General features: G+C 65.3%; 202 protein-coding genes, 2 tRNA genes, 1 other RNA gene and 2 riboswitches (1 of these 207 running past the window's edge). Of the genes, 82 read left to right on the forward strand and 123 right to left on the reverse strand.

Features of this window, described 5'->3' with window-relative positions; genetic code table 11:
- Positions 1–78: 78 nt before the first annotated feature.
- From AC1MDG_RS13365 to AC1MDG_RS13385, 5 genes are all read left to right on the forward strand, one after another.
- On the forward strand, positions 79–678 hold the full coding sequence (locus tag AC1MDG_RS13365) for a GDSL-type esterase/lipase family protein (RefSeq protein ID WP_028270134.1): 600 nt from the start codon (positions 79–81) through the stop codon (positions 676–678).
- Positions 679–876: 198 nt separating this feature from the next.
- A complete protein-coding gene (locus tag AC1MDG_RS13370) occupies positions 877–1,875 on the forward strand; it encodes a serine hydrolase domain-containing protein (RefSeq protein WP_479804383.1) in 999 nt (332 codons plus the stop codon).
- 100 nt (positions 1,876–1,975) lie between these two features.
- Complete coding sequence (locus tag AC1MDG_RS13375; RefSeq protein ID WP_479804385.1) at positions 1,976–2,803, forward strand: DUF4097 family beta strand repeat-containing protein; 828 nt, start codon at positions 1,976–1,978, stop codon at positions 2,801–2,803.
- A complete protein-coding gene (locus tag AC1MDG_RS13380) occupies positions 2,804–3,427 on the forward strand; it encodes a PadR family transcriptional regulator (protein WP_479804387.1) in 624 nt (207 codons plus the stop codon).
- An 82-nt stretch (positions 3,428–3,509) separates the two neighbouring features.
- Entirely contained in the window at positions 3,510–3,584 is a 75-nt protein-coding gene (locus tag AC1MDG_RS13385) for a 50S ribosomal protein bL37 (protein ID WP_369299106.1), read from the forward strand.
- 76 nt (positions 3,585–3,660) lie between these two features.
- On the opposite strand, the gene rsrA is transcribed toward AC1MDG_RS13385, so the two are convergent.
- A complete protein-coding gene (gene rsrA / locus AC1MDG_RS13390) occupies positions 3,661–3,921 on the reverse strand; it encodes a mycothiol system anti-sigma-R factor (protein ID WP_043482597.1) in 261 nt (86 codons plus the stop codon).
- Positions 3,918–4,745 (reverse strand): sigma-70 family RNA polymerase sigma factor, encoded by an 828-nt coding sequence (locus AC1MDG_RS13395; RefSeq protein ID WP_479804389.1) that lies wholly within the window; start codon positions 4,743–4,745, stop codon positions 3,918–3,920. Before AC1MDG_RS13395 ends, rsrA begins: the two co-directional genes overlap by 4 nt.
- A 382-nt stretch (positions 4,746–5,127) precedes the next feature.
- Here AC1MDG_RS13395 and AC1MDG_RS13400 point away from each other — a divergent pair, with 382 nt between their 5' ends.
- The 9 genes from AC1MDG_RS13400 to AC1MDG_RS13440 all read left to right on the forward strand — a co-directional run bounded on the left by AC1MDG_RS13400 (position 5,128) and on the right by AC1MDG_RS13440 (position 13,169).
- Entirely contained in the window at positions 5,128–5,676 is a 549-nt protein-coding gene (locus AC1MDG_RS13400; RefSeq protein ID WP_043482598.1) for a DoxX family protein, read from the forward strand.
- Positions 5,677–5,682: 6 nt separating this feature from the next.
- Positions 5,683–7,053 carry a 3-phosphoshikimate 1-carboxyvinyltransferase gene (aroA, locus tag AC1MDG_RS13405; RefSeq protein ID WP_479804392.1) on the forward strand — a complete coding sequence of 457 codons (1,371 nt, stop codon included), beginning with the start codon at positions 5,683–5,685 and terminating at the stop codon, positions 7,051–7,053.
- A complete protein-coding gene (gene rsgA / locus AC1MDG_RS13410; protein ID WP_043482600.1) occupies positions 7,043–8,158 on the forward strand; it encodes a ribosome small subunit-dependent GTPase A in 1,116 nt (371 codons plus the stop codon). Before aroA ends, rsgA (AC1MDG_RS13410) begins: the two co-directional genes overlap by 11 nt.
- Positions 8,159–8,198: 40 nt before the next feature.
- Positions 8,199–9,011, forward strand: a complete 813-nt coding sequence (gene hisN / locus AC1MDG_RS13415; protein ID WP_043482601.1) for a histidinol-phosphatase — start codon at positions 8,199–8,201, stop codon at positions 9,009–9,011.
- A 228-nt stretch (positions 9,012–9,239) separates the two neighbouring features.
- Positions 9,240–9,353, forward strand: a riboswitch (SAM riboswitch).
- Positions 9,354–9,387: 34 nt separating this feature from the next.
- Positions 9,388–10,809 (forward strand): aminotransferase class V-fold PLP-dependent enzyme, encoded by a 1,422-nt coding sequence (locus AC1MDG_RS13420; protein ID WP_479804395.1) that lies wholly within the window; start codon positions 9,388–9,390, stop codon positions 10,807–10,809.
- A gap of 63 nt (positions 10,810–10,872) precedes the next feature.
- Positions 10,873–11,646: a class I SAM-dependent methyltransferase gene (locus AC1MDG_RS13425; protein WP_479804397.1), complete on the forward strand. Its 774-nt coding sequence runs from the start codon at positions 10,873–10,875 to the stop codon at positions 11,644–11,646.
- Positions 11,647–11,677: 31 nt separating this feature from the next.
- Positions 11,678–12,391 carry a metal-dependent transcriptional regulator gene (locus tag AC1MDG_RS13430; protein WP_479804399.1) on the forward strand — a complete coding sequence of 238 codons (714 nt, stop codon included), beginning with the start codon at positions 11,678–11,680 and terminating at the stop codon, positions 12,389–12,391.
- A gap of 126 nt (positions 12,392–12,517) precedes the next feature.
- Positions 12,518–12,889: a hypothetical protein gene (locus tag AC1MDG_RS13435; protein WP_479804401.1), complete on the forward strand. Its 372-nt coding sequence runs from the start codon at positions 12,518–12,520 to the stop codon at positions 12,887–12,889.
- Between the two features lie 145 nt (positions 12,890–13,034).
- A complete protein-coding gene (locus AC1MDG_RS13440) occupies positions 13,035–13,169 on the forward strand; it encodes a hypothetical protein (protein ID WP_340532621.1) in 135 nt (44 codons plus the stop codon).
- A 117-nt stretch (positions 13,170–13,286) separates the two neighbouring features.
- Here the strand turns inward: AC1MDG_RS13440 and ssrA are convergent.
- From ssrA to AC1MDG_RS13505, 13 genes are all read right to left on the reverse strand, one after another.
- Positions 13,287–13,655, reverse strand: a transfer-messenger RNA (tmRNA) gene (gene ssrA, locus AC1MDG_RS13445).
- A 156-nt stretch (positions 13,656–13,811) separates the two neighbouring features.
- Positions 13,812–14,282, reverse strand: a complete 471-nt coding sequence (gene smpB / locus AC1MDG_RS13450; RefSeq protein ID WP_479804403.1) for an SsrA-binding protein SmpB — start codon at positions 14,280–14,282, stop codon at positions 13,812–13,814.
- Between the two features lie 124 nt (positions 14,283–14,406).
- Positions 14,407–15,801 carry a M23 family metallopeptidase gene (locus AC1MDG_RS13455; protein WP_043482606.1) on the reverse strand — a complete coding sequence of 465 codons (1,395 nt, stop codon included), beginning with the start codon at positions 15,799–15,801 and terminating at the stop codon, positions 14,407–14,409.
- Between the two features lie 21 nt (positions 15,802–15,822).
- The gene (gene ftsX, locus AC1MDG_RS13460; RefSeq protein ID WP_043482607.1) at positions 15,823–16,737 is read right to left on the reverse strand and encodes a permease-like cell division protein FtsX; all 915 of its coding nucleotides are present in this window, start codon (positions 16,735–16,737) and stop codon (positions 15,823–15,825) included.
- Positions 16,734–17,531 carry a cell division ATP-binding protein FtsE gene (gene ftsE, locus AC1MDG_RS13465; RefSeq protein WP_043482608.1) on the reverse strand — a complete coding sequence of 266 codons (798 nt, stop codon included), beginning with the start codon at positions 17,529–17,531 and terminating at the stop codon, positions 16,734–16,736. Before ftsE ends, ftsX begins: the two co-directional genes overlap by 4 nt.
- Positions 17,532–17,720: 189 nt before the next feature.
- Positions 17,721–18,836, reverse strand: coding sequence for a peptide chain release factor 2 (gene prfB / locus AC1MDG_RS13470; protein ID WP_043482609.1), 1,116 nt, complete (start codon positions 18,834–18,836; stop codon positions 17,721–17,723).
- Between the two features lie 43 nt (positions 18,837–18,879).
- On the reverse strand, positions 18,880–19,293 hold the full coding sequence (locus tag AC1MDG_RS13475; protein WP_479804406.1) for a pilus assembly protein TadG-related protein: 414 nt from the start codon (positions 19,291–19,293) through the stop codon (positions 18,880–18,882).
- A gap of 44 nt (positions 19,294–19,337) precedes the next feature.
- The gene (locus AC1MDG_RS13480) at positions 19,338–19,907 is read right to left on the reverse strand and encodes a hypothetical protein (protein ID WP_479804408.1); all 570 of its coding nucleotides are present in this window, start codon (positions 19,905–19,907) and stop codon (positions 19,338–19,340) included.
- Positions 19,888–20,316: a TadE family protein gene (locus AC1MDG_RS13485; protein WP_479804410.1), complete on the reverse strand. Its 429-nt coding sequence runs from the start codon at positions 20,314–20,316 to the stop codon at positions 19,888–19,890. The genes AC1MDG_RS13480 and AC1MDG_RS13485 overlap by 20 nt, the downstream gene beginning before the upstream one ends.
- A 45-nt stretch (positions 20,317–20,361) precedes the next feature.
- A complete protein-coding gene (locus AC1MDG_RS13490) occupies positions 20,362–20,610 on the reverse strand; it encodes a hypothetical protein (protein ID WP_043482611.1) in 249 nt (82 codons plus the stop codon).
- A gap of 62 nt (positions 20,611–20,672) precedes the next feature.
- A complete protein-coding gene (locus AC1MDG_RS13495) occupies positions 20,673–21,614 on the reverse strand; it encodes a type II secretion system F family protein (RefSeq protein WP_479804412.1) in 942 nt (313 codons plus the stop codon).
- Positions 21,611–22,465, reverse strand: a complete 855-nt coding sequence (locus AC1MDG_RS13500; RefSeq protein WP_479804414.1) for a type II secretion system F family protein — start codon at positions 22,463–22,465, stop codon at positions 21,611–21,613. The genes AC1MDG_RS13495 and AC1MDG_RS13500 overlap by 4 nt, the downstream gene beginning before the upstream one ends.
- Positions 22,465–23,688 (reverse strand): TadA family conjugal transfer-associated ATPase, encoded by a 1,224-nt coding sequence (locus AC1MDG_RS13505; RefSeq protein ID WP_479804415.1) that lies wholly within the window; start codon positions 23,686–23,688, stop codon positions 22,465–22,467. Before AC1MDG_RS13505 ends, AC1MDG_RS13500 begins: the two co-directional genes overlap by 1 nt.
- Positions 23,689–24,440: 752 nt before the next feature.
- Here AC1MDG_RS13505 and AC1MDG_RS13510 point away from each other — a divergent pair.
- Positions 24,441–26,639 (forward strand): lysozyme, encoded by a 2,199-nt coding sequence (locus tag AC1MDG_RS13510; RefSeq protein ID WP_479809101.1) that lies wholly within the window; start codon positions 24,441–24,443, stop codon positions 26,637–26,639.
- A 76-nt stretch (positions 26,640–26,715) separates the two neighbouring features.
- Here the strand turns inward: AC1MDG_RS13510 and rfbA are convergent, their stop codons facing one another.
- Complete coding sequence (gene rfbA / locus AC1MDG_RS13515) at positions 26,716–27,588, reverse strand: glucose-1-phosphate thymidylyltransferase RfbA (RefSeq protein WP_209750865.1); 873 nt, start codon at positions 27,586–27,588, stop codon at positions 26,716–26,718.
- 57 nt (positions 27,589–27,645) lie between these two features.
- Between rfbA and rfbB the strand changes: the two genes are divergently transcribed.
- Both rfbB and AC1MDG_RS13525 read left to right on the forward strand, forming a co-directional pair.
- Complete coding sequence (gene rfbB / locus AC1MDG_RS13520; protein WP_479804417.1) at positions 27,646–28,644, forward strand: dTDP-glucose 4,6-dehydratase; 999 nt, start codon at positions 27,646–27,648, stop codon at positions 28,642–28,644.
- Positions 28,641–30,059 (forward strand): sugar nucleotide-binding protein, encoded by a 1,419-nt coding sequence (locus AC1MDG_RS13525; RefSeq protein WP_479809102.1) that lies wholly within the window; start codon positions 28,641–28,643, stop codon positions 30,057–30,059. Before rfbB ends, AC1MDG_RS13525 begins: the two co-directional genes overlap by 4 nt.
- Positions 30,060–30,117: 58 nt before the next feature.
- Here the strand turns inward: AC1MDG_RS13525 and AC1MDG_RS13530 are convergent, their stop codons facing one another.
- Both AC1MDG_RS13530 and AC1MDG_RS13535 read right to left on the reverse strand, forming a co-directional pair.
- Positions 30,118–32,370, reverse strand: coding sequence for a glycosyltransferase family protein (locus tag AC1MDG_RS13530; protein ID WP_479804419.1), 2,253 nt, complete (start codon positions 32,368–32,370; stop codon positions 30,118–30,120).
- Positions 32,371–32,447: 77 nt separating this feature from the next.
- Positions 32,448–34,376, reverse strand: a complete 1,929-nt coding sequence (locus AC1MDG_RS13535) for a hypothetical protein (protein WP_479804421.1) — start codon at positions 34,374–34,376, stop codon at positions 32,448–32,450.
- Between the two features lie 161 nt (positions 34,377–34,537).
- On the opposite strand from AC1MDG_RS13535, the gene AC1MDG_RS13540 reads away from it, so the two are divergent.
- The 5 genes from AC1MDG_RS13540 (at position 34,538) to AC1MDG_RS13560 (ending at position 40,359) form a co-directional block, all read left to right on the forward strand.
- Entirely contained in the window at positions 34,538–35,608 is a 1,071-nt protein-coding gene (locus AC1MDG_RS13540) for a glycosyltransferase (protein WP_479804423.1), read from the forward strand.
- Positions 35,601–36,557 carry an NAD-dependent epimerase/dehydratase family protein gene (locus tag AC1MDG_RS13545; RefSeq protein ID WP_479804425.1) on the forward strand — a complete coding sequence of 319 codons (957 nt, stop codon included), beginning with the start codon at positions 35,601–35,603 and terminating at the stop codon, positions 36,555–36,557. The genes AC1MDG_RS13540 and AC1MDG_RS13545 overlap by 8 nt, the downstream gene beginning before the upstream one ends.
- Before the next feature lie 108 nt (positions 36,558–36,665).
- Positions 36,666–38,987, forward strand: a complete 2,322-nt coding sequence (locus AC1MDG_RS13550) for a hypothetical protein (RefSeq protein WP_479804427.1) — start codon at positions 36,666–36,668, stop codon at positions 38,985–38,987.
- Positions 38,987–39,502, forward strand: a complete 516-nt coding sequence (locus AC1MDG_RS13555; RefSeq protein ID WP_479804429.1) for a GtrA family protein — start codon at positions 38,987–38,989, stop codon at positions 39,500–39,502. The genes AC1MDG_RS13550 and AC1MDG_RS13555 overlap by 1 nt, the downstream gene beginning before the upstream one ends.
- The gene (locus tag AC1MDG_RS13560) at positions 39,499–40,359 is read left to right on the forward strand and encodes a glycosyltransferase family 2 protein (protein WP_479804431.1); all 861 of its coding nucleotides are present in this window, start codon (positions 39,499–39,501) and stop codon (positions 40,357–40,359) included. The genes AC1MDG_RS13555 and AC1MDG_RS13560 overlap by 4 nt, the downstream gene beginning before the upstream one ends.
- On the opposite strand, the gene AC1MDG_RS13565 is transcribed toward AC1MDG_RS13560, so the two are convergent.
- Positions 40,356–41,597: an acyltransferase family protein gene (locus tag AC1MDG_RS13565; RefSeq protein WP_479804433.1), complete on the reverse strand. Its 1,242-nt coding sequence runs from the start codon at positions 41,595–41,597 to the stop codon at positions 40,356–40,358. The genes AC1MDG_RS13560 and AC1MDG_RS13565 overlap by 4 nt on opposite strands.
- Before the next feature lie 159 nt (positions 41,598–41,756).
- On the opposite strand from AC1MDG_RS13565, the gene AC1MDG_RS13570 reads away from it, so the two are divergent.
- Positions 41,757–42,890: a polysaccharide pyruvyl transferase family protein gene (locus tag AC1MDG_RS13570; protein ID WP_479804434.1), complete on the forward strand. Its 1,134-nt coding sequence runs from the start codon at positions 41,757–41,759 to the stop codon at positions 42,888–42,890.
- Positions 42,891–43,004: 114 nt separating this feature from the next.
- On the opposite strand, the gene AC1MDG_RS13575 is transcribed toward AC1MDG_RS13570, so the two are convergent.
- Genes AC1MDG_RS13575 through glf form a run of 5 tightly spaced genes read right to left on the reverse strand, consistent with a single transcriptional unit; the run spans position 43,005 to position 48,355 of the window.
- Positions 43,005–43,907: a glycosyltransferase family 2 protein gene (locus tag AC1MDG_RS13575; protein WP_200891024.1), complete on the reverse strand. Its 903-nt coding sequence runs from the start codon at positions 43,905–43,907 to the stop codon at positions 43,005–43,007.
- On the reverse strand, positions 43,904–45,529 hold the full coding sequence (locus AC1MDG_RS13580) for a glycosyltransferase (protein ID WP_479804435.1): 1,626 nt from the start codon (positions 45,527–45,529) through the stop codon (positions 43,904–43,906). Before AC1MDG_RS13580 ends, AC1MDG_RS13575 begins: the two co-directional genes overlap by 4 nt.
- 44 nt (positions 45,530–45,573) lie before the next feature.
- Positions 45,574–46,305, reverse strand: coding sequence for an ABC transporter ATP-binding protein (locus tag AC1MDG_RS13585; protein ID WP_043482624.1), 732 nt, complete (start codon positions 46,303–46,305; stop codon positions 45,574–45,576).
- Complete coding sequence (locus AC1MDG_RS13590; RefSeq protein ID WP_479804437.1) at positions 46,305–47,171, reverse strand: ABC transporter permease; 867 nt, start codon at positions 47,169–47,171, stop codon at positions 46,305–46,307. The genes AC1MDG_RS13585 and AC1MDG_RS13590 overlap by 1 nt, the downstream gene beginning before the upstream one ends.
- A complete protein-coding gene (gene glf, locus AC1MDG_RS13595) occupies positions 47,168–48,355 on the reverse strand; it encodes a UDP-galactopyranose mutase (RefSeq protein WP_479804439.1) in 1,188 nt (395 codons plus the stop codon). The genes AC1MDG_RS13590 and glf overlap by 4 nt, the downstream gene beginning before the upstream one ends.
- A 198-nt stretch (positions 48,356–48,553) precedes the next feature.
- Between glf and AC1MDG_RS13600 the strand changes: the two genes are divergently transcribed.
- Complete coding sequence (locus AC1MDG_RS13600) at positions 48,554–52,663, forward strand: FtsK/SpoIIIE domain-containing protein (RefSeq protein ID WP_479804440.1); 4,110 nt, start codon at positions 48,554–48,556, stop codon at positions 52,661–52,663.
- Here the strand turns inward: AC1MDG_RS13600 and AC1MDG_RS13605 are convergent.
- Positions 52,620–53,042, reverse strand: coding sequence for a hypothetical protein (locus AC1MDG_RS13605; protein WP_479809103.1), 423 nt, complete (start codon positions 53,040–53,042; stop codon positions 52,620–52,622). The two genes, AC1MDG_RS13600 and AC1MDG_RS13605, sit on opposite strands and share 44 nt — an antisense overlap.
- A 273-nt stretch (positions 53,043–53,315) precedes the next feature.
- Between AC1MDG_RS13605 and AC1MDG_RS13610 the strand changes: the two genes are divergently transcribed.
- Positions 53,316–53,564, forward strand: a complete 249-nt coding sequence (locus AC1MDG_RS13610) for a WhiB family transcriptional regulator (protein WP_003804966.1) — start codon at positions 53,316–53,318, stop codon at positions 53,562–53,564.
- Positions 53,565–53,653: 89 nt separating this feature from the next.
- Here the strand turns inward: AC1MDG_RS13610 and AC1MDG_RS13615 are convergent, their stop codons facing one another.
- Genes AC1MDG_RS13615 through AC1MDG_RS13630 form a run of 4 tightly spaced genes read right to left on the reverse strand, consistent with a single transcriptional unit; the run spans position 53,654 to position 62,016 of the window.
- Positions 53,654–55,123, reverse strand: coding sequence for a sensor histidine kinase (locus AC1MDG_RS13615; protein WP_479804441.1), 1,470 nt, complete (start codon positions 55,121–55,123; stop codon positions 53,654–53,656).
- Positions 55,124–55,156: 33 nt separating this feature from the next.
- A complete protein-coding gene (locus AC1MDG_RS13620) occupies positions 55,157–60,010 on the reverse strand; it encodes an NAD-glutamate dehydrogenase (protein WP_479804443.1) in 4,854 nt (1,617 codons plus the stop codon).
- A gap of 57 nt (positions 60,011–60,067) precedes the next feature.
- Positions 60,068–61,378 carry a CpaE/TadZ family protein gene (locus tag AC1MDG_RS13625; protein WP_479804444.1) on the reverse strand — a complete coding sequence of 437 codons (1,311 nt, stop codon included), beginning with the start codon at positions 61,376–61,378 and terminating at the stop codon, positions 60,068–60,070.
- A complete protein-coding gene (locus AC1MDG_RS13630) occupies positions 61,375–62,016 on the reverse strand; it encodes an SAF domain-containing protein (RefSeq protein ID WP_144406424.1) in 642 nt (213 codons plus the stop codon). Before AC1MDG_RS13630 ends, AC1MDG_RS13625 begins: the two co-directional genes overlap by 4 nt.
- Positions 62,017–62,168: 152 nt before the next feature.
- Between AC1MDG_RS13630 and AC1MDG_RS13635 the strand changes: the two genes are divergently transcribed.
- Positions 62,169–62,384: a helix-turn-helix domain-containing protein gene (locus AC1MDG_RS13635; RefSeq protein WP_043482632.1), complete on the forward strand. Its 216-nt coding sequence runs from the start codon at positions 62,169–62,171 to the stop codon at positions 62,382–62,384.
- A gap of 27 nt (positions 62,385–62,411) precedes the next feature.
- Here AC1MDG_RS13635 and AC1MDG_RS13640 read toward each other — a convergent pair whose 3' ends face one another.
- Complete coding sequence (locus AC1MDG_RS13640) at positions 62,412–62,990, reverse strand: hypothetical protein (RefSeq protein WP_479804446.1); 579 nt, start codon at positions 62,988–62,990, stop codon at positions 62,412–62,414.
- A 158-nt stretch (positions 62,991–63,148) separates the two neighbouring features.
- Between AC1MDG_RS13640 and AC1MDG_RS13645 the strand changes: the two genes are divergently transcribed.
- Together AC1MDG_RS13645 and AC1MDG_RS13650 are read left to right on the forward strand one after the other, a co-directional pair.
- The gene (locus AC1MDG_RS13645) at positions 63,149–63,997 is read left to right on the forward strand and encodes a LysM peptidoglycan-binding domain-containing protein (RefSeq protein WP_479804448.1); all 849 of its coding nucleotides are present in this window, start codon (positions 63,149–63,151) and stop codon (positions 63,995–63,997) included.
- 62 nt (positions 63,998–64,059) lie between these two features.
- Positions 64,060–64,608 carry an Rv3235 family protein gene (locus AC1MDG_RS13650; protein WP_479804450.1) on the forward strand — a complete coding sequence of 183 codons (549 nt, stop codon included), beginning with the start codon at positions 64,060–64,062 and terminating at the stop codon, positions 64,606–64,608.
- A gap of 127 nt (positions 64,609–64,735) precedes the next feature.
- Here AC1MDG_RS13650 and secA read toward each other — a convergent pair whose 3' ends face one another.
- The 7 genes from secA to mtrA form a co-directional block, all read right to left on the reverse strand.
- The gene (gene secA / locus AC1MDG_RS13655) at positions 64,736–67,474 is read right to left on the reverse strand and encodes a preprotein translocase subunit SecA (protein ID WP_043482635.1); all 2,739 of its coding nucleotides are present in this window, start codon (positions 67,472–67,474) and stop codon (positions 64,736–64,738) included.
- Positions 67,475–67,544: 70 nt separating this feature from the next.
- A complete protein-coding gene (locus AC1MDG_RS13660) occupies positions 67,545–68,792 on the reverse strand; it encodes a winged helix-turn-helix domain-containing protein (RefSeq protein WP_479804452.1) in 1,248 nt (415 codons plus the stop codon).
- 49 nt (positions 68,793–68,841) lie between these two features.
- Entirely contained in the window at positions 68,842–69,567 is a 726-nt protein-coding gene (gene hpf, locus AC1MDG_RS13665; protein WP_043482637.1) for a ribosome hibernation-promoting factor, HPF/YfiA family, read from the reverse strand.
- Positions 69,568–69,744: 177 nt separating this feature from the next.
- Positions 69,745–70,665, reverse strand: a complete 921-nt coding sequence (locus AC1MDG_RS13670; RefSeq protein WP_479804454.1) for a ComF family protein — start codon at positions 70,663–70,665, stop codon at positions 69,745–69,747.
- Between the two features lie 133 nt (positions 70,666–70,798).
- Positions 70,799–72,520 carry an LpqB family beta-propeller domain-containing protein gene (locus AC1MDG_RS13675; RefSeq protein ID WP_479804456.1) on the reverse strand — a complete coding sequence of 574 codons (1,722 nt, stop codon included), beginning with the start codon at positions 72,518–72,520 and terminating at the stop codon, positions 70,799–70,801.
- The gene (gene mtrB / locus AC1MDG_RS13680) at positions 72,517–74,409 is read right to left on the reverse strand and encodes an MtrAB system histidine kinase MtrB (RefSeq protein ID WP_479809104.1); all 1,893 of its coding nucleotides are present in this window, start codon (positions 74,407–74,409) and stop codon (positions 72,517–72,519) included. Before mtrB ends, AC1MDG_RS13675 begins: the two co-directional genes overlap by 4 nt.
- A gap of 97 nt (positions 74,410–74,506) precedes the next feature.
- Positions 74,507–75,181 carry an MtrAB system response regulator MtrA gene (mtrA, locus tag AC1MDG_RS13685; protein WP_043482640.1) on the reverse strand — a complete coding sequence of 225 codons (675 nt, stop codon included), beginning with the start codon at positions 75,179–75,181 and terminating at the stop codon, positions 74,507–74,509.
- A gap of 257 nt (positions 75,182–75,438) precedes the next feature.
- Here mtrA and AC1MDG_RS13690 point away from each other — a divergent pair, with 257 nt between their 5' ends.
- The 6 genes from AC1MDG_RS13690 to AC1MDG_RS13715 are packed head-to-tail and all read left to right on the forward strand — an operon-like array spanning position 75,439 to position 81,830.
- Entirely contained in the window at positions 75,439–76,812 is a 1,374-nt protein-coding gene (locus AC1MDG_RS13690; protein WP_479804459.1) for a DUF7847 domain-containing protein, read from the forward strand.
- Positions 76,809–77,546 (forward strand): DUF4129 domain-containing protein, encoded by a 738-nt coding sequence (locus tag AC1MDG_RS13695; RefSeq protein ID WP_479804461.1) that lies wholly within the window; start codon positions 76,809–76,811, stop codon positions 77,544–77,546. The genes AC1MDG_RS13690 and AC1MDG_RS13695 overlap by 4 nt, the downstream gene beginning before the upstream one ends.
- A complete protein-coding gene (locus AC1MDG_RS13700) occupies positions 77,543–78,766 on the forward strand; it encodes a DUF4350 domain-containing protein (protein WP_479804463.1) in 1,224 nt (407 codons plus the stop codon). Before AC1MDG_RS13695 ends, AC1MDG_RS13700 begins: the two co-directional genes overlap by 4 nt.
- Positions 78,763–79,791, forward strand: a complete 1,029-nt coding sequence (locus AC1MDG_RS13705; RefSeq protein ID WP_479804465.1) for an AAA family ATPase — start codon at positions 78,763–78,765, stop codon at positions 79,789–79,791. The genes AC1MDG_RS13700 and AC1MDG_RS13705 overlap by 4 nt, the downstream gene beginning before the upstream one ends.
- Before the next feature lie 4 nt (positions 79,792–79,795).
- A complete protein-coding gene (locus tag AC1MDG_RS13710; RefSeq protein WP_479804467.1) occupies positions 79,796–81,088 on the forward strand; it encodes a DUF58 domain-containing protein in 1,293 nt (430 codons plus the stop codon).
- A gap of 28 nt (positions 81,089–81,116) precedes the next feature.
- Positions 81,117–81,830, forward strand: coding sequence for a DUF4166 domain-containing protein (locus AC1MDG_RS13715; RefSeq protein WP_479804469.1), 714 nt, complete (start codon positions 81,117–81,119; stop codon positions 81,828–81,830).
- Here the strand turns inward: AC1MDG_RS13715 and AC1MDG_RS13720 are convergent.
- The 6 genes from AC1MDG_RS13720 to AC1MDG_RS13745 all read right to left on the reverse strand — a co-directional run bounded on the left by AC1MDG_RS13720 (position 81,827) and on the right by AC1MDG_RS13745 (position 89,010).
- Entirely contained in the window at positions 81,827–82,852 is a 1,026-nt protein-coding gene (locus AC1MDG_RS13720) for a uroporphyrinogen decarboxylase/cobalamine-independent methonine synthase family protein (RefSeq protein ID WP_479804471.1), read from the reverse strand. The two genes, AC1MDG_RS13715 and AC1MDG_RS13720, sit on opposite strands and share 4 nt — an antisense overlap.
- Positions 82,853–82,855: 3 nt before the next feature.
- Positions 82,856–83,299 carry a chorismate mutase gene (locus tag AC1MDG_RS13725; RefSeq protein ID WP_479804473.1) on the reverse strand — a complete coding sequence of 148 codons (444 nt, stop codon included), beginning with the start codon at positions 83,297–83,299 and terminating at the stop codon, positions 82,856–82,858.
- A 135-nt stretch (positions 83,300–83,434) separates the two neighbouring features.
- Positions 83,435–85,129 carry an ABC transporter ATP-binding protein gene (locus tag AC1MDG_RS13730; protein ID WP_479804475.1) on the reverse strand — a complete coding sequence of 565 codons (1,695 nt, stop codon included), beginning with the start codon at positions 85,127–85,129 and terminating at the stop codon, positions 83,435–83,437.
- On the reverse strand, positions 85,126–86,151 hold the full coding sequence (locus tag AC1MDG_RS13735; protein ID WP_479804477.1) for an ABC transporter permease: 1,026 nt from the start codon (positions 86,149–86,151) through the stop codon (positions 85,126–85,128). Before AC1MDG_RS13735 ends, AC1MDG_RS13730 begins: the two co-directional genes overlap by 4 nt.
- Position 86,152: 1 nt before the next feature.
- Positions 86,153–87,244, reverse strand: a complete 1,092-nt coding sequence (locus AC1MDG_RS13740) for an ABC transporter permease (RefSeq protein ID WP_479804478.1) — start codon at positions 87,242–87,244, stop codon at positions 86,153–86,155.
- A 131-nt stretch (positions 87,245–87,375) separates the two neighbouring features.
- Positions 87,376–89,010 carry an ABC transporter substrate-binding protein gene (locus AC1MDG_RS13745; RefSeq protein ID WP_055796513.1) on the reverse strand — a complete coding sequence of 545 codons (1,635 nt, stop codon included), beginning with the start codon at positions 89,008–89,010 and terminating at the stop codon, positions 87,376–87,378.
- A 297-nt stretch (positions 89,011–89,307) separates the two neighbouring features.
- On the opposite strand from AC1MDG_RS13745, the gene AC1MDG_RS13750 reads away from it, so the two are divergent.
- Positions 89,308–90,135 carry a caspase family protein gene (locus AC1MDG_RS13750; RefSeq protein ID WP_479804480.1) on the forward strand — a complete coding sequence of 276 codons (828 nt, stop codon included), beginning with the start codon at positions 89,308–89,310 and terminating at the stop codon, positions 90,133–90,135.
- Positions 90,136–90,159: 24 nt separating this feature from the next.
- On the opposite strand, the gene AC1MDG_RS13755 is transcribed toward AC1MDG_RS13750, so the two are convergent.
- Both AC1MDG_RS13755 and mnmA read right to left on the reverse strand, forming a co-directional pair.
- On the reverse strand, positions 90,160–91,800 hold the full coding sequence (locus AC1MDG_RS13755; protein ID WP_479804482.1) for a gluzincin family metallopeptidase: 1,641 nt from the start codon (positions 91,798–91,800) through the stop codon (positions 90,160–90,162).
- 143 nt (positions 91,801–91,943) lie between these two features.
- Positions 91,944–93,065: a tRNA 2-thiouridine(34) synthase MnmA gene (gene mnmA / locus AC1MDG_RS13760; RefSeq protein WP_479809105.1), complete on the reverse strand. Its 1,122-nt coding sequence runs from the start codon at positions 93,063–93,065 to the stop codon at positions 91,944–91,946.
- Positions 93,066–93,321: 256 nt separating this feature from the next.
- Here mnmA and AC1MDG_RS13765 point away from each other — a divergent pair, with 256 nt between their 5' ends.
- Positions 93,322–94,572 carry an NAD(P)/FAD-dependent oxidoreductase gene (locus tag AC1MDG_RS13765; RefSeq protein WP_479804483.1) on the forward strand — a complete coding sequence of 417 codons (1,251 nt, stop codon included), beginning with the start codon at positions 93,322–93,324 and terminating at the stop codon, positions 94,570–94,572.
- Here the strand turns inward: AC1MDG_RS13765 and AC1MDG_RS13770 are convergent.
- Complete coding sequence (locus tag AC1MDG_RS13770; protein WP_479804485.1) at positions 94,551–95,780, reverse strand: cysteine desulfurase family protein; 1,230 nt, start codon at positions 95,778–95,780, stop codon at positions 94,551–94,553. The two genes, AC1MDG_RS13765 and AC1MDG_RS13770, sit on opposite strands and share 22 nt — an antisense overlap.
- Before the next feature lie 57 nt (positions 95,781–95,837).
- Between AC1MDG_RS13770 and AC1MDG_RS13775 the strand changes: the two genes are divergently transcribed.
- Positions 95,838–96,716, forward strand: a complete 879-nt coding sequence (locus AC1MDG_RS13775) for a DMT family transporter (protein ID WP_479804487.1) — start codon at positions 95,838–95,840, stop codon at positions 96,714–96,716.
- Here AC1MDG_RS13775 and AC1MDG_RS13780 read toward each other — a convergent pair.
- On the reverse strand, positions 96,703–97,365 hold the full coding sequence (locus AC1MDG_RS13780; protein ID WP_479804489.1) for a helix-turn-helix transcriptional regulator: 663 nt from the start codon (positions 97,363–97,365) through the stop codon (positions 96,703–96,705). The two genes, AC1MDG_RS13775 and AC1MDG_RS13780, sit on opposite strands and share 14 nt — an antisense overlap.
- Before the next feature lie 88 nt (positions 97,366–97,453).
- On the opposite strand from AC1MDG_RS13780, the gene AC1MDG_RS13785 reads away from it, so the two are divergent.
- Complete coding sequence (locus AC1MDG_RS13785; RefSeq protein ID WP_479804491.1) at positions 97,454–97,873, forward strand: hypothetical protein; 420 nt, start codon at positions 97,454–97,456, stop codon at positions 97,871–97,873.
- Between the two features lie 10 nt (positions 97,874–97,883).
- Here AC1MDG_RS13785 and AC1MDG_RS13790 read toward each other — a convergent pair whose 3' ends face one another.
- Positions 97,884–98,594, reverse strand: a complete 711-nt coding sequence (locus tag AC1MDG_RS13790; RefSeq protein ID WP_479804493.1) for a hypothetical protein — start codon at positions 98,592–98,594, stop codon at positions 97,884–97,886.
- Between the two features lie 80 nt (positions 98,595–98,674).
- Positions 98,675–99,208, reverse strand: coding sequence for a diacylglycerol/lipid kinase family protein (locus tag AC1MDG_RS13795; RefSeq protein ID WP_479804495.1), 534 nt, complete (start codon positions 99,206–99,208; stop codon positions 98,675–98,677).
- Positions 99,209–99,498: 290 nt separating this feature from the next.
- Between AC1MDG_RS13795 and AC1MDG_RS13800 the strand changes: the two genes are divergently transcribed.
- From AC1MDG_RS13800 to AC1MDG_RS13820, 5 genes are all read left to right on the forward strand, one after another.
- Positions 99,499–100,446, forward strand: coding sequence for a J domain-containing protein (locus AC1MDG_RS13800; protein WP_479804497.1), 948 nt, complete (start codon positions 99,499–99,501; stop codon positions 100,444–100,446).
- Between the two features lie 114 nt (positions 100,447–100,560).
- Positions 100,561–101,028 (forward strand): tRNA (cytidine(34)-2'-O)-methyltransferase, encoded by a 468-nt coding sequence (locus AC1MDG_RS13805; protein ID WP_479804499.1) that lies wholly within the window; start codon positions 100,561–100,563, stop codon positions 101,026–101,028.
- Between the two features lie 257 nt (positions 101,029–101,285).
- Entirely contained in the window at positions 101,286–101,891 is a 606-nt protein-coding gene (locus AC1MDG_RS13810) for a sigma-70 family RNA polymerase sigma factor (RefSeq protein WP_479804501.1), read from the forward strand.
- A 1-nt stretch (position 101,892) separates the two neighbouring features.
- Complete coding sequence (locus tag AC1MDG_RS13815) at positions 101,893–102,780, forward strand: anti-sigma factor (RefSeq protein ID WP_479804503.1); 888 nt, start codon at positions 101,893–101,895, stop codon at positions 102,778–102,780.
- Positions 102,781–102,918: 138 nt separating this feature from the next.
- Entirely contained in the window at positions 102,919–103,680 is a 762-nt protein-coding gene (locus tag AC1MDG_RS13820; RefSeq protein WP_043482664.1) for a MerR family transcriptional regulator, read from the forward strand.
- Between the two features lie 20 nt (positions 103,681–103,700).
- On the opposite strand, the gene AC1MDG_RS13825 is transcribed toward AC1MDG_RS13820, so the two are convergent.
- From AC1MDG_RS13825 to AC1MDG_RS13840, 4 genes are all read right to left on the reverse strand, one after another.
- Positions 103,701–104,477: a PIG-L deacetylase family protein gene (locus tag AC1MDG_RS13825; RefSeq protein WP_043482665.1), complete on the reverse strand. Its 777-nt coding sequence runs from the start codon at positions 104,475–104,477 to the stop codon at positions 103,701–103,703.
- Between the two features lie 4 nt (positions 104,478–104,481).
- Positions 104,482–105,435, reverse strand: coding sequence for an electron transfer flavoprotein subunit alpha/FixB family protein (locus AC1MDG_RS13830; RefSeq protein ID WP_479804506.1), 954 nt, complete (start codon positions 105,433–105,435; stop codon positions 104,482–104,484).
- 13 nt (positions 105,436–105,448) lie between these two features.
- A complete protein-coding gene (locus AC1MDG_RS13835) occupies positions 105,449–106,249 on the reverse strand; it encodes an electron transfer flavoprotein subunit beta/FixA family protein (protein WP_043482667.1) in 801 nt (266 codons plus the stop codon).
- Positions 106,250–106,513: 264 nt separating this feature from the next.
- Entirely contained in the window at positions 106,514–108,166 is a 1,653-nt protein-coding gene (locus AC1MDG_RS13840) for a S1C family serine protease (RefSeq protein ID WP_479804508.1), read from the reverse strand.
- A 298-nt stretch (positions 108,167–108,464) separates the two neighbouring features.
- Here AC1MDG_RS13840 and AC1MDG_RS13845 point away from each other — a divergent pair, with 298 nt between their 5' ends.
- Positions 108,465–110,510 (forward strand): TPM domain-containing protein, encoded by a 2,046-nt coding sequence (locus tag AC1MDG_RS13845; RefSeq protein ID WP_479804510.1) that lies wholly within the window; start codon positions 108,465–108,467, stop codon positions 110,508–110,510.
- A gap of 111 nt (positions 110,511–110,621) precedes the next feature.
- Positions 110,622–111,413 carry a PspA/IM30 family protein gene (locus AC1MDG_RS13850; protein ID WP_043483150.1) on the forward strand — a complete coding sequence of 264 codons (792 nt, stop codon included), beginning with the start codon at positions 110,622–110,624 and terminating at the stop codon, positions 111,411–111,413.
- A 92-nt stretch (positions 111,414–111,505) separates the two neighbouring features.
- On the opposite strand, the gene AC1MDG_RS13855 is transcribed toward AC1MDG_RS13850, so the two are convergent.
- A complete protein-coding gene (locus AC1MDG_RS13855; protein ID WP_479804512.1) occupies positions 111,506–112,750 on the reverse strand; it encodes an SGNH/GDSL hydrolase family protein in 1,245 nt (414 codons plus the stop codon).
- Positions 112,751–112,959: 209 nt separating this feature from the next.
- Between AC1MDG_RS13855 and AC1MDG_RS13860 the strand changes: the two genes are divergently transcribed.
- Positions 112,960–114,384 carry a cryptochrome/photolyase family protein gene (locus AC1MDG_RS13860; RefSeq protein ID WP_479804513.1) on the forward strand — a complete coding sequence of 475 codons (1,425 nt, stop codon included), beginning with the start codon at positions 112,960–112,962 and terminating at the stop codon, positions 114,382–114,384.
- Between the two features lie 36 nt (positions 114,385–114,420).
- Here AC1MDG_RS13860 and AC1MDG_RS13865 read toward each other — a convergent pair whose 3' ends face one another.
- The 5 genes from AC1MDG_RS13865 to AC1MDG_RS13885 all read right to left on the reverse strand — a co-directional run bounded on the left by AC1MDG_RS13865 (position 114,421) and on the right by AC1MDG_RS13885 (position 120,615).
- On the reverse strand, positions 114,421–115,359 hold the full coding sequence (locus tag AC1MDG_RS13865; protein ID WP_479804514.1) for a cytochrome b/b6 domain-containing protein: 939 nt from the start codon (positions 115,357–115,359) through the stop codon (positions 114,421–114,423).
- 359 nt (positions 115,360–115,718) lie between these two features.
- Positions 115,719–115,795 (reverse strand) — tRNA-Met (locus tag AC1MDG_RS13870).
- Between the two features lie 191 nt (positions 115,796–115,986).
- Positions 115,987–116,060, reverse strand: a tRNA-Met gene (locus AC1MDG_RS13875).
- 211 nt (positions 116,061–116,271) lie between these two features.
- A complete protein-coding gene (locus tag AC1MDG_RS13880) occupies positions 116,272–119,292 on the reverse strand; it encodes a UPF0182 family membrane protein (protein WP_479804516.1) in 3,021 nt (1,006 codons plus the stop codon).
- Between the two features lie 159 nt (positions 119,293–119,451).
- Positions 119,452–120,615, reverse strand: coding sequence for a YlbL family protein (locus AC1MDG_RS13885; RefSeq protein WP_043482703.1), 1,164 nt, complete (start codon positions 120,613–120,615; stop codon positions 119,452–119,454).
- A gap of 219 nt (positions 120,616–120,834) precedes the next feature.
- On the opposite strand from AC1MDG_RS13885, the gene AC1MDG_RS13890 reads away from it, so the two are divergent.
- Positions 120,835–122,286: a zinc-dependent metalloprotease gene (locus AC1MDG_RS13890; protein WP_479804518.1), complete on the forward strand. Its 1,452-nt coding sequence runs from the start codon at positions 120,835–120,837 to the stop codon at positions 122,284–122,286.
- 16 nt (positions 122,287–122,302) lie between these two features.
- Here the strand turns inward: AC1MDG_RS13890 and AC1MDG_RS13895 are convergent, their stop codons facing one another.
- The 3 genes from AC1MDG_RS13895 to nudC form a co-directional block, all read right to left on the reverse strand.
- Entirely contained in the window at positions 122,303–122,944 is a 642-nt protein-coding gene (locus AC1MDG_RS13895; protein WP_479804520.1) for a M48 metallopeptidase family protein, read from the reverse strand.
- A complete protein-coding gene (locus AC1MDG_RS13900; RefSeq protein WP_442853500.1) occupies positions 122,944–125,118 on the reverse strand; it encodes an ATP-dependent DNA helicase UvrD2 in 2,175 nt (724 codons plus the stop codon). Before AC1MDG_RS13900 ends, AC1MDG_RS13895 begins: the two co-directional genes overlap by 1 nt.
- A gap of 68 nt (positions 125,119–125,186) precedes the next feature.
- Positions 125,187–126,164 (reverse strand): NAD(+) diphosphatase, encoded by a 978-nt coding sequence (gene nudC, locus AC1MDG_RS13905; protein ID WP_479804522.1) that lies wholly within the window; start codon positions 126,162–126,164, stop codon positions 125,187–125,189.
- Between the two features lie 263 nt (positions 126,165–126,427).
- Between nudC and AC1MDG_RS13910 the strand changes: the two genes are divergently transcribed.
- The gene (locus AC1MDG_RS13910; RefSeq protein WP_479804524.1) at positions 126,428–127,651 is read left to right on the forward strand and encodes a macrolide 2'-phosphotransferase; all 1,224 of its coding nucleotides are present in this window, start codon (positions 126,428–126,430) and stop codon (positions 127,649–127,651) included.
- Here the strand turns inward: AC1MDG_RS13910 and AC1MDG_RS13915 are convergent.
- The 3 genes from AC1MDG_RS13915 to AC1MDG_RS13925 all read right to left on the reverse strand — a co-directional run bounded on the left by AC1MDG_RS13915 (position 127,623) and on the right by AC1MDG_RS13925 (position 135,051).
- The gene (locus AC1MDG_RS13915; RefSeq protein ID WP_479804526.1) at positions 127,623–131,174 is read right to left on the reverse strand and encodes an ATP-dependent helicase; all 3,552 of its coding nucleotides are present in this window, start codon (positions 131,172–131,174) and stop codon (positions 127,623–127,625) included. The genes AC1MDG_RS13910 and AC1MDG_RS13915 overlap by 29 nt on opposite strands.
- On the reverse strand, positions 131,171–134,503 hold the full coding sequence (locus tag AC1MDG_RS13920) for an ATP-dependent helicase (protein WP_479809106.1): 3,333 nt from the start codon (positions 134,501–134,503) through the stop codon (positions 131,171–131,173). The genes AC1MDG_RS13915 and AC1MDG_RS13920 overlap by 4 nt, the downstream gene beginning before the upstream one ends.
- A 131-nt stretch (positions 134,504–134,634) precedes the next feature.
- A complete protein-coding gene (locus tag AC1MDG_RS13925; RefSeq protein WP_479804528.1) occupies positions 134,635–135,051 on the reverse strand; it encodes an MGMT family protein in 417 nt (138 codons plus the stop codon).
- 81 nt (positions 135,052–135,132) lie between these two features.
- On the opposite strand from AC1MDG_RS13925, the gene AC1MDG_RS13930 reads away from it, so the two are divergent.
- From AC1MDG_RS13930 to AC1MDG_RS13945, 4 genes are all read left to right on the forward strand, one after another.
- Complete coding sequence (locus tag AC1MDG_RS13930; protein WP_479804530.1) at positions 135,133–135,909, forward strand: exonuclease domain-containing protein; 777 nt, start codon at positions 135,133–135,135, stop codon at positions 135,907–135,909.
- 284 nt (positions 135,910–136,193) lie between these two features.
- The gene (locus AC1MDG_RS13935; RefSeq protein ID WP_479804531.1) at positions 136,194–137,288 is read left to right on the forward strand and encodes a methionine ABC transporter ATP-binding protein; all 1,095 of its coding nucleotides are present in this window, start codon (positions 136,194–136,196) and stop codon (positions 137,286–137,288) included.
- A complete protein-coding gene (locus tag AC1MDG_RS13940; RefSeq protein ID WP_043482717.1) occupies positions 137,285–137,956 on the forward strand; it encodes a methionine ABC transporter permease in 672 nt (223 codons plus the stop codon). The genes AC1MDG_RS13935 and AC1MDG_RS13940 overlap by 4 nt, the downstream gene beginning before the upstream one ends.
- Positions 137,957–138,114: 158 nt before the next feature.
- Positions 138,115–138,957, forward strand: a complete 843-nt coding sequence (locus tag AC1MDG_RS13945) for a MetQ/NlpA family ABC transporter substrate-binding protein (RefSeq protein WP_479804533.1) — start codon at positions 138,115–138,117, stop codon at positions 138,955–138,957.
- A 102-nt stretch (positions 138,958–139,059) separates the two neighbouring features.
- On the opposite strand, the gene hemL is transcribed toward AC1MDG_RS13945, so the two are convergent.
- The 10 genes from hemL to hemE all read right to left on the reverse strand — a co-directional run bounded on the left by hemL (position 139,060) and on the right by hemE (position 150,195).
- Positions 139,060–140,403, reverse strand: coding sequence for a glutamate-1-semialdehyde 2,1-aminomutase (gene hemL, locus AC1MDG_RS13950; protein WP_479804535.1), 1,344 nt, complete (start codon positions 140,401–140,403; stop codon positions 139,060–139,062).
- A 13-nt stretch (positions 140,404–140,416) separates the two neighbouring features.
- Positions 140,417–141,550, reverse strand: a complete 1,134-nt coding sequence (locus tag AC1MDG_RS13955; protein WP_479804536.1) for an LLM class flavin-dependent oxidoreductase — start codon at positions 141,548–141,550, stop codon at positions 140,417–140,419.
- Complete coding sequence (hemB, locus tag AC1MDG_RS13960; protein WP_479804538.1) at positions 141,550–142,530, reverse strand: porphobilinogen synthase; 981 nt, start codon at positions 142,528–142,530, stop codon at positions 141,550–141,552. The genes AC1MDG_RS13955 and hemB overlap by 1 nt, the downstream gene beginning before the upstream one ends.
- On the reverse strand, positions 142,527–143,450 hold the full coding sequence (locus tag AC1MDG_RS13965) for a uroporphyrinogen-III synthase (RefSeq protein ID WP_479804539.1): 924 nt from the start codon (positions 143,448–143,450) through the stop codon (positions 142,527–142,529). Before AC1MDG_RS13965 ends, hemB begins: the two co-directional genes overlap by 4 nt.
- Before the next feature lie 18 nt (positions 143,451–143,468).
- Positions 143,469–144,467 carry a hydroxymethylbilane synthase gene (gene hemC / locus AC1MDG_RS13970; RefSeq protein WP_479804540.1) on the reverse strand — a complete coding sequence of 333 codons (999 nt, stop codon included), beginning with the start codon at positions 144,465–144,467 and terminating at the stop codon, positions 143,469–143,471.
- Complete coding sequence (locus AC1MDG_RS13975) at positions 144,464–145,744, reverse strand: ferrochelatase (protein ID WP_479804541.1); 1,281 nt, start codon at positions 145,742–145,744, stop codon at positions 144,464–144,466. Before AC1MDG_RS13975 ends, hemC begins: the two co-directional genes overlap by 4 nt.
- Positions 145,741–146,454 (reverse strand): hydrogen peroxide-dependent heme synthase, encoded by a 714-nt coding sequence (gene hemQ, locus AC1MDG_RS13980; protein ID WP_479804542.1) that lies wholly within the window; start codon positions 146,452–146,454, stop codon positions 145,741–145,743. The genes AC1MDG_RS13975 and hemQ overlap by 4 nt, the downstream gene beginning before the upstream one ends.
- Positions 146,455–146,570: 116 nt before the next feature.
- Positions 146,571–147,524, reverse strand: coding sequence for a hypothetical protein (locus AC1MDG_RS13985; protein WP_479804544.1), 954 nt, complete (start codon positions 147,522–147,524; stop codon positions 146,571–146,573).
- 66 nt (positions 147,525–147,590) lie between these two features.
- Positions 147,591–149,069, reverse strand: a complete 1,479-nt coding sequence (locus tag AC1MDG_RS13990; protein ID WP_479804545.1) for a protoporphyrinogen/coproporphyrinogen oxidase — start codon at positions 149,067–149,069, stop codon at positions 147,591–147,593.
- 4 nt (positions 149,070–149,073) lie between these two features.
- The gene (hemE, locus tag AC1MDG_RS13995; RefSeq protein ID WP_479804547.1) at positions 149,074–150,195 is read right to left on the reverse strand and encodes a uroporphyrinogen decarboxylase; all 1,122 of its coding nucleotides are present in this window, start codon (positions 150,193–150,195) and stop codon (positions 149,074–149,076) included.
- A 158-nt stretch (positions 150,196–150,353) separates the two neighbouring features.
- Here hemE and AC1MDG_RS14000 point away from each other — a divergent pair, with 158 nt between their 5' ends.
- Positions 150,354–151,694 carry a glutamyl-tRNA reductase gene (locus AC1MDG_RS14000; RefSeq protein ID WP_479804549.1) on the forward strand — a complete coding sequence of 447 codons (1,341 nt, stop codon included), beginning with the start codon at positions 150,354–150,356 and terminating at the stop codon, positions 151,692–151,694.
- A 45-nt stretch (positions 151,695–151,739) separates the two neighbouring features.
- Here AC1MDG_RS14000 and AC1MDG_RS14005 read toward each other — a convergent pair whose 3' ends face one another.
- Together AC1MDG_RS14005 and moeB are read right to left on the reverse strand one after the other, a co-directional pair.
- A complete protein-coding gene (locus tag AC1MDG_RS14005) occupies positions 151,740–152,795 on the reverse strand; it encodes an SDR family NAD(P)-dependent oxidoreductase (RefSeq protein WP_479804551.1) in 1,056 nt (351 codons plus the stop codon).
- A gap of 57 nt (positions 152,796–152,852) precedes the next feature.
- A complete protein-coding gene (gene moeB / locus AC1MDG_RS14010) occupies positions 152,853–154,052 on the reverse strand; it encodes a molybdopterin-synthase adenylyltransferase MoeB (protein WP_479804553.1) in 1,200 nt (399 codons plus the stop codon).
- A gap of 66 nt (positions 154,053–154,118) precedes the next feature.
- Here moeB and AC1MDG_RS14015 point away from each other — a divergent pair, with 66 nt between their 5' ends.
- The 3 genes from AC1MDG_RS14015 to AC1MDG_RS14025 are packed head-to-tail and all read left to right on the forward strand — an operon-like array spanning position 154,119 to position 155,434.
- Positions 154,119–154,805: a TetR/AcrR family transcriptional regulator gene (locus tag AC1MDG_RS14015; protein WP_479804555.1), complete on the forward strand. Its 687-nt coding sequence runs from the start codon at positions 154,119–154,121 to the stop codon at positions 154,803–154,805.
- Between the two features lie 51 nt (positions 154,806–154,856).
- The gene (locus AC1MDG_RS14020) at positions 154,857–155,081 is read left to right on the forward strand and encodes a DUF3107 domain-containing protein (RefSeq protein ID WP_043482738.1); all 225 of its coding nucleotides are present in this window, start codon (positions 154,857–154,859) and stop codon (positions 155,079–155,081) included.
- A 50-nt stretch (positions 155,082–155,131) separates the two neighbouring features.
- Positions 155,132–155,434 (forward strand): hypothetical protein, encoded by a 303-nt coding sequence (locus AC1MDG_RS14025; RefSeq protein ID WP_043482739.1) that lies wholly within the window; start codon positions 155,132–155,134, stop codon positions 155,432–155,434.
- 18 nt (positions 155,435–155,452) lie between these two features.
- On the opposite strand, the gene AC1MDG_RS14030 is transcribed toward AC1MDG_RS14025, so the two are convergent.
- From AC1MDG_RS14030 to thiO, 4 genes are all read right to left on the reverse strand, one after another.
- Positions 155,453–155,782, reverse strand: a complete 330-nt coding sequence (locus tag AC1MDG_RS14030; RefSeq protein ID WP_479804558.1) for a 4a-hydroxytetrahydrobiopterin dehydratase — start codon at positions 155,780–155,782, stop codon at positions 155,453–155,455.
- 22 nt (positions 155,783–155,804) lie between these two features.
- Positions 155,805–156,623 (reverse strand): thiazole synthase, encoded by an 819-nt coding sequence (locus AC1MDG_RS14035; protein WP_479804560.1) that lies wholly within the window; start codon positions 156,621–156,623, stop codon positions 155,805–155,807.
- Between the two features lie 5 nt (positions 156,624–156,628).
- The gene (gene thiS, locus AC1MDG_RS14040; protein WP_043482741.1) at positions 156,629–156,865 is read right to left on the reverse strand and encodes a sulfur carrier protein ThiS; all 237 of its coding nucleotides are present in this window, start codon (positions 156,863–156,865) and stop codon (positions 156,629–156,631) included.
- A complete protein-coding gene (thiO, locus tag AC1MDG_RS14045; protein ID WP_479804562.1) occupies positions 156,862–158,217 on the reverse strand; it encodes a glycine oxidase ThiO in 1,356 nt (451 codons plus the stop codon). The genes thiS and thiO overlap by 4 nt, the downstream gene beginning before the upstream one ends.
- A riboswitch (TPP riboswitch) is annotated at positions 158,210–158,329 on the reverse strand. It overlaps the preceding gene by 8 nt.
- A gap of 26 nt (positions 158,330–158,355) precedes the next feature.
- Between thiO and thiE the strand changes: the two genes are divergently transcribed.
- Positions 158,356–159,057, forward strand: coding sequence for a thiamine phosphate synthase (gene thiE, locus AC1MDG_RS14050; protein WP_479804564.1), 702 nt, complete (start codon positions 158,356–158,358; stop codon positions 159,055–159,057).
- Here thiE and AC1MDG_RS14055 read toward each other — a convergent pair whose 3' ends face one another.
- Positions 159,058–159,732, reverse strand: coding sequence for a ferritin-like domain-containing protein (locus AC1MDG_RS14055; RefSeq protein WP_479804565.1), 675 nt, complete (start codon positions 159,730–159,732; stop codon positions 159,058–159,060). It abuts the gene before it with no gap.
- A gap of 41 nt (positions 159,733–159,773) precedes the next feature.
- Between AC1MDG_RS14055 and AC1MDG_RS14060 the strand changes: the two genes are divergently transcribed.
- The 3 genes from AC1MDG_RS14060 (at position 159,774) to AC1MDG_RS14070 (ending at position 164,180) form a co-directional block, all read left to right on the forward strand.
- Complete coding sequence (locus AC1MDG_RS14060) at positions 159,774–161,246, forward strand: RNB domain-containing ribonuclease (RefSeq protein ID WP_479804567.1); 1,473 nt, start codon at positions 159,774–159,776, stop codon at positions 161,244–161,246.
- Between the two features lie 298 nt (positions 161,247–161,544).
- A complete protein-coding gene (locus AC1MDG_RS14065) occupies positions 161,545–163,299 on the forward strand; it encodes a DEAD/DEAH box helicase (RefSeq protein ID WP_479804569.1) in 1,755 nt (584 codons plus the stop codon).
- A gap of 8 nt (positions 163,300–163,307) precedes the next feature.
- Positions 163,308–164,180: a DNA-methyltransferase gene (locus tag AC1MDG_RS14070; protein ID WP_479804571.1), complete on the forward strand. Its 873-nt coding sequence runs from the start codon at positions 163,308–163,310 to the stop codon at positions 164,178–164,180.
- A gap of 58 nt (positions 164,181–164,238) precedes the next feature.
- Here the strand turns inward: AC1MDG_RS14070 and AC1MDG_RS14075 are convergent, their stop codons facing one another.
- A complete protein-coding gene (locus tag AC1MDG_RS14075; RefSeq protein ID WP_479804572.1) occupies positions 164,239–165,087 on the reverse strand; it encodes a PHP domain-containing protein in 849 nt (282 codons plus the stop codon).
- 133 nt (positions 165,088–165,220) lie between these two features.
- Here AC1MDG_RS14075 and AC1MDG_RS14080 point away from each other — a divergent pair, with 133 nt between their 5' ends.
- Positions 165,221–166,813, forward strand: a complete 1,593-nt coding sequence (locus tag AC1MDG_RS14080) for an aminopeptidase P family protein (RefSeq protein ID WP_479804573.1) — start codon at positions 165,221–165,223, stop codon at positions 166,811–166,813.
- A 60-nt stretch (positions 166,814–166,873) separates the two neighbouring features.
- Here the strand turns inward: AC1MDG_RS14080 and AC1MDG_RS14085 are convergent, their stop codons facing one another.
- Positions 166,874–167,770 carry a YflT domain-containing protein gene (locus AC1MDG_RS14085; RefSeq protein WP_479804574.1) on the reverse strand — a complete coding sequence of 299 codons (897 nt, stop codon included), beginning with the start codon at positions 167,768–167,770 and terminating at the stop codon, positions 166,874–166,876.
- Between the two features lie 76 nt (positions 167,771–167,846).
- Here AC1MDG_RS14085 and AC1MDG_RS14090 point away from each other — a divergent pair, with 76 nt between their 5' ends.
- Genes AC1MDG_RS14090 through AC1MDG_RS14100 form a run of 3 tightly spaced genes read left to right on the forward strand, consistent with a single transcriptional unit; the run spans position 167,847 to position 170,972 of the window.
- Positions 167,847–169,130, forward strand: a complete 1,284-nt coding sequence (locus AC1MDG_RS14090; RefSeq protein WP_011692630.1) for a magnesium transporter MgtE N-terminal domain-containing protein — start codon at positions 167,847–167,849, stop codon at positions 169,128–169,130.
- The gene (locus tag AC1MDG_RS14095; RefSeq protein WP_479804576.1) at positions 169,111–169,833 is read left to right on the forward strand and encodes a DUF1003 domain-containing protein; all 723 of its coding nucleotides are present in this window, start codon (positions 169,111–169,113) and stop codon (positions 169,831–169,833) included. The genes AC1MDG_RS14090 and AC1MDG_RS14095 overlap by 20 nt, the downstream gene beginning before the upstream one ends.
- Before the next feature lie 11 nt (positions 169,834–169,844).
- Positions 169,845–170,972 (forward strand): Mrp/NBP35 family ATP-binding protein, encoded by a 1,128-nt coding sequence (locus AC1MDG_RS14100; protein WP_479804578.1) that lies wholly within the window; start codon positions 169,845–169,847, stop codon positions 170,970–170,972.
- 41 nt (positions 170,973–171,013) lie between these two features.
- Here AC1MDG_RS14100 and AC1MDG_RS14105 read toward each other — a convergent pair whose 3' ends face one another.
- The 3 genes from AC1MDG_RS14105 to sigE form a co-directional block, all read right to left on the reverse strand.
- Positions 171,014–171,415, reverse strand: a complete 402-nt coding sequence (locus AC1MDG_RS14105; RefSeq protein ID WP_043482756.1) for a twin-arginine translocase TatA/TatE family subunit — start codon at positions 171,413–171,415, stop codon at positions 171,014–171,016.
- Positions 171,416–171,496: 81 nt separating this feature from the next.
- On the reverse strand, positions 171,497–172,420 hold the full coding sequence (locus tag AC1MDG_RS14110; RefSeq protein ID WP_479804580.1) for a hypothetical protein: 924 nt from the start codon (positions 172,418–172,420) through the stop codon (positions 171,497–171,499).
- Between the two features lie 161 nt (positions 172,421–172,581).
- The gene (gene sigE / locus AC1MDG_RS14115; RefSeq protein ID WP_011692635.1) at positions 172,582–173,211 is read right to left on the reverse strand and encodes an RNA polymerase sigma factor SigE; all 630 of its coding nucleotides are present in this window, start codon (positions 173,209–173,211) and stop codon (positions 172,582–172,584) included.
- A gap of 301 nt (positions 173,212–173,512) precedes the next feature.
- Here sigE and AC1MDG_RS14120 point away from each other — a divergent pair, with 301 nt between their 5' ends.
- Positions 173,513–174,145: an O-methyltransferase gene (locus AC1MDG_RS14120; RefSeq protein WP_479804582.1), complete on the forward strand. Its 633-nt coding sequence runs from the start codon at positions 173,513–173,515 to the stop codon at positions 174,143–174,145.
- A 44-nt stretch (positions 174,146–174,189) separates the two neighbouring features.
- Here AC1MDG_RS14120 and AC1MDG_RS14125 read toward each other — a convergent pair whose 3' ends face one another.
- The 4 genes from AC1MDG_RS14125 to AC1MDG_RS14140 all read right to left on the reverse strand — a co-directional run bounded on the left by AC1MDG_RS14125 (position 174,190) and on the right by AC1MDG_RS14140 (position 177,093).
- Positions 174,190–174,357 (reverse strand): DUF3117 domain-containing protein, encoded by a 168-nt coding sequence (locus AC1MDG_RS14125; protein WP_009357720.1) that lies wholly within the window; start codon positions 174,355–174,357, stop codon positions 174,190–174,192.
- Positions 174,358–174,599: 242 nt separating this feature from the next.
- Positions 174,600–175,808: a hypothetical protein gene (locus tag AC1MDG_RS14130; RefSeq protein WP_479809107.1), complete on the reverse strand. Its 1,209-nt coding sequence runs from the start codon at positions 175,806–175,808 to the stop codon at positions 174,600–174,602.
- A 74-nt stretch (positions 175,809–175,882) separates the two neighbouring features.
- Positions 175,883–176,242: a DivIVA domain-containing protein gene (locus AC1MDG_RS14135; RefSeq protein ID WP_479804583.1), complete on the reverse strand. Its 360-nt coding sequence runs from the start codon at positions 176,240–176,242 to the stop codon at positions 175,883–175,885.
- A 23-nt stretch (positions 176,243–176,265) separates the two neighbouring features.
- The gene (locus tag AC1MDG_RS14140) at positions 176,266–177,093 is read right to left on the reverse strand and encodes an LOG family protein (RefSeq protein WP_479804585.1); all 828 of its coding nucleotides are present in this window, start codon (positions 177,091–177,093) and stop codon (positions 176,266–176,268) included.
- A 164-nt stretch (positions 177,094–177,257) separates the two neighbouring features.
- Between AC1MDG_RS14140 and AC1MDG_RS14145 the strand changes: the two genes are divergently transcribed.
- The 4 genes from AC1MDG_RS14145 to AC1MDG_RS14160 all read left to right on the forward strand — a co-directional run bounded on the left by AC1MDG_RS14145 (position 177,258) and on the right by AC1MDG_RS14160 (position 180,549).
- Entirely contained in the window at positions 177,258–178,013 is a 756-nt protein-coding gene (locus AC1MDG_RS14145; RefSeq protein WP_479804587.1) for an amino acid ABC transporter ATP-binding protein, read from the forward strand.
- A gap of 69 nt (positions 178,014–178,082) precedes the next feature.
- Positions 178,083–178,967: a glutamate ABC transporter substrate-binding protein gene (locus AC1MDG_RS14150; protein ID WP_479804588.1), complete on the forward strand. Its 885-nt coding sequence runs from the start codon at positions 178,083–178,085 to the stop codon at positions 178,965–178,967.
- 95 nt (positions 178,968–179,062) lie between these two features.
- Positions 179,063–179,713 carry an amino acid ABC transporter permease gene (locus AC1MDG_RS14155; RefSeq protein WP_011692642.1) on the forward strand — a complete coding sequence of 217 codons (651 nt, stop codon included), beginning with the start codon at positions 179,063–179,065 and terminating at the stop codon, positions 179,711–179,713.
- Positions 179,710–180,549 carry an amino acid ABC transporter permease gene (locus AC1MDG_RS14160; protein ID WP_043482772.1) on the forward strand — a complete coding sequence of 280 codons (840 nt, stop codon included), beginning with the start codon at positions 179,710–179,712 and terminating at the stop codon, positions 180,547–180,549. Before AC1MDG_RS14155 ends, AC1MDG_RS14160 begins: the two co-directional genes overlap by 4 nt.
- Positions 180,550–180,627: 78 nt before the next feature.
- Here the strand turns inward: AC1MDG_RS14160 and dapE are convergent, their stop codons facing one another.
- Positions 180,628–181,752, reverse strand: a complete 1,125-nt coding sequence (dapE, locus tag AC1MDG_RS14165) for a succinyl-diaminopimelate desuccinylase (RefSeq protein ID WP_479804591.1) — start codon at positions 181,750–181,752, stop codon at positions 180,628–180,630.
- 50 nt (positions 181,753–181,802) lie between these two features.
- Between dapE and dapD the strand changes: the two genes are divergently transcribed.
- Complete coding sequence (gene dapD / locus AC1MDG_RS14170; protein WP_479804593.1) at positions 181,803–182,834, forward strand: 2,3,4,5-tetrahydropyridine-2,6-dicarboxylate N-succinyltransferase; 1,032 nt, start codon at positions 181,803–181,805, stop codon at positions 182,832–182,834.
- Positions 182,835–182,893: 59 nt separating this feature from the next.
- Positions 182,894–183,745, forward strand: a complete 852-nt coding sequence (locus AC1MDG_RS14175; RefSeq protein ID WP_479804595.1) for a hypothetical protein — start codon at positions 182,894–182,896, stop codon at positions 183,743–183,745.
- Positions 183,746–183,748: 3 nt separating this feature from the next.
- Here AC1MDG_RS14175 and AC1MDG_RS14180 read toward each other — a convergent pair whose 3' ends face one another.
- Both AC1MDG_RS14180 and AC1MDG_RS14185 read right to left on the reverse strand, forming a co-directional pair.
- The gene (locus AC1MDG_RS14180; RefSeq protein WP_043482779.1) at positions 183,749–184,360 is read right to left on the reverse strand and encodes a hypothetical protein; all 612 of its coding nucleotides are present in this window, start codon (positions 184,358–184,360) and stop codon (positions 183,749–183,751) included.
- A gap of 76 nt (positions 184,361–184,436) precedes the next feature.
- Positions 184,437–185,057, reverse strand: coding sequence for a TetR/AcrR family transcriptional regulator (locus tag AC1MDG_RS14185; RefSeq protein ID WP_479804596.1), 621 nt, complete (start codon positions 185,055–185,057; stop codon positions 184,437–184,439).
- Between the two features lie 81 nt (positions 185,058–185,138).
- Here AC1MDG_RS14185 and galE point away from each other — a divergent pair, with 81 nt between their 5' ends.
- Positions 185,139–186,152: a UDP-glucose 4-epimerase GalE gene (galE, locus tag AC1MDG_RS14190; protein WP_479804598.1), complete on the forward strand. Its 1,014-nt coding sequence runs from the start codon at positions 185,139–185,141 to the stop codon at positions 186,150–186,152.
- 106 nt (positions 186,153–186,258) lie between these two features.
- Here the strand turns inward: galE and AC1MDG_RS14195 are convergent, their stop codons facing one another.
- The 3 genes from AC1MDG_RS14195 to fdxA all read right to left on the reverse strand — a co-directional run bounded on the left by AC1MDG_RS14195 (position 186,259) and on the right by fdxA (position 189,276).
- Complete coding sequence (locus AC1MDG_RS14195) at positions 186,259–187,542, reverse strand: citrate synthase (RefSeq protein ID WP_043482784.1); 1,284 nt, start codon at positions 187,540–187,542, stop codon at positions 186,259–186,261.
- A 248-nt stretch (positions 187,543–187,790) separates the two neighbouring features.
- Entirely contained in the window at positions 187,791–188,939 is a 1,149-nt protein-coding gene (dapC, locus tag AC1MDG_RS14200; protein WP_479804599.1) for a succinyldiaminopimelate transaminase, read from the reverse strand.
- Positions 188,940–188,949: 10 nt separating this feature from the next.
- Positions 188,950–189,276 carry a ferredoxin gene (gene fdxA, locus AC1MDG_RS14205; protein ID WP_011692652.1) on the reverse strand — a complete coding sequence of 109 codons (327 nt, stop codon included), beginning with the start codon at positions 189,274–189,276 and terminating at the stop codon, positions 188,950–188,952.
- Positions 189,277–189,443: 167 nt separating this feature from the next.
- Here fdxA and AC1MDG_RS14210 point away from each other — a divergent pair, with 167 nt between their 5' ends.
- Entirely contained in the window at positions 189,444–189,689 is a 246-nt protein-coding gene (locus AC1MDG_RS14210) for a putative acetyltransferase (protein ID WP_479804601.1), read from the forward strand.
- A gap of 52 nt (positions 189,690–189,741) precedes the next feature.
- Here AC1MDG_RS14210 and AC1MDG_RS14215 read toward each other — a convergent pair whose 3' ends face one another.
- Together AC1MDG_RS14215 and typA are read right to left on the reverse strand one after the other, a co-directional pair.
- Positions 189,742–190,104, reverse strand: coding sequence for a hypothetical protein (locus AC1MDG_RS14215; protein ID WP_479804603.1), 363 nt, complete (start codon positions 190,102–190,104; stop codon positions 189,742–189,744).
- 48 nt (positions 190,105–190,152) lie between these two features.
- The gene (gene typA, locus AC1MDG_RS14220) at positions 190,153–192,081 is read right to left on the reverse strand and encodes a translational GTPase TypA (protein ID WP_043482792.1); all 1,929 of its coding nucleotides are present in this window, start codon (positions 192,079–192,081) and stop codon (positions 190,153–190,155) included.
- A 272-nt stretch (positions 192,082–192,353) separates the two neighbouring features.
- Here typA and AC1MDG_RS14225 point away from each other — a divergent pair, with 272 nt between their 5' ends.
- Positions 192,354–193,304 carry an SGNH/GDSL hydrolase family protein gene (locus tag AC1MDG_RS14225; RefSeq protein ID WP_479804604.1) on the forward strand — a complete coding sequence of 317 codons (951 nt, stop codon included), beginning with the start codon at positions 192,354–192,356 and terminating at the stop codon, positions 193,302–193,304.
- A gap of 150 nt (positions 193,305–193,454) precedes the next feature.
- Here the strand turns inward: AC1MDG_RS14225 and AC1MDG_RS14230 are convergent, their stop codons facing one another.
- The 5 genes from AC1MDG_RS14230 to AC1MDG_RS14250 all read right to left on the reverse strand — a co-directional run bounded on the left by AC1MDG_RS14230 (position 193,455) and on the right by AC1MDG_RS14250 (position 200,949).
- Entirely contained in the window at positions 193,455–195,170 is a 1,716-nt protein-coding gene (locus AC1MDG_RS14230) for an ABC transporter ATP-binding protein (protein ID WP_479804606.1), read from the reverse strand.
- Positions 195,171–195,181: 11 nt separating this feature from the next.
- A complete protein-coding gene (locus AC1MDG_RS14235; RefSeq protein ID WP_479804608.1) occupies positions 195,182–196,132 on the reverse strand; it encodes an ABC transporter permease in 951 nt (316 codons plus the stop codon).
- Positions 196,122–197,051 (reverse strand): ABC transporter permease, encoded by a 930-nt coding sequence (locus AC1MDG_RS14240; protein WP_043482797.1) that lies wholly within the window; start codon positions 197,049–197,051, stop codon positions 196,122–196,124. The genes AC1MDG_RS14235 and AC1MDG_RS14240 overlap by 11 nt, the downstream gene beginning before the upstream one ends.
- A gap of 134 nt (positions 197,052–197,185) precedes the next feature.
- Complete coding sequence (locus AC1MDG_RS14245) at positions 197,186–198,871, reverse strand: peptide ABC transporter substrate-binding protein (protein WP_479804609.1); 1,686 nt, start codon at positions 198,869–198,871, stop codon at positions 197,186–197,188.
- 239 nt (positions 198,872–199,110) lie between these two features.
- A complete protein-coding gene (locus AC1MDG_RS14250; protein ID WP_479804611.1) occupies positions 199,111–200,949 on the reverse strand; it encodes an ABC transporter ATP-binding protein in 1,839 nt (612 codons plus the stop codon).
- A gap of 76 nt (positions 200,950–201,025) precedes the next feature.
- Between AC1MDG_RS14250 and AC1MDG_RS14255 the strand changes: the two genes are divergently transcribed.
- On the forward strand, positions 201,026–201,655 hold the full coding sequence (locus AC1MDG_RS14255; protein WP_479804612.1) for a PH domain-containing protein: 630 nt from the start codon (positions 201,026–201,028) through the stop codon (positions 201,653–201,655).
- 24 nt (positions 201,656–201,679) lie between these two features.
- Here AC1MDG_RS14255 and AC1MDG_RS14260 read toward each other — a convergent pair whose 3' ends face one another.
- The 4 genes from AC1MDG_RS14260 to ychF form a co-directional block, all read right to left on the reverse strand.
- On the reverse strand, positions 201,680–202,780 hold the full coding sequence (locus AC1MDG_RS14260) for an ABC transporter permease (protein WP_479804613.1): 1,101 nt from the start codon (positions 202,778–202,780) through the stop codon (positions 201,680–201,682).
- On the reverse strand, positions 202,777–204,318 hold the full coding sequence (locus AC1MDG_RS14265; protein WP_479804614.1) for an ABC transporter permease: 1,542 nt from the start codon (positions 204,316–204,318) through the stop codon (positions 202,777–202,779). Before AC1MDG_RS14265 ends, AC1MDG_RS14260 begins: the two co-directional genes overlap by 4 nt.
- A 179-nt stretch (positions 204,319–204,497) precedes the next feature.
- Positions 204,498–206,276 (reverse strand): ABC transporter family substrate-binding protein, encoded by a 1,779-nt coding sequence (locus AC1MDG_RS14270; protein ID WP_043482808.1) that lies wholly within the window; start codon positions 206,274–206,276, stop codon positions 204,498–204,500.
- A gap of 333 nt (positions 206,277–206,609) precedes the next feature.
- Positions 206,610–207,695 (reverse strand): redox-regulated ATPase YchF, encoded by a 1,086-nt coding sequence (ychF, locus tag AC1MDG_RS14275; RefSeq protein WP_479804617.1) that lies wholly within the window; start codon positions 207,693–207,695, stop codon positions 206,610–206,612.
- A 100-nt stretch (positions 207,696–207,795) separates the two neighbouring features.
- On the opposite strand from ychF, the gene AC1MDG_RS14280 reads away from it, so the two are divergent.
- Positions 207,796–209,007 carry a DNA recombination protein RmuC gene (locus tag AC1MDG_RS14280; RefSeq protein ID WP_479804618.1) on the forward strand — a complete coding sequence of 404 codons (1,212 nt, stop codon included), beginning with the start codon at positions 207,796–207,798 and terminating at the stop codon, positions 209,005–209,007.
- Between the two features lie 80 nt (positions 209,008–209,087).
- Here the strand turns inward: AC1MDG_RS14280 and AC1MDG_RS14285 are convergent, their stop codons facing one another.
- Both AC1MDG_RS14285 and AC1MDG_RS14290 read right to left on the reverse strand, forming a co-directional pair.
- Positions 209,088–210,167 carry a 4-hydroxy-3-methylbut-2-enyl diphosphate reductase gene (locus AC1MDG_RS14285; RefSeq protein WP_043482810.1) on the reverse strand — a complete coding sequence of 360 codons (1,080 nt, stop codon included), beginning with the start codon at positions 210,165–210,167 and terminating at the stop codon, positions 209,088–209,090.
- Positions 210,168–210,176: 9 nt separating this feature from the next.
- A complete protein-coding gene (locus AC1MDG_RS14290; protein WP_479804620.1) occupies positions 210,177–211,049 on the reverse strand; it encodes a hypothetical protein in 873 nt (290 codons plus the stop codon).
- A 186-nt stretch (positions 211,050–211,235) separates the two neighbouring features.
- Between AC1MDG_RS14290 and xseA the strand changes: the two genes are divergently transcribed.
- On the forward strand, positions 211,236–212,522 hold the full coding sequence (xseA, locus tag AC1MDG_RS14295; protein WP_479804622.1) for an exodeoxyribonuclease VII large subunit: 1,287 nt from the start codon (positions 211,236–211,238) through the stop codon (positions 212,520–212,522).
- Between the two features lie 64 nt (positions 212,523–212,586).
- Positions 212,587–212,817, forward strand: a complete 231-nt coding sequence (locus AC1MDG_RS14300; protein WP_043482812.1) for an exodeoxyribonuclease VII small subunit — start codon at positions 212,587–212,589, stop codon at positions 212,815–212,817.
- 28 nt (positions 212,818–212,845) lie between these two features.
- Here the strand turns inward: AC1MDG_RS14300 and AC1MDG_RS14305 are convergent, their stop codons facing one another.
- The 7 genes from AC1MDG_RS14305 to rsgA (AC1MDG_RS14335) all read right to left on the reverse strand — a co-directional run bounded on the left by AC1MDG_RS14305 (position 212,846) and on the right by rsgA (AC1MDG_RS14335) (position 220,005).
- The gene (locus AC1MDG_RS14305) at positions 212,846–213,700 is read right to left on the reverse strand and encodes a polyphosphate kinase 2 family protein (RefSeq protein WP_479804625.1); all 855 of its coding nucleotides are present in this window, start codon (positions 213,698–213,700) and stop codon (positions 212,846–212,848) included.
- 101 nt (positions 213,701–213,801) lie between these two features.
- On the reverse strand, positions 213,802–215,022 hold the full coding sequence (locus AC1MDG_RS14310) for a pyridoxal phosphate-dependent aminotransferase (RefSeq protein ID WP_043482814.1): 1,221 nt from the start codon (positions 215,020–215,022) through the stop codon (positions 213,802–213,804).
- Positions 215,023–215,148: 126 nt separating this feature from the next.
- The gene (locus AC1MDG_RS14315; RefSeq protein ID WP_479804626.1) at positions 215,149–216,105 is read right to left on the reverse strand and encodes an ABC transporter substrate-binding protein; all 957 of its coding nucleotides are present in this window, start codon (positions 216,103–216,105) and stop codon (positions 215,149–215,151) included.
- A complete protein-coding gene (locus tag AC1MDG_RS14320) occupies positions 216,102–216,848 on the reverse strand; it encodes an ABC transporter permease (RefSeq protein ID WP_479804628.1) in 747 nt (248 codons plus the stop codon). The genes AC1MDG_RS14315 and AC1MDG_RS14320 overlap by 4 nt, the downstream gene beginning before the upstream one ends.
- On the reverse strand, positions 216,845–217,555 hold the full coding sequence (locus AC1MDG_RS14325; protein ID WP_479804630.1) for an ABC transporter permease: 711 nt from the start codon (positions 217,553–217,555) through the stop codon (positions 216,845–216,847). Before AC1MDG_RS14325 ends, AC1MDG_RS14320 begins: the two co-directional genes overlap by 4 nt.
- On the reverse strand, positions 217,555–218,652 hold the full coding sequence (locus AC1MDG_RS14330) for an ABC transporter ATP-binding protein (protein ID WP_043482818.1): 1,098 nt from the start codon (positions 218,650–218,652) through the stop codon (positions 217,555–217,557). Before AC1MDG_RS14330 ends, AC1MDG_RS14325 begins: the two co-directional genes overlap by 1 nt.
- 234 nt (positions 218,653–218,886) lie before the next feature.
- The gene (rsgA, locus tag AC1MDG_RS14335) at positions 218,887–220,005 is read right to left on the reverse strand and encodes a ribosome small subunit-dependent GTPase A (protein WP_479804632.1); all 1,119 of its coding nucleotides are present in this window, start codon (positions 220,003–220,005) and stop codon (positions 218,887–218,889) included.
- 442 nt (positions 220,006–220,447) lie between these two features.
- Here rsgA (AC1MDG_RS14335) and AC1MDG_RS14340 point away from each other — a divergent pair, with 442 nt between their 5' ends.
- On the forward strand, positions 220,448–221,539 hold the full coding sequence (locus tag AC1MDG_RS14340) for a pirin family protein (protein ID WP_479804634.1): 1,092 nt from the start codon (positions 220,448–220,450) through the stop codon (positions 221,537–221,539).
- A gap of 41 nt (positions 221,540–221,580) precedes the next feature.
- Here AC1MDG_RS14340 and AC1MDG_RS14345 read toward each other — a convergent pair whose 3' ends face one another.
- Positions 221,581–222,561 (reverse strand): N-acetylglucosamine kinase, encoded by a 981-nt coding sequence (locus AC1MDG_RS14345; protein WP_479804636.1) that lies wholly within the window; start codon positions 222,559–222,561, stop codon positions 221,581–221,583.
- A 36-nt stretch (positions 222,562–222,597) separates the two neighbouring features.
- On the opposite strand from AC1MDG_RS14345, the gene AC1MDG_RS14350 reads away from it, so the two are divergent.
- Entirely contained in the window at positions 222,598–223,647 is a 1,050-nt protein-coding gene (locus AC1MDG_RS14350; protein ID WP_479804638.1) for a nitronate monooxygenase, read from the forward strand.
- A gap of 39 nt (positions 223,648–223,686) precedes the next feature.
- Here the strand turns inward: AC1MDG_RS14350 and AC1MDG_RS14355 are convergent, their stop codons facing one another.
- Complete coding sequence (locus AC1MDG_RS14355; protein WP_479804640.1) at positions 223,687–224,670, reverse strand: LysR family transcriptional regulator; 984 nt, start codon at positions 224,668–224,670, stop codon at positions 223,687–223,689.
- 96 nt (positions 224,671–224,766) lie between these two features.
- On the opposite strand from AC1MDG_RS14355, the gene AC1MDG_RS14360 reads away from it, so the two are divergent.
- Positions 224,767–226,071 (forward strand): MFS transporter, encoded by a 1,305-nt coding sequence (locus AC1MDG_RS14360; protein WP_479809108.1) that lies wholly within the window; start codon positions 224,767–224,769, stop codon positions 226,069–226,071.
- Here the strand turns inward: AC1MDG_RS14360 and AC1MDG_RS14365 are convergent.
- Positions 226,068–227,231 (reverse strand): trans-sulfuration enzyme family protein, encoded by a 1,164-nt coding sequence (locus AC1MDG_RS14365; RefSeq protein ID WP_479804641.1) that lies wholly within the window; start codon positions 227,229–227,231, stop codon positions 226,068–226,070. The two genes, AC1MDG_RS14360 and AC1MDG_RS14365, sit on opposite strands and share 4 nt — an antisense overlap.
- 132 nt (positions 227,232–227,363) lie before the next feature.
- On the opposite strand from AC1MDG_RS14365, the gene AC1MDG_RS14370 reads away from it, so the two are divergent.
- Entirely contained in the window at positions 227,364–227,867 is a 504-nt protein-coding gene (locus AC1MDG_RS14370) for an Lrp/AsnC family transcriptional regulator (RefSeq protein WP_043483179.1), read from the forward strand.
- 53 nt (positions 227,868–227,920) lie between these two features.
- Here AC1MDG_RS14370 and AC1MDG_RS14375 read toward each other — a convergent pair whose 3' ends face one another.
- From AC1MDG_RS14375 to AC1MDG_RS14385, 3 genes are all read right to left on the reverse strand, one after another.
- Entirely contained in the window at positions 227,921–228,160 is a 240-nt protein-coding gene (locus AC1MDG_RS14375; RefSeq protein WP_043482826.1) for a hypothetical protein, read from the reverse strand.
- Positions 228,157–228,918 (reverse strand): helix-turn-helix domain-containing protein, encoded by a 762-nt coding sequence (locus AC1MDG_RS14380; protein WP_479804643.1) that lies wholly within the window; start codon positions 228,916–228,918, stop codon positions 228,157–228,159. The genes AC1MDG_RS14375 and AC1MDG_RS14380 overlap by 4 nt, the downstream gene beginning before the upstream one ends.
- 153 nt (positions 228,919–229,071) lie before the next feature.
- Positions 229,072–229,135, reverse strand: the end of a protein-coding gene (locus AC1MDG_RS14385) for an MFS transporter (protein WP_479804645.1). The gene runs 1,178 nt beyond the window's last position; only the last 64 of its 1,242 coding nucleotides appear in the window; its start codon lies beyond the right edge, outside the window — the gene reads right to left on this strand; it ends in the stop codon at positions 229,072–229,074.

Raw genomic sequence — 229,135 nt, forward strand, 5'->3', positions numbered from 1 at the left:
GCCGGCTACCGGAGTTGGCTAGGAGCCCGTTTCCATGGAACGCTGAATTTTGTTGCACATTGAGGTTAAGAGGTAGTCGTGGAAGACAGGAAGCTGCGGATTGCGGCTGTTGGGGATGAGCTGTTGGCCGGCCTGGGTGATCCCCGTGCGCTGGGCTGGCTTGGGCGCGTGCTGGCCCGGACCCCGCAGGACGGCATAACGGTTGAATGCTACCCCCTGCCCTGTCCCCAGGAAGGCACCGAGGGCCTTGCCGCAAGGTGGCTCGATGAGGCCGGGCGCCGCTTCGGCAACAACCACGAGAACCGCCTGGTGATCGGACTGAGCGGACGGGACGTCGAGTTCGGCCTCTCCACCGCCCGCAGCCGCCTGAACCTCGCGAACATCCTGGACTCCGCCTCCCAGAACAAGATCGAGGTCTTTGTGGTCGGTCCGCCGCCGTCGCTGGATCCCTCGCAGAACCGCCGGCTGGGCGAACTGAACACGGCCTTCGCCGATGTCACCACGCGGCGCAAGCACCTTTATGTGGACACCTTCTCCCCCCTGCTCAACCACGAACAGTGGCGCCAGGACCTGGCCGCCAACGGCGGGACGCCGGGTCAGGCCGGCTACGGGCTGATGGCGTGGCTCGTGCTGCACCGCGGCTGGTTCCAGTGGCTCGGCATCGCCGCCCCGGAGTAATACCGGAAACGCTTACGACGCCGGGACGCGAGTCCCGGCGTGCACCCTGCCTGGAGTGCTTGACACCCGGGCCCCGGACGTGACCCAATGGCCCCATAACGCCGTCGACGGAAGGTTACGGGCCATGAGCGTTACCGGACGCCGCAAAGGCAGCCCTTCCGGGAAGCCGCCGAGGAACTGCGCGTCCCCGGCGCGGCAATGCTGTTGCGCACTCCGGGCGGCAACGCCAGCTATGCCTATGGCGTACGAAGCATCGGCGGCTCCGATCCCGTGACGCTTGCAGACCATGTCCGGATCGGCTCCATCACCAAGACGTGGACCACCACCGTCATTCTCCAGCTGGTCCAGGAGGGCAGACTGGAGCTCGACGACCCCGTGGCGGACTATCGTCCGGATGTGCCGGACGGCGCAAACATCACCATCGAACAGTTGCTCACCATGCGAAGCGGACTCTACAACTACACCGAGGACCTGGCCGTAAACCAGGTCCTGGATACAGATCCCGGGAAGGCGTGGACCACCGATGAACTGCTCGCCGCAGCGTTCCGTCATCCGCCGTATTTCGCTCCCGGCCAGGGCTTCCACTATTCCAACACGAATACCGTACTTCTTGGCCTGATCGCCGAAGCCCTCGACGGCAAACCGCTCACCGCCGCGTTCCGCGACAGGCTGTTCACCCCGCTCTCACTGGCCGGTTCCGTGTTTCCGGAACAGGCGTCCAACGCCATTCCGGCACCGCATCCGCAGGGGTACATGTTCGGAAACAACGTCCTGACCCTCGATGATCCGGCCCTCCCCGAGGACATGCAGAAGGCGGCGGCCGAAGGCAGCCTGCAGCCCGCCGACCAGACGGCCATGAATACATCGTGGGCCTGGTCCGCCGGTGCCGGGATTTCGACGGCCGAGGACCTGGCCACCTGGGCGGAGGCCCTCGGCAGCGGGAAGGTCCTGGGATCCGAGCTGCAGAAGCTGCGCCTCGACAGCGTCCGGCCCGTGAAGGCCGATGACCCCGGCGGCGCCCTCTGCGGGCTGGGAATCGCCAAATTCGGGAAGCTCTTCGGGCACACCGGCAACTCCCCGGCTTCAACAGCTTCGCGGGCCACGATCCGGCCGGCCACGTCACGCTCGTCGTCTGGACCAATCTGGCCCCGACGCCGGACGGCCGGGATCCGGCCACCACCATTGCGCGGACCCTGATTGGAGAGGTCTACCGTTAGCCGCCGTCGGGTATTGCTTTTGACCGAGTCGCGATATATCGTCAAATCATATTCACGATATATCGCAACTTGGAGGAACTGTGGACGAGAACACCTGGACCGTCACCGGTCCGCAGACCATCGACGTCGACGGCGTCAGGTCGCTCAAACTGGGAATCATCCGCGGCCGCTTCGACGTGGTCACCCACGCCGAGGATGTCACGCGGATAGAGGTCTCCGAAATCCACGGGGACCCGCTGACCGTCACCCTGGTCAACGGCCGGCTTGAAGTGCGGCACCAGCTGCACGGCGCCCAGGGCTGGTTCAGGAACCTCATGGACACGGTTAACAACAACAGCAACAACTCCGTGGTGATCAGCATCGCGCTGCCGGCCGGAGTGGAAGTTGAAGCCGGCACCGTCAGTGGCGACGGCCTGGTCTCGGGGATCAGCGGTCACACCAAGCTGAACACGGTCTCCGGATCCGTCATCGCGGACAATACCGCTGGCGAACTCCATGTCAATACCGTCAGCGGAGACGTTATCGCCCGGAACCACGACGGCGTCCTCACCGCCAAGAGCGTATCCGGCGAAGTCACGGCGTCCGGCCGCTTCAGCAACATCCGCGCCAACACCGTCAGCGGCGACATGAGTTTCGACCTCCACGGGTTCACCCACGACTTCGGGGCCAATTCCGTTTCGGGTGACCTCACCGTCCGGCTGCCCCACGACGTCGGCGTGGACATTGTCGCCAAGTCCGCCAGCGGCGCTGTGGTCATCGATGACCAGAAATACATCGTGCCGGGCGGCAAGGTGCAGACCATCGCCGGGCCGGATGAACAGCTCATGCTTGTCCGTACCAACTCCGTCTCCGGCAAGACCTTCATCATCCACAGTCAGCCGCCAGCGGACGCCGAAACGGAGGCCTAGATGCCTCCGGTCTTCGCCCACGGCGCACTGCGCCTCTATTTGCTCTCGCTTCTGGAGTCCGGCCCCAAACACGGCTATGAGCTCATCAAAGCGCTCAGCGACCGTTTCGGCGGCACCTACTCCCCCAGCGCCGGAACCATCTATCCGCGGCTCGGCAAGCTGGAAGAAGAGGGGCTCGTGGCCACAGAGGCCGAAGGACGCCGCACCAATTACCGCATTACCGCCGCGGGGCTGGTGGAGCTCAACCGGCGCAGGGATGAACTCGCCGGGGTCGAGAACGACATTTCGGCCTCGGTGCGCCGGCTGGCCGACAATCTGCGGGAGGATATCCGGGTCAACATGCGCGGACTCCGGGCCGATCTTGCCGCCACTGCTGAAGCAGCCAGGACGTCCGCGCGCACCGCAGGGTTTACTGACCGCGGCACCCGGCACACCCCCGAAGGCGACCGCACACTGAAAGAAGCGGAAATGCTGATTCAGGCGTTCAGGGACGACCTCCGGGTGGAGCTTCGGGTCCAGGCCAGCGCGGCGCCTATCAGCAGCGTCACACTCGAAACGATCCGGACGGTCCTGGACCAGGCAAGGATTTCGATCCGCAGTTCCCTGACGGCCGACAGTCACTAACCTTCTCTGGTTCGCGGGCCGTCGCGTGATGTGGGAGACTTGAGGGCAGCTCTTTTGAGTACCAAGATTAAGGAGGCCAGCTATGAGCAAGCGTGCACGTAAACGTCGTGACCGTAAGCGTGGCGGCGCGAACCACGGGAAGCGCCCCAACACCTAAGCTACGGTTTGGAATATGAGCTTAAAAGCGAAGGGCCCCGGAAACCACATGGTTTCCGGGGCCTTTCGTCGTTAACCTAGGCCTCAACAGGGCGGATCGCATGAATCCGGTCCAGGATGGCGCTCTTCAGGTTCTCCGGGGCAGCTTCCGTACAGGACCGCTTAACCACTTTGCGGATGACGCACTCGAGATCGTACTCCTCAAAGCACTCCGGGCAACCGTCCAGGTGATCTTTGATGTCGGCGATGTCGCTGTGTGTCAACGCACCGTCGAGGTATTCGTAAATACGTTGCATCCGGGCGTCGTCGCAATCGCCCAGTCCCTGGCAGTCGCTCATTTCCTGTTCTCCTGTTTTGTGCTTTCGGCCGCTGTGCCGGTATCGGCTGCAGCTTTGAAACCCCGCTCTGCTGCGTAGTCCGCGAGCATGTCGCGCAGCATCTTGCGGCCGCGGTGAAGCCGGGACATCACCGTGCCGATGGGGGTGTTCATGATGTCTGAGATTTCCTTGTAGGCGAAACCCTCCACGTCAGCGAAGTACACCGCCAGGCGGAACTCTTCCGGGATCGCCTGCAGTGCCCGCTTCACGTCGGAATCGGGAAGGTGGTCCAGGGCCTCCGCTTCGGCAGAGCGCAGTCCGGACGACGTGTGGGATTCCGCCCGGGCCAGCTGCCAGTCCTCAATGGTGTCCGAATTCGACTGCAACGGCTCGCGCTGCCTCTTGCGGTAGAGGTTGATGTATGTGTTGGTGAGGATCCGGTAGAGCCACGCCTTGAGATTGGTCCCGGGCTTGTACTGATGGAACGCGGAGAAAGCCTTTGTATAAGCCTCCTGCACCAGGTCCTCGGCGTCGGCAGGATTCCGCGCCATCCTCATGGCAGCCGAATACAGCTGGTCGACGTACTGCATGGCGTCGCGTTCAAACCGCTGCCTGCGCTGTTCAGAGGTCTCTGATCCGACGTCGACCCCGGCGTCGGCAGCTTCCGGCTCCGACGCTTCCGGCCCTGCGTCGGCGCGTACCCCGCCGTCCTTGCCGGCCGCGCCGTCCTTGCCGGCCGCGCCGTCCTGACGGGCCCCGGCATGCGCCGGAAGCTCACTGGTGGTCTTGGCGTCGTTTCCGGCGGCCTCATATATGGCCGCAACGGCCGGATCCATGGTGCTCATTGCCTTCAAGTCTACTGTGACGCGTCGCGAGGCTCCCGGCGGGGGTCCGCCGGCCTCGTCCCCGTGTCCAGGGAACTCCAGGGGCGTCAGGAGTTCCACACTGTCCCTCACCAATGTCAAAGCTTCATCTCCGCTCCGTAGTCCTTGTGTCGGTCCTGTGTCGTTATGTCGGCTGCCCTTGTGCCAGCGTCCGCGCAAGTCGACCACGCGTGCGGCCTGTCCGGCGCAGCAGGCGCCTGAGGCCGTGGCCAAGAACAGTCCCCGGCCCATCGGGACCTGCTTTTCATAACCACTGCCGGCGGGCAAATATTCCGCAAAAGTGCAAGACTAGAACCGGTTCCCCCGCAGAAGTTCCGCGGCTCGTCCACCCAGGAGGAAATTCATGTCGTTTGTCCGTATTCTCGCCCGCCCCATGCTGGCCTCCAGTTTCGTTCTCGCCGGCCTGGACAAGCTCAAGAACGCGGATGACACTGCGACGCAGTTGTCCCCTCTTCTGCGCCGGGCAGCGGACTCCCTCCCGTTCGCCACGAACGAAAAGGTCCTGGCGCGCGTCATCGGCGGCACCCAGGTGGGCGCCGGCGTGCTGTTCGCCCTGGGCAAGTCGGCACGGCTCGCGGCCTCCGTCCTCGCGGTCATTTCAGCGCTGAACGCTTTCGTTGAGTGGCGCAGTGCGGACATCACCACCAAGGAAGGCCGGGACGCACGGCGCACCCAGCTCCTGAAAAACGTCACCCTCACAGGCGGAGTGCTGCTTGCATCCGTGGACACCGCGGGCAAGCCGAGCCTGGCCTGGCGGGCCGAGCACCTGGCAGCCGATGCCCGCAAGGGTGCCAGCCACCTGGCAGCCGACGCACGGAAAACCACCACGAAGAAGTTCAAGAAGGCCGACAAAGCTGTCCGCAAGGCCGTGGACCACGCAGTGAAAGCATAGGCACGGATGACAGGCACCGCCCCCACCGCGTCAGTCCCTTCCGGACCCGTTGCTGACGGGCCCCACTGGCCGGCACCGTTCGCTGAAACACCGGTCGACGCCACAGTCACCGTGCCCGGTTCCAAGTCCCTGACCAACAGGTATCTGGTTCTTGCGGCCCTTGCCGACGGCCCTTCCCGCCTCCGCGCACCCCTGCATTCGCGCGACTCGGCCCTGATGATCCAGGCGCTCAGCCAGCTTGGTGCCGGCATCCGGGAAGTCCCCGGCGATGGCTCCTTCGGGCCCGACCTTGAGGTCACCCCCCTCGATCCGGACACCGCGGCAGCCGATGCCCGCGTCGACTGCGGACTCGCCGGCACTGTCATGCGCTTTGTTCCCCCGGTGGCCGCGCTCCGCAGCGGCGTGACAGTGTTCGACGGCGATCCGCACGCCCGGAAACGGCCGATGGGTACCATTATCGAGGCCCTGGCCGCGCTCGGCGTGCAGGTCCGCGCCGCGGACGGAGCCCGGCCGTCAGCGCTGCCCTTTGCGGTGGACGGCACGGGCGAAGTACGGGGCGGCCACCTGGTGATCGATGCAAGCGCCTCCTCGCAGTTCGTGTCGGCGCTGCTCCTGGTGGGCGCGCGTTTCACCGAGGGCCTGCACCTGGAACACGTGGGCAAGCCGGTCCCCAGCCTGGACCACATCAACATGACCGTGGCCGTCCTGCGGGAAGTTGGTGTGTCCGTCGACGATTCCGTCCCGAACCACTGGGTTGTGGCGCCGGGCGCCATCCGGGCCTTTGACCGCCGCATCGAGCAGGACCTGTCCAACGCCGGCCCGTTCCTCGCCGCAGCGCTGGCAACCCGGGGCACCGTCCGCATTCCCAACTGGCCTTCCCCCACCACGCAGGTGGGCGACTTGTGGCGCAGCATCCTGACCGCCATGGGTGCCACGGTCACGCTGGACGACGGGACGCTCACTGTCACCGGCGGTCCGGAAATCAAGGGCGCGGACTTTGCTGACACCAGCGAACTTGCACCGACCGTCGCCGCGCTGTGCGCATTGGCCACGGGTCCCTCGCGGCTGACCGGCATCGCGCATCTCCGCGGCCATGAGACGGACCGGCTTGCCGCACTCGTGACGGAGATCAACCGCCTCGGCGGCGATGCCGAGGAAACCTCAGACGGCCTGGTGATCCGGCCCGCAAAGCTCCACGGCGGCGTCGTGCACAGCTACGCGGACCACCGCATGGCCACCGCCGGCGCCATCCTGGGCCTCGCCGTGCCTGGCGTGGAAGTGGAAGACATCGGCACCACGTCCAAAACGATGCCGGACTTTCCGCAACTGTGGGAAGAAATGCTGACACGGCGGGCGGAACAGGCCAGTGGGGCGTAGCACCGGTTCCTGGGACGAGTCCGATATCCGGATCCGTCCCAACAAGAAAGGTTCGCGCCCCCGGACCAAGGACCGGCCCAGCCATGACGACGCCGTGACCGGCCGTATCATCACGGTGGACCGCGGGCGCTACACGGCTGTTGTGGGCGAGGATAGCGGGAACGAACGCACCGTGATCGCCGCGCGTGCACGTGAACTGCGCCGTTCACCCGTGGTAGCCGGGGACTTCGTGTCCCTGGTGGGCGATGTTTCGGGAGCGCCGGATACCCTGGCGCGGCTCGTGAAGATCCAGGACCGCCGCACCCTGCTGCGTCGCAGCGCCGATGACACGGACCCTATCGAGCGGGCGGTGGTGGCCAACGCGGACCAGCTTGTAGTGGTGGTCGCCGCCGCAAATCCGGAACCGCGCACCGGCTTTATCGACCGCGCCCTGGTGGCCGCATACGACGCCGGTATTGAGCCGTTGCTGCTGGTCACCAAAGCGGACGTCAAGGATCCCACGGAGCTCCTGTCCAACTACCGGCACCTTGATTTTCCGGTGATCATCAGCCGAACGGCCGACGCCGCGGCCTCCGGGATCGATGCACGCTCCGATGACGGGCTGTCAGCGCGGCTGGACAGCGACGCCGTCTCGCAGCTGCGGGCCCACCTCGACGGCAAAGTCACCGTGATGCTCGGCCATTCCGGAGTGGGGAAGTCCACCATGGTCAACGCCCTCACCGGAGCCGAGCGGGCCACGGGAGGGGTCAACGCGGTCACAGGCCGCGGACGGCACACGTCGTCGTCGGCGCTTGCGTTGCGCATCAGTGACGCGCCCGCCGGAAGCTGGATCATCGACACACCCGGCATCAGGTCCTTCGGCCTGGCCCATGTGGATCCGGACCGGATCCTGCGTTCGTTCCCCGACCTCGAACCCGGCACGGACGCTTGCGAACGCGGCTGCAAGCACGATGCGTCCGCCGTCAACTGCGGTGTGGATGCCTGGGTGGCCGAGGGACACGCGGGCCCGTCGGGTGCCGCGCGCCTGGCGTCCCTGCGGCGGTTGCTCGGCACCGACCCCCGGATGGAAGCTCAGGATGCCAAAGAACTCGGCATCGTTTCGTGACATCCCGGCCGGGCGGCCGCAGAGACGGTAGTTTGGAACCATGACCCAACCCGCTTCGAGCTACAACGATGACCTGCGCCTCGCCCATGTCCTGGCCGACTCTGTTGACTCCCAGACCATGAGCCGCTTCAAGGCGCTGGACCTTCAGATTGAAACCAAACCGGATCTGACGCCGGTAACGGATGCTGACAAGGCAGCTGAAGAGTCCATCCGCGGCCAGCTCTCCCGTTCCCGTCCGCGGGATGCCGTCCTCGGTGAAGAGTTCGGCAGTTCCGGGCACGGTTCCCGCCGCTGGATCATCGACCCCATTGACGGCACCAAGAATTTCGTCCGCGGCGTCCCGGTGTGGGCCACCCTGATCGCCCTCGTGGATGAGGGCGAGCCGGTGGTCGGCCTGGTCAGCGCGCCGGCGCTGGGCAAGCGCTGGTGGGCCGCGAAGGGAGCCGGCGCCTATATGGGGCGGTCGCTTGCTGCTGCCACGAGGTTGAAGGTTTCGAACGTGTCCAGGCTGTCGGACGCCTCCCTCTCCTATTCGAGCCTTGGCGGCTGGAAGGACCGCGGCAACCTGGACGAATTCCTGGGCCTCACCGAGGAAGTCTGGCGGACCCGTGCCTACGGTGACTTCTGGTCCTATTGCCTGGTGGCCGAGGGAGCGGTGGACATCGCCTGCGAGCCGGAGCTCAACCTTTACGACATGGCCGCCCTGGTGCCGATCGTCACCGAAGCCGGCGGCCGCTTCACATCGCTGGAGGGAGTGGACGGCCCGTTTGGCGGAAATGCCCTGGCCACCAATTCAATCCTCCATTCCGAGGTCCTCAAACGGCTGAACCCGGACCTCGACGACCTCCTCTGAGGCGCACCGCGGCTGGTGGCCGCTGAGCCGCGGCGCGGCTACATCGCCCGCGCCACGTCGGCGGCAGGCAACAGCCATAAGCCGAATAAAACGACGGCGGATGGCCCTCCCGGGGGCGTCCGCCGTCGTTTTATTCGGCGGGAATGCCATTCTTCCGCGTGCGTAACAAAGAGCTTAATAATTGCCGTGGCTTTCCCGCGGCGCAGTGAATGTCCTAATCTCGAAACAGGTCACGAGTGCCAGCGCTAAACCCCGGTTTGCTGGCCGGCAACCCTCCATTCGCGGTGGGGTGCCCCGGGTGACGACCAGGCCGGTCCGGAACGGACCCGGCAAGCGCGGATCCCCCAGTGCGGGGTCCCTTTACAGTGAGGTCCCCATGACTACTGCCACTTTCCCCGCAAACGCCGCAACCACGTCCGCCGCAGGCTTTCTGGACCAGCGCTTCACTGTTGCCCAGCGCCCCCTCTCAGCCGTCACCGGCGCGGAGATCCAGGCTCCCCTGATTCAGGGCGGGCATGTCCGTTACGCGAACCTCGATTACGGCGCTTCCGCTCCGGCGCTGTCCGTCGTCTCGGCCTACCTCAACGAGATCCTGCCGTACTACGCCAGCGTGCACCGCGGCGCGGGCTACGCCTCTCAGATCAGCACGTCAGTGTATGAAAACGCCCGGAACATCGTCCGCGATTTCGTGGGGGGCAGGGCTGACGATTCGGTCATTTTCACCCGGAACACCACGGACTCGCTGAACTTGCTGGCCGGGTGCCTGCCGGTGGCCGACGGCCGCCCCACCGGCGAGGTTTTGTACCTGGACATTGAACACCACGCCAACCTGCTCCCGTGGCAGGGCGTGCCACACCGCAGCGTTGTTGCCGCTCCCACGCTGAAAGCCACGCTCGAAAACCTGCGCTCAGAGCTCCAACAGGGTGACATTAGCCTGCTGGCCGTCACGGGCGCTTCCAACGTCACCGGCGAAATCCTCCCCATCCGCGAACTGGCCGCGCTGGCCCACGAACACGGCGCAAGGATCGTTGTGGACGCGGCCCAGCTGGCCCCGCACCGCCGCATCGACATCGCCGCGGACGACGTCGACTACCTCGCCTTCTCGGGCCACAAGCTGTACGCGCCTTTCGGCAGCGGCGTCCTGGTGGGCCGGCCGGACTGGCTCGACGCCGGAACCCCGCACCTCGCAGGAGGCGGAGCCGTCCGTGAGGCGCGGCTGGATTCCGTCAGCTGGACCACAGGACCGGCACGGCACGAGGGCGGCTCGCCCAACGTCCTTGGCGCCGCCACCCTGGCCCGGGCCACCCAGGTCATCGGCGCACTTGACCAGGAACTGTGGCACGCCCATGAGACCGCCATCCGGTCTTTCCTCGTTGAGGGACTGCAGAAGATCGACGGCGTCACTGTGCACCAAATCTTCAGCGACACCGACCAGGCCACGGACACCATCGGTGTGGTCAACTTCTCCGTCGCCGGCTACGACGCCGGCCTCGTGGCGGCCTACCTTTCCGCAGAACACGGCGTGGGCCTGCGGGATGGCCGCTTCTGCGCCCACCCGCTGCTGAAGCGCCTGGGGCTGCCGTCGGGCTCGCTGCGGGCAAGCTTCGGCGTCGGCTCCCGGCTGGAGGACGCCCAGCGCCTGCTCGCAGGCATCGAGGAGCTCCGCCGGACCGGCCTTGGCTGGGACTACGTGGTGGACTCGGGCCGCTGGGTGCCGGCCAACGACACCCGCAGCTACCCGGAGTGGGCACCCAACACCCCCGGCACCGCCGGCGCAGCGCCCTGCACCGAAGACTGAGGCCGCTGCGCGTGGGGTAAATTCGAGGGGTAAGAATTCCAGCCTGCCCGAAGGAGACTGCACGTGGCACGGGGAGGCCCCAAACTGCACCACCAGCGCCGCTACGAACTCGGCCAAAGCTTCCAGGACGGCGGCGAACACTATGATCGAGTCCGCCCCGGCTACCCTGCCGATTCAGTGGACTGGCTGCTCCGGAGCGCCGGCGGCACCGGCGGGGCGTCCGACGCCGCTGACATCGGGGCCGGGACGGGGAAGTACACCGCCTTGCTGGTGCAGCGCGGACTGGCCGTCTCGGCCGTGGATCCCTCACCGGACATGCTAACCCAACTACGGCTCGCCCTCCCCGGGGTTCCTGCGACGGAAGGCACGGCAGAGGCGACCGGACTCGCGGACGCGGCGTTCGACGTCGTCACCGTTGCCCAGGCATGGCACTGGTGCGACCCCCGCCTGGCCAGCACCGAGCTGTCCCGCATTCTCCGGCCCGGCGGCGTCCTGGGCCTGATCTGGAACCAGCTGGATACGTCCGTCCCGTGGGTCCATCGACTCTCCCGGATCATGCATGCCGGCGATGTGCACAAGCCGGATTTCCGCCCCGCGGTCGGACCCGAGTTCGCCGGGCTCGAGAGCCACCTGACCCGATGGGAAGATCCTGTGACAACCGGCGACATCGTCGAACTGGCAAAGTCCCGCAGCTATTACCTCGCCGCCGGTGAAAGCATCCGGGCCAAGGTCCGCGCCAACCTGGACTGGTACCTCCACGAGCACCTGGGGCACTCCGCCGCGGACGTCATCGGGCTCCCCTACCTGACCCAGACCTGGCAGGCGTTCAAGGCATGAGTGCCGCGGCCAAAGCGGTAGGCTTGGACTCGTGAAGACCAGCGCGCCCTCCTCCTCCATCGAGGACTACGTCAAGGTCATCTACTCCTTTACGGAGTGGCAGGATAAACCCATCACGTCCTCACAGCTGGCACAGCGGCTCGGCGTCGCCAACTCGTCGGTCTCGGAAATGGTCCGCAAACTCAAGGACCAGGGCCTGGTTGACCACAAACCGTACAGCGCCATCACGCTCACGGCCGACGGCATCCGGCTGGCGCTCTCCATGGTGCGGCGGCACCGGCTCATCGAGACCTACCTGGTCCAGGAACTCGGCTACAGCTGGGACGAAGTCCATGACGAAGCCGAACTCCTGGAACACGCCGTGTCGGATACCTTCATCGAACGGATGGCCGGCAAGCTCGGTAATCCCCTCCGCGACCCGCACGGTGATCCCATCCCGGCAGCCGACGGCACCGTCCAGATGCCGCATGCGCACCGGATGAGCGAACTCGACGAGGGTCACAAAGGCCGCATCACCCGGATCAGCGACGACAATCCCGAGCTCCTGCGCTATCTTGCCGCCCAGGAAATCGACCTGGACGCCGATATCGAGGTGCTGGGCCGGAAACCGTTCGGCGGAGCCCTCGTAGTCAGGATTGCGTCCGCAGGCGCCGACCGCGAATTCGATCTTGCCGATGAGGTCTCGTCGGCGCTGTGGGTGCACAGCGAATCCCGCCACGCCGGATGCCGGCTGGCGGACGCCTGACTTTCCGCCCGAATGAAACCTGCCGGAAGCCCCGGCTCGCCGACTGACAGCGCGCGCCTGGCCGCCTGACGGCGGAGTCCCGTCGTCGTGAACCCGGTGCGGCCACGCGTCCCGTATCGTTAAACGATGGTTACGCGACGTGAAGCAGCTCAGATCCTCGATATTCCTCTGGAAATGGCGCACCGTCACGGTATCCCCGCCCGGCTCTCGGACGCTGAGCTGTCCGAACTCCTGGACAATCCCCCGGCCTGGCTCGTCCAGTCAAAGGCAAACCGGACCGGCAAGCGGCCCGTCTGGGTCCAGCTGACGTGCGCTGTCTGCGGTTTCTCGGAGGCCGCCCGGCCCAAGAAATGGTGGCCGCCGTTCACCTACGTCTGCTGCGTCCATCACGCACCGGGCGACCTGCCGCCGGTCCTCCCCGGGCTCGTCCGCAGCGAGTACGAGGGAATCGGCAGCAGGTTCGTCGGCATCGTCGACGTTGAAGTGCCCGCTTCCTGACCGCCGATGCCCGCGCGGGGTTCCGGGCGCCCCGGGAGTTGGGCGATGCCGGAGACCCGGCTTGGGGCCAGTTACATTCGTGGCAAAACAGGCGTACCTTACAAGCACGGGGCTTATTCAAGGCCCCGAGGTAAGGGAGGGCGACATGCCTGACAAATCGCCGCACCGGCAGGTCACCAAGAAATCGGACAAGACCATCAAGCAAAAGAGGGCCGACAAGAAGTCCAAGCATGAGCTGGACGCCCACGTGGACCCCGTGGCGCACATCAAGAAGCGCTGAACCCGAGGCCACCGACGGCCGCTGGGGAGAATGCAAGAACGGTGCAGAAAACAAAAGGCCGGAAGCTTTCGCTTCCGGCCTTTTGCACGGGGCGGAACTGCGTTGCCGCTGTCCCGATGGTGGAGATGGGGGGAATTGAACCCCCGTCCGATGTCGTGTTGTCAGGGCTTCTCCGGGCGCAGTTTGCGTCGGATTTTCTCGGCCCCAGCTATCCTGCAAACAGGTAGCTGATCCGGGCCCAGTCATTTAAGAGTCCCGTTCACCCCAATGACGAAGGTAAACAGCAGTGGCTATCTTAATGACGCCAGGATCCGGGACGATAGCAATCCCGGGCTGACGGACTGTCTTACTGCTTAGGCAGCGAGAGCGAAGTCAGTGCGCGTTTGTTTGGCACTTATTGTTTTGCAGACAGCGTTTACGAGATAATTCTGCATCCTCGGCCCGCTTCACCTGTCGCGACTAACATCGTCGAAACCGATCATCCCCGTATTTTGTTACCAAACCGGTCTGGTCCTTCGCGGATTCCCTGCGGGTTCCGCGCCGTTCCTTCCCGGACACCAATCATAACGCACTGCAGTCCGGAATCATTCCCGGCCGCCGGCAGGCAGCCCGCGGCAGGTTCAGCCGCGGCGGCCGGAGCGTTCAGCCGCGGTTCCTTTCGCGCATGACACGCAGCGCTTCGCGCTTGTCCTGCTGTTCGCGCAGGGTCTGCCGCTTGTCGTATTCCTTTTTACCGCGGGCGACGCCGATCTCCACTTTCGCTTTGCCGTCCAGGAAGTAGAGCCGGAGTGGAACGATAGTGAAGCCGGATTCACGGACCTTGTGTGAAATCTTGGTCAGTTCCTCGCGGTGCAACAGAAGTTTGCGCCGCCTGCGGGCGGAGTGGTTTGTCCAACTCCCCTGGTTGTATTCGGGGATGTGGATTCCCTCCATCCAGAGTTCGTCGTTATAGAACGTACAGAACCCGTCAACCATGGAAGCGTGGCCCTCGCGCAGGGATTTCACTTCCGTTCCCATGAGCGCGATGCCCGCCTCATAGGTGTCGAGGACATGGTAGTCATGCCGGGCCTTCCGGTTGGTGGCCACTACCTTACGGCCACTTTCTTTCGGCACGGTGGAACTCCTCAGCTCTTGGTCTGGATGCTTGCCCGGCCGTCGCGGCCCGGGGCTCTTTAATTCTACGGCAGCCCCGGGGCTGCCGCAGGTGCCGGTCGATGCACCGGCCGGCACCGGCCTGTCAGAGCAGGATCATCGGGTCGACGGCCTGGCCGTTGAGCCAGGTCTCGAAGTGCGAATGGCAGCCGGTGGAGTTACCGGTGGTTCCGGAATAGGCAATGAGCTGCCCCTGGCTGACCTGCTGCCCCACCGAAACCACCACGCTGCTGTTGTGGTAGTAGATGGTGGTCAGCGAGTTGCCCTGGACCACGCCGTGCGAAATCTTGACGTTGTTGCCGCCGCCGTCGTTACTCCAACCGGCTGAAACAATGGTGCCGGCCGCCGGTGCGTAGACGGGTGTCCCGCAGCTGGCACCGAAGTCGATGCCAGTGTGCATGTATCCGCCGGAGCCGTAGAAGTCGACGGTGCCGGGCGGCGTCGCACGCCACCCGAACCCTGAGGTGATGGGGACGTCGGCCGAGAACGGGTGCCTTAGCCCAAAGGCCGAGGGGGGCCCGACCTGCGGAACGTAGGGCTGGGCTGCCTGGCCGGCGGCCCTTGCCGCTGCGGCAGCCGCTTCAGCGATGCGGCGCTGTTCAGCTTCCCACGCTTCACGCAGTTTCCGGTCGCGTTCAACGATCTCCGCGGCCACCGCGTCCTGGGCTGCCTGGACTTTCGAGAGCTGGTTCTGGATACCGGGCTTCGCGGCCTGAAGCTCGTTGTTGATCCGGGTGGTGTCAGCGATCAGCTTGTCCACCTGTTCTTTCTTGGCGGCGGCTTCGTCCCGGGCTGCCTTCTCCCTGGCCAGCGCCGCGTCCGCCTTGGCTTTGAGGTCCTTGATCTCCGCTTCGACCGCCTGCAGGCGCGCCTGCGAGTTGACGTTTGTTGCGTTCTGCTGGGACAGCTTGTCCATGGCGGAGTTCTGGCTGCGCATGGCCTGGTCCGCGAGGTCCATGGTGTCCGTCAGGCTGCCGCCGCTCTTGGATCCAAAGAAGAGGGTGAGGTTCGAGGGGACGCCGCCGGACTTGTAGGCCTGGGTCGCGATCTGGCCGATGAGCTTCTTGGTGTCGGCGATTTTTTGTTTATCGGATTCAAGCTGCTGCGTGATCTTGGCTTTGTTCTGCTGCGCCAGGTCCACACGCGCGGCCAGTGCCTCGACTTCCTTCACTGCACTCGCGACCCGGCCCTGTGCCTCGAGCAATGCCTGCTGGGCGGCAGGAAGCTGCCCCTGGTAGATCACCAGGTCGCCCGCGGCCTTGGCGATTTTGGCATCCACAAATTCAAGGGACTGCTGCACGCGGGCGGCCTCAGCTTCAAGGGCCGCCTGCTTGTCTTCCAGTTCGTCCGCGAAGGCCACAGGGGTGGAGGCGCCAAGGCTCGCGGCAAGGATCAGTGCCAGGGCGGCGCTGATGATGCGGCTGCCCCGTCCCGCGGGCCGGAGCCGGCGGGCCTTGCGGTCCGGTTCTGTCATGGTCATTCCTTCGTTGGTATGCACAGCCTAGACCCGCAAATATCTACGTAAGGTCAAGAGAGACGAAATTCCAGCCAAAGTTGCGCCCAGTCCGATCAGCGCCGGCGCGAGGATAAGGGTCTGCGCCGGAGAGATGAACGCTGTGTCCGGGTACTGCTTGGACATGTATTCGCCAAGGAAGAAATGGGCCACCGCCCAGAGAGTGCCGGACGCCAGCGCGGCCCCGATCACGGCGGCGATGACTCCTTCGAGGATAAAAGGCAACTGAATGACGGTTTTGGACGCACCGACCAGCCGCATGATTCCGGTTTCCCGGCGGCGGCTGAAGGCGGAGAGCCGGATGGTGGTGGCGATGAGCAGGATGGCGCAGACGATCATCACACCGGCGATGATGACGGCGACCAGCGAGGCCGCGTTCATTACAGAGAAGAGCCGTTCCAGGACCTGGCGCTGGTCAATCACCGTCTCGACGCCGGGCTGCGAGGAAAACGTCTCGCTGATGATCTGGTATTTTTCCGGGTCCTTCATGTTGATCCGGAACGAAGCCGGCAGCTGGTCCGGAGTCACCGAGTCGACGATCGGTGAGTTGGAGAACTGCTCCTTGAAGTGCTTGTAGGCCTCGTCTTTGGACTCGAACTGAAAGTCATTGATGTACTGGGCCACGGCGGGCGATTCGAGCAGCGTGCGGAGGTTCTCCTGCTGCTCCGGAGTGGCCGTCCCGGTGGCGCAGCCGGCCGCCGTCGAGCCGTCACCGCAGAGGAAGATGGCCACCTGGACTTTGTCGTACCAGTAGCCCTTCATCTGGTTGATCTGCAGCTGCAGCATGCCGGCGGCACCGACGAATGTGAGCGACACGAAGGTCACCAGGATGACCGACACCACCATCGACAGGTTTCGCCTCAGGCCGCTGCCGATCTCGCTGAGGATGAATGCCAGCCTCACTGTGCCTCCCCTGCCTGGGAGGAGACGGATCCGTCACCCGGGTCCGCAGCGGACCCGTCCGGACGTCCGCTGGCGTCCTTGAAGCGCCTCGACTGCCCCACGACCGGAATCATTGAGGTGTACAGGGCCCGGGCCTCGTCACGGATGACAACTCCGTTCCGGAGTTCCACCACCCGTTTGCGCATCTCATTGACGATGTCGTCGTCGTGCGTGGCCATGACAACCGTGGTGCCGTTCTGGTTGATCTTGTCCAGGACGCCCATGATGCCCATCGACGTCGTGGGATCCAGGTTTCCTGTGGGTTCGTCCGCCAGGAGGATCCCCGGCCGGTTGACCACGGCGCGGGCGATGGCCACACGCTGCTGTTCACCGCCTGAGAGTTCATGCGGCATGCGGTGTTCCTTGCCTTCAAGGCCTACCGTCTTGAGGACTTCCGGGACCGTGTCCCGGATGATGCTGCGGCTCTTTCCGATGACCTGCATGGCGAAGGCTACGTTGGCGAAGACATTCTTTTGCGGCAGGAGCCGGAAGTCCTGGAACACGACGCCGATGCCGCGGCGCAGCCGGGGTACACGCCAGCTTGAAATGTTCGCGACGTTCTGGCCGGCCACGTAGACGGCGCCGGAAGTGGCCCGGTCTTCCTTGAGTACCAGGCGGAGGAAAGTTGATTTACCGGAACCGGAGGCGCCCACGAGGAACGCAAACTCACCACGGTCGATTTCAAGGTTGACAGAGTCCAGCGCAGGCCGGGCCTTCTGGTCGTAGACCTTGGTGACATTCTCGAAACGGATCATTGCCCTAAGAACCCTGCAGGACACGGCTGATGGAGCCCAGTACTGCAGCCGGTGCACGGGCTTTCTTTTGGGGGAAGTAGAGCTCCGGCTCCTCGACTATACGCACGGGCACCTGCAGTAAAGCATGAGTTCAGGGGCGTGTCGCATGAATTCAGCCAGCCGCACGGACGTCCCGGCCGCGCGGCAGGCCTAGTCGGCAGCGTTGCGGTTGTCAGTGCGCCACCGGATGCCGGCGTCGATGAAGTCGTCGATTTCACCGTCGAACACGGCCGAGGTGTTGCCGACCTCGTGCTCGGTCCGGAGGTCCTTGACCATCTGGTAGGGGTTCAGCACGTAGGACCGCATCTGGTCGCCCCACGATGCCTTGACGTCACCGGCGAAGGCCTTCTTTTCCGCGTCCTCCTGCTCCTTCTTGAGAAGCAGGAGCCGGGACTGGAGGACACGCAGCGCAGCGGCGCGGTTCTGGAGCTGGGATTTCTCGTTCTGCATGGACACCACTGTCCCGGTGGGGATGTGGGTCAGGCGCACCGCCGAGTCGGTGGTGTTAACCGACTGGCCGCCGGGACCGGAGGACCGGAAGACGTCCACGCGGATTTCGTTGTCCGGGATATCGATGGAGTCGGTCTGCTCGATCAGCGGAATGACTTCCACGGCCGCGAACGACGTCTGGCGGCGGCCCTGGTTGTCGAAGGGGCTGATCCGGACCAGGCGGTGGGTACCGGCTTCCACGCTTAGCGTGCCGTAGGCGTAGGGGGCGTTGACCTCGAAGGTGGCGGACTTGAGCCCGGCCTCTTCGGCGTAGGAAGTGTCCATGATGGTGGTCGGATAGCCGTGGCGCTCAGCCCAGCGCAGGTACATCCGGAGCAGCATCTCGGCGAAGTCCGCGGCATCAACGCCGCCGGCCCCGGCACGGATGGTGACCACGGCTTCGCGTTCATCGAACTCCCCGGACAGAAGCGTCACCACTTCGAGGTCCTTCAGCGACTTACGGATGGACTCCAGCTCCGCTGCGGCCTCGCCCATGGAATCGGCGTCGTCCTCGTCCTGTCCGAGTTCCACCAGGACTTCGAGGTCGTCGATCCGGGAAACCAGCGTGTTGAGGCGTTCGAGTTCGCTCTGCCGGTGGGAGAGCCTGGAGGTGATCTTCTGGGCGGCTGCCGGATCGTCCCAGAGGTTGGGCTCTCCTGCCCGCTCGCTCAGTTCGGCGATGTCTTCCTTCAGCTCCTCAACATTCGAGACGTTTTCGATGGAGGAGTAGGTGGCGCGCAAAGCGCGGATTTCTGCGGAAAAATCTATTTGAGCCATGGTTGTTAAAGCCTACGCTATCCTTCCTAGCCGCCCCGCACCGCTACCGGACGAGCCTGGAACGCGCTGTTGATGCTGCCTCGATCCTGATCCCGTCCGGGATGATGAAGTTAACGATCGGGGGATGCACTTCAGCACTCAGCACGACGACGGCGGTGGAACCGTCCGGGCTGCCGGTGCCGGGTGCTACGGCAAGGCCGCTGAACCTGCCGTAGGCGCCGTTCCGGCTCAGGTAGTCCGCTGCAACGCTCCGCACCCGGCCGCCGCTGAGGACCGCGGACGGACTGCCCCCGCCCGTCTCGACCTGGCCCAGCGTGTAGCTGTCCGCGGCTGCGACAGACGCTCCGTCCGCCGCGGACAGCAGCTTTTTGTGTTCCAGGTACAGGGAGGACGCCGCCATGACGGCGGTGGTGACCAGCAGCGCCAGGAGAACGTAGCCGATGATCAGGACCATCATCTGACCGCCCTCCCCGCTCTGGTCCCCGACTCTGTGTTGCACCGTCACCGGAACCGTCCCACAACCTGGGTGGCCGAGGCGTCCAGCCGGCTGGCATTGAGCTGCAATGAATCGCTGAAGGGTACAAAGGGCAACGGGACCGTCAGGTGGACGGTGATGGTGACGGCCGACCCCGGCGCGAGGCAGTCCGAGGGCTGGCAGCTTGCGTCCATGCTCGCGTTGTCCGCCGGATGCCCGTAGTCGGCGAGCGCGAGCATGACTGCCTGTTCTGCTGCCGCCCGGCCGCTTTGCGCGTCGGCCTGGGCAACGTAGACCTTGGCAGCCTGGTCGGCCGCGCCGACGACGGCGAAGGCACCGCCCTGGATCTGCCCCACGGTGATGATGAAGTACACGAGGGGAACCATCAGGAGGAGTGCGAGGAACGTGAATTCGACGACGGCGCTCCCCCGCTCCCCTGCCGTTGCGTCTGCGCCTGCTGCCGCGGGACACGGCCCGGGACGGGTGCCGCGGTCCAGGGCGGTCCGGCCCGCAGGCTCGGGGGTGGCAGCGACGCACCCGCCCCTACGGAATCCGCGTGACACCAGGGCCGGGGTACTAGGGCTGGATGGCAGCATGGCCCTTCACCTCCAGGGCTTCCCGGGGCCCGATCAGACCTATCACCGGCAAGGGTGCCCTGACCGTCACTTCAAGGGCGCGGATGCCTTGATATGTCACCTCCGAGGTAGTCACGTCCCGGGCAAACTCCGCGTTGAGCGCTATTCCGATCAGCTCGCTCGTGCGGTCTCTGGCATCAGCCGCGTTCCGGTCGGCGAGTGTGCCGTACCTGGCGCCCGAGGCCGCAGCGTCGATCAGCGTGTTGCGTACGTGCAACACGAGCGTCAGTTGGATCACCGCCAGGAAGAACATCGTGAGGAGCCCTCCGACCAGGACAAAGTCCACGACGGCGGAGCCTCGTTCCCGCCCGGATGGACCATCGCACCCTGACGGCTGATCCACCACATGGCAAGGCGGACCTTCTCCCATCCGACACGGCGCATCGTCCGCCGCGCGCACCGCCGCGGGCATGTGCTAGTTTCCGACCTTGTCCATGGCCTGGTTAAACAACCCCTCCAAGGCGGGGCCGGCCAAGGCCAGCAGGGCGGCCACGAGCACTGCCGACATGAGCGTGATCATTACCCAGCCCGGCACATCCCCTCTTTCCGGATGGTCCGTGCTGCGGGGAGGCATTCCACTTTTCCCGACGAAAGCCGCGGTTGTCCTGAGCAACAGGGCGAGGGTTTGGATCACGGCCAGGGCACGGATTCCGAGGTGTGTCATCGAGCTTCCATTCTCTAGTTCAGGCGGGTTTTCTCCCGGCAGTCCGGGCGGTCTGGATTCGGTCATAGACCGAGGCTGATGGCCGCGAGTCCGGGAAACACGGCGAAAATGACGGTCAACGGAAGGACGCCGAAGACCAAGGGAACCATCATGGCGATCTCTTTCTTTCCGGCCGATTCCATCAGGTCGCGTTTGGCCGTATCACGGACGTCTTGCGCCTGGGCCCGCAGGACGTCTGCTAGTGGCGTCCCGCGCTCCACTGCCACAATGATCCCGTCGACGAACCGCACCAAGGGGCCCAGATCGGTCCGTGCGGAGAATCGCTGCAGCGCTTCGACGAGCGGCTTTCCGGCCCGGGTTTCACCAAGCACCAGCTCAAACTCCCGAGCGAGTTCGCCGTGTGAACTCCGGCAGACGCGGTCAAGGGCACCAGTGGCACTTTCGCCCGCGCTGACGGCGAGTGCCATGAGCTCGGCGAGGCTCGGGAACTCCGCCATCATGAGCTTTTCGCGCCTCCTGGTCTGGACGCCCAGCCAGTAATCCCTGAAAAGGAACCCGCCGAGGGCACTGCCCAGAATGGCGACGACGGCAAGGAACGGATTGAACTGTCCTGATGCCGCCCCGATCAGGACCAAGCCGGTGGCGAGCACGAATCCCAGCACTGCCCACAGCAGCTGCTCGGCCCTGAAGTCGACGACAGACTTGCGGATGCCGGCCTGCGCCAGCCTCCGGCTCAACACTGACGAACCCAGGTTGAAACGCGTAAGGAAAGCGAATCCGTCCTTCAGCATAGGACGCAGTATCCGCTCCAACGGCCCGAACGGGGTGAGGTTGTCCGTGGAGGCCGACAGCAGCTTGGACTCCAGGTTTTGCGACTTCAGTTGCGGTTCGATACGTTCGGCGAAGCTCATTGGCCTCATGAACGGCAGCCGCACCACCAGGAGCCAGAGTCCGGCTCCGAGCAGGAGTCCGCAGATCACGGAAACAGCGGCGGGCGACGTCATCTCAGTACCCGTTCGTCTTCAGGCAGCGCACCGATCCGCAGCATGACGGAGTAGCAGATGGCGGACACCACGAGTCCACCGAGAAGCACGGCTGCCCCGGTCGCAGTGTTATAGGCGGCGACCGCTTCGGGCCGGGTGGCCAGCAGCACCATGACGATCCACGGTGCAGCCACTGCAAGCCGGGCTGCATTCACCGTCCAGGACTGCCGCGCCTCCAGCTCGCTTCTGGTTCGCGCGCTTTCCCGCAGGAATTCGCCCAAGGTTCCCAGCAGGCGGCCCAGGTCGGAGCCGCCCACTTCGCGGGTGAGCCGGAGGGCTTCGACAATCCGGTCCGCGACGGGATCTGCAAGCCGTTCCTTGAGCCTGTTGAGGGCTGGATCGAACTGGCCGCCGGCGCGGTAGTCGGCCCCGAAGTCACGAAATACGTGCCGCAGCTCCTCGGGCCCCTTCTCACCCAGTTGGATCAGCGCCTCGGGCAGGGACAGCCCTGCCCTGATCGCGGACCGAAGATGGTCAACGACGTCAGGCCACAACTGACGCAGGGTGGCCGTGCGTTTGCGGGCCCGCCATCTGACGACGGCCATTGGGAGCCATCCTCCAAACAGGCCGAAGCAGGCGGAGATGGGCCAGGACCTGGTCACCGCGAAGAAAACGATGCTGACGAACGCCGCCACGCCTACGCAAGTGGATACCAGGCCGAGCCCGGAGACGTTCTCAATCCCGGCAGCGCGCAGCAGGTCCTGCAACCGGCTGGACTGCGGACGCCGCTGAGCGGCCTGGGGCTGTTCCCAGGCGGACCACCAGATGAGGAACAAACCCGCGCCCAAAACCACCCCCAGCACGGGTGCCATCAGCGGACCTCCAGCAGGGCCGCCACGTCGAATCCTGCGGCGGCAAACTTTTCGACGGCGGGCATGGAGTTGGCCTTGGGTTGCAACTGGCCGTCGGTCATCGAGAAGACCATGGACGATTCGATGATGCCATTTTCGACCCGCCTTCCGAGTGACAGAACTTCCGTCACCAGGCGGCGGCCATTGGCCTGCCGGCTGCAATGGACCACCAAGTCAATGCACGAGGCGACCGTTGGCACGACGAAGGCACTGGAGATGTTGTCGCCAGCAAGGAGCGGAAGGGTGCACAGCTTGGTGACGGCGTCGTGCGCAGAGTTCGCATGGACAGTGCACATGCCGGGGAGGCCGGAGTTGAGCGCGATCAGCATATCCAGGCTTTCGGCCTCTCGGACTTCGCCCACTACCAGGCGGTCCGGACGCATCCTGAGGGCTTCCTTGACGAGCCTTCGCAGCGGGATTTCGCCCTCCCCCTCCAAGTTCGGTTGCCGGCACTGCAGTCCAACAACATCGCGCAGAGGAAACTGCAGTTCGAAGATTTCCTCGACCGTAATGACGCGTTCCCGTGCACCAATGCTGGCAGCGAGGCAGTTCAGCATGGTGGTTTTGCCCGCCTGGGTTGCCCCCGAGACGAGGATATTGAGTCCGCTGGCCACTGCGGCGCCCAGGAACCGGGCCGCCTGGGGAGTCAAGGTGCCGAGTTCCACAAGGTGTTCGAGCCGGCTGGCCTTGACCACGAACTTGCGGATGTTGACCGCCCAATGGCGCCGTGTCACGTCAGGAATGACGACGTGGAGCCGCGACCCGTCCGGGAGGGCGGCATCCACAAACGGCGAAGACATATCAAGCCGGCGGCCCGAGCTCTTCAGCATGCGTTCCACGAGGTCCCGAACCTGCTGGTCCGAAAGGCTCAGCGACGTGAGCTCAGATTCGCCGTTCCGTGCCACGTAGATTTCGTTGGGAGCGTTAAGCCAGATTTCCTCGATAGTGGGGTCATCCAGCAGCGGCTGCAGCGCCCCGAAACCGGCCACAGCGTCGTAAACATGCCGTCGGGCGGACTCCAGCGGGCCGATCGGCGGAAGCGGGCCCATGAGTGCGCGTTCGTCATAGTCACTGACCGCCGCCTCGACCAGGCGCCTGACTTCGCCGGCCTGCCGCAGCGGGTCCAGGCCACGGCGCCGGATCAGCTCGCGAACCTCATCCTCCACGATTCGAACAGCATCCATGCGTTCCCCCAAACGACTGCCGCCCCTGGCTGAGGCAGTACAACTGCGTTAAAGCTAAGGGAGCATACCCATGTCGGCCAAGTCACACGGGCCACGCTGTGGATAAGCAGGAAAATCGGACCAAATTTGATTCACATTAGTAACACCAGAATCACTAGTCGCTCCATGCACACTGGTGTTATGGTAGGCGCGTTAAGTCAGACATATCTCACAGTTCGGTACGTCCTGCGGGATTCAGCTGTAGATGCGACCTAGTGGCCTGCTCTTGGGAGCACGCCACTGTTCCGGAGCGAAAAATGAAGCGGACCCCAGTTCAACCCAAGCGTCGCTTACTGAGAAACGCTGGGCCGCTGGTACTGGCGTTGGCGCTGATGGCCGGACCGCTGGCAGGCACGTCGGGTGCAACGGAGCCTCTGCCATCGCCGGCCCCCACGGCGACCACATCCACGGGCACCGCAACCGCAGCACCCGAAACCGCAGCACCAGGCGCGTCCCAACCGGCCCCGCCGGCCACATCGCCGTCGCCCGTCCAGACCACCACCCAGCCGGCCGAGCCGGTGCCCACAACAACAAGCTCGGCGCCTGTCGTTCCCTTGGACCCCACCTCCGATGCTGGTCGGGCCGCGATGGCAAAAGCCGCCGGCCGGGGCGGCGCCGAAATGGGCCAGCGCTCGGCGCGCGTCAACGGAGCCACAAAACAGGACGGCGGCCAACTGTTCACAACACAGTCCCTGGAAACGCAGGGAACGTGGATGCCGACATTCGGGGTGCAGGGCCTGGACGTCAGCGGCCACCAGACATCCGTCGACTGGCTGCAGCAGTGGAATATGGGCGCACGGTTCGCCTACGTCAAAGCCAGCGAAGGCAACTACTACACGAACGAGTTGTTCGGCTCGCAGTATCAAGGTTCACGCAGCGTCGGAATGATCCGGGGCGCCTACCATTTCGCCATCCCGAACTGGTCCTCGGGAGCGGACCAGGCGCGCTATTTCGTCCAGAACGGAGGCGGCTGGACGGCGGACGGTTACACGCTGCCACCCGTGCTGGATTTCGAGTTCAACCCCTATGAAGGCCGGACTATCGACGGGTTCTACTTCGGGAATACTTGCTACGGAATGTCTCCGTCCCAGTTGACAGCCTGGGTCCGCGATTTCGGCAACACCATGCAGGCGCTCACCGGACGCCTGCCGGTCATTTATACCAACACCATGTGGTGGAAACAGTGCACCGGCGACGCCGCGGGATTCGGGAACTATCCCCTGTGGGTGGCCGCCTACCCGAGCTCTGCAACCAATGACGCCGGCGCCATACCGTCCAGCTGGGGCACCTACAGCATGTGGCAGTACAGCAGCACGGGTCCCTTCGCAGGTGACTCCAACGTGTGGAACGGCACGTACCAAATGCTGCAGCGCTTCGCGACCTACTCCGACGGCTTTGGCTCCACGTTCGTCAAGGGCCCCACCAGCAGCACAATCTTCCTGGTTAGCGGCAAGACCAAATACCCTGTGCCGGACTGGGCTACGTATCAGCTGTACATGAACGTTAGTTCCCTGGACCAAGTCAGCCAGCAATACGTGGACTCGCTGACGACGGGGAACCCCGTCGGCCGCTTCGCGCGCGGCTCCGACGGCTCCATCTACCTCATCGACGGCGGCCGAAAGTACCACGTGCCGAGCTGCACAGTCATGTACGACTTCGGCGGCGGCAGCTGCACCGGCTGGATCCCGCTGGCGGACAGCCAGCTTGCAGCGTATTCGGATAGCGGAATGCTGGCCAACGCTACTGCCTCCCCCTCCGGAAAGCTGTTCTACGTGTCCGCAATGACGAAGCGGGAGTTCTTTGACGTTGCCTCACTCAGCCGTGCCGGCCTCTCCTCGGCGGTCGTGAACCTGAGCGAGGCAGTAACAGCCTCCCTGCCGTATGCCAGCGCCGCCCCGATCGTGCGTCCGGACGTCATCGTTGTGGACCGAATCAGCCGCCAGCCCTACATGAATACCGCCGGGAAGCTCCTGCCCGTGCCCACCTCTATTTACTCCGAGAATGTCTGGGCCAATGGAATCAATGCGGCGGCCTTGGATCCACAGTCCATCGCCAAGCTCACCCAGGGCCCTGCCTTCACCGGTTTTGCCTCGAATGAAGCTGGCACCGCACGGTACGTGATCGGTTCGAGCTACAAATTCCTGATGACCGACGCATCTCAGTGGCCCGATACGACAGTCAAGTTTTCAGATGCCCTGCTGGGCGCAATTGGTACCGGGCCCACGATTTCCAATCCGACCTACCTGAAGTCGTCATCGTCCCCGGTTGTCTACCGGCGGGACAAGTCGGTTGCGCGGGAAGTCCCTGACATCTCCACGCTCACGCAGCTGGGCCTCGGCAAGATTCCCGCCATCTACTCCTTGACCCCAACCACCGTTCGTTCGCTGCCGAAAGGCCCGGCGATACTGCCCCTGGCCAAACTCACGGTCGGGGACACGAGTCCTGTGGTCTATCTGACCGACGGCCCCGACAAGATGCTGCAGCTGGAGGATTTCAGGATCACCAACAGCCTGGGCATCGGGGGCTACTCCCGCGTGCCGCAGTCAGCGCTGGCGCCTTACTCCTCCACAGCAACAGTCCAGCCCGTTGTGCGGTGCGCTTTGAACACCTATCTCGGATACGGCGGCGGCATCTGGAAGCTCCCGGCCACGACGGCAACCGCCCAGCTCCCCGCACGGACCCTTGAACCGTCCACCTGCACCGCTCTTCCCGCGGCGAGGGGAAACCTGGACACCACAGTCTTCGTCAAGGCCCTCGACTCGCCCATGGTCTACCTCATGGTCGACGGGACCAAGCGTCCGGTGAGCACCTGGACCCGCCTGGTGGAGCTGAACAACGGCAGCAGTTCGCCCGTGATTGCCGAATACAGCCGCAGCGCACTTGATCCGGTGCCCACGGGAAACCCGGCATAACACCAACCGAAATAGCCATTAAATTCAAAAGGCGGGTGTCCGGAAAATTCCCGGCCACCCGCCTTTTGTGGCTTGATCAGCCTGCGCTTTGATCCAGCAATTCAAGCAGGTACTTCCCGTAACCGCTCTTCACGAGCGGTTCCGCCCGCTCCTGCAGCTCGGCGTCGCTGAGGAAGCCCAGCCGCCACGAGATTTCCTCCGGGCAGCCGATGGACAGGCCCTGACGCTTCTGCACAGTGTGGATGAATTCGGACGCTTCGTTCAGCGAATCGAAGGTTCCGGTGTCCAGCCATGCGGTTCCGCGCGGCAGGATCTCCACCTGAAGCTTGCCCCGTTCCAGGTACACCCGGTTCACATCGGTGATTTCCAGCTCTCCGCGGGGTGAGGGCTTCAGGTCCTTGGCGATCTGCACAACATCGTTGTCGTAGAAGTACAGTCCAGGAACTGCGTAGTGGCTCTTGGGCTTGGCCGGCTTCTCCTCGAGCGAAATGGCCTTGCCTTCAGCATCGAATTCCACCACGCCGTAGGCGGACGGATCGGCAACCCAGTAACCAAACACCGCACCGCCGTCGATGTCCGAGAAGCGGCGCAGCTGCGTGCCCATGCCCCGGCCGTAGAAGATGTTGTCACCCAGCACCAGGGCAACCGGCCCGTCGCCGATGTGCTCGGCGCCCAAAATGAATGCCTGCGCCAGTCCATCCGGCGAGGGCTGCTGGGCGTACGTAATATTCACGCCGAACTGCGACCCGTCGCCCAGCAAGCGCTGGAACTGGTCGGCATCGTGCGGGGTGGTGATGATGAGGATGTCGCGGATGCCGGCGAGGATGAGCGTAGACAGCGGATAGTAGATCATCGGCTTGTCATAGACCGGCACCAGTTGCTTGCTGATGCCCAGGGTAATGGGATGGAGTCTGGAGCCGGTACCGCCGGCAAGGATAATTCCGCGCATGCAACCTATCTTTCCCTCTGATTCGAAGTCCAACCAAATCCGGTAACCTATGAAACTATGCAGCGACTTCTCGTAACCGGCGGCGCCGGATTCATCGGCTCGAATTTTGTCCATTATGTAATGGCCAACACGGACAACTATGTCACCGTCTTGGACAAGCTCACCTATGCCGGGAACCGTGAGTCACTGAGGCACCTGCCCGGGGACCGTTTCGCTTTCGTGGAGGGCGATATCGCCGATCCGTCCGTGGTCGACCAGCTCGTGGCAGACCATGACGTCGTGGTCCACTACGCAGCCGAGTCCCACAACGACAACTCGCTGCATGACCCGCGCCCGTTCCTGGATACAAACATCATCGGCACCTACACGCTGATCGAAGCCGCCCGTAAGCACAACAAGCGCTTCCACCACATCTCCACCGATGAGGTCTACGGCGACCTGGAACTCGATGACCCCGAGCGGTTCACCGAGAACACCCCGTACAACCCCTCGAGCCCGTACTCCTCCACCAAGGCGGGCTCGGATCTCCTGGTCCGCGCCTGGGTGCGTTCCTTCGGGCTGCAGGCCACCATCAGCAACTGCTCGAACAACTACGGCCCCTACCAGCACGTGGAAAAGTTCATCCCCCGCCAGATCACCAACCTCATCGACGGCATCCGTCCCAAGCTCTACGGCAAGGGCGAAAACGTCCGCGACTGGATCCACGCCAACGACCACTCCTCCGCTGTCCTGGCGATCATCGAAAAGGGCATCATCGGGGAGACGTACCTGATCGGTGCCGACGGCGAAAAGAACAACAAGGAAGTCGTCGAACTCATCCTTGAGCACATGGGCCAGCCCCGAGACGCATACGACCACGTCGTGGACCGCCCCGGCCACGACCTGCGCTACGCCATCGACTCCACCAAGCTCCGCACCGAACTCGGCTGGAAGCCGGAATTCTCCAACTTCGACGCCGGCATCGAGGACACCATCGCCTGGTACCGCAACAACGAGGACTGGTGGCGCCCGCAGAAGGCCGCCACCGAAGCCAAGTACAAGGAGCAGGGCCAATAAGCATGGAGTTTCAAAAGAAGCTCGCAGGCGCGGAAACGCCGATTCCCGGCGTCGTGGTCTACGACCTTCCGGTCTACGGCGACAACCGCGGCTGGTTCAAGGAAAACTGGCAGCGGGAAAAAATGATCGCTGCCGGGCTGCCCGACTTTGGCCCCGTCCAGAACAACATCTCCTTCAACGACAAAACCGGAACCACCCGGGGCATCCACGCTGAGCCATGGGACAAGTTCGTCTCCGTGGCCACCGGCCGGATCTTTGGCGCCTGGGTGGACCTCCGCGAGGGGCCGACCTTCGGTGCGGTCTTCACCGCGGAGCTCGATGCCAGCAAGGCCATCTTCATCCCCCGCGGCGTCGCGAACTCCTACCAGACCCTGGAGGACAACACCTCCTACGTTTACCTGGTCAACGACCACTGGTCACCGGAGGCCGAATACACCTTCCTGAACCTGGCCGATGAGACCGCGAACATCCCCTGGCCCATCCCCCTCAGCGAAGCGGAAGTCTCCGACAAGGACCTGGGCCACCCGCGCCTGGCCGACGTCAAACCCATGGGCCCCCGCAAAACCCTCGTTCTGGGCGCGGACGGGCAACTGGGCCGCGCCCTGCGCAAAGCGTACGACGGCGACGCCTCCGTCGAGTTCGCCGGCCGGCAGGACTTCGACCTCCTGGACCCGGAATCCTACACGGCACGGCACTGGGGCAACTACAGCACCATCATCAACGCCGCCGCCTACACCGCGGTGGACACCGCCGAAACAGGAACCGGACGCGAGGCCGCGTGGGCCATCAACGCCACCGCCGTCGGCCGGCTGGCCCGCATCGCAGCGGAACACTCCCTGACGCTGGTGCACGTCTCCAGCGACTACGTCTTCGACGGGACCCGCACCGAACACACCGAGGACGAACCGTTCACTCCCCTGGGCGTCTACGGCCAAAGCAAAGCCGCCGGCGACGCCATCGTCAGCACAGTCCCCCGGCACTACATCGTCCGGACCAGCTGGGTCATCGGAGAAGGTAACAACTTCGTCCGCACCATGGCGGCCCTGGCCGGCCGCGGCGTCCAACCCGCCGTCGTCGACGACCAAATCGGCCGCCTGACCTTCGCCACAGACATCGCCGACTGCATCCACCACCTGCTCCAGACCAAGGCCCCGTTCGGAACCTACAACCTGAGCAACGACGGCTCCCCGCAGTCCTGGGCCGAAATCGCCGCCGACGTCTACGAACTCAGCGGCGCCGAACGCTCCGTCGTTACCGGCGTCAGCACCGCCGAGTACTTCAAGGACAAAGCAGCCGCGCCGCGGCCGCTAAACAGCGTCCTGGACCTAGGAAAAATCAAGGCCACAGGATTCCGCCCACGGAACTCCAAAACCGCCCTCACCGAATACCTCAGCACAAGCCAGGCAACCGTTTAGCACCGCAGTAAAAGGCAAAGCCGGGCGCCGTCCGAAAGGACAGCGCCCGGCTTTGGCGTTAACTGGCCAAGCCGGCCTTTTCTGTCGAACCGCGGCGCCTGCGGGATGCAACAAGGTCACAAGCCGCCCACAGGACCATGCCGCCCACACCAACGCACCACAGGGCTACCCCTGCGGCCCAGCCCGGCGGCGTAAAGGAAACTGAAACCGTAGAGCCGGCCGCGTGCTCCGGAACATCCAAGGCCAAGAGGAATCCGTCGACAGGGGAAGTGATGTCCGCGCCGCTGGCGTGATACCCGGGCCACGGCAACCGGCCCAGGGCTGCGCGGCCGCCGCCGGAGGCAACCTGATCGACGCGAAGCGTGACCTCAGTGGCCGTGCGTCCGGTCTCGGTGAGCTTGGTGCCTGGCGACGTCCAAACGAGCCCGCCGGACGAGTCCGTTGGAACATCGCGGCTCCAGAGCGCTATTTCGCCGTCGTCGCTCACTTCGCGCCACCCTGCGGGCACGGATCGGACGGGCACGGGGTCCTGCCTTCCGACATAATTGTTGGAAGCTGCGGGCCGCTGATTTCCGGCAAAGGATTTCTTCAGGATTTGAATGTTGTCGATACCAAGTTCATCGGCCAGCAGCATGCCGGTTTCCCCCCGCCGCTCGAACAGGCGGTCCAGCAGTTCAACGCATGTCCCGCCCAGGTATCGCAGGCACAGAGCCTTGTTGTACTCCGTGTGCCCGATCAGCTGGTATCTGTTCAGGACCGAAGCGGGGCTGAGGTACCAGGTGTTGGCCATCAGGGTCCTGGACCAGGTCGACTCGTCCTGCGGGTAGTCGAGCGGGTCCCCGACCACCAGGACCTCCCCCTGGACATCTGCGAGGACACGCTTGGGAACGGCAGTATCCGCCGGCACGACGGAATCAGACAGCGGGCTCACGGCGGTTGTCCGATATTGCAGCAGGGTGGTCCCCAACGTCACGCCAAGACATACTACGGCGACGGAGGAAGCCATGGACATTTTGTCCAGCGGGAGTTTATTGCCACGCATCCGCCACCACAGCACGCAGATGGCGGCTATGGCGAGGACGCCGGCCAAAAAGACCGCGAGGTAGCGGTCGGGGTATTGGGCCCAGCCACCGTAGACACCGAACGCAATGGCGCCCGTGGCACCCAGCAGGGATAGCTTCGAGGGATGCTTGGCCAGAGCGTGGGAGAGCAAGACAACACAAAGAAGGATGCAAACCAGCGCCAGGTACGGCATAAAGCGGGCAGGATAGCGGAGGGGGCCCACGGTCGAAGGCAGCAGCACAAACACCAGGGAAAGGGCTGCGAAGAACAGGATGTCCCTGATCTTCGGTGCGTACGCCCGAATCCGGCGCCAGCTCAGGAACGCGACGAGCGGCAGGAACCAGGCTATGTACAGTGCCGGCGCAGGAGCGGAGAAGCCGCCCCACCACCACGACGGCATCATTGGGTAGGCAGTGGCGATGGTTGAGCTCAGGAGACCACTGAGGTCAACTCCCATGAAGTCGTCGTTGGCGATGGCAGTAGAGCTTCGCGTTGTCACTGCCGCGGTCAGGACGCCGGGCAGGTAAACCACGACGGCGACCAGGACCAAGCCGAACCCAACCGCCGCAGTGCGCCAGGCTGTCCCCCATCGGCGCTTCAGCAGGGCGTCCACGCCAACGGCCAGCAAAACGAAGCCCACCGCCACGGTTCCGGCCACGTACCCAATGGTGACCACGAGATATCCCGCCAGGAACGCCCAGAGCGGACTCCGCCGCCCCTCACTGGCCATCTTCAGCAGCATCCAGAAATAGGGCACGATTGACCACGCGATTTGCCCCGTGACCCACGAAGGGGCATCGAAGAACATGGTGAAGCCGTTCAAAGGCGAGGCGACCCCTGCCACCAAGGCCAAGGCGGGCGGAACCTTGAACGATCTGCTCAACAGATAGCAGCCCACGCCGCCGATGACCAGGAAAGCAATTTTGAGGCTGGTGGTTACTACAACGGCATCGGGGGCGAGGTAGACAATCACCCCGATGAGCATGACGAGCGGGTTCCAGGTTCCCCACTGCCCTTCGGCTGCATAGTTCCCGCTCGACCACACTTGGGGATTGAGGATCGGCACCGTGCCGGACAACAGCGATTCACCCAGGTGGTACCAGACTCCGTAGGCGCCGTTTTCGGTGTCATCCCAAAAGTAGAACCGCGGCGTCCAGATCAGCGGAATCAAGCTGAGGATTAGCACGCTGACTGCGGTGATGAGGACCCAAAGTAGCGGGCGCGCCGGCGCGTCTTCACTGTCTAGCATTAGTTCCTTGTCTTCATGTTCGAACCCGCATCACCGACTTCGACTGCCGGCATCAGAATCCGGCCAGGCGAAAGTACTCAGCCCGCTACCTTCCACAGGGTAATCGTGGCCGGCTGCCCGCCGTTGTTGTAGGCGGCCTCCGATATTTTCGCTCCATTGACCTTCCCCTGCCAGCCGCTGGGGCAGCCCGTGTCCGTTAGTACGTAGCGGATGTCCACTTTTTCCGCGGCGGGCTGGGCAAACGAGCCGTTTGCGCGCTGCACAAGGATCTCGCGAATGTCTTTTTCGTTCTTGGGCCACGCGAGGCCGAGGTTGTAAAACGCGGTGGGCAGGCCAGTCAGTGCTTTCACCCGGAACGGGCTGATGCACGGATCGAACATCACCAGCTCGGACGCCTGCCCTTTGGCGTCCACCGTGACGCGCAAGTCTGAGCCGGGTTCGGTGAGCGGCGTTGCAGCCGACTTTATCGCAAGTGCCTGCGGGTCGTTGAAACTCGCTGTGCCGTAGTCATGGACATAGTCCGAAAATTTTGAGTAGTCCGAGAGGCTAACGGTAAAAGCCGCCACGACCGCCACGCAGGCTGTCGCCACCACAATCGCCGGTGTGCGGCCGAAGCCGGCAGCTGGCCGCGCAGCAGAATTCGAAAGGCCGGGCGATTCAGCCGCCCGGGGCTGCTGTTTCCGGCCCGCGCGCCACAGATGCCAGCTCCGGACTGCGACTTGGCAGAACACCGGAACAGCGGCCGCTGTGACCATGGTGAAGCTGTCGATCCAGAAGCGGTACGGTTCCTGGTTCGCACCCCACAGGTCATTGCTGGCGACCACGGGCCAAGCGAAAGCGGAGCCGAGGGCGAACGCCAGCCACGCTTTGTTTCCCTGCACCAGTCCCGCCCAGAAGATCAATGCGAGCATGAGCAAAGGAACCAGCGCGCCCAAAATACCGGTCCAGAGCGGCACGCCCAGGGCATTGGATGACAGCTCCCGGTATGTCAGGAAGTCATCCTTGTCGGCCAGCCCCAGCAGGGTTCCGAGGATCGTCGGCGAAGCAGCCAGCGCCAGCGCTACACAGGCGGCGATGACGGGAATCTTGTTTTTCAGCAGGACCAGGATAAAGCCGGGCGCAGCGGCGAGAAGGCCCGCCATCAGGGTGACCAGAGGACCTGCCTTGGCAGCGATCGTTGTACCGCCCAGGAGCACTGCCACCAGCAACAAAAGGCTCACGGAACCGTGCCACTTCCGGCCGTACATCAACAGGCCGTAGGCGCCCGTTGCGTAGACAAGAAGGTACACGGCCGTTAGGAACGAGTATGTCTGCACATTCGCCAGCGCACCGACGGCGGAAGCGGCAACAATCACGACGGCGGTCCGGGTCTTGGCGCCAGCCGGCGCCCTGCCGTCCAGGAGGGGAAACGTCACGCCTATGAGGATGCAGATGGCGGTGACAGCAATGGAAAGCGCGGCGGATTCTCCATTGAGCGTGAATAGCACCCCGAAAGCGCCCCACAGAACACCGTGGTTGTCCAAAGAGTGGTGCCAGTTGCCGGTGGAAGCCACGGCGAACGTGCCGATGATGCTGGGCACAAAGCCGAGGACGCCCAGGACCGGCAGGCCGGTCAGGCGGATCAGCAGCCAGCTTATGGCCGCCACCATGATGAACTGAAACGCGAGGCCCGCAACCTGCCACGTGCCAATGATGTCCGTGTTGAACAGACGCGCCAGCAGCCCCAGGAAAACATAGTAAAGCCGGGGATAGTGGTTGGTGCCGGTTTCGGTGAACGGTTCGACCGCGGCCATGTTGCCGTTTTTGACGTTCACCGCGATGGCCAGGTAAGAGTACTGATCGTAAGGGAAGTACTGGCGGAAGTTGTGCCAGCTGAATCCGGTACTGGTGGTCAGCGGACGGACCTGGAGTACCCAGTACATCAGTCCGGACAAGGCTATGGCGGCGGCTGAGATCAAATGCTGCCAGCGGTTCCGAGAGTTGGTGGCAGCTGTCTGCTGTGTCATTCCGCTGGATACCCCGACATTTTTCGTTGAATTTCTGGGCAGCTTCCCGGAGGCTGCTCGGTTACAAGTAAAGATTCTAAGGCCTGCGGCCGCCGTGGCCGGCCTCCGGGGCCGGCCCCGCGTCACACTGCATTGTCGCCAAACCGGTAGACTCTGTGCACATGACCAATGCAGTGACAGGCTCTTCGGCCAGCACCCATCGTATTTCCGTCGTCGTACCTGTTTACCAAGGCGAAAAGACGCTGCCGGCGGTCGTTGCGGAACTGATGGGACTCGCGGAACCGCAAATTTCGCCGGCCGGCCACCGTTTTGTCATTGCGGAAGTCCTCCTCGTATTCGATCACGGCCCGGACGGCTCTGCGCAGGTCATCCGTGACCTCGTGGCACGCTACGACATCGTCCGCGGGGTGTGGTTGAGCCGCAACTTCGGACAACACCCCGCCACTCTGGCCGGCATGGCGTCCGCCGGCGGTGACTGGGTTGTCACCATGGATGAGGACGGCCAGCACGATCCCGCCGCTATCGGCCACATGCTGGATACCGCCATGGCCCGGCAGTCAACGCTGGTGTATGCGCTGCCCACCAATAAGCCTCCGCACGGATTCCTCCGGAACGCCGCTTCAAAGGGTGCGAAGAAGGTGGTGTCTGCACTCCTGTCGAGTAACGACGCACCCAACTATCAAAGCTTCCGGCTTGTCACCGGCGAGGTTGCCCGCTCCGTGGCCGCCTATGCCGGCAACGCCGTGTACCTCGACGTCGCGCTGGGGTGGATTGCTTCGAACGTCGCCACCTGCCCGGTAGCTCTTCGGGAAGAGGGGGACCGCGCCTCCGGCTACCGGCTGCGCACCCTGCTGTCCCATTTCTGGCGCATGGTCATCTCCAGCGGCACGCGCGGGCTCCGTCTGGTCAGCCTGATCGGGGCATTGTTCGCGTTCCTCGGCATCTGCCTTGCCATTTACCTCTTCATTTCCTACCTGACGGGACACGGCGCGGGGCAACAGGGATGGACGTCCACCATGATCGTGATCCTCATCAGCACCGGAGCCATTCTGTTCTCCCTGGGGGTCATCGCCGAGTACGTCGGCGTCAACGTCAACATGGCCATGGGTAAGCCCGCCTACCTGATCGTGAGCGACCCTGCCGTGGGTCCCCTCGGAAAGACCGGCACCGTGGCAGCCGCCACGAATCATGGAACAGCCGCAGCATCCGGGGGAAACACGCCCAATGCCTGATCCGGTATGGGTCGTCGGCGCAGGCGGCCTGCTGGGACGCGGCCTCGTCTCCGTACTCAAGTCGAGGGGCCATGACGTACTCACCTCCTCAATTCCCTGGAACGACGCTGCCGCTGCCAAAGCGGCCCTGGCCGCCGGAGCCGAACAGCTGAGGACCCTCGCTGACGGCAGACCCTGGGTGATCGCCTGGTGCGCCGGCGCCGGCGTTACCGGAACATCGCAAGCCGAGCTGGACTCCGAACTCGACGTGTTCAAGGCCGCACTGGATTCCATTGCCGGGATCCTGTGCATGCCCGGTTCCGCACCCGGCCGGTTTTTCCTGGCCTCGTCGGCCGGCGGCGTTTATGCCGGCGCCCCTGATCCGCCGTACTCCGAAGAGAGCATCACCCAGCCGCTCGCCCCCTACGGTTTTGCCAAGCTTGCCGCGGAAGGCGCCGCCACCGCGTTCGCGGCAACCTCAGGCACCCGCGTGTTGATTGGCCGGGTTGCCAACCTCTACGGGCCCGGACAGAACCTGGCCAAGCCCCAGGGCCTCATTTCAGTCTTCGCGAAGGCCTACCTGACGGGCCAACCGGTTTCTGTCTACGTTTCCCTGGACACGCTCCGCGACTACATCTTTATTGACGACGCCGCGGCCCTGATAGCCGATTGCCTCGACCGGCTGTCCGGGTCCGACGTCGTCGCAGGACAGACGGTGACAAAGATCATCGCCACCCAGCGGGCAGACACCATCGGCGCGCTGATTGGCGCATGCAAGACCGTCTTTAAGCGCCGCCCGCGCATCGTCCTCGGAGCATCGCCGTTCGCCAAGGCTCAGGCGCACGATCTTCGGTTGAGGTCGGTGGTTTGGACGGAACTCGACAACCGCCAGTTCACTCCCCTGCCGGTGGGAATCGACGCGACGGTCCGGGACATGCAGACACCGAGAAGCGCCTCAGGCTCCTGGTAGCGGAGCGACGACTTCGTCCGCCTGCTTCCAGCTGAAGCGAAAACTGGGTAATCCGCCCCGTTCGGTACCCTAGATGGAGCGTTAGCAACAGAAAGAGACCGTGCCGAGTTGAATATTCAAGAACGACCCACAGCGGCCAGGACCGGAAATCCTGGGTGGCTGTGGGCCCTGGCCACGCCGGTGGCCACCATCCTGGCTGCGTTAGTGCCGGTCATTTTCAACCACCGGTTTTACTTCTATGACGACACCCAGATCGGCGCCTACCCCATCTGGCGCGAAATCGGCGAAATGCTCCGCTCAGGTCAATGGCCGTTTTTCAGCGCCGAAGGCTGGCAGGCCGGCAACTACGCTGCCGAGGGCCAATGGGGCATCTTTAGCCCCCTGACCCTGGGCATAGGCCTGGCGTCCACGTTTTTCACTAACGCCCTGGTTTTCTCTACCCTGGTCAAAGTCGCCCTTCTGGCCACAGCCAGCATCGGTATCTACCTGGTCAGCCGCAACCTTGGTGCCCGGGCGCCGTGGGCCTTTGTGGCCGGAGTCGCCTCCACCCTTGCCGGATTTACCGTCTACCTCGATTCTCCGTCCTGGGTGACAGGACTGATGGTGTGGGCTTTCCTGCCTTTTGTCTGGTGGTCCTTGCGAAGGATGTGCTACCAGCAGAAGTCGCCCCTGCCCGTTCTGATCTCCGGCTACTTCCTCGTCACGGTCGGTTATGTCCACGGCACCATCATGATGGTCCTGCTGTTCGTCGCCGTCATTGTCGAATTGCTGGTGCGTCGGAAGTGGAAGCCCCTCGTGAAGACCGTGTCTGCCGGTGTCCTCCTGGGTCTGGTGGCGTTGGCCGTTTACCTCCCGGGAGTCCTCACCCTGCGCAGCACCGCGCGCACGCAAGTGGTCGCCAACACCAACTTCCTTACCGTTGACCTCACTGGCCTGGCCGGATCGGCACTTCCGAGCAATCTTCCGCAGGTTGCTTCTTGGTGGTGGGGTCCGTTCGCTCCCGCGCCGCTGACCTACATAGCGTGGTTCCTCCCGCTGTTTGCCCTGGTCAACTTCCGGCAGTTGCGGCGCCTGACCCCGGGAATTGCGAGTGTCCCGGTGTTCCTGCTGCTGTCATTGATGCTGACGCTGGCTCCCAGCGACCTTGGACCGCTCCGGACGCCCGTCCGGTTGATGCCGTACGTCTGCCTCGCCACCATCGTGCTCTTATGCGTCGCCCTGTCATTGGCACGGGTCCGCAAGGTCTCCGGCGTGCGCTGGGTCAGCACAGCCGCGGTGTTCATTGGGAGCGTTTACCTGGGGTGGACGGGCAAACCGGAGCTGTGGACCGTCAGCGCACGCATGGTGCTCATCATGGCCGTCGGATTTGCCCTGACTGCGGTGGCACTGCGCCTGATCCGCGCCAAGTCGAAGGCCGACGGAGTGGTGGCGGCTGTCCTGGTGGCGACATCCCTTGCGTTGGCCTTCCCGCAGCATTACTACTTTCCCAACCCGCCCGTTCAGGACTTCAAACTGCCCGCGGATACGTCGAAGTACTCCACACAGCTCTCCGGCGCCAAGGGGCAGGCGGTCGTCGTGGGTACGCCGTCCGCCTTGGACCCGTCGATCTGGACCGAGTCCCTTGTCGGCAACATGTGGTACCTGAACCCCGGGTCAGTGCACAACCTCTACAGCCCCATCCAGAATGCGGCCTATTCGAAAGACCTCTGCATTGCTTCCCGCGGTGAGACGTGCAAAGAACTCAGCACCAAGCTGTTTGAAATCGACCCGACGTCGGGCAAGCCGCTCGCAGACCTCCTTCGCGTGGACACTGTCCAGATAGTCCGGGATGCGGCCGACCCGAACGGTGCCGAACTCGCCAAGGCGGTCCCGCCGTCGGGCTGGTCTGTTGCATCCCGGACTCCGAATACGGTCATGTGGACGCGGAACGTGCCCCTCGGGTCGGTAGGCGCTCCCGTCTACGCGTCCGAGGGCACTGAAATCGAGCCGGTGTCCAACTCCAGCAGCCAGGTCACTTTCAAGGTGGACGAGGTCCCCGCTTCCGGCGGGACCGTGACGCTGGGCCGCATCGCGTGGCCGGGTTACACGGCTGACGGCGCCACCATCGTCGATCCGCTCCGTGGTTACCTCCTGACGGTCAACGTGGCTCCGGACATGGCCGGCAAAACCGTGACCATCTCGTTCCAGCCGCCAGGATGGACCCTCGAAATCGCTTCCCTGGCTGCCGCACTTCTTCTTGGTGCCGCCTGGTCTGTGGTCCATGCGCTGCGCGGCCGACGGCGGTCCGGCTCACCTGACGGGCCGTCGTCGTTAGCTGACCGCCCGGCCGGCAACTATCCGAGCGCTTCCGCGCCCCATCCCTCCCCCGATCCCTCGCTCCGCTCCGGCGGGGCAGAGCCGGAATACGCCTTGAGAAAAGAGGACAAATAGTGGCTTCCCATCCGCCAACAGCGGACGAGCCGGTGCGCGGAATCCATTCCGGCCCGCCCGGTCCGCTGATGAAAATCGTCAAAGATCAGCGGGTTGCTTTCCTCCTCGTCGGCGGCGCCAACACCGCCTTCAGCACGGGCCTCTTCATTGTTTTGGCCTTGGCGTTCCCGCAGGCTCCCTCTTTCATCCTCTTGTCCGCGTCGTGGACGGTCTCGCTCATCGCGGTCTTCTTCGTCTACCGGAAGCTTGTCTTCCGCGTCAAGGGACATGTCTGGCTGGACCTGGGCCGATTCGCGCTCGTCAACCTCACGTCCCTGCTGGTTAACATCGGGCTGCTCTCACTGTTTGCTGACCTCCTGCAGTTCCCAAGGATCCCGACGCAACTGGCCATCACCCTGTTGTCCGTAATCATCAGCTACTTTGGGCACCGGCACTTTTCATTCCGGCGTAAACATGCACCGGAGCACGCACAGACCGCCCCCATAAACGGCACTAAAGAGGAAGAGACGGCATGAATCCGAAAGTCTCCATAGTCATCCCCGCTTATAACAATGTGCAGTACATTGCTGAAACGCTTGATTCAGTCCTGAACCAGACCTATGACGACTATGAGGTGGTCATTGCCGACCATTCGTCAGTTGACGGAACGACGGACGTCATCAACGGATACAGCGGCCACCCGAAGCTCCGCATCCTCAGCCCCACGCCCGTCGGCGGCGGTGCCCAGGCCAACTGGAACAGAGTCAGCGCCGAAGCCAGGGGTGAGTACGTCAAGCTGGTCTGTGGCGATGACATTATTGCACCGACGGCACTCGCCGAGCAGGTGGCAGCTTTCGAAGCGCATCCGACGGCGGTCCTGGTAGCCAGCCAGCGCGATCTGGTCGACTCCAGCGGCGAAGTATTCATCAAAAGCAGGGGCCTTCAAGGCATCTCAGGACTGGTGAGCGGGGCAAAGGCCGTCCGGGCCACGGTTGTGGCCGGTTCCAACATCTTTGGGGAACCGGCGTGTGTTATGTTCCGCCGGGACCTGCTTGAGAAGGAAGGGGGCTGGGACAATACCCACCCGTACCTTATCGATGAGGCGACGTACGCCCGGATCTGCTTCCACGGTGACGTCGTCGCAATCCGTCGCAGCCTGGCCAAATTCCGCATCAGCGCCAGCCAGTGGAGCGTCCGACTGGCGAGGCAGCAGTCAGATCAGGCCATCGCGTTCCACAACCACGTTGCGCGGACGCACCCGGGTGTCCTCAGCCGTTTTGATCTGCTGACTGGCAACCTCAAGGCTGTGGCCATGTCCTATGCCCGCAGGCTGGCGTACATGCGGCTACGCAAGCGCATGGGCCATGAACACGCGGTGGAAAGTACCGTCTAGGACGATTTCCGGTCGGCCGCGCCATGGATGTGGCTGTGGCCGACCTCGGGATCATCAACGGCCCGTTCCGGGATTTGCTGGGTCGACATCACACGCATCTTACGGCGGGCCGGTTCTTCGAAGAACCGCCACAGGCAGTAGCCAAACACGGACACCACGGCCGGTATCAGGATGAAGCCGAGCTTGGCCCCCACCGTTCCCGTGCCGAGGGTCGCCGGGAATGTCATCTGCAGCTTCCAGAAGATCTCAATCAGCGGCATGTGCACGAGGTAGATGCTGTAGGAGGCCATTCCGCCCACCACCAGCGCTTTACTGCCCAGGACCTTTGCCACGTGCCGGTCGGCCATTCCCAAGGCTCCGACAATCACCACGAGTACAGGGATCAGCAGTCCTATGTAACGCGGCCGGGCAGTGAGATCCATCCAGTAGCATCCGGCAATAATGACGGCCGTCGCCAGAACAATGATGTGGCTTGCCATCAGCCGGTTCCGGGCAGTGTCAGGCACCCGCCGGACTATGTAGAACATGAGCGCCCCGGCCATAAAGGCACACAGGATGCGGAGCAGCCACATCCAGCCGGCGTAGAGGCCCAGCACGTAGGAAAAGAACACGACGGGAAACAAGAGCACTCCGGCCATGATCACCAGGGAGCGGGTGCTGAGCGACCTGTTGAGGCGGAAGATCAGAAGGACCATCACGGGGAACAAGAGGTACGCGAATGCCTCGGCCGAGACTGACCACGCGGCTCCGTTCCAGGTCAACCGGTCAAAACCGGGCTCAGTCCACTGCACCACAAGCGTGAGTTGGCGCAGGAAGCTGCCAACGCTGTAGTCGCGCACATCTACAGGATCGTCGCTTTGCCGGGCGAGAAGGATCCCGTGCCATATGGCGGCGAACACCAGCATGAATACATACGCCGGCCAGACACGCGCCAGGCGAGCCCACCAGAACTTGACGGTGGCATTACGATCCAGCCGCCACCCCATGCGCTCACCGTAGTTCAACGCCAGCACATAGCCGCTGAGGGCAAAGAAGAGGTCGACGCCGAGCTCCCCGTGTGCAAGAACCGGGCCGATGACGTGTCCCAACCAAGGAAACTCCGAGGCGATGTTGCCGCGAACGTGGAACAGCACTACCCACATGGCCGCTACGATGCGCACGCCGGTCAGTGCGTGGACCTGTTGTACTGCGCGGGCAGCCGTCTCGGGTGGCGTCTGTAACATCACATTTTCCGGCATGCAGTTCCTCTGCGTTATCAGGGCGGGATTCCCTCGGGACTTTCGCTGGGTCCGCGCCTCAAGGGCACTCTTTCTAGAATACCGGATCGCCGCGCACAGTCGGCGACATAGACGGCCCCGGCGGCCGGGCGAAATGCCCTGCCGTGATACTTTCGAGGGATGGGAAAAAACCTCTATCTCATTGCCTCCGGCGGAAATCCGAACTACGGCGATGAGCTCATCGTGGCGTCCTGGCTGCGATTCCTTGCCCGCGTCCGGCTTGACGCATCCGTATGGCTGGACTGCCCGCAGCCGGGTACGGCAACCGCATTGTTCGCCGGGATCCATCCCGGCTTCCACGCCACCAATACGCTCTGGCGTTCCTGCGCCGAAGCTCCGGACCAGTCGGCGCAGGCGGTGTGGGACCACGTCGGCAACCTCGTGGCCCACGGAGGCACCCCCATGTATGACGTCGGCCTCCTCGCCCTCGGCCAGGCGGATTCCATTCATCTCCTGGGCGGCGGCTATGTCAATGGCGTGTGGCCTGACCATGTGGGGCTTGTTTCGGGCATGGCAGCTGCAGGCAAGCTGAGCGGCGCCCGCCTCGTCGCCTCCGGCCTCGGCCTGATGCCGCTGCCGGAGAACGCCGAACAGCTGCAGAAGACCTTTGCCGATTTCTCAGCCGTCAGTGTCCGCGATGACCCCAGCGCGGATTTCCTGGGCCTCGAGACCGGGCTGGATGACGTGTTCCTTGGACTGCCCTACGAGCTCAGCCGGAGCAAGAACTCGCAAGTGGTCGTGTCCCGCGCGAAAGACGTGATGCTGTGCATCCAGAGCGACATGACGGATGCACCCGCATTCGACCGGCTGCGGGACAAACTGCGGGTGGTCGTTGAGAACTCGCTTGCCAAGGGCCTCACGGTCGGCTACGTAGAGGCGATACCCGGCTCGGACCGGCGCATGTTCGACGCCTTGGAAGGCCTCATCCCGGAGGAGAATTTCGTTCCCTTTACGCAAGTCTGGAGCGACGGCCTGCCCGTCCGCCGCGGTCAGCTCTGGTACACGTCCCGGTACCATCCCCACATGGTGGCGGCCTCTGCCGGCGCCAAGGGTGTGGCCATCGGCATCCTGGACGACTACTACGACGTCAAGCACCGCTCACTGCTGGACCTCGGAACAGGGTGGACCTACGCCTCCACCAAGGACGACGCCGCCCTGCCGGAGCCGACCGGCTCGCCGGACTTTGAAGCTACGGCGTTGCGGCTCGCGAGTCTGAAGCGTGCAGAAGCTCTTTCGCTGTATCCGGTCCAGTAGACCCGGAGGCCTTGGTCTGCATGGCGCCGGCCACAAACAAAGACGAGGCGCCCCGCTCGTTGAACTGCTCCCAGTTCAACGAGCGGGGCCCCTCGTTGCTCAACTACCAGGCCCTCAGCGGACGCTGCGGGCCATCTTCGGCTTCGGGTCGAACTTGAGACCGGCCAGAATCTCCTTGGCAACCCGCAGCTGCAGCCGGCGTCCCACACCGCCCTTGACCATCCAGGCGTAGGTGGTTGCCACAAACTGTACCCAGGCAAGCTTGTCGTCATGGTGCCAGCGGTAGGATGACTCGTTCCGCGCCCCGTAGAGGAACTTCCATGCATTGCCGGGGTTCAGGTCCCCGAAGTTGACGCCGCGGTTCGTCGGCATGTCGTGTGTGACAACGCTGTCGAGGATCTGGACTCCGGGTCCGTCCGCACTGATCCGAAGCGTGTACTCCATATCGTCGAACCAGATGAAGTATTCCACCAGGGGCAGGCCGTACTTGGCGATGGAGCGTCGCGGAATCAGCACTGAAACGAATGAGCAGTTGGTGATCAGCACCGCCCGCTGGCCCTTGGCGATCAGCCGTCCCCAATCCCAAGTGGCGCCGGCGTTGTTCATCTCGCAGATCGAGCCGTCCGTGTAGCGGACCAGGGAGCAGCTGTACGGTACATTGCGGCCGAGTTCCTGTTCCGCTTCCGCATGGCCACTGAGGAGTTTCTGAAGGGCTGTTTCCTCGGTGTAGCAGTCGTCATCCATAATCCACACCCAGTCGGCGCCGCGCTCGTAAGCACGTTCCATGCCGGCAGCGAACCCCCCGGCCCCGCCTGTGTTGGAATCGAGCCGGACAACTTCCACGCGGGGATCGTCGTCATATACGGACAGCAGCTGCGGCGTTGAATCTGTGCTGGCGTTGTCGATCACAATCAACCGATCGACGGGCCGGGTCTGGGCAAGGATTGAGTCCAAAACCCTTCCGAGCTTGTCGACCCGGTTGTAGGTGACGACTACGGCTGCGACCTGGTCGGTCATGCTTTCCATCCTTCGTAAAGTTCAGTGGTCCACTTCCGTGCTTCGGGGAGTTCCTTCAGCGCGGCAATCTTCTGCCTTTGTTCTTCCACGATCTCTTCGCGCAGCTCCTCCGAGGCCATGATCGCCTTGGTCCGCTCGACAGCTTCCCTGATGAAGGCGAGAGGTTGCCTCGGAACAAGGGCATTAGCGGAAACGAGGGAAGCCTGGGAGCCGACGTCGGTAGACAATACCGCCACGTCCTGGGCAGTCGCCTCAAAGGTTGTCAGCGTGAGTCCCTCGTTGTCCGAAGAAATCACCAACAGGTCCGAATCCGCGAGCGTGTCATCCACGGGATGCGGTGGCTGGCGCAGCTCAAGGTGATCCGTCAGCCCGTATTTGGCAACCAGCCGCGAGGTCTCTTCTTCCAGCGCGCCCGAGCCGTGGAGGATAAAGCGCACCTCCCGGTCCGCGGAGCGCTTCAGCTGGGCTGCATAACGGAGGAACAGATACGGTCGCTTCTGCTGGCTGAGACGGCCCACGAAGGAGATGGTGAACGGGCGTCCAGGTTCCTTCTCGACCTTCGGGGCGGCATGCACTTCGTTCAAGCCGTAGAGCGGAGCGAGCGATACCTTTTCCTTGGGGACATCGCGCTGCAGGACCATGTAGTCCCGCAGCTGCGGCGAGATGACGTGGTGCATGTCGATGGCGTTGGAGAGCTTCACGGCCAGTTCGACGAACCCGCCGGTCCGCCATTCGACGACATGCAGGGAGTCCGCCGTCCGGATCCGCGGATCCATGGCTTTGAACCACGCGAGCCGGTGGTAAAGCCACCCGTTGTGGTGGACATGGATTCCGTGGACTTCAAACTTCGTCAGCAGCGCCAACAGGAGTTGGGTTTCTTCCTCGTCCGAAATGGGAAGGTTAACCGGCAGCACCAGCGCACCGTCGAGTTCGGGGCGCACAATCCAGGGGTGGGCAGACTCGCGGTCTGTCAGCACGATGGGCAGGAAACCGGCCTCGCGGGCCAAGGCAATGGTTTCAATCGCCCAGCGTTCCGCACCGCCCATTTCCAGCCAATGCAGCCCGAATATGATGGCACGTTCGCCGTGTTCCGACGGCCTGGGCAACGGCGCAGACGATTCAATCGGCGCTAGCCTCTGGGGCCGGCGGTTCGGCGTGATGCGCTTTTCGTAGTAGTCGGTCAGGCCCTGGCGCAGGGCGTCGAACGCAATGGGCGCACCGAAACGGGCCCGGCGCAGCACTTTGGCTTTCCGGCCGGGACGATCGTAGAAGGTTGCCCCACCTTCGGCCCGTTCTCCGCCCAGGTCAAGAACCAGGGGCACGGGAGCCGAGTCAGCAGGCACTGTTGCCGGCACCGTGCTCTTGACACCCACCGTGCAAACAACAGCCCGGTTCGGCTCCCACTCATGCCTATGGCAGGCGTACCCGGTCAGTCGCGGAAACTCTCCGTCCGGGGCCCGGAGGACTATGACCTTGAATTCACGGCCAGGCTGGATCAGTGCATGGTAGTTCAAGCCGCCCACAAGAAGGCCAAGTTCCCGAGCCGAGAGCCGAGGCTCTCCGCCTGCCAGCCCTGAACCGCCGTCGTCAATTACTTCGAAGAGCTTTCGGGCCCTACTCATCTGCACTCCCTACTGCATTCGTGTACATGTGTGTCAGCTTCGTTTCAGCTTTCCCGGAGAAGACGGACTGCTTCCCCGATCGGCCCGTCTGCAACTTTCTTGCCCTGCCGCAGCACGACGCCCCTGTCACAGACCCTGCTCACCATATCCAGGTCATGGCTGACGACAACGAGCGTGCAGCCTGACTCCCGGAGTTCCTGGATGCGCGCAAGGCATTTCTTCTGGAATGGTTCGTCGCCTACCGAGAGAATTTCGTCGATCAGGAAAACGTCAGGATTCGTGTGAACGGCGACTGAAAACGCAAGGCGCAGGAACATACCGGATGAATAGAACTTCACCTCGGTGTCAATGAACTTTCCAATTTCCGAGAATGCGACGATCTCATCAAAACGCGCTTCCGTTTCCTTCTCGGTCATTCCAAGAAGCACTCCATTCAGGAACACATTTTCGCGTCCCGTCAGGTCCGGATGGAAACCTGCGCCCACTTCGATGAGCCCGGCCACCTTCCCGCGTGTCCTGACACTTCCGGTATCGGTACTCATGACACCGGAAATGAGCTTGAGGAGAGTCGATTTTCCCGAACCGTTAAAGCCCAGCAGCGCAACCGATTCACCGACTCCGACGGTGACGTCCACCCCGTCCAACGCCATGAACGTCGACGAAAGGTCCCCGCGGCGTCCCTTGAAGAGCCAAACCACTGTCTCTTTGAGGGACCGGGTATGCCGGAGGTTAAAGCGTTTGGATACGTTTTCTACAATGATTGCTTCTGCCGCCATCACAACTCCTGTGCGAATCTGCCCTCAAGGCGACGGAATACGGTCTGGCCAATTGCGAGGATTACTAACGAAATCAACAAGCCCACCGGCAGCCACAGCGAAATGAGGTTCTCCGGCATCCGGGCGCCCTCCGCAGCAGTGCGCACCGCTGCCGTCGGAGCCCAGAACGCGAAGTGGAACAGTTCCACGGCAATCGTCATCGGGTTGAGCTGGTAAAAGAAGTAGAAGGTCTCCCCCAGGGTGTCCCTGACCAGGTACCAGGCGTAGAGCACAGGGGAAAGCCAGGTGGCCATCATAAGCATCAGGTCCACGATGTTTTCGGAGTCCCGGAACATCACATTTGCGGCAGCAAACAGCAGGCCAAGGCCGAGGGACAGCATGGCGACGATGACGAATGCACCTATGGCACCGAGGATCTGGAAGATACTCGGTGCCCATCCGAAGAAGAAGCAGGCGAACAGCAGAATCAGGAACTGCGGCAGGAAGTGGACGATTGCCACCCAGACGGACGCCACCGGGAACAACTCACGCGGAAGGAAGATCTTCTTGACGAGAGCGCCGTTCGCAACGACGGACCGTGTTGCATTGCTGAAGGCTTCGGAAAAGAAGTTCACCAGGATGATGCCCGAGAACATGTAGATCACGAAGTTGGGCTGTTTGTTCAGGCCCAGGAAGACCCCGAGGGCGAAATAGAACACAACGAACTGCACCCCGGGCTTGACGTAGCTCCAGAGCAGGCCCAGCACTGAGTTGCGGTAGCGGACCTTGAGCTCTTTGCGCACGATGAGCCGGAGGAGTTCGCGGCGCCGGAGCACGTCCAGGAGGCCGCCGCCCTTATCGGGAGCGGCCAACAACTCTGCGCTCATGCGTCGACCCCTCCGCTTTCAAGCTTTACGCCAGCTTCAAAATGCGGCCGGATCTGGTTGTCAAACATGGTCAGGGCTGAACCAATTGCCATGTGCATATCGAGGTACTTGTACGTACCGAGCCGGCCACCGAACAGAACATCCTTTTCGGCGGCAGCCAGGTCGCGGTACTTGAGCAGGCGTTCGCGGTCAGCCGCGGTGTTGATCGGGTAGTACGGCTCGTCGCCTTTTTCGGCCGCCCGCGAGAACTCGCGCATGATGACTGTTTTCTCAGTCTGGTAGTCGCGCTCCGGGTGGAAATGGCGGGGTTCGATGATGCGCGTGTACGGGACGTCGTCGTCGTTGTAGTTCACCACTGACGTTCCTTGGAAGTCGCCGACGTCGAGGACCTCCTCTTCGAAGTCGATGGTCCGCCAGGACAGATCGCCTTCCGCGAAATCGAAGTACCGGTCCACCGGACCGGTGTAAATCACCGGTATGCTGCCGACAACTTTGTTCTTGCTGTATTCGTGCGACTCGTCGAAGAAGTCGGTGTTGAGCCGGACCTCAATGTTCGGGTGCTCCGCCATCTTTTCGATCCATGCGGTGTAACCGTTGGTCGGCAGGCCTTCGTACTTGTCGTTGAAGTAGCGGTTGTCATAGTTGTAGCGCACCGGGAGGCGGGAGATGATTCCCGCGGGAAGGTCCTTCGGATCTGTCTGCCACTGCTTGCCGGTGTAGTGCTTGATGAACGCCTCATACAGCGGACGGCCGATCAGCTGGATGCCCTTGTCGTTCAAGTTCTGCGGATCAGTGCCTGCAAGCTCGCCGGCCTGTTCCTTGATCAGGTCCTGGGCCTGGCCCGGGGTCAGGTTGGCGCGGAAGAACTGGTTGATCGTGGCCAGGTTGATCGGCAGGGAGTAGACCTCGCCCTTGTGGACGCCGTACACCTTGTGCACGTAATTCGTGAACGTTGTGAATCGGTTGACATACTCCCACACGCGCTCGTTTGACGTGTGGAACAGATGGGCCCCATAGCGGTGCACCTCGATGCCGGTCTGCTCTTCCTTTTCGCTGTAGGCATTCCCACCGATATGGTGGCGCCGGTCGAGGACAACGACCTTCAAGCCCAGCTCAGTGGCGGCCTGTTCTGCGATTGTCAGGCCGAAAAAGCCCGACCCTACGATGACGAGGTCAGCGGTCACAAAATCTCCTGATTCGAATGCGGGCAGCCCAATGTTGTGCATTGGCTGCTGCTCTAGCCTACCCGAGGCTGTGCCGCCACCAGTGAATCCCTGGCCCAGCCCGGGCTTATCCACATACGCCATAGCGGCCGGTGCCCCGCGGCGGTGCCCGGCGATAGCTTAGGCAGAAACCGACTCCTTCCCAACGGAAAGCACCTGATGACGCTCCACTGCACCCTGGTCCGGGGGCCCGACGCCACCAGCCCCGGTCCCCCGATCGAACTCGAGGTTGAGGCCCCATCCGGAGGTGCTGGCCTCATGCTGCAGCAAGCCCTGGAGAGGGACTACGGCGCGGGCGACTTGTCCGTATCCGGGCTTCCGTTGTCCTGCCTGTCAGTGGGGAAACCGCCGCTCGTCAACGGGGCCGTCATCGTGGACGGCGCCGGAAAACGGCCTTCCGAGGTCGGCGAATCCGCGACGCTGCTGGTCGCTGTACACAGCGGTCCCGCTGCGGGAAAAGTGGTGCCCCTGCGGCGCGGCATCTATCGGATCGGCCGGAGCGGCACGGAAATCGCCATTCCTGATGCTGCGCTGTCCCGTGAACACGCCAGGCTTAACGTCACGGATACGGCTGTCACCATTACCGATTTGGACAGTATCAACGGGACATTCGTGGACGGGAAGCGGGTGGGGCAGGCGTCGGTCTCAACGAACTCACTCATCAGCTGCGGTAACTCCACGCTGTCCATTGTGTTTGGCGCCGGGCCGACCCATCGGCTTCCGGAGTGGGACGCTGCCGGATCCAGCGTGGCTGAACCCTTGAAGATTCCGCATCGGCCGGAAAGCGGCAACAGGGGCGTTCTCCTCCTCACCGCGGTTCTCCCGTTGCTCATTGGCGTGGGTCTTGCGGTCATCACCGGAATGTGGATGTTCCTGGCCTTCACGGCAGTTTCCGCAGTCTCCGTGCTCATTCCCCTGATGGCCGGCCGCCGCCAGCGGCGCCGGCTCAAGACGCTGGTTGCTGCCGCCGTCGAAGACGACACCCAACGACGACGCCGGGCCGCGCCGTCCGCCGCCGAACTCGTCCTCAGGGGCCAAGGCGACCAAACCGGCCCTGCACAAGGTCCCGACGCACCCGACGACGTCGCCCTGCGACTCGGGCTCGCGGAACAACTGGCCAACATCAGCATGGATCCGGCCGACCCGGAGTTCGAGGCGCCGGCGCTGGGGCTCATGCCCTTCATCCTTCCGCTTCCAGACCTCACATCTGTCCGCGGTCCGCAGCAAGATGTCGCGAGTCTGGTCCGGTTCCTGATCATGCAGCTCACCAGTTGCCGGTCTTCATCACGCATCCGGGTCCTGGTGCATGGGTCGCCCCGGTCCCTCCCGCTGACCTCCCGCTACCTTGCGCCCGTGATGCTCTCGTCCAACCTCCGGACGACGTCAGAGGTACTGCAGCGGGGCATCGACCGGACGCGGGAACGCGGCGTACTGATACTGACCGGTGGTGTCGACCACCAGGCCGGTTCTCCCGGTATATATGCGGCCGCGATCAGCCGCGGCTGGCATGTTGTTGACTGCGCACAGGATGGATCCGCGAAGTCGGGCACGGTGATCGAGCTGAGAGGAACTACCGCCCGGGTGTGCGCTGCCGACTCATGGACGTCCTTCCTGCCCGACCTTGTCCCCGAGCAACCTTTCGATCGATACTGCCGAAGCATGGCCCCGCAGTTTGAGCGCAGCCCGGGCTCCGGACCTGCGGTGCCGCAGAACTGCACCTTGTCCGATGTCCTTCCGGGGTCCACGGCAGACACGTCGGCCCGTTGGGCTACCGGCCACCTGAGTCCGGGCCTCTCCGTTCCCATCGGCATGGCGGCCCAAGGTCCCCGCATGCTGGACCTCGAGTCGGACGGCCCGCATTTTCTGGTGGCCGGAACCACGGGTTCCGGTAAGTCTGAACTCCTCAGGAGCCTGACGGCCGGACTGGCCCTTAGCTACCCGCCGGAACGGATCAACTTCCTCTTTATTGATTTCAAAGGCGGCTCCGGCTTGGGACCGTTGACCGGACTTCCCCACTGTGTGGGCATGCTCACTGACCTCACGAGGCACGAACTTGACCGCGCGCTCACCTCCCTGCGAGCCGAAATCCGGCACCGGGAGGAAATGCTGTCCGGCGTGCAGGCGCCGGACCTGGCCGGGTACAGGGCAATTGGCTGCCCGGCCGGCCCGCTTCCTCATCTGATCCTCATCATCGACGAATTTAGAATGCTCGTCGAAGATGCTCCCGAAGCCCTGAAGGAACTGATGCGAATTGCGGCGATCGGACGGTCGCTGGGCGTACACCTGATCATGGCCACGCAGCGACCCCAAGGGGCGCTTACGGCAGATATCCGCGCCAACGTCACTACCAGCATTGCGTTGCGCGTCCAGTCGGAGACGGAATCGGTGGACATCATCAATTCCAGGCTGGCCGCGGGAATTCCGCTGTCCAGTCCAGGGCGCGCCTACTTCGCCCGAGGGACGGAGGATCCAGTCGAATTTCAGGCAGCCTCCCTGGCTGGCGCCGAAACAGCGGTGAGTGCTTCCTCGATCCGTGTTCGCGGCGCAGCGGAGTCCCTTTGGGCATCCGCGTCGGGCAGGGCCGGGCATGCGGCCCCTTGCCTGCCGCGGTCTCCTGCCCGGGCAGCCGGCCCTCTTATCGAATCGCTGGTGCAACTCTGGGGCGGGCTGGGAGGCGCTGCACCCCGTCGGCCAGTGGCCTTGCCGTTGCCATCGACGGTACCCCTTCCCCCGTCCGGCGCGCACGGCACGGACGGGGGAAGGGGTACCGTTCCCCCGTCCGGCGCGCACGGCACGGACGGGGCGGACAGCGGTTCCGATTCCGGTGTCTGGTCCATACAGCTAGGACTGTTGGACGAACCCGACCGGCAGCGCGTTTCCCGGCTGGCATGGCAACCGTCCGGCCACGGGCATCTGGCCCTCGTTGGCGGAACGGGGAGCGGGGTGGACGAAGCCCTGGACCTAACGCTGCAACAGCTGATCGGGCACGACGTTGAATCGCACGTCTACCTGCTCGACGCCGGAAACTCCTTCGGCTCCGCCCGTTCCCTGCCGCGGGTGGGCGCGGCGGCAGGCCTTCACGAACTCCGCCGGGCTGTGCGGATCCTGGAGCGCGTTGCACTCGAACTATCCCTGAGGCTCAGCAGCCCCACGAAGGATGTCCGGCCACCGCTCGTCCTGGTGCTTGCCGGCTGGGGCTCGTGGGCTTCGTCGCTCCGGGCGGGTCCGCTGGCCTGGGCGGAAGACCTGGTCCAGGACATCATCCGGGACGGTGCGCGGGCAGGCGTGACGGTGCTCATTGCCGGAGACCGGGAGCTGGTAACAGCCCGGTACTTCGCATCCGTCCCCAACCGGGCGTACTTTCCCACTGGTTCCACCGAGGAGGGCCGACTTGCATGGCCGCGGCTGCCTGACGTCGCGATGGTCCGCGGACGGGCGGTGGTATTCGGCCCGTTCACTGGCAGCCCGGGCTCGGTGGCCCAGTTCTATGCCGCGCCCGCAGCGGGCATGGCAAAACCGGCGATGGTGAAGGAACCGGCAGCCAGGCCCTTCAGAATCGAAGCCTTGCCCTCGCGCCTGAGCGTGTCCGATGTGCTCGCGCGTGTCACGGCGGACACTGCGTCACCGTCCAACCGCGCTGCCGGCGGTCGGGGCGGTACCAAGAACCGCAGAATTGTCGTCGGTATCGGCGGTGACGAACTTGTCCCGGCAACTGTCCGGTTGCCGCCCGGAAGCGTCCTGCCTGTCCTGGGAAGTTCCTGTTCCGGTAAGAGTTCCTTTCTTGCCGCCCTCCCGCCGCTCAACGCCGAAGTTCCCGGATGGTTCTTTCCCGGTACGGAGGATACCGCCGCCAGCTATTGGGCGGACGTCCTGGCAAGCGCTGATTCCGGCGGTCTCAACAAAGGCTCAGTCCTGCTCGTGGACGATGTCGACTTGCAGACACCGGAAACGAACCGTCACATCGCGGCCCTGCACGGGCTCGGGTTCACGGTAATAATGACTGCGGGGTTCAGCCCGACGCTCAGCCAGAGGGTGCCGGTGGCTGCACAGGCCCGCGGGCAAGGCACCGGCATCCTGGTCGCACCACGAACCATCATGGACGGAGAATTCTTCGGCATTCGCTTCGAAGTGGAGGCCAACCCGCCGCCCGGGCGGGCCGTCGTCATTGCAGAGGGCACGACAACACCGGTCCAACTGGCAGCCGGACCCGGCGCGCGCCCGCAGATCACAACGCGGGGGGCGCCCCTCCGGCCCTCGAAGCAAAGCTGATGACTCTCTTGCTAAACAACAGCACCATGGCAACGACAGCCGGAACCAGCATGGCGAATCCCGCGGCGATGTATCCGCCGGTGAGCGTCGGAAATCCTATGGTCAGGACAAACAATTGGGCTACCAGGGCCCCGGCACGCGGCCACCGGAATCCCCGGAAAAGAAAATACGCAACAGCGTAAAGCCAGGCTGCAAAGGAAAGCAGGAGTGCCAGGGTAAAAACAGCGCCCCAAAAAGAAAGCACCGGCGCCCCCGTGAGCAACTGAACGGCATACCAGCCCGCTGCCACAAGGACAGCCGTCGCCTCCGCTGCGACGATCAGGGACAGTACGATGACCGCCCGCGGCCGCGCGGCCCGGGCTCCCGGGGCAGCAGGAATGGGGCCGGAGTGGTTCTCAGGGGGTCTTGACACACTGGCACCCTACCGGACATAGTCGGTTAGCGGGGAGGGCGCTGGCGACCTATGTGACGTATCGCTCACGCTTAAGAGGCACTTCTTAGACGATTACCCCTTGTTTACACAGCGTTAACATGACACGCTTAATTCAGATGACCAAGGGGACCCGGCAGGGTCCCTTTCTTATGTAGCCTCTAGTGAATATTTTCACAAGATGCTTCCAACGAGTTCCCAGGAATGGAGTGACTGATCAGCATGGATTGGCGTAACCGCGCAGCGTGCCTCGACAAGGACCCGGAGCTTTTCTTCCCAGTAGGAAACACCGGGCCCGCTCTCCTGCAGATCGAGGAAGCCAAAAGTGTGTGCCGCCGCTGCCCCGTGGTGGACACCTGCCTTCAGTGGGCCCTCGAATCGGGACAGGACGCCGGCGTTTGGGGCGGAATGAGCGAAGACGAGCGCCGGGCCCTCAAGCGCCGCGCTGCCCGCGCCCGTCGGGCCTCCTGACCGGATGAATCTGGGCCCTTCGGGCCACAAGAAAGCAGCCGCGGACTTCACAGTCCGCGGCTGCTTTCCCTTTTAAGGCATCCTGTAGCTCAGCGCTTTTGCAGGTTCAGGACGATCTGCACGGCAGTGCCGCCACCCTCACGCGGTTTCCACTGGATACTTCCGCCGAGCTCGCTCGTGACGAGGGTGCGGACGATCTGCAGTCCCAGGCCTTCGACGTGGGGCGTGTCGGGCAGTCCGACGCCGTCATCGGCCACCGTGACGGTCAGGAACTCGTCTCCGTCCTCGCCCTCTGAGCGGTCAGCCAGCAGCCAGACAGTTCCCGTCCTGCCCTCCAGGCCATGTTCGACGGCGTTCGTCACCAGCTCGTTGATCACGAGAGCCAGCGGGGTGGCGAAATCGCTGGGCAGCTCACCGAACAGGCCGGACCTGGCAGTCTTGACCTGCTGCGAGGGTGAAGCGACTTCAGCGGAAAGACGGAACTGCCGCCCAATCAGCTCATCGAAGTCGACGCTCTGCGTCAGTCCCTGGGACAGCGTCTCGTGGACAAGGGCAATGGTTGCAACTCGTCGCATGGCCTGCTCAAGGCCCTGCTTGGCTTCATCGCTGACCATCCGGCGTGACTGCATCCGCAACAGGGCAGCAACCGTCTGCAGGTTGTTTTTCACGCGGTGGTGGATCTCGCGGATGGTGGCGTCCTTGGTCACAAGTTCCATTTCCCGGCGCCGTAGCTCAGAGACGTCACGGCAGAGCACCAGGGCCCCGAACCGCTGTTGCTCATCGCGCAACGGGATGGCCCGCAGTGACAGGCTGACTCCCCGGGATTCAATTTCGCTGCGCCACGGCATCCGCCCGGTCACGACGAGCGGCAGGGTTTCGTCCACCATGCGACGGTCCCTCAACAGCCCCGCAGTGACTTCTGCCAGCGACCTCCCCTCAAGGGATTCACCGTCGCCTAGCCGCCGGAATGCGGAGACGCCGTTGGGGCTGGCGTACTGCACAATTCCGTCTGCGTCGAGCCGGATCAGACCGTCTCCCACCCTCGGCGCGCCGCGGCGGGATCCGGTGGGCGAAGCGAAGTCGGGCCACAGGCCGAGGGTTCCCATGCGCAGCAGGTCGTAGGCGCACTGCCGGTAGGTCAGTTCGAGCCTGGACGGCATCCGGGAACTGGACAGGTCCATGTGTGTGGTCACGATAGCCAGCGTCCGGCCGTTTCTCACCATGGGAACGGCTTCAACCCGGAGGGCCATATCACTGCTCCAGTTGGTTTCACTGGAACGCTCGATGGTCCGGCTGCTCCAGGCCTTATCAACCAGCGGCTGCAGATCCGACCTGATCCCCTCCCCCACGAAGTCGGCGTGGAACACCGTATGCGTGGTGGAGGGGCGGACGTGGGCCAGCGCCACGTAACCGAACTCAGGATGCGGAAACCACAATGCGAGGTCGGCGAAGGCGAGGTCGGCGACCATCTGCCAGTCGCCCACCAGGAGGTGCAGCCACTCGGCATCCCCCGGCCCAAAATCAGCGTGTTCCCTGATGGGGTCCGTAAAGATTGCCACTACACCTCCATATTCGACGCTTGGAACGGGTCCCTAGCGTCGGACGATTGACCTCAAGAGCCTCAATGCTACCGACAGTGACGCCATATCGTCCGCTTCGAGTGAGTTGACCTCGTCAAACATGCTCCTGGCACGGTTCAGCTGCTCGGCATTCAGGCCTTCCCAGTCCAGTACCCGGTCCTCCGCGGGGGCTCCGGCCGACGTCGACTCAAGGACCGACGTCGTAATGTCCGAAATCGTGGAGTACAGGTCATCACGCAAGGCAGCACGGGCAAGTGCCTGCCAGCGGTCACGCCTCGGAAGTTTGGTGATCCGTTCCAGCAGCGAGTCCACATGGAAGCGGTCGAATACCGTGTAGTACACGTGCGCGATGCTTTCCACCGGCTCCGGGCTGACATGGGCGATCTTGGCGATGTCGAGCAGCACGAAGCTTTCGAACAGTTCGGCCCAGCGGTGGGCAAGATCCTCCGGAAGTTCCCAGCTGCGGGCCTTTTCCAGCCAGGCGGCCACGCGCGCACGGTCCTCACCACGCAGGTAATCGAGGAGACGGGCACGCATCGGATCCAACAGCGGCTTGAATTCGTCCACGATTTCCGAAATCGGCCGGGAGGCGCTCCCCTGGCCCAGGACCCACCTGACCGCTCGGTCAAGGAGCCGGCGAATATCCAGGTGTACGGTGCTCCAGTGTTCGGTCGGGAAGGACGCCGGCAGTTCGTTGAGCTCTCCCACCATGACGTCCAGCTCGTAAATTTCGCGGAGGGCGACGAATGCCTTGGCCACGGCTGCTTCGTTGGCCGAGGTCTCTTCAATGGTGCGGAACGCGAACGTAATGCCGCCGAGGTTGATCATGTCGTTCGCCACCACCGTGGCGATGATCTCCCGCCGCAGCGGCTGGGTGTCGAGCTCGGCGTCGAACCTTTCCCGAAGCTGCTTGGGGAAGTACGAACGCAGAGTCTGCCTGAACCACGGGTCGTCAGCGAGATCGCTCTCACGCAGGGCAGTGGCGAGTTCGATCTTCGCGTAAGCCGCCAGAACCGACAGCTCGGGCGAGGTCAGCCCCTGCCCCTGTTCCAGGCGTTCCCGAAGCGTCGCCGTTGTGGGCAGCGCTTCAAGATCGCGCTTGAGGTCGGCGGATTTCTCCAGCCAGTCCATGAGGCGCTCGTAGCTGGGGCTCCACTCCGCAACACGGATGCGGTCGTTGAGGAGCAGGATGTTCTGGTCGATGTTGTCTTCCAGGACGAGCCGCCCTACTTCATCCGTCATGGATGCCAGGAAGTCCGCCCGCTCTGCGGCCTCCAGCTTGCCCGCGGCGACCATCCGGTCAACAAAGATCTTGATGTTAACTTCGTGGTCCGAGCAGTCGACGCCGGCCGAGTTGTCGATGGCGTCGGTGTTCAGGATGACGCCCTGAAGTGCTGCTTCAATACGTCCGCGCTGGGTCATGCCCAGGTTTCCGCCTTCGCCCACCACTTTGACGCGGAGGTCCCGGCCGTCAACGCGGATGGCGTCGTTCGCCTTGTCCCCCACCTCGGCATGCGTTTCGGTGCTTGCCTTGACGTATGTTCCGATACCGCCGTTGTAGAGCAGGTCCGCGGGCGCCAGGAGAATGGCGCGAAGGAGTTCCGGCGGGCTCAGTTCGGTGGTGCCGTCAGGCAGCCCGAGGGCGACCCGCACCTGGTCGGAGACAGGAATGGACTTTGCCTGCCGTCCGAAGATGCCGCCTCCTTCGCTGATGAGGGATTTGTCGTAATCGTCCCAGGAGGACCGGGGCAGGTCGAAGAGCCGCTGCCGTTCTGCGTAGGATGACGCCTCATCGGGATTCGGATCCAAGAAGATGTGGCGGTGGTCGAATGCTGCCAGCAGCCGGATGTGTTGCGAAAGCAGCATCCCGTTGCCAAACACATCGCCGGACATATCGCCGACGCCCACCACCGTAAACGGCTCAGACTGCGTGTCCAGGTCCAGTTCGCTGAAGTGGCGCTTGACCGATTCCCACGCGCCGCGGGCCGTGATCCCCATGGCTTTGTGGTCGTAGCCCACGGAGCCGCCCGAGGCGAAGGCATCCCCCAGCCAGAAACCGTACTCTGCCGAGAGCCCGTTGGCGATGTCCGAGAACGTTGCCGTTCCCTTGTCTGCAGCGACAACAAGGTAGTTGTCGTTGTCGTCGTGGCGGACGACGTCGGCCGGCGGAACCACAGCTTCGCCGTCCGGAGTGGTGATCAGGTTGTCCGTAAGGTCCAGCAGACCGCGGATGAAGGTCTTGTAGCTCTCCACGCCCTCCGCCATCCACGCCGTCCGGTCGACCGCAGGGTCAGGGAGCTGCTTGGCGAAGAATCCGCCCTTGGCGCCGGTGGGCACAATGACGGCATTCTTGACGGTCTGAGCTTTCACAAGGCCAAGGATTTCGGTGCGGAAGTCCTCGCGCCGGTCGGACCAGCGGAGCCCGCCACGGGCCACCTTGCCGAAACGCAGATGCACGCCTTCCACCCTGGGCGAGTACACCCAGATTTCAAACATCGGGCGCGGGAAGGCCAGCCCGTCGATCGCGGCCGGATTCAGTTTGAAGCTCAGGTACGGCTTCTGCTGGTAGAAGTTGGTGCGGAGTGTGGCCTCAATGAGGTTCGCAAACGTCCGGAGCACACGGTCTGCATCCAACGTGGCGACCTGCTCAATAGCGGCCGCCAGCTCCGCGCGCACGGTTACCTGGCGCGCCGCCCGGACATCGTCCCCGATGGCGGGGTCAAAGCGCGCCGCGAAGAGTGCGCTCAGTGAACGGGTCACGTCGGGATTGGCCAGCAGCGTGTCGGCAATGAATCCAAACGAGTTCGTATTACCCATCTGGCGCATATATTTCGCGTAGGCACGGAGGACCACAATCTGGCGCCAGTGCATGCCCTCACGCAGGACCAGCCGGTCAAAGCTGTCCGACTCGACGTCACCGGAAACGGCGGCGCCGAAAGCTTCCGCCAACAACTGGCCGGTCCCGAGGGGAGCCACGCCGGCAGGGTACTTGAGGCCCAGGTCGTACAGGAAGAAGTCCCGCTTGTCCGCGGTCTCGATCTCGAAGGGCCGTTCATCGAGCACTTCAAGGCCAAGGTTATGGAAGTACGGCAGAATCTGGCTAAGGCTCTTCGGCTCAAGCATGTAAAGCTTGACGCGCGCGTCCTCTTCCAACGTGGCTCCGGCACCCTCCGGCAGGTACACATGCACCCCGGGCCGCTCCTGCGTGCCCTTTTCGGCCAGCTCGGCAGCCGACCCGTACTTCTCGAACCGCGCGATGTCCGTCAGGGCGTCCTCAACCTCGTAGTCCACGCGGTAGGTGGCCGGGAAGGCCTCGGCCCAGGCCGAGGCAAGTCCTTTATTGTCGTCATCGGTGGCGCTGGCACGCAGCACCTCGGTAATGCCTTCGCTCCACGAGCGCGCTGCCCGGACCAGCCTCTTCTCAAGCTCTTCGACATTGACGTCGCTGACATCGGCATCCTTGGGCAACCGGATACGGAAGAACAGCCTGGCCAACGCAGACTCGGTCATCCTGGCTTCGTAGTCAATGGAGACGGCATGGAACGTCTCGCGGAGCTCCTGCTCAATGCGGAGGCGCACGTTGGTGGTGTACCGGTCACGGGGCAGATAGACGAGTGCGGACATGAAACGGCCGTAGATATCAGGCCTCAGGAACAGCCGCGTGCGCCGCCGTTCCTGCAGTCGCTGGATCCCGGTTGCCGTCGCGGCAAGGTCCGACACCTCGATCTGGAACAGCTCATCGCGGGGGTAGGTTTCGAGAATACCCAGCAGGTCTTTGCCGGAGTGCGAGTGCGGCGGGAATCCGGCGCTGCGCAGCACGGCTTCAACCTTCTCGCGGACAATCGGAATGTTCCTGACCGAGCCGGCGTAGGCGCTGGTGGCGAAAAGACCGATGAACCGCTGCTCGCCGTTGACGTTTCCGGCGGCGTCAAAGCTCTTGACTCCGATGTAGTCGAGGTACGCGGGGCGGTGCACCGTGGAGCGGGAATTGGCTTTGGTGATGACCAAGGCGCGCTTTTCACGGGCCTTCCTGCGGCCCGCAACGGTGAGGTGCTGGACGTGGTGTCCGTCGGCGCCGCTGCGCAGCAGCCCGAGGCCGCTTTCCTCGCGCAGTTCCAGCACGTCCTCGCCGGACTCATTGACGAGGTCGTATTCGCGGTAGCCAAGGAAGGTGAAGTTGCCGTCGTCGAGCCACCGGAGGAGGTCCTGGGCCTGGCGCAGTTCCTCGATCTGCGATGGGTTGGCCACCTTGTCCAGGTCCTGGGCGATCTGGAGCGCCTTGTTGCGCATCTTGGGCCAGTCCTCGACAGCGGACCGGACGTCCCCAAGGACTCGTTCGATGCCTTCGATGAGCCGTCCATGCGCTTCTTCGCTGGCAGGACCGATTTCGACGGCGATCCACGACTCCATGTGCGAGGCGTTGTCGCCCTGGGCAATCAGGTGTGACAGGCTTGGCATCGCTGCCGTGTCGCCGCTGGAGATACCAATACTGGACGGGACCCTGTCCACTTTTGTCAGTCGCGCGGTTTCGCGGTTGCGCGTAACCACAAACAGCGGGTGAAGGACGAGGTGGATGGCCGAGTTCTGGCGCACGAGCTCGGCGTTGACGGAGTCCACCAGGAACGGCATATCGTCCGTGACGATGTACACCACGCTGCAGTCGGCTTCGTCCACGATCCGCACGTTGGCGGTGCCCGGCACCCGGACAGCAGCCACTTCCCGGTGGGTTTCGGCGCGGGCAGCCAGGACGTCCGGTGAGTACGCCCGGGAATCCTCCTCCGCAAGGTGCTCGTAGTAGTCTCCGAAGTACCCTTCACGGGCTCCGAGCAAAACGGACTGATCCTCCACGCTGGACCCAGACGACATCGACAAACGCCTCCATCACAAGTTCATAGTTGCCTCTTTGCAACCCTTATGGCGAGCCTAGCCCTTTAGGTGACGCTTCGCTGTGGAAGAAAAGACAGAGGATCGGCGCTTTTGATGGACAGGTGCACAAACCGTTTCGGCTATCGCATAACGCAGCCCGGACTCGGGCGCGGCCTCGAGCAAGAGGCTTCCGGACAACAGTGCCGCGTCGCACGCTGCGTTGTCTGAGGGAAGGAACGAGGCAATGCCTTCCGCCGGCCCGTACCTCTCCCACGCCTCCCGGAGCTGGCGCTCGGGGAAGCGTCCGACGGCCGAGGCGCGGACTTTATTCAGGATCACCCTTGGTGATGCCTGCGGAACCGCCGCTTCGAGCTCGGAAAGGCCGCGAACCAGCCGTGGCACGCCGATGGAATCGGCCGATCCCACAGCATAAACAGTGTCCGCGAGTTCAAGGCTTCGGAGGGTAGCGGCATTCCTTCGCGGTGCCATGGTGTCAAAACTGAGTTCCTCGTCTGCCTCGAGGCAGAAGCCAGTGTCAACGACAATGTAGTCCGCCACCTCACGGGCTTTTTCAAAGACTGCACCAAGGGCAGATGCGCGCAACTCGGTCCAGCGGTCTGCGCGTGTGATCCCTGTCAAGACCTGAAGCGTGCCTGGTTTGAGGGCGACGGACGTGGCGATCTTCAGCAAGGCGTCGGCATCCAGCTGCCCCAGGTCGGCCAACCGGCAGGCCTGGGCCAACCCGGCAGATTCGTCGAGCAGTCCCAGCAGTCCCGCAACGCTCGCTCCGTAGCTGTCAGCGTCGATCAGGAGCACCGAGTTGCCTGCTGCGGCCAATTCACCTGCCATGTTGACTGCCACCAGTGTCCGGCCCGGTGACCCGGCAGGACCCCAGACGGCGAGGACCTGGCCGGCGCCGGACGGCTCGGCCGGAAGGTCATCTCCCGCGCCCGGCAAGGTTCGAATGGCGGCACCGGTGTCGGCGAAGCCGCTGTCACCAGCCTGAACCGACCCGGGAAGGGCCCACTGGGCAACCGCACCCGAGATCCTGCCTGCCAGCGCTGCAGAGTCCACCCCCGCCGGCGCAGCCGTGACGCCGATCGCGGTCAGCCTCGCCGTTTCTGTGGCGCTGTCCGTCAACGCAACAATCACGACGCCGACGGCGGTGAGCCGGTCGACAAGCGAAGCCGTCAGTTCGTCACTCCCCTCCGCGACGACGGCCGCCCGTGCGAGTCCGCTTTGGCAGGCGGCCAGCAGTTCCGCCAGTTCCGAGCATCTCCGCACCACAGTGACCGGTCCATGGAGGCGTTCCAGGCCTCCGACAAGGTCCTCGCGTGATTGCCCGACCGTGACCACCGGAATACTCACGGGGTTTCACCGCCCGGGTTCCAGACCACCGATATCTTGGCCTTGTTCGCCTGCGCTCCCAGCAGACTGGGCATCTGCTCGTCTGTAACGAGGACCATGACCACGGTGGACCGGGACGACCCCAAGGTGGTCGATCCGGGAGTGACCTCAGCGACCTCGGCCCCGGGCAGCAACAATTTCGGCTCATTGAACCCGTTACGGGCATCAGGCAAGGCCACCCAGGCGTCCACCCGCGAACCGGCCGCCACTTGTTCCGGCAGCGCCTCGTCAATGGTGATGGCGACCGGCTTGCGGTTCAACGCATCGGGCCGGCCGAGGCTCTCCCGTGGCACCAGCTGGTCCGGGCCAATCCGCTGTACCGCAACCATGCCTTCTGGCAGTCCGGCCTCGGCGGTGACGTAGTGGGCTTCGACGTCGCCGAGCCGGACTTTCACCCGGTTGACGTTCTCAGGCGTGAGCTTCTCCCCCACGGCGATCGACCCCCTTGCCGCGTACACCTCGGTGGTCCGGTCGGCAGCACCGACAAGCGACACAACGCCGGCCACGGACGCCATCACCAGCAGGAATCCGAGCAGGAGCCGCGGATCCTTCCAGGACGGCTTTTTCAACCTGACTGCCGTCGTCGTACTTGAACTCACGTACCGCTCCCCCCTCGGTGCCGACCGGGCTGGTTCTGCGCCGGACTCCCTCATTGTTACGGCAAAACGGCAGGATCGAAAGTCACAAGTCCAAACAGCGCCAAACTGTGGATAACCGCATCATTCGACGTCATTGGTGGCAAAATAGTGGCATGCCCCGATTCCTCACCCTCGCAGACGTAGCGGAACAGCTGCAGATCAATTCCCCGGCAGCCTATGCACTCGTGCGAAGCGGCGAACTCAAGGCCATCCAAGTGGGCGGACGCGGACAGTGGCGCGTGGAAGAGAAGATGCTGGAACAGTACATCGAAGAGCGCTATGCGGAGGCAGACCGCATGATCCAGGAAGCCAAAGCCAAGTCCGTCTGAACCAGGGGCGGCCGAGGGCGCGCCGTCCTACTGATGACCTTCCGCGCCGCGGACGGACCGTAACGCACCAAGCGAGGAAAAAGGTACCGACGCAATCTGGCTGACGTTGGCCGCGCGGCGGGCTTCTCCGGGCCGGGTCAAGGCCAGATCCAAGTAATCCCGCCCCACGCGGTCGATGACGCCGCTCAGCACCGCAGCTTCCTGCGTGCCACCGACGAGGACCACCGCAAGATCAGCCCTGTCGCGCGCCAGCGCACGAAGGGCGCTGGCGAGTCCCAATTTGCGCCTGACCGACGACGGCTCCGACACTGCCAGCCTCCCCAGGCCGTGATAGCGGGAAACCGCCGCAAATGGAACCAGCACCTGATGATGATGGTCGTTGAGGAGCAGGCTCTCTCCACCCACGTGGCCCAGTGTTCCCTCGAACACGGCGCCGGATACCAAGTGGACCGCCACCCTAAGCCCCATGGATCCGCGCAATCTGTCGGCCAGCTCGACGCCCGCAACCTCCGCCCGCGACCGTTCGGAGATTTCCGATTCAAGGTGCAGGCGGTCAACCGAGGCCAGCTGCGCCTCCATGTCTCCAAACAAGGCATCCCAACGCATGCCGCAAATCTAGGCCGGGGCAGGCCAGCGGTCAATTCACGGGCCTCACCGGGCGACCAAAAAACAAATGACTGGACAAAACTTGAAGAGCAAGTTCAAACTAGGTTCAGTTGCATCAAACAACATCAAACAGGATCAAATGACTAAGGAGCGGGCACATGGGGGTTTCACGGGGCAGGATGCTTGGCTCGGACGCATCCCTGGCGGCGGCGATTCTGCTCCTGGGATTCTTTCTGGCGGCCACCGGCGCCTCACTGATGGAACGCTGGCAGCGGTCATCCGCGAAGGCCCAGTCACTTGGCTTCGAAGACCTGCTCGGATTTGTCGTCAACACCGCAGGACTCATCGTGGTCACCTGGTGGGTCCTGTCGATGGTTATAGCGTTTGCGTCTGCCGCCCTCGAGCGCACCGGGAACGGCCGAGCCGCAGAAATCACGGGAAAGTTCAGCCCCGCCTTCATGCGCAGACTCGCTCTCGCCGCAGTGGGACTGCACCTACTGGGCGCACCTCTCGCCCAAGCCGCTACGGATCCCGCCGCCCCTCAGTGGAGTCCAACCACGCCCGCAGCTGCAGCTGTTTGGGCCCCCACGGAACAGCATGCCGGGGACCTCAGCCCGAGTTCTTCGCCATCCGCCGGGTGGGCACCAACCACGTCGTCACCCGACGCCGTGGCGGGCCGCGCCGCCCTGGTGTCCGCGTTGCCGGCGATCTCCACATCCGGCGAGAAGGCGGATCCACGGTGGAAGCCGAATGCGCCCCTCGTGAGCCCGGGTCCGCTGGCGGCCCAACCCGGGATCCGCCCACAGCCGGTTGTCGACGACGGGCACGTCACAGTGGTTGCCGGCGACTCGCTCTGGAGTATTGCGGCCAGGCACCTGGGCGGCAGCCGCGCTTCCGATCTCGATATCGCCATGGAATGGCCCCGATGGTATGAGGCCAACAGGGCGGTCATAGGAGACCGCCCCGATGCACTTCTCCCGGGCCAGGTCCTCAGGCCTCCATCCTGACCCTGAATCCGCCACAGGCCGCCGGCCACCATCAACTATTCGCCATCAATCAGAGGAACGACATGAGCGCACTGCACCTGGCAGCTACATCACCGGCATCGGAAGGTTCCGCACCCGGTATCCCGCCCGCCCGCAGGCTGGCAGCAGTTCCGGCAACGGACGATATGTCCGCGGGTCATCGTCCGGCCGACGCACCGCCAGGGCCGCGGCCAACAAATCCGGCCGGAGCCGGCGATAACGGGCGTTCCCTGCGGATTGCGGGTGAGAACAGGGAAGTCTGCGCGATTACCCGCGGGACGGTTCAAGCCGCCATCGAAGTGCTGGCAGGAACACGGCCTGTCCAGCAACTCTCCCGGAGGCTTGACCAACGGTGCCTGGCCTCATTGCAGCACCGCGCGGCGCTGACCCGTCGGCTTGCTGCCGGTCCCTCCCCCACAGCAGGTCGCCTGCACCGCAACCCAGTAGTCCGCTCGGTCCGCGCCTGCGAAGTCGCTGCCGGGATCTACGAGGCAAGTGCCGTGGTCGTGGATGAACTGAGGGTCCGCGCAGTCGCTGTAAGGCTTGAGCGCAGCAACCAGGTGTGGCGCATCACGGCACTGGAGATCGGTTGACTGATCGTCGTGAACGCCAACTCACGGTTCAAGCATCCAAACACGGTTGAAAACGGGTGAAGACCGGAACAACAGTTCCGGTCTTCACCCGTATTCAACCCGCTGCTGTTCGACCAGCCATCAATCCCTAACGCTTCTTCTTTTTGGCCGCCGGCTTGCGTGCGCCGTCCTGGGCAGCCTTGGCCGGGTTTCCGGAGCGCCCCGACGACCTGCCTTCAACACGGGTCTGACTGGCGCCGTCTTCGCCCGGCGCGGTGTACTGCAGCTGGGCCGGCTTCTCCGGCGCTTCCAGTCCGGCAGCGTGGATTTGCGGCTCGTGGTGCTCCGTGTGCTCACCGGCACCGTCGGCCACGACGACGTCTTCGGCAGGAGTGACCTCGACCTCCAGGTTGAATAGGAAGCCGACGCTCTCCTCCCTAATGGCCTCCATCATGGCCTGGAACATGATGAACCCCTCGCGCTGGTATTCCACGAGCGGGTCGCGCTGTGCCATGGCGCGAAGGCCGATGCCTTCCTTCAGGTAGTCCATCTCGTAGAGATGCTCCTGCCACTTCCGGCCGATCACGGAAAGCACCACCCGGCGCTCCAGTTCGCGCATGCTCTCTGACCCGATGGCCTCTTCCCTGGCCTGATAGACCAGGCGCGCGTCGGAAAGAATCTCCTCCTTCAGGAAGTCCACCGTGATGCGGGACTTGCCGCCGGCCTCGTCGATGACGTCGTGGGAAGTCACGCTGACCGGGTACAGCGTCTTGAGGTTGGTCCAGAGCTGGTTGAAGTCCCAGTCGTCCCCGGTGCCTTCGGCCGTTGCTGCGTCGATGAGCGCGGTGATGGTGTCTTCAAGGAAGAACTGCACTTTCTCGTGCAGGTCATCGCCTTCGAGGATCCGGCGGCGGTCCCCGTAGATGGCTTCACGCTGGCGGTTGAGGACGTCGTCGTACTTCAGGACGTTCTTGCGCTGTTCCGCGTTGCGGCCTTCGACCTGGCCCTGGGCAGATGCGATGGCCCGCGAAACCAGCTTCGACTCCAGGGCAACGTCGTCAGGAACGGAACTGTTCATGAGCCGTTCCGCTGCGCCCGAATTGAACAAGCGCATCAGGTCATCCGTCAAGGAAAGGTAGAACCGCGACTCGCCCGGGTCGCCCTGGCGTCCTGAACGTCCGCGGAGCTGGTTGTCGATGCGGCGGGACTCGTGGCGTTCAGTACCGAGGACGTAGAGTCCGCCCAGGTCCAGGACTTCCTCGTGTTCGTCTTTGACCGCCTGCTTGGCCGCCTCGAACGCCGCAGGCCAGGCGGCCTCGTATTCTTCCGAGTTTTCTTCCGGATCCAGGCCTTTGGCTGCCAATTCAGCGACCGCGGTGAATTCAGCGTTTCCGCCGAGCATGATGTCCGTACCGCGACCGGCCATGTTGGTCGCAACCGTCACGGCACCCTTACGGCCGGCCTGCGCGACGATGGCCGCTTCACGGGCGTGGTTCTTCGCGTTCAGGACCTCGTGCCGGATGCCTTCCTTGGCCAGCAGCCGGGAGAGGTATTCGCTCTTCTCCACGCTGGTGGTACCCACCAGGACCGGCTGGCCCTTTTCGTGCCGCTCGGCGATGTCCCTAACGACGGCATCGAACTTGACCGCCTCGTTTTTGTAGACGAGGTCGGGCTGGTCAATGCGCTGCATGTCCCGGTTGGTGGGGATGGCCACCACGCCGAGCTTGTAGGTGCTCATGAACTCGGCAGCCTCGGTCTCGGCGGTACCGGTCATGCCGGAAAGCTTGTCGTACATGCGGAAGTAGTTCTGCAGCGTGACCGTGGCGAGGGTCTGGTTCTCCGCCTTGATCTCGACGCCTTCCTTGGCCTCGATCGCCTGGTGCATGCCTTCGTTATAGCGGCGGCCGGCAAGGATACGGCCGGTGTGCTCGTCGACGATCAGCACTTCGCCGTCGAGGATGACGTAGTCCTTGTCGCGCTTGAAGAGTTCCTTGGCCTTGATGGCGTTGTTAAGGAACCCGATCAGCGGCGTGTTGGCGGACTCGTAAAGATTGTGGATGCCGAGGTAGTCCTCGACCTTCTCGATGCCGGCCTCCAGGACACCGACCGTGCGCTTCTTTTCGTCGACTTCGTAATCCTGCTCGGGCTGCAGCCGCAGGACCACCTTCGCGAACTCGCTGTACCAGCGGTTGGTGTCCCCCTGGGCCGGACCGGAAATGATAAGCGGGGTACGGGCCTCATCGATGAGGATCGAGTCCACTTCGTCAACGATGGCGAAGTGGTGGCCGCGCTGGACGAGTTCCGTCTGGTCCCAGGCCATGTTGTCGCGCAGGTAGTCGAAGCCGAATTCGTTGTTCGTGCCATAGGTGATGTCCGCGGCGTACTGCTCACGGCGAACGGCGGGGTCCTGGTTGGACAGGATGCAGCCGCTGCTCAGTCCCAGGAAGCGGTAGACACGCCCCATGAGGTCGGACTGGTATTCGGCCAAGTAGTCGTTCACGGTGACGACGTGCACGCCCTTGCCGGCGAGCGCATTGAGGTAAGCCGGAGCGGTGGCCACGAGGGTCTTGCCTTCACCGGTCTTCATTTCAGCGATATTGCCTAGGTGCAGGGCAGCGCCACCCATCAACTGGACGTCGAAGTGACGCATTCCCAAGGTGCGGGAGGAAGCTTCGCGGACAGCGGCGAACGCCTCGGGCAGGAGGTCATCCAGCTTCTCGCCGTCCTGGTGGCGTTCCCGGAGCCGGTCGGTTTCTTCACGCAGTTCGGCGTCCGTGAAGGTCTTGAAAGAGCTCTCCAGGGCATTGATGGAATCGGCATAGTTCCTCAACTGCCTCAGGGTTTTTTTGTCACCCGTACGGAGAAGTTTTTCGATAAGTGATGCCACGTGAAGTTGCTCCCAGTCTCAAGCTGCCGAATTCTGGCCTGTTCAGTCTACGGGAGACACGCACGGCACGTTACGCCTGTTCCCTAAGAGCGGATAGCCCGCTTCCGCCAGCAGCTACGGCCGCGGCAAGAGCGGGCGCAAGGTCCCCGGAGGGCAGCACAACCACACGGTCAAGCCCCAGCCAGTCGGCCATGAGGTGCAGTTCCGCAGCAAGTTCGACGGCGGTGTCCGCCGGGGCGTCCGGCTCGGCGTGCGCCGCCCTCGCGAGGAGCAGCCCGGACGCCCTGTCAGCCTTGAGGTCGATCCTCGCCACGATGCCGTCCCGCAACAGGAACGGAAGCACGTAGTATCCGAAACGGCGTTTCGCCTCAGGGGTGTAGATCTCAATCCTGTAGTGGAATCCGAACAGCTCCTCCAGGCGCCGGCGCTCAAACACGAGCGAGTCGAAGGGGCTCAGAAGCGCCCGCCCGGTCGCCGTGCGAGGGAGCCTGGCGTCAGCATGCCGGTAAACCGGCCTGTCCCAGCCCCGGACGGATACGGGCTCGAGCGTGCCGTCCTCCACCAGATGCTGCACCGCGATGGCGGCCGCCTTCAGGGGCGTTCGGAAGTAGTCCGCGAAACAGCGGACGGTGCCGATGCCGTGGGCCCTGGCCGCGGCATCGATGAGCCGGTCCATAGCAGCCGCAGGATCAGCCTCCGCGCCTCCGCCGCCGTCGAACCCGGCATAGACCTTGGCGGTCAGCGCGTAGCGCCGTTCAAATTGTTCGGTCCGCGAGGCCGCGGAGACCAGGCCTTCCTCAAACAGATGTTCCAGGACCCTTTTGACGGTATTCCAGTTCCAGCCCCATTGGTCCCGCTGCCGGTCCTCCACGTGGCCCAGCCGGGCGGTAAGTTCCGCGGCGGTCAGGGGTTTTCCCTTTGCGAGTTCTTCGAGGACCTTCGCGGCCACTCCGGTACGGAGTTCCGGATCCATGCCTGAGGCGCCCACCCATTTGCGGTTCTGCCACAGCAGCAGGTCCGGGAAGTGGTCCGGCCGGATGAAGCTGGCTTCGTGTGCCCAGTACTCCGTCATCCTGCGCGGATGCGAGGAAGCCATCCGGTGGAGAATGGCGCGGTCGTAGTTTCCGAGCCGGGAAAAGAACGGCAGATAGTGGCTGCGGGCCACGACGTTTACGGAATCAATCTGGACCAGGTGGAGCCGGTCAAAGGTCCGGCCCACCGCCCGTGCAGTCACGGGTCCGGCGGGCCGTCCTTTGTCCAGTCCCTGGGCTGCCAGCGCGATCCGCCGTGCCTGGTTAAGGCTCAGCGATGCGCCCATGTCAGTCCTTCCGTTGGCTGGTCAACACCAGCTTAGGGGGACCCGCGGCTCAGGCGCGCGCGGGCTCGTCCTCCGAGCGGTAGGCAAGGATCTTCTCTTCCACGGCTGCTTCACCCGGTTCGCATGTCTGGTCCAGGCTGATGACGCCGTAGGTCCACCCGTCGCGGCGGTACACCACGGACGGTGCTTTCGTTTCCTTATCAACGAACAGGTAGAAGTCGTGCCCCACAAGCTCCATGTTGTCGACGGCGTCGTCGAGCGTGAGGGATGCCGCCGGGAACACCTTGCGGCGGATCAGGACCGGCGAATCCCCTGCAGGGATGTCGTTGTCGACGTCGTACGGCGACTTTTCGACCGGTGCGGCCTGGGGCTCCTGGTGGCTGCTCGCCTCCACGTACAGAGGCTCAGTGGCGCTTGCCGGCTCAAGGCTGGCGGTCGCTTCGGTGACGGACTTGGGGGTGTGCCGTCCGTGGTGGACCTTCTTGCGGTCCTTCGCCCGGCGCAGGCGCTCAAGAAGCTTGTTGTAAGCGAGATCGAACGCGGCGAACTTGTCGGCGGCGCTGGCCTCCGCACGGATAACGGGGCCCCGGCCCAAGACAGTCAGCTCAACCGTGAGCAAGTCTGCGGTCTGGCGGGCCTTGGTCTCCTTGGAGACCTTCGCGTCCACCCGTTGGACCTTGTCTCCCAGCGATGCGATCTTTGAGATCTTCTCGTCGGCGTATTCGCGGAAGCGGTCTGAAACCGTCAAATTCCGTCCGCTGATCATGAACTCCATGGTGCCCTCCAAATGACTTCGGTGACACGACGGCGACACTTCCCGGGGCCGATCTGACTGACAGTCGAGCCCCTTTCCGAGCCGCTATCGACAGGTACAACTGATCTTGGTACCCACAACCGACGTTAGTTCATCGCTACCCGTTATTCACCTTTTCTTCGTTTATTTTTTTCAAAGTCAGCCGCCCATCGCTGCTGTGGCGCCGGGAACGGTCGGTGGATCTCCGACGTCGGGCGGGCGTGTCGCTGCGAGTACAACGGCACCCACTACGACGCCTCCCGCCTGGTGGACCGCACGTGCTGCTTCCGCCAGCGTGGCTCCGGTGGTCAGCACGTCGTCCACGATGATGCAGGGGCGTCCACGGATGTCCGGGGCGAGGAGCGCCGGCCTGGCCCGCATGGATCCCCGGACCCGCTTGGCGCGGGCGCCCCGTCCCAGTCCTTTTTGGCCTCCGGCCATCGCGTGGGCCGGAACCAGCGTCTGGAGCCGCTCGGACAGGTCACCGTCAGCCCATGGCTTCTGTCCGAATCCTCTACCCTTGCGCAGTGCGTCGGCAGGACCCCCCGCTCCGAGGCTCCCGCCGCGGTCCAGATTCCGCAGCATGAGGTGCACGGGGCTGAATCCGCGCTTCCTGAATGCGCTGTTGGTGGTGGGAACGGGTACCAGGCAGTATCCCCGCATTGTTCCGGTTGCACTTTTGATGGCTCTTCCCAGCGCTTTGGACAACACCGACTCGAGGTGGCCCTGGCCATATTTCTTGAACGACAGCACAGCCTGCGCGAGCTCCTCGCGATAGACACCGGCGGCCACGACGGGAAGGATGACCGAACCGTTCACATCCATCAGGGCAGGGGCCTGTCCCTCGGCCCTAAACGGAGTCCGTGTGAGCCCGCGCAGCGCCCGTTCACAGGGGCCGCACAGCGTGAAGTCTTCCGTCCCACAGCAGACGCACTCCACGGGGGCGGCGAGGGCCAGGAGTTCGCGGATCGAGTCCGCTGCCCGGTCGGCTGCCCGCGGCCACCACTGCGTATAGTCGCTCCGGTGTTTTGCCGACGCCGGCGCGGACGGCTGGAGATCGGGGTCGGGGCTTCTCGTCACAGACCAAGCCTTCAGTGCGGGGTGTCCGGGCGCCAGCCCTCCCCCGTCTATGTGGGTCTGGTTCCTATGTGGATAAAGTCCCGCCCGGCGGGCACGCTTCGCGCAGGGCCGGCACCGGCGTCAGCCCGGAAATTCAGCCCGGGAATGACGGGTCCACAGGTCCCTTCAGCTGGGGCGACCAGCCGTTTCCGAGGCGCTGGAATATACCGTCAGCGGACTGCCCGAAGATTTCCTCGGGTCCGTTGCCTGCGCTGATCGCGGTGAGTCCGGGCCAAGGGGCCAGTGGCTGGGGCTGCGATGCTGCCAGGGACAGCAGTTCAGGGGTCACGTTGTCAGTGGCCGATGCTTTCATGACCGCTACTGTGGTGTCGCTGACCCAGACGCCCTGGTCCGGTTCCCGGTCCGTCAGGAGGGTTGTTGGGGCGGTCAGGTCACGGGGGGTTCCGTCCGCATTGCGGACGATGCCGGTCACCTGCACGCGGGTCTTCCCGTTCTGCTCGGAAATCACGAGTGCCCGCACCCCCTCGCGCGACACCCGGAACTCTTTGACGGTACGTCCGGCAAGCCAGGCAGGCGCAAGGGTTACGGTGGGCATGGCCGCGCCTTCCGCAACACCCGATGGGCGGTATGCCAGCACTTCTGTCGCCCCATTGGCGCCCGGCCCGGCAGTCCAGACCCAGTCCTGCTGCCCGAACGACGGGTGGGTGAGAGTGGTGCGGGTTGTCAGTGCCCGCGCTGGCTGGCCCGGCACGATCGAGTACAACGTGGTCCGGCTGCTGTTCAGGAACGCCACCGACTGCGATATGGGCGATTCGGCGGGGGACACCGGACCGAGGGCTCCCACGGACTGGATGTCCGGCAAGGGCGAAACGCGGTTGTTCTCGTACCGGACCAGTTGGCCGTCATTCACGGCAATCTGGCGGGCCGGGACGTTCTTGTCCCGGACGGGTGGAAGCACGGACCCGTTATCCTCCACGCGCACCAGGTCCTGGTTTGCCCGGAGTTCGACGTTGACGACGTCAGGCTGGCCACGGAAGGTGAGGGCCAGCTGGGTCTGCATCCTCAGCCTGTCCTCGCTGGAGGCCTCGACGAGTTCTTTAGCCGACAGGTCCACCTGGGCTGCCCCGGAGACCACCGGAACGGACTCCCGCGTCAGCTTCATTCCGGACGGGAAGGCGCTGACTACGGCTCCCTTGAGATACGGGGCTGGTCCGCTGAGCAGGGCGCTGGTCATAGCTTTGACCGTCTTCTTTTTGTTGAACCATCTGACGTCGGGCACCGCGTAGGTGAAGCCGGGGTCGTAGAAGTAGATGGGGTAGGCGCCGTAAATCACCTTGAATGTCTGCTCCGGGATGGCAATTCCGTCAGGGATCGCAGAGATGCGCCACTCACCGTCCACCTGGGTCAGCGTGACCGGAATGTTCTCCTTGGTGCCTTCGGGGAACTGTGTGGCAATCCCGTCCGCATCGACCGAATAGGCAACATCAAGTTCGTAGTTGAAGACGTTTTCCACTCCGGTCCGGACCACCCTGGTGGAACGGAACACCAGGGTGCGCTGGTCCGGTTTCCAGGCAACGGAGGCGGCCTGGGTCAGGTATTCCCTCGCAACGGCATAGTCATCCTCGTAGCCGCTGCCGGCGAGGTAGAAGTCTTCTATGACGGATTCCGGTCCGGCGCCTTCGCGCGGCGCCACCGGAAAGAAGACGGGCGCGTTGTTTGGCTTGCCGGCGCTCTCATCCGTGCTCTTTCCCACTGGCCCGGAACGGGGAATCTGCGCGCAGGAGGTCAACAGCAGGAGCAGAGCTGTCAACAGGGCAACGGCCAGGTTGACCAACCGTCGTCGGGTTCCGTTCATTTCGATTCTTCCCTGCCGGTAGCTGGCTTCAGTCCCCGCGAGCCGGCCGACGGCCCTGCCGGCTCCTCCGGACCCGGCCGATCTGACTCTGTTGGACCGGCTGGCCCTGCGACCGTGTCGACGCCTGCGACCGTGTCAACGCCTGCGTCCTCCGGCAATGCAGTGCTTCCCAGGAGCAGCATAGTGCCCTCCCCCGATCCGCCGGGCAATTCGACGTCGGCAGGTTCCAGCTGCAGCGGCGATTTGGCGATGGCCTCGCCCTGCCTGAGCGGAAGCGTCAGCCTGAAGTTTGACCCTGTTCCCTTACTGCCCCAGGCCTGAAGCCATCCGTTGTGGAGCTTCGTATCCTCCGCGGCAATGGACAGACCCAGCCCGCTGCCGCCCGTGGTGCGTGCCCGGGCGGGGTCCGCCCGCCAGAAACGGTCGAAGACCCGTGCCGCCTCGGACTGCGTCATGCCGATGCCGTGGTCGCGGACAGCGACGGCAACGGCGGTATCGTTCGCAGCCACGGAAATATTGACCGGTTTGCCTTCGCTGTGTTCCAGCGCGTTGAGCACGAGGTTGCGGAGAATCCGCTCGATCCGCCGGTCGTCCATCTCCACCACGATGCTCTCATCCCGGGAATTGATGGTGACCTGCGAACCGTATTCCGCCGCGACGGGCGCTGCGTCTTCGACGACCTTCGCCAGGAGCTGCAGGATATCGGTGGGTTCGGCGTCGAGCATGGCCACGCCGGCGTCGAAGCGGGAAATCTCCAGGAGGTCGGCCAGGAGGGACTGGAAGCGCTCCACCTGGTTGTAGAGCAGCTCGGCGGAACGCTTGTTGATGGGATCGAAGTCATGCCGTGCGTCGTACAGCACTTCGGCGGCCATCCGCACCGTGGTGAGGGGCGTGCGGAGTTCGTGGGACACGTCGGAGACAAAGCGCTGCTGCATCTGGGACAGCGTTGCCAGCTGGGTGATCTGTTCCTGGAGGCTGGCAGCCATGTGGTTGAACGATGCGCCCAGCCGTGCCACCTCGTCCTCGCCTTTGACCACCATCCGCTCCTGCAGCTGCCCTGCCGCCAGTTTTTCCGAGACCACCGCGGCATGGCTGACCGGGCTGACCACGTTCCGGGTCACGTACCAGGCGATGGCACCGATGATCAGAACCAGTACCGCCCCGCCGGCGAGCAGGACATTCTGAATCTCGTCCAGGGTTTTCTGCGCGGTGTTCAGGTCGTAGATGAGGTACAGCTCGTACACAGTCCCGTTGAAGGTGACCTTGTTGCCGACGGCGATGCCCGGCCGGTCTTCGGTACCCACCGGGAACTCCGTCGATGCCCAGTACTGGTCCTTGCCGGACTCCTGAACTGCCTTCCGCAACTCGGGCGGAATGACACTGACCGTGAGCTGGTCCGAGGCCCGCGATTCCACCCAGCGGTTGCGTGGCTTCGTCTGTTCCGGCATCGCCTCAAACACATATCGCCGCTGGATGACCGATCCGCGCCCTTCAACGGCATTCAGGGTGTCGTACACCAGCGTTATCACACTGGACTGGTCGGTGACCTGGGCGCCGTCAAAAGTGTCCTGGACCTGCTTGACGTTGTAAAGCGTCTCCGACTCGGCCTGCGTCAGCCGTTCCTGGAAGAGGTTGTTGGCGATCTGGTTGGACAGGTAGGCACCCACCACGGCAAACGAGCCGATCGAGAGCAGCAGGGTGGTGAGGACTGTGCGGAACTGCAGGGACCGGCGCCAGCGACGGTGCAGGGCCCGCAGCAGGAACCGGACACCGGGCAGCAGGCGGACCAGTCCGGTCCGGACAAGCCGAGCAACCCGAAGCCCCACGATCCGGGCGCGGCGAAGCCAAATACGTGTTCGGAACGGCAAGCCCGAAAGCACGCCGGCCATGGCGTCCGTATGCTCCGGAGCGCTGTGGCCGTGGGCGTGTTCCGTTTTGTGGGGGCGGGCTACCTCCGGCTCATTGCCGGTTTCGCCGCTGGACGGTTCAGGAACCTGCTTTGTAGCCGACACCACGGACCGTCAAAACTACTTCGGGGGCTTCGGGGTCCCGCTCGATCTTCGACCTCAGCCGCTGAACGTGGACGTTCACGAGCCGTGTGTCTGCGGCATGCCGGTATCCCCAGACCTGCTCCAGAAGCAGCTCGCGGGTGAAGACCTGCCACGGCTTGCGCGCAAGGGCAACAAGCAGGTCGAATTCGAGGGGCGTCAGCGAGATCCGCTCGTCATTGCGGCTCACCAGATGGCCGGCCACGTCGATGGTGATGTCGGCAATGCGCAGTGTTTCAGGTGCTTTTTGGTCCCCGGGCCGGAGCCTGGCCCTGACGCGGGCCACCAGTTCCGCCGGTTTGAACGGTTTCGGAACGTAGTCGTCAGCGCCCGATTCCAGACCGCGGACAACGTCCGAGGTATCCGACTTGGCGGTCAGCATGACGATGGGTGAATCAGACTCGGCGCGGATCTGCCGGCACACTTCAATGCCGTCCGCACCAGGGAGCATGAGGTCAAGCAGCACAAGATCCGGTTTTGAGGAACGGAAGACTTCCAGCGCCTGCCCGCCATCCGCGCAAAAGACCGGCTCGAAGCCGTCGTTGCGCAAGACAATCCCGATCATCTCGGCCAGCGCCTCATCATCGTCCACTACCAGAATGCGTGCCTTCATAGTTATATATTCGCCTATTGAATGGGCTTTGTCCCGTTGAGGGCCCACACGGCATGGCGCGGGCACCGCCGGACGGGACGTGGTCCGGAAAGCGGATCGCCGCCACAACGGGAAGAATCAGCCCGAAGCTATGAGGCATGCAGGCAAAACTATAGGCTGGGAGCGGGCCGGACGGTGCAGCACACCTCAGGCACGGAGCGCCCGGCTGAAGTCCTGGCCGGTCGGCTCGCGGACAGCGTCTTTTGGGGAGGAACAGGTTGTCAGAGCAGGATCCGAACGCGCAGTCCCGGGAGGGCCAGGCGCAGCCGGCGCAACCACTCCCTTGGGACGCGCCTCCGCAGTGGAATGCGCCTCCGCCGGGCTACGGCGGACAGCCACAGTGGAATGCGCCGCCGCCGGCCTACGGCGGACAGCCACAGTGGAGCACGCCCAACCCCGGACCACAGCCGGGGTACTCCCAGCCGGCATATGTTGCCCCGCCAAAGCCGGGCATTGTGCCTCTTCGGCCGCTGCTGTTCGGGGAAATCCTCGACGGCGCGTTCCAGACCATCAGGCGGAACGCGGCGGCGATGCTGGGGGCGGCACTGCTGGCACAGACCCTCGCCACCGTCGTCGGGGAGGTCGTCGCGGCCGAGACCGAATCGGGGGGAGAGTCGATCGGCCTGTGGCTGACAGGCATGGCTCCCCCCGAAGTGGCCAACCTTGGCGGAGGCCCCCTCATCGGCGCTGCCTTCCTGGGACTGGTCTCGTTCTTTATCTCCGTTGTACTTCAGGGTGTGATGGTAGTTCCGGTGGCCCGTTCGGTCCTCAACCAGCGCACCGGCTTCAAGAAGATGTGGACGTTGTCACGGTCCAGGATCGGCGCGCTGCTCGCGCTGGGCGGGCTGCAGATCCTGGCTGGCGTGGCACTGGGCGTCGTGCTGCTGGGCGGGGCCTTCCTGCTGGCAACAGCCATGGGCGGAATGTCTGCGCTGATAATCGTCCCCCTGTTCCTCGGCAGCATGGTGGCCGTATTGCTGATCTCCATCCGGCTGCTCTTGACGCCGGCAGCGATCGTGGTCGAGGAACAAGGCGTTCTTGACGGCCTGCGAAGGTCCTGGCAGCTCACCCGGCACAACTGGTGGCGGATCTTCGGCATCGTACTGGTCATTTCCCTCCTGATCGGCATCATCAGCCAGATTGTCCTGGTCCCCATCAGTCTTGCTTCCGGCGGCTTCTCCTCCGTCATCGCACCCCACGGCGGCGACGACGCGCAGCGCGCCCTGTCCGCGGGCCTCGGCATCGCGACGATCATTGTCACAGCCGTTATCGGTGCCGTCGGCTACGCGTTCCAAACCTCAGTGATGGGCCTTTTGTACATGGACCTCCGGATGCGCAAGGAAGGCCTGGACCTCGCGCTTCAGCGGCAGCTCGAGTCAGGAAACGACGACGACGACGGGGTTCCCGGGCGCGGCGTCGCACCGGAGTCTCACTCGGCGGGGCGCCCTCCCCACGGCGGCTGGGCTCAGTCCCCCTACGGCCCCCCACCCGGCTACAACCCGCCACCGCCTTACGGCGCACCGCCAAGCTACGGCCCCCCACCGGGCTACAACCCGCCACCCGGCTACAACCCGCCACCGGGTGCCGGATGAGCCGGCCTGGCATTGTCGAGGCGGCATCGCACGCGGTGTCCGCAGCGGGCCCGGCCCTGCGTTCGCCATTCGGCCACGCGCGGGCCGAGGCTCCCGTGGAGCCGGACAGGCAGGAGGCCAGCCGGTGGGCCGTCGAGGAGCTCTCAAAGCCTGTTTACCGGGATGCGCAGCCTGACTGGCTAACAGACCTCTGGCGGCGGTTCGCTGAATGGTTGCGATCCCTTGGCAGCGGCGACCCCGCAATGGACAGCGGGCTCGCGGTACCCGCCATCGGAGTGACGATCCTGGTCCTCATCGCTGTGGCCATCCTCCTCGCGCGCCCACGGCTGAACGCCCGCCGCCGGCGCACGGACGGTGACGATGTCGACGCCGATCCTTCCGTCAGCCCGGCCGAATACCGGCGGCTCGCGGCAGCCGCTGCAGCGCGCTCCGAGTGGCGCACCGCCGTCGTCGAACAGTTCCGTGCCATCGTCCGGGCCACGGAGGACCGCGCCATTATCGACCCATTGCCGGGCCGGACGGCGGATGAGGTCGCCGGCCAGCTTGCCGGCGCCTTCGGCGGCCATGCCCCTGAGCTGCGGCGCGCCGCCCGCGTCTTCGACGGAATCAGATACGGCAGCGCCGACGCTACAGCCAGGGACCACGCAGGCATGGTGGCGCTGGATCAGCTTCTGGAAACTGCCAAACCCGACTATGGCCGGCCCGCCGCAGACAATGTGGCGCTGCCGCGATGACGCCCGTCCTGGAGACGGACCGGCCCGCATCCGCCGCTCCCGGAGCCGGCAGCGGCCGCCGCACCCTCATGGCTTGGATCCGCCAACACCGTACCTGGACCCTTCTTATCCTGGTGTTTTCCCTTGGAGTGGGGCTAACAATCCTGGCCCAGCAATCGCCCCGCAGCGACGGCCTTCCCCTGTCTGCGCGCAACCCTTCTCCCGACGGGGCCAGGGCAGCAGCCCAAATACTGTCCAGCCGTGGCGTTGACGTCCGCCAGACCGACAACTTCGAAGCAACGATGTCCGCGCTGGACAGCACGTCGCAGGCGTCGGAAGCCGGCAGCGGCTCCGGGCCCACATTGCTCCTGTACGACCGAAACGGCTACCTCGACGCCGTGCAGCTGCAGGCGTTGCAGCGGGCGGCAGACCGGATGGTGGTGATTACTCCCCGCCTGAGCACGCTCAGCGCCCTCGACGGCGGCATCCGCCCCGCCGGCGTCGTGCCGGCGGGAATGCCGACCCTGGACCCGGGCTGTGAGCTGGATGATCCCGCCGCCGCCGGCGCGGTGACGGCGGACTCCGCATACCTTTATAGGGCCAATCATGTCTGCTACGAGCCCGTGGAAGGCCTGGGCGGCCTGTATGCCAGCAGCGACGACGGCCGGCTGGCGGTGCTCGGCAGCACGCAAATCATCAGCAACCGCCTGCTCGATGAACACGGCAACGCCGCTTTGACGCTCAGGACGCTAGGGGCCTCGGACACACTGGTCTGGTACCTGCCCGGCCTGGCGGACGTCACAACAGCGGACAAGCCGAAGACACTGGATGAACTCGCCCCGCCGTGGGTTGCCTTCCTTGGCCCGTGGCTTGCCCTGGTGGCATTGCTGGCCATGGCCTGGCGGGGAAGGCGGCTGGGGCCCCTGGTCTTCGAACCGCTGCCCGTGGTGGTTAAGGCAGTGGAAACGGCCGAAGGCCGGGCCCGGCTCTACCATGACGCCCACGCCGTGGACCGGGCGGCCGACAATCTCAGGGCCGGTGCCCTGGTCCGGCTCGCCCGGGTCCTCCGGCTGGGACCGGACGCCGGGTCAGCGGCAGTTGTCGGCGCCGTCGCCCGTCATCTGGGGCGCACTCCCGAAGACACGGCCGGCATCCTTGAGGCCCGTCCCCGGGCGGAGACCGCGCTGGTCCACTGGGCCCAGGAACTTGAATCACTAGAGGAAGAGGTAACTGCCCGATGAGTGAGCAGACCAACGGTTTCACGCACGGCGCCCCCGGCGGGCCCGCCCTGGCAACCGCCGGGGCCGGGCCCGGCACCGATCCCGTCCGCCAGGCCCTGCTCGACGTGCGGCACGAGGTGGCCAAAGCTGTGGTCGGCCAGGAAGCCACCGTCACGGGGCTGCTCATCGCATTACTGTGCCGCGGGCATGTCCTGCTGGAAGGAGTTCCGGGGGTGGCCAAGACCCTGCTGGTCCGCACGCTTTCCGCAGCCCTGAGCCTGGACACCAAGCGCGTGCAGTTCACTCCCGACCTGATGCCCGGTGATATTACCGGTTCGCTGGTCTTCGACTCCCGGACCTCTGAGTTCAGCTTCCGTGAGGGCCCCGTCTTCACGAACATCCTCCTGGCCGACGAGATCAACAGGACGCCGCCGAAGACGCAGGCCTCCCTGTTGGAGGCCATGGAGGAACGCCAGGTGTCGGCGGACGGCACCTCACGACCGCTTCCGGTTCCGTTCATCGTGGCGGCCACGCAGAACCCCGTGGAGTACGAGGGCACCTATCCCCTGCCTGAGGCCCAGCTTGACCGTTTCCTCCTGAAGCTTGCCATGCCGTTGCCGGGGCGGGCCGACGAGATCGAGGTCATCCGCAGGCATGCGGCCGGCTTCGACTCCAGGAACCTGGCGGCTGCCGGTGTGCGCGCGGTGGCGGGTGCGGTCGAACTGGAACAGGCACGCCAGGCGGTGGCTGCCGTGGAGGTGGCCCCTGAGGTTGCCGCCTACATCGTCGATATCGCCAGGGCCACGCGCGCCGCGCCGTCCTTCCAGCTCGGCGTGTCTCCGCGCGGCGCGACAGCCCTGCTGAGTGCCGCCCGCGCGTGGGCCTGGCTCTCCGGGCGGCAGTTCGTCACCCCGGACGACGTGAAGGCGCTGGCACTCCCCTGCCTGCGCCACCGCGTAGCCCTGCAGCCGGAAGCGCAGATGGACGGCGTGCACGTTGACGGTGTCCTCAACAGCATCCTGGCTACCGTTCCCGTGCCCCGCTGACGCCATGGCCATCTCCGGACGGTTCGTCCTACTGGCGCTGGCCGGGCTGGTGCCGGTGATGCTGTTCCCCGGCTGGGGCACGGTGCTGCTGGTCTGCCTGGCCCTGCTCGCTTTCCTGCTGCTGGATCTCGCCATGGCAGCGTCCCTCCGAAAGGTGACGCTGGACCGCACCCTGCCGGCAAACGTCACGCTCACAGGCAGCACCGAGTCCGTCCTGACCGTCGGGAACACCGGTTCGCGTCCGCTCCGGGCGTTGGTGCGGGACGCCTGGCAACCGTCTGCAGGCGCGCAGAATCCCCGCCAGCAGGTGGACGTTCCGGCCGGCGAGCGGCGGCGCATGAAGGTCCTGCTGAAGCCTGCCCGGCGCGGCGACCTCGCGGCACCGCATGTGACCCTCCGCGCCTTTGGTCCGCTGCGGCTGGCCGCCCGGCAGCGGACACTTCCGTGTCCGGGCTCCGTCCGGGTGCTGCCGCCGTTCCACTCGCGACGCCACCTTCCCTCCAAGCTCCGTAAGCTGCGCGAGCTGGACGGAAAGGCGGCGGTCCAGATCAGGGGTGCCGGCACCGAGTTCGATTCCCTCCGCGACTACGTCCGTGGTGACGACGTGCGCTCCATTGACTGGCGCGCCACGGCGCGGCGGTCCGCCGTCGTCGTCCGTACCTGGCGTCCCGAACGTGACCGGCGCGTGGTGATCATGCTCGATACCTCCCGTACCGCGGCTGCGAGGATCGACGACGAACCCCGCCTTGACACCGGCATCGAGGCGGCGCTGCTGCTGGCCGTGCTCGCCGAACGCGGCGGTGACCGCGTGGACTTCTTCGCCTTTGACCGGCGGACCAGGGGACGGGCCGGGTCCGCCTCGAAAGGGAACCTGTTGGGGCAGCTGGTGCAGGCCATGGCGCCCTTGGAACCCGAGCTCATCGAGCTGGACTGGGGCCAGATCCCCGGCCAGGTCCGGCAGATTTCCGCACACCGCTCACTGGTGGTGCTGCTGACCCCGCTGGACGGCGGCGCGCCGGAAGAAGGACTGCTGCCGATGGCCGCGCAGTTGGCGCAGCAGCACGTTGTGGTGGTTGCCTCCGTGCGGGATCCCATGCTGGGCACGATGCGGAAGGAACGGACGACGGCGGCACAGGTGTTCCGCGCGGCAGCGGCCGAACGGGCCCTGCTGGAACGCGAAGCCGTGGCCATCCAGCTGCGCCAGATGGGCGTGGAAGTGGTGGACGCCGAACCCCACCAGCTGCCGCCCGCACTCGCGGACGCCTACATCCGGCTCAAGGCGGCAGGAAGACTATGACCCATGCGTCGAAAACCAGGAGGATACCGTGAACACACCCATCTATGAACGTGCCCTGGGCAGTGACTTCGCCCGCCTGCAGCCCGAGCTCCAGGAGTACTTCTCGCTCGCTCCCGGCTCCGGGCGCTACGGCGTCGGAGAAGGCGTGTTCGACGTCGTCGGGTGCCGGCAGGCGTGGCTCCGTCCACTGCTGCGGCTGACCGCCGGGGAGGAAGCGTTCTTCCCGGAGTACGGCGAACGTATTCCCTTCCGGATCGAAAACCACGCGCACCTCGACCCGTTCGGCCGATCAAGCCTCACCGCCCGGCGCGAGATCCACTTTCCCGGCGGCACGCGGTTGTTCCACGACACCACCAGCTTTGACGACTCCCGAAGCACTCCGGGTCTGGTGGATTACGTGGGCCGCTACCGGCGCCTGGTCACCGACCTCAACCTCAGCGTGACTGCCGAGGGCAGGCTCCGCGGCGTCTCCGAAGCGTCCCGGCTGTTCCTGGGCCCGCTGCGCATCCCGCTGCCGGCGGCACTGGATGCCAAGGCCTACGCGGAGCAGTGGTGGGAACCGGCAGAGGGCCCGCAGGGAAAGCACCGTATCCAGGTCAAAGTGATCCAGCCGCAGCTGGGACTCGTGCTGGTCTATGCCGGGAGCTTCGACTACCGGCTCCGCGCCTACCCCGGAGGGGCCACGGGCGCGGGCCATCTCCCGGGTTACGCCCGCCCGGACAGGTGGGAGAGCCGGGTCTAGCCGAGCGCCAGCTGGTTGAGCCCGTCCGCCACCTGGGTGAGGCGGGCCAGGACGGCCGTGGCGGAGGACGGCGTGTGCCCGGAAAGCCCCTCGGACGGCGTCACCCGGATCGAACCGAGCGAGGAAGCTGGCAGACCCAGCTGGCGCCAGGGCCGCCACACGTTCTCCACGGCTTCCTGGACACGCGGCAGGGCGTTAGCGGTACGGTTGGCCGGCAGCACGCCGGCCCACAAGCTCTTCCCGGCCTCGACCGCGCCCGCCAGCTGTTCCCATTGACGGGATGTGAGGGCCTTGAGCGGCACTGCGATCCCGTCAGCGCCTGCGGAGAGAATGCGTTCGAAGGGCGCCTCGATTTCAGCAACCGCTATGACCGTTTCGGCGGCACCGGCGGCCCTGAGCGCATCGATGAGCAGACGCCACGACTCTGTGACTTCCTGGCCCGGCACGGCCCGCAACGTCCGGTAGCCGCTGGCAGTGGGAATCGTGCCGCCGAGGACGGCAGCGATGTCAGGTTCATCGATCTGGACCACCAGCCGCGCCCCGGGAACAGCCGTCCCGACCCTGGCCAGGAAATCCCCCATGCCGGCTGCCAGCGATTCGGCAATGTCGCGTCTGGCACCGTAGTCGAGCAGGGCCCGTTCGCCGTTGTGGAGGTGAAGGCCGGCGGCCAGGCTGAGCGGACCGCGCAGTTGGACCTTGAAATCTGCTGACGGAGTGTCTTCTGTTCCGGCGATGTCGGCAAGGACGTTGATGTCCGTGGACAGCGCCGACCTGGCCCGCATGAGGTCCTTCCCCGGACGATCCACGATCCGCCATCCGTAAGGCTGGACGTCCACGCTAAAGTCCACCAGGAGCGAGGCTGTCCTGCCGAGCGCATCCGACCCGACGCCGCGGTCCGGGAGCTCCACGAGGAACGGCAAGTGCGGGCTGCCGAGTTCGCCGCGGACTATCCGGGTGGCTTCCAGCGGATCTTCACCGGGCCACGGTCCCAGGGCTGTGGCAGTTACCTGTGATTCCGGCATGGCCTAGGCGTCGACAGCGGCGGAGGGGGCAGGCGAGGAAAGCAGCGGCCGGCCCGCAGCCGTTCCGTTGTTCTCCGCAGCCTGGTGATCTTCCGCAATGGCCTCGTGATGCCGGATGACCTCCCCGATGATGAAGTTCAGGAACTTCTCAGCGAACGCCGGATCCAGGTGAGCTTCCTCGGCAAGGCGCCGCAGCCGTGCAATCTGCGCGGTCTCCCGGCCGGGGTCGCCGGCGGGGAGTTTGTGCGCCGCCTTCAGGAAGCCCACTTTCTGCGTGGCCTTGAACCGCTCGGCCAGGAGAAAGACAAGGGTGGCGTCGATGTTGTCGATGCTGGACCGGATAGACAGCAGTTCAGCCATGACCGATTGGTCCACCTGTCCGGCCAGTGAGCTGGCTGAGGGGTCGTAGGAGTCGGTGTCTGGATGATCTCGGTTCTGCTCGGTCATGCTTCCAGTCTATGGGCACCCCGCCAATTCCCCGTGGCTGTTAAGCGTCGGTGCAACGTTGCCCGGGGGCGGGACCGGGGACGCAAATGCCCGCCGTCCTGAACGGACGGCGGGCATTTTCGCCGCGGAATGGAACTAGCCGGCGAGCAGCGAACGGTTCGCTTCCCGGCGCCTGGCCTGTTCGTCCGGGTCAGGCACGGGCAGCGAGGCGATGAGCCGGCGCGTGTAGTCGTGCTGCGGGTTGCCCATCACCTGGGTGCCAAGCCCCTGTTCCACGAGCTTGCCCTTGTAGAGCACACCCACCCAATGGGACAGGATGTCCACCACCGCGAGGTCGTGGCTGATGAACAGCGCGGCGAACCCGAACTCGGACTGGATGTCCTTGAACAGCTCCAGCACCACAGCCTGGACGGAAACGTCCAGCGCCGAGGTGGGCTCGTCGGCAATCAGCAGCTTCGGGTTCAGGATGAGGGCCCTTGCCAGTGACGCCCGCTGGCGCTGCCCGCCGGAGAGTTCGTGCGGGAACCGGTCAGCGTACGACGCCGGCAACTGCACCGATTCGAGCAGCTCACCCACGCGTTTCCTCGCCTGGGCGGGCGTGGGATTGCTGTGGATGATGAGCGGCTCGGCAACGCAGTCACCGATGGTCAGTTGCGGGTTGAAGGAGGCCGCCGGATCCTGGAACACGAAGCCGATCTCCTTGCGGAGGGGCTTGAACGTCCGCTCTTTGAGGTTCAGCATCTCGTAGCCCAGCACCTTCAGGCTGCCGCCGGTGGTGCGGTTGAGACCGGCGATGGCACGACCGATGGTGGTCTTGCCGGATCCCGATTCACCGACCAGGCCGAAGACTTCTCCCTCGGACAGCGTAAAGCTCACGCCGTCCACGGCCTTGAACGCGGGGGTGCCCAGCCTGCCGGGGTATTCAATGGTCAGGCCCTTGGCTTCCACCAGGACTTTGCCGCCCTGGTGGGCCCGCGCAGTCATGCCCTCGGAAGCGGAGTTCCTGCCCAAGTGCGGCACGGCAGCCAGAAGCTTCCGCGTGTACTCCTGCTTCGGCTCAGCGAACAGCACTTTGGCGGTTGCCTCCTCGACGACGTCGCCCTGGTACATCACCACCACTCGGTCGGCAAGGTCGGCTACGACCCCCATGTTGTGGGTGATGAGCACGATCGAGGTGCCGTATGTGTCCCGCAGGTCCCTGAGCAGCTGGAGGATTTCAGCCTGGACCGTAACGTCCAAGGCTGTTGTGGGTTCATCGGCGACGATCAGCCCCGGGTTGAGTGCAAGTGCGGCCGCGATGACGACACGTTGCTTCTGGCCTCCGGAAAACTGGTGGGGATAGTAGTCCACACGGTTTTCCGGGTCCGGGATGCCCACTTTCCGGAGGGCCTCGATGGCCCGGGATTTGGCTTCCTTGGCCGACACCTTGCCGCCCTTGCCGTGCGCGTGGGCACGGATGCCTTCAGCGATCTGCCACCCCACGGTGAAGACAGGGTTCAGCGCCGTGGACGGTTCCTGGAAGACCATGGCTACGTCCCGGCCGCGGATCTGCCGCAACTTGGAAGCGCTGACACTGATGACGTTGTTCCCGTTGATCAGAACTGCACCGGAGCTGATGGCGGTCTCCGGGAGGAGGCCGAGGATGGTTTTGGCGGTGACGGTCTTGCCGGAGCCTGACTCGCCGACGATCGCCACCACTTCGCCCGGATTGACCTCCAGGCTGACGTCCTTGACTGCATAGACGTCCCCGGCATCGGTGGCGAAAGTGACCTTCAGGTGGGCGATATCCAGAACCGGGCCCGTGCCGTGCTTGTCGATGTTGGTGGTCATGAACTGCTCACTTCTGCTTGGATTCCTGCCTGCGCGGCCAGGTTCGAATCAGGCCCGCCCTTGCCGGAAGCGGCCTTCTTGCGTCCGCGCAGCCGCGGATCGTTGAGGTCGTTGATGCTCTCACCCATGAGGGTGAGGCCGACGACGGTCAGCACCATGGCAAGGCCCGGGAACACGCCCGTCCACCAGATACCGGACGTCGTGTCGGCCAGCGCCTGCTTCAGGTCGAAGCCCCATTCGGCGGCCGAGCTGGGTTCGATGCCAAAGCCCAGGAAGCCCAGGCCTGCCATCGTGAGGATTGCTTCGGAGGCATTCAGCGTGAAGATCAGCGGCAGGGTGCGCGTGGCGTTCTTATAGATGTGCTTGCTCATGATCCGGATGTTCGAGGCACCCACTACCTTGGCGGATTCCACGAAGGGTTCGGCCTTGAGGCGGATGGTCTCGGACCGGATCACCCGGAAGTACTGAGGAATGAAGACCACGGTGATGGAGATTGCCGCGGCCATGATGCCGCCCAGCAGGCTGGACTGGCCGCCGCTGATGACGATTGCCATGACGATTGCGACCAGCAGCGAGGGGAAGGCATAGATGGCGTCCGCGATGACAACGAGGATCCGGTCCAGCCAGCCGCCGATGTAGCCGCTGACGAGTCCCAGGATGACGCCGATGAAGATCGACATCAGGACAGCCACAACGATCACCATGATGGCCGTCTGCGTTCCCCAGATAACCCGGGACAAAACGTCATAGCCGCCCACCGTGGTCCCCAGCAGGTGCTTTCCGCCGGGTGCCTGCTGGGCGGGGAAGTTGCCGTCGGCGTCCGAGAGTTGGGCGTACCCGTAGGGAGCCAGGAGCGGCGCGAAAATGGCCGTCAGCACAAAGATGCTCGTCAGGACGAGTCCTGCCACCAGCATTCCGCGCTGCAGGCCCACGCTTTTGTTGAAGTGCGAGATGACCGGCAGCCGGCGAAGGAGCGAAGCGCGGGGATCGGCAGTGGGTTCAACAGTTGTAGGGGTGCTCATGTCAGTACCTCACGCGGGGGTCGATCAGCGCGGCAACAATGTCCACGATGAAGTTGGTGACGGCCACGATGACGGCGAGGAGGACCACGATGCCCTGGACCGCAACGAAGTCGCGTGCCGTGAGGTAGGTGGCCAGCTGGAAGCCCAGCCCTTTCCATTCGAAGGTTGTTTCCGTCAGTACGGCGCCTCCGAGCATCACGGCGATTTGCAGGCCCATTACCGTGATGATGGGGATCAGCGCAGGCTTGTAGGCGTGCTTGGTGACCAGCCGGAATTCGCTGACTCCGCGGGAGCGCCCGGCCTCCACGTAGTCCCGGCCCAGGGTTCCGATCACGTTGGTGCGGACCAGCCGGAGGAAGATGCCTGCCGTCAGCAGGCCCAGGGCGACGGCCGGCAGGACCGCGTGCGCCATGACGTCACCCAGTGCTGCCATGTTGCCGCTGCGGATGGCATCCAGCCAGTAGATGCCTGTCGGCGACTGCAGGGAGGTGAGCTGAAGTTCGCTGGAGGTCTTGGCGCGGCCGGCCACGGGGAGCCACCCGAGCCACACGGCGAACGTGAGTTTCAGGAGCATGCCGGCGAAGAACACGGGCGTACCGTAGCAGACGATGGCGAAAACGCGCAGGACGGCGTCCGGGGCGTGGTCCCTCCGGTAGGCGGCAACCATTCCCAGCGGAATGCCCACCAGCAGGGCCACGAGCAACGCGTTGATGGTCAGTTCCAGAGTGGCTGAGCCGTAGGTGGCCAGCATCTCTGTGACCTGGCGGTTGTCCGAGAGGGTGGTGCCGAAGTTGCCTGTGGCCAGTTGTCCCAGGTACTCGAAGTACTGCACGAGGATCGGACGGTCATAGCCTGCCGCGGTGATCCGCTCCGCCAGCTGCTCCGGCGGCAGCCTGCCGCCCATGGCCGCCGTGATGGGATCGCCCGTGATGCGCATCAGGAAGAACACCAGTGTCACGAGGATGAAAATTGTAGGAAAGATCAGCAGGAACCTGATCAGGATGTATTGGCCCAGTCCCCCGCCGGACGACTTCTTTTTTGACGGCAGCAGGCCGTCGGCGTCGGTTGGCGGCGCCTCAATCAGTGTTGTCATTGGTACCTAAATGTGTGCTTCCGGCGGCTTCGTGGGCCCCGGAATCTGTTGCCCTGCTCCAGCACGAAAGGCGGGACGCCGCACGGGCGCCCCGCCTCTTCGGCTGGCCAGGACCGGATGGAGAACTGGACCTACTTGGAAATTACGCCAAGCCGGGTCTTGAAGGATGCGTCCAGGGTCTTTTCGACACCCTTGACATCCTTTCCGGCGACCATCAGCTGGGCGCCCTGCAGCAGCGGCAGCGTGGAAAGATCCTTGGCCACGGCCGTCTGGGCTTCGCCCAGCACCTTTTCGCGCTCTGCCTTGTCAACGGTGGTGAGCTGGGTCTTGATCAGCTCGGTGACGGAGGCATTTTCGTAGTGGTTCTTGAGGAAGTTGCCCGGAACAAAGAACGGGGTCAGGTAGTTGTCCGCGTCCGAGTAGTCGGGGAACCAGCCGAGCTGGTACACCGGGTAGGCGTCAGCAGTGCGGTCCTTGGAGTAGGTGACCCACTCGGTGGACTGCAGGTCAACCTTGAACAGTCCGGACTTTTCCAGCTGCTCCTTGATCATCGCGTACTCGTCGCCGGAGGACTTGCCGTAGTGGTCCGGGTTGTACTGCAGCTTGATGTTCACCGGTGCGGTGACTCCTGCATCGGCGAAGGCCTTCTTGGCCTTGTCCAGGCTGGGCTTGCCGCTGCCGTCGCCGTACATTTCCTTGAGGGGCTGGATCGCGCCAACGAATCCGTCGGGCACCACTGAGTACGCCGGCAGGTAAGTGCCCTTGTAGACCTGGGTTGCGATGGCGTCGCGGTCAACGACGTTGGCCATGGCCTGGCGGACGGCGAGGGCCTTGGCGGGATCGGCGTCGGCAGCCTTGGCACCGAACGGCATGGTGTCGAAGTTGAACACGATGTAGCGCAGCTCTCCACCGGGCCCCTTGTGGACCTTGACCTTGGAATCCTTCTCCAGGTCCGCGGCGTCAGTTGCCGTCAGGCTGCGGCCGGCCACATCAATGTTCCCCTGCTGGACGTCCAGCTTGAGGTTGTTTGAGTCGGCGTAGTACTTGATGGTGGCGCCGTCGTTCGCGGGCTTGCCGAGCAGGCCCTTGTAATCCGGGTTGACCTTGAGGCTGACAAGCTCGTTCTTCTTGTAGCTGTCGATCGTATAGGGGCCGGCAAACGGCTTGCCCTTGACGATTTCATCGTCGGTCATCAGCTTGTCGGCCGGGAAGACCTCTTCGTCGACGATCGGTCCGGAGTTGGCTGCAAGAACGCCCGGGAAGACCTGGTCGTTGCCGGCCTTCAGCTTGAAGACAACAGTGGAGTCGTCCTTGGCGGTGACTGACTCCAGGTTGCCCAGGAGCGAAGCCGGACCGTTCGGATCCGCGATGCTGACGACGCGGTCGATGGAGAACTTCACGTCCGACGATGTGAGTGCGTGCCCGTTGGCAAATTTGAGGTCCGATTTGAGCTTCACCGTGTATTCCGTGGGGCTGGTGAATTCCGCGGACTCCGCGATATCGGGCGTGGCGTCCGCCGTGCCCGGCTTGGCGTTCAGGAGGAACGGGTAGATCTGGTTCATCACCATGAAGGAACCGGCATCGTAGGACCCCGCAGGATCGAGGGTAACGACCTTATCGGTGGTGCCGTAGGTAATGGTTCCGCCTCCGGCACCGCCGGTGGAAGTTCCGCCGCCGCCGGACGGACCTGTGCAGGCTGTCAGTGCAAACGCGGAAACACCCGCGAGCGCGATAGCGCTGTGCAGGGCCTTTTTGTTCATTGCCATCTGTGGACTTTCTGTTCGATGAGTACACGCGTGCCGCCGCGCAACTGGATCAGTTGGACTCGGTGGGCGGGACGTTGTCCTGATCACACGATTCAATCAGACCCGAGGCCGGTGAAACGTTACAACCTGTGAGTTGAGACACAAAATTTACCTGATTGGGTCAAAACTATCGTTTTCTTCAGCGTTCCCGCCGGATCAGCCTCCGACGGAACGATGAGCGAGCGCCCTAAGGAATTGCCATTGAAGACTTTCCTTCCCAGGAATAGAGTTGCCCTACCCGGCTGAAGGGAACACATCATGAGCAAAGCCGCCCTCTGTGTGGGGATCAACGAATTTGAACACCTGCCGAAATCCAGCTGGCTGCAGGGCTGCGTCAATGACGCCCGGGACCTCGCTGGACTGCTTCAAACCGCGTACGGTTTCGCCGAGCCGGATATCTCGCTGCTGCTGGATTCCCAGGCAACGAAAAACCAGGTGATGGCGCAGCTCAATTCGATGATGGACCGCGCCGCGGCCGGCGAACTCCGGCACATCGTTTTCACCTTCTCCAGCCACGGCACCCAGATTCCCGACACCAGCAACGACGAGGCGGACCGGCTGGACGAGGCCTTCGCCTGCTACGACATCAACAACACGGGCGACTCGTGGGATCCGGCCACCGTCATTTCGGACGATGAACTCTTCACCCTCTTTGCCCGCTTGCCGGATGGCGTTCTCATGGACGTTGTACTGGATACCTGCCACAGCGGGACGGGCCTGAAATCATTGGACCTCCTGCCCGGGCGGCGTCCCCGCTTCCTGCCGGCGCCGACGGCGCGCGGTGTTGCCGCCACCGAATTCAGCGACACCCGGGCGCTGCGGGACCTGGTCAAGGCCGGCCGCGGCACCAAGCCGGTCCTCCTGGCTGCATGCCGCGCCGACCAGACGGCCGCAGATGCCTTCCTCGACGGCCGCTACAACGGTGCCTTCACCTACAACTTCATCAGGGCCGTCACGGGCGACGGAACACTGGGCCGGGCAGAGATCCTGAAGCTGGTCAGCAAAGGCCTCCGGGCCGGCGGCTTCGACCAGGTGGCCCAGCTGGAAGGCCCGACGGCGGCACGGAAAGCCCCATGGGGAAGCTGACACAGTGAGGAAGCTGGCGGGGGCTCACTCCCGGCGTTCGCCCTCCGGGTGGTAAGTCGCCGCCGGCATTTTTATGCCGGCTTCCCTTTTGATGGTTTCCAGTTTTTCCTGCTGCCACTCGGCGTCCATGACCGGTTTGAGTGCGGCGAAACATAGCCTGCCGCCCTCATCAAACCGCAGCAGTCCCCCGCCCCGCAGTGTGTAGTAGTCGCTGTCCACCCTGAGCCCAAGCTTGTTCCTGGCTTCGGCTTTGGACAAGGTGACGGACTGCACGTAGGAAGCACCGATTTCGGACACGACGAAGCCATCCGGTCCGACGCGCGTACTGGGGCGGACCCTGCTCACAACGATGCTCGTGTTCTGGTCGATGCCGGCCGCCTCGATCAACCGCGGATTCTCCCAAATGAACCGGTTGACCTCCTCGGGATCGGCGGCCAGGGCAGATAGACGGACCGGGTACCGCAGGTCGCGCAGGTGCTTCAGGCCGTCCAGGAGTTCATCGGGTTCCGTGGCAAGGTCAATGTCCCAGAAAGCGTCCCGCACGGCCTGCCTGTATCCCATCATGTCCGTCGGCACCAGCACGGCGTCCGCTGCCAGGATTCCGCGCAGCAGGTCCTCCCACCCCGGGTCCACCGGCGGCATGTAGGCGAGGCCCCGAAGGACCATCCCCAGCATCTGGTGTCCAAGATGCGCGCCCGCTTCGGCCACCTGATATCGGCTGGACCGGCCGCCGGGCCTTTCCAGCCGCTGCAGCCAGATCCTGACGACGGCGTCAAGTACCGCCTTCACGGCAATCTCGCCCCGCCGGTGGGGTTCGGGATCAAGCCGCCACTCGAATGGCACGTCCATGTCGAGCGGGCGCCTGGCGGCGCCCCGGGAGAACAGTCCGTCGGCCAGCCCGAACAGCCCGGAGGCCAGGACTTCCTTTTCCATGTTCCGCGCCGGCACGCTTCCCGGCTTGCTGCCCGCGCCGGGAACGGCCACAGACAACTGTTGCTCCACACGCTCGGGAGATGAAAACACGCTCAGCATTGCCACGAGATCGGCAATGCACTCGTGCAGGGCATAGCCGTCGAGCAGCGCGTCGCTGTCCGTCCACAGGCGCCGGTAACCATCCAGGACCGCGTGAGTCACCTCATGGGCCACGAGGTCGTGGTAGAGGGCCAGCGGGACGGAACGCTTGGAACGGTCGTCGGTTCTGTGCCCAAAACGGATCAGGCCGCGCTCGCGGTCGTAGCCGGTGGAGGTGTAAGGGATCTTGTCATACACGCTGATGACCAGCCGGTGGCCCGACGCCCAGCCCATCCGGCGTCCCAGGGTGACTTCGAAGGCCTGGAGGGTGGCCGAGGCCACTGCATAGACATGCTGGGCCAGGAACCTGCTGTCGGCCAGCAGCTCCTCCAGTCCGGAAGGTGCGGCCTGGTCATCGATGCACCACTCGTTGCGGTCTACGGAGAGGGAAATAGGCCGGGGCCCGTCAGCCCCGGGGGTCCGCACCTGCAGCGCCAGCCGCGCTCCGGCCGGACCGCTGACGATTCTCTCCACGGGAACCCGGATGGTGGTGGTGAGCGGCTTTCCTGATTTGCGGGTGAACGGGCCCTCGGCGAGCGCAGTGAGCGCGACCATCTCGAGGCCATGCCCGATTCCAAGCGCTGCAGAGACCATAACGGGCCCGCTTTCCTGAACTTGCAGCCTCCCGGCGAAGGGGCGGTCTGCATCAAGTCTGGTTCCCCAGGCCTCAATTATCGCGGGCGAAGCCACGATTGACTACGCCGCCGCGCGGCGGAGGGCCGGTAAAGTGCCGCCGTTTAGAGCGCGGCCCGCTGCAGCGAGCGCGCGGCGTCGATGGTGGCCTGCCCCAGGACACGGCTTCCCTGGTAGAGCACTACGGTCTGACCGGGAGCCACACCGCGCAGCGGAGAGGTCAGCGTCACCACAAGGTTGGCCCGCTCCGCGCCGTCGTCGCCGGTCAGCAATTCCGTGTGGGCCGTCGCCGGGACGGGATCGCCGTGGGCGCGGACCTGGGCGTGGCAGTCGAACTCTTCGCCGGTGGCAATTTCCGCAATGGGCAGGCCGGCCCAGGAAACCTTGATGCCGCGGATCTCGTCGATGGCCAGAAGGGCCTCGGGTCCCACCACCACCTTGTTCTCCTTCGGGCGGATCTCCAGGACGAACCGCGGCTTACCGTCAGCGGCAGGGGTGCCCAGCTTGAGCCCGCGGCGCTGCCCGACGGTGAACGCATTGGCACCGGGGTGCTCGCCCACTTTGGACCCGGTTTCATCCACGATGTCGCCCGTGGTCATGTCGATCTTTTCCGCGAGCCACCCCGCGGTGTCGCCGTCCGGGATGAAGCAAATGTCATGACTGTCCGGCTTGTTGGCCACCGAGAGTCCGCGGCGCTCGGCTTCCGCCCGCACTTCAGCCTTCGAGGGAGTGTCCGCCAGCGGGAACATCGAATGCTGGAGCTGTTCATGGGTGAGCACGCCGAGCACATAGCTCTGGTCCTTGGCCCAGTCGGCCGCACGGTGGAGTTCCGGGTTTCCGTCGGCGTCCGTAATCACCTTGGCATAGTGGCCCGTGCAGACGGCGTCGAAGCCCAGCGCGATGGCCTTTTCCAGCAGCGCCGCAAACTTGATGCGCTCGTTGCAGCGCATGCAGGGGTTGGGGGTCCGTCCGGCGGCATACTCGTCGATGAAGTCCTGGACCACGTCCTCCTTGAAGCGCTCGGAAAAGTCCCACACGTAGTAAGGAATTCCCAGGACGTCGCAGGCACGCCAGGCATCGCGGGAGTCCTCGATGGTGCAGCAGCCGCGGCTGCCGGTACGGAGCGTTCCGGGCATCCTGGACAGCGCCAGGTGGACGCCGACGACGTCGTGTCCCGCCTCGACGGCGCGGGCGGCGGCAACGGCGGAATCTACTCCGCCGCTCATGGCTGCAAGAACTCGCATGCTGGCTTTCTCTAGGGGAGGGTTGTGGTGGTACAGCTGCAGAACGTTCGTGGCCGGGTCGCTGGGCGCCGGCCGGACACACTGCATGCCCGTTTATTCTACTGCCTCGCCCGAGGGAGGGCTGAAAATCACCCGGGCGCACCCTTGACTGCCAGGACCGAGGCTTCTATCGTCAGGATTACTCGTTATAGAAGTCCGCCGGCCCCGGCGCCGGCATTTCCCGGAATCGAGCGGCATCATGACTGTCGAACGAACTCTTGAAAGCATTGTGATCGCAGGGGCCGGCCTGGCCGGCGCCACTGCGGCCCGCACCCTGCGCAGCGAGGGCTTCGGGGGCCGGATCAGCCTCATCGGCACCGAACTGCACCACCCGTATCTCCGCCCGCCGCTGTCCAAGGAATACCTGCTGGGCAAAGCAGGCGAAGACGCCGTCCCGGTGGCACCGGAGCCCTGGTACGCCGGGAACGACGTCGACCTCCGCCTTGGCGTGACGGTCACCGCCATCGACCCCGGCCCCCATACCGTACGCCTCAGCAGCGGTGGTTCCCTGGACTACGACGCGCTCCTGCTGGCCACGGGCGCACTCCCCCGGCACCTCCGGCTGCCGGGTGGCGGGCTGGATGGCGTCACCACGTTCCGGACCCTGGACGACAGCCGGCGCCTCAGGGAACAGCTATCACAGGGCGGAAAGAACGTGGTGATGATCGGCTCCGGCTGGATCGGGATGGAACTCGCAGCCGCTGCCACCGTTTACGGCAATCACGTGACGCTGATCGGGCTTGAGGATGTCCCCCTTGCAGCCGCCATTGGACCCGAACTGGGCACGTTCTTCCGCAGGCTCCACGAATCGAACGGCGTCCAGTTCCGCCTGGGCGCCACCGCCGCCGAACTCCGGGGCGATTCGGGCCGCGTCACCGCGGTGGTGACCGGATCAGGAGACATCCTGCCGGCCGACATAGTGGTGGTGGCCGTGGGCGTCGCGCCTGACACTTCACTCGCGGAACCTGCGGGGCTGGCCATTGAGAACGGAATACTGACAGACGCCTCCCTGCGGACCAGTGCTTCGGACATCTTCGCCGCGGGGGACGTGGCGAATGCCCTGCACCCGTTCACCGGGCAGCACCACCGCAGCGAGCATTGGTCCAACGCGCTCAACGGCGGCAAGATCGCCGCGAAATCCATGCTTGGGCAGGACGCGAGGCTGGAAACCATCCCGTATTTCTACACCGACCAGTACGACATCAGCATGGAGTACTCGGGTTTCCCCGCCTTGGCGGCAGGTACCGAACCCGTCATCCGGGGCACGCTTGAAGGCAAGGAGTTCATCGCGTTCTGGCAGCACGAAGGCCGGGTGGTCGCAGGCATGAACGTCAACGTGCCGCGTTCGCAGAAAGCAATCAAGGCCCTGATCTCCAGCCGTGCGCCCATCGAGGGCGGCCGGCTAGCCGATTCCGCCGTCGCGCTGGATCAGCTCCTGGCGGACGGCTGACGGGCCACCGTGGCAGCCGTCTGGATGGTCGACTCATGTCCCGCCATGCCTGCCTGCCGGGCACGTTCATAGGCGCCCGGCAACGCTGCCAGGAGGGCGTCAACGTCGGCCTCTACTGATGCGTGGCCCAGGGAGAAACGCTGTGCACCCCGCGCTGTTTCCTCGTCCATCCCCATGGCCAGCAGGACGTGCGAGGGCCGCGGCACACCGGCGGTGCAGGCGGAACCAGTGGACGACTCAACGCCCGCAAGGTCCAGCAGGAACAGCAGGGAGTCACCCTCGCAGCCCGGAAAGGTGAAATGGGCATTGCCGGGGAGGCGTCCGTCCCCCGGAGCTCCGCGCAGCACAGCTTCCGGGATGGCGTTCCGCACGCCCGCGATCAGCTTGTCCCGCAACCCAGCGATCCGGGCCGACTCCCCCGGGAGGTCCCGGGTCACGGCCTCGGCGGCAGCTGCGAAGGCGGCGATCGACGCTGTGTCCAGCGTCCCGGACCGGACATCGCGCTCCTGCCCGCCGCCGTGCTGCACCGGCGTCAGCTTGACGGAGCGGCCCAGCAGCAGGGCGCCAACGCCCACCGGGCCGCCGATCTTGTGGCCCGATATGGACATGGCATCCAGCCCGCTCGCCCGGAAGTCCACCGGCACGGATCCGAAGGCCTGGACCGCGTCGGAATGCACCGGCACGCCCGCGGCATGGGCCAACTCAACCACTTCATGCACCGGCTGGATGGCGCCAACCTCGTTGTTGGCCCACATCACGGTGACGAGGGCGATGGACTCCGGGCTGCGTCCGAGCTCGGACTTCAGCACATCGAGGTCAACAACGCCGCTGGGATCCACCGGCAGCCAGGTAACCTGCGCTTCCTCGTGCCGCTCCAGCCACTCGACGGTGTCCAGGACAGCGTGATGTTCGACGGCGGAGCACAGGATTCGCATTCGTTGCGGGTTTTCGGCCCGGCGGGCCCAGTACAGGCCCTTCACAGCCAGGTTGTCAGCCTCCGTGCCGCCCGAGGTGAAGATGACCTCTGAGGGGTGGGCGCCGGCCGCGGCAGCGATGGACTCCCGGGCATCCTCCACCGAACGCCGGGCGCGGCGTCCGGAGCCGTGCAATGACGACGGGTTCCCGGTCCTGGCGAGCTCGCGGGTGAGCGCCGCCAAGGCCTCGGCGGCGATGGGCGTGGTGGCGGCATGATCGAGGTAGACGGACACATCCCAATTCTAGCCGCGGCCGCTCCGCACCCTCAGGCACCGGTGTAGATTCGAGCGGTGAAAGCCTCCATATACCTGGTGCTGGCCACCCTGTTCTGGTCCGGCAACCTCGCTGTGGGGCAGGTTGCCGTGAACACCATGACGCCGCTGGAACTTACCTTCTGGAGGTGGGCACTGGCCGCCCTTCCGCTCGTTGCCCTGGCCCACTTCGTGGAACGTCCCGACTGGCGTGCTGTCCTTGGCCGCTGGCGGGTGCTGCTCCTCCTGAGCGTCCTGGGCATGGGCTGCTACACCCTGCTGCTCTACACCGCCCTCCAGCACACTTCGGCACTCAATGCGTCGCTGATCACCGCCGCCAACCCGGCGCTCATCGTGGTGATGGCCATCTTCATTCTCGGCGAAAGACCCGGTCTCTTCGGCTGGCTGGGCATAGCCCTGGGCCTCGCCGGGGTGCTCCTGGTCCTGACCCGGGGCGAACTGCAACGGGTGTTCAGCATCAGCTTCAATTTTGGCGAGCTGCTGATGATCGGTGCGATCACGGTGTGGGGCTTCTACACCATCATTTCCCGCCGGCTCGGGCTGCCGGCCATCGCCGCCACGGCTGTGCAGGTGGTGATGGCAACCGCCCTCCTCGCTCCGATCGCCCTCATATCCGGCTCCGGATTCCCCTCCACCGCAGCCGAGGGATGGTCGATCGCCTACATCGCCGCCTTCCCGTCATTGGGGGCTTACTTGTGCTGGAACCTCGCACTCAAAACGACGGCACCGGCGACCGCCGGCAACTACCTCAACCTGATCGTGGTGTTCACGGCGGCCATCACGGTCATGATGGGCGTTCCGGTCAGCCTGCCCCAGGCCGTCGGGGGCCTGCTGGTCATAGCCGGCGTCCTGCTGGCAAGCCGGCCGAAACGCTCTCCGGCAATTAGGGCGGCGTAACCCGGGCGCAGCACTGGCCGGGTGTTGTGTTACCCACGATGCGGATTTCCTCAATCCCGCAGCCGGCGGCCGCGCCGCAGAGGAACGCTCCGTTCATGGCGCAGACCACGTCCGCGTGGCCGTCCGCAAGCTTGTGGAACGGGCAATTTCCGAGGGCAAAGCCTCCGGCTCCGTCGGATCTCGGCATGTAGCCCTCAGCCGAGAGGAATTCCTCCAGGCTTCGGCTCCCTTCCGCCATCGCCCGGCCCTTCGCATACGAGGTGGCCAGCAGTGCATCCCGGATAGGTTCTCCGCCGGCAGTGGACTGCTCGATGGCGCTGGCCATCAGTTCGCCGGCGAGATCGTAATTGCGGTCAGGAACAGAGGCTCCCACCTCCGGCTGCGCCAACCGGTACATTTTCGCCGGCCGCCCCGAACCGGGGCCCGCTTTGCCGCCGAGCTTGCGGAACTCAACGGCGAGCAATCCGTCCTGCGCCATCCTGTCCAGATGGAACGACGCCGTGCTTCGCGGGATTTCCAGGGCAGCAGCCGCTTCATCCCGACCCGCCGGACCGGACGAAGCGGCGACGAATGCGAAAAGTTTCCGGCGCGTCTCATCACCAAGGGATGCCACGGCCGCGATGCGGCGGGACCAGGGAAGTCTGCGCATGGAACACCCTAACTCTAAAAACAAGATCCATTGCTTAATCTGACTGTGATTTCTAAAATAAGAATTCCTACTTTTAGAAGGAGCCGTCATGAAATCCTCTTCGGTCCTGAGTTCGCCCGGCTACACGCTGGCCTCCGAACCAGGCAGGCAGGCCTTCCTGCTGCTGCGCACCGTCTTCACGGTCGCGCCAATCATCTTCGGCCTCGACAAATTCACCAACTGGCTCACCGACTGGACCATGTATTTGGCCCCGGCCGCGACAGCGGTGGTGCCGCTCCCGGCCCAGACCATCATGTACATCGTCGGCGTCGTCGAAGTCGTGGCGGGTATCGCGGTGGCAGTCCGGCCGCGTTTCGGCTCGCTGCTGGTGGCCGTGTGGCTGCTGGGAATCATCATCAACCTGCTGCTCCTGGGCAGTTTCTTCGACGTCGCACTTCGCGATTTCGGCCTGCTCGTGGGCGCGCTGGCCCTCAACCGGCTGTCACCGCAGCCCTCCCGCCAGCGATAGCGGGCAATGCTCAGTTCGTTGGCGGAACAACCAGCAGGCGTTCCGCCACGTCCGCCCGGACCGCCGCGAGCGCGGCCGGGTCGGGGCACGACACCGAGATATATACGGACGAACCCGCTGTGGCAAAAAGCCGAGCCAGTACTGCCGTCGATTTTCCGCCTGGCGCCGATCCGCCCTCGAAGACCAGCATCTCCACGCGGGGACCGGGCCTATCCGGCTCACCGCCCCAGCGCAGGGTGCCGCTTTTCAGGTAGCCGGGAAGAATGGTGGGGTCCAGGTATTTGAACAGCTCAACGGTGGAGGCCCTGTCGTCCCCGTCAACGGCCAGGGTCCCTTGGTTCTCACGGACCCGGGCCGAGACCACGCATCCGTCGGCCTTGAGGTAGCGGTTCTCCCCCGCCACGTTCTCCTTGACTGCCTTCCACCCCGGCGCCTCGCGGAGTCCGTCGGAAAGCCCGACGGCGACTCCTGCGGCCAGCGAGCCGCCAGCCGTCAGCGGAAGGTCCCTTGCCGCGACCGCAGCGGCATCGTGGCCCGGGGTGATGGTGGGCGTCGCAAGCGCGGACGTGGTCGGGACACCACGCGGAGCCGCGGGGTCCGGTACGCCCACGCTGCACCCGGCGACGGCGGCGAGCACCACGGCGAGGGTCAGCGGCCACACGATCCGCGGGGTTGCCCGGGGTACGCATCGCGACCGGCCCGCAGCGGTTCCCCTGCCCATCAATTGCACCTTGCCCCCACACGGTCTGCCGGCGGCACTGATCCGGCCGGTCCTCCGCAAGAGTTTAGACGCTCCGGCCGTCACGGCCGCACGGACCCGGCCAGCGCCCTGATGGCGCCGGGCACCACCTCCACGGTCAGTGGCAGCGGGCCCACCCTCTCGCCGTCGGCATACGCAACCACGTTTCCCGCCGAAAGCTCCACACGGCGTACCTGCCGGATGTGCACAGCGTCGTGCCCGGCATGACGGCCATTCGCCACCGAGATGAGCATGGCCCCCTGCCGCCAGGTTTCCCCGTCTGCCGTTACCGTGTAGTCGATGGCCTTGAAAGTGGCGAGTTCGCGGAGCATGGCCAGGATGTACCTGCTCTTGCCACGGGGCCAGCGCCAGGCGTTTGCACGTTCATTGACAGCGGCATCGAAGCCGGCGGAAACGACTCCGGCAAACCAGCGGCTTGAACCGTTGCCCGTAATCCGCCCGGCATCGATGAAGCGCCCGCCCGCCTGCATCGCGGACCATATCTGTTCACAGGCGGCAGCCGCATCATTCAACGGAAGACCCAGCGCCCGAGCCATGTCGTTCCCTGTGCCTGCGGGAACGATACCTAGCGGCACCGTGCCGTAAGGGCCACCCGACTCGGCGAGCGCATTGATGATAGGTGGCCTCCCGCAGGGCGATGACGCGTGCCCCGGCGGCGCGGAAGAAGGCCACCACGGCGTCGCCCGTGTGCCGGGTACCGCCGAACGAAGCCCGCGGGTTGATGGCAACGGCGAGGATCAGGTGCTGAATTATGCCAGTGCCCGGGAACCAGAGCCGCGGGCGCGGACGTTGAGCCTGTACACGGTTAAACTGGGCGGACCGGACTGCCTGAGTGGACTGGAACCGACAAGATAAGGATCAGTGCTTGACCCAGGGCAGCAGCTCCCATTACCAGGTCCTTCGCCTTCCCGTGACGGCGACGGACAAAGAGATCAAGGTGGCGTACCGCAAGGCTGCCCGACGGGCACATCCCGACCACGGCGGGGACGCCGCCGTCTTCCGGCAAGTGACGCTGGCCTACGAGACGCTGATAGATCCGAAGCGCCGGGCCGCCTACGACCGCTCGTACGCGCACGGGGCCACCGGTGCGGCAGCGACAGAAGGCGCCCATTTTGATGCGCCGGCGGCCGGGAGCCGCGCGTCGGCAACCGTCCATCGGCCCAACACACCACGCAACACCGCAGGCGACCCTCCGGTCTACGTTCCGCCGTTCGAGCATCCGGAATCCGGCAATGTTGCACTGATTCCGGAGGAACTTGCCAGCCGGCAGGTCCACGGTATGCCGCGGAAACGGGGCATCTTCGGAGCGGAAGCCCGGATCCAGCGGGAGATGCGGACCGTCCAGCTGATCAGCAGGCAGATCCTGCCCGCCATTCCCGCGGCCCGGTTGATCAACGGGCTGCAGTCGCCCGCGGACAACAGCCACATCGACCACGCGCTGCTTTCCGGCTACCGACTGGCCCTGATCGGATCCATGCTGCTGCCCAAGGGTGCGTACGCCTGGAACGGAAGCACGCTGACGCACGGCGGCCGGGCCATTGCGCCGCCGCAGCTGGCGCATATCGTGCGGCGCATGCAGGACATCTTCCCGGAGCTCAACGTGACGGGATGGACCGTCATCCACAGCCCGGACGGCAACCTCCATGAACCGGTGATCGACCATCACCGTCGCTCACACCGCGGGCATGAAACCGTGCAGGTGGTCAACGGTGCCGGGCTGGTCCGCGGACTCAAGGAGTTCCTTGGTTCCGGGCCTGCCCCGAATACGGTCAACGTTCCTGTCCTCGCCAGGCTGCTCCGCGGAATGCACTGAGGCGCGGCGTGCACTGGGGCGCGGAATGCACTGAGGCGCGGCATGGACCGCAGGGTCATACCGCAGCACGGGCGGCGTGCCGCACTCGGGGGCCGCGATGGCTAGGATGGGACCGTGTTCCGCATCCTCTTCCACACCCCTGAAATTCCCGGCAATACGGGCAATGCCATCCGGCTGGCTGCCATCACAGGCGCCGAGCTGCACCTGGTGGAGCCCCTGGGCTTTGATTTTTCCGATGCCAAGCTGCGCCGCGCCGGCCTGGACTACCACGACCTCGCCGTCGTGACCGTCCACAAAAGCATCGATGCTGCCTGGGAGGCCCTGCAGCCCGAGCGCGTCTACGCGTTCACGTCCGACGGCGAAACCTCCTATGTGGACATCAGTTACTTCCCCGGCGACGTCCTTCTGTTCGGTCCGGAGTCCGTGGGACTTCCGGACGAGATCAAGCATGACCCCCATGTGACGTCCCGGGTGCGGCTTCCCATGCTGCCGTCCCTGCGGTCCCTGAATCTTGCCAACGCGGCGTCGATCGCGGTCTTTGAGGCCTGGCGCCAGAACGGTTTCGCCGGCGCCAAACTGTAGCCCGGCGACTCCCCGAGGCGTCCGCTCTCCCGCGCCGGCAGCACCTCAATTTGCAGAACCCGCCGCCCATCCATCCGCGTCTGCGCTCCGAATCACCTGTAGAGGCCAACCCGGGCCAACTTCAAGAATGCGAGGAGCGGCAGGTGACTACAGTGCAGGTCCGCCGGTCCCCGGCCCGGATCACCGAGGGCCACCCCGACGTTCCTAGTGCCTCTGCTGACAAAAGATCGGCCCGGGTCGACTTATGCTTGGGAGTGATGGAAACTCCCAACGCCCCAAACCCAGAGGCCACTGCTTCCCCTGGCACATCCGCCGACGTGAACCGCCGGCTCGGCGACCTGCTGGCACGGATCGCCGTAGGCGACCAAGGGGCTTTTGCGGAGTTCTACGAATTGACCTCACGGCGGGTGTTCGGCATGGCCCGGCGCGTCCTGATTGACCCCGAGCTCAGCGAAGACACCACCCAGGAAGTGTTTCTCCAGGTCTGGCAGAATGCGGCGAAGTTCAATCCTGAGGCGGGCAGTCCGCTGGCCTGGCTTATGACGATTTCGCACCGCCGGGCGGTGGACAAGGTCCGGTCCTCCCAGTCGGCCACCGACAGGGAGGCCAAATACGGGGCCAGCAGCCAGGAGATCGACCATGACTCCGTCTCAGACGAGGTCGGAAGCAGGCTGGAAGCCGAGGCCGTGGTCAGATGCCTGGACACCCTCACCGAGACGCAGCAGCAGTCCGTTCGGCTGGCCTACTACGGCGGACTGACGTACCGCGAAGTCGCAGAGAAACTGAACGCCGCCGTGCCCACCATCAAGTCACGCATCCGCGATGGACTGATCCGATTGAAAACCTGTCTGGGGGTGAGTTGAGATGACTGACATGAACCAACCGAACAGCAGCCGCTCCTCCGGAATGTTTGCCCGCGATATCGCCACGGACCTGGCCTCAGGCCGTGCCGTGGAACTGGCGGAGGTATATGCCTTGGACGCGGTGAGCACCGCCGAGCGGGCTGCCATTGAGGACTACATCTCGGCCGCGCCGGTGCCCGAACAGGAGGCGTTCGATGAGCGCGTGCGGCAGGCCCGCGAAACGCTGGCCGTTACCTTTACTGCCGAGGAGGTACCGCCGGCCGGCCTGTTCGACCGCATCCTGGCGCAGCTTCCCGCGCAGCCCCCGGTCCAGCTTCCGGCACAGCCAGGCACCATGCCCGTTTCCGCTCCCCGGGTGCACGGACACGCCCAGGAGCCGGGCCAGGCCCCTCCCGTCAGCGATGAGCTCGGCGCAGCCCGCGCCCGCCGCGAAGAACGGCGCCGGGCACCGGGGCTCCGCAACTGGCTGGTCGGCGTGGCCGCCGCCGCCGTCATTGCCCTGGGCGGCGTAGGCGTAGGCGCCTACGTGGCCAACCAGAACGATCCCCTCAACCAGGTGCTCCAGGCCCAGGATGTCCGGGAAGCGACCGTCGACGTCAGCGGAGGAGGCACGGCCACCGTCGCCATTTCGTCATCCAAGGACGCGGTAGTGGTCAAGATGAACGGCGTTCCGGCACCCCCCGCCGGAAAGGTGTACCAGATGTGGCTGATCCCCAAGGACGGCTCCGCACCGGTTTCGCAGGGGCTCATGGACGCGGAGGCACTGTCCAAGCCTGCCGTGGTGAAGGGCATTCATTCGGCGGCAGCGCTGGGCATCACAGTTGAACCGGTGGGCGGTTCCGCTTCGCCTACCCTGCCGACGGTTGCTGCGGCGCCCCTCGGAGCCTAACCGGAGCCTGTTTTCCATACCGGCCTGCCGGTGCCGCCACCTGGGCGTGCACCGGCAGGCCGCGGAGTTCAAGCACTGCCCCCAGCAGCCGCAACAGGCTGTTGACTTTGACGCAACGTCAACTTCTAGGATGGGGGCATGAAGCAGGAGGAACCCCGCAGCTGGTCCATTGCCGAGGTTGCCCGGCTGAGCAACGTCTCGTCCCGCACCCTCCGGCACTACCACCATCTGGGGATCCTGGACCCCGCCTACACCGGGCAGAACGGCTACCGCTATTACGGCCGGCAGCAGCTGCTCCGGCTGCAGCGGATTCTCCTGCTTCGCGAATTGGGCCTCGGTCTCGAGGCCATCGCCGAGGTCCTCGCCGGACAAACCAGCCAGCTGGAGGCACTCGCGGTGCACCGTGACTGGCTGCTGGCCGAACGCGACCGACTCGGCCGGATGGCCGCCACCGTGGAGGGCACCATGACAGCGCTAAGACAAGGAGACACCATGTCCGCCGAGGACATCTTCAAGGATTTCGACGACAACCCGTACGAGGAAGAGGCCCGGCAACGCTGGGGCGACCAGGCCGTTGAGGCCAGCAAGGCACGCCACGCGGCCATGAGTGGCGCCGCGAAAAAAGCACTCATGCAGGAGGCTCAGGACATCAACGAGGAACTGGCGCGCTGCTTCGACGCCGGCCTGACGGCCGACGCACCGGAAGTCCAAGCCGCCGTCGACCGGCACTACCGGTGGGTATGCACCAGCTGGACTCCGGACGCGCAAAGCTACGTCGGCCTAGGCCGGATGTACGTCGACGACCCGCGGTTTACCGCCTTCTATGACAAGAACCGCGCAGGCCTGGCTCCCTACCTTTTCGAAGGGATCAAGGCCTACGCGGCGGCACGGCTAAGCTAAGCCCTGAACACAGGGTTGCTTTAGAATCCGGCAATGGTCGCCGGGCCGTTCACGGTGACAACGTGGAACGCCTCGGCGCTGTGCCCGGGGGGCAACCCAGCCCGCTCGCCGGTGGCCAGCATGAGGCTGCGGACAGTCCGGTCCATCGCGTCAAGGTCGGGGTGCTGGCTGGCATGCACGTGGATGGCCTCGAGTTTGTTGTCCACGTGGGCCGTGACGTCCACGAAGTAATTTTCCCGTTCCTCCGGCCCCGCGAACAACCACAGCCATGGCAGCTTGTAGGCCGCCAGGCCCGCCTCGGCAAGGTCGGGGTAGGCGAAGGGGTTTTCCAAGGCGGGATAAACCGCCCGGGTCACCGCCTCGCCTACGGCCAGGTGGTCCGGGTGGCTCTTCTGGATGCGGTTCCAGTTGCGTTCAGGATGCATGGAAAGAACGACGTCGGGCCGGATCTCCCGGATCAGCTTCACCACGCCCCTCATCACCTCGTGCGTCGGCTCCAGGTAGCCGTCCCGTTGGTGGAGGTAGTGGATGTCCGTCACGCCGACCATGGCGGCGGCGCGGCGCTGCTCTTCCGCCCTCATGGCCACTATTTCCTCGCGCTGCGCGGGATCGAACCCGCCGGCATCGCCGTCGGTCATGATGCAGTAGCTGACCTCAACCCCGGCTGCGGTCCAGGCGGCGATAGTGCCGGCGGCACCAAAGTCGATATCGTCCGGGTGGGCGGTAAAACAAAGGACCCGCTCAACCCGGTGGTGGTCCGGGTTGAACGGGCTTTGCGCCGTAGCGTTGGTGCTCAAGTCATCAGCCCTTGCGCTTCTTGATTTCTTCAGTCGCCTGCGGGAGGACCTGGAAGAGATCCCCGATAATTCCGAAGTCGGCAATTTCGAAGACGGGCGACTCTGCATCCTTGTTCACCGCGACGATAACCTTGGCGGTCTGCATGCCGGCCTTCTGCTGGATTGCGCCGGAGATGCCGGCGGAAATGTACAGCTGCGGGGAAACGGTCTTTCCCGTCTGGCCCACCTGCGCATCGTGGCCGATCCAGCCGGCGTCCGTAGCGGCGCGGGACGCACCCACTGCAGCACCCAGGGCGTCGGCAAGCTCCTCCACCGGGCCAAAGTCGCCGTCCACGCCGCGGCCTCCTGCCACCACAATCCTGGCCTCGGTGAGGTCCGGGCGGCCGCTGGCGGGCTTGTCCTTGCGCCCCGTAATGCGGGCAGCGCCGGCCGTGGCGGAGTCCGGAACGTCAACGGTGAGGACTTCGGGGCTCGCTGCGGCGGCGGCGGGTTCCGGCGTGACGCTGTTGGGCTTGACCGTCAGCACGGAAACGGCCGTGGTGGCCTTGGCCGTGGTGGTGTAGGACCCCGCCAGCACGGACTTGTGGGCCGTGCCGTCCGCTTCCACGCCAACGACGTCCGTGATGACGCCCGCGCCGAGCTTGATGCCCAGCCGGGCCGCGATTTCCTTGCCGTCGAACGAATTCTCCAGGAGCACGGTGGTGGCGCCCGAAGCCGTTACGGCACCGGCAAGGTAGGCAGCCTTGGGTCCTACGAGGAAGACGTCCAGGTCCTCGGACGACGGACGGAAGACGGCGGTGGCGCCGTGGGCGCCCAGGGCCGCCACGACGTCGTCGGTCAGTGTGCCGTTGACGGCGACGGCCGTCTCACCCAGCGAGCGCGCGATCGTCAGCAGTTCCAGGCTGCTCTTCTTGAGGACCTGGCCGGGGTTGTCAATGAATACAAGTACTTTTGCCATATCGGGGATCCTCTTAGAGCAGCTTCTGGGCGGCCAGGAAGTCCACCAGCTGGATGCCGGCGTCGCCTTCGTCGGTAATGATGGTGCCGGCGGTGCGCGGTGGGCGCGCTGCGGCCGTCTTCACTTCGGTCCAGGAACCGGCCTTGCCCACCTGCGCGGGGTCCACCCCGATGTCCGCGAGCGTCAGGGTGGTGATCGTCTTGCGCTTGGCCGCGATGATTCCCTTGAAGTTGGGGAACCGGGGCTCGTTGATCTGGTCGGTCACGGAAACGACAGCGGGCAGCGTTGCCTCGATCGTGTCGTAGTGGGTGTCGCTGTCGCGGCGGGCGATGACGCGGCCGCCGTCGACGTCGAGTTCGGAGGCAAAGGTGACCTGCGGGAGGTCAAGCCGCTCTGCGAGCTGCGCAGGCACCAGGGAGGTCTCACCGTCGGTGGATGCCATGCCGGTCAGGACCAGGTCCACGGGACTGTCTGCCCCGAGGTGGCGGACGGCCGCTGCCAGCGCCAAAGAGGTTGCAGCGGCGTCGGATCCGGCCAAGGCATCGTCACGGAGGTGGACGCCCTCGGTGGCGCCAATCTGGAGGGACTTCTTGATGGCATTGACGGCGCCGGCGGGGCCCATGCTCAGGGCGATGACCTGGTTGCCTGCTTTTGCTCCGCCGCGGGCTTCAATCAGCTGGAGGGCAGCTTCCAGGGCGTATTCGTCCAGCTCGGACAGGATGCTATCGGCGCGGTCGGTGGTGTTGTCCTCGTCGCTGAGGTGACGGTCCAATTGCGCGTCTGGTACATGCTTGACCAGAACGATGATCTTCAATGTCTCTTCCACTTTCTGTACAGCAGCCTTCCATGCTTGTGGATAGCCAGCCGGGTGAGGTTATGGCCGCGGATCTCCCCCGGGGTGCGGGTAGATCCAAGCTAACCATATAGCGGGGCGCCCGCGCCGTCCCGTTAACGCCTGTGTCAGGCTGCCACTGGCAGCAGGTTAACGCAGCGGAGGCGGGGACCACCGCACCGGTGTTCCCCGCCTCCGCTGTCGCTTAATGCGTCCTTGAGGTGTGGCCTGGCCCGCAGTCCGGAACTACTGCTCCGCTGCCGCTCCGAGCGTTACGTCCACTTGCTGTTCCTGGCCGCCGCGCTGGATGGTGACTTTCACGGACGCTCCGGCCGGCTGTTCGCGGACCGCTGCGGTCAGCTGGTTTGGATCGCTGATGATGAGGTCGTTGAACTTCGTGACGACGTCGCCCACCTTGAGGCCGGCCTTGGCGGCGGCGGAGCCGGACTCCACGGTGGCCACTTCGGCGCCCACCGAGAAGGACGAGCTCGACGACGTCGACGACTTCGCCTTGACACTGACGCCGAACTGGCCGTGTGTTGCCTTGCCGGTGTCAATGATCTCCTGGGCCACCCGCTTGGCGTTGTTGATGGGCACGCTGAAACCAACGCCGATGTTGCCGCTGGTGCTGGAGCTCGAATTGCCGCCGGCCGAGGCAATGGCCACGTTGACACCGATGACTTCGCCCTTGCTGTTGACCAGGGCACCGCCCGAGTTGCCCGGGTTGATGGCGGCATCGGTCTGGATCACATTAATCGAAATGGATCCCTGGTTCGTGGCGTTCTGGCTCTGGCCGCCGTCCGGCGGCGCAAACTGGAAACCGCCCTCGCCGTTGCCCTGCGAGTTGTCCGCTCCGTCCTTCGGCGCGGCCGAGGAGGCCACGCTAATGGTGCGGTTCAAGGTGGACACAATGCCGTCGGTCACCGTACCCGTCAGGCCCAGCGGCGATCCGATGGCTATGGCGGTGTCTCCCACGTTGAGTTTGCTGGAGTCACCGAGGGTTGCCGGTGTCAGCCCTGTTGCGTTGTCCACCTTGATGACGGCGAGATCGCTCAGGGGATCCGTGCCCACGATCTTCGCGGTGAGAACCCTGCCGTTACTCGTGCGGACTTCGATGGTGGCATTGGCCGTCTTGCCGTCCAGGGTCACCACGTGGGTGTTCGTCAGGATGTGGCCGTTGTCGTCCAGGATGATTCCGGAGCCGGTGCCGCCGTCGCTTCCACTCGTCGCCTTGATGGTCACGACGCTGGGCGACGCCTTCACCGAAGCAGCAGTAATGACGTTCACGTCGTCTTTGTTGTTCACGATCACGGTGCCGGGCTGGCTGCCGGTGCCGCTGACGACAGACGTGGAACCGTTATTCAAGAAGGCATCACTGGCCGCCACCACGCCGCCGCCCACCAGGCCGGCGGCAAGGATGCTGGCCACGAGGGTTCCCACACCGAAGGCCGCCTTCCGCTTCGGCGTGCTCGCAGGATCCGCGGCATAGATGCTGCCCTGATGGTGCTGGTTCCCCTGGTAGGGTCCGCTGCCCTGCGGGGCGCCGGCACCTGAATATGTGCCGCTTCCGGCGTGGGCCCCATGCTGTGGGGCCGAGGGACCGGCCTGCTGGCCGTAGAAAGGCTGGTGCTGAGGATAAACGGGCTGCGGAGCGCCGTGGTCGCCGTGCTGCGGCTGTCCACTTCCGGAGTGAGCCTGGCCGTTTTCGGACTGCGCCTGGTCCAGCCGGACAGTCGGGTTGTCCTGTGCAGTCCGGTTGCCCTGCGCTGAGTCTCCGGCGGGCTGCGCCGCATCCAGCGGTTGCGTGTCCGCATGGGGAGGCTGCGCAGGCCAACCGTCCCGGGGCTTTTCCGGACCCCTGTTCTCAGGCGACGCACCCTGTGCTGGGTTCTCAGTCATTAGACTTCCTTTCATCCTTGTCTGCCTTTAACTATGGACCTTCAGACTGAAGCTAAAGGGGACGTTGGCTGGGAGGTTCCTGAACGCCGTCGGAATCCATTTTTTGCGGTTAAGGCCATGGGTAGAGCGCTTTTCGCTGGTGGCATATTCCCCGCTGTGGACGACCAAATTGGGGCACCATAGAATCAAATGGAATTGCCACAGCGACCTGCGGCTTTACACATGCGTGGGGGCGCTGCTGCATTCTGTGACGACTGGCTCGGCCCGAATCAGTCGCAGAAGTGCTGAAGGGTTGCACATGCGGTCTAAATTCAAACGTCTCCTCGCCGTGATCGGCCTTGCCGGGTTGCTGGCGGTTCCCGCCACCTCAGCCTGGGCCGAGGGCCCGGTGACCATTCCGTCCGGCACCAACATCGTGGACAACGCCAACGTGCTCGGGGGCCGGAAGGCCGAAGTGCAGGACGCCATCCAGAAGTTGTTGAAGGACCACAAGTACAACCTTTACGTGGTGACGGTGAACTCCTTCGAGAGCCCCGATGACCCAACGGGTTGGGGCGAAGCTGTAGCTAAGCAGAAGAAGATGGGCAACGCAGACGTCCTGTTGGCCATCTCCACGGCCGGCCAGTACTATTTTGCGCCGTCGACCAAGAGCTCGATCTACTCGAAGAAGTCCAACATCACCCAGAACGCCATCGTGGCTAACCTTGCCGGCGGAAAGAAGGACTATGCCCAGGCCGCCATTGACACGGCCTCGGCTGTAGGCGACGCGGCGGGTGGCGGCAGCGGAACCGTTTCCTCGGGTGATGGCTCAGGTGCGGCAGTCCTCGTGGGCACAGGGGTCGTAGCGGCCGGCGGAGCGGGCGCTTACCTCTACTTCCGGAACCGCCGCAAGAAGGCCGCCCTCGCATCCAGCGCCAGCTACGGCCCCCAAGGCGCAGAGCTGGACCCGCTGGCTTCGCTGAGCGTTGACGACCTGCGCAAGAAGAGCGGTTCACTGCTGATCGAGGCCGATAACGCCATCAACTCGAGCGAACAGGAACTCGGCTTCGCCCAGGCCCAGTACGGCGATGCCGCCGTCGGGAACTTCACCAAGGCGCTGCAGGAAGCAAAGGCCCACATGTCTGAGTCGTTCAAGCTGCAGCAACAGCTTGACGACCACATCCCGGACACCGAAGAGCAGCAGCGGAGCTGGCTCGGCGAAATTATCCGCCGTTCCGAGGCTGCCCTGGCATCCCTCCAGGAACAAAAGGCAGACTTCGATTCGCTCCGTGAACTTGAGAAGAACGCCCCCCAGGCCCTTGCCGCGGTGAACGCCGGGGCCCAGGAAGCCGACGCACGGATCGCCACGGCTGAACAGACCCTGACAACCCTGCGGGCCAAATACGCGGACAGCGCCCTTGTCCAGGTCTCGGACAACATCGGCCAGGCCAAGGAACGGCTCGCGTTCGTGCAGAACGCTACGTCCACGGCTCAGGACAAGCTGGCCTCCGGAGAAAGCAGCCTGGCTGCCGTGGCCGTCCGTGCCGCCGAAGAGAGCCTGCACCAGACAAAAGTGCTGATCGATGCCATCACGAAGGTCTCCGGCAGCTTGGACGAGGCCCGTAACAGCCTCGAGGCCGCAGTGATTGACACGTCACAGGACCTCGCGCAGGCCCAGGCAATGATCCAGTCCGGGGCCCATCCGGAACTTGCCGGACCGGTGGCCGGAGTGGAAGCAGCCCTGGCGCAGGTCAGGGCGGAAATCCAAGGCGGCAAGATCGATCCGATTGCCACCTTGGAGCGGGTGGAAACGGCCCATCAGTCGCTGGACCAGTCCCTGACGGGCATCCGGGATCAGCAGGAACAGGCCCGCCGCGCACAGGCTTCGCTGCAGCAGACCATCATGTCGGCGCAGGCGCAGATCAGCGCCACGTCGGACTACATCACGGCGAGGCGCGGCGGAGTCGGGACCGAAGCGCGCACCCGCCTGGCCGAAGCCCAGCGGAACCTGGATTATGCCTTGTCCATCTCCCGCAATGATCCGGTCACGGCGCTGACGTACGCCCAGCAGGCCCACGCCCTGGCGGCCCAGGCCGCGCAGCTCGCCCAAGGCGATGTGGACAGCTTCGGCTACGCAAACCAGGGCTACGGCCGCGGCGGCATGTTCGGCGGCGGGGGCGGTGGCGGCCTCGGCGGCGCCATCCTGGGCGGCATCCTCATCAATTCCATCCTCAATGGAGGCAGCGGCGGCGGCTGGGGCGGCGGCCACAGCGACGGCGGCGGCTGGGGAGGCGGCGATTTCGGCGGCGGAGGCGGGGACTTTGGCGGCGGCGATTTCGGCGGCGGAGACTCGGGCAGCTTCTAGCCGGCCCACAGACTAGGCGGCGGCCGGTCCCGCCGGCCGCCGGGTAGAAACGGTACATCAACTGTTCACTGAATTCAGTGGCGACCACTGAGCAGGATGAAAGGCAACACCATGGTTAAGCAGTCCATTTTCGGCCGTATGGCGCAGCTGGCAAAGGCTAACATCAACTCTTTGCTGGACCAGGCCGAAGATCCGCAGAAGATGCTGGACCAGATGGTCCGGGACTACACGAACAACATTGCTGAGGCTGAATCTGCCGTAGCGCAGACCATCGGCAATCTGCGGATGCTCCAGGACGACTACAACGAGGACGTCAAGAACGCCCAGGACTGGGGCAACAAGGCCCTCGCAGCGTCCCGCAAGGCGGACGAGTACCGGAGCAGCGGCGACACCGTCGACGCCCAGAAGTTCGACAACCTGGCCAAGGTCGCCATCCAGCGCCAAATGGCGGCCGAGAACGAGGCCAAGGCTGCCGAGCCCAGCATCGCTTCGCAGACCGAGGTTGTGGACAAGCTCAAGACCGGCCTGGACCAGATGAAGGGCAAGCTCAACGAGCTGACCAGCAAGCGCAATGAATTGGTGGCCCGCTCCAAGACCGCCGCTGCGCAGTCCCAGGTGCACGATGCCCTCAAGAGCATCGACTTCATGGACCCCACCAGCGAGGTGGGCCGCTTCGAAGAGAAGATCCGCCGCGAAGAAGCGAAGGTCCGCGGCCAGCAGGAACTCGCCGCTTCCAGCCTGGACGCACAGTTCAACCAGCTCGAAGACCTCGGCGAACAGACCGAGATCGAAGCCCGGCTCGCGGCTTTGAAGTCCGGCGGCGCGAAGCCTGCCATCGGATCGTCGGCCAATTCTTCGGCTGCCGGCTCCACTGTCGAAGAAGCTGACTTCGACAAGCTCTAGGAAGCTCATCGGTTGATACGACCGGACAGACAAAGGCCGGGGTCCCGCGTGAAGGGACCCCGGCCTTTCTGCGTTAGCGCATGCAGGCCAGCCTAGCTGACGGTGACAGCAGGTTCTCCTACCGACGTCAGCCCGGCCCCTGCAGCCGTGCAGCTACCGGAACGGACGTCGCCGTCGTTGTAGACCTGTCGCAGGCAGCTACGCAGGGCGAGCTGACCCCAGTAATTGGGGTGCAGCGATTCCTGGATGTAGTAGTCGCTGAAGGCCGTGCTGGCGGTCCGGACCTCGTTGATCCATTCGCTGACGTCCGCGGCGCCTGCGCTCCGCCAGTCAGTCAGCGCCGTGTTGTTCAGCTTCTTCGTCGTGTCCGCACACAGTTCGTGACCGGTGAAGAGCGCGGCCACGTTCAGCGTGTGAACGCCGTCCAGACCCGAAGCGGCGATGCCGGCTGCAATGGTGGAGTTGATGGCGGGGACGGCAGTACCCGAAGCCCAATCCAGGTCCGCGTTCCAGAAACCGCAGCCGTAGGTGCTCTGCCTGCTGTACCCCGCTTCGGAGTAGGCAATGCGGGAACTCCGCGGCAGGGGCGAGACGTAGTTCTGCACCACCAGGCTGTATTCACCAGGCGAGTACCCGGCGCCGGCCATGGCCTTGGCCACGTTTGCGAGGGAGGCGCCGATCCGGGATGCCACTGCGGCCCGGTTGGTGGCCGAAAAGTTCGTGGCCACCGTGGTGGAGTCCTTGCAGTAACTCGGTGCCCGCGACGGGCTGGTCATGAACTTGGAGACACACGTGGCGATGATGCCGGCAAAACCCAGATCGTTGCCGCCCACCGAGACCACCACCATCCTGACCTGGTGGGCCGATGCGAAGTCCTGCAGCGCCAGGGCCTGGCCCTTATTGCCGACAGCATCGCTGTAGAAATCCAGCCCCGGCTTGAATTCCCCGGACGAGTTCCAGGACGTGGCCGTCTTGGCACCGGAACACGCCAGATTCGCTGACTGTGCCTGCCCGATCCTGATCTCCGCCGAGGAGGAGCGGTGGCAGCCGGCCGTGCTCTCGGACCGGCCGGCATCAAGATAGGCCGCGTCGCCCAGCGCATCAGTCTGGCGGGATTCACTCGAGTTACCGGCCCAGCGGCCCGCCTCACCCGAAATGTAGGAATCCCCCACGCTGACCACCCAATCATCACCGCCGGCGGGCGCGGCGTGGGCCGGAGGGGCAATGAAAGCAGAGACGGTGGCAGCGGCTGCGATTGCCGCAACGAGCGCCCTGGTGGCTGCCAGCCACGGGTGAGCTGTTCCGGGCCGCGTGGCCGGGGAAAGGAATAGCTTCATTGGTCATCCTTTTTCTGCGCGCGGCAACATTGCGGCGAACAGATGGCCGGCATCCGGCGGCCTCCAGCCGGGTGCCGATGTCAACAGGAAAAAGCCTGATCCGAACGGAACCGTCCGTGCGGAGAGTGAACGCAGGGGACGACTGGAGCGAGTCTACGGCCAAAGTTACCCGCCGGTAAATAGCGCTTTGCGGCGTGTACCGTGGAACCATGCCTTCCACCATTGTCTGGCTCCGCGACGACCTTCGCCTCGATGACAATCCGGCCCTTGCCGATGCGGCGGCCCTGGGCCACCCGCTGACCGTCGTCTACATTCTGGATGAAGAATCACCAGGGGTGCGTCCTCTCGGCGGGGCGGCCAAGTGGTGGCTGCACCATTCACTGGTGTCCCTGGCCGGTGCCCTTGAAGCGGCGGGCTCCCGGCTGGTCCTTCGACGCGGGAGCGCGGCCGGTATCATCCAGCAGCTGGCTGCCGCCACCGGAGCCACCCACCTCAGGTGGAACCGCAGGTACGGTGGCCCCGAACGCAGCATCGATGCCGGCGTCAAAGCGTGGGCAGGAGACCAGGGACTTGATGCGGCTAGCTTCCAGGCCAGCCTCATGTTCGAGCCGTGGACCGTCCGCACCGGTGCGGGCGGACCGTACAAGGTCTTCACGCCCTTCTGGCGCGCATGCCTCGAAAGCGGGGAGCCGCGGATGCCCTCCGACGCCCCCGGCACCCTGCCTCATCCAGCCGGGCACGGCGACGGCCAGCTGCCCCAAAGCGATGATCTGGACAGCTGGGCACTGCTCCCCCGCACGCCCGACTGGAGCGCAGGACTCGCCGAACAGTGGACGCCCGGCGAAGCGGGCGCCGACAGCCGCCTGAAGGACTTCCTGGACGGCCCTGTCGAGGAGTATGGAACCGGCCGCGACCGGCCGGGCATTGAAGGTACCAGCCGCCTCTCCCCGCACCTTCGCTTTGGTGAGATCAGTCCCTTCCGCGTCTGGCACGCGCTTCGTGAGCGCTTCCCGCGCCAGGCTCCTGCCGACGTCGGGATCTTCCGCTCCGAACTGGGCTGGCGCGAATTCTGCTGGCAGCTTCTGTACGAGAACCCGGAGCTGGCCACCCGAAACTACCGTCCCGACTTTGACCGCTTCGAGTGGCAGACGCCGTCGGACGGTGAACTGGAGGCGTGGCAACAGGGCCGGACAGGCTACCCGCTGGTGGACGCCGGGATGCGCCAGCTCTGGCAGACGGGGTGGATGCACAACCGTGTCCGCATGGCTGCCGCGTCGTTCCTGGTGAAGAACCTGCTCGCGGACTGGCGGCTGGGGGAAGCCTGGTTCTGGGACACGCTGGTGGACGCCGACTCAGCAAGCAACCCGGCCAACTGGCAGTGGGTGGCCGGGTCCGGAGCGGATGCCTCCCCCTATTTCCGGATCTTCAACCCCGTGACGCAGAGCAAGAAGTTCGACGCCGCCGGCCGCTACCTGCGGGAATTTATCCCCGAAATCGCAGGCATGGATGACAAAACCATCCACGAACCGTGGAAAGCCCCCGAACAGGCAGCCGGGTATCCCGATCCTGTGGTCGGCTTGCCGGAGTCACGTGAGCGCGCCCTGGAGACGTACCAGAAGCTCAAGGACGGCTGAAGTCGCGAGGGGCGGGGAGCCCGGCCGGCGGACCGGTTAGCGGCTGCTGACCTTGCCCATCAGGGAAGCTATGGGGCTCAGGAAGAGCGGCCGGGCCAGGAACCACGCGGCGACCATCGCGGCGACTGATGCCGCGAAGATACCGAATCCTACCCAGCTGACGTCGTCACTGCCGCCGTACATGTGGTTGAGGTTCCGGAGGGCGCCGGTGGCCAGCACCAGGAACACGTGGACCACAATGAACGCGACGAAGTAGATCATCACCGGGAAGTGCACGGCGCGGGCGGCCTCGATCGGGTACGCCTTGTTCAGGCCCTTGGCGTTCTTCGGCCAGGCCGAGGACATCCGCAGGCCCGTCATGAACGCCAGGGGCGCCGCAATGAAGACGGTGAGGAAGTAGGTCAGTAGCTGGAGGGCGTTGTAGTTGACCCAGCCGTTCTCAGTGGGCCAGTTCAGCGAAGCATACTGCAGCGCGGCCGAGAGCGCGTTGGGGAAGACATCCCAGCTGGTGGGCACGATCCGCGCCCACTGGCCGGTGGCGAAAATCAGGATGGCGAACACAACGCCGTTGAGGATCCACAGTGCGTCCAGGACGAGGTGGAACCACAGCGCCAGGCTGATCTTCGTCGGGGCGTTCCGGGTCCGGATCAGGCCTTTGTTGTTCCGGGTCCAGTAGGCAGCCGGACGCGCCTGCGTGCGCACCTGCCAGCCGGAACGGATAATCAGCAGCAGGAAGAAGCCGTTGAGGAAATGCTGCCACGCCAGCCAGGCCGGGAAGCCCACAGGAGTTCCCTCAGGCAGCTCCGAATGGCCCGGGTACGCCGCCATGAAGTCCTTCACCCCGGTGAGACCCGTGACCCACTTGGCGAGCAGCACCACGAGAAGCAGGGCAACGAGCGCGGCCGGCACTGCCCAGTACAGCTTGGCCCATTTGCTCTTCGCAGTTCCGGACTTCTTCTTGGTTGGTAGTGACATCGAGCAGCATTCCTCTCGAGAATGATCGACTAGTGACGTAGGCGGAGCCATACCTGCCGGGTGCACCGGCAGGAGCGGCGGCTGGGTTAAGTGCGCCTTAATAGCTTGAATCATGAACAGCGGAAGAGCGAACCCGTGAGAGGCGGCGGTCATGCCCCGCAACATAGGACCCGTGTCCCGGGAGGCCACGGCCTGCCCATGCCGTGATCGCCCGAACGCGGTGATCGCCATCGAACTGCCCGGTGGCACGGTAGGACGTTGCTCCCGCGAATGAGAATACTAGGAAATGCTAGTAGTTGGAGCGCCGCAGACAAGAAAAGAGGCCCTAACCGGCAATTTCCCGGTCAGGGCCTCTTTCATGGTTGCGGGGACAGGATTTGAACCTGTGACCTCTGGGTTATGAGCCCAGCGAGCTACCGAACTGCTCCACCCCGCGTCGCTTGATCAACACTACCCTACTTTTCGACCCGCCCCGACCAATCCCCTGCCGGGCCGCGGACTGGTCTGCTGACCGGGCCCGCTGACGGGGTCCCGGACCCGGCCGCCGGCCGGGCAAGCACCGACGCGCCTGGCAGCAAAGCGAAAGGCCCGGAATTCTCTGTCGAGAATTCCGGGCCTTTCCTTCAGTTGCGGGGACAGGATTTGAACCTGTGACCTCTGGGTTATGAGCCCAGCGAGCTACCGAACTGCTCCACCCCGCGTCGCAAGAACAACATTACCTGCCGGTGAACTTCAGACCAAATTGAGGGGACGTGATCTGCGTCTCCGCACCAATACCTGCCTTCCGGACCGGCGAAACCGGCCCCGGGAACCGGTAAACCCTCTGGAAGCGGCAAAGGCCGGCTCCCCGTCCTAGCGGAAGGGAAACCGGCCTCTGTGGGCGGGCAGCTTACGGCGTGCCCGCCCTCCTGATCAATTGCTCGGAGACGGCGACGGCGTCGCGGCCGCCGACGGGGTTGCCGTGGGAGCCGTGGTGGCTCCCGGCGTCGGTGATGCACCTTCGGCACCGAGCTTGGCTTCGGCGTCGATCGCCTTCTGCAAGGCCGCGGACAGCTTCTTCTGCTGCTCGCCGTAGGCCGCGAAGTCGCCCTTGGCCAAGGCCTCCTGGCCGGCCCGGATGGCTGCGTTCGCCTCGTCCAGCGCGGCCTTCAGCTCCGCCTTGGCGTCGGTGCCGCCGGTGGCTGGCGGCGTGCTGCCTCCGGTTGCGGGCGGCGGCGTCCGGCCGTTGTTGGCAGAGTCACCGGCCGTTGCCCCCGAATCTCCGCCAAAGAGCTGGTTCAACGCTTCATCAAGTGTCGGCGCGAACCCGATCTTGTCACCGAAGGCAACCAGCACACGCTGCAGCGTTGGGTAGGACGTTTCGCCCGTGGACCGCAGGTAGACGGGTTGCACGTACAGCAGGCCCCCGCCCACCGGGAGGGTCAGCAGGTTGCCGTTGAGGACGGCGGACGCGCCTTGCCGGAGCAGGTTCAACGCCTGGGACACCGTGGGATCCGAGTTGAACTTGTTCTGCGCCTGGCCCGGGCCGGGAACCTGCGCTTCCGGCGGGATCTGCAGCAGCCGGAGCTGGCCGTAGCTTTCCGCCTTTACGCCCTTCTGGTTGCCGGCATCGGAATCCGCGGCCAGGAAGCCGTAGAGCACGTTACGGGCGGTGCCGTTGACCACCTGCGGAATGAACGACGACGTGAGCTGGAAGGCGGGCTTGGTCTGGTCCGGCATCTGCAATGACATGTAGAACGGCGGCTGCTTGACCTCTTCCTTGACCGTGGGATCGTTCGGCACGGACCAGGCGTCATTGTTCGTGTAGAAGTTGTCCGGCTGGGTGACGTGGTAGCGGCCCAGCAGTTCGCGCTGGACCTTGAACAGGTCCTCGGGGTAGCGGACGTGGCTCATGAGCGCACCGGACATCTCCGAGTACGGCTTGAGGGAGGTGGGGAAGACGTTCTGCCATGCCTTCAGAACCGGGTCCTGGTCGTCCCAGGCGTACAGCGTCACCGAACCGTCGTAGGCGTCAACCGTTGCCTTCACGGAGTTGCGGATGTAGTTCACCGAGCTGTTCGGCAAGGCGACCGTGCGTCCGGCCGTAGTCTGCGAATCAGCGGTGGCCGCGGAAAGCTGCTCCTGCTGCGAGTACGGGTAGTACTGGCTGGTGGTGTAGCCGTCAACGATCCACTTCACGCGGCCGTCCACCACCGCCGGGTAGGCGTTGCCATCGACGGTGAGGTACGGGGCGACCTTTTCGACGCGGTCCCGCGGGTTGCGGTCGTAGAGGATCTGCGACTCGTTGTTGACGCCGTCGGACAGCAGCAGGTCGGAGGACTGGAACTTGATCGCGTAGAGGACCTTGTTGAAGAAGCTGCCCACGTTCGGGCCGCCGTTACCGGTGAAGGTGTACTGGGTTTCGCCGTCGCCTTCCTTGCCGGCGGGACGGTCCTGTTCACGATGCGGCGAACCCTCCGGTGCCCCGACAATTGAGTACTCGGGCGAGTTTTCGCCGAAGTAGATCCGGGGCTGGTAGGTCGAATCGTTGCCGAGCACGCCCGTGGACGGGATGCCGGCCTGCAGGAACTCCGGCTTGCCGTCGGCGGTGAACTTGTTGCCCTTGGCAGCCACCACACCGTAACCGTGGGTGTAGACCACGTGACGGTTCAGCCAGGACTGCTGGTTGGCGCTGAGGCCGTCCGGGTTCAGCTCGCGGACGGCAATCACGGTGTCCTGCACCTTGCCGTCAACTTCATACCGGTCCACGTTGAGCGCGCTCGGGAACTGGTAGTAGGGACGGTACTGCTCGAGCTGGGAGAAGGCGTCCGAAATGAGGTTCGGGTCCAGGAGGCGGATATTGGCAGTGGTCTGCGCATCCGGAGCGAGGGCTCCCGTGGTGGCGTTGGTGGTGGCGTTGTACCGCTTCTCCTGGATCTTATCCAGGCCGTAGGCGGCACGGGTCATGCTGATGTTCCGCTCGATGAACTGCTTCTCAAGGGTCTGTTCCGAGGGGCGCACCTGGAACTGCTGGATGACCCACGGGTAGACACCGCCGGCGAGGATGGAGGTGATGACCAGCATTGCCGTGCCGATGACGGGCAGGCGCCATTTGCCGATCACTGCGGCGACGATGAAAAGGATTGCCACCAGGGCGGCGGCTACAGCCAGGATCGACTTGGTGGGGATCACGGCGTTGACGTCGGTGTAGAGGGCACCGGCCCAGCGTCCGTTGCTGTTCTGGACTGAGGAGTAGCGGTCAAGCCAGAAGTTCACGCCGAGCAGCAGCAGGAAGACCGCGCCGGTGACGGCGAGGTGGATTTGGGCGGCACGGCTGGTGAAGATGCCGCGTTCCATGATCCGGATACTGCCGTAGAGATAGTGCGTAAGGATTCCCGCGATACCGGCCACCACAACAACGCTGATGAGGAAGCCGGTCACGAAGCCCAGGAACGGCAGGGTCATCAGGTAGAAGCTGATGTCCAGGTTGAACTGCGGATCGTTCTGGCCGAACTGCTCCTGGTTCAGGAACAGCAGCACTTTCTGCCACTGGCTGGCGGCGGCGCTTCCGGCAAAGAGGCCGAACAGCACCGGCAAGCCGATCATCACCACCCGGCGGACGGGTTCCAGCTGCGCCTGGTAGCGGTTCAGGTTATCCCTGATCTCCGAGTCCGGAGCGTACACGGGACGCGCGTGGTAAGCGATACGGATGGCATAGAACATGGCGAGGAACATCAGCGCGAAACCGACCAGGAAGATGATAATCCGGGCCAGGTTCTCCGTGAGGAACACTTCAAAGAACCCAAGCTGCTGGTACCAGAGGACATCTGTCCAAACATTGGCGAAGAAGATGAATCCGACCACAACCAGTGCGACGACGATCAACGTCGGCGTCAAGGCACCTCGCCTTGGCTGGGGTCTTCCGGGCGGAGTGGAGCTGGCGGGACGGGACAAACTGGGTACCTCATAGCTGGTTGTCAGTTACTGGTCTTGTCAAAAAATCAAGGTGCGCGTGATCATGTACTGCCGGAACTGCTGCCCGCCCCCGGCAGGAGGCTCAGCAGCAGTCACTAGTGCCACGAGTGGCGCTAGTGCTTAGTTCCTGCAGTTAGTCTAGTTGCTGGTGCACGCGGGAAGCCCGGATGTGTCCCCGCCTGAACCGATCACGTTGACGGCTTCCCGCGCCTCAGCCAGGTTCTCGACTTTGACCACCTGCAACCCGTCCGGAATGTGTCCCACCACTTCGGGGCAGTTGGCCGCCGGCGCCAGGAACACCTCCGCGCCGTCTGCCCTGGCTCCATACATCTTCTGACCGATCCCGCCGATGGATCCCACGACGCCGTCCGGCGTGATGGTGCCGGTCCCGGCGATGTGTTTGCCTCCGGTCAGGTCCCCCGGGGTGACGGTGTCGATGATGCCCAGGGCAAACATCATGCCCGCGCTGGGGCCACCCACCTTGTCGAGGGAAATCTTGACGTCGAACGGGAACTTGAATTCGTACTGCAGCAACACCCCGAGGATGAACTTGCCTGCCGCGTTCTCGGTGGGGGTGATGGTTTCGGTCACCGGCGTGCCGTTCCGGTCGACGACGACGGTTGCCGGCTTTCCCTGCCCGGCGGCAAGTTCCTCCTGCACTACGCTGAGCGACGTCACGGGCTTGCCGTTCACAGTGTTAAACACATCGCCTGCCTGCAGCTTGCCGGCCGACGCCGACCGCTCCGCAAGGTCCGCCACCCGCAGTTTCTGCTCAAAGGGAATATCGAGTTCCTTCAGGGCGGAAGCCGTGGCGTTCTCCTGCGAGGTGGTCATGGCGACGGCACTCTCCTGCTGGGACTCTTCCTTCGTGACCCCGGTGGGAAAGATGAGCTCTTCCGGATAAACGGCCTTGGACTTGTCCAGCCAGGCCGAGAAGGCCTCGAAGACGCTGACCGGGCCGTTAGGTCCGCCGTCGACATAAACAGTGGTGAGGTCCAGGTGGCCTTTCGCCGGAAAGGTCTCTCGGCCGGTCACGCTGATGACCGGCTTGCCGTTGTCATTGGCGAGGGTGTTAAAGGTGGGTCCCGGCGATTCCACGACATAGGGCACGGGAAGGCTCCCGGCGGTGATGCCCAGCGCCAGTGCCACCAGCCCGGAGGTCATCATGGCGGCGTAGCGGTTGTCGCCTGTTGCGGCCCGGCGCGGCTTCGTCCTGCGCGAAAGCCTGCCGCGTGTGGTCCCGCCGCCGCTTCCCGGTTCCGCGGGATCCCCCGGAACCTGCCCACCCTGAGTGATTGTCAATGAAGGACCTCTCCGTACCTGCGCCCGCGGACGCGGCACTGTGGCTGAACCGGATCGCGCTAACGGCAGCCTGCAAATATTCCGATGACTAACACTACGCGGTGAGCAGGCGGTGCCGCTCTTTGCCGACAGCGAACGGGGCCGGATTCGGCAGACAGCCGCCAACGCACCGGGGTACCGTGAAGGTGATCAACAGTCACACCGACGATCGGCGGGATCATGACCTCCAACCCACTCAATCCGTCCAATGGCGACGACGACACCCCCAAGGATCCGCTTGCGGAAATGCTGCAGAACCTCATGGGTGGCAAGGGCATGGGTGACATAGACCCCGCTGAACTGGCCAAGGCTGCAGGCCTTCCCGACGATCCGAACCTGCTTGCCCAGATGTTCTCGCAGGTGCAGGCCATGATGAGCGCGCCCTCCGAGGGGCCCGTCAACTGGCAGCTTGCCCACGACAATGCGCGGCGGGTGGCAGCGAGCGGCTCCGACCCCTCTGTCACGGCGCAACAGTCGCGTGAGGTCGATGAGGCACTCCGCCTGGCCGAGCTCTGGCTTGACCAGGTCACGGACCTACCCGCCACAGGCCTGATCGGCAGGGCGTGGTCCCGGGCCGAATGGGTCGAGGAAACCCTTGGCACGTGGAAGCGGCTCACCGAACCGGTGGCGAACAGCATCGCCAACGCGCTGTCCACCGCCATGACGGAGCAGATGCCCGAAGAAATGAAGTCCATGATGGGCGGCGCTTCATCCATGCTGCAGAACATGGGCGGTGCCATCTTCGGCATGCAGCTCGGCCAGGCCATCGGTGCCCTGTCTGCGGAAGTAGTGAGTTCAACGGACATCGGTGTACCGCTGGCCGATCTTGAAATGGCCCTCCTCCCGGCCAACGTGGCCAAATTCGGCGAAGGCCTGAGCCTGCCTGAAAACGACATCCGGCTTTTCCTTGCCGTGCGGGAAGCCGCGCACGCCCGGCTCTTCGTCCAAGTACCCTGGCTCCGTGGCCACCTCCTGGGGGCCATCGAGGCCTACGCCCGCGGCATCCACATTGACACGTCCAAGATCGAGGAACTGGCCCGGGAGATCGACCCCGGCAACCCCGAAGGCATCCAGGAGGCATTGTCCCAGGGCGTGTTCATGCCCCAGCGGACCCCCGCCCAGGAACAGGCACTGGAGAAACTCGAAACGGCGCTGGCGCTGGTTGAAGGCTGGGTGGACGAACTGACCGCAGCGGCCACGGAGAAGTTCCTGCCCTCGGCATCGGCACTGCGTGAGACAGTCCGGCGGCGCCGTGCCACCGGCGGCCCCGCAGAGCACGCCTTCTCATCCCTGGTGGGACTGGAGCTGCGTCCCCGCCGCCTCCGCGAGGCCGCAGCCCTCTGGGCTTCCCTCAAGGAAGAACGCGGCACCGAAGGCCGGGACGCCATCTGGCAGCACCCGGACCTCCTGCCCACCGGCGAGGACCTGGACGACCCCCAGGGGTTCAGTGCACGGCGCAAGCTCGCCGAAGCGAGCGACACGGAGGTGGACGACGCCCTGCAGAAACTGCTGAACGGCGGATTCGACGACGAACCGGGCGCGGACGATGCGGCCCCCGACGATAACAACGACGGCCCCGGCACGGACAAGGGCGGTTCCGGCAAGGACGACGGCGGCACGCCCCAGGCCTGACCTGCCGGCTGTGCGGTCAGTTGGCTCCGGGCACTGACGGAACGCTGGTTCCGTCAGTGCCTGTGCTTTCTCCGTCAACGTCCGGTGCCATTCCACGGGACGTGGCGAACGCTACGCCCTCAAGGAACGCCTTCGCCCGCTGGGTTTCCGGGTAGGCCTCCAGGAGGCGCCAAAACGCGGCGTTGTGTCCGGCGACGAGCAGATGCGCCAGTTCGTGCAGCAGCACGTAGTCGATCACCCATTGCGGCATGGGCCGCAGCTTGTCCGAAAGCCGGATGGTTCCGTCCGCGGGTGTGGCCGAACCCCAGCGGGAGTTCTGGTTGCTGACCCAGCGCACGGACGTCGGCACGGAACGGCCTCCCAGGTACTTGGCCGACAGTTCGGTTGCGTGCGCGGCCAGGGCGGCGTCCGTGGCCGGCCTGCGTTGTCCTGCCCCGCGCGACCGCCGGACTCCCTGCAGCCGGAGTTTCTCCAGCATCCGGTGGACCCATTCGCTTTCCTGTGCCTTGCTGAAATGCGCCGGGATGGCCACCACGGCCGTGCCGTTCTCCCAGAACGCGGCCACGGTCCGGCGACGGCGGGCGGAGCGGCGGACCACCACCGGGGCGCCGTCGGGTGTGGTCAAGGGAACCGCTCCAGGCTGCGCGCGCCCGGCCATCAGGCGCTGCCGCTTTCTGTTAGGACTCCCAGCACGGCTTCGCCATACTTCTCCAGCTTCGAGGGACCGATTCCCGCCAGCTGGGACAATTCTTCGAGGGACGCCGGCCGCGCCTCCGCAATCGCCGTCAGCGTCGCATCGGTAAAGACCACGAACGCCGGAACGTCGGCGGCAAGGGCCACGTCCTTCCGCCACTGGCGCAGCGCGTCGAAGGTCTGTTCCTCATAGCTGGGCGGGCACTGGCTGCAGCGGCCCACTTTGCGTTCTGCGCCGGTGGACAGCATGCTTCCGCAGACCCGGCACATGGCAGGTGCTGCCGCCTTCCGCCGCGGGGCGGGGCCCTTGCCGCGCGCCGTCGAACTGGCCACTGAGTCCGGCCGAAGGCCGTCCAGGAAGCGGGACGGTTTCCGGTTGGCCCTGCCGCCGGGGGTCCGGGCCAACGACCAGGACAGCGACAGATGCTCGCGCGCCCGGGTGATGCCCACATAGAGCAGCCGGCGCTCCTCGTCCACATCCTCCGGGGAGTCGGCGAATGAAATCGGCATGAGTCCTTCGCAGAGCCCCACGAGGAAGACGGCATCCCATTCGAGCCCCTTGGCGGCGTGCAGCGACGCCAGGGTCACCCCTTGCACGGTGGGGGCATGCTGGGCAAGGGAACGTTCCTGCAGTTCGTTGACAAAATCCGAGAGGCTGAATTGCGGGCCGCGGCTCACCACCAGCTCATCCGCCAGTGCAACCAGCGCGGCCAGCGATTCCCAGCGTTCCCGCAGGGCTCCGCCGTTGTGCGGGGCGGACTCCGTGTAGCCCAGGGATGCCACGATGTCCCGGACCAGCTGGCCCAGGGGCTCGGGCTCCGCGGTCTCCGCAGCCGCCCGGGTGGCAGCCCTGAGCTGCAGGATGGCGTCCCGGACTTCCTTGCGGGCGAAGAACCGCTCTCCGCCGCGCAGCTGATAGCCGATTCCGGCGGAAGCCAAAGCCTGTTCATAGGCCTCGGACTGCCCGTTGGTGCGGAACAGTACGGCGATCTCGCTTGCCGGCGTGCCGGCGTCGAGCAGTTCGCGGATCTTGATCGCAACGGTGGCGGCCTCGGCTTCGTCGTCCGCGCACTCGGTGAACTGCGGGGGCGGTCCGGGCTGCCGTTGTGCGACCAGTTTGAGCGGCGCCGCCCAGGCGGCATCCGCCACCGGGCCGCCGCTGCGCCGCCCCGCGAGCAGGTCATTGGCTAGCTTGACCACCTGGGGCGTGGAGCGGTAGTCCCGGATCAGCTTGACCACATTGGCGCCGGGATACATGGCCTTGAAACCGAGCAGGTGTTTGGGTGAGGCGCCGGTAAACGAGTAGATGGTCTGGCTGGCATCACCCACGACGCACAGCTCGTCACGTCCTCCCAGCCAGAGTTCCAGGAGCCGTTGCTGCAACGGCGAGACGTCCTGGTATTCATCCACCACGAAGTGGCGGTACTGCTCGCGGACAGTGGCTGCCACCTTCGGGTCCTCCTGCAGGATCCCGACGGTGATCAGCAGGACGTCCTCAAAGTCGATGACATTGCGGTCCGTCTTGACGTCCTCGTACGACTGGAACACCCGCGCCACGGCTGTGAGGTCGAACCCGCCGGGGTTGCCGCGGTCCTGCGCATTCTCCAGGTAGTTCGCCGGCGTCAGCATGGACACCTTGGCCCACTCGATCTCCGAGGCGAGATCCCGGATGGAGGCGCGGTCCGTGCTGAGCCGCAGGCGGCGGGCAGCTTCGGCAATCATCTGCGCCTTGTGGTCAAGGAGATTCGGCAGCGCGCCGCCAACGGCCTGCGGCCAGAAAAATTGCAGCTGCCTCAGCGCGGCGGCGTGGAACGTCCTCGCCTGGACGTTGCCGACCCCCAGGTCGCGGAGCCTGCTCCGCATTTCCGCGGCCGCCCGCGCGGTGAAGGTCACGGCCAGCAGCCGCTGCGGGCTGTAGACGCCCGAGTGCACGCCATAGGCAATCCGGTGGGTGATGGCACGGGTCTTGCCGGTGCCTGCGCCCGCAAGCACGCACAGGGGTCCGTTCAGCGTGCTCGCAACCTCGCGCTGCTCGTCGTCCAATCCGCCGAGAATGCGGTCTTCCAGGGACCGGCTGTCCAGCGGGGCGGCCTCGGGGGACGCGACGTCGCCGGTTCGTTCAAAATTGTCAGTTGTCACTTGTTGCTCATGTCACTTGGTGCTCGGTGGATCGGTGGTGTCAGTCGGCGGGGCTTTGTGCAGTGGAGTCATTCGTCGGAGGGGCGGTCCTGGATAACGCCGCCGTACCAGTGCTCAATCAGGGAGCGGGCGATGGACAGCCGGCTGGAAATGACGATCTCCCCGCTCAGCACAGCGGCCTGGAGTTCAGCGCGGCTGAACCAGCGCGCCCGGGTGACCTCCACGCCGTCGGGCGTTGCCTCGGTGTCCGGCGTCCTGGCCGTGAACCCCAGCATAAGGGAGGCGGGAAAGGGCCAGGACTGCGAACCAAGGTACTGTGCGGCCGTGATCCGGACACCCACTTCCTCCTGGATTTCACGGACCACCGCCTGCTCGAGGGACTCGCCCGGCTCCACGAATCCGGCCAGGGTGGAATAGTTCTTCGCATCGAGGGGTCCGCCGCCGCCCAGCAGGAGCCGGTCATCCGGGCCGACCACCGTCACGATGATGGCAGGATCCGTGCGCGGGTAGTGTTCGGAATTGTCGGCAGGACACCGCCGGACCCACCCCCCGGCTTCCACGAGCGTCGCCGCGCCGCACCGCGGGCAGTGAACGTGCGTGGCATGCCAGTTGGCGATGGCACTCGCTTCGATGAACAGTGCGGTGTCGGTGGGATCCAGGCGGGCAGCCACTTCCCGGAACCCCGTCCACACGGCGTCCGGCGGTATCCCGGCGATCCCGCGTTCAAACTGTTCCGCCCTGACCTCGAACGGCTCCGGCAGGACAAAAAGGACGATTTCCGTACCTTCGTCCAGGTGCGAACCGGCGAGCGTGGAACCGAGGTAGATGGTCATCGACGGCGGCGATCCGGCCTCGGCCAGGCTCTGCGCGAGCACGGCGGCGTCCGTCAGCAGGAGGCTGTCGCCGCGGACCAAAGCCTGGCGGTGCGAGAGGACCATGGCCAGCGCCCGTCCTGAGCTGACCACGGAGTCAACCATGCCCGGTTTCATCCTGGCGCCCGATCCCCTGTCAATGAGGGCAGGACGGACCGGGAGGACCGTATCCATGAGGTGGTTCGCCGGGAGCCGCGTCAACGGCGGCGTACCGCCCCGGGACGCATTTTCTGTTAACTGGTTTTTGGATGCCGGGGACTCCGCAAGACTCATGTACCCACCGTACTGACTCCGGCTGACAATTGACATTTGCTCCGGCCGCTACAGCCGCGCGGGGAAGCGATCCTGGTGCTGCTTCGGCAAGGGAAATCGTCACGATCTGGAGACTCGCCGTAGTACATCGCCATGTTGGGCGCCAGTCAATCTACCGTGGATGGGTGAGAAGAAAACCGATCGAACTGGCAGCTGTAGCAACCGCGGCAGTCCCCGGACTGACGCCCACCGCCGTGAGTTCCGCCCCCGACGATCCGGCGGACTTCGATTCGGCCCTTCTCCTGGACTCCGAGGGGAAGCAGTGGCGGGTACGTTCGCCGCGCCACGCGGAGGCCAGCGCCCGGCTGGAAACGGAGTTCATGGTCCTCCGCGCGTTTGCCCCGGGAATCAGGGCCGAACTGCCCTTTCTGATGCCCACGGTGGCCGGCACCGTGCGGCAGGGAGCCCTCAGCACCTTTGTGTACTCGCATCTGGCGGGCACCACCCGCAGCGTCGAAGAGCTGACTGCAGGACCGGAAGGCCTCGCTCGGGAGGTGGGCGCGGCGCTGGCTGCGATCCATGACCTGCCGCGGACTTTGGTCAGCAACGCCGACCTCCCCAGCTACACACCCAACGAGTTCAGGCAGCGCAGGCTCAATGAACTCGACCAGGCCGCGACCACGGGGAAGATCCCTCCCGTGCTGCTGCGCCGCTGGGAACATGCTCTGGAGGACGTGTCCCTGTGGCGCTTCAATCCCTGCGTGGTCCATGGCGACCTGCACGAGGACAACATCCTGGTTGACGGCCAGCGCGTGACGGCTGTGACCGGGTGGACCGACTTGCGCATTGGCGATCCCGCCGACGACATGGCCTGGCTGGTCGCTTCCAATGAACAGGGCTTCGTGGACGCCGTGTTGCGTCACTACACGTCGAGCCGCAGGGATGCACCCGACGCCCACCTGCTGCGCCGCGCCGCGCTCTCAGCCGAGTTCGCGCTGGCCCAGTACCTGGTCAAGGGGCTGGCTGCCGGAGACCAGTCCATGATCGGCGAAGCGGAAGAAATGCTGGCATCGCTGGCCGAGGACATCACTGAGCACGGCGGACAGCCCATCAGCGTGGAACCTTTGCCGCAGTCCGTCCCGGCCGTCCACGTTGAACCCGTGCCGCTGGACGAGCCGTCCAGTGCCGCCGCCATGCCCTCGGTGCACGTGACGCCCATCCCGGTTGAACAGCCGGCTGAACAGGCCGCCGAAAAGCCCGCCGGATCTGATGCCTCCGCTCCGGCAGCAAAAGTCAGCGAAGCGGGACAGGCGGCCGGCGGAGCAGGGGAAACCTTTCCCCCGGCCCCGCCTGCAGCCGATGACACGTCCACCGCAGCCCTCAAGATTGTGGACGCGAAGTCCCACTAGCGGAAGCTGTTGCTTTTGCCAGGGCGGTGGTTCCGCCGAGGGCGGCTGTCACGATGTCTTCGAGCTGTTCCGCCGTACCAAGATCATGGGGGCGGACCACCTGGTTTTCCCCCACGTAGTAGAAGGCTGCCCGGACACTGTCCAGCGGAACGCCCTTGAGCCGTGCCCAGGCAAGACGGTAGACGGCCAGCTGGACGGCCTTCACCTTGAGCTGTCCCGCGGCGGGGCGGCGGCCTGTCTTCCAGTCCACGAGGTCCCAGCAGCCGTCGGCGTCCCTGAACACGGCATCGATCCGGCCGCGCACCACAACGTCACCGATGCGCGTTTCCACCGGAACCTCCACATGGGCCGGGGCCCGGTGCGCCCATTCCGAGTTCCGGAAGGCCTCCACCATGGAGTCCAGCCCGTACGCCTCGTCAATGTGGTTGTCCGAACCGGGTGCCTCATCCAGCTCCAGCATGCCTGCTTTGCCGAAGTACTCTTCCACCCAGGCATGGAAGGCCGTGCCTTTGCGGGCGGACATGCCTGGTTCCCGGGGAACCGGCCGCCGCAGCCGCGCCAGCACCGATTCGGGGTCGTCGCCCAGATCCACGAACATCGACGCGGAAATGTGGCCGGGCAGGTGGACGTCCTGTACCGCGGCCCTGCGGAATCGGCGCTCCAGCAACAGCTCAGCTTCCTGCGCCCAGTTGGCGGCGACGCCCCGGAGCTGCCGGGGCCCCTCGCCCGCAGCTGGATCTGCCGGGGCATCACTTGCCGGGTCCGCGGCCATGGCTTCGCGGACCCGTCGTGCTGCCGTTTCCATCACGGCACGGCGCCCCGGAACCAGCCTGAGCCTGGCCCCTGTCCGCGGATCGGCAGGCCCTTCCAGCGGATCATACGGCCACAGGGCCACTTCGAGGTCCTGGGTCAACGGACTTTCGGCAGGCAGCGCCGGCTCCTCCACCGATGCGGGATGCACGACGGCGGCGCGTCCGGCGGCCGCTTCCGCCGGCCCCCGGGCCTGCCCCTCCGCTGCGGCGGCTTCACCGTCGCCTGCCCCGACACCTGCGAGGGGTGCCAGCTCCGAGAGGAACGGAGACATCTCCGCCATTCCGGCCCGGGAACCGACCCAGGCCGCACTCGAAACCCACAGCACGAATTTGGCCCGGGTGTACGCCACATAGGCCAGCCTGCGCTCTTCGGCTTCGCCGTGCGCCTGGACGTCGGCTTTGAAATCTTTTTCGGCGTCCAGCCAGCCCTTTTGATCCGGCTGGTCCGTGTCCCACTGGGGCAGGTCGGCACGGTCTCCCCGCAACGGCCAGGGCAGGGCAGCGCTTCCGCTGCTCCAGCGCGAATCCCGGCTGCTGGGAAACGCTCCCGCGTTCAGGCCGGGGACGAAGACAACATCCCACTCCAGGCCTTTTGAAGCATGCACTGTCAGCAGCTGCACCGCTTCATGATTGACGTCCGGGGCAGCGACGTCCAGCCCGCCCTCCTCCGTTGCCGCGGCTTCCAGCCAGGCCAGGAACGCCAGGACGTCAACCCGGTGCGAGGTGTGGAGGAATCCTGCCGCGGCATCGTGGAATGCGTCCAGGTTTCGCCGCGCCTGGTGGATGCTGATCCCGGGACGGGCCGCCACTTCGATATCCAGTAGCATGGCCCGTTCCACTTCGCCCAGCAGAGTGGTGAGGTCATCGCCCATAAACCCCCTGAGCTGCCGGAGTTCAGCCGAGAGGGCATCCAGCCGGTCCAGGGCGTCGCGGCTCAGCGTCCGGCCGTGGGCCGAGGTCCAGCCCTCCCGGGGCAGCCAGTCCAGGGCTTCCACCAGGCTGGCGGAATCGGTGATGTCGCTCTCGATGACCGCAGTGTCCGGATCGTCAGCCTCATCCGCTTCCTTGCCCGGGTGCCCTCGGCGGCGGGCCAGGAAAGATGACCAGTCCCGGAACGCCATGAGGTCGGCCGGGCCTATGCGCCATCGTGCTCCGGCGAGGAGCCGCATGAGGGAATCCGAACGTCCCGGATCCGCGAGTACCCGCAGCGTGGCGACCAGGTCCACGATCTCCGGGGTATCCAGAAGTCCTCCGAGGCCCACGATTTCGTAGGGGATCCCGCGCAGCTCAAACTCACGCCGGATGCATTCCATCTGTGCACGGCGGCGGCATAGGACCGCCATGGCAGGAGGTACGCGGTCGGCGCCGGCGGGTTCCTCGAAGTCCGTGACGCGGTACCGCAAGACATCCGCCGCGATGGCCCTGGCCTCGTCTTCGTCCGTTGCAAAGCGCCCGATGACGACCTTCCCGTCGGCCGCAGCCGGACTGGGCTGCAGCGGCGGGACCTCCACGGAATCCGCGGACTCCCGCTCCCCCGCCGGACCGGCGTGCATCGCGGCGGCGCTGAGGGGCGCCGAAATGACGTTTGCCGCGGAAAGGATGTTGCGCCCGTTGCGCCACGCGGTTGTCAGGTACGAGGTTGGCGCGACCGCAAACGAGCCGCCGAGCTGGACCGGAAATTCCCGGACGAAATGGAAGAGCTGGCCGGCGGAAGCCCCGCGGAACCCATAGATCGACTGGTTGGGGTCGCCCACCGCTGTCACGGCATGGCCGCCGCCGAAGAGCCTGGAAAAGAGCACCAACTGGGCGTGCGAGGTGTCCTGGAATTCGTCGAGCAGCACCACTTTGAACCGCTGGCGTTCCACCTCGGCGGCCAGCGGAATCGCGCTGGCTACCCGCGCGGCAAGCGCCACCAGGTCGCCGAAGTCCAGCGCGCCGCGGACCCGCTTCGCGTCCGCATACCTGCCCACCATTTCGGCAACGCTGGCCCTGGTGCGCAGCATGGCCCCGAGTTCGCCGGCAGCCTGCGTCGGGTTCTTTTTGGCTCCGGCCACGTAGGGCAAGGCTTCAAATTCCGCCACCCGCTCCATTAGCCATTCCTGCACCTCGGCCGGATCACGGAGGTGTTCAGCACATTCGCCCGCGAGCTGGATGACGGCCTTCACCAGAGTCGATTTGGCAGCACGGAAGTGTTCGTATTCGCCGTCGAAGGCCTCAACAACTTCGCTCGCCAGCTGCCAGGCCTGCGCTCCGCCTAACAGGACAACATCACGTTCGACGCCGAGCCGGAGCCCGTAGTCGGACACGATGCCGCTGGCGTAGGAGTGATACGTGGAAACCTTGGGTTCCAGGGCATCCTCGCTGAGCAGGCCTGCGGGGAAAATCCTGTGTTCGGAGTCCTCCGCCGCGATCCGTTGAAGCGCCGACAACTTGGACCGGATCCGGCTGGCCAGTTCACCGGCTGCTTTGCGCGTGAACGTCACGCCCAGGACTTCTTCCGGCCGGACCCAGCCGTTGGCAACGAGCCACACCACACGGTCCGCCATAGTGGCGGTCTTGCCGGATCCGGCACCGGCAATGACCAGCCGCGGAGTGAGCGGCGAGGAAATAATGGCGGACTGCTCTGCGGTGGGGCTGTTGCGTTCGCCCAGCATGGCAGTCAGCTCTTCCGGGGAAAACCGCGGGGCCGGGACGTCGGGGGGCGTGGTCATTCAGTAACCTGCTTTCCGCGCGGACAAAGGGGACAAACCTCCGGCAGCCGGCAGCCGTGGCTGCCGTGACCCGATTTTGCCGGATCGTGGCGCGCCTCGAAAGCACTGCCGGACATGAGCCGGGCGGCGTCATTCACCATGTCGAGCGCCCAGTTGTTATCGGAGCCCTCCAGCGGCTCCTGGACCTGGATGCCGGGGCTCTTGTTGCTCGTGCCAAGCTGGGCCAGCACGGCGCCGCCGGGCTGAACAACGCCCGGCCGGATGTCGCCATCCGCTGGGCCGGGTTCCGTAAACCCTCCGGCCAGTACCGCGGTCTGGTAGGCACCCAGCTGGGGGTGGCGGGCCAGGTCTGCCTTGGACGGCTGGCGTTTGCCGGTTTTGAGGTCCACGATCACCAGGCGTCCTTCGGAATCGATCTCCAGCCGGTCCACCTGTCCGCGGAGTACCGCGGACCTGACCTCGGGCTCAGCATCAGTTGCCGCCGGTACCAAGGTTTCCGGCTGCGGGATGTCCACGATGTCAGGCAGTTTCACTTCGAAGTCCCGCTCTACGCCGACAAGGCTCCGGCCTTCGCTGCGCATGACCAGGATGTACTGTGCGAGCTTCCGGACCATGCTTTCGGCGCGCTGGAAATCCAGTTTGCCTTCCCAGTTGTCCTTCATGCCGAGGGCCGGCCACCGCCGGACCAGTTCCGCAAGGTATTCCGCGCCCGAAGCGTCCGGGAGATCCTGCGCGATGGCGTGGACCAGCGTTCCCAGGCTCCTGGCGAAGTCGGCGGCTGCTTCACCGCCGGCAGCCTGGATAAACCAGTCCAGCGGCGATTTCTGTACGGATTCCACCTTGGACGGCGAGACGAACACTGTTCCTCCGGGCGGAACGATCCGTTCCCCGGAAGAGAGCGGCGCGAGCCCCCACCAGGAATCGGGATGGGCGCCGGGGACGGGCGGTTCGGCTGCGGCCAGACCGGCTAGGACCCTTGCCGCTTCGACGGATTCAGCGGCGGACCTCCCGTCCAGTTGCGCATGCTGCCGAAGCTCGGCCACGAGGGCACGGAGGGTCATGGGCCGTTCCACAGGGGTGAACGTACGCCGGTCCTGCCCGGGATGCAGCGGCGCGACATAGTCGAGGAAAGAGGACGGCTGTTCGTCCTCCGATGAAACGGCGGTGCAGATCAACACCTCACGGGCCCGGGAAACCGCCGTGGAGAAACTGCGGAGTTCGTCGTACCGGATTTCCCGCAACCTGCTTATCGGCCCGAGTTGCAGGGCGTGCTCCACCCCGTGCTCCACGGCATCGGCGAAGAGCGTGCTGCCCAGGAGCTCCCCCCGGAGCCTGGTGTTGGGCCACACTCCTTCCTGCAGGCCGGCGATGATGACGACGGGCCATTCACGTCCGGCGGCGCTTGCCGGCGTCATAAGTTCCACTGCATCTTCCAGCTGCGCGCGGGCCGCCAGGGTGTCCATGGGCAGTTCCTGGCTGAGCAGGTACTCAAGGAACTGGTCCGGGCCCGAGCCCGGCAACTGGTCCACATAGCGCTCGGCGGTATGGAAGAGGGCCATCATGGCGTCCAGGTCGCGGTCTGCCCTGGCCCCCGCCGTGCCACCGGCCAATGCGGCGTCAGTCCAGCGTGCGGCAAGACCTGTTGAGTTCCACAGCGCCCACAGCACTGTCTCCGCGTTTCCTCCCGGTGCCCGCGCCGCCGCCCGGCCGGCCTCGATCATGCGCGCCACACGCCTGGCAGAACGGCCTTCGATACCGGTGGTGGCCAAGGCGCCCGGTTCCAGCAGCGACTCGACCAGCAACGCATCGCTGGTGCGTCCGCCGCCGCCGAGGATCTCCTCGCGGCGCAATGTCTGGCGCAGCCGGCGCAGCTCAATGGAGGTTGCTCCGCCGATCCGGGAGGTCAGCAGTGCCACTGCCGCTTCAGGGGTCAGCGCGGCGGGATCAAGCGCCACGGCATAGGCATCAAGGAGGGGCCTGACTGCCACTTCGTCCCGGACGGCGGATTCCGCCACAGGAACCCGGACGGGAATGCCGTGGCCGGCCAGGTGGCGCTGCAGCTGGTTCAGTTGCCCGCCGTTCCGCACGATCACCGCGATGTCGCCCAGCTCGCGACCGTGGTTCAGGTGTGCATCCAAAATCCGCTGCGCCACATAACGCAGTTCCTGGACCGGCGACGGAAGGACGTGGCCCTCAACACCGCCGCCTGCCGGAACCGCGCCGGCCTCGGGAAAGGCAGCCGCCGGTTCGACAGTCTTCAGCCTGCGCGCCGACTGGCTGCCTGCCCGTTGGGAGATTCGTCCCGCCACCGAAAGCCAGGCCTTGGCGACTGCCGGCGTGTGGCGGTGGGTGTACCAGAGCGGGCGCTCCAGGACCGCGCCCGGGACGGCAGCGTCCCGGGGGGCGCGTCCGCTTGCATCTGCAGGAGCCAGCAGGTGCGGCAACTCGGCCGTGAGGTCGGGCCGGGCACCGCGGAACCCCTGGACGACGGTGTCCGGCGAGGATGCCACATAGACATCCTTGCCTGACGCGATATCCGCTAACAGCTCGAACACGGCCGGGTTGGCTTCCTGGATGTCGTCCACCAGGATCAGCTGAAGGCGTTCCCGTTCGGCGGCCAGGAATTCGGGGGCATCCTGGAAGATTTGGCGGGCCGCCGTGATGATTCCCGCGGGATCGAATGCCTCCGGCATCCGAAGGTCCAGTATGTCGCGGTATTCGGCGTACAGCGCTGCGGCAGCGATCCAGTCCGGACGGTTGCACTGCCGGGCCAAAGCCACCAAATCGGCGGGCGTCCGGCCGGATTCGATGATCCGGTCAAAGAGCTGGCGTACCTCCTGGCGGAAACCACGGGTCTCCAGTGCGGCACCGAGGTCTTCCGGCCACGGCAGCTCAAGACCAGGCAGGGCATGGCCCTCGAGCAGTTCCTTGATGATGAGGTCCTGCTCGGGTCCGGACAGAAGCCGCGGCGGCCGCGGCAACGGGAGGATGCCTTCCGCCTTGGCGCGCCGGATCAAGTCAAAGGCGTACGAGGCCCAGGTGCGTGCCGGCGTCGTGCTGAGGCTCCGGTTAAGCCGGGCCGTGAAGCGGTCCCGCAGGGTGTCGGCGGCGAGGCGGCTCGGAGCCAGCACGAGCATTCTTTCCGGATCAAGGCCATCGCGCTCTGCCCGGCGCACTGCCGCTTCGATGAGCACGGTGGATTTTCCTGTTCCCGGAGCACCCGGAACCAGCACCGGACCGGAGCCGTGCGGGACGTCCACGGCCGCCTGCTGGTCCGGTGTCAGCACCGGAACGACGCTGTGGACCTGACGGGGAGGAAGGAGCCTCAAGCCTGTGGCCGCGCCGGCACGTGTGGCGACCGTTAGCCGGCCGGGCTGGCCGCCTGCCCCCTGCCCGTCTGCCAGCTGGCCGGGCTGGAGTCGCTGCCCGGACTGAACCTCCGGGGAATCGCTGGTAAGTGTCACACAGTCATTTCATCATTGGGGGCGGACATTTTATGGAGCCGCCGCTCCAGCCGCTCGGCAATCAGGTCAATGAGGTCAAAGTCACCGTCTACGGGAGCCCACCGAGCCTCGACCAGGTCAACGCGCCACCGTCCTTCGCCGGTCCGGAGGAAGTCCAGGTAGCGGCCAAGGAGCGGAGTGTCTTCCTGGAGGTAGAACGTCAGGGCTTCGCTTGCCAGCCCCTGGGGTGCTTCGCCGGTGGCCCTCACCACGCGCCACCAGGGAACTGAACTGCCGTGGTGGCTCATCACGGACCCCACCTGCCTCGCACCGCCGGAACCGAGGAGCTCAGCAATGTCCCCGTAGGCCACTGCTGATCCCGGAGGGACGAGTTGGACTACGGACAGCACCGCCTCGACATACTCCGTGCGCATGAACCCAGCGTAGCGGTTCCCGTGCGGGGGCACGCCACGGCCTGGCACAAAACTGTCGGTGGCAGCAGGTAGTTTTGAATCATGAGCAGCAGGAACACCAGCACCACCAGCACCGTCGGCAGCATCGTCGGCAGCACCCTCACCGCTTCCGGCACGTGGGACACGCGGCCACGTGCTGCGTTCGACTTGGAGACCACCGGCCGCAACTCGCGCGCCGCCCGGATCGTTACGGCGTCGGTCACGGTGGTGGATGCCGATGGAACTGTCATCAAGGAGCACGAGTGGCTCGCGGATCCTGGCATCGAGATCCCCGCCGAAGCCAGCGAAGTCCACGGCGTCACGACCGAAAAAGCCCGTCAAGAGGGCCGTCCGGCCGCAGAAGTGACCCGCGAACTGGCCTCCGTGCTGCAGGGGTTGTTCGATGACGGCGTCCCGGTCATTGCATTCAACGCGAGCTATGACTTCACGGTGCTGGCTGCCGAGTCAGCCCGCTACGGGATACCGCAGCTGGAGCGCTTCCCCGTGCTGGATCCCTACATCATGAACAAGCAGGTGGACCGGTACCGCAAGGGCAAGAGGACACTGACCGCGCTGTGCGAGGAATACAACGTCAACCTTGATAATGCCCACACCTCCGCCGCGGACGCTTTGGCGACGCTCCGGATGCTGGATGCCATGGCGGGCAAGTTTCCCAAGCTGCGCATGGCTGCCGGCCAGCTCCACCAGCTGCAGGTCGGATGGGCGGCCAGCCAGGCCGCGGACTTCCAGACCTATCTGCGCAAGACCAAGCCCGCCGCCGTGATTGAAGGCGAGTGGCCCGTCCTCCCCCCGGAAGACGCCAGCAGGGGCGATTTCTAGCCGCCGCCCCGCACCGGGCCCCGGGGGGAGGCCCGCACTCTGGGATAAGGATCACAGTTGCCGGCTGGTCCACACCCCGGCGGGTTGGTTCGTGGCAATTTTGCCTATCGCCACGAGGCTGCACGAGCACCGCCGCAATTGGCCCTAGGCGGAACTTCCTGCTGCGGTAAGTGCCGCGCGCCGAACATTATGCGGAAGTGACTCACCTTAGGCTCCGCTGACATAATTAAGTTCAAAAGCGTGCTTGTGCTATGCCCTGCCCGAGGCCTACCTCCTGAGGATAAATGATCACAGTTACCGACCTTCGAAAGGTCTACCGCCAGGGGAAAAAGGAAGTAGTGGCCCTCGACGGCGTCACCCTTTCCGTTCCCAAGGGTTCCATTCACGGAATCATTGGCCATTCAGGCGCAGGAAAATCCACCCTGGTGCGGTGCCTGACTCTGCTGGATCGTCCGACGTCCGGGTCCGTCAGCATTGACGGCACAGAACTGAGTTCCGTGCGGGACTCCGAAATCCGTGCGGCGCGGCGCCGTATCGGCATGGTTTTCCAGCATGCCAACCTCATGGACTCACGCACTGCCGCGGGCAATGTGGCCCACCCCCTGGAGCTCGTGAAGACGCCGAAGGACAAGATCCGGGCCAAGGTTGCGGAGCTGTTGTCCCTCGTGGGCCTTGAGGGGTTCGAAAACGCATACCCCTCCCAGCTCTCCGGCGGCCAGCGCCAGCGCGTGGGCATTGCCCGGGCCCTGGCTGCCGACCCCGATGTGCTGCTGTGCGATGAGCCCACCTCGGCACTGGACCCGGCGACCACTGACGAAATCCTGGACCTGATCCAGGACCTCACCAGGCGCCTCCAGCTGACCGTGCTCATCATCACCCACGAAATGAACGTCGTGAAGCGCGTCTGCGACTCCGTCTCCCTCCTGTCCAAGGGCCGCATCATCGAGCACGGCGCCCTGAAGGACGTGGCCGGAAACCTCGAGAGCAAACTGGCCAAGGCGCTCCTGCCGCTGCCGGCGTCCGAGCCCCTGAAGGGCGCCCTTCAAGGCGGAGCGGTCCTGGAGATACTGTTCGCGGGTGACAACGCCAAGGAGCCTGTGCTTACCAGCGTTGCGCGGCACTTCGACATCGACCTGAATGTCCTGGCCGGCAGCGTCGAAACCCTGGGCGGCCAGCAGTTCGGGCACCTCCGCGTCCAGCTCGCCGAGGATGCGGATGCTGACGCCGTCCTCGCCTACCTCCACCAGCGCGGAATAGGCGCAAAGGTGGCCGCGTCCAACGCACCTGCCAGCGACCCACTTGAATTGGATTCTGCGGAATCGGACGCTGCCGAAGCGAACGCTGCTGAATTCAACGACGTGACGGGAAGGAACTCATGAACGACATCTTTAGCAACCCCGTCCTTGCCAAGGCCCTGCCCGAGGCCATCGTGGAAACCCTGCAGATGGTCGGAATTTCGGCCTTCTTTACGGTGCTGGTAGGACTGCCCCTGGGCGTCTTCCTGCACGTCACGGCGCCGGGCGGCCTGCGTCCGATGCCCGTCACCAACCGGATCATGAGTGACGTCATCGTCAACATCACCCGCTCCATCCCGTTCGCAATCCTGATGGTGGCCCTCATCCCGCTGGCCCGTCTGCTGACCGGCACGAGCCTTGGACCCGTTGCGGCATCAGTTTCCTTGTCCATCGGCACCATCCCGTTCTTTGCCCGCCTGGTGGAAACCTCGCTCCGGGACGTCCACCATGGAAAGATCGACGCCGCCCAGGTCATGGGTTCCACCAAGATGCAGGTCATCAACAAGGTGATGCTGCGCGAGTCACTCCCGGCCCTGGTAGCCGCCACGACCACCACCGTGGTCACCCTGGTGGGGTACTCGGCCATGGCCGGCCTGGTGGGCGGTGGCGGACTCGGGAAGCTGGCGTACAACTACGGCTTCCAGCGGTTCGATGTCACCGTCATGATCGTGACCATCGTCCTGATCATCGTTCTGGTGCAGGTCATCCAGCTGGTGGGCGAACGGATCTCCCGAAGCCTTGACCACCGCTAGGCAATCGCCACCGCCAAGCCATGCCACCCATCAGCCGTTGTCCAACGGCCACGGCAATCTTCACCGCAGCAGGTAGCCGCCCGCTGTATCTGTGCCGGAGCGGACGCCGGGCGCAAGCCCGCCGTCGAACTCCATGCAATTCGAAAGGAACGCATCCGATGCGTAAATCACTCTCCCTCCTGGCCACCGGCATTGTCACCGCCCTGGCCCTGACCGCCTGCGGCGGTTCGTCCAGCCCGAGCGCCGAAACCACGACCCTTGACCCTGCCAAGCCCGCCACCCTGACCGTCGGCGCAAGCCCGGTCCCGCAGGCGAAGATCCTGGAGTTCATCAACCAGGACCTCGCGCCCAAGGCCGGCCTGAAGCTGGACATCAAGGAGATCGAGGACTACCAGACGCCGAACACTGCCCTGAACGACGGCTCGCTGGACGCCAACTACTACCAGCACCTGCCGTGGTTTGAGGACCAGGTCAAGACCAAGGGCTACAAGTTCGGCCACGGTGAAGGCGTCCACATCGAGCCTTACGCTGCTTTCTCCGAGAAGATCAAGGACATCAAGGACGTCCAGGACGGCGCCAAGGTTGCCATCACGAACGACCCCTCCAACCAGGTCCGCGCGCTCAAGGTCCTCCAGGTGGCCGGGCTGGTGAAGGACATCAAGGATGATTCCTCCGTGCTGACGCTTACCGACGAGCAGAACCCGAAGAAGCTGAAGTTCTCGGAGAACCAGCCGGAACTCCTGATCAACGACCTCAAGGACCCCTCGGTGGACCTGGCGCTGATCAACGGCAACTTCATCCTGAAGGCCGGCCTGAGCACCAAGGACGCCCTCGCTGTGGAATCCGTGGAGAACAACCCCTACGCGAACTTCCTGGCCTGGCGCGAGGACTCCAAGGATGACGTCCGCATCAAGAAGCTGGACGAACTCCTGCACTCCCCCGAGGTCAAGGCCTTCATCGAAAAGGAATGGCCGAACGGTGACGTGACGGTGGCTTTCTAAGCCGGCTACACAGCATTAGCAAAAAATCCCCGCCTCCCGGACATATCCCCTTCGCTTTTAGCGGGGATTCGTCCGGGAGGCGGGGATTTCTGTTATGTGCCGTTACAGCCCGGCGGGCACGGCTGCCGCAGCGGCGGCCTTGGCGGCAGCCGGGAGCGCGTCGAAGATCCTATTCATGGCGGCGTCGTCGTGAGCCGCGGAAAGGAACCAGGCTTCGAAGACGGACGGCGGGAGGTAGACGCCGGAGTCCAGCATCGAGTGGAAGAACGGCGCGTAGCGGAACACTTCCTGGCCCTGGGCGTCGTCATAGTTGTGGACGCCCCGCGCCGAGGTGCCGAAGGCCACCGAGAACAGGTTTCCGGCCCGCTGGATGGAGTGGTCCACCCCGGCTGCGTCCAGCGCCGAGGACAGCGCAGCAGAGAGCTCCAGCGAGCGGGCGTCGATGAACGAGTAGACCTCGGGGGTGGCGTGCGTCAGGGTGGCGACGCCGGCTGCCATGGCCACGGGGTTTCCGGACAGAGTGCCCGCCTGGTAGACGGGCCCGAGCGGCGCCAGGTAGTCCATGATGTCGGCACGGCCGCCGAGGGCCGCCGTCGGCATGCCGCCGCCAATCACCTTGCCGAACGTCAGCAGGTCAGGGCTCCACGGCTCGGCGGCATCCGCCGCGCCGCCGGTGAGGCCCCAGTAGCCCGAGTAGCCGGTACGGAAACCGGTGAGGACTTCGTCCACGATGAGCAGGGCACCGTGTTCGCGGGTAATCCGTGACAGCCCGGCGTTGAAGCCTTCGCCGGGCGTCACCACACCCATGTTGGCCGGCGCCGCCTCCGTAATGACGGCGGCGATGTTGCTGCCGTGGGCGGCGAACGCGGCCTCCACGGCAGCGAGGTCGTTGTAGGGCAGCACCAGGGTTTCGGCGGCGGTGGCAGCTGTGACCCCCGCGGAACCGGGCAGCGCCAGGGTGGCCACGCCGGATCCGGCCGCGGCCAGGAGTCCGTCGAGGTGGCCGTGGTAGCAGCCGGCAAACTTGATGACCAGGTCGCGGCCGGTGAAGCCGCGGGCCAGGCGGATCGCGGTCATGGTGGCTTCAGTCCCGGTGGACACCATCCGGACGCGCTCAGCGGCCGGCACACGTTCCTTGACGATCGCGGCCAGGTTGGCTTCGTCCGGCGTGGAGGCACCGAACGAGAGTCCGCGGTCCACGGCGGCGTGGACTGCTTCGAGCACGGCCGGGTGGGCGTGGCCCAGCAGCGCCGGACCCCAGGAGCACACCAGGTCCACGTACTCGGCGCCGTCGGCATCCGTCAGGTACGGGCCCTTGGCGGACACCATGAACCGCGGGGTCCCACCCACGGAACCGAAGGCACGGACGGGAGAATTGACACCGCCCGGCATGAGCTGGCGTGCACGGTCGAAGAGTGCCTCATTGCGAGGAGAGCTGGAAGTCATGGTTCCTATTCTTTCAGTTTCCGGCTGCGTGCCCGGACAGGAGCTCGGCCACCCGGGGGGCCACCGCCGTGCCAAGCAGTTCAATGGACCGCATCATGGCGGTATGGGGCAGTGAGCCGCTGCTGTACTTGAGGTCGAAGCGGTCCACGCCGAGGTTGCGCTTGAGCAGGACGATTTTGCGCGCCACCGTCTCCGGCGACCCCACGTAGAGTGCGCCTTCGGGGGTGCACATGGCGTCGAATTCATGCCGGCTTCCCGGGCCCCAGCCGCGTTCCGCTCCCAGCCGGTTCCGCAGTTCCAGCCAGTGCGGGAAGAACTCTTCGCGCGCTTCCTCGTCCGTCTCGGCAACATGCCCCGGCGAATGCGTGGCCACCTGCTGCATCGGGTGGCCGTACTTGGCCATGGCTTCGCGGTAAAGGTTGGCCAGCGGACCGAACGACCGCGGTTCGCCGCCGATGATCGCAAAAATAATGGGGTAGCCGTATTGCGCACAGCGCAGCACGGACTCGGGGGTTCCGCCCACGCCGATCCAGGCCGGCAGCAGATGGTGCTCCAGCGGCGGATAGACGCTCAGCCCGTTGAGGGCCGGACGGGTCCGGCCTTCCCAATGGACGGGCTTTTGGGCGCGGACTTTGTCGAAGAGCTCCAGTTTTTCCTCGAACAGGATCTCGTAGTCGGCGAGATCCAGGCCAAACAGCGGAAACGATTCGATGAAGGACCCGCGGCCCAGCATGACTTCCGCGCGGCCGCTGGAGATGGCATCCACCGTGGAGAACCGCTGGAAGACGCGGATGGGGTCATCCGAGCTCAACACGGTGACGGCCGACCCCAGCCGGATGCGTTTCGTCCGCGCGGCGGCGGCGGCCAGGAACACCTCGGGCGCCGAGACGGCGTAGTCCTTGCGGTGGTGCTCCCCTACCCCAAAGGCGTGGAGGCCGACGTCGTCCGCCAGTTCCGCCTGTTCCAGCAGCTGGCGGAGGACTTGCGCATGCGGCACCGGGTGCCCGTCGGGGTACACCCCGACGTCGCCGAAGGTGTTCAGCCCGAGCAGGACCTTCCCGGGTCCGACGGGAGCGGTAGGACTGTCACCGTGCGCGGCGGCGGGAGCCACGGGTACGCCGGCTCCTGTAACGGGCGCCTCGCTCATCAGGACTCCTTCAGCCATCCGGCGAGCTCGGATGCCCAGTAGGTCAGGACCATGTTTGCCCCGGCCCGCTTGATGCCAAGTACGGATTCCGTGATGGCAGCGCGCCGGTCGATCCAGCCGTTGGCGGCGGCAGCCTCGATCATGGAGTACTCCCCCGAGATCTGGTACGCGGCCACAGGAACGGTGCTCATGGCCGCGACGTCGGCGAGGATGTCGAGGTAGCTCATGGCCGGTTTGACCATCACCAGGTCGGCGCCTTCGGCCAGGTCCAGCTCCACTTCGAGGATGGCTTCGCGGCGGTTGGCGGCGTCCATCTGGTAGGTACGCCGGTCACCCTTGAGCTGCGAATCGACGGCTTCCCGGAACGGTCCATAGAACGCCGAAGCGTACTTTGCGGCGTAGGCCACCACGGCCGTGTTGGTGTGCCCGGCATCTTCCAGCGCCTGCCGGATCACGCCGATCTGGCCGTCCATCATCCCCGAGGGGCCAAGCATGTGCGCTCCGGCGTCCGCCTGGGCCACGGCCATGGCGGCGTAGATTTCCAGCGTGGCGTCGTTGTCCACGTACCCTTCGTCGTCGAGGACGCCGCAGTGGCCGTGGTCGGTGAATTCGTCTAGGCACACGTCACTCATGACCACCAGGTCATCGCCCACTTCCGCGCGGACGTCCCGGATGGCCTTGTTGAGCACGCCGTCGGGATCCAGCGATGCGCTGCCCCGGGCATCACGCTCGGCGGGGATGCCGAAGAGCATGATTCCGCCCACGCCGAGCTCCACGGCCTCGGCCGCAGCCCTTTTCAGCGAATCGGTGGTGTGCTGGACCACGCCGGGCATGGAGGCAATGGGGTTGGGTTCGGTGAGCCCCTCGCGGATGAAGGCCGGAAGGATCAGTTCGGGCGCCGCCAGCCGGTTTTCGGCCGTCATCCTGCGCATGGCCGGCGTGGTGCGGAGGCGGCGGGGGCGGTGGTTCGGGAAGCTCATGTTCTGTCCTTCACGGGTGTCTCCGGGGCGGGCGGTGGTGTGGATTGTCCTGGTGCAAGGGCCTGGATGACGGCGGACACCAGGCCGGATGCTGTGGGCTCCTCGGCGACGGCGGCCACCGGCAGCCCGAGCGATTCCGCCTCGGCCGCAGTTGACCGCCCGATCGCCACGAACCGGCAGTCTCCCAGCGGTGACAGTCCGGCATGGATGCGGCGTGCGGCGCTGGGTGACGCGGCGACGACGGCGTGGAGCCGCCCGGCGTCCAGCTCGGCTTTCGCTTCGGCGGGGGTGAGCACTTCCGTTCCCGCCTGCGCGACGGCGGAGGAGGGTTCGGGGGGAAAGCTGCGGGCCGGATCTGCGGGGTAGTCCACCGTGTGGTAGGCAGTGACGGCCTGAACCCTGGCGCCAAGTGACTCGAGCCCCTCGGCAAGCCTGCTGTCGGCGATGTCCGCCTGCGGCAGGAACACACTGCCCTGGCCCTCCGGCCAGATGTCCAGGAGCCCGACGCCGGACTGGAGGCGGACCGGGGCCAGGTCAACAGTGATTCCCCGCAGCTCCAGTTCGCGCCGTGTGGCTGGTCCGATGGTGGCCACCTGGACGGAACCGGGCAGCCACCGGCTCAGCGTCACGCCCCGTTCCCGGGCCAGTTCCTCGAGGGCCTGCACCGTGGTGACGCTGCTGATGACCAGCCAGGTGTACGCGCCGGCGCCCAACGCGTCGAAGGCGACTTCGAGGGAATGCAGGTCCCGGGCCCGTTCGAAGTCGATCAGCGGCAGCAGCAGCGGCTCGGCCCCGGTTTCCCGAAGGGCCGCTAGCAGGGCCCCGGCCCGGTCCGGGCTCCGCGTGACCAGGACGCGGGCGCCCTCGAGCACGCGCGGCCCGTGCCGGCCCTCAATGCGGGCACTGCGCCGCCCCATCATCTGCCCGGCTCCGCCGGTTCAGGAAGCGGCAAGGTCCGCGATGTCGGCTGCGCCGGCCGCCAGCAGGGCCTCGGCCAGTTCGATGCCAAGAAGCGTCGCGCCTACCTCAGTGAGCCCGTCAGTTGCCCGCTTGTCGCGGACCGAAGCTGTCCCGTCCACGGCGCACACGGCGGCCTCCAGGTACAGCAGGCTTCCCTTGCGGAAGGCGTAGGCGCCCACCGGGGCGGCACAGCCCGCCTCAAGCCGGGCCAGGAGTGCCCGCTCGGCCGTGACTGCGAGCCTTGTGTCCGTATCGTCCAGGGCTGCCAGCGCCTGGGCCAGCGGCCCCCGGGACCCCGCGGGGGATCCGGGCCTTCCCGGAGCGTCGGCGGTGCGGCATTCGATGGCAAGCGACCCCTGGCCGGCGGCCGGAAGCATGACATCGGTTTCGAGGTATTCGCTGACGGTGTCCAGCCGGCCGATGCGCTCAAGGCCGGCAGCCGCCAGCACGACGGCGTCGAGGTCGCCGGATTTGCCCTCCACCACGGCGTCCGTGGCGTTGCCCGGCAGGCCGGGGACCCGGCCCAGGCGGGTATCCACGTTTCCGCGGATGTCCACGACGTCCAGGTCGGGACGGGCCGCACGGAGCTGCGCCGCGCGCCGAGGGGAACCGGTTCCCACCCGGGCGCCCTGCGGAAGGTCGGCCAGCTTGAAGCCATCGCGCGCGCAGAGCACATCCCGGACGTCGACGCGCTTGGGCGTCGCAGCAAGGGTCAGCCCGGGAGCGGCGCCGGTGGGCAGGTCCTTGAGCGAGTGCACGGCAACGTCGCACTGGTCCCTCAGGAGCGCGTCGCGGAGGGCCGCAACGAACACCCCTGTGCCGCCCATCTGCGAGAGCGAGCCGGTGAGGACGTCGCCGTCAGTCCTGATGTGCACCAGTTCCACAGGGAAGCCGCCAATAGCGGCAAGCTGGTCCGCTGTTTGTTGGGTCTGGGTCAGTGCCAGCTTGCTGGCACGCGTCCCGATGCGGACTGTCACAGGGAGTCCTGTCCCGCCGCCTGCGCAGCCGGGGCGTCAGCCGAACCCGACGGGTAGGGGTCGTGGCCCGTACCCACCGAGGTGTCCGCTCCTGCGATGGTGGGCTTCTCGCCGCGGAAGTTGGCGCAGCAGCCCGGACGGCAGATGTCGTACCAGGGGCCCAGGTCGGTCAGGTGGGGCCGGTCGGCAACATTGTTCGCGGCGGTGCGCTCAGAAATGAGGTCCACGATGCCGCTCACGAATTTGCGGTGGGTTCCGGGCGTGGGCACGCGCGTTGCGGACAGGCCCAGGTTTCGGCAGGTCTCCAGTGCTTCGGTGTCCAGATCCCAGACAACCTCCATGTGGTCGCTGACAAAGCCAAGGGGGACGATCACAATTCCCTTGACCCCCTCGCCGGCGAGCTCTTCGATGGCGTCGTTGATGTCCGGTTCGAGCCACGGCACGGACGGGGCACCGGAGCGGGACTGGTACACGAGGGACCATGGCGCGGTCAGGCCCGATTCTTCCTCGACCCGGCGGATGACCTCGGCGCCGGATGCCAGGTGCTGCGCCACGTATGCCGAGCCTTCTGCAAATGTGCGCGGCTCGCCCTCGGAGCGTCCTGCGGCTTCGGCGTCGCGCGTGGGAATGGAGTGCGTGGCGAACAGGATGTGGACCGGCGCATCCGGGGTGCCGGCCGCGGCCAGCTGGGCGCGGACGTCGGCAAGGCCGGCGGCGGTGCCCTCGACGAAGGGCTCCACGAAGCCCGGGTGGTCGAAGTACTGGCGGACCTTGTCCACCTCCAGCTTCCCGTCCAGGCCGGTTTCGGTCAGGGCCATGCCGATGTCTTCGCGGTATTGCCGGCAGCTGGAGTAGCAGGAGTAGGCGCTCGTGGTGACCATGAGGACCTTGCGGTGGCCGGCGTCGTACACATCCTGCAGGGTCTGCGGGATGTACGGGTCCCAGTTCCGGTTGCCCCAGAAGACGGGCAGGTCAATGCCGCGGGCGGAAAGTTCCGCTTCGATCCCGGCCTTGAGATCGCGGTTCTGCTGGTTGATCGGGCTGATGCCGCCGTTGGCGCGGTAGTGGTGCGAGACTTCCTCAAGCCGCTCGTCCGGAATGCCGCGCCCGCGGGTCACGTTGCGAAGGAACGGGATGACGTCGTCCTGGCCCTCGGGGCCGCCGAATGAGGCGAGGAGGACGGCGTCGTACTCCTTCGGAGCCATCCGGCCGGATTCCGTAACGGGGTTGACGGCCGTCACCGCTGCCGGTGCTTCCGGTGATTCAAGCGGGCTCATGCGAGGACCTCGGCGATCTCGCCGGCGGTGACCCGCCGGCCGGTGTAGAAGGGAATTTCTTCGCGGACGTGGTGCCGGGCCTCTGTGGCGCGCAGGTGGCGCATCAGGTCCACGAGGTCCACCAGTTCGGGTGCCTCGAGGCCCAGGATCCATTCCCAGTCGCCCAAGGCGAAGGAGGAGACGGTGTTGGAGATGACCTGCGGGAAGTCGCGGCCCAGCAGTCCGTGGTCGCGCAGCATGGCACCGCGTTCCGCATCGGGAAGCAGGTACCACTCGTAGGAGCGGACAAACGGGTACACGCACAGCCATTCGGCCGGTTCCACGCCACGTGAGAATGCCGGGGTGTGGTTCTTCGCAAACTCCGCTTCGCGGTGAACGCCCATGGCGGACCACGCGATTTCGGTTCCGGCAAAAAGCTTGCTGCGGCGGATGTCGCGGACGGCCTGCTGCAGCGCTTCGGGCTTGGGGCCGTGCAGCCACACCATGATGTCCGCATCTGCACGCATTGCCGAGACGTCGTAGCTGCCCCGGTGGACTACTCCGGAGTCCGCCAGGCGGCCCAGCAGTGCTTCGAAGTCCGCGGCAGCATCGTCGCTGCGGGTAACGTCGGAGGAGCGCTTGAACACCGTCCAGAGGGTGAAGAACTGCTCTGTTTCTTCGGCTCCGGAATTTTCGGTTTTACTGACAGATTCGGCAGAAGTGTGGCTCATGGATACCAGTCTGCCCCTTCAATGCCTCCTAAGTCGAAACAGCGCACTTCTACAACGTGTAGAAGTGCGCAATTTCACATCCGGCCCCGACGAAGCGCCTTGGGCGGCACCAGTCCCTAGATCCGGCGCATCCGGACATAGGCAACTCCTGCGGCGCACGCCAGTGCCACGAGTCCGGCGCCCCACCAGACCTGGGGCGACACGTCGCCCATGGGCGAAACGCTGACGGCAGAGCGCATCACCGGCGCACTGGAGACGCCGTAACCGGGGCCCGACAGCGGGACGACGCCGGCCGACGTCAGGACGGCCATGTTGGCGGGACCGAACATGTTCGTGGTGGTCCACGCGGACGCCGGAGCGGCCCCCGCTGCGGTTTTGCTGCCTGTTGGCCGCGACGTTCCAACCGAAGCGGGCACATCAGCGGACGGGCCGGGAGCGGTTGCTCCGGTTGCGGGAGCACCAGGAGCGGCAGTTCCGGGGAGCAGTGACGGCGGCGGCGCCGGAGTGCCGGCCGGAACCGTTCCGGTGGCCGGTGCAGGTGCGGCGGGCGCCTGCGCCGGATCTGTGGACGGAGCCACGGAACCGTCGGCGGGCGGCGGTGCCGGCGTGCTCGACGGCGGAACGGTACTCCCGCCAGGAGAAGGGGCCGAAGGCGACGGGGAGGGTTCAGACGGCGACGGGGAGGGCGACGTTGGAACGGGAGAGGGCGAGGTCCATTCCGGCTCAGTCGTCGGTGACGGTGACGGCGTGGGCTGCGTCCGCTGTCCGGGGGGCGTCAGCTTGCCGGTGCCCGGTGCGGACGGGCGGGTGGGATCCGGCTTGGGTCCCAGGACCACGGATGCCCAGGCGTCCAGCGCGGGAACACCCGCTTCCACGGACGTCGTGGCGGCGGCGTCAGCGCCGTCAGTGGTGTCCGGAGCCGGGACGAGGGAGGCAGCGTTGGATGCAGGAACACCTGCGGAAAGGACTAGTACCGCTCCGAGCGCCGCTGCTGCAGTGCCGCGCCGAAGACCCCCATGGAAACCAGTCAGCGTTCGAGTTTCTTCGGACTTCTGAATGACCATAGTCATCGACCCTAGCCAGAATTCCGTGCCATTAGAAACTTGCAAAGAAGCCCTGCACGCGGTACTCGCGGGCTAACGGAGAATGTCCGCAATCTGCCTTTTGGTGTCGTCAATGACGGCGGCCAGGCCGTTGCCCGCCAGCCACCCGCCCACCATGACGAGCCTTCCGTCCGCGGCGCAGACCCTGCGGACCTCCGCTACCCGCTGACGGTGGCCCACGGCGGCAAACGGCAGCACTCCGCCCCAGCCGACAACGTCCCAGTCGAGCACGTCATTAGCCGTGACAGGCACTGTCAGGAGCGCGGAAGCATCCCGTAAAGCGGCCGCAAAAAGTTCCTTGTCATCCGGCCCCTGCCCCCCGCGGCCGGGCAGGGCGGCGGACGCATCCTGCGCGTCGAAGCCGCCCGTCTTCCGCGGGCCCTCGCCCCGGCCGTAGGACAACCGGACAACGTGGGTGCCGGGCCCTGCCGCGGCCGCCAGCCAGTCCCATTTGGCCGTGGCGTGGGTCAGCGCCTTGGCCTGGATGCCGGGAGTCTGCGGAGCCACCAGGATGCCTGTTCCGCGTGGCCGCCGGTCCAGTTCCGGAAGGTCAACAACAAGCGTCACAAGCTTTACATCCGGTCCGGCGTCCGGCCGGTGCGCGGTCAAGCGGGGGACGGCGTCCTGCAGCAGCCGGACTGCGGAAGGTCCGTCAAGGGCCACCACCAGCAGGCCGGCGTCGTACGTCCGCTCCCCCGCCGATACCCGCCAGCCGTCCGCAGTCCTGGCCACGGACTCGGCCCGGGTAGCGGAGGAGAGCGTGGCGCCGCGGTGCCGCAGCTCAGCTACGAGCGCAGTGATCAGCGTGTGCATGCCGCCCTGCAGGCCGGCGACGGCGGATCCGGCTTTGGCGCCCTCGGGGGCGGTCCCCCGGCGCTGGGCGGCGACGGCGGCTGCCAGGGAGCCGTGGGCACGGATCCCGGCGCGGAGTCCGGGCGCCACCATGTCAACGTCGAGCAGTGCGGGATCGGCCGAATGCACGCCGCCCACCACCGGCTCCACGAGGCGTTCCAGGACACGGCGCCCCATCCGTTGCCGGACCAGGGCCGACACGCTGGTGATGGCGGCGCTGGTCCCCACGGAGGACGGCAGGAACCTGTCCAGGGAGGCGCGCAGGGAGCCGGCGAGTCCCAGGGTCCTTCGAACTTCGGGATCCCACGGGTTGGCCGGAATGCCCAGGACACCGGTTTTGGGGAGTTCCCGGGCGCCTTCCGGGAGCTGGACCCAGGCTCCGCCCGGGTGGGGCGCAACAATCGTGCCGGCGACGCCGAGCTCAACCGCGAGGTCCGCCACGGCACTCGAGCGGGTGGCGAAGGACTCCGCTCCGCTGTCCAGCGTCAGGCCTCCCACCACATGGCTGCCCACGCAGCCGCCCCAGGCTTCGCCGGCCTCCAGGACGGTCACCTGCCGGCCGGCTTTGGCAAGCTCGAGGGCAGAGAGCAGGCCGGAGATGCCGCCGCCCACCACCACCACGGCCGTGGTAACGGACGGTTCCGGCGTGGCTGCGCTCACCGGATTACTCCGGGGAAATGGAGTGAATGAGTTCGACGACGCGCGTCAGGACGTCCGGGTCTGTTTCCGGCGGCACGCCGTGCCCCAGGTTCAGGACGTGGCCGGGCGCGACGGATCCTGCCTTGATGACGTCACGGACGTGAGCCTCGAGGACGGCCCACGGCGCGGACAGCAGCGCGGGATCGATGTTGCCCTGCAGCGGAACGGTTCCGCCCAGCCGGCGGTTCGCCTCGTCCAGCGGCAGCCGGTAGTCCACCCCCACGACGTCGACTCCGACGTCGCGCATCGCCACCAGGAGCTCCGAGGTGCCGGTACCGAAGTGGATCAGGGGCGCCCCCAGGTGCCGGACATGGTCCAGCGCGCGGGCGGAGGCCGGGGCCACGAAGCGTTCGTAATCGGCCAGCCCCAGCGAGCCGGCCCAGGAATCGAACAACTGGGCAGCGGAAGCGCCGGCCTCGAGCTGGGCGCGCAGGAACATGCCGGAGGCGTCGGCGGCCCAGTTTGCCAGCGCGTTCCAGGTTTCCGGATCGGCGTGCATCATGGTGCGCGGGCCGAGGTGGTCACGGGAAGGCTTGCCTTCCACCATGTACGCGGCCAGGGTGAACGGTGCTCCTGCGAAACCGATCAGCGGGGTCTTGCCGAGCTGGGCCACAGTGAGCCGCACGGCTTCCCGGATCGGCTCAAGTGCCTCCCAGGTGAGCTGCGGGAGTGCCGCCACGTCCTCCGCCGTCCGGACCGGCTTGTCCAGAACCGGACCGACGCCCGGAACGATATCAACGCCCACACCGGCGAGCTTCAGCGGAATCACGATGTCCGAGAAGAAGATGGCGGCGTCGACGTCGTGCCTGCGCACCGGCTGCAGCGTGATCTCTGCGGCCAGCTCGGGACGCAGGCAGGAATCCAGCATGGCCACGCCCTCGCGCACCTTCAGGTACTCGGGCAGGGAACGGCCTGCCTGGCGCATGAACCAGACCGGACGGCGGGACGGCTTGCCGCCGCGGTAGGCGGTGATAAGCGGTGAATCAGCCGTGCGGCCATCCATCAGCGGGTGTCCTGCATCCAGGGGGGCATCGGAGAACGGGACGTCGGAAACCGTGCCGTTGGACGTTGCAGCGCTTGAAGTCATGACTCCGATTGTCCCTAAAATCGCCTCCAAAAGATAACGACAGGCTGTCATCCGCGGCCCGTTGCAGCCCTCCGTGGCGGGAATCACAGCCCGCCGTGGCGTTTGCCACCGTGCATAGTTGTTCTACGCCGCGACGCAAAAGCTATGATTGTGATGCTGTGGTTCTTTTTTCATTGGTGGCTACACACGCCGACATCGACCTCGAGACCGTTGCTCAACTGAGCACCGGTGCTTCCGAGCTAGCTACATCCGCACTCTCCGGGTCGCCGGCAGTGACGGGTGCGGTGGTGCTTGCCACCTGCAACCGCTTCGAAATTTATGGTGAAGCGCCCCATCCGGATGACGTGGAAGCGGCCCGCGCCGCGCTCGTCGCCCAGATCAGTGAACGCACCGGCCTCAACGAGCAGCTGGTCTCGCGGTCATTCAATACGCGCACGGGCGGCGAGGTCAGCCAGCATCTTTTCGCCGTGAGCTCCGGCCTTGACTCCGCCGTCGTGGGCGAACGCGAAATCGCCGGGCAGGTTCGCCGGGCGCTCATCAACGCCCAGCATGAAGGCACGGCCAGCTCAGGCCTCGTCCGGCTCTTCCAGGCCGCATCCAAGACCGCCAAGGATGTGGGCGCCCAGACGGCCCTGGGATCACGCGGGCTGTCCATCGTCTCGGTGGCCCTGGACCTGGCCACGGACCTTTCCGAAAACCCCGACTGGTCCGCCAAGAAGGCCGTAATCTTCGGTACCGGCGCTTACGCCGGCGCCACCATGTCCTTGCTCCGCGAACGCGGCTGCACGGACATCTCCGTTTTCTCCTCCTCCGGACGCGCTGAAGGATTCGTGGCCACGCGCGGAGGAACGGCCCTCGACGCCGACTCGCTCCCCGCCGCTGTTGCCGCCGCGGATGTCATGATCGGTTGCAGCGGTTCCGACACCCGCGTTGAAGCACAGGACCTCGCCCGGGTGCGCGCCGGGTCCCCCCAGACCCTGATCGCCATCGACCTTGCACTCACCCACGATTTCGATCCGGCCGTCGGAGAGCTCGACGGCGTTGAGCTGCTGACGCTCGAATCCGTGCGGCTCGCGGCTCCCCAGGAGCAGGCCGAATCGCTGGCGCAGGCCAGTGGCATCGTCACCGGCGCCGCCGCAGCTTTTGAGCAGGAGCGCGAAGCCAGGTCCGTGGACTCGGCCATCGTCGCCCTGCGCCGCCACACCATGAACGTCCTCGACGCCGAAATGGAGAAGGTCCGGGCACGCCACGGCTGCACGGCCGCCGCAGAGGAAGTCGAGTTTGCGCTGCGCCGGATGGTCAAGCAGCTGTTGCACGTGCCCACGGTCCGCGCACGTGAGCTGGCCTCCAACGGCCAGCAGGAGCAGTACATCGCGGCCCTCGATGCGCTCTACGGGATCACCGTGGAGCAGCCCGCCGCGGCCACGGCCGCCGAATGCCCGGTGGACCACAGCCAGGCCCGCCCGGCCGCCGCCGACACCCGCCGGGAAACCGCCTAACACCCCGGCACCCCGCCCGGCAAAAGCATCAACCCGGCAAAAGCATCAACCGAAGGCGTTTACGCCGGTCATCTCCGCCGAGAGCGTCCACAGGCGCGCGGCATCCGACGGGTCCACCGCGTGCCCGTCCACTCCCCTGATCCGCGCTTCAGGGCTTCCGGTCCGGGTGGGTTCCGCGATGTCGCAGTCCTCGCAGTACACCCCGCCCATGCCACGCAGCGCCGGGGACGTTGCGGCCCACACGGAGGTTGCGGCGCCCTGTTCCGGCGTCTTGAACCGGGCATCGACGTTACCGTGGTCATCCATCCAGCCGGCGGCCACCATCTCAGCGCGCGGCAGGTGACGCTGGAGTTCAGTCATGATGCCGCCCGGATGCACGGCGAATGCCCTCACGCCGGAGTCCCGGCCGAGGAAGTCCAGGTGCACGGCAAAGAGCGAGTTGGCGGTCTTGGCCTGGCCGTAGGCCTTCCACTTGTCGTAGCCGGTGTCGAAGTTGATGTCGTCGAAGCGGACGGGCGAGAGCTTGTGACCGGTGGAGGACAGCGACACCACCCTGGCGCCCTCCCCGGCCGAGAGCGCGGGCCACAGCAGGTTGGCCAGGGCAAAGTGCCCCAGATGGTTGGTGGCGAACTGGGACTCCCAGCCGGGGCCGACCCGCAGCTCGGGGCAGGCCATCACTGCGGCGTTGTTGACCAGGATGTCCAGGCCCGCGCCGGAACCCCCGGACCCAAGGGCCAGGAAGCCGTCCGCGAAGCTTGTCACGCTGGCCAGGTCGGCCAGGTCCAGGGCGGCCACGCCCACACTCCCGCCCGACGTTGAGCCAGCAGTTGAGCGTGCTGTTGAGCCCGGCTCCCGGGCGGTAATCCCGGCGGCCTCCAGCACCTGCCGTGCGTGGTCCGGCCTTCGGGCCCCGACCAGGACGCGGGCCCCGGCGGACACCAGCGCCCGGACCGTCTCCAGCCCGAGGCCGGAATACCCGCCCGTCACAATGGCCGTCTTCCCGCTAAGGTCGACGCCGGCAATGACGTCGGCGGCCGTCGACTCCTTGCCGAATCCGGAGCCCGTCTTTCGCTGCGGGGTCCTGCTGTGGTCCTGGTTCATGCCTGGGCCTTCCTAGGGCGGTGGTTCGGCTGTTCAGTCGGCTGCCCGGTGATCCGCTCAGTAAACCGGCTTGCCCGGCTCCACTTCCCGGACCCAGGCGAGGATACCGCCGTCGAGGTGGCTGACCCGCTGGTAGCCCGCCTTGCGGGCCGCGGCCAGGACGGCTGCCGAGCGTGTGCCCGCCTTGCAGTGGAACACAATGTCCTTGTCCTGGGGCAGCTCCGCCCAGGCCTCTCCCGCCAGGATCCTTCCCTGCGGGATGAGGACGGACCCGTCAATCCTGACGATGTCGTGCTCACCCGGCTCCCGGACGTCCACGAGGTCGAAGTCCTTCAGCCCGGCTGTGCGCGATGCCAGCATGGTGGCCAGCTGCGTGGCCGTCACAGTGTTCTCCTTGGCCGTGGCTTCCTCCGGAACTATTCCGCAGAACGCCTCGTAATCAGTAAGTTCCGTGATGCGCTCGGCCGCCGGATCGCGTGCCACCTTGATCTCCCGCCAGCTGCCGCCGAGGGCGTCGAACAGCGCCACGCGCCCCAGCAGGGAACGCCCGACGCCGGTGATCAGTTTGACCGCTTCGGTCACCATGAGGGATCCCACGGCCGCGCACAGCATCCCGAACACGCCGCCCTCGCCGCAGGACGGCACCGAGCCGGCCGGCGGCGCCTCCGGGTAGAGGTCGCGGTAGGTGGGCCCGTGCTTCTCCCAGAACACGCTTACTTGGCCGTCGAAGCGGAAGATGGAGCCCCACACGTAGGGCTTTCCGAGGATGGCTGCGGCGTCGTTGACCAAGTAGCGCGTGGCGAAATTGTCCGCGCCGTCCAGGATGAGGTCGTACTCGGCGAACAGTTCCAGTGCGTTCGAGGCGTCGAGCCGGACGTTGTGGAGCCGGACGTCTACCAGGGGGTTCAGCGCGGCAATGGAGTCGCGGGCTGACTCGATCTTGGACCGGCCCACGTCCGCGACGCCGTGGATGACCTGCCGCTGCAGGTTACTCAGGTCAACAGCGTCGTCGTCGATGATTCCCAAGGTTCCCACCCCCGCGGCGGCGAGGTAGAGGAGTGCCGGCGAGCCCAGGCCCCCGGCCCCGATGACCAGGACCCTGGCGTTCTTGAGCCGGCGTTGGCCCAGCGTGCCGATCTCCGGAATGATGAGGTGGCGGGAGTACCGCTCCACCTCTTCGGCGGTCAGGGCATCAGCCGGTTCCACGAGCGGATCCAGGGTTGCAGGGACAGCAGTTGCGGTGAACGTGGAAGCCATACTTCAATGTATGCCCGAAGATGCCGCAAGGTCATATTACCCGCGCGTAAAGTGTAGGTAACTGCAATGGAAAGAAGGCCAACAGTGGTTCATCATGCACCGGTTGATCGGACACAGGCCGGGAAGGCAGCCGCGGGACAAACGCGGGCCGGCGGTGCGCGTTCGGCGCGGCTCCCGCGTGACGAACGCCGCGCCCAGCTGCTGGCCGCCGCCCAGGAAGTCTTTGTGGCCAACGGGTACCACGGCGCCGCCATGGACGAAATTGCTGAAACCGCGCATGTCAGCAAGCCGGTCCTGTACCAGCACTTCCCGTCCAAGCGCGAGCTCTACCTTGCCCTGCTGGACAGCCACCTCAGCGCACTCACCGATCTCATGATGGGCGCACTGAATTCCACCAACGACAACGACGAGCGCGTCCAGGCGGTCATGCGCGCCTACTACCGCTTTATTGCCAGCGATGACCAGGCGCACCGCCTGGTGTTTGAATCGGACCTGATCAATGACACCGACGTCAGTTCCAGGCTCGAAACATTCAACAAGGCTTTTGCCGACGCCATTGCGCGGGTCATCGCCGAGGACACCAAGCTCCCCATGCTGGAGGCCCAGCTGCTGGGCCGCGGACTTGCCGGCATGGCGCAGGTCAGTGCACGGTACTGGCTCGAAACCGACGGGAACCTGGACCTCGATGTGGCCAGCGACCTGATCTATCGTTTAGCTTGGCGCGGAATCTCGCGCTTCCCCAAGGAAACCTAGACTACAAATAGAGAACACCTTTAGAACTTTGATTGGCTGGGAGGCCTCGCTGTGGAAGTAAAGATCGGCATTCAGAACATTGGCCGCGAAATTGTGCTGGAATCGGCTCAGGATGCTGACGATGTGGCAAAGCTCGTTGGGGAATCCATCGCCAAGGGCGCCGAACTGCGCCTGACTGACGAAAAGGGCCGTGTGGTCATCATTCCCGCCAACGTCCTGGGCTACGTCGAGATCGGCGCCGAGGAAGCCCGCCGCGTCGGTTTCGGCCAGCTCTAGGCCGCCGCTTCACCTGGACCCGTCCCGCTCTGCAGCAAGGAGTTCGCCGAATGCTTTCCCTGGTAATCGTGGCCCTCGTCACCGTGGCCGCAGGCTTTGTTGTCTGGGCCAACGACCGGCGGCATGCGAAGTACGGCATCGCCGTGCCTGCGGGCGTGGCCACTGCCGTGGGGATGCTGAGCTGGATCATCTTCATGGCAGCAGGACTTGGTTACCAGCCCGGCCTGACGTGGATTCCGTGGGTGCTGCCCATGGTCCTGGGCACCGGGGCGGCACTCGCCGCCGCGGTGTACCTGGGCCGGAAGCGTGCCCTGCATGACACGAAGGAACTCACAGCCGCGCTGCGGCTCTGATTGCTGCGGCTCGGGCGCTTAGGCGTTGCCGGGCTCCGCTGCCGCCGACGCAGCAGCGGCTGCCCGGCTGACGGCCGCGGCGGCGGCGACGTCACGTTGCGTCACCTGGGTGCCGGCGTCGTGTGAAGTGAAGCGGATGAACACCCTGTTATAGCGCCAGTCCAGGTCCGGATGGTGGTTTTGTTCCTCTGCCAGGCGCCCGACGGCGGCAATCAGCTCAAGCGCAGCGGCCGCCGTCGGCGTCTTAAAGACGGAAACCAGCCCACCGAGCCGGTACCGCCAGTCCGGAAGTTCCGCCAGGGCGGCGTCGATCTGGGGTTGGGTAAGAATGTCTTCCTTGCCGGTCACCGCTGCTCCTTGGATGGTCCGCCTACAGGAACTCCGCCCGGCCTTCCATGGCCGAGGACGCCAGAGCGTGCTCGCGGCGTGGAATCCGTCCTGCCGCCCTCGCCAGCCTACCTGCGATGACGGCGTGTTTGAAGGCCTCCCCCATCATCGCCGGATTCTGCGCCCGGGTCACTGCCGTAGCCAGCAGCACCGCGTCACAGCCCAGTTCCATGGCGAGCGCGGCGTCGGATGCCGTGCCTATACCGGCGTCCAGCACCACGGGAACGGATGCCCTGGAGACGATGAGTTCGATGTTGTGCGGGTTCAGGATCCCGAGCCCGGTGCCGATCGGTGATCCGAGCGGCATCACAGCGGTGGCGCCGAGGTTCTCCAGCCGCAGCGCCAGCACGGGGTCGTCATTCGTGTAGGCGAACACCTTGAACCCGCGGTTCACCAGTTGCTCGGTGGCGTCCACCAATTCCACGGCGTCCGGGAGTAGGGTGTGCTCGTCCGCAATCACTTCCAGCTTCACCCAGTCCGTTTCCAGGGCCTCCCGCGCGAGTTCCGCCGTCATCACGGCGTCCCGTGCGGTAAAGCAGCCGGCCGTATTGGGCAGGACCCGGATGTTGTGGTCCACCAGGAGCTGGAACAGCGAGCCTGTTTCGGCCGGCGAGTAGCGGCGCATGGCCACCGTGGTCAGCTCCGTGCCCGAAGCGATCAGGGCCGCCCCCAGTCCGTCGAGGCTGGGCGCTCCGCCGGTGCCCATGATCAGCCGCGATCCCAGCGCGACACCGTCCACAATGAAGGGATCCGCCGCCTGCTGCGCTGTCCCTGCCGCACCGGCAACCGTTGTTCCTGCCATGATGCTCAACCTCCCTGTACTGCGGTAACGAGTTCGACGTCGTCGCCCTCGGCGAGTGCCGTGACGAACCACTGGCTGCGCGGCACCACCTCGGAATTCCGCGCTACCGCAACGCCCAGTTTTTGGCCGTCGGCAGCCTGCCCGTTGGGAGCGAGATTCCGGCCGGTGACCTGGCTGACGAGCGTGGTGACGGACGCGCCGTCGTCCACCGCATGTGCGGTGCCGTTCAGTGTGATGTTCATGCTGTTTCCTTGTTCGGGTCAATTGTGACGGTGTGCGCGGGCGTTGCCCGCGTTGCCGGTGTTGACGCAGGGCGGGAAAACCGGTCGGGCCGGAACGGCGCCCAGCGAGGATCGGCGGCGCCGTCCATCAGCTGCCTGCAGATGGACGCGGCCGCAGGAGTCAGCAGCACGCCGTGCCGGAAGAATCCGGTGGCAATGATGAGCCCCCCAACATCCCGGCCGGTTGCGGCGTCCGCTGCGCGGCCCAGCAGCGGCGCATTGTCCGGCGTTCCCGGACGGGCCCTCGCCGTGGCTTCCAGCAGTTCCAGTTCGGCGACGGCGGGAACCAGTACCTGCGCGTCGCGCAGCAGCTGGTACACGCCCCCGGCGGAAACGGCTGAACCTGCCGGTGTAGCGGTTCCTGCAGGCCCGGTAGCGGCAGCTTCAGTGCCCGCTCCGGAGAGCGCATCTTCGCGTTGCGTGGCCCCGATCACCACGGTGCCGTCCTGCCGGGGCACGATGTAAACGGGAACTCCATGGACCATCCCCCTGACTGTTGACGTCACCAGGGGCTGCAGGTAGGCGGGGACGCGCAGGCGCAGGATATCGCCGTACACGGGGCGGAGCGGCAGCTGAAGCCCGGATGGCAGTCCGCCCAGCGATGCGGATTCCAGCCCGTTGGCGATGACGGTTTCGCTTGCGTGCACGGCGCCTCCTCCAGCCAGGCTGACGCCGATGACGCGCCCGTCCTCCCGGAGCAGGCCGGCGGCCCGCTCACGTACGACGGACCCCGGCAGGGAATCCGAGATCACGGCAAGGAGCTTGCGCGGATCCACCTGATGGTCGGCCGGAATCTCGAAGGCGCAGGATATTCCAGGGCTCAGCAGCGGCTCCCGTGCCCGGGCTTCCCTGACTGTCAGCGGCTCCACCGTGAGGCCGCTGGACTTCTGGACTCCGCGCAGGTCGGCGAGCGCCCGGCGGTCGGCGGCGTCGGCGCCCACGGCGAGGGTCGACGTCGTGAGGTAACCGGTGCCTGAGCCGCCGGCGCCGGGTTCCCGGGAAGCACCCGCGGATTCCAGGCCCGCCGCGAAGGCCGGCCATAGCCCCGAGGAGTGGAGCATGAGTTCCAGGAGGTCTTCCTCCTGGTAGTGAAGTTCGCTGACCGGCGCCAGCATACCCGCGGCGGCCCAGCTCGCCCCCATCCCCGGTGCGTCGTCGATGATCACCACGGACCTGCCGGACTGCCGGGCCTCCCAGGCGATGCCGTGGCCGATGATTCCCCCGCCGATCACGGCGACGTCGGCGCGGATGTCCGGGCTGCGCTCGTCGCGGCTGCGCGTGGCAGGGTGCCCTGTTGGGGATTGCGGGGTCATTGTCATCCTTCCCTACGCCGGTACTAACCGGATCAGGTCAAGCGGTCGGCTCTGACGCCCTCTCAGCCCGGCAGCTTTGTGACAGCTGCGGCGGGCTCCCGCGGTACCCACCCAGTTTAGGGGAACTAGGCTTGAGCCATGACCGAGCAAGCTCTCCTGACCGACGCCCGCCTGTACCTCTGCACTGACGCCCGCACGGACCGGGGCGATTTCGCCAACTTCGTCGATGCCGCCTACGCCGGCGGCGTTGACATCATCCAGCTCCGGGACAAGAACCTGGAAGCGGCCGAAGAGCTCGAGTTGCTCGAGGTGCTGGAGGCCGCAGCCCGCCGCCACGGCCGTCTTTGGTCAGTCAACGACCGCGCGGACATCGCCTCGCTCTCCGGCGCGCCGGTGCTCCACATCGGACAGAAGGACCTCCCCCTGGCCTCGGCCCGGAAGTTCCTTGGCAATGAAGCAGTGGTCGGCATGTCAACGCACAGCCCCGGCCAGATCGACGCCGCCATCGGCGCATCCCGCGGTCCCGGCGGACTGGATTACTTCTGCGTCGGGCCGGTGTGGGCCACTCCCACGAAGCCGGGCCGCGCCGCCGTCGGCCTCGACCTGGTCCGGTACGCGGCGCAGGCCGCCGGCACAACAACTGCCGCAACAGCTGCCGGCGAGACCGGGGACGGGCCGCTGCCGTGGTTCGCCATCGGCGGCATCGACCTGGGCAATGTGGAGCAGGTGGTTGATGCAGGGGCGCGGCGCATCGTGGTGGTCCGGGCCATCACCGAGGCCAACGACCCCGCCGCGGCCGCGCAATCGCTGCTGGCAGCGCTCGACGCCGGCGCCTCCTGACTATCCCGTCAGGCCGAGCTGCGTCATCCGCTTGGCGTGCTTCTCCGCGAGGCCGGCGATCAGCCCGCTGACCTGTTCCTTGGCTGCGGCGCTGTCCTCGCCGCCGATCAGGCTTCCCAGGAACGCATGCTCGTAGCTGACGCGCTGCGCCTGGGTCAGTGCTTCGCCCAGCAGCCGCCGGCCCCACAGAGCCAGCCTGGAAGCGAGCCTGGGATCATCGGCGAGGGCGCCCCTGAGCCGTTCACGGAGAACCTCCGTTGTCTCATCGGAGGCCTGGATCTGTTCGATGAGTTCGCGCGTGCCGGCGTCAACGTAGCGGGAGATGGCCCGGTAGAAGTCGGCAGAGACTGTGTCGATCACGTAGGCCTTCATCAGCGACTCGTACCAGTCGGCCGGGCGCGTCCGCGAATGGAAATGGTCCACGGCTGCCTGGAAAGGCAGCATGGCGTCCTCGGCATCGATCCCCATGGCCTCGAGGCGGGCGCTCACCAGTTCGTAGTGCCGGAACTCCACCACGGCAATCGTGCCGAGCACGGCACGGTCGTGGAGGGTGGGCGAATACCGCGCGTCAGCGGAGAACCTCTCGAAAGCTGACAGCTCTCCGTAGGCCATCATCCCGAACAGGTCTGCGACGAAGCGGTTGTAACGAGCGGTGTCAGCCGGGGTTGAGCTCATCGTCCAAGACTAATGGCGCAAATCGAGCTAATCTGACTTTCGTGTCACATCATCGCCTGACTCCAAGTGTCCATGAACAGACCAACCGGCTGGCCGAAGCGCTGAATTCGCTCCGCACGGAACTGGAGCTGCCCGGACCCTTTCCCGAGGATGTCCTGCAGGACGCGCTGGCGGCCATCGCGGAGCACAAGATGCCGGACCTGGACCTCACCGATGTGGGCTTTGTGACCATAGATCCTGCGTCCTCCACCGACCTGGACCAGGCCCTCTTCATCGAGCGGTCAGGCGACGGGTACAAGGTCTTCTACGCCATCGCCGACGTGCCGTCCTTTGTGGCACCGGGCGGATCGCTCGACGCCGAGACGCGCCGCCGGGGGCAGACGTTCTACGCCCCGGACGGTCGGATTCCGCTTCACCCGGAAGTCATCAGCGAGCAGGCCGGCAGCCTGCTTGCCGGCCAGTTGTGCGCCGCTTTCGTGTGGGAGTTCGACCTGGACACGGCAGCCAGGGTGGAATCAGTGCTGGTGCGCCGGGCCAGGATCCGGAGCCGGGCGAAACTCAGCTACAAGGGCGTCCAGGCCGAGCTGGATTCCGGCAGTGCCACCCCCGTCCTCCAGCTCCTCCGGGAGGTGGGCCTCAAGCGGGTGGAACTCGAGAGGCTGCGTGGCGGCGCCAGCCTGAACATGCCGGAACAGGAAATCGAACAATTGCCCGACGGCGGCTACCGCATCGTGGCGGCGCCACCCCTCCCGGTGGAAGACTGGAACGCCCAGATCTCCCTCATGACCGGCATGGCCGCGGCTGACCTGATGCTCGAAGGCAAGGTGGGGATCCTGCGTACCATGCCCGCCCCCGACGAGAGGTCCCTTCTTCATTTCAAGCGGCAGACCCATGCGCTCGGCAAACCGTGGGACGGAGAGGCGAGCTATGGCGAGTACCTGCGGTCGCTTGATCCCACCCACCCCCGGCAGCTGGCCATCCTGCATTCCGCGGGAATGCTGTTCCGGGGCGCCGGGTATACGCCCTTTGACGGCACAGTGCCCGCGGATGCCATCCAGTCGGCCATCGGGGCCGCCTATGCGCACACCACGGCACCGCTGCGACGGCTGATCGACCGCTTCGTCCTGGTGATCTGCGAGGCGCTGAGCAACCGCACCGCGGTCCCCGACTGGGCCCGGGAGGCACTGCCGTCCCTGCCGGAAATCATGGCCGCCTCGGACCAGCTGGCGGCCAGGATGGAACGGCTGGCCCTGGATACGGTGGAGGCCGCCCTGCTCGTCAACCACATCGGGCAGGAGTTCGACGCCGTCGTCATCTCGGGGTCGAAACCGGGCAAGCCGAACGGGAACGGCGGCAACGGCAACGGCAACGGACCGTCCGGCATCATCCAGATCGCAGACCCCGCGGTGACGGCCCGGTGCCCCGGCGAACTCGAATCCGGCACCACGGTCCGGGTCAGGCTGATCTCTTCAGACATCCACACGCGCGTGATCCGGCTGGAACTGGTGGAGTGATTGCCGGCTGATTGTGTGCTGCGTCCGGGGCGTCAGTCGGCGGTGGTTGCCGTCAACAGCTAGACTGAGGGGGTAGTAATGGATGCCCGGTCGTTGATTTCCATGATTTTTGAATTCAACAAGCCCGCCCCTACGCGATCTTGAGATACGCCCGCTGGTCCCAGTGCCAGCATTTAGATAGCCCGCGATCGGCTTCCACTGGATTTGCTTGCGCGCCCGAGCGTGCTCCGGAACGGCCTCCCGGCCGGCCCCGTTGAGCAAGCAGCGCCAATGCCCAAATGAATAAGGAAACTCCCCTGTGAGTGAATTGCACACGCACCAACTTCTGACCGACGACACCGGCACCGAAACGATCGAGCCGGAAGAGACCATCATCTCGGACGAAAAGCCGCACGAGATCGCGGAGAAATCCTTCGCTGACTACAACGTCCGTGCGGACATTGTGGAGTCCCTGGCCGACGCCGGGATCACCCACCCCTTCCCCATCCAGGCAATGACGCTGCCCGTGGCCCTCGCCGGCCACGACATCATCGGCCAGGCAAAGACGGGCACCGGCAAGACCCTGGGCTTCGGCATCCCCGCGCTGCAGCGTGTCGTGGGACGCGACGACCCCGGTTTCGACAAGCTGGCAGTCCCGGGCGCCCCGCAGGCCCTGGTCATCGTGCCCACCCGCGAACTCGCCGTCCAGGTTGCCAAGGACCTGGAAAACGCAGCCCGCAAGCGCAATGCCCGCATTGCCACCATCTACGGCGGCCGCGCCTATGAGCCCCAGGTGGATTCCCTGCAGAAGGGCGTCGAGATCGTTGTCGGCACCCCCGGCCGCCTGATCGACCTGTACAAGCAGAAGCACCTGAGCCTGAAGAACGTCAAGATCGTCATCCTCGACGAGGCCGACGAAATGCTGGACCTCGGCTTCCTGCCGGACGTCGAAACGCTCATTGCAGGTACCCCGGCCGTCCGCCAGACCCTGCTGTTCTCGGCAACCATGCCCGGCCCCGTCATCGCCATGGCACGCCGGTACATGACCCAGCCCACCCACATCCGTGCCGCCGATCCGGATGACGAGGGCCTCACCAAGCGCGACATCCGCCAGCTGATCTACCGCGCCCACAGCATGGACAAGATCGAAGTTGTGGCCCGCATCCTGCAGGCACGCGGCCGCGGCCGCACCATCATCTTCACCAAGACCAAGCGCACCGCCGCCAAGGTCGCCGAGGAACTGGTGGACCGCGGGTTCGCCGCAGCCGCCATCCACGGCGACCTCGGCCAGGGCGCACGCGAGCAGGCTCTCCGGGCCTTCCGCAACAACAAGGTTGACGTCCTGGTGGCCACCGACGTCGCCGCCCGCGGCATCGACGTCGACGATGTCACCCACGTCATCAACTACCAGTGCGTCGAAGACGAAAAGATCTACCTGCACCGCGTGGGCCGCACCGGCCGCGCCGGCAACAAGGGCACCGCCGTGACCTTCGTCGACTGGGACGACATGCCCCGCTGGGGCCTGATCAACAAGGCCCTGGGGCTGAGCGTGCCGGAACCGGTGGAAACCTATTCCTCATCGCCGCACCTCTATGAAGAGCTGGACATCCCGGAAGGCACCAAGGGCCGCCTGCCCCGCGACAAGCGCGTTCTTGCCGGCGTGGACGCGGAGGTCCTGGAGGACCTGGGCGAAACCGGAAAGAAGACCGGGCGCGGCAGCGCAAGGGACGGCGGACGCGACACTGCGCGCGGCGGAAGCACCGGAGGCGGACGTGACAGCGCCCGCTCCGGCGGACGCGATTCCCGCCGCAGCGAAGCCGGCAGCAGCCGGGACAGCGCCGGACGCGAGGGCGGACGCTCAGGTGACCGCCGCCGTCGTTCCTCCGACACCACTGCGGCAGCCGCTCCGGCGGCCGAGGCAGCCCCCGTGGCCGCTGCGGCATCCGCACCGGCCGAGGTCGACAGGGCAACCCGCGCCCGCCGCCGGACCCGCACACGCCGCCGCAACGGCGAAGTGGTGGTCGGCGGCAACGCACGCCAGGACGGCACCCAGCCTGGCAACGCCGAGGCCTAAACCCCTCAATGACTGACACCGTCTGGGCGCCGGACGGCAGCAACCTGGTGGTACACGCGGATAACGCCGAGTACCTCCCCACGCTGCCGGACGGCGCCTTCACACTCATCTACGTCGACCCCCCGTTCAACACGGGGCGTGCCCAAAGCCGCCAGCAGACCACCATGGTGCGCAACGCTGACGGCGGCGGCGACCGCGTGGGCTTCAAGGGCCGCTCCTACGACACGATCAAAGGCGCCCTGCACAAATACGACGACGCCTTCAGCGACTACTGGTCCTTCCTGGAACCCAGGCTCGTGGAGGCGTGGCGGCTGCTGGCCGATGACGGCACCCTGTACCTCCACCTGGACTACCGGGAAGTCCATTACGCCAAGGTGATGCTGGACGCCATCTTCGGCCGGGAGTGCTTCCTGAACGAAATCATCTGGGCGTACGACTACGGCGCCCGGGCCAAGTTCCGCTGGCCCACCAAGCACGACAACATCCTGGTGTACGTCAAGAACCCGGCCAAGTACCACTTCGACAGCGCTGAAGTGGACCGCGAACCGTACATGGCGCCCGGACTGGTCACTCCGGAAAAGCGGGAGCTCGGCAAGCTGCCCACCGACGTCTGGTGGCACACCATCGTGTCCCCCACCGGCAAGGAGAAGACCGGATATCCGACGCAGAAGCCCGAGGGCCTGGTCCGCCGCGTGGTGGCCGCTTCCAGCAGGCCCGGTGACTGGTGCCTGGACTTCTTCGCCGGCTCCGGCACCCTGGGTGCCGTGGCCGCCAAACTAGGCCGGAAATTCGTCTGCGTGGACCAGAACCAGCCGGCCATCGACGTTATGACGGGCCGGCTGGGAGCGCACGCGACCTTCACCACGTTCCCGCCCAACTAGGTAGCAGCAGGTGTCGTTTTGGGCGGCCAAAACGACACCTGCTGCTACCTACTTGGGTTTAGGGGCGGACGACGGCGGTTCCGCTGGCTTGCTCTTCGATCCTCGCCAGGACCTCAGGTGCCGTGAGGTTCTCGCCCAGCAGGTTCGGTTTGCCGGTGCCGTGGTAGTCCGAGGAGCCCGTGACCAGCAGGCCATGCTCTTCAGCGAGCGCACGGAGCATGGCCCGGCCGCGCTCAGTGTTGTCGCGGTGGTCGATCTCCAGGCCGGCCAGTCCGGCGTCGATCATTTCCAGGTAGGTGTGCCTGCCCACCACCCTTCCGCGGGCGGACGCCACCGGGTGGGCGAACACGGGCACGCCTCCCGCCTCCCGGACCAGTGCAACGGCGAAGGCCGGATCCGGGGCGTAGTGCTGGACAAAGTACCGGGACTGCGATGTCAGGATCGAGGCAAAGGCCTCGGTCCGGTCCGCGACCACCCCGGCCGCCACCAGGGCGTCGGCGATGTGCGGCCGTCCCAGCGTTGCACCCGGCGCCACATGGTGGATGACGTCGTCCCAGCTCAACGGGTAATCCTCTGCCAGGAGGGTGACCATGCGTTCGGCCCGGATGAGGCGCGCGTCCTTGGCCTTCGTGATCTCCTCCAGCAGGCCGGGATGCGCCGGATCGTGGAGGTAACTGAGCAGGTGGACGCTGATGCCTTCCTCCGTCCGGCAGGAAATCTCCATGCCGGGCACCAGGGCAACCCCTTCGGCCCGGGCAGCCCGGGATGCCTCAGCCCAGCCGTCGGTGGAGTCGTGGTCGGTCAGGGCCACCACATCCAGTCCTGCAGCTGCGGCGGCCGCCATCACCGCTGCGGGCGCCTCCGTGCCGTCGGAAACATTCGAGTGGGCATGCAGATCAATCCTCACCTGCCCAGCCTAGTAGATGGCCGGCGTGGACGGCCGGTGCAGTGGTCGGTGGAGTGGCCGGTGCAGTGTTCGGTGGAGTGGCCGGTGCAGGGCTCGGTGGCCCCGGCCACGCCGCTGGTGAGACTATGGGACGGTGAACGATGCAGACAACACCTACAACGGTGAAACGACAGCAAACCAGCCCCTCGAAGAGCGCGTCAACAACCGCTCGCAGCGGCCCAGTTCCGACGCCTTCAAGGCCTTCATGGCCAGCAACTGGGCGCCCTCGGCACAAGAGCTCCCGGACCGGGACGCCGTTGCCGATCACGCCGCCGCCCGGCGCCGGACCATTTCCGGCCTGTTCAAGGGCGAACGCCTGGTAGTCCCTGCCGGGCCGCTGAAGGTCCGCTCCAATGACTGCGACTACCGTTTCCGTCCCCACTCGGGATTTGCCCACCTGACGGGCCTGGGCCTCGACCACGAGCCCGACGCCGTGCTCATTTTCGAACCGGTTGAAGAAGGAAAGGGCGACGACGGCGGGAACCACCGCGCCACTCTTTACTTCCGTCCCCTTGCCGGCCGGGACACCGAACAGTTCTATGCAGACTCCCGCTCGGGTGAATTCTGGATCGGCGCCCGCCCCACGCTGGCAGAATTCGAGCGCCGGCTGGGCCTCCCCACGGCTCACATCGACGAGCTCGAACTGGCCATCACCAAGAACGTGGGCGCCCCCGAAATCGGCGGCATCTCCATCCGGCTGGTGCGCAAGGTGGACGAGAACATCGACGCATTGGTGGACACGGCCCGCTACAACACCGCCAAGGATCCGGAAAACCTGGACCTGGGCGTGCTGGACGCCCTCGATGAGAAGCTCACCGAGGCCCTCTCCGAACTCCGCCTGCTCAAGGATGCGTGGGAAGTCGAGCAGATGAAGATCGCCGTGGCCGCCACGGTGGAAGGTTTCACCGAAGTCGTCAAGGCCCTCCCCCGCGCCCTGACGCACCAGCGCGGCGAGCGTGTGGTCGAGGGTGCCTTCTTTGCCCGTGCCCGGGAAGAGGGCAACGAGCTGGGCTACGACACCATCGCGGCCTCGGGCAACAACGCCACGGTGCTGCACTGGACGCGGAACACCGGAAAGGTCAACGCCGGCGAACTGCTGCTGCTGGACGCAGGCGTTGAGGCGGATTCCCTCTACACGGCGGACGTCACCCGCACCCTGCCCGCCAACGGCACGTTTACCGAGGTCCAGCGCAAGGTCTACGAGGCTGTCCTGGACGCCGCGGACGCCGGCTTCGCCGCGGCTCAGCCGGGCACCAAGTTCCGCGACATCCACACGGCCGCCACCACAGTCCTGGCCGAGCGGCTGGCCGAATGGGGCCTGCTGCCCGTCTCCGTCGAGGAAGCCATCAGCCCCGAGGGCCAGCAGCACCGCCGCTGGATGCCCCACGGCACCAGCCACCACCTTGGCCTCGACGTGCACGACTGTGCCCAGGCCAAGCGCGAGCTCTACCTGGACGGCGTCCTCACCCCGGGCATGGTGTTCACCATCGAGCCGGGCCTGTACTTCAAGAACGAAGACCTCGCGATTCCGGCGGAATACCGCGGCATCGGCGTCCGGATCGAGGACGACATTCTGATGACGGCCGACGGCCCCGTCAACCTCAGCGCCGCCCTTCCCCGCCAGGCGGACGACGTCGAGGCCTGGATGGCGGGCATCTACCAGGAAGCCGAGCACCCGCAGCCGTAAGCTGCTTACACAAAGGCCTCCGTCCGGATCGTTCCGGACGGAGGCCTTGGTGTAGCGGGGCTAATGCTGGTTGCCGCCCTCGGCGGTTTCCTGCCTGGGAGCGTCCTCCTGTTTGGGGGCGTCGCTCACGCGGACACCGTACTGGGGCCGGCCGTCCGGGAGGTCCGGGTAGCGCACTGCGGGTGTTGGCCCGGCCCGGTGCTGGCCCTGTTCACCGGCGGGGGCCTGCGGCCCGTGGCCCGCTGCGGGCGCAGCGTGCGCACCCGTGGACGGCTGGCTCCCGGCCTCTGGCGCTTTTTGGCCGTAAGGATCACTCCAGCCCGCGGGGCGCTGGGGACCGGATCCCTGCTGCGGGCCGTGCTCCGGCCCCTGCTGGTGCCCCGGCTGTTGGAACGGCTGGTTCTGGTAGCCCCCCTGGCCGTAGGATGCGGCCCCGGCGGAGGCATCCGACGTGGTCATGGGCAGCTGCTGCAGCATGCGGCGGGCCTCATGGGATGCCTCAAAGGCCACGACGACGTCGTAGTTGGTGGCCACCACCTGGCTCGTGGAGGTAAAGTCGCGCTTCCCCCGCTGCATGGCGTAGGTCACGATGCCGAAAAGCATAAAGAACGCCGCACCCATGAGCACTGAGGTCACGATCGAGAAGTAGCCGCCGGTGGGCGAGAAGAAGGACAGCATGACGCCCACGAACAGGCCGAACCACATTCCGCTCAGTGCGCCCGACAAGGCGACCCGGGGGTAGCTCAGCCGGCCGGTGACGCGCTCAACCATCTTCAGGTCGTTACCCACGATGGACACCAGCTGGACGGGGAACTGCTGGTCTGCCAGGTAGTCCACCGCCTTTTGGGCGTCCAAGTAGGAGGAATACGAACCGACGGTGTCCCCGGCCGGAACCGTGCGGAACTCGTCCGGCCCGTTCGGGACACCGGCCTTGGGGGCACCAAAAATGTTTGACATACCTCTATTCTTGCCCATCCGGCTGTGAGCGGGCTGAAATTCAGCTAAAAGAGAGCAGACTCGGTAGCCTGTAGTGGTGAGCACAAATATTTCGCGGGTGTTTGTTGCGCGCCTCCTCGGACTGGATGTTTTCGACCCCCTGGGCGACCGTCTCGGCAGGCTGCGCGACGTCGTCGTGCTCTCCCGCGGCACCCGGGGCGCCCCGCACGTGGTGGGCATCGTCGTGGAAGTACCCGGCAAGAAGCGCGTCTTCGTGCCGATGACCCGAATCACCTCAATCGACCAGACCCAGATCATCTGCACGGGCCTGGTCAATCTGCGCCGCTTCGAACAGCGCGGCGCGGAAACCCTCGTGGTGGCTGAGATGTTCGACCGCCGCGTGACCCTCGCCGATGGCAGCGGCGACGCCACCATCGAGGACATCGCGATGGACAAGCACCGTTCCGGCGACTGGTTTGTCAGCAAGCTTTTCGTCCGCCGCGGCCACTCCCTCTCCCCGTTGAGCCGGCTGCGCCGCAACGAGACCATGATCATCGACTGGGCAGACGCGCAGCAGGGCGCCAAGACGGAGCCGCAGGCCGCCACCCAGTTCGTCGCCACCCACGAGGACCTGAAGCCTGCCGACTTCGCCGAGGCCCTCCAGGAAATGAGCGATAAGCGCCGCTTCGAGGTCGCCAGCGAACTCCAGGACGAGCGCCTGGCCGATGTCCTCCAGGAGATGCCCGAAGGTGACCAGGTGGAAATCCTCTCCGCCCTCGACGTCAACCGCGCCGCCGACGTGCTGGAGGAAATGGACCCGGACGACGCCGCCGACCTCCTCGCCGAACTCCCCAGCGCCCAGGCGGAGGAACTGCTTCAGCTCATGGAACCCGAGGGTGCCGAAGACGTCCGCCGCCTACTGGAGTACGACGAGGACACCGCCGGCGGTCTGATGACCCCGGTCCCGGTCATCCTCCCGCCAGAGGCCACCGTCGCCGAGGCCCTCGCCCACGTCCGCCGCGAGGAACTCTCCCCCGCCCTGGCCTCGTCGATCTTCATTGCCCGGCCTCCGCTGGAGACGCCGACCGGCCGTTTCCTCGGCGTCGTCCACATCCAGCAGCTGCTGCGCTACCCGCCGCCGGAACCGCTGGGCAACCTCGTGGACAAAACCCTGGAACCGGTCTCGGACCAGGCGCACATCAGCGAGGTGGCCCGTACCCTGGCCACCTACAACCTCAACTCGCTCCCCGTGGTAAACAGCGACGGTCGGCTTGTGGGGGCGGTGACTGTTGATGACGTGTTGGATCACCTACTCCCGGATGACTGGCGCGCCCACGAGGACGACGCCCCGATAAGGAAGCTTGGAGGCCGCGTTGGCTGATAACAGCACACCCAGAACCTCCCTTGCCCGGCCGGGCGGTAAAGGCGGAGGCAAAGGCAGCCTCGACACACCCCTGAGCGGGCGCCAGCGGATCCTGCCGAAGTTCTCGCCCAACCCGGACGCCTTCGGCCAGACGACCGAAGGCTTTGCCCGCTTTATGGGAACGCCGCAGTTCCTGGTCTACATGACGGTGTTCTGCATCTTCTGGCTGGTCTGGAACACCTGGGCTCCGGTGGACTGGCAGTTCGACTCCCGGGACCTCGGCTTCACCCTGCTCACCCTGATGCTGTCGCTGCAGGCGTCCTATGCGGCACCGCTGCTGCTGCTGGCCCAGAACCGCCAGGACGACCGTGACCGCGTGTCCTTGCAGCAGGACCGCCAGCGCGCCGAACGCAATCTCTCGGACACCGAATACCTCACCAGGGAACTGGCGTCGTTGCGCATCGCACTGCGCGAAGTTGCCACCCGTGACTACGTCCGTGCCGAACTACGCAGCCTCCTGGAGGACATGCTGGAGGCGCAGGAAGAACTCCGCACGCATGACCCGTCCGGTGCCGGCAGCCACGAGTCGCCCAAGGACAAGGTCAAGGAGCGGCTGAAGGAACGGCGCGACAAGCAGCGCAACCCGCGGACCCAGCAGATCCCCAGGGTCAGGCCGGAACATCCCGGATACCCTGCGCACCTAAATACCCCCGAAAGCTGAGCGCCGACCGTATGAGCACCCCCCTGGCCCAGGCACTGGACGCTGCACTGGCCACTGTCATCGATCCCGAACTGCGCCGCCCCATCACCGAACTCGGCATGGTGGAGTCGGTGGATATCGCCGACGACGGCCGGGTCCGGCTCGTTGTGCTGCTCACCATTGCGGGCTGCCCGCTCCGCGGCACCATCACCGCGGACTCAACGGCCGCCCTGTCCGCGGTCCCCGGAGTGACCGCGGTCGACGTCGAGCTTAAAGTCATGACGCAGGAGCAGCGGGACGCCTTGAAAGAGCAGCTCCGTGGACCCGGCGGCCAGCGCGGAATTCCGTTCAACCAGCCCGGTTCACTCACCAAGGTCTTTGCCGTGGCCAGCGGCAAGGGCGGAGTGGGCAAGTCCTCCGTGACTGTCAACCTCGCCTGCGCCATGGCTGCCCAGGGCCTGCGCGTCGGCATCATCGACGCAGACGTGTACGGCTTCTCGGTCCCGGCCCTGATGGGCATCGACCAGGCCCCCACCCGTGTGGACGACATGATCCTCCCCCCGGTGGCCTACGGCGTGAAAGTCATCTCCATCGGCATGTTCGTCAAGGGCAACCAGCCGGTGGCGTGGCGCGGGCCCATGCTTCACCGGGCCCTTGAGCAGTTCCTCACCGACGTCTACTTCGGCGACCTGGACGCCCTCCTCCTTGACCTTCCGCCGGGCACCGGCGACATCGCCATTTCCGTGGCGCAGCTGCTTCCGAAAGCAGAGATCCTGGTGGTCACCACGCCGCAAACCGCCGCCGCCGACGTCGCCGAGCGGGCGGGTGCCATCGCCATGCAGACGGGTCAGTCCGTGGCAGGGATCGTGGAGAACATGTCCTACCTGGAAATGCCCGACGGCGGCAGGATGGAACTGTTTGGCAGCGGCGGCGGCGCTGTCCTCGCCGAGCGGCTGACCGCAACGGTCGGGTCCGACGTCCCGCTACTGGGCCAGGTGCCCCTGGACATCCTGCTCCGCGAGGGCGGTGACGCCGGTCAGCCGATCGTGCTGGGCCGGCCTGAGACTCCTGCAGCCAAGGCACTGACGGAAATTGCGGGGAAGCTCGCGGCAAGGCCGCGTGGGCTGACGGGAATGAAGCTGGGCCTGCAGCCCCGGTGACTGAGCCGTTAGCCCGGTGACTGAGCCGTCGAAATCCGGGCCTAGGTGGCCTCGGTGTCGAACGGCGCCCGCTCGCCGTCGGCCAGCCGTTCAATAACGCGTGCCGGACGCTCTTCCGCGTAGGACGCGGCGGAGGCCGAGGCAACGGCCGCAACCGCTGCCGGCGCCCCGGCGCTGACGGGCTTGGTGTCGTCGTCGAGCAGGGCTTCCTTGATAATCCGGCGGGGATCGTACTGGCGCGGGTCGTATTTCTTCCAGTCAACCTCGTCGATGTCGATCCCGACTTCGTCCTTGATCTGTTCCCGGGCGCCGGACGCCATCCGCCGGACTTCCTTTACCAGGTTAGCCAGCTTCTGGGTGTATTCGGGCAGCCGGCTGGGGCCGATCACCAGGACGCCGATGATCAGCAGAAGAAGAAATTCCGGACCGTTGATTCCAAACACCCTAGGAAGATTACCCTCTCCGGCACACTGGTGACGATTCTGACGCGGACCACAGCACGCCGCCCCCGGCGGGCTGGCAGCTCATGGCGTGAACAGCTCGATCATGCGGCCCAGTCCGCGCTGCAGCCTCGCGGTCAGCTCTTCCGGAGCCGCGGCGGCAGTGCCGGCCGCTGCGTCCCTTGCGGGCTCCCCGATGGCGCGCACGGGCTTCACGGAACCCGTGCGGACCAGCTCTGCCACGCCGTCGTCCGCCGTGTCAGCGGGCAAATCCGAAATGTAGGTGAACGTCACACCCGGTGCCTGGTAAATGGCCCGCCACGGCGCCGCAGCGTTGATCCACAGTGCCCCGCCTGCGGAAGCGCCGGAAGCGCCGGCAGCGCCGTCGGACGCAGGCACGAACCCGTCGTCCGCGGCAGGACGGCCTGTCAGGATATTCGTGGGCGAGGACGCCGGCACCGCCGATGACTCAGCGCCCACTGCGCCCGGCTGCGGATGCTGTTCCAGGACGGTGGCAAAGTGCTTTCCGTCGGTAAGCCTCAGCTCCAGGACGCCCTGCCCCGCCACCGCTTCACGGCGCGCCCACAGCATGTGGAAGCCCATGTCCCGGAGCTCCGGGCATGACCATCCCTGCGCGCGGAGCCCCTCAAGGTCGGCGCTTGTCAGCATGCCGGCGGCCCCCAGGGACGCGGAGCCGGTCGACGACTGCAGCCCGAACGTGGTTTCCTCCTGCTGAGCCGACGCTACGGGGGCTCCCTGTGCCACGGGCTGGGGGTCTCCGGCCATGAAATAAGCGGCTGCGGTGACTACGCCTGCCGCGGCAACGGCTCCGCCGGCTGCGAGGCCCAGCAGCCTCAGCGGCTGCGGCCCCGGGGCGCTGGTGCCGGCTGCGTGCCAGGCCGCGGTGTTTCCGCCCGGCCCCGCGGGCGCGCTGGCGAGTTGCTGGGTCCGGGCCAGCAGCCTGGCCGTGAAGTCGTCGCTCGCCGCGGGGATCGAGGCGCGGCGCATGCGTTCAAGATACTGGCGCTCACGCCACTGCAGGGACGTGCATTCGGGGCAGGACTTAATGTGTTTGGCACTGCGGCCGCGCTTGCTGCGCGGCAAAAGTCCGCGCGGACAGCTGCCTCCAAGGCCACGCAGCAGGTTTATCAGCTGACCCATGGAGCCGATCAGAGGATGCCAGCGATGCGCGGCAGTTTGAGCCGCGGCTTGAGGGACTGCCTGGTGCGGGGATCACGGTGCGCCAGCTTTTCCCGGAGCATGGTGCGCCCGCGGTGGATGCGGGACCGCACGGTTCCGAGTTTGACGCCCAACGCCTCGGCCACCTCGTCATAGGACAGGCCTTCGAGGTCGCAAAGTACGACGGCGGCCCGGAAGTCCGGGGGCAGTTCCTCCAGGGCCGCCTGCACGTCGAGGTCCAGGTTGTTGAATTCGAAGCTCTGTTCCGGGCCGGGTTCGCGGCCGGGCAGCCGCGATTCGGCGTCTTCCGCGAGGGCGTCGAAGCGGATGCGGCTCTTGCGGCGGGCCTGGTCCAGGAAGAGGTTGGTGGTGATCCGGTGCAGCCAGCCGTCCAGGGTGCCGGGCTTGAAGTTCTCCAGCGACCGGAAGACGCGGACGAACACCTCCTGGGTGAGGTCTTCGGCGTCGTACTTGTTGCCGGTCAAACGGTAGGCAAGGCGGTAGACTTTGGCGGAGTGGTTCGTGACCACTTCCTCCCAGGTGGGCCTGACCCACTCGGCTTCTGACTGGGCCACTGAATCTTCAATTGCCGGGACAGGTGCCACAACTGATGCTGACATCGTCCACTCCCCTCGTGGATGGTACTAACGCCTGGATGGTGCTGACACCAGTACTTCGGCGCCGATCACCTCCTGGATGAGCGGATAACTATCATTTCAAAGTTGGCTGGGAATTTCCTGACTTTCCCGGGGCTTCAGCCTTGGGCGGAAACATGCCTCCCACGCCGGCGGGCTGGAAACGGTGGTTCCTGTCACATCGGGCCGGAGCCACAGCCCGCCCGGCCGTCACCTCCGGGCCCGGCACCCCCGGACACAGTACGCTGTTAGGAACAATCCCCTGCCGCCCAGAAAGCGAATCCTCATGAGCGCCGATAAGTCCACGAGCTGGTCCTATGCAGAAGATCTGCCTGCCGAGGATGAAGTATTGCTGCATGCTCGGGAGCGTTCCTTTGAACTGGGCGTGACCCCGGTCGGACCGGGCGTCGGAGCGGTGCTGACCGTACTGGCGGCAGCTTCGAAAGCACAGACAGCGGTGGAAATCGGCACGGGCGCCGGCGTGTCCGGTGTCTGCCTGCTCCGCGGCCTCGGCCCCCAGGCGGTCCTGACCACCATCGACGTGGACGTGGAACACCTCAGGGCGGCACGGGAGGCATTCCAGGAAGCCGGAAGCCCTGCCAACCGCACGCGCACCATTTCCGGCCGTGCCGGCGACGTGCTGCCGCGGCTGACCGACGGCGCCTACGACCTTGTGTTCATCGACGCGGACCAGCCGGGCATCCCGGGCTATGTAGAGCAGGCCATCCGGCTATTGAAGCGCGGGGGGCTGCTGATCATCAACGACGCCCTCGACAAGGACCGTGTGGCCAATCCGGCGGCCCGGGATTCAACCACGGTGGTTCTTCGCCAGGTGGGCAAGGCAATCCGCGACGACGAACGGCTGGCCTCGGCCATGCTGCCCACCGGTGACGGTTTGTTGGTAGCGGTCAAGAAATAAGGAAGGGCCCGCAACCATACGGCTGCGGGCCTTCCCGAGCAAATCTATTCGGTAACGCCGACGAGGCATTCCTTGAGGTTTGCCGCCTCTGCCGCGTTAAGTTCGACCACAAGCCGCCCCCCGCCTTCGAGCGGCACACGCATAATCAAGCTGCGGCCCTCTTTGGTTACTTCCATAGGGCCGTCGCCGGTGCGTGGTTTCATAGCCGCCATGAGGAAAATCCCCTCCAATAGTCCCAGGACCTACCAGCCCGGGCGGGCTGTGGCCGCGTCGTCAATCAAGCCGCTATGGCGGCCTTGCAGCTACCGCCATGGCTGAACAGATGTGAATGCAATTTGTTCATGCTTAACCCTATTATCCTGTAATTACCCGGCTGTAGCTAATTGATGGATTTTCTTCATCACTTGGAAATTTCTGGCCGACTGTGGCCTCCGTCATAATGCCGCGGACCGGCTCAGGGCGGATAGTCTCCCCCGCCCGGGAGCTGGGCCCAAGCCCACAGCCACACGATCCAGACAACCTGGAGCAGGACGAACATGGTGACCACGGTTCCCCGGTAGGCGCGGGAACGCGACAGGAGGGCTGCGCTCAGCGCCAGCGGAAAGAGCGGCAGCAGCATCCGGAATGTGCTGGTTTGCGGGTGCAGGAACACGAGCAGGTAACCCATGTAGCAGACACACCAGAGCCGCAGCTCGGCCCCCAGGGCCACCACGGGCGGAGAACTCATCAGCAGCGCGAAGGCGGCAACGAACACAAATGGCGCCAGGACGCCCAGCACGGGCCCGAAAAGCTGGATCCCGGTGTCGAACCAGGGTTTAAAAGGAACCAGGTCATGGCCGCGCCAGACGGTTTCCGTCTTGGTATAGGCAGCGGGATCACTGGTTACCACCCAGGCGATGGCGGGCCACATCAGGGCGCTGAGTCCGCTGATGGCGGTCAAAGCCGCAAGGGCCAGGAGGTCACGTCTGCTGTGCGGCGGGTCCGTCCGGCCACCCGGGACGGCGGGACGGGTGCGCTCCCACAGACGGTAGGCGAGCAACCCTCCGGCCATGGCGGCAAACGGAACCCCCGTGGGCCGGGAAAGGCACATCAGGACGACTACCGGCATAGCCCACAGATATCGCCTCTGCATGACCAGGAGCAGTGCCGACGCCAGCAGCAGCAGGTTCAGCGACTCGGCATAGGGAACCTGGAGGACGGCGGCCACGGGGAAGGTGGAGAAGAAGGCCACCCCCCACATGGCCGTGCGGTGGGCGGCTTTCTGCCGGAAGAGGCAATACACCACCAGGGCGGCTCCCAGCCCGGCAGCCATCGCGATGAACGTGAGTGCCAGGGCGGGCTCCAGGCCCGTCATGGCCGACACTGCCCGCCCCAGCATCGGAAAGAGCGCGTAAAAAGCCCAGGCGTTCTCCCGCACGTTACCGCCGTCGTCCACGGGAAGCTGACGCGGGTAACCGTTCAGGAGCACCTCGCCGTACCAGCGGGCGTCCCAGATGTTGATGAAGTTCCAGTAGTCAGGCTTGGCGGGGAACCATGGATTGACTCCCTGGTGCAGGGCGGCCGCCATAAAGATGCAGGCGCTGACAATCCGTGCAGCGACATAGACGCATGCCACCTGCGCCCACCATGGCCACCCGCCCGCGCGTGCAGCGGCCGATCCCATCCTTTTCCGAACCAGGGCGTTCAGTCCCGGGTTTCCCTCCTGCACCACCCGTCCCGCGGAAGCGCCCTGTTGGCTCAAGGCCCGCTCTCCCCCGGCTGCGCCGGCGCGTGGAGTTCCATCCGCAGCCGTTCAATTTCGCGGTCCTTGGCGGCAAGCTGGTCCCTGAGATCGTCCAAGACCTGGTCAACCTGATCCATGCGGTAGCCGCGCAGTCCCAGGGCAAACCGGAGCCGGTCAATATCGGCAGGCGAGGCCTCCGCAGGAAGCAGTACCGGGGGCAGCGAGGCGACGGGCTCGTCGAAACCGTCCAAAAGCGCGGACTCGGCGGGCCGCCGGCGACGAAAGACACCCGACGCGGAGTCAGCTCCGAAGAAGAGCGCGGCGCCGATCAGAGCGATGGCGAGGAATATCAGGAAGAAACTCACAGGCTCCATCGTGCCAGACGCCGGCGTAGCCGTTACTCCGGACGCTGGTTGCCGTTCGGCCCGCCCGCTCCGTTGCCTGCACTGGTTCCCGGCGACGGCCGGATGGCACCGTGGATCACCAGGTCCACAGCATGTGCAGGCTCGTCCACAACCTGAATGAGGCTCAGGTCCTTCTCGGAGATCATGCCGTCCTCCACGAGCGTGCCCCTGATCCAGTCGATCATCGGTCCCCAGAAAGCAGTGCCGAGGAGCACGATCGGGAACGAGGTGACCTTCCGGGTCTGGACCAGGACCATCGCCTCGAAGAGTTCGTCCAGGGTGCCCAGGCCGCCCGGAAGCACAATAAAGCCCTGGGCATACTTCACGAACATCGTCTTCCGCGCGAAGAAATAGCGGAAGTTGATCCCGAGGTCCACCCACTGGTTGAGGCCTTGTTCGAACGGGAGCTCAATGCCGAGACCCACGGAGACACCGTTGCCCTGGACGGCACCCTTATTGGCCGCTTCCATGGAGCCCGGCCCGCCGCCGGTAATGACCGCCACCCCGGCTTCGGCCAGCTTGCGGCCCACCTCAACGCCCAGCTCGTAGTAGACGGAGCCGGGCTTGGTGCGGGCGGACCCGAACACGCTGACGGCCGGCCCCAGATCCGCGAGTGCTCCAAAGCCTTCAACGAACTCGCTCTGGATCCTGAGGACCCGCCACGGATCCGTGTGGACGAACTGACCCGGCCCTTTCGTGTCCAGCAGGTGCTGGTCCGACATCTCCACTGCTGCCTGTTTGCGCCGCAGCTCCAGCGGACCCTTGTGGCGGGTGGCAATGGGAGGTACTGGAGTTGGAGAAGGCTGCGGATCGGTACTCATCCACCAAGGCTAGCGCGGTTCGACAAGCGCGGCGGTCCGGCGCGTCCGAACCCGCAGGAGCGGGAACCCGGGGCGCTGACCTGCAGGTATCTCTTGAATTACGATCTGCATGAAGTTGGAGTGATTGCCGTCATATCCCGATAATGTTCGCTAGATTCTCTCTTATGACTACTCAAGTGCCCGGCGATGCGCTCGTCTCCCTGAAAGCCGTGAACAAGCACTACGGCCAGCTGCACGTACTGAAGGACATCAACCTCAGCGTCCGCAAGGGCGAAGTTGTTGTGGTCATCGGACCTTCCGGTTCCGGCAAATCCACTCTTTGCCGGGCCATCAACCGTCTGGAGACGATCGATGACGGCAAGATCGCCATCGACGGCAAGGAACTTCCGGAGGAAGGCAAGGAACTTGCCAAGCTGCGCGCCGACGTCGGCATGGTCTTCCAGTCGTTCAATCTCTTCGCCCACAAGACCATCCTCGAAAATGTCACCTTGGGGCCCATCAAGGTAAAGGGCGTACCCAAGGCGCAGGCCGACAAGGACGCCATGGCGCTCCTGGAACGCGTCGGCGTCGGACACCAGGCACCCAAGCTGCCGGCCCAGCTCTCCGGCGGCCAGCAGCAGCGTGTGGCAATTGCCCGCGCCCTGGCCATGAAGCCGAAGGTCATGCTCTTCGACGAACCCACCTCTGCCCTTGATCCGGAGATGATCAACGAAGTCCTTGACGTCATGATCCAGCTGGCCAAGGAAGGGATGACCATGATCGTGGTCACCCACGAAATGGGCTTCGCCCGTAAGGCCGCCGACCGCGTGGTGTTCATGGCGGACGGCCAGATCGTCGAGGACGCGACTCCTGAAGAGTTCTTCACGAACCCGAAGAGCACCCGCGCCAAGGATTTCCTCTCCAAGCTCCTCACTCACTGATTCCCCGAGTCCGCACCAACTCAGTTCGCACCTAGGCCACCACAGTGGCCGCCTATGAAAGGTAATGTCATGAAGGCATTTTTGACCCGACGAAAGTCCTTTGTGGTTGCAGCATCAGCAGCCCTCGCCCTGACACTGAGCGCCTGCGGCGGCGGCGGCGGAACCACCAGCAACCCCTCAGTCGCGGAGAAGCCAACCTTTGCGGCAGGCAGCACCATGGAGAAGCTCTCCAAGGCAGGTTCCATCAAGATCGGCACAAAGTTTGACCAGCCGCTCTTCGGCCAGGTTGGCCTGGACGGCAAGCCCATCGGTTTTGACGTTGAGATGGGGAAACTGATTGCTGCCAAGCTGGGCATCCCTGCCGACAAGATCGAATGGTCTGAGACCGTCTCGGCCAACCGCGAACCCTTCATCGAGCAGGGCAAGGTGGATCTGGTCATCGCCACCTACACCATCAACGACAAGCGCAAGCAGGTCGTCAGCTTCGCCGGACCGTACTACGAGGCCGGACAGGCCCTGATGGTCAACAAGGACAACGACAGCATCAAGAAGCCCGAAGACGTCAAGGGCAAGAAGGTCTGCTCCGTGACCGGGTCCACCCCCGCGGGCACCATCGTTGAAAAGTACGGAGCCGAACTCGTTCCGGCAGCTACCTACTCGGCCTGCCTGGAACCGCTGCGCAACAAGCAGGTGGAAGCCATCACCACGGACAACGTGATCCTGGCCGGCTTCGTGGACAAGGAACCCGAAGCTTTCAAGCTCGCCTCGGATGAAACCTTCACCAAGGAGCCTTACGGCATCGGCCTGAAGAAGGACGACACCGTTTTCCGCAACTGGATCAACGACCAGCTGGAAGAGTTCAGCAAGGACGGGTCGTACAAGAAGGCCTGGGAAGCAACCGCTGGCTCCGTCATCAAGACGGCCCCGGAACTCCCCGCCATCAACCGCTACTAAGCAGCTCGGGGCGGTTGCCGGAGTCCGCTCACCGCGGCTCCGGCAACCGCCCACCCATCTTCGCTCCCGTCCGCGACACACAGCCGAAGGATGTTATGGACGTCATCATCGAAAACCTGCCACTTTACTGGGAGGGCTTTCTCCGAACCCTGTTCCTGTCTGCCGTATCCGGAGTCATCGCCCTGGTGCTGGGAACGGTGCTGGCCGCAGCCCGGGTTTCTCCCGTTGCTGCCCTCCGCGGCTTCAGCATGACCTATGTGGAGATCCTGCGGAACACCCCCCTGACGATTGCCTTCTTCTTTGCGGCGATCGTCCTCCCCAGGCTCGGGGTGAAATTCGAGCAGTTTGAAGTGGCCGCGATCATCGCCCTCAGCGCGTACACAGCAGCCTTCATCGCCGAAGCAGTGCGCTCGGGTGTCAACAGCGTTCCCGTCGGGCAGGCCGAGGCGGCACGCAGCATTGGCATGAAATTCGGCCAGGTGCTCTCCCTCATCATTCTTCCGCAGGCTTTGCGGACGGTGATCCCGCCGTTGATCAACATCCTGATTGCGCTCGTGAAGAACTCCTCCGTTGCCGGCGCGTTCTTCGTGCTGGAATTGTTCGGTTACGGCCGCCAGCTCGCCAATGCCAACGGTGATGCGGTGCTGGCCGTCCTCCTCGGTGTGGCCTTCTTCTACCTGCTGATCACTGTTCCGCTGGGCATCCTGGCGAGCACCGTCGAACGAAAGGTGGCGATCGCCCGATGAGCTCAGTCCTGTACGACGTCCCGGGGCCAAAGGCCCGAAGGGTCTCACTGATCGGCTCCGTTGTCGGTTCCCTCCTCATTCTTGGCCTGCTGGCCTGGATCATCAGCACGCTTGCTCAGCAAGGCATTTTCGAGGGACGGCGCTGGGCCATCTTCACGCGCGCGGATGTCTGGACGCTGCTGGGCAACGGTATCGGCGCAACCCTCAGCGCTGCCGCTGTTGCCGCCGTCATCGCGTTCCCCTTGGGACTGCTGCTCTGCCTGATGCGTATTTCCGACCTCGCCGCCATCCGGGTTCCCACCCGGATCGTGCTGGAATTCCTTCGCGGCATGCCTGTCGTCCTGATGATGTTCTTCGTTCTGCTGGTCTTTGGCACCAACCAGTTCATCGCGGTGGTGGCAGGCCTTGTGCTGTACAACGCGGCCGTCTTCGCGGAGATCATCCGCGCCGGTATCCAGTCCCTGCCCAAGGGCCAGCGCGAAGCAGGTCTGACCATTGGTCTGACAAGCTTCCAGTCACGCATGATCATCGAACTGCCACAGGCGGTCCGAAGGATGATGCCCTCGCTCGTGGCCCAGCTCGTGGTGCTGCTGAAGGACACGTCCCTGGGCTACATCGTTGCCTACGGTGAGCTGCTCCGTGCGGTACAGGTCATGGCGGACTTCCTGGGAACCCAGTTCCTGTTCCCGGTCTTCTTCGTGGCCGCCGCGATCTACATTGCCATCAACATCTGCGTTTCCCGCATCGCAGTCTGGATCGAACGCCGTGGCTCCAAGAAGGCCGCCGGCGGAGTCGCCAAGGCTGAGCCTGAGCCGATTGAGGCAGAAGTGGCATAGCAATCACGACGTGAAGTACCAGGAAGGCCCGGATCCAAAGATCCGGGCCTTCCTGCATGAGAAGGGTCGTCCTCCTGCCTAGTTGGCCAGCCACATCCGCAGCGCCCGCAGGCATTCGCGGATCGCGTCGGCGTCGACGTGTTCGTTGTCCTTGTGCGCCAGCAGGGGATCGCCCGGGCCGAAGTTCACGGCGGGGATCCCGAGCTCACTGAAACGCGCGACGTCGGTCCAGCCGTATTTGGGTTTCGGTTCCGCGCCAACCGCGGCCACAAAAGACGCGGCAGCGGGATGGTTCAGTCCCGGCCGGGCGCCGGCGGCGCTGTCCGTCTTAACGACGTCGAACCCGTCGAGGAGCTCCCGTACGTGGGCTTCGGCCTGCTCCGGGGTCTTGTCCGGAGCAAAGCGGTAGTTGATTTCCACCACGCACCGGTCAGGAATGACGTTCCCGGCGGTGCCTCCGTTGATCTTCACCGCATTGAGGCTTTCGCGGTAGTCCAGGCCGTCCACATTAATGGTGGCCGGTTCATACGCGGCCAGCCTCGCGAGGATGGGCGCTGCGGCATGGATGGCGTTGCTGCCCATCCAGGCCCGGGCGGAGTGCGCTGCCTCCCCGACGGTGGTTGCCTCGAAACGCATAGTGCCGTTGCATCCGCCTTCCACTGTGCCGTGCGTCGGCTCCAGCAGGATCGCAAAGTCGCCGTTCAGCAGGTCGCCGTGGTTGCGGACCAGCCGCCCGAGCCCGCTCTTGACCGCCTCCACCTCCTCGTGGTCGTAGAACACGAAGGTGACGTCCTTGCCCGGTTCCGCGCCGCCGTCGAACATTGTTGCCGCCAGCGCCAGCTGTACCGCGACTCCGCCTTTCATGTCCGTGGTGCCGCGGCCGTACAGCAGCCCTTCCCCCGGCGCTCCGGACGGCCAGAACGAGGGGACGGTGCCGAGGGCCCCTTCGGTGGTCGGCAGGGGCACGGTATCCAGGTGCCCGGCAAGGATAACCCGCTCAGCGCGGCCCAGGTCGGTACGGGCAACGATGGAATCGCCGTCGCGGACGACGTCGAGCTGCGGAATCTTCAGCAGGGCATGTTCGACGGCGTCGGCCAGTTCCTTCTCGTTGGCCGAGACACTGTTGATGTCGATGAGTGCAGCGGTGAGGAGGGCAACGTCCTGGCGGAGATCCAGGCGGACAGAGGCGGTTTGAGCAGTCACGATGACAGTCTAGTTCGAGACCTGCTCCCGCCTCTCGATAGACTGGGGCCATGACTGAAACCGCTGCTGCTTCCGCCGTGCCCGCTGACAATTCCGCGTCCGCCGACGCCCGCTCCGCCTATGGCTACGGCGTGGCCACCATTTCCACCCGTAACGGCGAGGCTACGGTGCTGGACGTCTGGTTCCCCGCGCCGTCCCTTGGAACCGCAGCGGACAGCCTCCGGAACGTGGAGAGTGCGGATCCCGTGCTGGCCGAGATCGCTGCAGCCGGTGCCGATGCGGACCGCGGCACCGAACAGCGCGTTGTTTTCGTCCAGGCGCACCTTGACGAAGCCCCTGCCGACACCGCGGATGCGTACCTCCGCCTGCACCTGCTCTCGCACCGCCTGGTCCGGCCCAACACCATTAACCTTGACGGCATCTTCGGCAAGCTCCCCAACGTCGTGTGGACGAACTTCGGTCCGGCTGCCGTTGACGGCTTCGAAGTGACCAGGGCCAAGCTGCGCAAGCGCGGCGCCGTGACCGTCTACGGCGTGGACAAGTTCCCGCGCATGGTGGACTACGTGGTTCCCGCAGGCGTCCGGATTGCCGACGCCGACCGCGTCCGGCTGGGAGCGTACCTTGCCGAGGGCACCACCGTGATGCACGAAGGGTTCGTCAACTTCAACGCCGGCACGCTGGGCACCTCCATGGTTGAAGGACGCATCTCAGCCGGCGTTGTCACCGGCGACGGCACGGATGTTGGCGGCGGCGCCTCGATCATGGGCACGCTGTCCGGCGGCGGCAAGGAGAAGATCTCCCTCGGCGAACGTGTGCTCCTGGGCGCCAACTCCGGTGTGGGAATCAGCATCGGCGACGACTCGGTGGTGGAGGCCGGCCTGTACGTCACAGCCGGAACCCGCGTCCGCGTGATCGGTCCGAAGGACGCCGACGGCGAGGACACCACCCGTGTGGTCAAGGCCGTTGAGCTCTCCGGTGTGCCCAACCTGCTGTTCCGCCGCAATTCGGCGAGCGGCGCCGTTGAGGTGCTCCCCCGCAAGGGCCAGACCGTGGAACTCAACGAGGCACTCCACGCCAACTGATTCCGCCCGCCCGCCCGCAGAAGTCGACCGGCCCGTCCAGGGCCTGAGGGAGTAGCCTCGTGTCACGGAGACGTGGCCTGCGCCGCCTGCTTGTACTGGGGCTGGCCCTGGCCCTGATTGCCGGCGGCGTCTACACGGCCGTGGCCTTTATCCAGCGCTCGGAAACGCTCATTGCCGAAAAGTGCAGCGCCGCCGTCGGGTCCCGGAAAGCCGAACTGGCCACCGACCAGGCAGCCAACGCCGCACTGATCACCGCCGTCGCCGTTCGACGGGGGCTGCCGCCCAGGGCGGCGAGCATCGCGTTGGCCACTGCCATGCAGGAATCCAAGCTGCGCAACATCGAGCACGGGGACACGGCCGGGCCGGATTCGCGCGGACTGTTCCAGCAGCGCCCCTCGCAAGGCTGGGGCACCGCGGAACAGGTCATGGACCCGTACTATTCGACCGGGGCCTTCTACGACGCCCTGGTGAAGATTCCGGGATACGAGTCGCTGGAAATCACGGCCGCCGCGCAGCAGGTCCAACGCTCGGCCTACCCCGCAGCCTATGCCGAGCATGAGGACATGGGCCGGGCCTTTGCCTCCGCCCTGACCGGCCAGTCGCCCGCGGCATTGGACTGCACCTTCAAATCGCCCGAGCGCGCCGGGGATGTCCAGGCCGTCCTCGCTGAATTGAACGCGGCCTTCGGGAATGTCCAGGCGTCGGCAGACGGCAGCACGATCGCGCTCGAGGCGGACGGCAGCGAGGCCTGGGCCGTGGCGCAGTGGGCGGTGGCCAACGCGAAGTCGTTGTCCGTGACGGAGGTCGGGGTGGAAGGACGTAGCTGGGACCGGGCGTCCCGGAACGGCTGGCAGCCCTCCGCGGCCCAGGCCGGCCAGGTCACGATCACGGTCGCCGCCGGGACACCCTGACGGTCAGACGAGCAGTTCCACCACGGGCTGGACGTAGCTCCGGAACACCTCGGGCTGGGACAGCAGTTCCCTGCTCATGATGATTTTGTCCGGCTCCAGGTACCAGGCCCGTGGTTCAGTCAGCGGAAGTTCTATGATGGTCAAGTCGAAGTCCCGCGACCCGCGGCCCACTTCCAGCAGGCGGTCCTCCACCATGTCGCCCAGGAGTTGCGGAGCGCCGCTGGCCTCCCGTTCCGCTTCCAGCGCTGCATATTCGGCGCGACGCTCCCGCGCCCACGTCAGGGCCGAACCGAAATGTGCCTGCAGCACGCGCTGGAGGGCCGGGGAGTTGCCAAAGGCCTCGAAGTCGGGCGGCGTCACGTCGGGAGTCATTTGGGGATGCGCCTTGAGCAGCTGCTCCCACCAGGCCTCCCATTCAGTCTTCAGCGCGCTGATCCCGCCTACTTCGGACGTGAGGTTGGTGTGGTCCACGGAACGGATTTTGGGTGCCAAATGGCAAAGTGCCGGGCGCCCGGCGGAGTTGAGGCCTGCGGCGTCGCGAACATAGAGCGCAATGAGCATGGGACCCGAGGTGTCCATGGTGATTCGCCAGCCAGGACCGCCTGTTTGGTGCATCCGAATGGCCTCCCTTGGCATGTTTACTGTCCCAGTGTATTCCTGATGACTACCGACGTTAATGGCTGGCTGAAGACTAGCCCAGACTCTGCAGATGCGAGGACAGGACGTCCCGGCACATGTCGGCAGTCATCCATTCCGGCTGCAGCAGGGCGTGCATCGTCAATCCGTCCAGGGTCGCCAGGAGCCGCTCCGCTTCGGTGACCAGGGCCTGGTGCCCGTCGCCGTCCCCCGGATCCCCGGCCGGCTGGAGTTCCATGATCAGCCATCCCACCAGGGCGGCCACTGCACGGTGGCTGCGGTCAGCTTCAGCAGCCAGGAACGGCCTGATCCGGGCGGCGTTCTTGAATGCCATCCAGACGCATGCGTCCACCGCCCGCTCCTCGTCCAGCGGGAGGAACTGGCCCAGCAGGGTTAAGACGCCTTCCCGGTGCCCGGGTGTCCCGGGTTCCTGCTGGCTGAGGTGTCCCCTGGCCTGGTTCAACCTGGCCGTGATCCTGTCCACCACAACCCCAAAGGAATGGGCCAATAACTCGTCGCTGCTGGCGAAGTAATGGCGGACGGAACCAACTGCCAGTCCGGCTTCGTCGGCCACCTCACGCAGCGAGGCCCGTTCCAGTCCGTCCGCCGCGATGATCCTGAAAACTGCTTCGACAACTTCCTGGCGCCGGACTGCGGCATCAACAATTTTGGGCACCCCTATTATTTAGCACAGTTGTGCCGCCAAGGTGTGGGCAACACGGGCGGAAGCCCTGCGACTTGGGATAGCGTTGAGTCCATGAGAATTCTGGTTACAGGCGGCACCGGCTACATCGGGTCCCACACTGTTCTGTCCCTGCAGGAAGCCGGCCATGAGGTAGTGGTCATAGACAACCTGGTCAATTCAAGCGAGGAGTCGCTGCGCCGCGTAGCCGAGCTCAGCGGCAAGGAAGCTGTATTCCACAACGTCGACCTCGTGGACGAGCCGGCCGTCGACGCCGTCTTCGCGCAGGACCGGATCGACGCAGTTATCCACTTCGCCGGGCTCAAGGCCGTGGGCGAATCCGTCCGGGAGCCGCTGAAGTACTACTACAACAACCTCGTAGGCACCCTGAATCTCATCCGCGCCATGGACCGGCATGATGTACGCTCCCTGGTGTTCAGCTCCTCCGCCACTGTGTACGGCGAGCACAATCCCATCCCCTACGTGGAAAAGATGGAGATCGGCGCCAACAATCCCTACGGCCGGACCAAGGAACAGATCGAGGACATCCTCTCCGACCTCGGTGCCGCGGACAACCGCTGGCACATTGCACTCCTGCGGTACTTCAACCCCGTGGGAGCGCACCCGTCCGGCCGGATCGGCGAAGACCCGCAGGGCATTCCGAACAACCTGGTTCCGTTCATCGCCCAGGTGGCCGTGGGCCGCCGCGAGAAGCTGATGGTCTTCGGCGGCGACTACGACACTCCTGACGGCACATGCCTGCGTGACTACATCCACGTCGTGGACCTTGCCGAGGGCCATGTCGCGGCCCTCAACCATGTGGCTGACCGCACCGGAGTCTTCCGCTGGAACCTCGGCTCCGGCAAGGGATCTTCTGTGCTCGAAGTGCTGCGTTCCTTCGAAAAGGCCGTGGGCCACAAGCTCCCCTACGAGATCACCGGCCGCCGGGCGGGAGACCTCCCGGCGTTCTGGGCCGACGCCACATCGGCACTGGCGGACCTGAGCTGGTCCACCACAAAGACCGTGGACCAGATGTGCGAGGACCACTGGCGCTGGCAAAAGAACAACCCGCTGGGCTACAACTCCTGATCTCGACACGCTCGATCCACGGACTCGGTCACGGGTGAGATAACAAACGACGCCGGCCGCGCACCTGGGGTGCGCGGCCGGCGTCGTTCTTCTTTATGCCACCTGGCTAGCTGGCCGGGTAGTTGCGCTCCGGCTCTCCTGTGTAGAGCTGGCGCGGACGGCCGATCTTGGTGCTGGGATCGTTGATCATTTCGCGCCACTGGGCAATCCAGCCCGGCAGGCGCCCGATCGCGAACAGCACCGTGAACATCTTCTCCGGGAAGCCCATGGCCTTGTAGATCAGGCCGGTGTAGAAGTCCACGTTCGGGTAGAGCTTGCGCTGGATGAAGTAGTCGTCGCCCAGGGCCTTCTCTTCGAGGCGCATGGCGATGTCCAGCAGTTCGTCGTTGCCGCCGAGCTTGCCGAGCACTTCGTGTGCCGTGTCCTTGACGATCCTGGCCCGCGGGTCGTAGTTCTTGTAGACGCGGTGCCCGAAGCCCATGAGGCGGACGCCGTCTTCCTTGTTCTTGACCTTCTCCATGTAGTCCTCGGGCTTGATGCCCTCGGTCTGGATCTGGCGCAGCATCTTGAGCACTGCCTCGTTGGCGCCGCCGTGGGCAGGGCCGAAGAGCGCGTTGATGCCTGCGGATACGGAGGCGAAGAGGTTGGCGTTTGACGAGCCCACCAGGCGCACAGTCGACGTGGAGCAGTTCTGCTCGTGGTCCGCGTGCAGGATCAGGAGCAGGTCCAGGGCCTTGACCATGACCGGGTCCAGCTCGTACTGCTCGGCCGGGAGGCCGAAGCTGAGGCGCAGGAAGTTCTCCACGAGGTTCATGGAGTTGTCCGGGTAGAGCATGGGCTGGCCGATGCTCTTCTTCAGCGCGTACGCCGCGATGACCGGCATCTTGGCCAGGAGCCGGTACGTGGAGACTTCCACGTGCTCGGCGTTGAACGGGTCCAGGGAGTCCTGGTAGAAGGTGGAGAGTGCCGACACCGCCGAGGACAGCACGGGCATCGGGTGCGCGTCGCGCGGGAAGCCGCCGAAGAAGCCCTTCAGCTCTTCATGCAGCAGGGTGTGGCGGCGGATGCGCTGGTCGAAGGCATCCAGCTCGGTGGGCGTCGGCAGGTTGCCGTAGATCAGCAGGTAGGAAACTTCCAGGAAGCTGGAGTGCTGGGCCAGCTGCTCGATCGGGTAACCGCGGTACCGCAGGATCCCGGCATCGCCGTCGATGTAGGTGATGGCCGAAGTGGTGGCCGCGGTGTTCATGAAACCGGGGTCAAAGGCAACGGCGCCTGTCTGCTTCAGCAGTTTGGAAACGTCGTAGCCTTCGTTTCCTTCTACAACCTTGATGCGCGGGAGTTCGAGTTCGCCGCCCGCGTGGCGCAGGGTTGCGCTGGTGGTCTCAGTCATGGAGTCTCCTCATGAGGCGCCAGGGCCTCTCTGTAGAAAGCTTGATCCAACCTCCGGTGGAGCCGCCCGAGGAGCCTGCATGGCAGGGATTCCAACGGCCGGGCTGCCTTCTTGTAGAAAGCCACCATTGATAGTCAGTTAAAAAGTACCGCTCCAAGGCAAGCTCGCACTAATCCGATAGTGGCGAAATGCCCCAAAAACGCCCCCGTTGTGTTGCGTGTCACACCATTGTTACGGACCCGTAGCCGCTACGCCCCGGCGGTCAGCCTCGCCGCCGCAGCGTCGATCCGCTCGTCCGCGGCCGTCAGTGCCACCCGGATGAAGCCGTTGCCGGCATCGCCGTAGAAGACGCCGGGACCCACTACGATGCCGAGCTCGGCCAGCCTGCCTACGGTGTCCCAGGTTGCCTCCCCGCCGGTGCACCACAGGTAGAGCCCGGCCTGGGACTCGTGGATTGTCAGTCCGAACGCTTTGAGTGCCGGAACGATCCGTTCCCGCCGCCCGCGGTAAAGGTCCTTTTGCGCCTGAACGTGAGCGTCGTCCGCCAGTGCCACCCGCATGGCTTCCTGCACCGGGTAGGGAACGATCATGCCGGCGTGCTTGCGGCTGTTGACCAGGTTGGCCATGATCACCGGATCACCGGCCACGAAGGCAGCACGGTACCCCGCCAGGTTGGACTGCTTGCTCAGCGAATACACTGCGAGCAGGCCGTCGTGGGATGCCCCGGCGACGCGGGGATCCAGGATGCTGGGCACCGGGCTGCCGCCGCGCTGGACGTCCCACTCTCCCCAGCCGAGCTCCGCGTAGCATTCGTCGGAAGCAACCACGGCGCCCACTTCGCGGGCCTGGTCCACGATCCGCTTCAAGGACGCCGCGTCACGGACGCTGCCGGTGGGGTTGGCAGGCGAGTTGACCCAGACGAGCCGGACGCGCTGCCGTGTCTCCGGATCCAGTTCATCGAGGTCGTCAGCGGCGATCTGTTCAGCGCCGGCGAAGGTCGCCCCGATGTCGTAGGTGGGGTAGGCAACCGTGGGGCGGACGACGACGTCGCCGGACTTCAAGCCCAGGAGGAACGGCAGCCATGCCACGAGTTCCTTGGACCCGACGGTGGGCATCACGTCCCGGGGATCAAGGCCGGGAACTCCGCGGCGGCGTGCAAACCAGTCGGCAATGGCTGCCCGGAGTGCCGGCGTGCCGTGCACTGTGGGGTACCCGGGGGCGTCAGCGGCCCGCTGGAGCGCCTCCTGGATCAGGGCGGGCGTGTGGTCCACCGGGGTGCCGATGGAAAGGTTGACAGCCCCTCCGGGATGCTCCGCGGCCCTGGCGAGATACGGTGCCATGGCCTCCCACGGGTAGTCGGGCAGGCTGAGGCCGAAGCTGCGTACCGCTGATGTCACGCCAGGCGCCTCAGTGATCCTGGTTCTGGGGCGGCAGGGCGGCGATCATGGGGTGGTCGGTGTGGGTGTTGCCCACCTTCGCGGCACCGCCGGGCGATCCCAGTTCGTCGAAGAATTCAACGTTGGCCTTGTAGTAGTCGGCCCATTCATCGGGGGTGTCATCCTCGTAGTAGATGGCTTCGACGGGGCAGACCGGTTCGCAGGCGCCGCAGTCGACGCATTCATCCGGGTGGATGTAGAGGGACCGCTCACCCTCGTAGATGCAGTCGACGGGGCATTCCTCGATACATGCCTTGTCCTTGACATCTACACACGGCTGCGCGATTACGTACGTCACGTCCCTTGCCTCTCCACGTTGGTTCCGGCGTTTGGCCGGATATCATTCCCGGCCTGAGCGCCGGACTGCTGACTTCTGAGCCTATTATCTACCAGCCTGTTACCGCGAACCTAGCGCGTCATACAAACCCCCGGCGTCATACTGGCGCAGCGTCCTAGTATGAAGTGGTGAATTCGCAGACCCCAGCTCCCCGCCAGTTCCTCGAAGGCGCCCCCCTGGGCACGAGGGTGGTGGTGCGTTACAGGATAGCGGAGGGCCTGACGGATGCGCTGGGCGATCTGGTGGGGATCGGCCCGGCGGAGTGCACAGTCCGCACCCGGCGCACCGACGTCGTCATTCCCCTGGCCATGGTGGTGGCAGCGAAGCCCGTGCCACCGGCGCCGGCGCGGCGTGCCCCGCGGAGCGCGCCCTAGACACCCACAGTGCCTGGCCACACTTCTCCTACGAAATGGCCCGGGTGCGCCGTCAAACCGGCGGCTGCGGCTTCCGGTAGCGCCGGCACCACAGGAGCATCAGCACGGTTGTCCCGGCGATGCCGTAGATCCAGGTATTCCCCGGAAGGTCTGCGGCGATGAGCCGTTTGCCGGGCCCCAGCATCGCCAACCAGCCCGCCAGGACATAGGCCAGCAGGCCGAGTACCGCCGTCGGGATGACCGACCGAAAGGCCGCTCCGAGGAGCAGCTGGACGGACCCCAGGAGGACCAGCGCTGCCACAGCACCCCAGGGAAGCACGACGCCGGCCAGCATCCACTGCTGGCGGTGCAGGGCCGTGCCGGCCATGGCAACAAAAAGGGCTGCCGGTACGGCGGCGGCGATGCCGCCTGCCATACCGGCAGCCCTAGTGCTCACGACAGTGATAACCCGAACGTGCCGGGATCAGACCTTGGCGCGGGCGCGGTTGGCCTTGGCACGCTCATTGGTGTCAAGGATGACCTTGCGGATACGGATGGACTCCGGGGTCACCTCAACGCATTCGTCCTCGCGGGCGAATTCGAGGGACTCTTCGAGGGTCAGGTCGCGCGGCGGCGTCAGGTTCTCGAAGGTGTCGGAGGAGGCTGCACGCATGTTGGTGAGCTTCTTTTCCTTGGTGATGTTGACGTCCATGTCGTCCGCGCGGGAGTTCTCGCCGACGATCATGCCCTCGTAGACCTCGGAGGTGGGCTTCACGAAGAAGGAGCCGCGTTCCTGCAGGTTGATCATGGCGAACGGCGTCACAACACCGGCGCGGTCGGCGATCATCGAACCGTTGGTGCGGTACTCGATCGGACCGGCCCAGGGCTCGTAGCCCTCGGAGATGGAGGCCGCGATGCCGGCACCGCGGGTGTCCGTGAGGAACTTGGTGCGGAAGCCGATCAGGCCACGGGCCGGAACGATGAATTCCATGCGGCACCAACCGGTGCCGTGGTTGGCCATGTTGGTCATGCGGCCCTTGCGGGCTGCCATGAGCTGGGTGACGGCGCCAAGGTACTCTTCCGGCACGTCGATGGTCATGTGCTCCATCGGCTCGTGGATCTTGCCGTCGATGGTCTTGGTAACAACCTGCGGCTTGCCAACGGTCAGTTCGAAGCCTTCGCGGCGCATCTGCTCGACGAGGATGGCCAGTGCCAGCTCGCCACGGCCCTGCACTTCCCAAGCGTCGGGACGCTCGGTGGGGAGAACCTTGATGGAGACGTTACCGATCAGTTCCTTGTCCAGGCGGTCCTTCACCTGGCGCGCCGTAACCTTGGCGCCCTTGACCTTGCCGGCCAGCGGCGAAGTGTTGATACCGATGGTCATGGAGATCGCGGGATCGTCCACCGTGATCAGCGGCAGCGGCTGCGGGTTCTCGGCGTCGGTCAGGGTCTCACCGATGGTGATGTCCTCGATGCCGGCGACGGCCACGATCTCGCCCGGGCCGGCGGACTCGGCCGGAACACGGTCGAGGGCCTTGGTGGCCAGCAGTTCGGTGATCTTGACGTTCTTCAGCTCGCCATTGGCGCGTGCCCAGGCAACGGTCTGGCCCTTGCGCAGGGTGCCGTTGTAGATGCGGAGCAGTGCCAGGCGGCCCAGGAACGGGGAGGCGTCGAGGTTGGTGACGTGTGCCTGCAGGACGCCGTTGGGGTTGTACGTCGGTGCCGGGATGTGCTCGATGATGGTCTTGAACAGCGGCTCAAGGTCCTCGTTCTCCGGAGCCGTGCCGTCGGCCGGCTGCTCGAGGGAGGCGCGGCCAACCTTGGCGGCTGCGTAGACAACCGGGACTTCGAGGATCTTGTCCAGGTCCAGGTCCGGAACTTCGTCGGCAAGGTCGGAGGCGAGGCCCAGGAGCAGGTCCATGGACTCGTGGACAACTTCTTCGATCCGCGCATCGGGGCGGTCGGTCTTGTTGACGAGCAGGATCACCGGCAGGTGGGCGGCCAGGGCCTTGCGCAGCACAAAGCGGGTCTGGGGCAGGGGGCCCTCAGAGGCATCGACGAGGAGGACGACGCCGTCGACCATGGACAGACCGCGCTCCACCTCGCCGCCGAAGTCGGCGTGGCCGGGGGTGTCGATCACGTTGATCGTGATGGTTTCGCCCTTGGAGGACGGTCCGTTGTAGGCCACCGTGGTGTTCTTGGCCAGGATGGTGATGCCCTTTTCGCGTTCCAGGTCACCGGAGTCCATGACGCGGTCTTCGAGGTGGTTGTGCTCGGCAAAGGAGTTGGTCTGCTTGAGCATGGCGTCGACCAAGGTGGTCTTGCCGTGGTCAACGTGGGCCACGATCGCGACGTTGCGCAGGTCACTGCGCGATGCAGTGGCTACCGCGGTGTTGGTGGTGGTTTCAGACATGCGTTATTGCTCGATTCAGTGGTGAAGTCAGCTGTGGTATCGCGACATTTCCAACCGGAACGCACGACGATGAGACCCTTTGGCACAGGGCGCCTTCTACAAGTCTAAGCGCTAGGTCATTTATTGGCCTAAAAACCCGAATTCGGCATTCGTCAGCCGCCGTTACAGGATCGTCACCGCCATGGGACGAATAGTGCCTAAAGTTACTGGATATTCGCTCTGCTATGCCCCATCATTACGGAGGTAACAACAAGCACAGCCGGAGACCATAGATGCGCAACGCCTCAGTTCCACCCCGCTTCGTCGCACCTATGATCGCCCTCGGCGTTCTGATGGCCGGCTGCGGGCAGGTACCACAGACCCCGGCCGCCGCGCCGGAACCAGCCGGCTCCTCTGCCAGTGCCACGGCCCAGCCGCCTGCAGAGTCCGTCCCTTCGAAGTCTGCAGCTGCCCCGAAGAAGGCAGCCGCGCCGCCGGTCGCTGCCTCCCCGGGCGCCCCGGTTGCCGCCGGCTCCGCAGCGAAGCCGCAGCTGGTCCCGGAGCTCGACCCTGCCACCATGGCCCCCGGGTCCGTCTATAAGAACCCTGCCAACGGCCGCAACGAAGTGATCGTGGCCAACATGCGGCGGACGGCCGTCCTGATCGGGGATTCCCAGTCCGAACCGGAAGCCGGCTGGCCGCGGCAGGGCCTGGCCGCCATGGGATACAACGTTTTCTTTTGCGGCCGCGGAGGTACAGGGTATGTCGCTTCGAACGGCAAGACCGGCAACTACATCGACGCCCTGCAGCGCGGTGACTGGCAGCTCCCCTACGGCTCCCCTGCGCTGGTTGTCATTGAGGGCGGTGGAAACGATGCCGCACGCGGAGCCACGGACGCCCAGATCGTGGCCAATGCCGAACGCCTGATCGCGTCGCTCAAGCAGCGCTACCCGGGGTCCAAGTTCGCGATGATCGGCACCCTGGCCCGCGGGATCAACTACGGCGGGGGGCGCCGGTCACAGGTGGATGCACTGCTCAGCACGGTCGCGGCCAAGCACACCATTCCTTTTATCAGCGTCGGAGACTGGCTGACCAAATACAACCTGGCCAAGGAACTGGCCGACGGCGTACACATGAACAGCGTCGGCCATAAGGCGCTGGGCACGATCCTGGCTGGAAGGCTGAAGGAACTGGGACTTGAGGCGCCGGCCCTGCCCGCCACGTCGGCCTTGCCGGTAAGTTGATCCGGGCATCCGGCTTGGGGCTGAAGCTTTAGGCCTAAGATCCGGCAAAGTAGGAGCCGGTGCCCACCCACAACGGGCGGATACCGGCTCCTTCTTTATGCGCCCTGAGGCGACCTCGGCTCAGGCGACCTCGGCTCAGGCGACCTCGGCTCAGGCGACCTCGGGCGGCAGCATCAGCCGGGCGCCCGGAATGGCGTTGAGCAGCGCCTTCGTGTAGTCCTGCTGCGGCGCGTCAAACACGTCATCCGTTGAACCGGTTTCAACCAGCTTGCCCTTTTCCATCACGCACACGTGGTCGGCGATTTGCCGGACCACCGCGAGGTCATGGGTAATGAACAGGTAGGTCAGGCCCAGCCTGGACTGGAGTTCAGCGAGCAGGTTCAGCACCTGCGCCTGGACCAGCACGTCGAGGGCGGAGACCGCCTCGTCGCAGATGATCACCTCGGGGTCGAGCGCCAGCGCACGGGCAATGGCAACACGCTGCCGCTGACCGCCGGACAGTTCATTCGGGTAACGCTGCATGGTGGACTGCGGCAGCGCCACCTGGTCCAGCAGTTCCCGGACCTTCTTCTCGCGGCTGGCCTTGTCGCCGATCTTGTGGGTGCGCAGCGGTTCCTCGATGGTCCGGAAGATGTTGTACATCGGGTCGAGGGAACCGTACGGATCCTGGAAGATCGGCTGCACGCGGCGGCGGAACGCGAAGATCTCCTTGTTGTTCAGCGTGGACGTGTCCACGCCGTCGAACACGATCTTGCCTGACGTCGGCTGCAGGAGGTTCAGCACCATCTGCGCCACAGTGGACTTGCCGGAACCCGACTCCCCCACGATCGCCGTCGTGGTGCCGCGTTTGACGCTGAAGGAGACGTCGTCCACAGCGGTGAAGTCGGTCGACTTCCCGAAGCCGGAACGCAGCTTGAAAACCTTCTTCAGGTTCTGGATCTGCAGCACGTCTTCGGTCATGGTCGGCTCGACAACCACGGCATCGCTCGGAGCAAGCAGTTCGTCCGATTCAACGCCGAGCTCCTTGGCCACCTGGATGCGACGTGAGGCCAGCGACGGGGCCGAGGCAACAAGGCGCTGCGTGTACGGGTGCTGCGGGTTCTGCAGCAGCTCCAGCGAGGGTCCTGCTTCCACGACCTGGCCGCGGTACATCACCACCACTTTGTCCGCGCGCTCGGCCGCGAGGCCGAGGTCGTGCGTAATCAGCAGTACGGCCGTGCCCAGTTCCGCCGTCATTGTTTCAAGGTGATCGAGGATCTGGCGCTGCACGGTCACGTCGAGCGCGGAGGTGGGCTCGTCGGCGATGAGGAGCCGCGGCTGGCAGGAGAGGCCGATGGCGATCAGCGCGCGCTGGCGCATGCCGCCGGAGAACTCGTGCGGGTACTGCTTCGCGCGGCGCTCGGCATCGGGAAGGCCTGCCTGAGCCAGGACTTTGGCAACGTCCGCCGGGCCGCTGGGACGGCCGTTGGCCCGCAGCGTTTCCTTGACCTGGTAGCCGATCTTCCAGACCGGGTTGAGGTTGGACATCGGGTCCTGCGGGACCATGCCGATGGTGTTGCCGCGCAACTCGATCATGCGCTTTTCCGAGGCATGGGATATGTCCTCGCCGTCAAGGAGGATCTGCCCGCCGGAGACCCGGCCGTTGGCCGGCAGCAAGCCGATGGCGGCCAGCGCCGTCGTCGACTTTCCGGAGCCCGACTCCCCTACGATCGCGACCGTTTCACCCGGCATGATGGTCAGGTGGGCGTTCCGGACGGCCTGGACCTCACCGGAACCGGTCTTGAAGGAAATGGCCAGGTCCCGGATCTCCAGCAGCGGCTTGTCCGCCAGGTCCGCCTCGCTGATTCTGACGTCTGCAGTTGTCATGATTGCCTCGTTCATCGTTGGCGGCTCTTCGGATCCAGGGCGTCGCGCAGGGCATCGCCGAGCATAATGAAGCTCAGGACAGTGACCGAGAGCGCCATTGCCGGGTAAAGCAGGATCGCCGGGTTGGTGCGGACAGAGGATTTGGCTGCGGCGATGTCGTTGCCCCAGGACATGATGCTGCCTGGCAGACCGATACCGATGAACGACAGCGTGGCTTCCGCGACGATGAAGACGCCGAGCTCCATGGTGGCGAGGACGATGATCGGAGCGAGGGCGTTCGGCAGCACGTGCCTGATGAGTGAGCCGATGCGCGAGACGCCCAGCGAACGCGCAGCAGTCACGAAGTCGGCGTTGCGCACTTCGATCACCGCTCCGCGCGTGATCCGGGCCATCTGCGGCCAGCCCAGCACCACCAGGACCATGACCACGGTCCAGACACCCCGGTTTTCACGCATGAAGGGCAGCTGCGAGACCACCAGCGCGCCCAGGATAAGGGGCAGGGCGAAGAAGATGTCGCCGAGACGGGCAATTACCGAGTCGATCCAGCCGCCGTAGAATCCCGCGAGGGCGCCGAGGGTGACCCCGATGATGAGGACGAAGACCACGGAGAAGACGCCCACCATCAGCGATGCCTGGGTGCCGTGGATGATGCGGGAATACACGTCGCAGCCCTGGAAGGTGAAGCCGAGCGGGTGCCCGGCTGCCGGGGCGCCGTCGGAATTCGCCAGCTGGCAGTTGTCGTTCGGTGCCACCTGGGTGAACAGGCCCGGAAAGAGCGCCACGATGATGATCAGTGCGATCATCACGGCGGAAATGATGAACAGCGGACGACGGCGGAGCTTGCGCCAGGCATCGGCCCAGAGGCTCAGCGGTGCCTGGTCTGTTTTGAGCGAGTCTGTTGCGAGCAGAGGGGTCTCCTCCACGGGGGCAACGAAGTGCTCGATTACGCGGTTAGTTTTCATAACGGATCCTTGGATCAAGCCAGGCGTACAGCAAATCGACCAACAGGTTGGCAATGACGAAGACAAGCACCAGGACGCTGACGATCGCGACCACGGTGGGGCCCTCGCTGCGGATGACAGCCTGGAACAGCTTCTGGCCGACGCCCGGGACGTTGAAGATGCTCTCCGTGACGATGGCGCCGCCCATCAGGCCGCCGAGGCTGGCGCCCAGGTAGGTGATGACCGGAATCATCGAGTTACGCAGGATGTGGGTGACCACAACGCGGGGCCGTGACAGGCCCTTCGCGGTGGCGGTGCGCACGTAGTCCGCGTTCATGTTCTCGATCACCGATGCACGGGTGAGCCGCAGGACGTAGGCGAAGGAAACCAGTCCCAGCACAGTGGCCGGCAGGATCAGGTTGCCCCAGTCCGCGTTCGCTCCCACCGTTGGTTTCGCCCAGCCAAGCTGCACACCGATCAGCAGCTGCAGGACGAAGCCGAGTACGAAGGTGGGGATGGCGATGACCACCAGCGACGCGACGAGCACCGTCGCGTCGAAGATCTTCCCCTTGCGGAGTCCGGCAATGAGGCCGAAGGTCACGCCGAAAACAGTCTGGATGATGAGGGCTTCGACGGCAAGCATGACCGTCACCGGGAAGATCCGGCCAAGGGATGCCGCGATCGGCTGGCCGGTGAAATCGACTCCCAGGTTGAAGGTGAACAGGTTCTTGAGGAAGAGCCCGTACTGCACCCAGAACGGCTGGTCGAGGTTGTACTGCTGGCGGAGCTGCGCGATGACGGCTTCGCTGGGGGGCCGGTCGCCGAACAGCGCCCGGATGGGGTCGCCCGGAAGGGCAAAGACCATGAAGTAGACGAGCAGCGTGGTTCCGATGAACACCGGAATGATCTGCAGCAGGCGCCGGAGGATGTACTGGATCACAGCAACGCCTCCCGGGCGTTTATGGAGCTAAGGGGGATCATGTAGGACAGCTTTCGTGCCGGTTCCAAGGCTATGGGGGCCCGGCTGTGTGGCCGAACCCCCATGAGCTTTTTGACGTGGATTTGTTCCGAGGACTACTTGGCCGTGATGGCCCAGTACTGCAGAACACCGTTCCAGCCAGCGTCAACGTTGCTGACGTTCTGGCTCCAGACAGCCTGGCGTGCGGAGTACCACAGCGGCAGGTTGGGGAGTTCCTCGAAGAGGATCTCCTGGGCCTGGGTGAACTTCTTGTTGGCGTCGTCCGTGGACTTGGCGCCGAGGCCTTCGGTGAGGAGATTGTCGAACTCAGGGTTCGTGTAGCCCTCGTAGTTGGCGCTGGCACCGGTCTTCAGGAGCGGGCCGAGGAAGTTGTACAGCGACGGGTAGTCGGCCTGCCAGCCGGCCCGGGTCAGGCCGGGAAGGTCCTTGGCCGTACGCAGCTTCAGGATTTCAGCAAACTTGGCGAACGGCTGGCCTTCGGCCTTGATCCCCAGGTTGTTCTTGAAGTTGTTGGCAACGGCGTCGATCCATTCCTTGTTGCCGCCGTCAGTGTTGTAGGCGAGCTGCAAGGTCTTGTCAGCCGGCCACGGGCTGATGGCGTCGGCCTTCGTCCACAGGTCCTTCGCCTTGGCCGCGTCGAACTTCAGAACATCGGAACCGGCAACATCTTCGTTGTAGCCGTCAACGGCCGGGGAGGTGAAATCCTTGGCCGGGATGCGGGTTCCGGAGAAGATGACCTTGGTGATCTCTTCACGGTTGATGGCCATGGACAGCGCCTGGCGGCGGAGCTTGCCCGCCTCGCCCTGGAACTCGGGCAGGTAGCCCGGGATGTTCAGGGTGGAGTTGCCTGCATACGGCTTGTTCAGGTGGTTCTCCGGGAAGTCCGTGGTGTAGGTCTTCAGGGCGTCGGTCGGCAGGACGTCCGTGACATCGAGGTTGTTGCCCTGGATGTCGGTGTAGGCCGGAGCGGGATCGGTGTAGAACTTGAAGGTCACGCCGCCGTTCCTGGCAGCACGTGCACCCTGGTAGTCGGCGTTCTTGACCAGTTCGATCTGGCTGTCGTGCTGCCAGGCACCTTCCTTGGCCATCTTGTACGGGCCGTTGCCAACCGGGTTTTCGCCGAACTTCTTCGGGTCCTTAATGGCCTCTGCAGGCAGCGGCATAAAGGCGGAGTAGCCAAGGCGGAGGGGCCAGTCGGCTTCAGGCTGGGTCAGCTTGACCGTAATGGTTGAATCGTCCTTCAGTGCCAGGCCTGAGAGAGTTTCCGCGGTGGGGGCCGGAACGTCGGTGTCCTTGCCGTCCGCGCCCTTCTCCGTCTTGGTGGCGCTTACTGCGTCGTAGCCTTCGATGGACTCGAAGAAGCTGCTGTTGCTCTGGGCGTTGGTGCTCAGGGCGGCGAAGTTCCAGGCGTCAACAAAGCTCTTGGCGGTCACTTCCTCGCCGTTGGTGAACTTGCTGCCGGACTTGACCTTGATGGTGTAGTTCTGGCCGTCCGGGGACTCGATGGACTCTGCCAGTGCGTTAACCGACTTGCCGCTGGGGTCGTAGCTCCGCAGGCCCTCGAACAGGAGCTCGACGACGCGGCCGCCGTAGACCTCGCCCGTATCGGCGGGCATCAGGGGCTTCTGCGGTTCGTTGCTGTACGCGGTGATGACCTTGTTGGGGTCGCCTGCAGCCTGGCTGGCACCGTCTGTGGAGCCGCCTCCGGCGCCGCATCCGGTCAGGGCCAGGGCCGCGATGGCGACCATGCCCAGTGCTTTGGAAGTGCGCGAAAAACGCATTCCGCCTCCTATGAGTTGTGGGAGTTGAGTAGGGAAAGGCTTGTGCTTCCCCGCAGGCCGGGCACAGAGGTGTCCTGTGACGTGGCATACATAAGTGAGTAGCCTAACCTCACAATGTCCAAATATTGGAACTCTGTTGCCAAACTGTAACTCGGTCACAATTTGACCACTAGCGTCAACACTGGAGCATTTCAAGTCATATGTTACTCACTGGTATGCTACCTGCAATGTGACGGAGGCTACTCCACTCCACTCGCCAGCAACTGTGCCCGCAGCTCCCTCCGCTCACGCTGTTTTTCGGGGTCCGGCAAGGGCACCGCGGCAAGGAGTCGCTGGGTGTAGGGCTCCTGCGGGTTGCGGAGGATCTGGTCGCGGGTGCCTTGTTCCACGATCCTCCCCCGCTGCATCACGCAGATGCGGTCGGCCAGCACGTCGACCACCGCCAGGTCGTGCGTCACGAAGAGGCACGCGAAGCCGAGGTCCTTTTGGAGGTTCTGGAAAAGTTCAAGCACTTTGGCCTGGACGGACACGTCGAGTGCGGATGTCGGCTCGTCCGCCACCATCAGCTTGGGTTTGAGCGAGAGTGCCCGCGCAATGCCCACGCGCTGCTTTTGTCCGCCAGACAACTCATGCGGATACCGGTTGCGGTAGCTGCGGGGCAGTTCAACCTGGTCAAGCAGGGCCTCGATCCGCTTCTGCAGGCCGCTTCCTTTGGCCTCCCCGGCCAGGAACATAGGTTCGCCGATGCTCTCGCCGATCGGAAGGCGCGGGTTCAGCGACGACGACGGGTCCTGGAACACCATGCCGATGTGCCGTCGGACCTGATGCAGCTGCTTGCCGTTTTTCTTGGCGGCGGAAATGTCCTGGCCCACCACCCGCATGGTGCCGGCGGCGACTGGAAGCAGCCCCACGGCGGCCCGTCCGATGGTGGTCTTGCCGGAACCTGATTCGCCAACGAGCCCCACCACCTGGCCCGGGTAGATCACGAGGTTTGCGCCTTCGACGGCCCGGAAGGCGGGCACACGGCCCTGTTTGGGGTACTCGATGGCGACATCGGTAAGTTCAAGTACCGGTTCGCCCTGCGGCCGCTCGGCAGCCGCAGCGGCAGCAAGCGCGGCAGCGTTCTCCCGCTCGCGCCGGACCAGTTCCTCAGGATCCACCGACTCCAGTTCGGCGTGGGTCGCTGCGGCCAGCGCGGCGGTAACGTCCACCTCTTCGCCGGCCTCCGCACCGCCCTGGCCGAGGTGCGGCACTGCCGCCAGAAGTGCCTGGGTGTACTCGTGCCGGGGGTTGCGGAAGACCTGCTCGGCCGTTCCCGTCTCGACTATCAGGCCCTGCCGCATCACGGCGATCCGGTCTGCAAGGTCCGCCACCACGCCCATGTCGTGGGTAATCAGCACAATGGCGCTGTCCAGCTTGTTCCGCAGGTTGCGCATGAGATCCAGGATCTCGGCCTGGACCGTCACGTCCAAGGCTGTGGTGGGCTCGTCGGCAATCAGCAGTTTGGGGTCGCAGGACAGGGACTGGGCAATCATGGCCCGTTGCCGCTGGCCGCCGGACAACTGGTGCGGATAGGACCTGAAGGCCTTCTCCGGGTCCGGAAGCTCCACCAGTTCAAGCATCCGCAGCGCACGTTCCTTGGCCTGGGCCGGTGAAACTTCATTGTGTAGCCGTACTGTCTCCACGATCTGCGCGCCCACCGTGTACACGGGGTTGAGGGCGGTCATCGGCTCCTGGAAGATCACGGCCACATCCTTGCCGCGCACCTCCCGGATGTTGGCGGCGTTGGCGCCGAGGAGCTCTTTCCCGGAGAGGCGGACGCTGCCGGACACCCGGCTGTTGCTGGGCAGGAGGCCCAGCAAGGCCATGGAACTGGCACTCTTGCCGGAACCTGACTCCCCCACAATCGCCAGGACTTCGCCTGCCCTGACCTCGTAATTCAGGCCGATGGCCGCGGGCACCCACTTCTTGTCCACGCCGAAGTCCACGCTAAGGTCGCGGACCTCGAGGACAACCGCTCCCTTCGCCGGATCATGCGCCGGCGCGGGGTCCTGGTTCGGAGTGATGTTGTCAGTCATGACGGTTCCCTTCCGCCCAGGCCGCGTATGCACCGGAGATTAGTGCTGGGGCCTGGAATCCTGAATTATTAGGGGCATGAGCAGTGTGCCGCACGCCGGAAATGTTGAAGTCTTCAAAGCCCGCACCAACAAGTGGTTCGCGTGGCTCGCCTGGCTGGTTGCAGCGCTCGGCCTCGCCGTCACTGCGGCCGCCGGAGAACCGGCCGCCCTGCTGGGCACGGGCCCGCTGCTGCTGATCGGCTTTCTGGGCTGGCTGCTGTTCTGGATGCCGGCCGTGGTGATCCACGACGGCGGCATCACCCTGGAGAATCCGTTCCGCTCCGTTGACATTCCGTGGGCCGCCCTCGTGAACGTCGATACCCGGTTCGCCCTGACGCTGGTTACACCGGCACGGAACTATGTTTCCTGGGCGGCCCCCGCGCCAGGCATCTGGGGCGGCCGCAATGCCCGTCCCGAGGATCTCAAGGGCCTTCCTTCCGCGACCTACGGACCGGGAAAGTCCGTGCGCCCGGGGGACCTGAAAACCACCGATTCCGGCCAGGCGGCCCGGCTGGTGCGCGGGCGCTGGGAAGAACTGGTCGAAGCGGGCGCGCTGGATGCAGGCAATGCCGAGACAGCCGCCGTCACCGTGAAATTCCGCTGGATGGCAATTGCCGCCACGGTCGCGCTCCTGGCCGCAAGCTGCTGGGGCGTGGCGATTCCGTAGGGAGAATACCCGGACAGCCAGCATTCAGTCGCCCGCAGAGCCGTCGGCTGCCGAAGCGGAAATCTTCCGTGCCTCCGCAGGGGGCTTTACGTCTTTAGCCTTCTTGGCGTTGAACTTCTTCTGCCGTGGATCGAACGCATCACGAAGTCCGTCGCCGATGAAGTTGATGCTCAGGCAGATCAGGACGATGAAGAGGCCCGGGAACCAGAACAGCCATGGCCGGGTGGCGAATGCTTCCTGGTTTTGTGAGATGAGCAGACCCAACGAAGTGTCCGGTGACTTCACGCCGACGCCGAGGTAGCTCAGGGCCGTTTCCAGCAGGATGGCAGCGGACATGGTCAGGGTCACGTTGACGATCAGCACGCCGATGGCATTGGGCAGGATGTGCTTGAAAATGATCCGTGAATTGCTGGCGCCCGAGATGCGTGCCGCATCGACGAACTCCCGTTCACGGAGGGTGAGGAACTCCCCGCGCATCAGACGGGCGAGGCCGACCCAGCTGACGAGGCCGAGGAAGATTCCAAGGATCAGGATGCCGTTGCTGGCCGCGAACCCCGAAAACCAGCCGCCCTGGTCCCTACGGTTGACGCTCTGGGCCACCACGGCGGCGAGCAGCAGCACGGGGATGATGATGATGACGTCGGTGATCCGCATCAGCACGGCTTCGACCCAGCCGCGGAAGTACCCGGACAGGCCGCCGATCACGGTGCCCAGCAGGCCCGCAATGGTCCCGATGAGGAGCATGATGATGATGGACTGCTGGGCTCCACGCATGGTCATGGCGAAGAGGTCGCGGCCGATCCGGTCCTGTCCGAACGGGTGTTCGCCCCAGGCCGGCGGCCACAGGGACGCGGTCGGAACGCCGTCATTGACGAGCGGCGAGACGTCCAAGTGGTTGTATTTCCACCAGCCCGGAATCCCGGCCCAGCCCACGGAGGTGAACGCCATCAGGAAGATGATGGCAAAAATGAACAGGCCTACGATGGCTCCGCTGTGGCCCAGGAACCTCTTTCGGACTATCTGTCCCTGACTCAGCCCTTTCGCGTCCGGCTCAAGGGACGCACCCGGCGGCCTGGGGTGTGAGTGCTCGGCGAGGAATTCTTCCTGCTGGGTTGGCTGGCTCATGCCTTAATCCTTACGCGGGGATCGAGTGCGGAATACGCAAGGTCTGCGATCAGGTTGAACACCATCGCGGTCACTGCCACGCAAACGAAAACGCCCATGACGGGGTTGGGATCCGTGTGCATGATGCCGTCCAGGAAGAGGAACCCCATGCCCCGGACGGAGAACACGGTCTCCGTGATGACGGCACCGCCGATGAGGGCCCCGATATCAAATGCAACGATGGTAGCGATGGGAATCAGCGCGTTGCGGAACGCGTGTCCCATCACCACGGACCTCTCAGAGAGGCCTTTGGCCCGGGCCGTCCTGATGTAATCCATGTTCATGATTTCCAGCATGGACGACCGGGTGAACCGCGTGTAGCTTGCCAGCGAAACAAGGATCAGGGCCATGGTCGGAAGAATCAGGTGGGTGAAGGTATCCAGTGTCAGGATCCAGAAGTCGCCCTGGATATTGGGGGTGCCTGCCCCGATGGTGGCGATCGGCCTGCCCCGGACCCTGCTGTTGCTGAAGTAGCTGAGCCAGGCCTGCATGAATCGGTCCATGAGGACCAGGCCGCCCACCAGGAAGGAAGTGATGCCGGCGGCGCGCATTGACTGGCCCCGGTCGTAACCGCCCATCAGGTAGCCGACGGCTAGGCCCACGCCGACTGTCGCGATGCCCAGCAGGACGATCATGACGGCCGTCGCCTGGTTCAGGAGCGGCTGGACCGCGAAGTACGCCACCACTCCAAGTGCCACAACGATCAGCGACGCCTGCAGCGCCTTACGGTTCTTGAGCCCCGCCACCAGGAGGGTGACGGCGAAGGCCAGGCCTACCCCGGCAATTGCAATGACCACGGGGCCAAGGCCGGGGTTCCGGAACCACTGGACAACGGAGAAATAGACCAGGATGAGGCTGACTGCGAGGAACACAATGCCGCCTGAAACTATGCGGCGACGGGCCGCCCCGCCCACGGCTACGGCCACGATCAGGCCCGCGACGGCGCCGATCCCCAGGGCCACGGGCAGCGGAATTTCAGGATTGCGGAGAAAGTCGTTGAAGCCGATGGCCCCGTATTCCTTCAGCAGCACCGCAACCCAGAAGATGGGTAGCGAGAAGAACAGGAAGGCCATGAACGTCACGCCGTAGTCCAGGGCGCTGTACTGCCGAAGCGCCGTGATGATGCCCAGGGCAATGCCGATAAGGATGGCCAGGATCGTGGCACCGGTGACAAGTGTCAGGGTCTGCACCAGCGCAAATCCCAGCGCATCGGTAATCGGCTGTCCGGCGATATTCTTTCCGAGGTCGCAGGAGCTGCCGAAAGGAACGAGGCACCTGGCTGCCCCGCTGAGCCATTTGAAGTACCGGAGTGGCGCAGGGGTGTCCAGGTCAAGAAGCTGGCTGCGCGAGTCCATGAGCTGTTGTTTGTTCGGAGCGCTGCTTGCGCGGAACTCCTCCAGCGGATCCCCTGACGACGCTGTCAGGAGATACACGAGGAATGATGCCCCGAGAAGTATGAGTGCGGCCGTAATCAGTCGCCGGACGATGTACGTCACCATGGTGCAAAGCCTCGATATCCGGGCCGGGGTCTCGCCGGGCCCATCGCTGAATCAGTCCGGCTGCCCGCATGAGGTGGGCGGGAAGCCGGCAGAGTGCCGGTGGTGCCGGAGAAGGCGCCGGGACGTTCGTGCATTTGTCCCGGCGCCTTCACCTGCTGTTTACTCGCTGAGCGGGGGCTTTACTTCTCAGCCCACTCCCAGAAGTTCCACCAGACACCGGTCTGGTTCGGCATGAACTTCACGCCCGTGATCCGGTCGCTGTAAGCGTCCACTCCGACGGACTGGAAGAGCGGAAGGCCGTAGGCGGACTCCCAGATCTTCTTGTCGATCTCCTTGCTGAGCTCATCCTGCTTGCTGCGGTCGGTGGTGACGATCAGTTCGTCCATCAGCTTGTCTGCTTCCGGATCGCTGAACTGGTTGAAGTTGGATCCGTTGCCGCTGCGGAAGATCTGAGGTACGCCGGAAACACCGACACCCGGGTTGATCCAGCCGAAGATGGTGGCGTCATAGCTGCCGTCGCCGAGGGCCTTGCCCCAGTCAGACTTGCCGAGGCCGCCGTCGACGATCTTGAAGCCGGCCTTGGTGGCGGATTCGCGGATCAGGGAGAAAGCGTCAACGCGGTTGGGGTTGTCCTTGTTGTACATGATCCGGATTTCAGGCGTCTTACCGGCAAGCAGCGCCTTGGCACCGTCGATGTCCACGTCCTGGTATGCGGAAGAACCGTTGTTCTTGGCCGAATCGGCGTATGCAGCCTGGGCCGGAACAAACAGCTGCGAGTCCAGCGGCTTGGCCTCCGGGTCGAGCTTCTTCACAATCTTGTCCACAATGTCCTTGCGCGGGACGGTCTTCATGAACGCCTCACGGACGCTCTTTTCGGCCAGCGGACCCGAGTAGTTCAGGTCGATGTGGTCGTAGGAGAGCTGGTTGCCCTGTTCCACGGTGACGCCCTGGCTTTCGAGCGCCTTGAGCTGCTCGATGGTATCTGCCGAGGCCTGCGGAGCAATGATGTCCGCTTCACCGTTCTTGAGCGCCTGCACCTGTGCCGGAGCGGAACCGATGTAGCGGACGGTGATTTCGTCCAGGCTGGCTTCCGGGCCCCAGTTGTAGTCCTTGTTGCGGACCATGGTCAGGGACTGGTCCTGGGTGACGCTCTTAACGATGTACGGGCCGTTGGAGAGGAAGAGGCTCGGATCGGACGGCAGGGTCTTGGTGTCGAAGCCGGTGTTCCAAAGATCCGCCATGGCCTTCAGCTTCTCGTCGGCCGGCTTCGGGGCCTTGGGATCGCCCTTCGGCTTTTCTTTCAGGTAGTCCACCAGCGCCTGCGCGTCGGTCAGTCCGGCCTTCTTGGCCAGCACGTGCGCTGCGATGTCGATCCCGGGGCCGCCAAGGATGGTTTCCCAGTCGGCGAAGGGCTTGGAGTACTTGATGGTCATGGAGCGGTTGCTGTCACCGATTTCGGGGAAGTCGGTGAGCTTGAGGCCGGTGGGATCACCCGCGTAGGAGAAGTAGGACGTGCCGGTCTTCGCTTCCGGGTCGGCGTCGTCGTAGTAGCCCGAGAAAGCAGTCCACTGCAGCAGGAGGTCGGCTGCCGTCACCGGAGTGCCGTCGGACCATTTGACTCCCTCATTGATGGTGTACTTCACCGTCAGGGGGTCATCGGAAGTCTTTTCCATCTTGCCGAACTTCTCGTTGCGAACAACATTCAGCTGGTTGTCGATGTAATAGAAACCCGAGTGGGTGGCGTAGCTGATCTTCGAGTTGATGTCAGTGTTGCCGTCGGCAGTGTTGGGGTTGAACGTGTTGAACGCGTTCACCTCGACCACCGTGGCTGAACCACCCTGTTTGCCGGCAGTAGCGCTTGACGGGGTTGTCCCGCCGCTGTTGCCGGCGCAGGCGCTGAGAGCTAGCGCAGCAGCAGCCGCGACGCCTATCGCTTTGGAAATACGACCTAAGCGCATTCCGCCTCCTATGTTTCTGTGGTGTTGAAAAGACCGCCGCTGTAGGCGCCGGCCAGACCGCCCATTCCCCCAGTGAGAATGTGGCTAGCCTCACATGAGCAGTAGCCTAGACCCGAAAAGAATGCCCATGGGACCAAAGTTGCCCGTGGGTAAAGGTTGTTACCGAGCTGCAACAATGGACAGCCGAAACGTTGTTAACCGCGGGAGAACGCGGAAGAGGATAACTCCCCGGGGTTGGTCCAACCACGAGAAAAGCCCCGATTCCGGAGGAATCGGGGCTTTCACTGTCAATGCTCAATCACTGACTGTGTCTGTGCCTTGCGGCGCTGCCTGCTAGACGTTGAAGCGGAACTCAACCACGTCGCCGTCGGCCATGACATATTCCTTGCCTTCGATGCGGACCTTGCCGCGGGCCTTGGCCTCAGCCATGGAGCCGGCCTCGATGAGGTCGTCGAAGGAGACAACTTCGGCCTTGATGAAGCCGCGCTGGAAATCGGAGTGGATCACGCCGGCCGCCTGCGGGGCGGTGTCCCCCTGGTGGATGGTCCAGGCGCGGGTTTCCTTGGGACCGGCCGTCAGGTAGGTCTGCAGTCCCAGCGTGTGGAAGCCGACGCGCGCCAGCTGGTCGAGGCCTGACTCGTCCTGGCCGTTCATTTCCAGCATTTCGCGGGCTTCTTCCTCGTCCAGCTCCACGAGGTCGGATTCAAGCTTGGCGTCGAGGAAGACGGCGTCCGCCGGAGCGACCATGGCGCGCAGTTCTTCCTGTTTTTCGGGGTTGCCCAGAATTCCTTCGTCCGAGTTGAAGACGTAGATGAAGGGCTTGGCGGTGAGAAGGCCGAGCTCCTTGAGGTGCCCCATCTCGAGCTTGTCGCTCTTGATCGAGGAGAAGATGGTGTCGCCGCGTTCAAGTACGGCCTGTGCCGCCTTGATGGCGGCCAGTTCGGCCGCGTCGCGCTTTTTGATCTTGACTTCTTTTTCGATCCGCGGAATGGCATTTTCGATGGTCTGAAGATCAGCCAGGATCAGTTCGGTGTTGATGGTCTCCATATCGGAGCGGGGATCCACCTTGCCGTCAACGTGGATGACGTCGGGGTCATCGAACACGCGGACGACCTGCGCGATGGCCTCCGCTTCGCGGATGTTGGCGAGGAACTTGTTGCCCAGGCCCTCGCCCTCCGACGCGCCCTTGACGATACCGGCGATGTCGACGAACGACACCGGAGCAGGCAGCAGGCGCTGCGATCCGAAGACAGCGGCCAGCTTGGCAAGCCGCGGGTCCGGCAGGTTGACCACACCGACGTTCGGCTCGATCGTAGCGAAGGGGTAGTTCGCAGCGAGCACCTGGTTGCGGGTCAGTGCGTTGAAAAGGGTTGATTTGCCGACGTTGGGCAGTCCGACGATGCCAATAGTAAGAGCCACGAGCACTAATTCTACCGGTAATCGGGCCAGGCCCTTATCTGACGCCTCGCGCGCGGGCGTCTGCGCCAAAAATGTCAGGGGCCCGTGCCAAAGTGAACCCATGGACGCTTTTGCACTGATACTTGCCCTGCTGATGCTGATACTCGGCGCCGTGATAGGCGCAGCCTGCACCTATGTGGTGTTCCGGCGCCGGACCGTGGCCCTGGAGCAGGATTTCGACGGCGTCTCGGCCCGCCTTTCGGAGGTCAACGCGCAGTTCGCGGCGGCCGACGCTGAGCGGCGCCTTCTGTCGGTACAGAACCGGGAGCTGGGCGAGTCACGCAACCAGGACGGCAGCGTCCTCCGGGCGCTCGCCCCTGTGGCGGAGAAGCTCACGGCAGTGCAGCAGCAGGTGTCCCTTCTGGAACGCGACCGCTTGGAACAATACGGGCAGCTGGCACAGCAGTTACAGGAAGCACGTCTCTCCGACGCGCAGCTTCTCCGCTCAACCCATGCCCTGGAGTCCGCCCTGCGGTCCAACAGCGCCCGCGGCCAGTGGGGTGAAGTCCAGCTGCGGCGGGTTGTGGAAGCCGCCGGCATGCTCCGCCACGTGGACTTCCACGAGCAGCAACACAGCGCCGGTGCGGGCGCCGCTGTACGGCCCGACCTCGTAGTCCAGCTCCCTGGTGAGAAGCAGCTGGTGGTCGACGCCAAGGTGCCCTTGTCGTCCTACCTTGAGGCCCAGGACCTGGGGACTTCGGCGGGACGCCAGCAGCAGGGGCCCGCACTCAACGGCCAGAACGCGTTGCTGGCAGCACACGCCAAAGCCCTCAAAGCCCATGTGGACGCTCTGAGCAACAAGAAGTATTGGGACATTCCCGGCAACTCGCCGGAACTCGTGATCTGCTTCCTGCCGGCAGAATCCATTCTGGCCGCCGCGCTGGCGGCGGATCCCGGCCTCCTGGACTACGCGCTGGCCAAGAACGTGGTGCTGGCGTCCCCCGGCACATTGCTGGCCGTCTTGAAGTCCGTGGCTTTCACCTGGCGCCAGGACGTGCTGACAGACAGCGCACGGGAGCTGTTCGAGCTGGCGCGGCAACTCTACGAGCGGATGGGAACGCTCGGCGAAAACGTCACCAAGCTGGGGTCGTCGCTGAAAACGTCCGTGGACCGCTACAACTCGATGGTCGGAACACTCGAAGCGCGTGTCCTTCCCACGGCGCGAAAGCTCAACGCACTGGAAGCCGACGGGCTGGTGACGCCGCCCGCGATCGAGGTGACGCCGCGGTCGGTGGCTGCCCCGGAACTCCAATCGGAGGAGTCAGCCGCGTAGCCCGCGGTGGCGCTTCCCGCCCGGCCGCGTAACCCGCAGCCGGGCAGGAGTCAGCCCGGCAGGAGTCAGCCGGCTGGCTGTCAGGCCCGCGCTCCGCGTCCGCCCAGGGCACGGGTCACGTCGCCGGACTTCTTGAGAGTGGCGCGCAGCTCCTTGGGCAGGGAGAAGAGCAGGTCTTCCTCCGCAGTAACCACTTCTTCCACGGCACCGTAGCCGTAGTCGGCCAGGAGCCGGAGCACGTCCTTGACCAGGACCTCCGGAACAGATGCGCCGGACGTCACGCCAACTGTCGCGACGCCTTCGAACCAGGCCTCATCCACTTCGTTGGCGAAGTCGACGCGGTAGGAGGCCTTTGCACCGTACTCCAGCGCAACCTCCACGAGGCGGACGGAGTTTGAGGAGTTGGCTGAGCCCACCACAATGACCAGGTCGGCCTGCGGAGAGATCTTCTTAATAGCCACCTGCCGGTTGGTGGTGGCGTAGCAGATGTCATCGCTGGGCGGATCCTGGAGCGTCGGGAAGCGTTCCTTCAGCAACCGGACCGTTTCCATCGTTTCATCCACGCTCAGAGTGGTCTGCGAAAGCCAGATAACCTTTTCCGGATCCCGGACCGTCACCTTGTCCACCTCGTGCGGGCCGTTGATGATCTGGATGTGCTCGGGCGCTTCGCCGGCCGTTCCTTCAACTTCCTCGTGGCCGTCATGGCCAATGAGGAGGATGTCGAAGTCGTCCTTGGCGAAACGGACGGCTTCCCGGTGCACCTTGGTCACCAGCGGACACGTGGCGTCAATGGTGCGCAGGCCGCGGTCCTCTGCCGACTGCACCACTGCGGGCGATACACCGTGGGCCGAAAAGATCACCAGGGCACCTTCGGGGACCTCATCGGTCTCATCAACGAAGATGGCTCCCTTCTCCTCCAGCGAGCTCACGACGTGGACGTTGTGAACGATCTGCTTGCGGACGTACACCGGCGGGCCATAGTGTTCCAGCGCCTTCTCAACCGCAATGACTGCCCGGTCCACTCCGGCGCAGTATCCGCGGGGAGCCGCAAGGAGCACCTTCTTGGGACCCTGCACGGGGGCCGCAGCCAGCACGTCCTCAGGCGACCGGCGCCTGCGTGGAATTGACGGCATGGGGATGGAGACTGCTGAGGTGGTCATTGTTCAATGCTACCGGGAACGCTGGTCACGTCCGGCGCCCGAAACAACGGCGCCGGCAACGACGCGGAGAATGACACCGGCAACGATGAGGACTGCGCCCGCGATGAGTGTCGCCAGGATCCACTGCCCGAACCGCTCGGAGGATGCCGCCACAAATTCGCTCTTGAAGATGTCCGCCACTTCGTTCCCGCTTGCTGTCCCGCCTACCGCGAGGCCGGCCGCGTCGGAGCCGAGTTTCCACACCGCCGCCAGCACCAGCGCTCCTGCTCCCGTGCCCACCAGCACAATCCAGCGACGGCGCGCGGCAATGAGGGCCAGCAGGAGCGCAATAGCGGAGCCGGCAGCCACCGCATTACCCATGGGGGCATAGGCCGACACCTGGTCCACGAGTTGCCGCTGGCTCGGCTGTCCGATGCCGATGAGCGTCTGATCCGGCGCGTCCAGCGGAACGTTCGTTGCTTCCGAGATCTGTTTGGTCAGCAGGCCGACCAGGGGCGCTACGTCCAGGGTGAGGGATGTGGACGGTTCAGCGTCCGTCGAGCCGGATCCGGAACCCTGGAAATTAAGCCGGTGGCTTTTCCTCAGCGTCTCCTCCCAGGCTGCCGGATAACCCGGGAGCGTCGTCAGGGACTTGGCAGCCGCATCCAGGATCGGCTGCACCAGTTCCGTGAACGGCTCAGGAATCCGGCCGGCGGGATCGATGCTGCCAACTGCTGCCGAAGCCAGCCGCTCCTGGAAGACGGCGTCCTTGCCCAGCGGAGCGGCGAGGGACACAAAGCCGTCCTCCTGCACAATGTTCCGGTCAACCCAGATGGCGGGAACGGCGACGGCGGCCAGCAGCAGTCCAAGGATGACGGCGGCAGCTGAGACAAAGGTGCGCAAGGGATTCCTCGGTTGTTGGGGGCGGTACTGCCATCCTAGGGGTGCCGGCGGGGAAGCAAAAAATGTCGCCGGACAGTGGTACAGCTATGGATAGAGTTGATTCGGTTTGATGCCAGTCCGTTTTGATGCACTGCCACCCGCAAAGGATTCCCATGCCCCAGGCTCCCTCCCCGTCACGGGCTTCCCATGCCTGACAACATGCCCGCGGCCACCACCGTTCCTGCCACGGCTGCCGAAACGAGCCCGGACAACCCGTGGCCCCTGCAGCTCCTGTCCCAGAAGCTCAAAGCACACATCGACCGGACGCCCTCAGCGTGGGTCGAAGGCCAGGTCATTGAGTTGAACCGCAGGGGCGGCAGCGCCTTCATGACGCTCCGGGACGTCGACGCCGAGATTTCGCTGCCCGCGTCGATTTGGTCGAAGGTGCTGGACCGCCAGGACGTTCCCCTGGAGCGGGGATCCAGGGTGGTGGCACTCCTGAAAGCCGAATTCTGGCTGAAGACCGGACGCCTCAACATGTCGGTGAAGGACATCCGGCCGGTGGGGCTCGGGGATTTGCTGGCGCGGATTGAGCGGCTTCGCCACGCTCTTTCCATGGAAGGACTTTTTGCCGATTCCCGGAAAAAACGCCTCCCGCTCCTCCCCCACCGGATCGGCCTGATCACCGGACGCGACTCCGACGCCAAGAAAGACGTGTTGCGCAATGCCGCGCTCCGGTGGCCCGCCGTCGAATTCGAAATCCGGGAAGTCGCCGTGCAGGGAAACACCGCCGTTTCCCAGATTATGGGCGCGCTCCGGGAACTCGATGCCGATCCCCATGTTGACGTCATTGTGATTGCCCGCGGCGGCGGTGCACTCGAGGACCTCCTCCCCTTCAGCAATGAGGATCTGATCAGGGCGGTGTCCAACGCCTCCACGCCGGTGGTCAGCGCGATCGGCCACGAGGCGGACCGCCCCATCCTCGACGACGTCGCGGACCTTCGGGCCTCCACCCCCACGGATGCCGCCAAGCGGATTGTTCCCGACGTCGTGGAGGAACTTGCCCGTGTGCGGCAGGCCCGTGACCAGCTCCGGCGCGGAGTAAACCGGCTGGTGGAACGGGAATCCGACCGGCTGGCATCCCTGCATTCACGGCCCGTGCTCGCTGCACCGGAGGTCATGGTCAGCGCCCGCGCCGAAGACGTGGCACGGCTCAGCAGCCGCTCCCGTGCAGCCATCAGCACGGCAGTGCTGAGGGGGGCCGATCAGATCCACCATCTCCGCAGCCAGGTGCGCTCCCTCTCCCCGCAGCAGACGCTGGACCGGGGCTACGCCGTGGTGCAGGTCGCCGGAACGGCGCAGGCCGAAGACGCACCGCTGGCAGTCGTTCGGCGCCCCTCGCAGGCTCCGGAGGGCTCGGATCTTTTCGTCCGGGTTGCCGGCGGCTCCTTTTCCGCCCGGTCCACGGGCGGCCAGCGGATTTCCGACAACTGAACCGGCAGCGCGCCGGACACATCCCGGCAGCACCCATCCACTCACCTAAGCAGGGAGCAACACATTGGCAGCAGAACAGAACCCGAACGCGGACATCGAGGCACTGAGCTACGAGGAGGCCCGCGAGCAGCTCGTGGCGGTCGTGGGCAAACTGGAAGCAGGGGGTGCCAGCCTGGAGGACTCACTGGCGCTGTGGGAGCGGGGCGAGGCCCTAGCCCAGCGCTGTGAGGAGTGGCTGGAGGGCGCCCGTAAGCGGCTAGCCGCCGCCCGCAACCAGGCCGGTCCGGAGTCCTAGGCCGCAGCGTCCTTGGCGCCGCTAACCGTCAGGATCTTTCCACGAGGCTGCGCTCGAGGTCCACGTCGAACTCCGTGGCCGGCCATTCGAGGTTGAGGTCTTCCAGGGCCTGGAGCAGTAGCTGCTGCACGGCGATGCGCGCGTACCACTTCTTGTTCGCGGGGATCACGTGCCAGGGCGCCACTTCGGTATGCGTCTTGTCGAAGGCAGCCTGGTAGGCGGCCATGTAGTCGTCCCAGAAGGCACGTTCCTTCAAGTCGCCGCTACTGTATTTCCAGTGCTTTGAAGGATCGTCCAGCCGGGCCAGCAGGCGGGATTTCTGTTCGTCCCGGCTGATGTTCAACATCACTTTGACGATTCGGGTGCCGTTGGCCGCAAGCCTTGCTTCAAATTCGTTGATCGCCGCATAGCGTCGCTCCAGCTCCTCCGGCGAAGCCCAGCTGTGGACGCGGTGGATGAGGACATCCTCATAATGCGAGCGGTCAAAGACGCCCACCATGCCGGCTGCGGGCACTTCCTTTTCGATCCGCCAGAGGAAGTCGTAGGATTTTTCCTCATCGGTGGGCGCCTTGAACGCCTTGAGCTGCACACCCTGCGGGTCCATGGCCCCCACAACGTGGGCCACGATGCCGCCCTTTCCCGCCGTATCCATGGCCTGGAGGATGAGCAGGACGCGCTTGGTACCACCAAATTTGGCTTCGGCGAACAACTTCTCCTGGAGGGTGGCAAGCTTGCCGTCGACTTCGGCGAGGAGGGCCTGTCCGTCGGATTTGCCGCCCAGGTATCCCGGAGTGGAATCCGGATCCACGTCGGACAGCCTGAACCCATCACCAGCTGCGAGCGTTCCGGAGGGGTGTTCGTCGAATGTTTCGATTCCTGACATGTGAAGCCTTCCGCCGATGTGCCGCCAGTCCGGAGCACCGCTTCCTCGCGGCCCCGGCTGCCGCCGCCCGGGAGACACCGGGCGGCGCTGCTGCCATCAGGCTAGTTCCCCTGGTACCGGCTCAGGAAGTCCCCCATCCGGCCAATTGCCTCTTCAATATCCTTCACGTTGGGCAGCGTGACCATCCGGAAGTGATCCGGGCGTACCCAGTTGAAGGCGCGGCCGTGGGAAACGAGGATCTTCTGCTCGCGGAGCAGGTCGAGGACAAACTTTTCGTCGTCCCGGATGTGGAAGACCTCCGGATCCAGTTTCGGAAACAGGTACAACGCTCCCCTGGCCTGCTGCGTACTGACGCCGGGGATGGCATTGAGCAGGTCGTAGGCCTTGTTCCGCTGTTCCAGCAGGCGGCCGCCGGGCAGGATCAGATCGTTGATGCTTTGGTATCCGCCCAAAGCCGTCTGGATGGCGTGCTGGGCGGGAACGTTGGCGCACAAGCGCATGTTGGCAAGGAGGCTGATGCCCTCGAGGTAGTCTGCTGCGTCCTTCTTCGGCCCGGAAATCGCCATCCAGCCGGCCCTGTAGCCGCACACGCGGTACGCCTTGGACAACCCGCTGAAGGTCAGGCACAGGACGTCGTCGCCGGTGAGGCCCGCGAGGTTCACGTGGACGGCGTCCTCGTACAGGATCTTCTCGTAGATTTCATCCGCGAAAAGGACCAGTCCGTGCTTTTCAGCCAGGGCCACGATCCTCTTAAGGGTCTCCTCGGGATACACCGCACCGGTGGGATTGTTCGGGTTAATCACCACGATTCCCTTGGTCCGCGGGGTGATCTTGGATTCGAGGTCCTCCAGGTCCGGCTGCCAGCCGGACTCTTCATCGCAGAGGTAGTGCACGGGCTTTCCGCTTGCGAGGGCCACGGAGGCAGTCCACAGCGGGTAGTCGGGGGTGGGGATCAGAACCTCGTCGCCGTCGTCGAGCAGCGCCATGAGCGACATGGTGATGAGCTCGCTGACGCCGTTGCCGAGGTAGATGTCGTCCACGTGGATGTTCTGGATTCCGCGGGTCTGGTAGTACTGCGACACCGCGGTCCGGGCGGAGAATATGCCCCGGGAATCACTGTAGCCCTGGGCGTGCGGCAGGTGGCGGATCATGTCCACCAGGATCGCGTCCGGCGCTTCAAAACCAAACGGGGCCGGGTTTCCGATGTTCAGTTTGAGGATCCGGTGACCCTCTGCCTCCATCTGCTGGGCGGCCTGAAGAATCGGTCCACGGATGTCGTAGAGGACATTATGAAGCTTGGTGGACTGCTTGAATTCTGCCATTCATCAAATATGCCATATGGAGGATGTACTTCAGCTGAGACTTGACTCACACGCGAAACGACGACGGCGCCTGCCGGACCAGGCAGGTCCGGGAGGCGCCGTCGGGCTCGTTTTACGTGGCTGGGGCTACTTGACCAGTCCCTTGTCCTTGAGCCAGGCAGCCGCAGCGTCCTTCGGATTCTGCTTCTGCGTCCCGCTGACAGCGCGGTTGAGGTTGATCAGGTCCTCCGTGGTGAGGATCTTCGAAACGGAGTTGAGCGCTTCCTTCGCCTTGTCAGTCATCTTGGCCTTGTTGTACAGGGGCAGGACCTGCTGGGCGATGAAGTTGTTCTTAGGGTCATCCAGGACCACCAGGTCGTTGTCGGCGATGGCCGGCGTGGTGGTGTAGATGTCCGCGACCTGCACCTGGTCCCCGAGCAGCGCCTTGACGGTGATGGGGCCGCCGCCGTCGCTGAACGGTTCCAGCTTCTTGGGCTCGCAGCCATAGTTCTTCTTCAACCCCGGCAGGCCGTAGGCGCGCTCAGCGAAAGTAGCCGGGGCTCCGACGATAAGCTCGCTGCAGACCTTGGCGAGGTCCTCAATCGACTTGAGCTGGTACTTCTCCGCCGTAGCCTTGGTCACCACCATGGCGTCCTTGTCCTCGGCCTTGGACGCTTCCAGCACGGCCAGGCCCTCCGGCAGCTTGGCCGGGAGCGCCTTGTAGATGTCCTCCGCCGAAACCTCGGTGGCTTCCTTGTTCACATGCAGCAGGAGGTTGCCGCTGTAGTCGGGAATGACGTCCACGGAGCCGTCCTGCACAGCCTTGAAGTACACCTCGCGCGAGCCGATGTTGGGCTTGGTGCTTGCGGTCACGCCGGCGGCATTCAGGGCGCCGGCATAGACCTCGGCGATGATCTGGCTTTCGGGGAAGTCCGCAGATCCGATCACCAGCGCAGAACCTGATCCGGAACCGCTGGTGGCCGGCGCACTTCCAAGCGGATCCGAACCGCCACCGCATGCGGACAGGGACAGGGCCAGCCCGACTCCGGCGGCCAGGCCGCCGAATGCGCGGCGCCCCAGGATACTAGGGTGGGTTTCCTTCATGATGTACCTCCTTGAACAACAGGCTCCGCGGACACGGAGTCTGTGAGATCAACCGGCGCCTGCTGGCTCCGGCCTGGCGTGGCAGAGGCTCCCCTGGTCAGGAACAGCCTCTGGAAAACAGCGAGCAGCAGATCGACGGCGATTGCCAGCGCTGCGATGAGCAGCGAGCCGCCCAGCATCTGCGGAAAATCAGACAGCACCAGGCCGTCGAACAGATACCGGCCAAGGCCACCGAGGTTGATGTAGGCCACCACTGAAACTGTGGCGATCACCTGGAGCACACCGGTCCTGAACCCGCCGAACATCACGGTCAGGGCATTGGGAAATTCCGCCCGGAACAGCACCTGCAGTTCAGTCATGCCCATGGCCCGGGCCGCGTCAACGACGTTCCGGTCCACGCTGGCAATCCCGGCGTAGGTTCCGGCGAGCAGCGGGGGCACCGTAAGGATCACCAGCGCCCAGATGGGAGGCATCAGTCCGATGCCGGCGAGGAGCACGAAAAGGGTCAGCAAGCCCAGGGTGGGCAGTGCCCGCAACGCGCCGGCCAACGCAACCACCGCCACGCGGCCGCGGCCGGTGTGGCCGACATAAAGGCCGATGGGGACGGCTATGGCGGTGGCAATCAGCATCACGAGACCCGTGTATTGCAGGTGCTCAGCCAGCCGGGCAGGAATGCCCGCGCTTCCGGTCCAGTGCAGCGGGTCGCCCAGCCAGGCGAACGTGTCCGTAAAGACGTTGCTCATGCCGACGCACCGCCCGCCCGGACGTCGGACAGTCGCTCGGCAGCCGAAGGAAGCGCAGCCTTGTCAGTCCGTGCAGCGGCCCTGGTCCAAGGCGTCAGCAGCCGTTCAAGGAGCACCAGGACGGCATCCATGAGCAGAGCCAGCACCAGGATGGCGATGATTCCGACCACCACCTCGGTGATAAAGCCCCGCTGGAGGCCCGACGTGAACAGCATCCCCAGGTTGCCGATGCCCAGGAGGGCGGCCACGCTCACCAGCGAGATGTTGCTGACGGACACCACCCGCAGCCCGGCGAACAGGACCGGAAGGGAAAGCGGGAGGTCGATCTGGAGGAAACGCGCACCGGGCTTGAAGCCCATGGCGACTGCGGCCTGGCGGAGATCGTCATCCACGGAGTCGAAGGCATCGAGCGCTGCCCGCACCAGGAGTGCCACGGCGTAGATCGTGAGGGCCACAATCACGTTGACCGGGTCCAGGACCCTGGTCCCCAGGATTGACGGGAGAATGATGAACAGGGCGAGGGACGGGATCGTGTAGAGCAGTGACGTGGCCGTGACAACCACGGAGCGCAAGGTCCTGTTCCGGCGGGCGAACTGGGCCAGCGGAATCGAGAGCACCAGGCCAAGGACCATCGGAACTATGGCCAGCACAAGGTGCTGGCCGGCCAGCTCGAACACCCGTGCGCTGTTGGCCAGGAACCATTCCATCAGAGGGCACCCTGCCGGACCAGCCGGGCCGATTCGATCACCGCGAGCACTTCATCCGCCTTAAGGACGCCGGCAAACCTGCCGTCCGCGTCGACGGCCACGCCCAGACCCGAGGGGGAGGACAGCGCCGCGTCAAGGGCACGCCGGAGCGTGTCCCCTTTCCGGAAGAGCGAGCCACCGGGGATCAGCACCGGGCCGGCACCCGGGCTTGCCCAGCCCTGCGGACGGGACTCAGCATCCAGAACCAGCATCCAGTCGCCGCCCAGTCCGGCAGCACCGGACTCCAGGTCGCGGTGGCTGACGGTCGGAACGTCATGGAGGGTGACGGCGTCCGAGGGACTGAATGCCAGGTGACGGAACCCCCGGTCCTTGCCCACGAAGGAAGCCACGAAGTCGTTGGCGGGCGCCCTGAGGATCTCCTCCGGGGTGGCGTACTGGGCCAGTATGCCTCCGGTGGCGAACACAGCGACCTTGTCGCCCAGCACGGTGGCTTCGTCGATGTCGTGGGTGACGAAAACGATGGTCTTAGCCAGGTCCCGCTGCAGCCGGAGGAGCTCCTGCTGCAGTTCATCCCGCACCACCGGGTCCACGGCGCTGAACGGTTCGTCCATGAGCAGCACCGGCGGGTCCGCTGCGAGCGCCCGTGCCACCCCTACCCGCTGCTGCTGGCCGCCGGACAACTGGGAGGGGTACCGCCTGCCCAGCACTGAGGCGAGCCCGACGACGTCGAGAAGTTCTTCGGCGCGCTTGCGCGCCTCTGCTTTGGGCACCCCGTTCAGCCGCGGGACTGTGGCGATGTTGTCCAGAACCGAGCGGTGCGGCATCAGTCCGGAGGATTGCATCACGTAGCCCATGGACCGCCTCAGCTGCGCAGCAGGCACCGAGGTAACGTCCTTCCCGTCCACGGTGATGGTGCCGGATGTGGGCTCCACCATGCGGTTGATCATCCGCAGGGAGGTGGTCTTGCCGCACCCCGAAGGACCAACGAAAGCCGTGATGGAGCCTTTGTCGATGGACATGGTGAGGTTGTCCACGGCCGGCTGCCCGCCTTGGTACTGCTTGGTGACGCTCTGGAATTCGATCATGGCTTCAGCCATTTCCCGGCTTACCTAACTGTTGGCGGCAACATCGGACGGTCAAGCCGGAAGATCATAAGCATGCTGATTTTCGGCTGTAAAGCAGGTAATACACAGCGTAACCAGCGGCCCGGACAAAGTCAGCGGTGCCGCGGCTACCGTAAGCATTCGGTGACCTGCGCCTTTTGGATGGGTGGCGGTGCCGGACTGCGCCATTCATGCAGCCGGGCACCGCCGCCATATCTCCTTCGCGCGTCAACTGCGCTTCCGTTTGCCCCGCTTCCCATCGCCGCCGGCGCGGTCGCTGGCCTTTTCATGTCCGTAGCGCTCGGCCGCCCGCTGGCTCTTGCCCGCCACCACCACCTTCTGGTGCCATTCCCGCTGGTACGCCCGCCGGGCTGCAGCGTCGTGCCGGCGGTTGAGCGCCGCAAGCTCACGCTGGAGCTTGAGGTAGCTCTCCCACCTGCGGATCTCCAGCGTCCCGTCGGCGAGCGCCGCCTGGACAGCGCAGCCGGGCTCCCGATCGTGCGCGCAGTCGGCGAAACGGCACCCGCCGAACAGCTCCTCGAGGTCCCCGAACATTTCCCCCATGCCGTCCTCGGCGTCGAAAAGCCCGAAGCCGCGCACGCCGGGGGTGTCCATGAGCACCGCACCCCCGGGCAGCGGGACAAGCTCCCGGGAAGTGGTGGTGTGCCTGCCTTTGCCGTCGCCGGACCGGACCGGCCCAACGTCCTGGGCGTGATGCCCGGCCAGGGCGTTGATCAGCGTGGACTTTCCGGCGCCGGAGGGGCCCAGCAGGACCAGGGTCCCCCCGGCCGGCACGTGTCCGAGCAGTTCGTCGAGGCCGTCGCCCTGTTCCGCCGAGGTGGTGACCACGGCAACGCCCGCAGCCTGCAGGATGACCTTCCCGACGACGTCGTCCGCGATGTCGGCAAGGTCCGCTTTGGTGATGATCACCAGCGGTGTGGCTCCCGAATCCCACGCTGCCACCAGCGTCCGCTCCAGCCGGTTGTGGGTGAGCGGCCGGTCCACCGGGACCACCACCCCCACAACATCGACGTTGGCGCCCAGGACCTGTGCCTCCGAGGATGCCTCGAAGGCGCGCTTGCGGCTCAGCGCCGACTGGCGGGGCAGCACAGCGATGACGGCGGGCTCTCCCGCCGAATTAGCGCCGAGCCACACCCAGTCGCCGGTGGCGGGAATTTCGCCGTGGACCGGGTAGGGCAGGTGCCGGAGTTCCGCGGCCCCGGCAACCAGGACCCTGTTCCGGTCCACGCGGACCACCCGCCCGGGGCTCTCCCCGCCGGGGGCGGGATGGGCGTCGAAGAGTGCTGCCGTCCGCGCTGTGAAGCCATAATGCAAGGGACCGGCCATTAGCGAAACTGACGGGGTTAAAACTGAACGGGTAGTTGTTGAATCTTTTTCGGTCAGCACGTGACCTGGAGTTGTTTTCAATGAAGAACCTCTGGTGAGGCCCCGTAGGCACGGACTCCGCTGTTTGATTCAGCCGGTACGGGTCAGGACGTGCGGTTGGCCGGGGCAGGAATAATGACGTGGCTGGCGCGCGTGGCGCGCAGGAATATTGCAGTCATCGTCTCCACCTCCCCTGTCCGCGATCATGACGTTTTGACGTCAGTCCATGTGCTTCGCCGGGTGCATCCACCGGCGGCTTTTCAAGGGTAAACCGTCCAGCGCGGCTTGGCTAGGGGTCACGCCGTGCCGGGCAGCGGGCCAGGGCGGCTGCAGGGAAGGCCGACCATGCGCCTGAGCTTGCCGCCCCCTCCCGGCGACTGGTCCTTCGGCCTAGAGTGGGTCTGTGACGAACCTCGAAGTAAGCCCCAAGGAAGAACTGTGCCCGCCGGGACAGCCGGGAGGATATGCCGGAAACGGGCCGTGCCTGCAGTTGTGGCCGGCGCGGGAAGTTCCGCTCGGCGGAGTCCGGGCCATGAACGTCTTCCGGACCCTTCCGCAACGGGGCCTGCCCACCGTGGGCGCCTGGTGCTTCCTGGACAGTTTCGGCCCGGACCGGGTGGCCATGTCCGTGCTGCCGCACCCGCATACGGGCCTGCAGACCGTAACGTGGCCCCTGGCCGGCACCATCAGGCACCGCGACAGCGTGGGCAGCGATGTGATAGTGCGTCCGGGAGAGCTCAACATCATGACCGCGGGCAACGGCGTCTCGCACTCCGAGTTCGCCGTGCTGCCGCACCGCCCGTCCCCCGGCGAAACGACCAATGCCGGTCCTTCGGGCGCCGGGACCGTCGCGGCGGGGGCTTCCGATGCCGGGACGGAACTGCCGCTGCAGCGCGGCCTCCAGTTGTGGGTCGCCCTTCCGGACGGCGAGCGCCACCGGGCACCGGCTTTCGAGCAGCACCGCAACCTCCCGGAAGTAACCGGAGACGGTTTCACGGCGACGGTGATGGTGGGAAGCTTCGCCGGAGCGACCTCGCCGGCCACGATGTACTCCCCGATCGTTGGTGCGGACATCAGCTGCACCGGATCAGTCGTCCTGCCGCTCGACCCCGTCTTTGAGCACGCGGTGCTGGTGCTCGACGGCGGCATCAGCCTCGACGGGCAGGACGTGCCGCCGGGTCCGCTGGGTTACCTCGGGACCGGCCGGCGCCTGCTGGAAGTCGAGGCGCTGCCCGGAACACGGTTCATTTTGCTGGGCGGGGAACCGTTCCAGGAAGAGCTGCTGATGTGGTGGAACTTTGTGGGCAGGACCCACGATGAAGTTGCCCAGGCCCGCCAGGACTGGGAGGACCAGGCGGACCTCCCGGACCCGAGGGCCGAGGACTCGCGGTTCGGGCTGGTCCGCGGGCACGGACCGGAGGCGGGGGCCGAGGCCGGGCGCATTCCCGCACCTCCGCTGCCGGGCGTCCGGCTCCGCCCCCGCACACGCTCCTAAGGTGTGCTGCCGGCCGACGGGCGCCGCGCGGAGTCCGGAGGCTACCCCTGTTCGGCCACCAGTTGCAGGACCCCGAAGACGGGGTCCTGCTGCAGGACCCGAACGTCCGTGACGCCTTCGGCGGCGAGGGTCCGCTTGAAGGAGTCCTGCAGGCGGACCACGTTCATCCCGAGGCCGCTGCCCAGGATCACCGGGCCCTGGATGCCCAGTTTCCGCAATGCCTGGGCGGCAAGTCCGGCGAGGTCCCGGCCTGCCTGCTCAACAAGGGCCTGGCTGGCGGCGTGCCCCGCGTCCGCCGCCTCCACAACGAGCCGCGCCTGCTGGGCCCAGTAACGCCGGCCGGTCTCCGGTGAGTGGAAAAGCGCTATCAGCTTGTTGGGGTCGTCGATCTTGCAGGACCGCAGCAGGGCGGTGGTGAGTTCGTCTGGCTCCAGGCCCTGGTTCATGCGGCGGAGGCTGTGCCGGACAGCTTCGCGGCCCAGCCAGTAACCGCTGCCTTCGTCCCCGAGCAGGTAGCCCCAGCCGCCCGCCCGTGCTTCCTCGCCCCGGTCATTCTTGCCCCAGGCAGCCGAGCCGGTGCCGGCGATGACGGCCACCCCGGTGCTGGCCCCGCCGGCCGCCAATAGCAGCCGGGAGTCATGGACCACCGTGATTTTGGCGCCGGGCACATGGGGGGCGATCAGCGCTGAAAGCGCGGCAGCGTCCTCGTCCGTGTCGATACCCCCGGCCCCGGCGTAGACCTGGGAAACAGCCCCTCCGCCGATCTTTGCGAACAGCTCGGCCAGGTGCAGTGCCGCTTCCTCGCGGCTGACGTTCTGCACGTTTGAGCTGCCAACGCTTTCATCGGCCACGGCCTTGCCGCTTTCAAAGCGGACACCGCGGGTCTTCGTGCCGCCGATATCCAGGCCGATCACCGCACCGGGCAGCCCCCCGGACGGCGAGGCCGGCGCGGCCGGAGCGTCGGGGACCCGGCCGGTGGAAGGAACAGAATCCGTTGCCGGCAGGTTGTCAGAATTAGTCACGTGAACAGACTACTGAGTGACCACAAGGAGCAGGGAATGACGGACGCCATTTTCGGTACACGAATCATCGCCGCACCCATGGCAGGGGGAACATCGACACCCCGGTTTGTGCAGGCCGTGCACCGCGCCGGCGGGTTGGGCTTCCTGGCCGCGGGCTATAAGACAGTGGCAGCCATGGAGTCCGAGATCCGCGAGGTCCGCGCCGCCGGTGCACGCTTCGGTATGAATCTCTTCGTCCCCGACCGGGCGCAGCTCAATCCGCCGCCCGCTGTCAGGGATCAGTTGGAGAGCTACCGGCGGAGCCTCGAGCCGGACGCCCGTCGCTACGGGGTGGCCCTTCCCGGGCTGCGGCTCGACGACGATGACGCCTGGCAGGACAAGATGGACGCGCTGCTGGCGGATCCGGTGGAGTTTGTCAGCTTCACCTTCGGACTGCCGGAGAAGGACGAAGTGCGGGCGCTCCAGGGCGCCGGGTCCATGGTTATTGCCACGGTCACCAGTACGGCGGAAGCCGCGCTTGCGGCGGAACGCGGAGCGGACGTCCTGGCGGTCCAGCACAGCAGTGCGGGCGGCCACAGTGCAGCCTTCCTGCCCCCGGGAAGCACAACCCGCTCCCCCGGCCCCGCGACGACGGCGGAACTGCTCGCCGCGGTGCGCAGCACAGTCGGTGTGCCCTTGGTTGCGGCCGGCGGGATCATGGATTCCGCAGGCCTTGACTCGGTGCTGGCCGCGGGCGCAACGGCAGCCCAGCTGGGTACGGGGTTGCTTCGCAGCGACGAAAGCGGCTCGCGCCAGCTTCACAAGGACGCCCTCGCCAGCCAGGCCTTTACGGAGACCCGGATGACCCGTGCGTTCACCGGCCGGCAGGCACGGGCCCTGGCCAATTCCTTCGTCCGGGATCATGAAGACGCGCCGGAGGGGTACCCTGCGATCCACCACCTCACCGCTCCGATCCGCGCGGCAGCCGCCGCTGAGGGAGACCCGGAGAGGCTGAATCTGTGGGCGGGAACCGGGTGGCGGCAGGCGGAAACCGGTCCGGTCGCGGACATCATGGCCGGGATTCTCGGGGGGTCGGAGCTTTCCTGACCACCCGCGCAACGCCAGGTGCCGGCGCGGGCGGTGGCCTCAGCCTTCAGAACGTGCCCGGATCAGTCCCGCCAGCAGCCCGGGCCCCTCGGTCAGGACCATTTCCCGGAACAGCCTGACCTGATCCGGCTCGGCCTCGTGGCCGCTACGGCGTTCGCGCCATGCCAGGCCGATTTCACGGAACGCCAGTCCGGATGCCAGCGGCACCTCCACCCAGCCAAGGTTTCCGGTGTGCTCACTCACTGTCCGGCCCGGAGCCAGGCCGCCGGGCGGGAGGATGCTGACACCGAGCCCGGCGGATACAAGCCCACGGACCGTGTGGGAGTCCTGGCTTTCGAAGGCGATGCGCGGGCGGAACCCGGCCTCGCGGAACAGTGCGTCCGTGAGCGACCGCATGCCGTATCCGTGCCCCATCGCCACGAACGGATCCTGCCTGATGTCCGCGAGCCGGGCGCTCTTCCGGCGGGCCAGGGGGTGTTGATGGTGCACCACCAGCCGCAGGGGTTCCCGGTACAGGGCGGCTGAGCCGATGCTGCGGCCTGCAGGGGCAACGGGCGCCGTCAGGGCGAGATCAGCGGTCCCCGCGGCGAGTTCCGCCAGGCAGCCGTCCCGGGCGCCCTGGCTCAGGTCGAAGGCGGTCTGCGGGTGGCGGTGGTGGAACGCGTTGATCAGCAGCGGCAGCGTGGCCTCGCCAAAGGTGTGCTGGAATGCCACGGCAATCCGGCCCCGCACCACCTCGGATTCGTGCCGCACCAGGTCCAGCCCGGTCCGGAACTCGTTGAGCGCCGCATCGATGTACGGCAGCAGAGCCTTGGCCGCCGGAGTCAGCCGGACTCCCCTGCCATCGCGGATCAGCAGTTCGGTGCCCACGACGGCACTGGCCCGGGCGAGCGCCCGGCTGACCGTGGACTGCGGTATGCCGAGTATTTCCGCCGTTTCCGTCACGTGCTGCGTCCGTCCCAGTTCGGACAGGACGGGGAGTAACGGAAGCAACTGCGCCAGCTGTTTGTGCTCGATATCCATCGGGCCTTCCTAAAATTGATCCGTTATCAGCATTGGTCCTATGTAAATCATGCATTGGAAGCATGCGATCCGGCGATCTACGCTGGCTTCATGCACATGCTGTCAAAGCGGGACACGCCTCACCCCGGGCCGTGGGCCGGCCATCCGAAGGGCTCAGCTGCCTACGGACGGCTGCTTGCGGGCTTGGCGTTCGCCGGGGTGGCAACGTTCGCGCAGCTCTACTCCACCCAGGCCGTGCTGCCCATCATGGCCACGGACCTGCGGATCACGGCGGCCGAAGCGGCGCTCACCATCTCGCTGGCGACCGTAGGGCTCGCGGCCACTGTCATCCCGTGGTCCTTCCTGGCGGACAGGATCGGCCGGGTCCGGGCCATGACCCTGGGCATCTCTGCCGCGACCGTCCTGGGCCTGCTGGTTCCCCTAGCCGCCACCTTTCCCATGCTCCTGGGGCTCCGCTTGCTCGAAGGCATGGCACTGGGCGGGATACCGGCGATCGCCATTGCCTACCTGAACGAGGAAGTCCACAAGGCGCACGCCGCCATGGCAGCCGGTAGCTACGTCGCGGGGACCACGCTGGGCGGCCTGTCGGGACGGCTGGTTGCCGGCCCCGTCGCTGAGCTGTGGGGGTGGCGGGCGGCCACCTTGGCCGTCTCCGTCCTGGCCGCCGTCGCTACCGTCCTGTTCCTGGTCCTGGTGCCCAAGGCCCGCGGCTTCACGCCTGCACGCGCCAGCGGATTCCGCGGGGCGGCGAGGACGCTTGCCGGCCATCTGCGCAATCCCCGCCTGCTGGCCCTCTATGTCCAGGCCTTCCTGCTCATGGGCGGCTTCGTGGCCGTCTACAACTACCTCGGCTTCCGGCTTTCCGGTGATCCGTTCGGGCTGCCGGCCACCGTGATCAGCCTCATCTTCGTGGCCTACCTGTCCGGCACGGTGACCTCCAGGCTGGCTGGAGCCCTCACGCTGAAGTTCGGGCGGCGGACCATCCTGCTGGCCGGAATCGTGCTGATGGTCCTTGGCCTGGCGCTGACACTGACGCAACTGCTGGTCCTGATCCTGGCCGGTCTTTTGGTTTTCACCGGAGGATTCTTTGCGGCGCACAGCATCGGGGCGGGCTGGACCGGAGGGATCGCCACCACAGGCAGGGCGCAGGCCGCCTCGCTGTACAACCTGGCCTACTACCTTGGCTCCAGTGCAATCGGGTGGGCAGGCGGCCTGGTTTTCCAGTCATTCGGTTGGACTGCGCTCGCCCTGACAGTCATCGGGCTGGGATGCACGACGGCGGTGATCACCGCCGTCGTGCATCCCGCGGCTGACGCGGGGAAGCCGGGCCCGGGCCAGCCGGCCCTCAAACAGCCGGCCCCCAAACAGCCGACCTCCGCGCAAGGGAATCCGGCCGGCTAGCGCGTTCCCTCGACTGCCTGCAGGAGGTCCGCCACAATGTCCGCAGCGTCCTCCAGCCCCACGGACAAGCGGAGCAGGCTGGCAAGCGGCTTGGCCTCGGCAGCAACGGGCCGGTGGGTCAGCCCGGCCGGGTGCTGGATAAGGGTATCGATGCCGCCCAGGGACACGGCGTGGGTGATCATCCGGACCGCCCCCGGCACTCGCTCGGCATGCTCGGCGCTGGCCAGTTCAAACGCCAGCAGCGAGCCGGGTCCGGACATCTGGGTCCCCACCAGCCCCAGCGGGTCGCACTCCGGGAGCCCCGGGTAATGGACCGCCTTCACCAGCTCGTGTCCGGCCAGGGCTGCTGCAACCTTGTGGGCGGTTGCCTGTTGCGCCCGGACCCGCACCGGAAGCGTGCCGAGCCCGCGGTGCAGCAGGTAGGCCGGCCAGGGCGTCAGGATTCCGCCGGTCACGGCACGGACCTGGCGGAGCCTGGTGGTCCACTCCGTTGACGCCGCCACCACACCGCCCATGGCATCCCCGTGTCCGCCGAGGAATTTGGTGGCGCTGTGCAGCACCAGTGTGGCGCCGTGGGCCAGGGGCTGCTGCAGCACGGGGCTGGCAAAGGTGTTGTCCACCAGTACCGGCACGCCGTCAGCGTCACGCGAGAGCTGAGCGATGTCCACCAGGTCCAGGCTGGGGTTGGCGGGCGTCTCCACCATCACCAATCCCGTGTCCGGTCGCAGGGCCGCGCGGACTCCGTCGGCCGTCGTGAACGTCACCTCGGTGCCCAGGACGCCCGAGGCCAGGACGTGGTCGCTGCCGCCGTAGAGCGGCCGCACCGCCACCACGTGCTTCCTGCCGGCAGCCACAGTCGCAAGGAGGACTGCCGACAGCGCGGCCATTCCGGTGGCAAAGGCCACCGCCTCGGGAGCGCGTTCGAGCACGGCCACACCCTCCTCGAAGCGGGCCACGGTGGGATTCCACAGACGCTGGTAGACGGTGCTCTGGCCTTCCAACGGCATCCCGCCGCTGGCCATTTGTTCATAGGCCCGGCCGCCGTCGTGGACGGACGGAAGCGGCGCAGTGGTGGAGAGGTCAATCGGCACGGCGTGCACGCCTTGTTCTGTGAGGCCGGTACGGCCTGCATGGACAGCCAGTGAATCGGGAGAAAGCACGGGACTCCTTTGAATTATTCGCCATTGAATCCGGCAAGTCTCTGGCAATAATTCGGAGTTTCATAGGGCATGCGAATGGAACTGTCGGAAAATGAAGTTTATGATGAACTCATAACCCTTGGAGGAGGCCCTGTGAGCAGCGGTGCGAAGAATATTCGGCTTGGCGCGGGAACCGAACCGCTGGACGCCATCGACGAACGGCTGCTGGCCGCCCTCGTGGATGACGCCCGCATCTCAAACAAACAGCTGGCCGAGCTCGTGGGCATCGCCCCGTCCACCGCGCTCATGCGTACCCGGGCACTGTCCGAACGCGGCATCATCCAGGGCTTCGAAGCGAAACTGAGCCTGTCCGCCATCGGCCGGTCCGTCCAGGCGCTCATCGCCGTCCGGCTCCGCGCCCACGACCGCGAACAAATCGACCGCTTCACGTCCCGGGTACCCCGGCTCCCGGCCGTGCTCTCCACCTTCCACACCTCCGGGTCGGTGGACTACCTCCTGCACATTGCCGTGGCCACCACCGAAGACCTCCGCGACTGGGTCCTGGACAACCTGGCGACCGATCCCGTGGTGGGCCACACCGAAACCACACTGGTGTTCGAACACATCCAGGGCAACCACGGGCCGCTTCCGGACTGACGCCCCCGGGCGGGCCGCCGGCCGGGCTGGACGCCCGGGTTCCCCGCCTGCCCCTAGTGCCAGATGTAGAGTCCGGAATGCGCGGCGCCCATGATGTCGCTCCGAAGCACGTCCAGCTGCTCCCGGCGGAGCGCTGCAGCGCGTTCGCGTTCGGCCCAGTCGGAGAGAATCACCCGCCGGCGTTCGGCCCAACGGACCAGCGCGGCGCCCAGCCCGGCCGCAGCCGACTCGACGACGGTGGGCCTTCGGTAGGGGCTGCATGCAGCTGAACCGGTGGCGGAGACTGTGCTCATGGCACTTTCCTTTCAGGACTTTCCGGTTGTGTGTTCTGACGTTGGATGTTCTGGCGTTCTACATTCCGTGGCATGCGGGCCCGGCTTCCCGCCGATGCGGGAACGCCGAGGATGGGGAAGGCGTTCAGGTGGATCTGGACCGGGCGGGCGCCTTCCTGCTCACCTTCGTTCCTGATGTCCTCCAGCAGCCGGTGGCCGAAGGCTTCCAGGGCGCTGGTGTACCTCGCGAGCTGGTCCGCCGTGAGCCGCGCATTCGCGGTGCTGATGAGGGCGGCGTGGAGCCATTCAGCATCGAGGCTTTCGCTCCCGTGCGCCATGAAGTCCGCAAGCACGGCCTGCCTGCTGTGTTCAAACTCGCGGGTGACCAGCCTGGACGCTTCCTCTGTTGCCGGGGAAGCTGCCAGCTCCGGGGACGTGATCTGGATGGCCCCGCGCGGGCGTTCCCACCAGCGTTCCCGCGCCGTGCCTTTGCCCTCAACCTCCCTGACAAAGTCATGCTTTGCCAGTTGCCGAAGGTGGTAACTCGTGGATCCGCTGGACTCGTTGAGCAGTTCGCCCAGACTGCAGGCCGTCTGTGCCCCGTAGCGGGAGAGCATCTCAAGGATCTGCACCCGCAGGGGGTGTGCCAGTGCTTTCAGTGAGGCTGTATCGACGCGCCGCACCGGAAACGGCACACTGTCCTCAGCCGGCAGGACGGAGTCTGTGGCGCTTTCCGCGGGCGGGGCTGCTGCTGGCGCCGCCTCCGGTGAACTTTTCATACGTCCAAAATACTCTTGCAAAGAAACCTTTGCAAGCATTTCTTTGCAAGGATTTGTTTGCATGGATTTGTTTGCATCGGATTCGTGGCACGTCGACGGCGACCCGGCGCGATCAGGAGCGCCCCGGCGCCCACCCGCGGATTTTGGTTCCGGTCAGGCTGGCCGGCGTACTGCGGCAGCGAGCGTCACGGCAGCAAGAACGAAGGCCAGGAGGGCG

The organism is Arthrobacter sp. AIWTK1, assembly GCF_056680535.1.

Coding starts and splice junctions, on each gene's coding strand:
- AC1MDG_RS13790 (WP_479804493.1), bottom strand. CDS start 98,594: ATGGGCAGGGGAACCGCTGCGGGCCGGTCGCGATGCGTACCCCGGGCA.
- AC1MDG_RS14130 (WP_479809107.1), bottom strand. CDS start 175,808: ATGGGATCGGCCGCTGCACGCGCGGGCGGGTGGCCATGGTGGGCGCAG.
- sigE (WP_011692635.1), bottom strand. CDS start 173,211: ATGTCAGCATCAGTTGTGGCACCTGTCCCGGCAATTGAAGATTCAGTG.
- AC1MDG_RS13660 (WP_479804452.1), bottom strand. CDS start 68,792: ATGGGCGCATCGCTGAGCCTTAACCAGGCACGGCGGATCGCGCTGGCA.
- AC1MDG_RS13705 (WP_479804465.1), top strand. CDS start 78,763: ATGAGTGAGCAGACCAACGGTTTCACGCACGGCGCCCCCGGCGGGCCC.
- AC1MDG_RS13895 (WP_479804520.1), bottom strand. CDS start 122,944: ATGGCCGGGCGCGCGCAGCCTGGAGCGGTTCCCTTGACCACACCCGAC.
- AC1MDG_RS14380 (WP_479804643.1), bottom strand. CDS start 228,918: ATGAAAAGTTCACCGGAGGCGGCGCCAGCAGCAGCCCCGCCCGCGGAA.
- hisN (WP_043482601.1), top strand. CDS start 8,199: ATGACCCAACCCGCTTCGAGCTACAACGATGACCTGCGCCTCGCCCAT.
- AC1MDG_RS13500 (WP_479804414.1), bottom strand. CDS start 22,465: ATGGCACCCGTGCTGGGGGTGGTTTTGGGCGCGGGTTTGTTCCTCATC.
- AC1MDG_RS14120 (WP_479804582.1), top strand. CDS start 173,513: ATGAGCGCCGATAAGTCCACGAGCTGGTCCTATGCAGAAGATCTGCCT.
- AC1MDG_RS13535 (WP_479804421.1), bottom strand. CDS start 34,376: ATGACACAGCAGACAGCTGCCACCAACTCTCGGAACCGCTGGCAGCAT.
- AC1MDG_RS14355 (WP_479804640.1), bottom strand. CDS start 224,670: ATGGATATCGAGCACAAACAGCTGGCGCAGTTGCTTCCGTTACTCCCC.
- AC1MDG_RS13510 (WP_479809101.1), top strand. CDS start 24,441: ATGCCGACATTCGGGGTGCAGGGCCTGGACGTCAGCGGCCACCAGACA.
- AC1MDG_RS14375 (WP_043482826.1), bottom strand. CDS start 228,160: ATGAGCACAGTCTCCGCCACCGGTTCAGCTGCATGCAGCCCCTACCGA.
- AC1MDG_RS13945 (WP_479804533.1), top strand. CDS start 138,115: ATGCGTAAATCACTCTCCCTCCTGGCCACCGGCATTGTCACCGCCCTG.
- hpf (WP_043482637.1), bottom strand. CDS start 69,567: ATGGAGTTCATGATCAGCGGACGGAATTTGACGGTTTCAGACCGCTTC.
- AC1MDG_RS13505 (WP_479804415.1), bottom strand. CDS start 23,688: ATGGATGCTGTTCGAATCGTGGAGGATGAGGTTCGCGAGCTGATCCGG.
- AC1MDG_RS13735 (WP_479804477.1), bottom strand. CDS start 86,151: ATGAGCACCCCTACAACTGTTGAACCCACTGCCGATCCCCGCGCTTCG.
- AC1MDG_RS13575 (WP_200891024.1), bottom strand. CDS start 43,907: ATGACCGACCAGGTCGCAGCCGTAGTCGTCACCTACAACCGGGTCGAC.
- prfB (WP_043482609.1), bottom strand. CDS start 18,836: ATGGCTCAAATAGATTTTTCCGCAGAAATCCGCGCTTTGCGCGCCACC.
- AC1MDG_RS14270 (WP_043482808.1), bottom strand. CDS start 206,276: ATGCGCTTAGGTCGTATTTCCAAAGCGATAGGCGTCGCGGCTGCTGCT.
- AC1MDG_RS14315 (WP_479804626.1), bottom strand. CDS start 216,105: ATGAAGGAAACCCACCCTAGTATCCTGGGGCGCCGCGCATTCGGCGGC.
- AC1MDG_RS13475 (WP_479804406.1), bottom strand. CDS start 19,293: ATGATGGTCCTGATCATCGGCTACGTTCTCCTGGCGCTGCTGGTCACC.
- AC1MDG_RS13585 (WP_043482624.1), bottom strand. CDS start 46,305: ATGGCGGCAGAAGCAATCATTGTAGAAAACGTATCCAAACGCTTTAAC.
- AC1MDG_RS13815 (WP_479804503.1), top strand. CDS start 101,893: ATGACTGACATGAACCAACCGAACAGCAGCCGCTCCTCCGGAATGTTT.
- aroA (WP_479804392.1), top strand. CDS start 5,683: ATGACAGGCACCGCCCCCACCGCGTCAGTCCCTTCCGGACCCGTTGCT.
- mtrA (WP_043482640.1), bottom strand. CDS start 75,181: ATGAAGGCACGCATTCTGGTAGTGGACGATGATGAGGCGCTGGCCGAG.
- hemE (WP_479804547.1), bottom strand. CDS start 150,195: ATGACTTCAAGCGCTGCAACGTCCAACGGCACGGTTTCCGACGTCCCG.
- AC1MDG_RS13695 (WP_479804461.1), top strand. CDS start 76,809: ATGAGCCGGCCTGGCATTGTCGAGGCGGCATCGCACGCGGTGTCCGCA.
- AC1MDG_RS14145 (WP_479804587.1), top strand. CDS start 177,258: ATGACTACTCAAGTGCCCGGCGATGCGCTCGTCTCCCTGAAAGCCGTG.
- AC1MDG_RS13965 (WP_479804539.1), bottom strand. CDS start 143,450: ATGATGGGGCGGCGCAGTGCCCGCATTGAGGGCCGGCACGGGCCGCGC.
- AC1MDG_RS13860 (WP_479804513.1), top strand. CDS start 112,960: ATGCCTTCCACCATTGTCTGGCTCCGCGACGACCTTCGCCTCGATGAC.
- AC1MDG_RS14005 (WP_479804551.1), bottom strand. CDS start 152,795: ATGAACCAGGACCACAGCAGGACCCCGCAGCGAAAGACGGGCTCCGGA.
- nudC (WP_479804522.1), bottom strand. CDS start 126,164: ATGGATACGGTCCTCCCGGTCCGTCCTGCCCTCATTGACAGGGGATCG.
- AC1MDG_RS14070 (WP_479804571.1), top strand. CDS start 163,308: ATGACTGACACCGTCTGGGCGCCGGACGGCAGCAACCTGGTGGTACAC.
- AC1MDG_RS13840 (WP_479804508.1), bottom strand. CDS start 108,166: ATGACTGAGAACCCAGCACAGGGTGCGTCGCCTGAGAACAGGGGTCCG.
- AC1MDG_RS13650 (WP_479804450.1), top strand. CDS start 64,060: ATGAGCGCACTGCACCTGGCAGCTACATCACCGGCATCGGAAGGTTCC.
- AC1MDG_RS13530 (WP_479804419.1), bottom strand. CDS start 32,370: ATGCTAGACAGTGAAGACGCGCCGGCGCGCCCGCTACTTTGGGTCCTC.
- rsrA (WP_043482597.1), bottom strand. CDS start 3,921: ATGAGCGACTGCCAGGGACTGGGCGATTGCGACGACGCCCGGATGCAA.
- AC1MDG_RS14360 (WP_479809108.1), top strand. CDS start 224,767: ATGCTGTCAAAGCGGGACACGCCTCACCCCGGGCCGTGGGCCGGCCAT.
- AC1MDG_RS13935 (WP_479804531.1), top strand. CDS start 136,194: ATGATCACAGTTACCGACCTTCGAAAGGTCTACCGCCAGGGGAAAAAG.
- AC1MDG_RS13645 (WP_479804448.1), top strand. CDS start 63,149: ATGGGGGTTTCACGGGGCAGGATGCTTGGCTCGGACGCATCCCTGGCG.
- AC1MDG_RS14235 (WP_479804608.1), bottom strand. CDS start 196,132: ATGAAAACTAACCGCGTAATCGAGCACTTCGTTGCCCCCGTGGAGGAG.
- AC1MDG_RS14025 (WP_043482739.1), top strand. CDS start 155,132: ATGCTTTCCCTGGTAATCGTGGCCCTCGTCACCGTGGCCGCAGGCTTT.
- AC1MDG_RS14285 (WP_043482810.1), bottom strand. CDS start 210,167: ATGACCACCTCAGCAGTCTCCATCCCCATGCCGTCAATTCCACGCAGG.
- AC1MDG_RS13485 (WP_479804410.1), bottom strand. CDS start 20,316: ATGGGAGAAGGTCCGCCTTGCCATGTGGTGGATCAGCCGTCAGGGTGC.
- hemL (WP_479804535.1), bottom strand. CDS start 140,403: ATGACTTCCAGCTCTCCTCGCAATGAGGCACTCTTCGACCGTGCACGC.
- AC1MDG_RS14325 (WP_479804630.1), bottom strand. CDS start 217,555: ATGGAATGGTTCCTGGCCAACAGCGCACGGGTGTTCGAGCTGGCCGGC.
- AC1MDG_RS13810 (WP_479804501.1), top strand. CDS start 101,286: ATGGAAACTCCCAACGCCCCAAACCCAGAGGCCACTGCTTCCCCTGGC.
- AC1MDG_RS13915 (WP_479804526.1), bottom strand. CDS start 131,174: ATGACCACGCCCCCCGACGTCCCGGCCCCGCGGTTTTCCCCGGAAGAG.
- AC1MDG_RS14245 (WP_479804609.1), bottom strand. CDS start 198,871: ATGCGTTTTTCGCGCACTTCCAAAGCACTGGGCATGGTCGCCATCGCG.
- AC1MDG_RS14140 (WP_479804585.1), bottom strand. CDS start 177,093: ATGAGTACCGATCCGCAGCCTTCTCCAACTCCAGTACCTCCCATTGCC.
- AC1MDG_RS13600 (WP_479804440.1), top strand. CDS start 48,554: ATGACGCTCCACTGCACCCTGGTCCGGGGGCCCGACGCCACCAGCCCC.
- hemQ (WP_479804542.1), bottom strand. CDS start 146,454: ATGAGCCACACTTCTGCCGAATCTGTCAGTAAAACCGAAAATTCCGGA.
- AC1MDG_RS14255 (WP_479804612.1), top strand. CDS start 201,026: ATGAGCAGTGTGCCGCACGCCGGAAATGTTGAAGTCTTCAAAGCCCGC.
- AC1MDG_RS14215 (WP_479804603.1), bottom strand. CDS start 190,104: ATGGCAGGCGGCATCGCCGCCGCCGTACCGGCAGCCCTTTTTGTTGCC.
- AC1MDG_RS14150 (WP_479804588.1), top strand. CDS start 178,083: ATGAAGGCATTTTTGACCCGACGAAAGTCCTTTGTGGTTGCAGCATCA.
- AC1MDG_RS13420 (WP_479804395.1), top strand. CDS start 9,388: ATGACTACTGCCACTTTCCCCGCAAACGCCGCAACCACGTCCGCCGCA.
- AC1MDG_RS14320 (WP_479804628.1), bottom strand. CDS start 216,848: ATGAGCAACGTCTTTACGGACACGTTCGCCTGGCTGGGCGACCCGCTG.
- AC1MDG_RS13580 (WP_479804435.1), bottom strand. CDS start 45,529: ATGAGTAGGGCCCGAAAGCTCTTCGAAGTAATTGACGACGGCGGTTCA.
- AC1MDG_RS14180 (WP_043482779.1), bottom strand. CDS start 184,360: ATGCACCAAACAGGCGGTCCTGGCTGGCGAATCACCATGGACACCTCG.
- AC1MDG_RS14230 (WP_479804606.1), bottom strand. CDS start 195,170: ATGACAACTGCAGACGTCAGAATCAGCGAGGCGGACCTGGCGGACAAG.
- AC1MDG_RS13640 (WP_479804446.1), bottom strand. CDS start 62,990: ATGCGTTGGGATGCCTTGTTTGGAGACATGGAGGCGCAGCTGGCCTCG.
- AC1MDG_RS13710 (WP_479804467.1), top strand. CDS start 79,796: ATGGCCATCTCCGGACGGTTCGTCCTACTGGCGCTGGCCGGGCTGGTG.
- AC1MDG_RS13925 (WP_479804528.1), bottom strand. CDS start 135,051: ATGCGCACGGAGTATGTCGAGGCGGTGCTGTCCGTAGTCCAACTCGTC.
- AC1MDG_RS13975 (WP_479804541.1), bottom strand. CDS start 145,744: ATGAGCCCGCTTGAATCACCGGAAGCACCGGCAGCGGTGACGGCCGTC.
- AC1MDG_RS13620 (WP_479804443.1), bottom strand. CDS start 60,010: ATGTCGTCTGGGTCCAGCGTGGAGGATCAGTCCGTTTTGCTCGGAGCC.
- AC1MDG_RS13845 (WP_479804510.1), top strand. CDS start 108,465: ATGCGGTCTAAATTCAAACGTCTCCTCGCCGTGATCGGCCTTGCCGGG.
- AC1MDG_RS13380 (WP_479804387.1), top strand. CDS start 2,804: ATGCCTCCGGTCTTCGCCCACGGCGCACTGCGCCTCTATTTGCTCTCG.
- AC1MDG_RS14110 (WP_479804580.1), bottom strand. CDS start 172,420: ATGCGCCGCGCCTCGATCCCCGCGGCGAGCGACGACTTCACGGCCAGG.
- AC1MDG_RS13820 (WP_043482664.1), top strand. CDS start 102,919: ATGAAGCAGGAGGAACCCCGCAGCTGGTCCATTGCCGAGGTTGCCCGG.
- xseA (WP_479804622.1), top strand. CDS start 211,236: ATGCCTGACAACATGCCCGCGGCCACCACCGTTCCTGCCACGGCTGCC.
- AC1MDG_RS14330 (WP_043482818.1), bottom strand. CDS start 218,652: ATGGCTGAAGCCATGATCGAATTCCAGAGCGTCACCAAGCAGTACCAA.
- AC1MDG_RS14280 (WP_479804618.1), top strand. CDS start 207,796: ATGGACGCTTTTGCACTGATACTTGCCCTGCTGATGCTGATACTCGGC.
- AC1MDG_RS13755 (WP_479804482.1), bottom strand. CDS start 91,800: ATGGTCTCTGCAGCGCTTGGAATCGGGCATGGCCTCGAGATGGTCGCG.
- AC1MDG_RS14015 (WP_479804555.1), top strand. CDS start 154,119: ATGGAAAGAAGGCCAACAGTGGTTCATCATGCACCGGTTGATCGGACA.
- ftsE (WP_043482608.1), bottom strand. CDS start 17,531: ATGATCCGTTTCGAGAATGTCACCAAGGTCTACGACCAGAAGGCCCGG.
- AC1MDG_RS14125 (WP_009357720.1), bottom strand. CDS start 174,357: ATGGCGGCTATGAAACCACGCACCGGCGACGGCCCTATGGAAGTAACC.
- AC1MDG_RS13865 (WP_479804514.1), bottom strand. CDS start 115,359: ATGTCACTACCAACCAAGAAGAAGTCCGGAACTGCGAAGAGCAAATGG.
- AC1MDG_RS14310 (WP_043482814.1), bottom strand. CDS start 215,022: ATGGCAGAATTCAAGCAGTCCACCAAGCTTCATAATGTCCTCTACGAC.
- mtrB (WP_479809104.1), bottom strand. CDS start 74,409: ATGGCCGGCGTGCTTTCGGGCTTGCCGTTCCGAACACGTATTTGGCTT.
- dapD (WP_479804593.1), top strand. CDS start 181,803: ATGACTGAAACCGCTGCTGCTTCCGCCGTGCCCGCTGACAATTCCGCG.
- AC1MDG_RS13495 (WP_479804412.1), bottom strand. CDS start 21,614: ATGACGTCGCCCGCCGCTGTTTCCGTGATCTGCGGACTCCTGCTCGGA.
- AC1MDG_RS13725 (WP_479804473.1), bottom strand. CDS start 83,299: ATGACCGAGCAGAACCGAGATCATCCAGACACCGACTCCTACGACCCC.
- AC1MDG_RS13720 (WP_479804471.1), bottom strand. CDS start 82,852: ATGCCGGAATCACAGGTAACTGCCACAGCCCTGGGACCGTGGCCCGGT.
- AC1MDG_RS13765 (WP_479804483.1), top strand. CDS start 93,322: ATGACTGTCGAACGAACTCTTGAAAGCATTGTGATCGCAGGGGCCGGC.
- AC1MDG_RS14350 (WP_479804638.1), top strand. CDS start 222,598: ATGACGGACGCCATTTTCGGTACACGAATCATCGCCGCACCCATGGCA.
- thiE (WP_479804564.1), top strand. CDS start 158,356: ATGACCGAGCAAGCTCTCCTGACCGACGCCCGCCTGTACCTCTGCACT.
- AC1MDG_RS13955 (WP_479804536.1), bottom strand. CDS start 141,550: ATGAGCGAGGCGCCCGTTACAGGAGCCGGCGTACCCGTGGCTCCCGCC.
- AC1MDG_RS13400 (WP_043482598.1), top strand. CDS start 5,128: ATGTCGTTTGTCCGTATTCTCGCCCGCCCCATGCTGGCCTCCAGTTTC.
- AC1MDG_RS13590 (WP_479804437.1), bottom strand. CDS start 47,171: ATGAGCGCAGAGTTGTTGGCCGCTCCCGATAAGGGCGGCGGCCTCCTG.
- AC1MDG_RS13675 (WP_479804456.1), bottom strand. CDS start 72,520: ATGAACGGAACCCGACGACGGTTGGTCAACCTGGCCGTTGCCCTGTTG.
- AC1MDG_RS13850 (WP_043483150.1), top strand. CDS start 110,622: ATGGTTAAGCAGTCCATTTTCGGCCGTATGGCGCAGCTGGCAAAGGCT.
- thiS (WP_043482741.1), bottom strand. CDS start 156,865: ATGAACATCACACTGAACGGCACCGCACATGCGGTGGACGACGGCGCG.
- AC1MDG_RS13565 (WP_479804433.1), bottom strand. CDS start 41,597: ATGCCGGAAAATGTGATGTTACAGACGCCACCCGAGACGGCTGCCCGC.
- AC1MDG_RS13560 (WP_479804431.1), top strand. CDS start 39,499: ATGAATCCGAAAGTCTCCATAGTCATCCCCGCTTATAACAATGTGCAG.
- AC1MDG_RS13745 (WP_055796513.1), bottom strand. CDS start 89,010: ATGGCAATGAACAAAAAGGCCCTGCACAGCGCTATCGCGCTCGCGGGT.
- AC1MDG_RS13730 (WP_479804475.1), bottom strand. CDS start 85,129: ATGACCACCAACATCGACAAGCACGGCACGGGCCCGGTTCTGGATATC.
- AC1MDG_RS14265 (WP_479804614.1), bottom strand. CDS start 204,318: ATGGTGACGTACATCGTCCGGCGACTGATTACGGCCGCACTCATACTT.
- AC1MDG_RS14135 (WP_479804583.1), bottom strand. CDS start 176,242: ATGGAGCCTGTGAGTTTCTTCCTGATATTCCTCGCCATCGCTCTGATC.
- AC1MDG_RS13610 (WP_003804966.1), top strand. CDS start 53,316: ATGGATTGGCGTAACCGCGCAGCGTGCCTCGACAAGGACCCGGAGCTT.
- rfbB (WP_479804417.1), top strand. CDS start 27,646: ATGCAGCGACTTCTCGTAACCGGCGGCGCCGGATTCATCGGCTCGAAT.
- AC1MDG_RS13780 (WP_479804489.1), bottom strand. CDS start 97,365: ATGCGCAGACTTCCCTGGTCCCGCCGCATCGCGGCCGTGGCATCCCTT.
- AC1MDG_RS13830 (WP_479804506.1), bottom strand. CDS start 105,435: ATGGCAAAAGTACTTGTATTCATTGACAACCCCGGCCAGGTCCTCAAG.
- AC1MDG_RS13785 (WP_479804491.1), top strand. CDS start 97,454: ATGAAATCCTCTTCGGTCCTGAGTTCGCCCGGCTACACGCTGGCCTCC.
- AC1MDG_RS13635 (WP_043482632.1), top strand. CDS start 62,169: ATGCCCCGATTCCTCACCCTCGCAGACGTAGCGGAACAGCTGCAGATC.
- AC1MDG_RS13890 (WP_479804518.1), top strand. CDS start 120,835: ATGACCTCCAACCCACTCAATCCGTCCAATGGCGACGACGACACCCCC.
- thiO (WP_479804562.1), bottom strand. CDS start 158,217: ATGACCCCGCAATCCCCAACAGGGCACCCTGCCACGCGCAGCCGCGAC.
- AC1MDG_RS13480 (WP_479804408.1), bottom strand. CDS start 19,907: ATGCTGCCATCCAGCCCTAGTACCCCGGCCCTGGTGTCACGCGGATTC.
- moeB (WP_479804553.1), bottom strand. CDS start 154,052: ATGGCTTCCACGTTCACCGCAACTGCTGTCCCTGCAACCCTGGATCCG.
- rsgA (WP_479804632.1), bottom strand. CDS start 220,005: ATGGCCGGTCCCTTGCATTATGGCTTCACAGCGCGGACGGCAGCACTC.
- mnmA (WP_479809105.1), bottom strand. CDS start 93,065: ATGAGCGGCGGAGTAGATTCCGCCGTTGCCGCCGCCCGCGCCGTCGAG.
- AC1MDG_RS14225 (WP_479804604.1), top strand. CDS start 192,354: ATGCGCAACGCCTCAGTTCCACCCCGCTTCGTCGCACCTATGATCGCC.
- AC1MDG_RS14260 (WP_479804613.1), bottom strand. CDS start 202,780: ATGAGCCAGCCAACCCAGCAGGAAGAATTCCTCGCCGAGCACTCACAC.
- AC1MDG_RS13545 (WP_479804425.1), top strand. CDS start 35,601: ATGCCTGATCCGGTATGGGTCGTCGGCGCAGGCGGCCTGCTGGGACGC.
- AC1MDG_RS14160 (WP_043482772.1), top strand. CDS start 179,710: ATGAGCTCAGTCCTGTACGACGTCCCGGGGCCAAAGGCCCGAAGGGTC.
- AC1MDG_RS14250 (WP_479804611.1), bottom strand. CDS start 200,949: ATGACTGACAACATCACTCCGAACCAGGACCCCGCGCCGGCGCATGAT.
- galE (WP_479804598.1), top strand. CDS start 185,139: ATGAGAATTCTGGTTACAGGCGGCACCGGCTACATCGGGTCCCACACT.
- AC1MDG_RS14035 (WP_479804560.1), bottom strand. CDS start 156,623: ATGGCAGGAACAACGGTTGCCGGTGCGGCAGGGACAGCGCAGCAGGCG.
- hemB (WP_479804538.1), bottom strand. CDS start 142,530: ATGAGCTTCCCGAACCACCGCCCCCGCCGCCTCCGCACCACGCCGGCC.
- AC1MDG_RS13490 (WP_043482611.1), bottom strand. CDS start 20,610: ATGACACACCTCGGAATCCGTGCCCTGGCCGTGATCCAAACCCTCGCC.
- AC1MDG_RS13750 (WP_479804480.1), top strand. CDS start 89,308: ATGAGCAAAGCCGCCCTCTGTGTGGGGATCAACGAATTTGAACACCTG.
- AC1MDG_RS14305 (WP_479804625.1), bottom strand. CDS start 213,700: ATGTCAGGAATCGAAACATTCGACGAACACCCCTCCGGAACGCTCGCA.
- AC1MDG_RS14085 (WP_479804574.1), bottom strand. CDS start 167,770: ATGTCAAACATTTTTGGTGCCCCCAAGGCCGGTGTCCCGAACGGGCCG.
- AC1MDG_RS14100 (WP_479804578.1), top strand. CDS start 169,845: ATGAGCACCCCCCTGGCCCAGGCACTGGACGCTGCACTGGCCACTGTC.
- AC1MDG_RS14055 (WP_479804565.1), bottom strand. CDS start 159,732: ATGAGCTCAACCCCGGCTGACACCGCTCGTTACAACCGCTTCGTCGCA.
- AC1MDG_RS14195 (WP_043482784.1), bottom strand. CDS start 187,542: ATGACTGAGACCACCAGCGCAACCCTGCGCCACGCGGGCGGCGAACTC.
- AC1MDG_RS13930 (WP_479804530.1), top strand. CDS start 135,133: ATGAGCAGCAGGAACACCAGCACCACCAGCACCGTCGGCAGCATCGTC.
- AC1MDG_RS13940 (WP_043482717.1), top strand. CDS start 137,285: ATGAACGACATCTTTAGCAACCCCGTCCTTGCCAAGGCCCTGCCCGAG.
- typA (WP_043482792.1), bottom strand. CDS start 192,081: ATGTCTGAAACCACCACCAACACCGCGGTAGCCACTGCATCGCGCAGT.
- AC1MDG_RS13740 (WP_479804478.1), bottom strand. CDS start 87,244: ATGACAACACTGATTGAGGCGCCGCCAACCGACGCCGACGGCCTGCTG.
- AC1MDG_RS13455 (WP_043482606.1), bottom strand. CDS start 15,801: ATGACCATGACAGAACCGGACCGCAAGGCCCGCCGGCTCCGGCCCGCG.
- AC1MDG_RS13985 (WP_479804544.1), bottom strand. CDS start 147,524: ATGACTATGGTCATTCAGAAGTCCGAAGAAACTCGAACGCTGACTGGT.
- AC1MDG_RS13540 (WP_479804423.1), top strand. CDS start 34,538: ATGACCAATGCAGTGACAGGCTCTTCGGCCAGCACCCATCGTATTTCC.
- AC1MDG_RS13435 (WP_479804401.1), top strand. CDS start 12,518: ATGGTTACGCGACGTGAAGCAGCTCAGATCCTCGATATTCCTCTGGAA.
- AC1MDG_RS13700 (WP_479804463.1), top strand. CDS start 77,543: ATGACGCCCGTCCTGGAGACGGACCGGCCCGCATCCGCCGCTCCCGGA.
- AC1MDG_RS13855 (WP_479804512.1), bottom strand. CDS start 112,750: ATGAAGCTATTCCTTTCCCCGGCCACGCGGCCCGGAACAGCTCACCCG.
- AC1MDG_RS13440 (WP_340532621.1), top strand. CDS start 13,035: ATGCCTGACAAATCGCCGCACCGGCAGGTCACCAAGAAATCGGACAAG.
- AC1MDG_RS13570 (WP_479804434.1), top strand. CDS start 41,757: ATGGGAAAAAACCTCTATCTCATTGCCTCCGGCGGAAATCCGAACTAC.
- AC1MDG_RS13370 (WP_479804383.1), top strand. CDS start 877: ATGCTGTTGCGCACTCCGGGCGGCAACGCCAGCTATGCCTATGGCGTA.
- rfbA (WP_209750865.1), bottom strand. CDS start 27,588: ATGCGCGGAATTATCCTTGCCGGCGGTACCGGCTCCAGACTCCATCCC.
- AC1MDG_RS14155 (WP_011692642.1), top strand. CDS start 179,063: ATGGACGTCATCATCGAAAACCTGCCACTTTACTGGGAGGGCTTTCTC.
- AC1MDG_RS13395 (WP_479804389.1), bottom strand. CDS start 4,745: ATGAGCACCATGGATCCGGCCGTTGCGGCCATATATGAGGCCGCCGGA.